This is a genomic window from Alcaligenes sp. SDU_A2, from assembly GCF_038237375.1.
In the GTDB taxonomy this organism is placed as follows: Bacteria; Pseudomonadota; Gammaproteobacteria; order Burkholderiales; family Burkholderiaceae_B; genus Alcaligenes.
In genome coordinates, this window is record NZ_CP151273.1 from 859319 (window position 1) to 1080728 (window position 221410).

The following is a 221410-nucleotide window of genomic DNA, read 5'->3' on the forward strand; positions in this document are numbered from 1 at the left end:
TGCCGGCTTGGCGCGAGTTCACGGGGGGGCTGGCGACCGAGCTGAATGCTGATATGGCGGCTTTGTCGGCGTGGTTTGAACAGGTGCGCGGCCAGGCTGCTGCCGATCCGGTGGCATCCTGATCCAGGCTGGTGGGTATTTGCCGTGTCTGCGGGCCCCCAGGCCTGCGGTATTTGTATTGGGCAGACCGGGTGTGTCTGCCTGTTTTTATTCAAGAAAGAGAAAAGTATGTCCCCTGTCCGTGACGATGCCGAATTGACCTTCCGTCGGGTAACGTCTGCCAACGTGTCCGAAATCTGCGAACTGAGCAATACCTTGTCCGATGAGCAGCGCGATTTTGTCGCCGACAATGGAACGTCGATTGCTGAAGGTTTTTGTTCGGAGTCGGCCTGGTTTCGCGGTGTGTATGCCGATGAAACCCTGGTGGGTTTCATCATGCTGCATGACGGTTCCGATTGGGACGACGGCATAGATTGCCCTGGGCCGTATCTGTGGCGATTTATGATTGCCGGACCTTTCCAGGGGTGTGGGTTTGGACGGCGGGCGCTGGAGCAGTTGGCGGCGCGCCTGCGTGTGCGCGGCATCAAGCGCTTGTATACCAGTTATGGCCTGGGCGCGGGTGGTCCGCAGGCGTTCTACCAGAAGCTGGGCTTTGTGCCCACCGGCGGCATGTTCGACGAGGAAGTCGAAGTGGCCCTGGAGCTGACCGGTTGATGAAAACAGCGGCCTGGATGCCGCCGTTCATCGCTTTACGGCCGTGCCGGGACGGGTTCATGATAGAGCGAGTCAGGCCGGCTGCTGCATCGGTGGCCGCAGCCAGTAGGTAAAGCTGCGCAGCAGCCATTCCACGGGGCCGTACTGAAAGCGGCGCAGCCATAGGCGGCTGAGCAGGCATTGGCTCAGGTACAGAGACACGGCAACGGCCAGGATGGCGCTGGGCGAGAGTTGGCCGACCAGACCCAGGCCGACTCCGTAAAAGATCAGCACGCAGCTTAACGATTGCAGCAAGTAATTGCTTAGTGCCATGCGTCCGGCGGGTGCCAGCAGAAATTGCATTGCCGCGCGGGCTTTGCCTTGGTAACTGCTCCAGGCCAGCGTGCAGTACAGGCCGGTTAGTAGAGGGGCGGTCAGGATGGTCAAAATCAGTGCGACCCCCTCGGTTTGGGTGCCGATCAGGAATGTCGTGGCATAGCCGTAAAACAGGCCCGACGGCAGACCGACCATTAATCCCCATAGACGCATGCGCTGGCGCAGCACCGCGTTGGCGTGCCGATCCTGGAACAGGCGACGTCGGCCGGCGATCAGGCCCAGGCAGAACATGGCCAGCGCACATGGTCCTTGCATCATGACCAGACTGCTCCAGCTGTGTTTCAGCATGTCTATGTTTTCGGCGAGAATGTCGCGCCAGCCGCCTTGGTATTGGAGGATATGTTGCGCAAGCTCGGCGTGTGCCTTGGCCGGGTCGAAGGGACCGTCGTCAATACCGAAAATCAAGTAGGTCCACAGCGCCGCCGTGGTGGCGATCAAGCCGGCCGCCAGCCAGGCCAGAAAGCGGTCGCTGCGATGACGCAACAGCAGCAAGAGCAGGCCGACCAGCGAGTAGGTGATCAGAATGTCAGCGGTGTACAGCAGCGTCGCGTGCAGCACTCCCAGGATAAGTAGCCCCAGCAGGCGACGCATGAAGGTGCGCGCAAAGGGTTGGCCGTTGCGCTGCGCGGACAATATTTGCAGCGAGAAGCTGTAGCCGAACAAGAACGAGAACAGCAGATAGAATTTGGTCTCTACAAAGGTCTGCACCAACAGGGCGCAGAGCTTGTCCAGAAGTGTCGTGCTCAAGGGGTTGGGCAGGCCCGAGCCATAATAGGGCGATGCAAAGACGACGATATTGACCAAAAGAATGCCCAGCAAGGCCAGACCGCGCAGGCAGTCAAGAAAATCCTGGCGTTCTGGGGAGCAAGAGACAGAGGTCATTCAGTCATCCAAGGTGACGCAAAATCGAAGGCGGGATACGACTGTTTCTTTGTCGCGGACTCGGTCAGTCCGACCGATCCGGCAAGGGGGCGCAGGCGTAAAGCGGCTGATAATACTACGGTGATCATCAATACAGCGTTAGATCGTGCGCCTTGAACGCCTGCCTGTGTCGGCGACAATAGCGTATCGTTTTTTGTGGGGGCTATATCGTGCATCCTCGTTTTGAGCAGTTTATCCATCGTATGGACGCTTTGATGGCGCGTGGCGCTCTGGTCGAGTCGGACATTTTGCGTCAGGGGGGCGCTTTGCTTGGCGAACTGGTCGCCCAGGACGACTGGCTGGCACCGGAATATGCGCAGCCGCATCCCCAGTTTTATCAGCAGTACCTGCTGTACTGCTGTCCCGAGCAGCGTTTTTCCGTGGTCAGCTTTGTGTGGGGGCCAGGTCAGAAAACACCTGTTCATGACCACACCGTATGGGGGCTGATCGGCATGTTGCGCGGTAGCGAGCAATCGCGCGCCTTCAGCCGTGATGCGCGGACCGGCCATTTGCAGCCAGGAGAGGTCCGATTATTGGCTCCCGGCGATGTGCAGGCTGTATCGCCCAGGGTGGGCGATATTCACGAGGTGTCCAATAGTCATGCCGATCGGGTCTCGATCAGCATTCATGTATATGGTGCGGATATCGGGCAGGTGCGTCGCCATGTGTTCGATCCGCAGACCGGTAGCACCAAGGAGTTTATTTCGGGCTACGCGAACACGCGTCGGGCTTGAGCGCTTTGGCGATTGGGGCTCAAGGCGTATTCCAGTTTTTGAACATCTCCATGACTTGGGCCTCTGTCATGGTGGGGGTGTCGTTGGCCAGCGTGTAGTAATCGGGTTTTTTGTCGATGAAGATCTGGTTGTTGATGCGCAGTCCCTGTGCATCCTGGAACAGTCCGGCGGACAGGGCGTAGAAACCGCCGGTTTGCAGGCGGTAATACAGGTGTGTGCCGCAGTGCAGGCAAAAACCGCGCTCGGCCCATTCGGATGAACGATAGTGGGCGATGTCTTTTTCGCCTTCGATCTCGATGGTCTTGCTTTCGATAGAGAAAAACGGCCCCCCGCCCCAGCGCCGGCACATGCTGCAATGGCAGACGCCCACGTCAGTGTGATCCAGGCAGTGGATGGCGATGCGGCCGCACAGACAATGTCCTTTCATGGCTGTTCTCCGAAAAAGTTTCTCGCCTAATGGTACACCGCCTTGGCTGTTTGTCGCAGGCGTTTCGCGGGCTCAGGATTGGGTGCTTCCCTGTGGAATCAAGGTCACATCGATCCACTGCGCCTGGGTCAGTTCTGCCAGGCGCTCGGGCGAGATACGCACTGTGGAATTGATGGAACCGGCCGCCGGCATGACGATGTCATAGTCTTGCAGGGAAACGTCGCAGTACACCGGTAAAGGCGTGGCCAGGCCAAAGGGGCAAATGCCGCCCACCGGGTGACCTGTCAGGATTTGGGTGCTTTCTTGATCCAGCATGCGGGTTTTGACGCCGAAGACAGCGCGCAATTTTTTGTTGTCCAACCGGGCATCACCCCTGGCCACGAGCAGTACGGTGCGCTCGCCTGCGCGCAGGCTCAGCGTTTTGGCGATCTGGCCGGGTTCGACCTGATGTACCTGCGCGGCCAGCGCGACGGTGGGTGTGCCGTCGGCCGTTTCGATAATGGCAATATCGGGTGCGTGCTGCAGAAAGAAGCGTTTGACGGAATCCAGGCTCATAGGACAGGTAATACAGTGACTTGTTAAACTTTTTGACGAACGACAAGTCTTAAATAGTTGGACTTGTGTGTCAACCAAGGCGCAGCAGCGTCTTTTATGGGAATTCGATCGTGTTCAAACCTTTGTTGCTTTCGGCCAGTCTGCTGGCGTTCAGCGCCCTGGCTCAGGCCGGTGGCCCCGCCCTGACCGTTTACCAGGACCCCAACTGCGGCTGTTGCGATGGTTGGGCTCAGCACATGCGCGATTCCGGGTTTCAGGTGACGTCCATCAAAACCCGCGACATGGCGCAGATCAAGCAGAAACTGGGCGTTCCGGGCGAACTGGCGTCCTGTCATACTGCCGTGGTGGAGCAAACCGGGCAGCGCGTGGAGGGCCATGTGCCGGCCAATGTGGTTCGCCGGATGATGACCGATATGCAGGTGCAGGGCGTGGCTGCGCCCGGCATGCCCCAGAACGCTCCCGGCATGGGGGAATTGGATGGCAATCTGATCACGCTGGATTTCAAAGGTCGTCCTTATTCGCGCGACTGACGGGCATGAATCAGGTGGCAAGCTGATACACGAAACTACATAGCGATACTTGTAAGGCATACGCGCCCTTGTCATTATGGGCACTCAGTGATTCTGATAAGGAGGTTCCATCCATGCAGCAATCTGTCAAAGCGTTTCTGGCTGCTGCCGCGGTCGCGTTTGGCCTCTCCAGTCCTTTGGCCATGGCCCAGCAAAGCAATGCGGCCTCGTCCGGCGCAGCCATGCCGGCTGCCACGCAGGTCGTCAAGCCGACGGACTCGCAATTGCAGCAGTATGTGGGCACTTATAAAAAAGTCGCCCAGACGGCTGCCGAATATCAACCTCGTCTGGATGCCGCCAAGACCGATGCCGAGCGTCAGTCCATCGTCCAGGAAGCCGATGAGCGCCTGGTAGGTGTGGTCAAGTCCAATGGCATGGATCTGGCCGAATACAACGGCATCAGCCTGGCTATCCAGCAGGACCCTGCCTTGCGTCAGCGCGTTGAAGGCATGCTGAAATAAAACGGCAGCGGCCGCGCTGCAGTCTCTTTAATCTGCGTAGTGACCGGGACGCCGGTCCATTCCCCTGGTGCCGATTGTCGGCCCAGGGGTTTTTTGCGTCCGCCGTATCCTGGCGGCGGCGTGGTGTTAGCCTTTGCGGCCGAACAGTCGGGCAGTGGTGTAGCGGATCTGCGACCAGACAGCTTTCAGTCCGATGGACAGCATGTTCAGTTCGCCGGTCTCGTTCTTATTGTGACGACCGCGCGCCTGCAGGCGCAGTAGCGTCTGCTGCATTTGCGCCTGCAACTGCTGGGTTTGTGCCAGCACCGCCTGGCTTTGAAGCAAAATAGCCTGTGCTTCTAGTGTGGTAACGGTCGATGTTGCCGCAGCAGGCGCGGTCGTGGTGGATGGGCGGCCTTGCGCTGCTTCGGATGCGCTGGCCAGGGACGGGGCCGTGGCGGCTAAAGGCGTGTCGGGCTGCTCGTCGGGTTCATTTTCGCCCTGGACCAGGCGTGCCAGATTGCGTTCGAATTGGCCCAGGATCTGGCTGGCGACTTCGGCGATCATGCCGCTGCCGCGTCCATACTGGGCTACGGCACCCGATAAGGTCAGCTCGGTACTGACCTCTACATCTGTACCGCCGTCTGGAGCGCTTGTCAGGGCGAAGCTGAAGTCCGAGCTGGCTGCGCCGCGCCCTTTTGGGTCCAGGCCGGCTCCGCGCAGATAGGCAATGTAGTTTTCCTGGTCCGTGCGCAGTAGTTCCGCCGTGCCGTCGAAGGCGAGCTTGATGGGGCCTAGCCGCACCGATACAGAGCCTTGGTATGTGTTGTTGTCCAGCACCCCGGTCAGGGTGGCGCCGGGCAGGCAGGGCATGATGCGAGGCACGTCCAGCATCAGTGTCCAGGCCTGCTCCAGCGGCAGGGGAATATGAAACCGGTTCTTGAAATTCATGGCAGCGTTCCTGTGTTTATTGTGTTTTCTGCGTGGCCTGATCAATCAGTTCCAGCAGGCGCATGGGGCTGAGCGGGAACTCGTTAATGCACACATTCAGCGGGGCCAGCGCCTGCTCCACCGCCGAGATCACGGCCGCTGCGACGGCGATGGTGGAGCATTCGCCCACGCCCTTGACGCCCAGGGGGTTCAGTGGTGTGGGTGAGGGGCAGAACAGCACGTCGATATGGGGGATTTCGGGGGCGGTGGGCAGCAGGTATTCGGCGCAGGTCGTGGACAGGGGCTGCCCTTGCGCGTCGTAGGCCATGTGCTCGAACAAGGCATTGCCCAGTCCGTGGACCACACCGCCGACAACCTGACCCGTCACGATCAGGGGGTTGATTAGATTGCCGCAGTCCTGCACGGCCAGATAGCGTGTAATCTCGATGGCACCCGTAGCCGCATCCACCTGAACTTCGCACGCGTGCGTGGAGCCGGCATAGGTCTGTGCGTCGCAGTGAAAGTGGGCGGTACATTCCAGCCCCGGATCGGTCTGGATGGGCAGGCTGTAGCCCGGCACCCCTTTCAGCATCATAGCCAAACGCGCCAGGCTGACGGTCTGGTCCGTGGCGCTGCTGGCGACGATGCCGTAGGCGATACTCAGCGTTTCCGGTGCAGCATTCAGTACGGCGGCGGCGACCTGCAGCACTTTTTCGCGTAATTGTTTCGATGCTTGTTCTACCGCCGTGCCCGCCATGAGCGCCTGACGGCTGGCGAACCCCCCCATTCCGAAGCCGATATGGCGGGTATCCCCGGCGTGAATGTCCACGCCGCCAGGGTCAATGCCGAAATGCGCGGCGCAGATCTGCGCCAGCGAGGTTTTGATGCCTTGGCCCATCGCCAAAGCGCCGGTAAAGACGGCAATGCGCCCGGACGGGAAAATCTTGACGGTGGCCGATTCATAGGGGCCGCGGCCGGTGGGTTTGACCGCGTTGGCCAGCCCTTGGCCAAGGTATAGCCCTTGTTGCAAGGCCGCTTGTCGGCGCTGCTCGAAACCGCTGCGGTCCATCGCCTGTTCCGCCATGGCCTGCATGCGAGGAAAGTCGCCGCTGTCGATCACCAGCGGTACGCCGGCTCTGGACTTGAGCGGCTTGGTGTACGGGATTTTGCTTATTGGGATCAGGTTCAGTTCGCGGCAACGGATCGGGTCCAGCCCGGTACGCTGAGCCAGTCTGTCCAGGAGCCTGTCCATGACGAAGGCCGCCTGCGGGTAGCCGGCGCCGCGCACGGTGGCGACCGGCACCTTGTTGGTGTAGACCACATCGGCGGTCAGGCTGAAAGCCGGCACGAGATAAGGCCCCGTCATGGACGAGGCTGCGTTATAGGGGACGTTGGTGCCTTGCGGCGTGTAAGCGCCGTGGTCGTGGACAAAGTGGCCGCGCAGGCCTCGGATGCGCCCGTCGCGGTCCGCCGCCAACGACATGGTCCAGAACTGGTCGCGTTCCTGGATAGAGGTCAGGAAGTTCTCGCGCCTGTCCTCTATCCATTTAACCGGACGACGCAACAGTCGGGCGACGGCAGGAATAACGATTTCTTCTGGATAAATCATGAACTTGGCACCGAAGCCGCCGCCTACGTCCGGTGTGATGACCCGTAACTGGTCTTCGCGCTGACCCAGCATCAGTGCCAGGGTATAGTGCAGTTCGTGGGCCATCTGTGTAGAGGACCATACCGTCAGTTCCTGGTCTGCGATATCCAGTCGCGCCAGCACGCCACGCCCTTCGATGGGGTGGGCGCAGCCGCGATGGGCGCTAAAGGCCGCCTCGATAAGAATCTCGGCACCCTCGAAGGCCTTATCTATCTCGCCATAGGCCAGTGTGTAGTTTTGCAGTACGTTGCTGTCCAGTTCGGTGCGTACCGGTGGCGCGTCTGGTGCCAGGGCCTGGCGTGCGTCGGCTACGGCGGGCAGAATCTCGAAATCGATGGCGACCAGTGCGGCTGCATCCTCGGCGATATGGCGTGATTGGGCCACGACGACGGCGATGGCCTCGCCGACAAAGGCGACCTCGTCGCGGGCCAGCACAAAGGGCACCGTGTTTTCCGGCAGCACGGCAAAAGCAAAGCCCAAGGGCATGCGCCAGTGGGTCAGTTCGCCCATCAGATCCTGGGCGGCGAACACGGCGTCTACGCCGGGCAGAGCACGGGCGGCCGACAAGTCGATGGAGCGGATGCGCGCGTGCGCGTGCGGGCTGCGCACAAAGCAGGCGTGCAGCACGCCGTCCATGGGGATGTCGTCCAGGAATTGCGCCTGCCCGCTCAGCAGGGCCTGGTCTTCCAGGCGCAGGAAAGATTGCCCCATACCGGGAGCGGGCAGCTCCAGGGCAGTCCGTTCCAGTGCGCGGGAGTTATTCATGTTCATGGCTGGCCCTTATCGCGGCAGCGGCGTGTTGCACTGCGCGCACAATGTTCTGGTAGCCGGTGCAGCGACACAGGTGGCCGGACAGCACATCGCGGATTTGTTCTTCACTGGGGTCGGCGTGGCTTTCCAGCAACTCCACCACGGACATCAGCACGCCGGGTGTACAAAAACCACACTGCAGCGCATGCAGTTCCTTGAATGCTTGCTGGACTGGATGCCAGCGGCCCTGTTTGTCGGCCAGCCCTTCGATGGTGCGGATCTGCATACCTTGGGCCTGGACCGCCAGCATCAGGCAACTGCGTGCCGAATGGCCGTCGATCTGTACGGTGCAGGCACCACACACGCCATGTTCGCAGCCTACGTGGGTGCCGGTCAGGCCCAGTTCGTGGCGCAGGAAATCGGCCAGATTGACGCGCGGTTCGGCCTTCGCTGTCCGGTTGTGGCCGTTGACGCAAAGAGTGATGGGGCGGCTGCCCGAAAGCGTTGAGTTACTCATGCCCTTGTCCTGTACGAGAGAGCGCGAGTCGTAAGGCGCGCGCCGTGTATTCTTTGGCCAGACGCTGGCGATACCAGCCTTGCACATAACTGTCGCTGGAGGCCTCCACCTGGCCGCACAGCTCAGCGGCTCGGGCGATGTCCTGGGGGCCGGCAGGTGTGCCCAGCAAGGTGTTTTCTGCCTCGGTCATGCGCAGCGGAAAAGCGCCTACCCCGCCCAGGGTGATGCTGGCCCGCGCGACCAGCCCTGCCTTGTCCAACACAAGCAGGACGGCACATGAGACGATGGCAAAGTCGCCGTGGCGGCGGGAAAATTCCAGAAAAGCCCAGCCGTGGCCGGTCGGCCACGGCTGAACCTGCACTTGGGTCAGTAACTCGTCTGCCTGCATGCTGGGGGTCATGTAGGCAGCCGGAAACTGGGCCATTGGAATGGCTCTTTCCCCACGTACGCTGGAGACCGTCAGTACGGCATCCATTGCCATGCAGACGGTGGGTATTTCGGCTGAAGGGTCCAGTTGGCAGAGACTGCCGCCTACGGTGCCGCGATTGCGGGTCTGACGGTGCCCCACGTTCAGAATGGCTTCTTTCCAAAGTGGCAGGCGAGCCGCCACCAGTTCGGAGAATTCCACCTCACGCTGGCGCGTCATGGCACCGATGGCGATGCGGCCGTCCTCTTGCGGGCGGATATAGGCCAGCTCGGTCAAAGGATTGATGTCCACCAGTGCATCCGGAAATGCGAAGCGCATATTAAGCATGGCCAGTAGAGACTGGCCGCCGGCCAGCACGCGTGCGTTGTCCTGGGTGGACAACAGCTCCAGTGCCTGGGCCAATGTCTGAGGAGCGTGGTAATTGAAAACAGGAGCCTTCATGCCGATGCCGCCTTATATTTTGGAGAGGTCCAGCGCCGAGGCCGCGAACAGCTCCTCGGGCCGGACCAGGCGTTGCGACATGCCCTGGTCGTGATGGTATTGCGCGAACGTCTGGATGGTGTGGCGGTTGGCGTCCAGGCCATAGGGCCAGTAGTCCTCCCCCATCAGTGCGCGTGCTTCGTTGTGATGATGCACCATCCAGGGCAGTGTCACGGCCAGATGACACAGCTCGTTCAGCTCGTGGATGGCCAGCTCTTTGGCTTTCAGAAACGCCTTGTACACACTGACCGGCAACCAGGGGTTGTCCTGCACCAGGGACTTGCGTATGCCCACCATATGCATGATGGGAAAGATGCCCGTGCGGCGGAAATAGTCTTTTTCCACCTCCAGATATTCGTCCCCGAACAGGCGGCCCACATTGGGCGCGCCGCGTAAAAAGCACGAAGGTGCGCGTGCGCCGATATAGCCGTCGATTTCGCCTTTTTCCAGCATGTCCGACAGCGTCCGGTCGTCGGGGATTTGTTCCAGGTGGATGTCGGCCGGCAGGTCTATGGGCGCGCGTTCGCCTCGGCCCGGCTCTTCGATGCCGCCCCGCACCCATTTGATCTGGTTCGGGCGGATGCCGAACTCGTCTTGCAAGATGCCGCGAATCCAGACGTTGGCGGTGATCTGGTATTCGGGCACGCCGATGATCTTGCCTTTCAGGTCCTCGGGCTTTGTGATGCGGTCCGTGCGCACGTAGATGCCCGAATGGCGGAACACGCGCGACAGGAAAGCCGGAATGCCGACGTACTGATTGTCGCCGCGTGCCGTGGTCATCATGTGGCTGCTCATGGAGATTTCCGTGACATCGAATTCCTCGTAGCGGAATGCGCGATGAAACGCTTCCTCCGGTTCCAGCGACACGACATTGACATCGCAGCCTTCAATGCCCACGCGCCCGTCCTTCAAGGCCAGGGTGCGGTCGTAATTGCCAATCGATACGCTCAGCTTCAGTGTGCTCATGGTGGGTCCTTAGTTGATTTTCAGTCCGATTTTCTGGGCCAGTTCCCGGAAACGGTCGATATCCGTATTGATCATGGTCTGGAATTGGGCCGGCCCGTCGTGCGCGACCGTGTAGCCCAGGCTGGCCAGCTTGGCTTTTACGTCGTCACGCGCAATGATTTTTTCTACGGCGTCATGCACTTTTTGGATAACCGGCTCGGGTGTGCCCGCGGGGGCCAGCAGGCCGTGCCATTGGTTCAGCTCGTAGCCGGGGTAACCCAGTTCGGCCACGGTGGGCACGTCGGGCATCAGCGGGCTGCGTTGGGCTGAAGTAACCGCCAGGGCGCGTACTTTGCCGCTTTCTATAAAGGGAAGGGTGCTGGAGGCGGTGACAAAAGCCGAGCCGACCTGACTGCCCATGACATCGTTCAAGGCACCGCCGCAGCCTTTGTAAGGGATATGGGCGATCTGGACCTTGGCCGCCTGGTTGAGCATTTCGCCGGCAAGATGTTGCGGGGTACCGTTGCCGCAGGAGCCGAAAAATACCTCTCCCGGCTTGGCTTTGGCGGCCTCAATCAGTTCTTTCAGTGATGTGTATGGGGAGTTGGCCGGTACGATGACCACCGAAGGAACAAAGGCAAAATTGGTGATGGCGGTGAAGTCTTTCTTGGGGTCGAAAGGCAGCTTGTCGAATACCGCCGGGTTGACCGCGAAGGAACTGTTGACCATCAGCAGGGACTGGCCGTCGGCGGGGCGTTGCGCTACCAATCGTGCGCCGATATTGCCGCTGGCACCGGGGCGGTTGTCCACGATGGCCGGTTGCCCGAGCTCTTCGCTGAAGTAGTTGCCGATCAGACGGGCCAGCAGATCGGTGCCGCCGCCGGGTGGAAAGGTCACGATGATTTCTATGGGCTTGTCGGGATACTGAGCCGTGCTGGCGCTGGCCGCTCCCAGCATGGAACAGCCCAGAAGCAAACCGGCGGCGAAGGCAGGCAAGCGTGGGTGGCGTATGGACATGGTGTCTCCTCGGTGATCGAGTTCTGTGATTGCTTCTTATAAATATATAGTCAGTGTACTGACATAAATATTATTCACATATAATGCTTTTAATCCTACTAGGGAAAACGAGAAAATTGTTTGTTGCTATATTGTTGGTGTTTCTTATTTTCGTTTTTGAAATTTATTGTGTGATTATTTTTCACATAAAAAATAGAATTTCCTTGAGAAGAAAGGAAGCAGTCGCAACTTGCTCATCAGTTTGCGGCGATACGCGGCGGCCCATACAAAAGGTTTTGCGAAGATTTCGGTGATTCCTTCGTAGTGGGCAGGCCGTTTGGGCCAAGCGCAGAGAACCTCGGGTTCTCGCTAGGCCGGCCGCAGCGGGTCGGCTTGGCTGGGGCCTTCGCCCGCGCTGCGCGCGGATTCCCTGGTCGGGATGCCGGGGCGGGCGGGGCGTGAACTCGCAGGGTGATTCGTCCACTGGACGAATCACACGCGTCCTGCTCGAACAGCACGCCCCTTGCCTCCCACCCCAGCATCCCGCCTGCGGCGAAGGCCCTGACTCGCCCGCCGTCCCGCTGCGGCCGGCCTGACGAGAACGGCACCGCTGTGCTTGGCTCAAACGGCGGGACGTCCGCGTATGCCATACAAGGCATCAGCCATCCGCTGAATTTCCGGTTTGGCATAAAGACGTATAGCCGGGGCTATGTCATCGGTGTTTTGAGCCGTTCAAGGCGCAGCCAGCTCAAAAAGGGCGGGTTGGATGGCTTGCCGCAGGTGGAGCGTGGGGACGGGGTGCAAGCGTCGTTCTGGTTGACGGCGGCGCTTGTTACTTATCCAGCGGACAAGCAAGCCACCGGAGCTCACGACGCGTCCGGCCATGCGCCCCGACCAGGGCACCGGCGCGATGCGCTGGCAAGCCATCAGCGCCGTCCGATCGTGCTGCGTCTTGAATATCGTCTTCAAAAATCCAGTTCGTCATCGACTGGGTGCATTGGCGCTCGGTGCTTTTCGAAGAGTCATGAAAAAACCCGCCGGTCGGGCGGGTTTGCAGCGGTTTGTCTTAGGGGGTGGCCCGTGGGATAGGCACGCCTTGGTCGATGCGGCTGGCCCATTGTTCCAGCGGCAGAGCGGGTTCCGGCTGCCAAATCCGGCTTAGGGCAGGTTTGAGCTCGCTCATGTCCCGGCCGCTGAGCCAGCGATAGGGAATGACTCGTAGCCAGTTGCCATCCGGCATACGTTCGGCCACGACGAAACGGAACGAATATTGCCCTGGGCCTATGCCCATGCGGATGTCGCTGACAACCATCAGATCATCGATCAGGTCGTACCGTAGCCAGTCACCGCTGAACCAGCGCAGTCTATCCAGCTCCGGTGTATCGGGCAGCACATCCAGGTATTGGCTGTTGACCGGCAGGCAGATCGATTCGTAGCGGTGTCCGGCGGGCGCGCGCCAATGGTCCAGCAGGCCGACGATGACTTCGCATTCCTTGTCCTGCGCGTCGCGGGCCACAACCCGCCACAGCAAAATGCTAAAGGGCTGCGCGGCGGAGTAGATGCGCTGTACCTGGATGCCGTCTTGCCCCAGTTGCAGGGAGGCTTGCCGTTCGGCCCAGAACTTGGCCCCGACCGATGCCGCCAGATACAGGCTGCTGACCAGCAAGGCCAGCACGCAGGTCCGGACGGTGGCCGGTGTGGCTCCACGCACCAGTCCGAGTACCGTTGCCAGCAGCAGCGGCAGGGTGTAGAGCGGATCGATGATAAAGATGGTGGACCAGGTGGTGGGCGTCGGATGCATGGGCCACAGCAATTGCGTGCCGTAACTGGTCAGGGCATCGAGCAAAGGATGGGTGATCAAGGTCAGCCAGACAGCAAGGCCCAGTCGCCCAGCGCTGGCGCGGCCATCAGGGCGCAGCAGCTTCCAAAGCAGGGCGATCAGCAGGGACAGGCCGCTGAGTACGAACAGAGAGTGTGAAAATCCCCGATGGCTGACCATGGCCGTAATGGGATCGGGGTAGGCGATAAAGACATCCAGGTCGGGCAGGGTGGCCAGCACGGCACCGGCCAGCAGTGCCTTACGCCCGTACTGGCGGCCTAGCAGTGAGCCGCAGATGCTGGCACCCAGTACGGCTTGTGTTACAGAATCCATAAATCTCGTGTGGTCAAGGCCGCCGGATGCGGCATGCCGGCTTTGGCGTTATCATTTTAAAATCGAATCATTTCCTAGTATCGCCCTTTTTGACAGGCGTCAAAGGCATCCGTTCGCTTTTGATCTATAGTTTTCGACTGCCTGTCCCGGCCCCGGCGTTGCTGCGGCACGCCCAGTGCCACTTCCAGAGAATCCGTTTGCTATGTCTACCTATCTGATCGCGGCTTTGTACAAGTTCGTGGAGCTGCCCGATTTTGCTCAATTGCGCGACCCTTTGTTCGAGTTTTGCGAGCAGAATGGCGTCAAAGGCACCTTGCTGCTGGCGCGCGAAGGCATTAACGGCACCATTGCCGGCCCCGAGGCCGGCATACGGGCCGTGCTGGCCTACTTGAATGCAGATGCGCGCATCGCCGGCTTGGTGCATAAAGAGTCCTGGGCCGACAAGGCTCCGTTCTACCGGCTCAAGGTCAAGCTCAAGAAAGAGATCGTCACCCTGGGGGTGCCGGATCTGAAAACGGCGGAAATGGTGGGCGAATACGTCAGCCCCGAAGACTGGAATGCGCTGATCAGCGATCCGGATGTCGTGGTCGTGGATACTCGCAACGATTACGAAGTGGGCATAGGCACGTTTAACCGCGCCATCAATCCCAAGACCCAAAGCTTTACCGAGTTTCCCCAATGGGTGGCCGAACAGTCTCGCGAAGGCGGCGTGCTGCACGGCAAGCCGCGTGTGGCCATGTTTTGCACGGGCGGCATCCGTTGCGAGAAATCCACGGCTTTCATGCGCTCCCAGGGATTTGACCAGGTCTACCATCTGCAAGGCGGCATTCTTAAATATCTGGAAGACATTCCTGCCCAGGACAGTCTGTGGGAAGGTGACTGTTTTGTCTTTGACGAGCGTGTCTCGGTGCGTCACGGTCTGGAACCGGGCGATTACGACTTTTGCCGCGCCTGCCGCATGCCTATCGGGGAGGCCGAAAAAACCTCGCCGCAATTCGAGGAAGGCGTTAGCTGTCCTTATTGCCACGGCATGCACAGCCCGGAGCAGGAAGAACGCTTTCGCCAACGCCAGAAACAAGTGACGCTGGCGCGTGAGCGCGAAGAACGCCATATCGGCGTCAGCATGGACGAGCTGCAGGAGCGACGCGAGGCGGCCCGGCTCAAGGTACAGGAGCAGCGGCGGATGGCCCAACAAGCCAAAGACGCCTAGTCTGCCTATCCAGCCTGTGGTACATCTAAAGAAGCGCTGAAGATACTTGTCCGGCCTTGCCTTAACCAGGCTGACAAGACTATCTGGCGCTTCACCATTTTTTATGCTGCGGCCCGATTGGCAGCGTGTTGATGTCACCACTTATGTCTTTGTCCGATCTGCCCATTCTGTATTCTTTCCGTCGTTGCCCCTATGCCATGCGGGCACGTCTGGCCATCGCCGTTAGCGGCACGGCCTGCCAATTGCGCGAAGTCGTGCTGCGCGACAAACCCGAGTCTTTGTTGCAAGCCTCGCCCAAGGGTACCGTGCCTGTGGTGGTGACGACTGATGGCAAGGTCATCGCCGAAAGTCTGGACATCATGCGCTGGGCACTGACCCGCAACGATCCGGGACGTTGGCTGCAACCGGAGCAGGGCGACGCATCCGAGATGCTGGCGTTGATCGGGTATAACGACAGCGACTTCAAGCGCGATTTGGACCGCTACAAATACCCCGACCGCCACACGCATCAAGACGATTTCACCGACGCAGCCGACTATGCAGCCCGGTATCGCGTCAGTGCTGCGCAATGGTTGTTGGAGCTGGATGCGCGTCTCGCTAAACACGGCTACCTGATGGGCTCACGGCCTTGTCTGGCCGATATGGCCATCGCGCCTTTCGTGCGTCAGTTCGCCCAGGTGGACCGGGACTGGTTCGATGCCCAGCCGTGGCCGGCTTTGTCGGCATGGCTGGTTGACTGGCTGGCTTCGCCCTTGCTGGCACGCATCATGCATAAATACCCCGCCTGGACGCCTGAGTCCGAGCTCGTGCGTTTTCCTCCGCAGGAGTGAGAGCGCGACGCCTGCTTCGGTGTGCCGTGATTTCAAACCAAGAAAGCTGCGTAGATTAATAACGCGCAATCGTCTGCTGACTAGCAGGGCCGCTGAACTCACCCGAGCAACGTGGTGGTTTCAGGTCCAAGGCCCATCGACCCCCCCTACGACGCGGGAGCTCTAGAGATTGCACCCAGGCTTGCTGCCCGTGAATCACTCATAGACCAAGGGTTGAAATCGATGCCATCAGAGCGGCGTCTATAGCAAACCGGTTCGGCAATGAACATCGGCAGCCGAACGTCATGCAAAAAAATGCCAGCCCACACTCAAGGGCTGGCAAGAGGACTTTACGCAAGGGTTTGTTAGCAGTCTGGAACAGGGCGCAAGCCCTGTTCCTTTCTTGTCGATCAGACACTCAGCGCCTGGCGGCAATACTTATTCCTGCATGCCCGGAACGATGCAGTTAAAGCCGCCGTCCACGTGGGTGATCTCGCCGGTGACCCCGGCGGCCAGATCGGACATCAGGAACGCCGCCACATTGCCCACGTCTTCGATGGTGACGTTGCGGTGCAGGGGGGCGTGGGTTTCCACGTACTTCAGGATGGTGGAGAAGTCCTTGATGCCGCTGGCGGCCAACGTCTTGATGGGGCCGGCGGAAATGCCGTTGGCACGGATGCCATGTTCGCCCAAAGCAACGGCCAGGTAGCGTACGGACGCTTCCAGAGAGGCCTTGGCCAGGCCCATGGTGTTGTAGTTGGGAATGGCTTTTTCGGCACCCAGGTAGGTCAGCGTCAGTACCGAGCTGTTGCGGCCTTTGAGCATGGGCAGGGCGGCCTTGGCCAAAGCCGGAAAGCTGTAGGCGGAGATGTCGTGCGCGACACGAAAGGCTTCGCGCGACAGGCCGTCCAGGAAATTACCGGCAATCGCTTCGCGTGGCGCAAACCCGATGGAATGCACCAGACCGTCCAGGCCGTCCCAGTGTTCTCCCAGCGACTGGATGGCTTGATCGATCTGTGCATCTTCGGACACATCGCAAGGCAGAACGATGTTGCAACCCAGCTCCTGGGCAAACCCTTCCACGCGTTCCTTGAAACGCTCGCCCACGTAAGTCAGGGCAATGTCGGCTCCTTGTTGGCGACAGGCCTGGGCGATGCCGTAGGCGATGGAGCGATTCGAGATGACACCTGTGACCAGGATGCGTTTTCCTTGCAGGAAACCCATGCTGAAGATCCTTTAATCAGTATTTTGTGGTTTAGCCACGAATGTTGGTACCGGGGACGCGCAGTCGCGTGCCCTTGGAAAGAGTGTTGCCTTTGATATTGTTCAGCCGGCGCAGTTCGGCCACCGAGGTGTCGTAGCGGCGGGCCAGGGCGTACAGCGTGTCGCCGCTGCGCACGGTATGCGTGCGCACGTTGGCGCTGCGACGCAGGACCGTGACATCGCGTCCACCTTTACGGTTCAGGCTGGCTTGTTGCGTGCGCGTCGCCTTGCGGGCCGTTTCGGCCACGGGTGCGGCGGGCGTGTTGGTTAGCGAGGCCAGTTGCACGCTGCCTTCGCCCAGTGTGGAATTGGGAACCAATAGAGTCTGGGCCAGGGCTTTGCTGCGCTTGCTGCCCAGGCCATTGATCGAGCGCAGCTGGGACACGGTGATGCCGTGGCGTTGAGCGATGGACAGATAGCTTTCGCCGCGCTTGGCCTGGTAGGTTTTCCAGTTGCTCAGGCGGCCTTGATAGGCGGCCAGATTGGCTTTGAAGATATCCACCTTGTCGGCGGGCAGCAGCAAGGTTCCCTTGTGGGCCGGGATGGTGGGGCGGTTGTGCGAGGCGTTCAGGGCCTTGAATTCGTCGACGGAGATCTCGGCCAGCTCGGCGGCGACGGCCACGTCGATGTCCTTGTTCTTGCGCACGGCCGTGAAGTAGGGGGTGTTGCTGACATTGGGCAGGGTGATGCCGTAGCGCGCCGGGTTGGCTACGATGTTCTTGATGGCCTGCAGCTTGGGCACGTAATTGCGCGTTTCGTCAGGCATTTTCAGTGACAGGTAGTCTATGCCCAGATCGGCCTGTTCGTTGCGCTCCATGGCGCGGCGCACCGACCCTTCGCCCCAGTTGTAAGAGGCCAGCGCCAGATACCAGTCTCCTTGAAATTCGTATAGATAGGCCAGGTAGTCCAGAGCGGCGTTGGTAGAGGCGATGGGGTCGCGGCGCTCGTCCGTCCACCAGTCCTGTTGCAGCTTGAAGTATTGGCCAGTGCTGGGTATGAACTGCCACAGCCCCGACGCGTGCGAGCGCGAATAGGCGGTGGGGTTGTAGGCACTTTCCACAAAAGGCAGCAAGGCCAGTTCGGATGGCAGGCCACGGCGGTCCAGTTCGTCCATGATGTGATACAGGTAGCGCGAGGCGCGCTGGCTCATGGTGCGGATGGACTCGGGGTGCGAGGCGTAGTAATTGGTCCAGTAATCGACCAGGTCAGTGTGCAGATTGGGGATGGTGAAGCCGCGGCGCACCCGATCCCACATGTCTTTGGGCGGATGGGTCAGATCGATGGTGCGAGACGTGTCTGCCGCAACGCTGGTCGTGGTCTTGGCGGCCTTGTCGGAGCTGACCTTGGGGCCGCTGGCGCAACCGGCCAGCACGAAAGCGCACAGCAGCGCAAAGAGTCTCAGTAAGTTCATCGCGGAATCATCAGACGTTGTTCTTCCAGTTGCGCAGGCTGGCAAAGACATCCACCCTGGAGTTCAGGGGATGGCCGGCGTGCTGGTGCGCCGCTTGCAGGACAGTTGCCTGGTCCGTGCGCAGGAAAGGGTTGGTGGCCAGTTCGGTTTCCAGGGTCGAGGGCACCGTGGGCACGTGCTGCTTGCGCCGCAGGCTGTCCTGTTCCCAGCGTTGCCGCAAGGCTGGGCTGTCCGGCTCTACCTGCAAGGCCCAGCGCAGATTGGACAGCGTGTACTCGTGGGCACAGCAGACCAATGTGTCGGGGGGCAGGGATGCCAGCTTGTCCAGCGATGCCAGCATCTGTGCAGGGGTGCCTTCGAAAAGGCGACCGCAACCGGCAGCGAACAGGGTATCGCCACAGAAAACAAAGGGCTGTTTTACCTCATTTTTGCCGAAGTATGCAACGTGTCCGGCGGTGTGACCCGGGATATCCATGACCTGCAAGGTCAGCTCCAGCGTGGGCAGCACGACGGTGTCGTCCTGGGACACACGGACATCGCAGGCCGGCAGCGTCTCGTGGGCAGGGCCCCAGACACGGGCTGAATGCTGCGCCTGCAATTCGCGCACGCCGCCGACATGGTCCCCGTGGTGGTGAGTCAGTAAAATAGCATCCAGTTGTAAGGACTCGCGTTCCAGCCAGTCCAGAACCGGTGCGGCCTGTCCGGGGTCCACGACCAGTGCATGTCCCTGGCGGGCCAAAGCCCATATATAGTTGTCGTTCAGGGCGGGCAAGGGAATCAGGCGAACGTCGCTTGGCGCAGGCCGGGTAAATGCATTCTTCATGGTAGACGGGGGGAAGTGTCAGTGGAGCAGGCTTTGAATGATCAATTTGCCCAGTGGCTGGAAACCGTGCCGGGACGCTATATCCGATCCTGGGAGCAGGCCCAGGTCGATGCCGTCGTGGCCAACACCTTCGGGTATCATGCCATACAAATCGGATTGCCGCATTGGAACCTGCTGCAGGCCAGTCGGGTCTCTTTCAAGGCGTGCACGGCGCAGTCCGGCGTGCCCGGCGGCGGACGCGACAACCTGGTGCGTGCTCAGGCCGAACAATTACCTTTCGATACCCAGAGCCTGGATCTGCTGGTATTGCCGCATGTGCTGGAAAGTGCCTGCGACCCCCATCAGGTATTGCGCGAGGCCGAACGCGTGCTGATGCCCGAAGGGCGCATCGTGCTGACCGGCTTTAACCCCTGGAGTCTATGGGGTATGCACGAACGCATTCCGGGCCTGGAGCGCGGCACCCCCATTTTGCCGGGCGACCTGATTTCCGCTGCGCGACTGCGCGATTGGCTCAAGCTGTTGTCGTTCGACGTCGACGCCACCCAGTCGGGCTGCTATGCGCCTTTGTGCCGTCAGCAGGTCTGGCTGCAGCGCTGGGCCTGGATCGAAGACAGCGGCGCGCGCTGGTGGGGGTTTGCCGGGGCCGTCTATATGGTCAGCGCCGTCAAGCGCACCCCGGCCTTGCGCATGGTGGGACCCAAATGGAAAAAGAACCGTCGGCGGGTTCGACGCGCCGTGGTGGTCACGGGGCGGGCTGCCGACCAAGGAATGAACAAGATATGACGACAGTGGTGGACATCTGGACTGATGGTGCCTGCAAGGGCAATCCAGGACTAGGGGGATGGGGGGCATTGCTTAAACATGGCGGCAAGGAAAAAGCCATTTGTGGCGGCGAGGCCGACACCACGAATAACCGCATGGAATTGATGGCTGTGATTCAGGCGTTGCGCCTGCTCAAACGCCCCTGTCAGGTGCGTGTGCATACCGATTCCCAGTACGTGCAAAAGGGCATGAAAGAATGGTTGCCCAACTGGAAGGCGCGCGGCTGGCGCACGGCTGATAAAAAGCCGGTCAAGAACGCCGATCTGTGGCAGGAACTCGATAGTCTGGCTGTCCAGCACGAGCTGAGCTGGCTGTGGGTGCGGGGCCATGCCGGCGATCCAGGCAACGAACGCGCGGATCAACTGGCCAACGAGGGCGTGGAAATCGCCCGCCAAACGCGCACTGCTTGATAGTACTATTGTTGAACATTAAATCAGCAGCGCCGGCCAAGCCGGTCGGGATGAGCAGAACAATGATTTTTAAGATCCGCCACGCCTTGGCTTCGGTATTGTGGATGGTCTGTGCGAGTGTGCCGCCGGCGCTGGCGCAGCAGGCATCAGGGGCCAGGGTTGAAGTGGCTGTCGTGGAGCAGCGCGAACTGACGCGCGATGTGGCGGCAGTAGGCTCGCTGGTGGCGCGCGATGCGGTCATGCTGCGTGCCGAGATCAGTGGCCGCATTGCCGAGATCGGTTTTCAGGAAGGCAGGCCCGTTCAGAAGGGGCAGGTTTTGATTCAATTGGATGATGCCATGGCGCGCGCCCAATTGCAGCAGGCCCAGGCGAATCTGAACTTGGTCGGCAGTCAGCACAAGCGCTCGAGCGAGCTGAGTCGGCAGGGTTTTATCAGTCAGCAGGCGCGCGACGAATCAGGCAGCCGCCTGGCTGTCCAGCGGGCCGAGCTGGATCTGGCCCGTGTTCAGTTGGATAAAACCCGCATCCGTGCGCCTTTCGATGGCGTGGCGGGACTGCGCCATGTGTCGGTGGGTGATTATGTCGGGCCGGGCACCGATCTGGTCCAAGTCCAGGATATTGCCAGCCTGAATGTGGATTTCCGTATCCCCGAACAATATTTGGCCGATGTGCGCGCCGGCATGCCGGTGGAGCTGCGTTTTGATGCATTTCCCGGGCAGCCGCGCATGGGCACGGTGCTGGCGGTCAGCCCCGTCGTGGATGCGGCGGGGCGTTCTATTTTGCTGCGTGCCCAGGTGCCCAACGACGACGGAGCGCTGCGTCCAGGCCTGTTTGCCCGCGTGCGCCTGGAGTTGTCCCGCCAGCAGGCCTTGATGGTGCCCGAGACGGCGTTGGCACCGGCCGGGCAAAGTCAGTTTGTGTATGTGGTCAAGGATGGCCGCGCGCTGCGTCGTCAGGTCGAAGTAGGTCTGCGCCAGGATGCCTGGGTGCAGGTCAGCGGCGATTTGAAGGCGGGTGAAAACGTATTGGTGGCTGGTTTGCAGAAGGTCAGCGACGGCGTGCCCGTGGACATCCAGGAAATCGTCGACACCCAGATCCAGCCGCAGCACTAGGACAGAACCATGGTGCTTTCTGATATTTGTATCCGCCGCCCGGTGTTTGCCACGGTGCTGTCTCTGGTCATTGTTCTGGTCGGTTTGATTTCCTACGACCGCTTGACGGTGCGCGAGTACCCGGCCATCGACGAGCCTGTGGTGTCCGTCATCACCAACTATAAAGGAGCGTCGCCCGAAGTCATCGAGTCCCAGGTGACCAAGCCGCTGGAAGACCAGTTATCGGGTATCGAGGGCGTGGACGTGATGACCTCGCGCAGCCGCTCCGAGCGCAGTCTGATCAATATCAAGTTCAACCTGGATCGCGACCCGGATGCGGCTGCCGCCGATGTGCGCGACAAAGTATCGCGGGCGCGGCGCTTTTTGCCCGACGAGGTGGATGAACCCATCATCAACAAGGTGGAGGCGGACTCCACGCCTATTATTTATATAGGTGTGGAGACGGGTGACTACAGCCAACTGCAAGCCTCTGACTACATCAACCGCTATTTAAAGACGCGTCTGTCCGTGCTGCCCGGCGCGGCCGAGATACGGGTATTTGGTGAACGCTTGCCGGCCATGCGCATCGATGTGGATCGTACCCGCCTGGGCGCGTATCGCTTGACCGTGCAAGATGTAGAGGATGCCTTGCGTGCCCAGAACGTGTTGATTCCGGCTGGGCGCATCGAATCCCAGGCACGGGAGTTTACCGTGGTGTCGTCCACCAATCTGGAGACGCCGGAGCAGTTTCGCGACATCATCGTCAGCCAGGCCAGCGGGTATCCCGTGCGTATTTCCGATGTGGCCCAGGTGCGCATCGCACCCGCCGAAGAGCGTGTGCTGGCACGCTTTAACGGCCAGAACAGCTTGAATATCGGCGTGACCAAGCAATCCACCGCCAATCCCTTGGATCTGTCCAAGGCGGTACGCGCCGAAGTTGCGCAGATCAACGAGAATCTGCCGGGCAACATGAAGCTGAATATTGCCTACGACAGTTCTATCTTTATCCAGAAGTCCATTGATTCTGTTTACATCACCATCGGCGAGGCCATTGTGCTGGTGGTGCTGGTCATTGTGTTTTTTCTGCGTAGCCTGCGTGCCAGCATCATCCCCATCGTCACCATTCCGGTGTCCTTGATCGGTGCGTTTGCCGTTATGTATATGTTGGGCTTTTCGGTGAACACGCTGACCCTGCTGGCGATGGTGCTGGCCATCGGTCTGGTGGTGGACGATGCCATCGTGGTGCTGGAGAACGTCTACCGGCATATCGAAGAGGGCAAGACGCCGTTGCAGGCTTCTTTTCTGGGTGTACGCGAGATCGCCTTTGCGGTGATCGCCATGACCCTGACGCTGGTGGCGGTCTACGCGCCCCTGGCGTTTGCGACCGGCCGCACAGGACGTCTGTTCATCGAGTTTGCCCTGACCTTGGCCTCGGCCGTGCTGGTGTCCGGTTTTGTGGCTTTGACCTTGACGCCCATGATGTGCTCCAAATTGCTGCGCCCGCACAGCAAGCCGGGACGCATCAGCCAGGGCATAGAGGATTTTCTGGTCTGGCTGACGCGTGTTTATCGCCGCCTGTTACTGCGTGCTTTACGCTGGCGGGCCTTGGTATTGTTGTTGGGGCTGGCGGTAGCGGGCGCAAGCGGGGTGTTGTTTACCGTCATCAAGAGCGAATTGGCTCCTGTCGAGGACCGTGGCGTGATTTTCGGGATTGTGAATGCGCCGGAAGGCGCGACCCTGGACTACACCTTGCACAGTGTGCAGCGTGTCGAGGAGCTGTACCGGGGGATTGCGGAAATGGAAGGGTATCAGTCCATCATCGGCTTTCCGACCGTGACCGACTCCTTTGCCATCTTGCGTCTTAAACCCTGGGAAGAACGCAGCCGCAGTCAGCAATCGATTGCGCGTCAATTGCAGCCGGGCTTTTCGGCCATTCCGGGGGCGCGGGCGTTTCCGACCAACCCGCCTTCGCTGGGGCAGCGCGCGACCTCCAAGCCGGTCGAGTTCGTCATCATGAGCCAGGCTCCCTATGCCGAGCTGGCCCAGATCGTGGACACATTTCTGGACGGCCTGAAAGACTATCCGGGGCTGCAAAATATCGATACCGACCTGCGCTTGAATACCCCTGAAATCCGCATCGACGTGGATCGCGACAAGCTGGCCGATAGCGGGGTGTCTGTGGATACGGTGGGGCGGACGCTGGAGACCATGCTGGGCGGACGTCAGGTCACCCGTTTCGAGAGCGATGGCGAACAGTACGATGTCATTGTGCAAGTGGACAAGCAGGCGCGCTCCAGTCCGCAGAACATTCTGGAAATTTATGTGCGCACGCAGGATGGCGGCATGGTGCAGGCGTCCAATTTCTTGACGGTACGCGAGAGTGTCTCGCCCCAGTCGCTGAATCACTTCAACCGTTTGCGGGCGGTTATTGTGCAGGCCTCCATTGCCCCCGGCTACGCTTTGGGCGAGGTGCTCGATCACATGAGCGAGGTCGCCCGCCAGACCCTGCCCGATACGGTGCAGACTGATCTGGATGGTCAGTCGCGCGAGTTCCGTGACTCCTCGGGCAGCATCTATCTGGTGTTCGCGATGGCCCTGGCCTTTATTTATCTGGTTCTGGCCGCGCAGTTCGAGAGCTGGCGCAATCCGCTCATCATCATGCTGTCGGTGCCGCTGTCCATGACCGGCGCTTTGCTGGCTTTGTGGCTGTCGGGCGGCACCTTGTCGATTTACAGCCAGATTGGCCTGATTACGTTGGTGGGCCTGATCACCAAGCACGGTATCTTGATCGTGGAATTTGCCACCCAGCAGCGCGAAGCCGGTGCCAGTTTGTACAATGCAGTGGTGCGTGCCTGCGAAATGCGCCTGCGGCCCATCTTGATGACCACGGGGGCAATGGTGCTGGGTGTGTTGCCCCTGGCTTATGCCGGTGGAGCGGGTGCTGAATCGCGCCAGCAGATCGGCTGGGTGCTGGTAGGTGGCTTGTCCCTGGGGACTTTGCTGACTTTGTTTGTGGTGCCGGTGGCCTATACCTTGATTGCTCGCAAGCAGATCCTGCAGGACAAGCAGTTGGAGCTGGCCGATGTGCCCGAGCGTTAAACAACGTATGGAAACCTGATGCGTCAAATTATTCTGGATACTGAAACCACCGGCCTGGAGCCGCGCGAGGGCCACCGTATCGTCGAAGTGGGCTGCGTGGAAATGGTCAATCGAAAGCTGACCGGCCGGCATCTGCATTTGTATTTGAACCCGGATCGTGATTCCGACCCCGAGGCCCTGGCCGTGCACGGGCTGACCACCGAGTTTTTGTCTCAGCATCCGCGCTTTAGCGATGTAGTGCAGGACATCTTGGACTTTGTGCAGGATGCCGAAGTCATCATCCATAACGCAGCGTTTGATACGCGTTTTCTGGATGCCGAGCTAAATCGTGTCGGCAAGAAGCCTTTTTCCGAGTATTGCGGTTCCATTATCGATTCGCTGCTGGTAGCGCGCGAGATGCACCCGGGCAAGCGCAATTCCTTGGATTCGCTGTGCGAACGCTACGGCATTTCCAATGCGCACCGTACTTTGCACGGTGCCTTGCTGGACTCGGAGCTGTTGGCCGATGTCTGGCTGGCCATGACGCGTGGACAGGACGCGTTGTTAATGGACTTCGAGGAAGGCGAGGACACTGATAACAGTGGTGCCGGTCTGGCGCTGGGCAGGTTTGATCCCGGCGTGCTCAAGGTGTTGCGTGCTTCCCAAGCGGATCAGGCCGAGCACGACAAGTATCTGGCGCAGTTAGAAAAAGAAAACAAGAAACCGCCCATGTGGCTGGCGCTTGCTGCAAGCGATGCCACGGCGTAAGCAGGCAAGAGCCGATCGGCACAGATCGGTTCTTGTTTTTTGGTAGTGTGGGTGCTATAGTCATATTCTTCGCAGTTTGCTTCTCTTGCAAACTACGGGCGGTTAACTCAGTGGTAGAGTGCCACCTTCACACGGTGGAAGTCACAAGTTCGAACCTTGTACCGCCCACCAATCGCTTTTCTGCGTACATTCCCTCTTTGTTGTTAGCGTGCTTGCTGCGGCTTTTTAGCGTCTGCGCGTCACGGCGTTAAACGGCATGCTGTGAGCATGGGTGGGGCCAATCGGCGGCCCGGCAAAACCTTGCACCATACGTTTCGGCTTGGTAACACCAGTCACATCAAGACTTCCCTATTATGGTGATGCGCCTATTGCAGGTGTCTAAAACAGTGTGCCCGTCCTGAGGCGCGCAAGTGGTCAATACACAGGTCGGGCTCTTTTCTTTGGATGGAGTCATTATGCGTATCGGCAAACCGCTGTCTTTCTTGGTGTTGGGCGTCGTGTTGTCTGGTCCGGCCTTGGCCGAGGCCCCCAAGACTCAAAATGGACATTTCATTGATGCGAACGGTGCCGCCCTGTATACCTTCGATAAGGATATGGGCGGAAAAAGCGCATGCACGGATACCTGCGCCAAGAACTGGCCTGCTGCCTTGGCCGGGCAGGAAGATGTGGCCAGCGGCGACTGGACTTTTGCGCAAAGTCACGACGGCAAGCGGCAATGGGCGTACAAGGGCAAGCCTTTATATCGTTTTGCCAAGGATGCGAAACCGGGCGATACCCTTGGTGACGGGGTGGGTGGGGTCTGGCATCTGGCCAAACCCTGATGCCCGGTCGGCATTGGGGTGGTGATCGCGTCCTTGCCTACGGTGCTCTTTTAAGTGGCATCGTCAATCCAGGATCAGATTCAGGTCGCTAATGATGTGTCCATAGCGTGCGTAATCGGCGCGCATGGTGGCGGCCAGCTCTTGTGGCGTACTGCCTATGCCTACTGTGCCCGAGCCGGCCAGCACCTGCTTCAGATCAGTCGTGTTCATGACGTTCTGAATATCCCGAGCAATTTTTTCGCGTAGAGCCAGGGGGGTGCCGGCTGGTGCCATCAGTCCTGACCAGGATATGAAGTCGCCATATTGTTCGCCGGTTGATTCGCTGAGGGTGGGCGCTTCGGGCATGAGCGGGCTGCGCTGGTTTGCGGCAATACCCAGCAGTGTGACGGTCTTGCCCTGGATAAACGGCAGCGCGCTGGGCAACTGGGCGAACATCAGATCCACATGCCCGCCGGCCACATCGGTAATGGCGGCAGCCACGCTGTTGTAGGGGATGTGATTTAACGTCAGCGCGTGCTTGCTGGCAAAAGCTTCGGCAGCCAGATGGGCTTGGCTGCCTACTCCTGGTGAGCCGTAGGTCAAGGTGCGGCCGGGTTGGCGGGCCAGTGCTAGTAAACCAGCGGCGTCTGTGACGCCCAGCGCAGGGTTGACGATCAGCATATTAGGGACCGACCCGACCTGGCTGACCGGCTCCAGGTCTTTAAAGACATTGAAGGGCCGCTTCTTGTATAGGTGGGGGTTGACGGCCAGATCCGATACTGGCACTGAAACAAGGGTGTAGCCGTCCGGTTTGGCGTTGACGGCAAGCATGATTCCTATGGTGCCGATGCCGCCGGGCTTGTTTTCCACAATGACGCTCTGGCCCCAGAGCGTAGTCAGTCTCTCGCTGACGGCGCGGGCCAATATATCGGCCGATCCGCCTGCGCCGTAGGGGACGATGATTCTTACGGGATGCTGTGGGAAATCTACGTTGTTCTGCGCCAGGGCTTGCGGCAGGCTGGCTGCCAAGGTCAAGCTCGCCAGAAGTTGGACTAGGGTACGGATCATGGTGTGTCTCCTTTGCGTTTTTTTAATCGTGCGTGCAGCGGCTGATCGGGCACATATCCTGGGCACTGCGTTTGAGCGGGTCCCAGTCCTGTAGATTGGGCCAGATGTCGTCCGCAAACTCTTGCACCTGCCGGCGCAATTCGGGCAGATCCAGATCAGGGATGACTCCGTGCCGCATGCTGATTCTGCCGTTGCAGATGACGGTGTCCACATCGTCGCCGATGCCGCATTCCACCATGCTGCGTATGGGGTCCCAGATCGGGCCGTAGCGCAGCACATCGCCGCGTCCGATGCGCACCAGTATCATGTCCGCACGCGCGCCTGGAGTCAGGCGTCCCAGATCGTCGCGGCCGAGTGAGCGAGCTGCGGACAGGGTAGCGGCGTCAAATACCTCGGCGGCGCTGGCGGCGGTCAGGTCATGGCTCATGACTTTGCCGTGGTAAGACGCAGTGCGCATATTCATGAACATATCGCGTGGATAGGTATCGCTGCCCAGGGTGATGTTGACACCGGCCTGTCGGTAGGCCTTCCAATTGTCCAGTGTGCGTGCGCGACGCACGATATTGATGGGGCAGTGGGAGATGGAGACGCCGCGCTGTCCCATCAGGCTCAGGTCATCGCCACCGGAATAGTTCATTTTGGGGTGGTTGGAGATTAGATTGGCGTGGCCGATATTCAAGGTCGGCCGCAGCATGCCTACATGATTGAGCAGTTCGATAGGTGTCATGCCGTGTTCGCGCACGGTTTCCATGAACTCGATGACGTTGTAGCCGGCATGGGTTGCCATGGGCAGCTTCATGTCGTCGGCGGCGCGCAGGGTCTGGCGCAGCAGGTCCAGGCTGCAGTTTTCGATTTCGCGCGGCACCAGAATGCCGTGAATCAGGTCGCACTCAGATGCTTGGGCGCGGCGGATAAAGGCCAGGGCGTCCTCGAACAGTTGCTGTCCTTGGTCGGGGTAGGCAATACGTTCCAGGCGGCCGTCCTCGTCGGACTGCCAGCGCCCGCTGTCGTAGCCCGGCCCCAGGTATCCACGGATACCGCGTGCTTCACATTGCGCCCACAATGCTTCTTGAACCTGCACGTGTCCACCCAGCTCTACAAATGTAGTTACGCCATTGCGCAGCAGCTCGGCCACGGTGAAGGCCGCGTGTAAGGCAATGCCGGGATCGCGGGCCGCCTGTTCTTTGTCCAGATAGTTGGGGTAGCCGCGTATCTGTGTGCCTTTACGGGCAATGGTCACGTCCATATAGGGCTGGCCGAACAGGCTGGGGCGTCCGCCATCGGTCAGCAGCTTGTGCAGGGCGCGGTGGCCGGAATGCACGTGGGTGTCGATCAAGCCCGGCGACAGGACACTGTCGGGGGCCTCGATCAGGCAGTCTGCGTGGCCTTCGTAATGCGGGCCGACGTACAGTATGTGTTCGCCCTCATACACGAGCTGGCCGTGATCGATCACGTGGTGATGTTGATTGTCAAACCCGATGACCCAGCGTGCCTTGATCAGCGTTTTCATAGTGTCTCCTGTGGTGGGTGCGAATCCCAGTGTCTGGGAGCCGGGCGACGGCGGCAATTCCGTAGCGGAATGATTGATTAGGCCGGATCGGAAAGAGACGGTCGGGAGACTGCGATGAAGGATCTCGATCTGGACCAGCTACGTGTGTTTCACGCCGTGTTCCGGGAACGGAATGTAAGCCGTGCGGCTCTGGCTCTGGATGCGAACCAGTCCACGGTCAGCAAGGAGCTCTCCAAGCTGCGTCTGCATTTTGACGATGTGCTGTTTCTGCGCCATGCCCAAGGGATGGAGCCTACCCATAAGGCGCGGGCTTTGGCACCGCGCATTGCCCAGGCGCTAGCGTTGCTGGATGATTTGCTATGTACGGACAGCGGCCATGAAGAGCCTGAGCGCCTGAGCGTCTGTTTCCGGGTGGCGACCACGGAATATTTGTCGTACTTATTGATGCCGGCGTTGACACAGCATGTGCAGCAGATGGCTCCGGACTGTGGTCTGGAGGTGCTGGATATGGCCGATCAAGGGGCCGAGGATTGGTTGCTGGGCGGTAAGGCGGATCTGGTCTTGTCCTCGTCGGCGGCTGTGTCTTACCCGTTGTTTAGGCAGGAGCTGTTCCAGGATTGCTATGTGGTCTTGATGCGCGCCAGCGGGCGCAATGGACAGCGCATGGAACTGGACGAGTTCTGTCGTCGCCGTCATATCGGTGTGCCCGGTCACAATGGCAGTCGGGAGCGGCGTTTGGCTGATGCTTTGCAGGCGCGGGGGCTGGAGCGCCGCGTGCAGGTGAGCTTGCCGCATTTCTTGGCCGTGCCGGCCATGCTGGAGCGCACGGATCTGTTGATTAGTTTGGCCGAGCGTATGGCGCATTCCTTATGCGCCGGACATGATCTGGATATTTTGCAGCATCCCCTGGCTCTGGAGCCGTTCACGGTCTATCAGGTTTGGCACGAACGCACTCGTGTCAGCGGGGCGTATGCCTGGTTTCGGGAGCAGGTCAGACTGGTGTGCGGCAAAGCCCAGGTATTGGAGCGGCCCGCCGCCGGCGGGCCTGTATCAATTACATCCAGGTCAGGCCGACCGAGATGACGATGCCGGATACAAATAGCTGAATCAGGCAAAAGCCCATGATGTCTTTGGCTTTCAGGCCGGCAATGGCCAGCACGGGCAGCGCCCAGAAGGGCTGCAGCATATTGGTCCAGGAATCACCCCAGGCCACGGCCATGGCGGTGCGTGCCATGTCGGCGTCCAGGGCCTGGGCCGCAGCGATGACCACGGGGCTTTGCACGGCCCATTGACCGCCGCCCGACGGTACAAAGATGTTGACCAGTCCGGCGCTGATGAAGGTCCAGAAAGGCAGCGTCGTGGCGGTGGCAAAAGAGACCAGCCATTCGGACAGGCTGGCGGCCAGACCGGAATCGATCATGATGGCCATGATGCCTGCATAGAAGGGGAACTGGATCACGATGCCGGCACCGCCGCGTATGGCTTCGTCCAGGCTTTTAAGCAGGCGGCGGGGGGTGCCGTGCAGGATGATGGCCAGGATCAGAAAGCTGAAGTTGATCACGTTCAGATTCAGGGCCGCGCCGCGCACGATATAGTAATCAAACATATACGCCAGGCCGGCCAGGCCGATGGACAGCGAGATCAGGCGGCTGTTTTCCAGGCGGTCGGCAGGGCGGTTCGTGGTGGCGTTGGGATCGTCGGGCGTATCTTGCAGCAGCGCGGGATCGACATAGATGCTTTCTTTGTCGCTGGGCAGCATCAGGCGGTTGACCAGCGGCACCAGGACGAACAGGGCAATGACGATGGCCAGGTTAAAGGCCGAGAAGATCGTGTCCGAGGTGCTGATGATGCCCATTTTGCTTTCGGCAAAGTGGCCCGGAGTGGCAATGGTCAGCGGCACAGAACCGGCCAGACCGCCGTGCCAGACCAGAAAGCCCGAATAGGCGCTGGCCACCAGCAGTCGATAGTCGACTCGCACTTGCCGCGCCAGTTCTTTGGCGAACAAGGCACCCACCACCAGACCGAAGCCCCAATTGATCCAACTGGCGGCCAGCGAGACCAGCGTCACCAGGATAATGGCCGAGCCGGCCGAACGGGCCAGCGAGGCCAGGGCGCGCAGCCAGCTCTTGACCAAAGGCGTGCTGGCCAGCATGTGGCCGGTCAGCAGTACCAGCAGCATTTGCATGGCAAAGGTCAGCAGGCTCCAGAAGCCGTTGCCCCAAAAGCGTACCACCTCCATGGGTGTGCGCTGTTCGACGGTCATCGCGGCTATGCCCGCGATCAGGGTCAAGAGGATGACGAAAATATAAGGGTCGGGCAGATAGCGTTCGACCAGGCGGACCGAGCCGCGTGTCAAGGCTTTGAACATAGGGTGTGTGCTCCATTGTCAACAGGCGCCGCTGCTGTTTGTTCATCGTGATTTTTAAAAGACCCGTGGTAGGGCGTTGGCGCATGTGCCGCCTTGCCCGAGTGGGGGCAAGGCGCGCGGGCCAGTGTACGTGCCTGGTGCATAAGGGCAAGAGGAGCGCCATGAAACGACCGGCAGATGGGCGTCTGGCTTGGCGGCTATAGATGTATCTTGTTTTTTCTGGCTATGTACTTTACTATATAACGGTGTTTTCGAAAGAACCATCACTCATCGCTCGATGATGGATTCTGTTTACGGGCCTTCTGGGCCCGTTTTTTTTGACTGTCCGCTTTGCGTGCCGGTTTTTTCCCTGGATATGCGATGCGGACCCGATGCAGCGCCTTGTTAAGGCTGCATCGCGCCGACAAGACGCCGGCAGCAGGCCAGGAAGTCTTGCACAACAAAACCGTTATAGGGGAAAGAGGATGGCGCAGCCAGTGCAACAATCCGGTTCAGGCCGGAAAAATATAGCTTTAGCCAAGGGAACGTCACGCGTTTTTGTGGCAAGCACAATCAGTATGCTGACTATATCCGCCGCCTGTGCGCAAAGTGGCGAACAGGTGTTCGAGTTGGGCAAGGTGGTGGTGCGTTCGGGTGCCGATCAACAGGCCCCACTGGGCGAGAGCGCCATCAGCCAGTCGCAGATGCGGTCGTTCGACCTGCGCGATGTGGGTGCCGCAGTCAGCGTGCAGCCTGGCGTCAATGTTTCCGCCGGTGGGCCGCGCAACGAGCAGACCGTATTTGTGCGTGGCTTTGATTCGCGCCAGGTGCCTTTGTTTCTGGACGGCATTCCGCAGTATGTCCCGTACGACGGTTATGTGGATTTTTCCCGCTTCACGACGTTTGATCTGGGCGAGATCCGCGTGGCCAAAGGCGCGGCTTCTTTGCTGTATGGCCCCAATATCATGGGCGGTGCGATCAACTTGGTCAGCCGCAAACCGGTCAAGGAGTTCGAGGGCGAGATCCGCGCCGGCTACGCGACGGGTGACCAGCGGTATACCGCTTTGAATGTGGGCACCAACCAGGGCACCTGGTATCTGCAGGCGGGCTTGTCCTGGGCGGGCGCGCGCACCTTCCCGTTGGGGCGTGGTTTTCAGGACCAGAAGGCGCGTCCGACCGATACCGGCGATATGCGCAGCAACGCATCGCAAATGGACAAGAAGGCGTCGTTCAAGCTGGGCTTTACGCCCAATGCCACCGACGAATACGCCATTGGCTATGTCAATCAGAAAGGGCAAAAGGACAACCCCGTCTATACCGGCGTCAAAGACCCCAAGCTGGGCAATCGTTATTGGCGCTGGCCGTACTGGAACAAGGAAAGCCTGTATTTCCTGAGCACGACGGATATCGGTATCAACAATACCGTGAAGTTCCGTCTGTACGAAGACAAGTACAGCAACGGTTTGGATATGTATACCGATGCCAGCTATTCCAAGCTGAATGGGCCGACCAGCGAGTACACCGACAAGACGCGCGGCGGCGCGGTGGAGTGGGTCAACCGCAGCCTGAAAAACCACGAGCTGCATCTGGCCTTTCACTATAAGGAAGATACGCACAGCGACCCCAAGGCTACAGGTACCGAGCACTACAAAGATGTAACCACGTCCCTGGCTTTTGAAGACCGCATCGAACTGGGCCAGGACTGGCGCATGCGTGTGGGTGCCAGCCATGAACGGCGCAAGGCCAAAGAGGCGCACGATTACGAAACCGGCACGACCGACGCCACCAATGGCTTGCTGGAGCTGGCCTACGACTGGAGCGACGAGCTGGAAGCCTACGGCAGCGTGGCCTACAAGACGCGCTTTCCCACCATCAAGGATCGCTACTCCAGCCGTCTGGGCTATGCCAAGCCCAATCCGGATCTGAAGCCTGAACATGCCGTTCACTACGAGCTGGGCTTGCGCGGTCAGCCATGGGAAGGGGCGCAAATGGAGTCGGCCCTGTTCCTGAGCCAGGTGCGCGACATGATCCAGAGCACGGTCATACGGGCTCCGGGATGCGGCAAGTTCCGCCCTATCGGTTTTTGCGATCAGGCTACGAACGTGGGCAAGGCCCGTCAGATGGGCGTGGAGCTGTCTTTGCAGCAGCGCTTTTCCGAACAATGGTCGGGTGGCCTGGCTTATACCTATCTGAATCGTCGCAATCAGTCTGATTCTGATGTGAAACTGGTGGATACGCCGACACATCGCTTGTTTGCGCACCTGAGCTGGTCGCCGTCGGCGCAGTGGGAAGTCATGGGGACGGTCGAGACCGAAAGCGGCCGCTACTTTTCCTACCCCGATGCACGCGGCAAGCCGGTATTCGAGAAAACCTCCGGTTTTGCCGTGTTGGGCTTGAAGGGCATCTGGCGTCCTACGTCGGCGGTATCGCTGGAAGCGGGGGTGCGCAATCTGGGCGACAAACTGTACGAGTATAAAGACGGTTATCCCATGCCTGGACGTATCTGGTTCGTGGGCGGTAGCTACCGCTTTTAAGTCTGCATCCATCGCGTTGTTCAAGGAGGCGCTTGCCGTGCAGCGTAGAGATTTACTGCGAGCCTTGCTGGCCGCGCCTTTGATCGGGCATGGCCTGGGAGGGCGGGCGCTGGCCCAGCCTGCCCAGGCGAGCCAGTCTCCGGTCCATCAGACGGTAGCCGGGGTGCTGCCCGACGCGGCGCAGGTACGCACGGTGGTGGCCGCCGGGCCGCCTGCTGCGGTGCTGGTGTATTGCCTGTCGCCGCAGGCCTTGGCTGGCTGGCCTTTTCAACTGGCCGCTCCGTCCCTGGCTATGTTGCGCCAGGCCGGTTACGAGCGCCCCTATCTGGGGCGTTTGGCGGGTCGAGGCAGTACCTTGTCGCTCGAGCGTCTGCTTGCTTTGAAGCCGGATCTGGTGCTGGATATCGGCGATGTGAATCCTTATTACGAGTCCGCCGCGCGCGCGGTTCAGGAGCAGACGGGCGTGCCCTATGTGCTTCTGGGGGGGCGTTTGCAGGATAGCCCTGCCCAACTGGAGCAGGCTGGCCAGATGGTGGGGCAGGCCGAGCGCGGTCAGCAACTGGCTGATAGCGCTCGGGCGATCCTGGCACGCGTCCAGGCGGCTGCCGCCACGCGTGCCGGCGCAGTGAAAGCGTACCTGGCACGCGGCAACGACGGCCTGGAAACCGGACTGGGGCAGTCCATACATACAGAGGTGTTGCGTCTGTGCGGCCTGACCGTTATGGGCGATGCCCGGCAGGACAATCGGCTGGGGCGTATTTCCCACGAACAGTTGCTGGCCTGGGAGCCGGATATGCTGTTCGCCCAGGACGATGTTTTTTATCAGCAAGCCCGCACTCAGGCTCCCTGGAATCATCTCAGGGCGGTGCGCGAGGGGCGGATCTACCGCGCCCCGGCATGGCCTTTCGGCTGGCTGGATGGCCCGCCGGGCATTAACCGCCTGGCCGGTCTGATCTGGCTGAATGCTTTGTTGGAGGGGCCGCAGGCCGTGCCGGGCATGATCCGCGATTTGTGCGCTTTCTACGCCTTGTTCTATGGCCTTGTTTTTACTCCTGTTCAGATGGAGCAATTGCTGCTTGGACAGGCTCCGGCCGGGGGCAAGGTGTGATCGAGCGCCTGCCCTATCCGGTCCTGCTGGCCGTGCTGGCGGCCAGTCTGGGCGGCCTGGTCGTTCTGGCTTTGGGGCAAGGGGCCTATCCGCTGGCAAGCGGGCAAGTAGTGCGTGCCTTGGCGGCTGGGTGGTGGGCGCAGGGCGCAGACCATAGCGTACGGGTCGTGTGGGAGCTGCGTTTGCCGCGCATTGCGGCGGCCCTGCTGGTGGGGGCGGCGTTGTCGGCAGCCGGCGCGGCGTACCAGACCATGTTTCGCAACCCCCTGGTATCGCCCGACATTCTGGGTGTTTCCTCCGGAGCCGGATTGGGCGCGATTCTGGGTATTTTCCTGAATGTCTCGTTGCTGGGAGTGCAACTGTCTGCTTTCGTTGGTGGTTTGCTGGCGGTGGGTTGTGTGCTTGTGTTGGCGGGCCGATTGCGGCAGTACCCGCCTACCTTGATTCTGGTGTTGGCCGGCATGGCGATCGCCACCTTGTTGGGGGCCGGTATTTCCCTGATCAAGATTCTGGCCGATCCGTATGCGCAACTGCCATCGATGACTTTTTGGCTGCTGGGTGGGTTAAGTGCGGTGCGTTCGCACGAAATGTTGCCTGCAAGCCTGATGGTTCTGGGCAGTTTGCTGCCGGTGTGGCTATTGCGTTGGCGCATCAATGTGTTGGCCTTGCAGGACGATGAAGCTCGTTCGCTGGGCATGCCGGTATCGGCCTTGCGTTGCGCCCTGATTGTGTGCGCCACATTGATGACGGCGGTGTCGGTTGCCCTGGCCGGTATCATCGGCTGGGTGGGTTTGCTGGTGCCGCACATGGCCCGTTTGATCGTCGGCCCTGATTTTGCGCGTTTGTTGCCGGTTTGCATTTTGTTGGGTGCCGCCTTTTTGCTGTTGGCCGACACACTAGCCCGCAGCGTAGGGACACTGGAGTTGCCGTTAGGCGTTTTGACGGCGCTGGTGGGCGCGCCGGGCTTTCTGTTTCTGCTGGCTCGCAGCGGGAGACCGGCATGAGCACTCCAGGAATCCAGACCACTGATCTGAGCGTGGGTTATGGTCGACGCGTGGTGGCCAGCGGGCTGAATCTGGAGCTTAGGCCGGCTCAGGTTGTCTGCTTGCTGGGGCCTAACGGCAGTGGAAAGTCTACCTTGTTGCGCACCTTGTTGGGCTTGCAGCCACCTTTGGGTGGTACGGTTCAACTGGCCGGGCGGGCACTGGCGGATTGGACGCGTACGGCTCTGGCCCGGCAACTGGCCTATGTGCCACAGGCACAGGAGCCGCCTTTTTCCTTTACGGTAGAGCAGTGGGTGCTGATGGGCTGCGCCAGTGCGCTGGCCTGGTTTGCGCAGCCGCGCGCCCAGGATCGCGCCTGGGTCAGGGCATGTCTGACGCGCTTGGGCATTGCCCATCTGGCTGAACAGCGGCTGGACAGAATCAGTGGTGGGGAGCGTCAACTGGCGCTGATTGCCCGGGCACTGGTCCAGCGCTCCCGCTTTTTGATCATGGATGAGCCGGCGTCCAGTCTGGACTTTGCCAATCAGGTGCGGGTGCTGGATCAGATCGCACATTTGCGCGGTGAAGGACTGGGCGTGCTCTTGTGCACGCACCAGCCCGAGCACGCGGCGCGGGTGGCCGACTGGGTGGTTTTGTATCGAGACGGCGGCATTCTGGCACAGGGCGAACCGTGTCGCATGTTAAGCCGCGGGCGTTTGCGGCAGTTGTACCAATTGCCTGACCACGCTTTCGAGCTGCCGCACTGGTACGGCCAAGCGCAGCAGAGCGATTGAGCCGCCTGCTATTTACATATTCTTGAGCGCGGCGCGGCCGTACTGATTATTGTGTTCCACCACCCGGGTCAGCATGGCCATGAAGGTTTCGCGCTGCTTGGCGGTCAGTGGGTCCAGCAGGCGTTCCTGGGCGCGGTTCATGCCTGCGCTTAATGCCTGCATGGCGGCCAGCCCTGCTTCGGTAATGTAGGTCTGGCGCGAGCGTCTATCCTCGGGGTTGATGCGGCGGGCCAGCAGCCCTTTTTCTTCCAGCCGGCGAATGACATCGGCCGATGTCGTGCGATCCAGCCCCAGTTCGTAGCCGATCGTGGTCTGATCCAGCCAGGGCGAGCCCATGAGCACGGACAGCACCCCGTGCTGGACGGGGGTGATATCGCTTTTGCATTCTTCGTAGAACATGGCGTAGTGGATCTGGTTCAGGCGGCGCACCAGAAAACCGGGCCGCGACCATAGCTTGCGCCGGAACAGTTCGGCGTTTTCTTCTTCGACCGGCCCCAGGATATCGGCCTCGTCGGTCTCTAGTCGTTCGTCTTGTATCAATTCGGTGTGATTATTCATGGGCTAGGCGTCAAGGGTGGAATGGCCGGCTGCGCGGTGGCGCAGCGTGCGAAACGACCTGTGCGGCGTGGGGCGGCAAGGTCGGCGACAAAGACGGGCAAAGCGTCGGCAGATCGTGGACGCGGGTGGTGCATGGGCATCCTGACTGCCTATGCCTTGAAGTATATGTGATTTCCCGACTTGCTGAAAACAAAAATAATCAGCATACTGATAGATATTGTTGGGGGGCTGGGAAATTGGCCTTATATAAATCAATATCTTAGGAGACTTTTACAGTGAGTCGTATTAAAAAAATAGCACTGGAAGAGCATTTTAACGCCGTTGGTTTCGAGGACTACTCGAAAGCCTTCGTCAAGCATATCGACAGTGCCGATGCGCGGGAACTGATGGCCAGGCTGCAGGATTTTGACGCTCAGCGCCTGGAGGTCATGGATCAGGCGGGTATCGACTACGTGGTGTTGTCCCAGACCGGGCCGGGCGTGCAGGTGGAGAAAGACACATCCGTCGCCATCGATCGATCCAGGCAAAGCAACGATTTCCTGGCCGAGCAGATTGCCCGCCATCCGGATCGTTTTGGCGGATTTGCCACCTTGCCCATGCAAGATCCGGCCGCAGCGGCGCAAGAGTTGACCCGGGCCGTTCAGGATCTGGGTTTGAAGGGGGCATTGGTCAACGGACACACGCATGGCGTGTATTACGACGATCGGGCCTACGATGCCTTCTGGGAAACCGTGCAGAAACTGGACGTGCCGTTCTATTTGCATCCTTTCGATGCCTACCAGATGCCGCATGCTTATTCGGGTCACCCCGAGCTGTGTGGCGCAACCTGGGGCTGGGGGGTAGAAACGGGAACGCATGCACTGCGTTTGCTGTTTGGCGGCGTTTTTGACCGCTGTCCCCAAGTGAAGCTTGTTTTGGGTCACATGGGTGAGGGCCTGCCGTTCCAACGCTGGCGCTACGACAGTCGCTTCGCCGTTTACCCGCATGGCGTCACCCTAAAGCGCAAACCTTCCGAATACATAGGCAGCAATATTCTGATCACCACTTCGGGCGTGTGCTCCGCGCCGACCTTGATGGGGGCGATTGGCGAAATGGGGGCCGAGGCCGTGCTGTTTTCGGTGGATTATCCGTATGAATCCACCTTGATTGCCGCCGACTTTATCGAGGCGGCTCCCATGGACCAGACAACGCGCGAATTGGTTTGCTACGGTAATGCGGCCCGACTGTTCAAACTGAACGGGAGCGGAGCATGAGCCATTACCTGTACGGCGCTCATGTCCATGCCAATGGGATACGGCAGCATTATCTGCGTTATGGCGGCAGCGGCGCAGGCCGTGATCGGCGGCCGGCTGTCATCATTGTGCCGGGCATCACCAGCCCGGCCGTGACATGGGGCTTCGTGGGCGAGCAGTTTGGCCGCCTGTTTGATACCTATGTGCTGGATGTGCGCGGCCGCGGCCTGAGCGAAGCGGCCGATGGCATGGATTACAGCCTGGATGCCCAGGCGGACGACCTGATTGCCCTGGTGCAGTCGCTGGGCCTGGGGGCGTACATCGTGGTTGGGCACTCCATGGGGGCGCGCATTGGTCTGCGCGCCGCCCGCAAGAACAGCCAGGGCTTGGAGCGCCTGGTTTTGGTAGACCCGCCTGTTTCCGGCCCGGGCCGGCGTGCCTATCCGGCCAAGCTGTCTTGGTACGTCGATTCGATGGCGATGGCACGCAAGGGGTGTTCGGCGCAGGATATGCGGGCGTTCTGCCCAACCTGGACCGAGGAACAACTGCAACTGCGCGCGCAGTGGCTGCACACGTGCCATGAGCCGGCGATTCTGGCCAGTTTTCAGGGTTTTCATACTGATGATGTGCATGCTGACCTGCCCTATCTGACGGTGCCCACGTTATTGATGACTGCCGAGCGCGGCGATGTGGTTCAGGAGCAGGATGTGGCCGAAATCCAGCAACTGGCTGCCGGAGTGAGCCATGTACGTGTTTCCGGTGCCGGCCACATGATTCCCTGGGATAACGAGACCGGCTTTTATGCCGCTTTCGGCGATTTCCTGGGCCACCCTTTGGTGTAAGGGGCGAAGCGGGTCGTTGCGGTGGCCCGCCATACAGAGACAAACCGGCTGTGTACCGGGATTCCTGACAAGGAGAGACAAAATGGCAGTCAGTGATTATCAACTTATTCAAGCGTGGCAGCAGGTGCTGGGCCTGTCCAGGCTGCAGGCTGGGCAGACGGTGACGCTGCTGACCGGCGCAAGCACGCATCCGCAGACACTGCAGTGCGCGCAGATTGCGGCTCAGTCCATGGGGGCGGTGGTCAACCGCTTGGACTTGCTGCCGGTCAATGCCGAAAAAGCACTGAGCCGCGATTCGCTCGCGTACCTTGGCACGACGCCCTTGACGGGCAACCAGGCGGCGATTGCGGCACTCAAGGCCAGCGACCTGGTGCTGGACCTGATGACTTTGCTGTTCTCGCCTGAACAGATCGATATTTTGAAGTCAGGCACCAAGATCTTGCTGGCGGTTGAGCCGCCCGAGATCCTGGTTCGTACCGTGCCTAGCGAAGCGGACCGGATGCGGGTGACGGCAGCGTCCAAGCTGATCGCAGCGGCCAAAGAGATGACTATCACGTCGGCAGCCGGCACGCAGCTGCGTTGCCCGTTGGGTGAATTTCCGGCAATTCGCGAATATGGTTTTGTGGATGAGCCGGGGCGCTGGGATCACTGGCCCAGCGGCTTTGTGCTGACCTGGCCTAACGAAGGCGGCACCAATGGCACGATTGTGATCGACAAGGGCGATATTCTCTTGCCGCAGAAAAAGTATTCGACCGAGCCGATCATGCTGACGGTGGAAAATGGCTATGCGACCAAGATCGAAGGCGGTATCGAGGCCGAGTTGCTCAACGAGTACATGCAATCGTTCAATGACCCCGAAGGCTATGCGATCTCGCATATAGGATGGGGGCTGCAACCGCGTTGCCACTGGTCTACGCTGGGTCTGTATTCTCGCGAAAATACCATAGGGATGGATGCGCGGGCGTTCGAGGGCAATTTTCTGTTTTCTCTGGGGCCGAATAACGAGGCCGGCGGCAATCGCACCACAGCGTGTCATATTGATATTCCGTTGCGCCATTGCACGGTTAGCCTGGATGGGCGAGCCGTAGTGCGTGATGGGCAAGTACTGGATGGAGGCATCGGTGAATACGAATGAAGGGGCGGTGTACGCTCAGCAAGGATTCGGCGCGCAATTAGAGCCGCAGGCTCCGTATGGTTTGCTGATTATTGATCTGGTCAACGGCTTTGCCGATCCGGCGGTGTTTGGCGGCGGCAATATCGCACAAGCCATCGCCAATACGCAGCTTTTGCTGGCCACGGCCCGGAAGCAGGGCTGGCCGGTGGCGCACACCCGCATCGTCTACGCCGATGACGGGGCGGACAGCAATATTTTCAGCATTAAGGTGCCGGGTATGCTTGGTTTGCTGGAAAACGAGCCTAACAGCCAGATCGTGCCGGAACTGACCCCCGTAGCGGGCGAACTGGTAGTGCGCAAGAATGTGCCTTCGGCTTTTTTCGGGACATCGTTGGCGGCATGGCTGACCCAGCGCGGGGTCAAGACCTTGCTGGTAGCCGGTGCGGTTACCAGCGGCTGCGTGCGTGCCAGCGTGGTCGATGCCATGCAATTGGGCTTTCGTCCGCTGGTCGTGTCGGACTGCGTGGGCGACCGGGCTTTGGGCCCGCACGAAGCGAACCTGTTCGATATGCGCCAGAAATATGCCACGGTGGTGTCGCGCGAAGAAGCGATGAGTTTGTTGGGGCTGTAAAGACGGGCAGTCAAAAGAGCGCATCTCTGTCGCCAGGAGGGGGCAGAGCGCCTGTCTGCGTTGCGGCATTGACCACGGATAAAGCCCCCTCCGACAGGCTGTTTTACGTGCCATGCTCGGGCATGCTGGTTCCTGGTCTTTCCCTTTTCAGGAGCCACGTTATGTCCCGTGGCCGCAGCGCTACAACCGGCGCAGGCTTTTCTGGCTGATCGAGCAAAAACAACCGCTTCTGAATCAGTCCTTACCGCCCCAGACCATCATCGCGTCTATCTTCCGTTTGCTACATCTGCAGAGCATGGACGAGCTGCGCCAGTGCCTGCACACCATTGCATACAGACGCATCCGCTCGAACATGCGCGGCGGCACCACTTGCTGACTGGCTGGGTCCAGCATGTGGTGCTGCCCCTGCACCTGCCCCATGTGGATAGCCCACTGATCCATTGTTTCCGAGGACATCGACGCCATGATCAACGACGAAGAACGCGATTGGGAAAAATCTTGGATGAAACAAGGCTTGGCCAAGGGTAGGTCACAAGGGCTGTCGTGTTCCCCTAGACCGGAAAGACCAGGTCGTTGGCCAGGATGGCGGTGTCGAAGATGACCTGGCGCTCTTTAATCAGCAGCTTGCCGTCTACGCGGGTGAAGGTGTCGAAGTAGTTGCCCACCAGATGCACGGTGGACGGCCCTTCCACCAGGGTTTGCATCAGCATGAAGTTGGCTTCGGCTTCGATATCCCCATTGATCGCTTCATCGATCACGCGCACATTCGTGACCAGGTGCAGCATGTAGCGCGGGGCATACATCTGCGTGCGGGCGATGGCGACGGCGCGGTCGTGCATCATGTCGCGGCCTTCGGCGTAGACCAGGCCCACGGGCAGGTTCAGGTCGCTGTTCTCGCGCGACGTTACCCGATATAGAGCGTCCTGCACGAAGAACAGGGGCCAGTCCTCGATATTGCCCCGATCCAGGGTGGCGCAGTATTGCGCGTTAAAGAGTTCAATTTCCGCTTTCAGGGCCAAGGCGCGCTCGGTGCTGATCTGGGCAGGTTTAAAAGAAAAATCCATTTTCATAGTCAGCTCGTCTTACAGGTCCATGACCTGACGGTAATACTGGTACATGGAGCGGATGGCCGCCTCGGAGATCAGGGTATTGGAGGTGCCCAGTTTGTTTTCGTCCAGCTTGATGATGTTGACATCGCTGCTGGAGCGGCGCACGCCTTCCTGCACGAATTTCATGGCCTCGTTGTCCTCCAGGCCCAGGAAGCCGGCCGGACCCATCAGATTGCCTTGGCGCAGGCGGTGACGGGTCATCTCCTCGGTGTCGTCCTCGTAGCCGAACATGGTCCATTGCATGATCAGGCTGTTGGGGCCGTTGGGCACGATCTGGCGCACGCCCAGCGTGTTCATCTCGCGCTGCACGATCAGATTGGGCCAGATCGTCTGCATGGTGACCGACCAGGGCGAGTCGAACTCCTTGATGTAGTCCAGAAAGCGTTCGTCGCGCAGACGCATATCGTCCACAAAAGAGCGCATTTCCTTTTTATTGTCCTCGCTGATCTCGGCGTATTTGTCTTCCGATTTGGCCGAGGCCATGTAGCCGTGGCGACCATGCACCGGGTCCACGTACATTTGCGATTTATTGCCGGCCACCAGCAGGCCGAATACCACCAGAAAGGAGTGCAACAGCGTGGCGTGGTAGGGGTCTTTCAGGTTCTCGTGGTACATCTTCCAGTTGCAAGGCAGCTCGTTGCGGTAGTACCCCAGGATCTTGAGCTTCTTGCCGGGGAAAATGGCTTCAAAGTCCTTCAGGATCTCGGGCGTCAAGTATTCCTGAATGGGTTCGACCTGGTCGCTGTAAGAGGCGAAAACCACCCCGTTGTGCGTGGTGACGCGCAGTTTTTTCAGGCCATGATCAGCATTCTTGAAGCTGCGCGGCATGCCGCCTTCTTTATTGACGCCACGCTTGAAAGGGATGCCCTGCAGATCGCCTTTCAGGTTGTAGGACCATTGGTGGTAGGGGCACACGAATTCTGTGGCATTGCCCTGATTGTGGCGACAGAACTCGGCACCGCGGTGCGCGCAGCGGTTCTCGAACACGTTGATGCTGCCGTCCTCGGCGCGTGCCACCACCACGGGAGTGGAGCCTACGTAAGAGCGTTTGTAGTCGCCCGATTCGGGAATTTCGGCCTCCAGGGCAACAAAGTTCCAGGTGTCACCATGAAAAATACGTTCCATCTCGCGGTTATAGACATCGGAGCTGGTGTAGACCCAGTCCGGGATAGCGTTCAGCGCGTCTTGCGGCCAAATGCAGTGCTCGACGGGACGGTCCTTGGCCCCGACTGTTTGGCCTATTACCGTTTGTGCTTGATACATAGGGGTCTCCTCGAATAATTGTTAGGTGCGTGTGATGTGCTTGACGTAGTCGCGCAGCTTGGTCGCCGGGTTCAGGAGCAGGTCTGGATCGACGGGCAGATTCTGTTCCATGATTGTGCGCAGGGCGCGCAGCTCGGCCCCTGCATTAACGGCAATGGCGTGTTGCAGGTGCCGGCCCTCGAAGGCCAGCAGCATGAACTTGACGGTTTCGTCTGTGTTGTTCATTGTGCCGCGCACCTGGTAGTCCAATTCGGGTTTGCCTAGTCCCAGCATCTGAATATTGCAGCCCAGCACATCCGTCCAGAACCAGCACACGGGGCGTTCGGGCGGGGTCTGATCGGCAATCAGGTGGGCCACTTGGCGGGCCTGCTCGTTGGCGTTCTGCCAGGATTCGATGCGCAAGCGTGTGGCTGTGTCGGGGCAGACTTGGGTGGTGCAGTCGCCGGCGGCATAGATATCATCCGCGCTAGTGCGCCCTTGCCGGTCCACGATGATGCCGGCAGTCAGATCGTCCACGGCAATGCCGCTGGCGCGCGCCAGCGTGGAATTGGCCTGTAGCCCGGCGGCCACGATGGCCAGGTCGCCGTTCAGGGTATGGCCGTCGTCCAGTTCCAGTTGTACCGGGCGTGCGCCATCGGGCAGGAAGTGTGCCTGACGCACGCCGTGGCCCAGATGCACCGCGATGCCGTGGGACTGGAATCGTTCCAGCAGCCATTGCGACAGCAAGGCTGGTGCGCTGCGGGCCAGCAGGCGCGGTGCGGCCTCCACAATACTGACCAGCGCGCCGGTTTCGTGGGCACTGCTTGCCAGCTCCAGCCCCATGAATCCGCCGCCTACGACCATGACGTGCAATCCTGGGCGCAGGCGGGCTCGCAATGCCAGGGCATCGTCCAGCGTGCGCAGATACAGGGCGTTGGACTGCGCAGCCGGCAGCAGCGCCAATTCGCGGGCCGTGCCGCCGGTAGCTAACACGGCGTGCTCGAATTGCCAGACCTGACCGTTGTCGAGCGTCGCTTGGCGTTTGGCACAGTCCAAAGACTGCACGGTAGTGCCTAATAATAAGATGATGCCTTGCTCCTGGTAGAACGCGGCTTTCTGTAGAAAGATGCTGTCGTCGCTCGTGGTGGTCTTGAGCACATCCTTGGACAGAGGAGGGCGTTCGTAAGGCAGGTGGGTTTCGTCACCTACCAGCGTGATGCTGCCGGCGTAGCCCAGGCTGCGCAGTTCACGCGCCAGTACCGCGGCCGCTTGTCCGGCACCGATGATCAGTACGCAAGTATGGTGTTCCATGATGTCGCAGATTCCGTCAGCCACTGTGGTTGTCAGGCCTGGCCCAGGTCGGCCAGGATGTCACTGCCTTCGATACGCAGCGGATAGACCTTGATGTCTACCGTTGCGGGCGCATTCATGGCTTTGCCGGTACGTAGACAGAACTTGGCTTGGTGCAAGGGGCATTCCACGCAGCCATCTTCCAGATAGCCGTCCGACAGCAGGGCGTATTGATGGGTGCAGACGTTGTCGGTCAGGAAAAACTCGCCGTCCAGTTTGTGCAGGGCCAGTTTTTTGCCATGCGCCTCGATGGCTTGCGACTCTTCGTTATCGATGGCGTCGATCTCGGAAATTTTTATCCAGTTCACAGCAGTCTCCGAATAGGTGTGCTTATAATTACTCAGTATACTGCATAAATAAAAAAACAAAATATAAGTAGTCTTAGGGATTTTGCTAGTTTAAGCTTCATGTATTGATATTGCTTTTCTGTAGTTCATCAATGACATGCGTTGGTATTTTCCCTGCTTGACCACAAAATAATTAGTCAGCACACTTACTATTATCGCGGCTGATGAAAGCAGGATTTTATGAAAACAGCAGCCAAGAGCGTCGGTCCGGCCCCTGGGGGGAAGGTCTGGAGTCCATAGGCAAATCCCTGCCTGCATGGAGCGCCAGATTGGCGGCGAACACCTGGCCCCCTGACGAGCCAGGGGTGTGAAGATATTCAAAATAATAGAAAGAGGTGAGTGATGGAGCGTCGTAATTTTTTGCTGAAATCCGCTTGTGCAGCCGGCGCAGGCTTGGCGGCCGTGGCGGCCCCGGCCATTGCGCAAAGCAATCCCACCGTGCGTTGGCGCATGTCCACGGGCTGGCCCAAGAGCTTGGATACGATTTTTGGCTCGGCCGAAGCCTTGTGCAAGCGCGTCAGCGAACTGACCGAGGGCAAGTTCGAGATCCGTGCCTTTCCGGGCGGAGAACTGGTGCCATACGCCCAGAACATGGATGCCATCAGCAACGGTACGGTGGAGTGTAACCACGTGCTTAGTACCGCCTTTGTCGGTAAGAACACCGCTGTTACTTTCGATACCGGCCTGTCTTTTGGCATGAATGCCCGTCAGCACAACGCCTGGGTTCAGTCGGGCGGGGGTCTGAAGCTGCTGCGTGACATGTACAGCCAGTACAACATTGTCAATTTCGTGGCCGGCAATGTGGGTGTACAGATGGGCGGCTGGTTCCGCAAGGAAATCCAGAACCTGGAGGATCTGAAGGGTTTGAAGATGCGCATCGGCGGCATTGGCGGCATGGTCTTGTCCAAATTGGGTGCCGTGCCCCAGCAGATTCCACCCAGCGATATTTACTCCTCGCTGGAGAAAGGCACCATCGATGCGGCCGAGTGGATCGGTCCTTACGATGATGAAAAACTGGGCCTGAACAAGGTGGCGCCTTTTTACTATTCTCCAGGCTGGTTCGAGGGCAGCGCTTCGTTGACCAGCATGGTCAACAAAGACGCTTGGGAAGCCTTGCCGGCCAGTTTCAAGGCGGCTTTCGAGACAGCATGCAACGAGCAGACCTTGTTGTGTCTGGCCAAATACGATGCCGTCAATCCAGGCGCGTTGCGCAAGTTGGTGGCAGACGGTGCCAAGCTGCGCTACTTCCCCAAGGACGTCATGAAAGCAGCCTATGACAAGTCCCAGGAGCTGTGGAAGGAGCTGTCCGCAAGCAACGCTGATTTTGCCAAGATCTATCCCAGCTGGAAGGCTTTTCAGGAACAAGAGGCCAGTTGGTTCAGAGTGGCCGAGAGCGCGTTGGACAACTTTACGTTCAGCGAACTGGGCAAGCGCGGTTAAGTCGGTTTTCCTCAAGGTAGGTCCATGAGTCAGCACAGTTACCCGTCACGCCCGGGTGGCCAGGGGGTGGGCGCGCGCATTCTTCGCAAAGAAGATGCGCGTCACCTTCATGGTCGGGGCAATTTCATTGGCAATATGAGCATGCCGGGCCTGCAGGAAGTCGCCTTCCTGCGCAGTCCCATGGCGCATGCTCGCCTCTCTCAGATCCAGATTGACGATGCGGTACGTCAGCACGTATTCACGCGTGCCGATATGTCCGATTGCCTGGATATCTACGCGGCATCCACGCTGCCCAGCTATCAGGCATCCAGCATGCCTCCCTTGGCCAGCGGGCAAGTACGCTATGTTGGTGAGCCGGTGGCCTTGGCGCTGGGCGGCAGCCGCGCCTTGGCCGAAGATGTCTTGGAACAGGTGCAGGTTATTTACCAGGAACTGCCGGTATATGGCAGCGTTCAAGCCTCCCTGGCTGCCCAAGGCGATCTGTTGCACGAAGGCTGGCAGGACAATGTGTTCGTTACCCTGCGTTCGGACGCGGCTTTTGAAGAGCATGCGGCCCGTGCCGACCGTGTGGTCGAGCATTCGGTCAGCCTGTCGCGTCAGTGCATGTTGCCTATGGAAGGCAAAGCTGTGTTGGCCTATTGGGATTTTCAGGCTGATCAGTTGGTGGTGTATTGCGGCAGCCAGATTCCGCACATGCATCGTACCGGCATTGCCCAATTTCTGGGTATGGATCAGGCCCAGGTGCGGGTGATTTCGCCCGATGTGGGCGGGGCCTTCGGTTATAAATGCGTGCTGCACCAGGAAGAACTGGCGGTGGCCTGGCTGGCCAAGACGTTTCGCACGCCTTTTCGCTATCTGGAAGACCGGCGCGAACATTTGATTGCCGGTGCCAATACCCGCGAACATCAATATCGGCTAAAGGCGCATATTAGTCACGAGGGTCGTCTGCTGGCCCTGGACGCGGAAATCGATATCGACGGTGGTGCCTATTCGGTCTGGCCTTTTACGGTAGGGCTGGAGGTGGGCCAGGCGCTGGGCAATCTGCCTGGCCCTTATGATTTTCGCGGCTATCGTTGCCGCACGCGTGGCGTGGCCACCAATAAGCCCGGTTTTATGCCTTATCGCGGCGTGGCTCGCACCGGTGTGTGCCTGGCCATTGAACAGATGATGGATCAGATCGCTCTGGCCGTGGGCAAGACCGCCTGGGAAGTGCGTTTGATGAATCTGGTCCAGGGCGAGCAGATGCCTTACGTGAACGTGGCCAATAAGCACTATGACTCGGGTAATTATCCCGAAAGCCTGCGTCGCGCTCTGGCGGCGGTGGATATGCAGGCCGTGTTGGCGCGACAGGCGCAGGGCGAGGCGGATGGACGTTTGATCGGTCTGGGGGTGGCCACGTATACCGAGCAGTCGGCGCACGGCACTTCCGTGTTCGCCAGTTGGGGCACTGCGGTCATCCCTGGCTTTGACCAGGCGTTCGTGCGCATGACGCCCGATGGCGGGCTGGAAGTGCGCGTGGGCGTGCATTCGCACGGTCAGGGCATGGAGACGACGTTTGCGCAGATTGCCAGTGAAATTCTTGGCATCGCGGTTCCTCATATCAAGGTCGTGCATGGCGATACAGGGCGTACGCCGTTTTCCACCGGCACCTATGCCTCGCGTTCGCTGGTCATGTCCGGCGGAGCCGTGTCGCGCGCCTGCAAGGAATTACTGGTGCGTTTGCGCAAGATTGCAGCGCATATGCTGCAGGCCGATCAGATGGAGCTGGACCAACAGGGGGCGGTGTTCAGCGCCGGTGGCCGCAGCGTGACGCTGGCTCAGGTGGCCGATGCCTGGTACATCAATCCGCAGCATCTGCCGGCAGATGTGGACCCGCAGGGTCTGGAGCTGTCGGTGGGCTATAAGCCTAAGGTGGACACCGGAAGTTTTACGTATGCCAGCAACGCCGTGGTGGTCGCAGTGGACCCGCGTACCGGTGGGGTGGAAGTGCTCAAGTACGTCGTGGTCGAGGATTGCGGTGTCATGATCAACCCCATGATCGTCGAAGGTCAGACCATAGGCGGCATTGCCCAAGGCATAGGCACGGCCCTGTACGAAGAAATGCCCTACGACGAGTTCGGCCAGCCGCTGGCCTCCACCTTGGCCGATTATGTGATGCCGGGTGCCTGCGAAGTACCCAATATCCATATCGAGCATATGGAAAGTCCGTCGCCTCATACCGAATTCGGGGCTAAGGGCATGGGCGAGGGCGGGGCCATTGCGCCGCCGGCCGCCATTATGTCCGCGATCAACAATGCTTTGAAGCCTATCGGTGCACAGGTATCGCATACCCCGGTTACGCCGCATCGCGTGCTGAGCGCGATACATGCTGTTGCCGCACGGCAGGGCACGGTGTCCGTCTCGGAGGTTCAGGCATGAAGGCCGCCAAATTCGACTATGAACGGGCTGTCAGCCTGCAACAGATCCAGGATGCGTTGGCTGGTGAACCTGGTGGTGTGCGCCTGATGGGCGGCAGTCAATCGCTGGGACCGATGCTCAATCTGCGTCTGGTGCGTCCAGAACGTGTGCTTGACGTGTCCGCCGTGCCTGAGCTGCAGCAGGTCAGTACGGTGAACGCTCAGGTGCGCATTGGCGCTGCCGTGACCCACGCCCAGATCGAGGATGGCCTGCACGAAGCCTTGCGCGGCCACATGATGCAGAAGGTCGCCGGCCGCATTGCCTATCGCGGCGTGCGTAATCGCGGCACGCTGGGCGGCAGCCTGGCCCACGCCGATCCGGCGGCCGATTGGGTGCTGACCTGCGTTGCGTTGGGCGCGCGCGTGAATGTGCGCGGCTCTGGCGGCACCCGCAGCGTTCCCATGGCGGACTTCATGGTGGCCGCCTACACCACGGTGCTGGAAGCTGGCGAGTTCATCGAGTCTGTGGATGTACCGGCGGTATCGGCGACCGCGCGCTGGGGCTACTACAAATTTACCCGCAAGGTCGGCGAGTTCGCCGACGCCAGTTGCGCCTGTTATTTCGATCCGGCCACGCGCACGGCGCGCGTGGTGATCGGGGCGATGGATGGCGCGCCGCGTTTTCTGCCCGAACTGGCGGCGAAGGTGGCCGCGCACGGTGCGGCGGCACTGGCCGGGGACACAATCGCAGCCGCCTTGCAGCCGATTCTCGCGCAGCGGGACCCGGCCCATCAGGAGCTGTTCCGTACGGTGGTGGAACGTAGCCTGCAACAGGCGCTGGGTTTGAAAGGTTAAGACATGGCAGAGATTTCCATCCAAATAAACGGCCGTAAGCAATCGCACCAGGCCGAAGCGCGTACTCATCTGGGTGATTTCATTCGCGAAAAAAGCCGGCTGACCGGCACGAATCTGAGCTGCGAGCATGGTGTTTGCGGTGCGTGTACAGTCCTGGTGGACGGCCGTCCGGTGCGCTCCTGTATTACGTTTGCCGGCGCGTGCGAGGGGCACGAGGTAAGGACCGTCGAAGGCTATGACGACGACCCCATCATGCTGCGGCTGCGTAGCGCTTTTTCCGAACACCATGCCTTGCAGTGCGGTTTTTGCACGCCCGGCATGTTGGCGACCAGTCGCGATATTGTGTTGCGCCTGCCCGAAGCCGACGAGGCCCGGGTACGCATCGAGCTGTCCGGCAATATTTGTCGCTGTACCGGCTATCAGGGAATTACGGCGGCCATTCTGTCCGTGCTCCAGGCGCTGCGCGAACAGCCCGACGATCAGGTTCAGGCCTTGCGCGCCGCCGTGGTTCAGCATGTGCAGCAGGACTGGACCCAAGGTGGTTTTGTCACTTTCGAGGCGGATCAGGAGGAAGTGTCCACAGTGGAGTCTGTGGCGGCGGATGCGGGCAGTGGGGAAAAAGGCAAGGGTCAGGCCATACAAGGTGGCTTTGATGCTGGTTTTCCCGCCGCTCAGGTCTGGGCGTTCATGACGGATTTGCCCCAAGTGGCCGCGTGCTTGCCGGGGGCCGTCATCGAGTCTCAGGAAGGGGCGAGCGTGCAGGGCAAGATCGCTATCAAGTTCGGTCCCATGTCGGCCGCCTTTAAAGGCCATGCCACCTTGGAGCGGGATGAAGCGCACCGCACCGCCGTATTGCGCGGCGAGGGCGTCGATTCGCTCAGCCAGTCGCGGGCGCGTGGCGATGTCCAGTATCAAGTCACGGCGCAAGGAGAGACCGGAAGCCGGGTCAGTGTGGAGCTGGTGTATGCGCTGCAAGGGCCCTTGGCGCAGTTCTCCCGCTCCGGACTGGTTCAGGATTTTGTCCGCCGCATGATCGCTGAATTCGGCAAGAACGTGAATCTGCGCCTGGAAAAACCCTTGGCCCAGGGCGAGCAGCCCGCCGTGGCGCAGTTCAATCCGGTCAGGATGTTTTTCAGCATTCTGTGGGACCGCTTCAAGGGTTTCTTCCGACGATCTTGAGCTCGCCAGGCGGGCGCGGCCCGCCGTGGCTCCTGGTCGGGAGCGCATGGCGGTGCGCAAGGCCGGTCGCATGCGGGGTTGTATACGGCATGCCACTACTTTCAACGCAGAAAATCTGGGGGATTGATGCAATTTTTACTGAAACTGTCCAGGGCGATAGACAGCCTGAACCGATGGTGTGGTCGCACAGTCATGTGGTTGGTCTTGATCGTGGTGCTGATCAGCTCGTCGAACGCGATATCGCGCAAATTTTTTGATATGAGTTCAAACGCCTGGCTCGAGGCGCAGTGGTATTTGTTCGGTGCCTTGTTTCTGCTGACCGGCGGCTACACGTTTTTGCGCAATGAACATGTCCGCGTCGATGTGCTGGCGGCTCGTCTATCCGAGCGCAAGCAGATCGTTATCGAGATTGTGGGCGTGCTCTTGTTCATGCTGCCGGCTTGCCTGGCCATCATGGTTCTGTCCTGGCCTGTATTCATGGATTCGTATGTGACGCATGAGCTGTCGTCCAATTCGGGTGGCCTGATCCGCTGGCCGGCCAAGCTGATCATTCCCGTCGGTTTCGCGCTGATTTCCTTGCAGGGAGTCTCGCACCTGATCAAGTGCATCGGGTTTCTGCGCGGCCTCTGCCCCAATCCCAACAAGAAGCTGCTGGACAAAAGCCCGGAAGAGCTGCTGGCCGAGGATATCGCGCGGCAGGCGCAAGCCAAATTCGAGCAACAACAGAAAGGCTGAACCTCATCATGATGGATTTATTTGTCGCCAATATGGCTCCGGTGATGTTCGCGTCGCTGATTGTGTTTCTGCTGCTGGGCTTTCCGGTGGCTTTTGCTCTGGCCGCCAACGGCATGGTGTTCGGCTTGATCGGGGTGGAACTGGGCTTGTTCAACTGGTCCTTGTTTCAGGCTCTGCCGCTGCGCGTGTTCGGCATCATGGCCAACGATACGCTGTTGGCTATTCCTTTCTTTACCTTCATGGGCCTGATCCTGGAGCGCTCGGGCATGGCCGAGGACTTGTTGGACACCATAGGTCAATTGTTCGGCTCTATGCCTGGTGGCTTGGCAATCGCCGTAGTGGCAGTGGGGGCCATGCTGGCGGCCACCACCGGCGTAGTATCGGCTTCGGTGATTTCCATGGGGCTGATTTCTTTGCCCATCATGCTGCGTTACGGCTATAGCCGTCGTCTGGCCACGGGTGTGATCGCTGCTTCGGGCACGTTATCGCAGATTATTCCGCCATCGCTGGTGTTGATTGTGCTGGCCGATCAGCTAGGGCGTTCCGTGGGTGATATGTATCGCGGGGCCATGTTGCCTGGTTTTTTCCTGATGGCAGCCTACATTATTTATGTATTGCTGTTGGCCTTGCTGCGTCCCAAGGATGTGCCGCCCATTCCACTGGAACACCGCAGCTATGCGGATGCCCGTGGCCGTACCGGTGCGCGTTCGCTGGTCGTGTTGCTCTTGATTTCTCTGAGCGCGGCCTATGTGCTTGATGAATATATCATCGATCCCAATGGTCCGATCGACGAGAAAGTCGTCATCGGGATTTTGTTGGTGGGCGGCGTTGCGTTTGCGTTGGCCTTGCTGAATAAGTGGCTCAAGTTGGGGTTGCTGTCCAGGCTGGCCGAGCGCGTGACCTTTGTGATGATTCCGCCGCTGGCGTTGATTTTTCTGGTGTTGGGCACGATTTTTCTGGGTATTGCCACACCGACCGAAGGCGGGGCGATGGGGGCGGTGGGGGCTATTCTGATGGCGATCAGCCGCCGTCGATTGAGCGTGGATCTGCTCAAGCAGGCGATGGATACCACGGCCAAGTTGTCTTGCTTTGTCATGTTCATCCTGATCGGTTCGACCATTTTTTCGCTGACCTTCCGTGGCGTGGACGGGGATCTGTGGGTGGAGCATCTGCTGATTGATCTGCCCGGCGGGGAGTACGGTTTTCTGGTTCTGGTCAGCGTGCTGGTTTTTGTGCTGGCGTTTTTCCTGGATTTTTTCGAACTCGCGTTCATCATCGTGCCTTTGCTCGGACCGGTGGCTGACAAGATGGGGATAGACCTTATATGGTTCGGCGTGCTGTTGGCCGTTAATATGCAAACATCCTTTATGCATCCACCATTTGGCTTCGCACTATTTTATTTGCGCTCGGTGGCTCCCAAGGAGGACTATGTAGACAAGGTGACCGGGGACAAGATTGCCAGGGTCGCGACAGGGGACATTTATTGGGGTTCGGTGCCGTTTATCTGCATTCAGCTCATTATGGTGGCCATCGTGTTGCTCTTTCCTGGCTTGGTGACTCATTACAAGGGCGGTGGGACGCCGGTTGATCCCAGTACCGTCAGTATCGATATGCAGGATGCCTATGGGATGGATGCCAGTCCATTCGACGGTGCCGGCGATGCAGTGCCTGTATTCAAATAAAAAAATCAGGGGGCGGCAATGGAAAGTGTGGATGTCAGGGTACTGCGTCAGTTGCGCGACTGGCGGGAGCAGGGTCGTCAGGCGATTTTGGTGACGGTGGTCCAGACCTGGGGGTCGTCGCCGCGTCCAGAAGGCTCGATCATGGCCCTGGAAAAAGGGGGAGCCGTGGTCGGATCTGTGTCCGGTGGCTGCATCGAAGATGATTTGATCCGCGCCTATCAAGACACGCACTCGACAGACAGCCGGCTGCACGGCGAGGGCGGTCCGCGCCTGTTGACGTATGGCATCAGCGCCGACGAAGCGCATCGTTTTGGCCTGCCTTGCGGCGGGACGATTCGCTTGCTGGTGGAGTTCGATCCCTGTCCACAGGCACTTAACCACATATTGGCCTTGCTGGAGCAGCGGCACCTGGTGCAACGCCACGTGGATCTGGACAGCGGCCGGGCCTGGTGCGAGGCAAGCCGTGTGCCCGCGGCCCTGCATCTAAGCCCGCACCGTTTGTCGGTGACGTTTGGGCCGGCGTACCGTCTGTTGCTGATAGGGGGCGGGCAGTTGTCCGAATATGTGGCCACCGTGGCTTTGTTTAATGGGTTCGATGTGACGGTCTGCGATCCGCGTTGTGAACATATCGATGGCTGGAGTGTCGAGGGTGTGCGCGTGGTGCGTGGCATGCCGGATGACGAGGTCATTGCCTGTGTGCCGGATCGCCGCACGGCGGTGGTCGCGCTGACGCATGATCCCAAATTGGACGATATGGCGTTGCTGGAGGCACTGAAAAGCAGCGCGTTTTATGTGGGCGCGATCGGCTCGCGGCGCAATAATCAGAGCCGGCGCGAACGGCTGGCCGAGTATTTCGATTTGACGGCTCAGGAGATCGACCGTCTGAAGGGGCCGATCGGCTTGTATGTGGGCAGCAAGACGCCGGCCGAGATTGCGGTCAGCATTATGGCCGAGATTATTGCGGTCAAGAACGGGGTGGATGTGCCGCGCGAGCTGTCGGTCGGGTCGGTCAAGGACAGGCAAGAACAGCTGTCGGCTTGAAGATGCCTGGCCCGGTGACGATGGCCTGGAGCGAGGCTGGTGCAATCGCCCATGTGTTGACGGGCGGCACTGTTCAGGTAGCTGTCTGTGCGCTTTTTTGTCCGGGGATGTCATGACAAACAGCGCCTCGCGGGTTTAGGCTAGGGCCTGGCGTATTACCGCGAGCTCATCATGTCATCTTCTGTACACGGTTTTTTACCTGTCAGTGCTCCGCCTGGGTGTCAGGCCTTGTATACCCCCGCTCAGTGCGCCCGCATGGATGCGGCTGCTCCGCTCTTGGGGGCGTCTATCGAACAGTTGATGCAGGCTGCCGGTCTGGCGGTGGCTCAGGCTGTGCAGCGCCATTGGCCGCAGGGACCGGTGCTTGTCGTGTGCGGGGCGGGCAATAACGGTGGCGATGCCCTGGTGGCGGCGCGCATTCTGCGTGAGCAGGGGCGGGATGTCAGGGTTTTCAGCCCGGTCAAACCTTCGCTGCGGCGCGGTGCGGCGGCCTGGGCGCAAGCCCAATGGCAAGGGCCCTGGGAGACATCTTGCCCGGCCCTGGCCGATTTTTCCGTGGTCGTGGATGGGCTGCTGGGGGCCGGGTTGGATCGGCCGGTGCAGGGACCGCTTGCCGAATTGATTCAAGCCTTGGCGGCAAGCGATACACCCGTTTGCGCCATTGATGTGCCGTCCGGGCTGGATGGCGCAACAGGCCTGGTGCATGGCGTGGCTGCGCCCGCGCAGGTCACGGTGACCTTTGTGCGCTACAAACCGGGCCATGTGTTGTATCCGGGGCGCGCGTTGTGCGGACATCTGGAATTGGCCGATATCGGCATGCCATCAGCAGCCCTGGAAGCGGCCGACACCTGCTTGAACGAACCGGCGTCATGGCAGGCGCAATGGCCGTCTCTGGCGTGGGGCAGTCATAAGTACACGCGTGGCCATGCGGTGGTGATCGGCGGGGAACGCATGACAGGCGCGGGGCGGCTGGCGGCACGGGCGGCGCAGCGCGCTGGTGCGGGACTGGTCAGCCTGATCGTTCCTGAATCGGTCTGGAGCATTTATGCCGGTGCCTTGGATAGCATTATGGTGGCACCGCTGCACGACCTGGCAATCCAGGACGAGCGCATTCGCGCCTGGCTGATCGGGCCGGGCGCAGGCTTGGGCGAGGCGACGCGCCGTTTGGTGATGCAATTGTTGGCGACGGGGCGTGCCTGCGTGCTGGATGCCGATGCCTTAAGCAGTTTTGCCGATCACCCCTCCGAATTGTTTCAGGCGCTGCATGGGCAATGCGTATTGACGCCGCATGCGGGCGAGTTTGCCCGCTTGTTCCCGAGACCGACGGATCGTTTGCAGGCGGTGCGCGATGCAGCCCATCTGTGCGGAGCGGTGGTCGTCTTGAAGGGCGCGGATACGGTCATTGCCGCCCCGGACGGGCGGGTGCTGGTCAATGCGTGCGCCCCGCCCTGGCTGGCCACGGGGGGCAGCGGAGATGTGTTGGCCGGGCTGGTATGTGGTTTGCTGGCGCAGGGCATGCCTGTGTTCGAGGCCGCCGGAGCCGCCGTCTGGCTGCATTCTCAAGCGGCACTGGCTTACGGGCCGGGTTTGATTCCGGAAGATCTGTTGCAGGCGCTGCCTGGGGTTTTGCAAGGAATGTATCAAAATTCGGTGTGCCAGCCTTGATGGGAGTCGGTCGGGACGCTTGCTTAGGGATAGTCCCCAGCAAACACGACCCAGATTGGCTCTATCATCGAAGCTTCGACGTTCATATCCATGTCAGCTTCAGTAGCCTGCCCACGCGCCATGCGTGACACAAGTCAGGACATGCAGGGGAGGATGCCGGTGCCGATTCAGGCGCTCCGGCGGTGGTTCCGGATCGGCCGGGACCGCACCCTGATCAGGAGAACAGGATGAAATACGTAGAAGGTTTTGTTGCGGCCGTTCCCAAGGCCAATAAAGAGCAGTATCTGCAGCATGCCACCCAGGCCTTGCCTGTTTTCAAGGAGATGGGCATCAGCCGCGTGGTCGAGTGCTGGGGCGATGATGTGCCCGATGGCAAAATCACCGATTTCCGGCGTGCTGTGCAAGCCAAAGACGACGAGGAAGTGGTGTTCAGCTGGTTCGAGTATCCGTCTAAAGAGGTGCGCGATACGGTCTACCAGAAAATGTCGGATGATCCGCGCATGCAGGCCATGAGCCAAAACATGCCGTTCGATGGCAAACGCATGATTTTTGGTGGGTTTGTGCCTATTCTGGATGCCTGAAGACAGTGGCAGAAGCCGGCCGGCAGTATGTTGCGGCCGGCGTTGGGCTAGGCGCGCGTAGTGCGCTGGTAGGCCAGCAGCACGATGCCGCTCAGCACGACCGCGCCGCCCAGCAATTGGGTCGGATTCAAAGTTTGTTGCAGGATGATCCAGCCCAGCAGCAGCGAGGCCACGGGTTCGATGTTCAAAAACGGGGCGTTGCGTGACAGGTTCAGCCGGGGAGCCAGCACGAACAGGGTCACAAAACCAGCGGTATACAACAGACAGACGATGGACAGGGCCAGCCAGCCTTGCGGGTTGTGGGGCAAGGACGCCCCCCCTGGAAGCAGCCCGAACGGACTCAGGGCGATCAACAGCACCAGCGTCTGGCTGATCGTGCAGAAACTGCGCACCGAGCCGGGCAGGGACGAGAGTTTGTTTTCGGTAACCCACAAGCCTATAGCAAAAACCAGTGCGGTGCCCAGGCCGCAGGCCACGCCCAGCATCCAGCCGGCATCCAGTGTGGCACCGCTCAACAGGCTGGGTACATCCAGCGCCAGTAGCAATCCGGCCAGAATAATGGCCATGATGGTCAGTGTCTTGCGGGTGGGGCGGTGGCCGCCCAATAACCAGGTCAGCAGTGCCAGCAAGATGGGGTACATATTGGCCACCAACAGGGCCAGGGCGACCGGGATGCGCGCGATGGAAGAGTAGATCAGCATGCACTGCGTGGTAATGAGCGCGCCCAGCAGCAACTGCCAACCCAGAAAGCGGCGAGGCACATGCAGCGCCTGGCGCTGCCAGAGCAACAGCAGGCCCAGGGCCAGGGTGGCCGAGCTTGAGCGGGCGATGACGGTGATGATCAGTCCGGTACCGTGGTCCAGCGCGACTTTGGCGGCGATGTGATTGCCGGCGAACGCGCTGCCCAGCAACAGCAGAAGGAGAATGGCTACATGACGGGGAAGCAGGGAAGCGACTGACACAGGGCGAGGTAGATAATTATTTTAAATATAAAGCATTAGTGCATGCCCCATTGTTGTCCGTCGCGCAGATTGCTGCAAGGGCTATTTGGCTGCCGGGCAGGCTGTGTGGTTGGTGTGGCACCAAATTATGCCGTCATGAATGCAGTGCTACTATGTGGACCGACTTTTCTGTTCACAGAGACGGCATGATGAATCCTGACTCCGACAAGAAACCGACCCTTGGCAAGCGGCCGCTTGCCGCTCCCCGCAGACGCTGGCGCGTCATGGCCGCCGGCGGTGTTTTTCTGGCGGGCCTGGCCGCGTTGGCCGGCTGTGCCTTGCCGTCGTTGCAGGGCCGCAGTCAATCGCTTGCTTTGCCTCGGGAGCAGGCCGAACAGACACCGTTGGGTCAGGCGATTGCGCCGTTGGTGCAGGCACACCCGGGGCTATCGGGTATTTATCCTTTGTACGATCCGCATAACGCGTATGCGGCACGGGCCTTATTGGCCCGTGCCGCCCAGAAGACCCTGGATGTGCAGTACTACATCTGGCGCGGTGATACGACAGGCACGCTGATGTTAGGGGCCTTGTTTGCGGCCGCCGAACGGGGTGTGCGGGTGCGCTTGCTGCTCGATGACAATGGGATCACCGGGCTGGATGATACCCTGGCTGCGCTCAATGCCCACCCTAATGTCGAGGTGCGCCTGTTCAATCCTTTTGTGCTGCGCTGGCCCAAGGCGCTGGGCTATCTGACCGATTTTTCACGTCTGAACCGGCGCATGCACAACAAATCGTTCACGGTGGATAACCAGGCTTCTATTATTGGCGGGCGCAATGTAGGGGACGAGTATTTTGGTGCGACCCAGGATGTGCTGTTCTCCGACCTGGATGTATTGGCCATCGGCGAGGTGGTTCAGGACGTGTCGGCCGATTTCGACCGTTATTGGGCCAGTCACTCCGCGTATCCGGTCGATACGCTGGTGGCGGTGGACGGACCGCGTGCGCTGCAGACGTTTCGCCAGGAACTGGCGCAGGCCGAACGTCAGCCGCGCGCTCTGGATTATCAAGCCGTGCTGCGCGAATCCGGGCTGGTCGGCGAATTGATGCAGGGTGAACTGGACTTCCAGTGGGCGCGTACGACGATGGTCAGCGACGACCCGGCCAAAGGGCTGGGCCAGGCCAGCCCCGAAGGCTTGCTGGTCTGGCGCATGGATCGCCTGCTGGGTCAGCCCCAGCGCAAAGTCGATCTGGTGTCCGCTTATTTCGTGCCCACACAGGCGGGCGTGCGTGCTTTTCAAGAGCTGATGGCCAAGCCGGGCATGCAAGTGCAGGTGTTGACCAATTCTCTGGCCGCCACAGACGTGTCGGCCGTCCATGCCGGTTATGCCAAACGGCGCAAAGCCTTGTTGCGGGCCGGTGTGCAGTTATGGGAATTGCGTCCGACTTCGGAGCGTCCCACGCAGCACGGTTCGGGGCCGTTCGGCAGTTCCGGTTCGGCCTTGCATGCCAAGACGTTTGCAGTGGATGATCAGCGGATTTTTGTGGGTTCGTTTAATTTTGATCCGCGCTCGGTCAATTTAAATACCGAATTGGGCTTTATCATAGAAAGCCCGACCTTGGCCCAGGAATTGTCCAAGGCCTTTGTCCAGGCCATTCCGTATTACAGCTATCGTGTCGAGCTCGATGCGCAGGGCGAACTTATCTGGATACAGCAGAACGACGACGGCAGCCGCCGGATCTACCATCAGGAACCGGAGGCCGGCCTGTTAAAGCGCGCCGGCGTGGGTGTGATGTCGTTGCTGCCTATCGAATGGCTCTTGTAGGCGCGCAATAGCCGCGGTCGCGTTTTACAGTTTCAGGCGCTGCAAGGCGGTGCGACGGGCTTCTATCCATCTGGCATACAGTCGCAGGCCGTGCTTTTCCATGTGTGTTTCTGCCAACGCCCATTGCTGTCTGGCTTGTCCGGGTTCACCGAGTGCCAGCCAGGCGTCGCCGCGAATGCAGTGCAGCTCGGCAGACAAGCTGTGCGTGCAATAGCGCAGTCCCTGCGCGGCCGCCTTGTCCAGCCATGGCATGGCCTCGTTGTAGCGACCTAGCCGTATCAGCGCGCGCGCAATACGCCCCATCAGGCCATCGACGCAGATGGGCAATCCATATTGCACGATCTGTACGCAGTCCTGCAGTGGCTGCAGGCTGGATTCGCGTCCGTACAGCATGATTTGGCAGTAATGCAGAAACGAGCGCGCCAGTGCCGACCAGGGTTCCGGGCTGCCGACTTTTTGTAGTTCTTTCAGGGATTGCTCGGCCAGTTGGCGGCAGTCCTCCAATTGATCTGTCAGATACAGAGCCTGCATGCCAAACAGGTAGGTGATCGAGCGCATGATCAAGGTGATTTCGGGCCGCAGGCTTTGCACGGCCTGGCGCACGTATTGCAAGGCGGCGGTGGTGTCGCCCTTGAGGGCCAGCGTGACCGCCAGCGTACACAAGGTCATGCACTGTGGATAATGTTCTTCAATGGCCAGCCGACCCTTGGAGGCGGGCAGGTTCTCCAGGACGGCCAGGCTCAGGTGCAGCGTTTCCTCGGCCTGTTGTAGATTGCCTCTCCACAGTTCAAGATGCCCGATCGCGTAGAGCGCCCAACTGCGGTTCTGGTCATGGCCGGTTTCGCTGGCCAGGGCCAGCAATTGTCGGGCCACCAGCAGGGCCTGGTCGAAGTTTCCTTGCGCCTGAAGCGCCGACCAGGTGCTCCACAGCGACACCATGACCTGATCATTATCATGATTGTTCTGCACGTAGCGGCCCAGCTCGTAGGCCATGGCCGTGGAGGCGGATGCGGGGCCGTATAGTGTGCTTTCAATCGTGCCCTGCAGCATGCGGCATTCAAACTGTAAGGCGTGGCGTATTTGGATGTCGTCGATCAGTTCGCTGCGGTTCAGGCTGCGTTGCAAGAACAGGCTGGCATCGCGCAGATCAAGGCGGTGCAATGCCTCGCGCGCTGCCCGCTGCCACCAGAAAGCGGCATCGGCGCATTCGGCCAGACATAGATGCTGTGCGATTACTTCGGGTGCGTGCCGCCGGCGTATGCCGTAGTGGGCGATGGTCTGGTGCGCGTTTTGCTGTTCGCGGCGCAAGGCAATCTGCCGGATGGCTTGTGCAACCAGGGGCTGGCAGACAATCTCGCGGCCTTGGCGCTCGATCAGATCCAGCGTGACCAGCGTGTCCAATCCGCTGTCCAGCGTATCGGCATTCATGTTCAGCATGGCGATGATGTCCTCGATGGCAATGGCATCGTCATGCAGGGCAATGGTGGTCAGGATGCTGCGGGTGGCGGGCAGCAGGGTGTGGTACTGGATGCAGACCAGGTCCGTCAGCGACGGGGCGCAGTTGGCAGGGCTGCCCAGCTCCAGATGACGCAGCAGGTCGTGGGCGTGGCCCGGGTTGCCGCCGCTTAGGCGGGCCAGGCGGCTGCGGTTGTCCCGTGAGAGCCGTGGCCCACGGCTTTGACCGCCTAGCAGGCTGTTGATGCTGGTTCGATCCAGCGGGCGCAGCGCCATGCGTTCGGCGCGCTCCAGGCCGTGGCTGGGGGTGCGGCCGGATGTGATCAGTAGCGTGGGGCTGCGAGGCGTGGCATGGGCCAGCAGGCGTACCAGTTTCTGGGTGGGAGGATCGGCCCACTGCATGTTTTCGATAATCAGCAGGCGACGACGCGGCGTTCCGGATAAGCCGCTGAGCAAATTGAAGAACATCTCCATCTGAGCAGTGGAGGGTTCGTTTTGCTCGTGCTCGTCGGGTGTCGCCTGCAGCCACTGACTCAACGCTTTGGCCTGTTGCGCTGTGACATCTAAAACGGCTTGCACCGCCTGTGTGGAAAAGGGGTCGGATTGGTCTATCGGGGCCAGGGCCATCTGGCCAAGCAACTGCTCGTGCAGCCACAGCCGCAGGGGGTGCCAGGCCTGACGGCGGCGGTCTTCACGGCATTGCAGGGCAATGCTGGGGTGGTCGGTTTTTTGAACGTAGTCGGCCAGAGACTGGATCAGCAGGCTTTTGCCGATGCGTGCGCGGCCATGAATGGCAATGTGGTGCAAAGGCCGGTTCGGGCCGATTTGCGCCCAGGCTTGTACCAATTGATCGAACTCTTGGGAGCGGCCATAGATGCGACTGGGAAGGTGGCTGTGATCCGCGCCGGGCCGATGAAGGCGCAGCGTCAGTTCATGAGCTTGTCCGTTCAAGGGGACAGGCACATCTTCGGGTAAGAGACGTTGTGACGCTTGCAGACTGACTCTGGGGGAGCCCGGCATGGCTTGCCAGCTAAGCGGCAGTACAGTCTGCGCCAATTGGCCCCAGGGGTCTGGGTGGCCGGATTGGTCATCGATGACCAAGTCGGCGTGTATGCCTATGGTCAGTAAAATCCGGTCATCCAGACGCAGGGCTGCGGCGGCCCGTGCCAGATCGGCTGCCAGCGAGACCGGGGACTCCAGCAGGTCCGGATATCCGAAATAGGCCAGGGCCTGGTTGTGCCCGGCCACGGACAGCCAGCCGCCGTGTTGCTGAATCAAGGCATTGAGCAGGCGGCTGCTTTGCTCTATGACCTCGCCGCTGTGTTCACGATCATGCTGATGGCCCGCTTGAAAGCGCAGGCAGAATCCAACCACGGCCAGGGGGCGCAGGCTCAAGCCGGTCTGGGCCGGTTTATGATCGTGCTTGGATTCTGTCTGGCGCTCGGCCTGATAGACCAATTGCCGTGTCTGTGGGCTAGGTTCGCAACCGAGCCGATCCGCCAGCAGTACGGAGCATTGCTCATAGGCCTGCATAGCGGCGTCGTGCTGTCCTTCCTGCTTGAGCAGTTCGATCAGACGCTGGTGCAGCCGCTCTTCTTCGGGCCAGATCATCAGCCAGCGTTTGATGTGCGCCATTGCTTGGGACGGCGGCAAGCTGGCCAGACTGGCCTGCACATAGCGGTCGCGGCATTGGACCAGGGTTTGTCGTATCTGTGCCTGGGCATCGAGCAGCCAGTCCTGTAGCCGTTCACCGTTATGCAGCTTGACTTGTTCCAGCAGTGTGCCGTCGTACAGATCCAGCCGTTCCAGGTCGCTTAGGGCGGGTTGGCTGGCGTGTTGCAGCAGTGCCAGCACATCAATAAAGACCCGTTGCGGATTCAAGGAAAGCGTGTCGTGACTGATGTGCAGCACATCGTCGCAGTCGGCAAAGGCGCGACGCAGGGCATGCAGCGCGTGTCGCAGGCGCGCCCGGCCTGTGCTGATCGGGTCTTCGTGCCAGATGGTTTCGGCCAGGTGACCACGGTTAAGCGGTTTTCCCTGGGCCATCGCCAGCATGGACAGAAGGATGCGGGCCTTGTCGTAATTGATGATCTGCGTGCGTGGTTGACCGTTTACTAAGACACGGTATGGCCCCAGCAAGCGGATCTGGATCGTTGTTTGAGGCGTTGAAGACAAGGCATCCATAGGCCCATTCTCGTATCAATAGTTAAGCAATGATGAGTAGAATGTATCTAATCCGTTTAATTGTCATTTTTGAGTTTTTCAAGAATAAACGGGTTCTGACATTTTTTTACGTAGTAAACGGGTTTTTGGGGGAAAACCAGGGTTTTCTCTGGTTTTGACGTCCTGAGAACGGAGACGGGGGCCTGGTCCACAGATTGCCCAGGCTATGATGTGGCCTTATTCATAAAAAACACCCAGATGCCGTTTGTGTATGGTCGATGCCACCCGTTCTTCATTACGCAAGCAGTCCCGCTTGCCGCTGTCGCTTAAAGTCAAATACACCTTGCGGGCGCGCCTGGAGCGGGGGGAATGGCCGGTGGGAACGCGTATTCCTACGCTGGAACAATTGATGCAGGCATATGGCGTATCGCGCGCGACGATGCGCGCTGCGCTGGACGAGCTCGAGCGCGAGGGACTGATTGAACGCACGCGCGGCAAAGGCACGTTTGTCATCGGCGATGTGGCCCAGGAGCATTGGTTGGCCTTGCCGACGTGCTGGGATGAGCTGCTTGCGTATTTGGGCCGGCTCAATACCGTGACGGTGGAGCTGGGCAGCGGCAAGGGCAGGGTGCCGGCGGACATTGCGGGGGCGGCTGTGCCGGATACCTATTGGTGGACGATGCGGGTCAATCATGCCGATGGTCTGGCGTACAGCATGAGCACCGTCTATGTGCTCGATGCCGTAGCCTGGCGTCTGCAGCCCGACCTTTGCCAGGGGCCTGTGCTGCTGGCGCTCGATCGCCTGGCTCGGGATCAGATTCATGCTGCCAGCCAGACGCTGACGGTGCGGGTGGCCGACGCCGATCTGGCGCGGCACCTGAATATGGACATAGGCATGCCGGTTGTGCGGCTGTTGCGCACAGTACGCAATCAGCAGGGCCAGATTGTGTACGCTGCGCAGGTCTACTATCCGGCTCAGTATCTCAGCATCACAACCGAGCTGTCGCCGTCTTCAACCGTCTGAGCGTATGCCTTCTTTTTCGATAATGCGCTTCCAGCGCTGGCTGCGTTCCTGAACCCATTGTGCCGGGCTGGTGGTGCTCGACGCGTAGGGTTGGATGTCCAGCGTGCGGAGCATTTGCGCGGTCGATGGACGCTTCATGATGTCGGCCAGCAGTGTGTTCCAGGACTGAATCTTGGCGGCCGGTGTGCCTTTGGGCGCGAACACCAGATAGGCAAAGCGTTCATCGAAGTTTTCCAGGCCGGGCAGTTTGGATTCGGCCACGGTCGGCACATCCGGAATCAGCGAGTTGCGCGTATTGCCCGATACGGCCAGCGCCGTCAGCTTGCCCTCGCGTACCGCGCCCAGCACGCCGGCAATCACCAGAAAGCCACTGTCGATGCGGCCGCCGTACATATCGTTTAGGACGGCCGGATTGCTTTTGTAAGGGATATGATCGAGCTTGACACCGCTGTCCTGGGTCAAGGCGGACATCATCAGGTGTCCGGGCGAACCTATGCCGGCAGAGCCATAGTTCATGCGTTTGTCGCCGGCTTCTTTCAGAAACTGGGCAGCGGTCTTGATGCCCGAATTGCTGGGCACCACCAGTACTTGATCGAATGTGCCCAGCAAAGAAACCAGTTCCAGCGAATCGCTGAGTCGGAAGTTGCTTTTCAGGTAGATATGTGGATTGGCGGTGGCGACCGTATCCAGGGTCAGCAGCAGCGTATTGCCGTCGGGCTTGCTGCGGCCTACGGTTTCGGCGGCGATGGTGCCCGACGCGCCGGCCCGGTTCTCGACCACGATGGTCTGGCCGGTCGTGGCAGAGGCTTCGCGCGCCAGCATCCGGCCCAATACGTCCAGGGGGCCGCCAGCCGCCGAACTGACGACCAGGGTGACGGTCTCGGCGGCCAGCGCCGGTGCTGTGACAGGTGCCAGGGCGGCACAGACGGCCAGGGAGCGGAAAAGATAGCTCAGTTTCATGCTTGTCTCCAGATGGATATGGTTTTTATGGATGCAGCAAGGGGTCAGGCCAGCGCCAGCGGCAATGGACTGGATTCGCTGTGTGCCATCAGCGTGTCAAGCAGTTGGCACAGCAGGCGGGTCTTCAGTTCGCTGGAGGCGGGGTCGTCCCAGAGATTATGTTGTTCCAGAGGATCGGCTTGCAGGTCGTACAGTTCGCCCCAGTTGGTGCCCTGATAGACGCTTAGTCGATGCGATTCGGTCAGCAGCGAGCGCAGTTTGCAGCGTTGCGGCATATTGAACAGCTGGCGCTGGTTCTCTTCTTCCACCAGCAATGTGGCCCGCCATTGATGGGTCGGATCAGTCATCAAGGGCAGCAGCGAGCGTCCCTGAATGCCGTTGTAGGGCAGCAGGCCGGCCCGCTCCAGAATGGTGGGCGCGATATCGATGGTGGAACACAAGGCGTTGTCGGCCGCGTGTCCCACTGGTCTGGCCGGGTCGAACCAGATAAACGGGGTGCGTATTATGCTTTGATAGTGCACCGGCCCTTTAAGCAGCAGTTGATGGTCGCCCATGAAGTCCCCGTGGTCGCTCAAGAACAGGATGACGGTGTTCTCGGCCAGGCCGCGTTGTTCCAGATGGTTCAGGATACGGCCGATTTCGGCATCGATATGCGTGATCGAGCCGTAGTTCAGCGCGATGGCCTCGCGCGCTTCGCGTTCTGTGCAGGCAAACAGGGCCGGCGTGTGCTTGACGGCTTTGCCCTGATCGCGCTGTTCATGCAGCCAGCGGATGTGCGGTGGGGCGGGGTGCGGGCCGGGTTCAAAGGAGGCAGGCAGCGTGACCTGTTCTGGATCGTACATGTCCCAATACTGGCCGTGGGGGGTGAAAGGGTGGTGCGGATCGGGGAAGGAGCACTGAATAAAGAAAGGCTCTCCGGCCTGGCTGTGCTGATCCAGCAAGGCGCGGGTGCGTGCGCCTATCCAGGCCGTGGTGCTGAACTCTTCAGGCACGCGGGTGCGCCATGCCTGTCCAAAATGGCTCAGTGTGATGTCCGGACTGGGCAGGGCCTGATCAGGGCCGCTCAATGCGGCGATGTCGGGGTGTTCGTTTTGCAGCCAGCGTCCATAGTCCCCCCAGATCTGATCGCCGTGATCGACGGCCAGATCGACATGCTCGAAACCGTAAAATGGCAGCGTCATTGCGTGGTCGGGGCGTTCGCGCCAGAGGGTGCCGCATTCTTGGTCGTAATCATTGGTGGCCACCGTTTGCCGCGCTTCGTCCTGGGTGGGCGGGGCGTCGGGCTTGGGATAGAGCGGCGGGTCGTCGGTAATGTTCTGCAAGTGTGCCTTGCCCACCAAAGCGGTGCGCCAGCCTGCCCGGCGCAGCACGTCCACGAAGGTATTTGACTCCAGCGGCAGGGGCACGCCGTTGTGGCGCGCGCCGTGTACCGAGGGCATGCGGCCGGTCATCAGCGAGGCGCGGTTGGGCATGCAGATGGGGGTGGCGACGTAAAAACGCTCGGCACGCCAGCCGCGTGCCGCCAGCGCGTCCAGGCTGGGAGTGCGTACATCCGGGTTGCCGTAGCAGCCCAGGTGGTCGGCACGGTGCTGGTCTGTGATGAACAGCAGGAAATTCGGTGCAGCGGTGGACATAAGCCTCCTTTTTTTAGACAGGGTTTATGTCCATTATGGAAGCCGTTGCCATAATGTTAAATTGAATAATTAGCAGTCAGACATGCTTTTTTGTAATGGGTAAATGATGAGCTGGAGCGATCGCATCCGTTTGAAGCACCTGCAGGTCCTGATTTTGCTGTGTGAGTTGGAAAGCATGAGCGATGTGGCCCGGCAGTCCAATATGACACAGCCGGCCTTGTCAAAATGGCTCAAGGATCTGGAGGAAAATGTAGGCATGCCCTTGTTCGAGCGCCATGCGCGCGGCATCGTGCCTTTGCCCCCGGCCTTGGAGCTGGCACGCCAGGCCAAGGGAGTATTGAGTCGGTTGGACAGAATGGGCGTGACGCTGGAGCAGTACCGGCAAGGATTCAGGCAGCAGTTTGCGCTGGGCGTCTCGCCCATGGTGGCGGTGGTCTATTTGCCGGAGCTCTTGCGCGAGGTTCTGCAGTGCCATCCCCAGTGCCATATCCGTATTCAAGAAGGCACATTGGATATATTGAGCAGGCAACTGGAACAGGGCGATCTGGATCTGATTATCGGTCGCATCGACGAACTGGGCCGCAATCCAGATATGGCGTTCTTGCCTCTGGGCACGGTTCCCTTGTGCGTGGCGGTGGGCCAAAACCATCCGCTGGCCGGCCGTGCGGATCTGAAATGGACAGAAGTGCTGGATCACCCTTGGATATTGCCGCCCAAGAGCAGTCCTATGCGCAGGCGCTTCGAGTTGTCTCTGGATGCGCAGGGTTTGCGGCATCCGCACTGCGCCATTGAATCGGCCTATGCCCATACCAGTGCCAAGCTGGCGGTGGACAGCCCGTTCCTGGTTCCGATGGCGCGCAGCATGGTCCAGGCCTATCCGGATCTGCGCATCCTGGATCTGGATTGGACGGATGCCAGCCTGCATGGGCAGTTGGGTCTGATGTGGCGACCGGAAGACGGCGGTCAGCCGCTGCTCGAACAAATCATAGGCTGGATGCGCCAACGTCATCCCTAAGTCTCAATTATTCGGGCTTTGAATGTTGTTCATTTGAGCGATCTCAAATGGATAGCGGGTATTTTTGTAACCATGTATGGCTAGCGTGTTATTTTGTTTCGTCCAGACGGGTTTTGAGATGAGATCAGTCCTATCAGGTTGGAAGAATTTGCAAGCAATTGGCATCAGCTCTGTACGCGATACGCTGAGCGGGAGATACCATTCCCGTGACTTTATTCATGCCCGCATGGAGTACCTGCGCACACGAGTCATGCTGGTCGGGCTTATCTTTGCCCTCCTGACGCCGTTCTGGGCCTTCATGGACTGGCTTTTGCTGCCCAGCAGGCCGACTGATTTTTTGTTTGTCCGTCTGTTTGGTTTTGCGGGCTTGCTGGCCTGTGTGTGGCTGGCTCTGCAAGGACATCAGCGCATCCGGCTTGTCTATGTGTTGAGCGGGCTGGTATTTATGCTGCCGGCCTCGTTCTATGCCTACATGCTGCTCAGTTCGGACAGCGCGGGCCATTATGTCGTGCTGGGCTACGGTTTTATCCCTTTTCTGCTGGTCGCCACTCTCAGTATTTTTCCCTTTACGCTGCTGGAATCGGCAGTGGTGGGCGGGGCGCTGATCGGCCTACAGATACTGGCGTCGATACGCGCCGATACGTGGATGACCGCCAAAGGTATGCAGGATCTGTGGCTGTTGATAGCCTTGTTGGTGGTGGCCCTGACGGCCAATTATTTTCATCTGGGACTGCTGTTGCGCTTGTATAGACAGGCCACGCACGATGCCTTGACCGGGTTGATGAACCGGGGAGCCTTGAACCAGCAACTGACCCAGCGCATCTGGGAAGATGGCCTGCATGTGCTGATGATAGACCTGGACCATTTCAAGCAGATCAACGATACCCACGGCCATTCGGTGGGCGACGATGTGCTGGCGCGCGCGGCCGGTTTGTTCAAAGCCCACCTGGAGCCGCAGGATCTGGCTGCCCGCTATGGCGGCGAAGAATTTACCTTGATTCTGGCTGGCCGCACGGATGAACAGGCGCTGGAGCTGGCCCGGCAACTTTTAGGCAAGGTTCAGGCGCAGGTGCTGCACAACCACGACCGCCAGCCTTTTCAGATTACCGCCAGTATCGGACTGGCCGCCTGTGCCGCCGGACAGGATGCCGAAAAAGCGCTGCGCCTGGCCGATATGCGTCTGTATCAGGCCAAGCGGGGCGGACGCAATCAGATCGTGGCGACCGGCTAGGGGCTTGGCCCGGCAAGGTCGCCTGCCAGCCCGCCGGTCGGGGGGCTGGCGCTGGGAACCTAGTCCAGCTGACTGAGGGTTTGAATCCAGAAGTCGCGGCGCAGTGCCAGTGTGGAGACCAGAATGTGTTCGCGCAGCGTGTGGGCACCGTCGCCATCCGCGCCCAGGCCATCGAGCGTGGGCACACCCAGCGCAGCGGTAAAGTTGGCATCGCTGGCTCCCCCCGTCATGGGGGCTTCGTTCAGCGACAGCCCTACCTGATCGGCAAACTGCTGGCAGCGGGCCAGCAGTCCGGCCGTGGCGTCGGTGCGCGACATGGCCGGTCGGTTCAGGGAAAAGGTGACATCCAACTTCACATCCGGATTGACGGCGCTCAGCGCCTGCACCTGAGCGCGCAACGTTTCAGCGGCCTGGGCGTCGGGAACGCGAAAATCGGCCCGTATGCTGCAGTGTTCGGGGACGACGTTGGGCGTGGTGCCCCCGGTAATGGTGCCCACACTGACGGTGATGCCGCGTTCGTAATCGGTCAGCGCTTGCAGCGCCAGCACTTGATGGGCGATCTCTTCAATCGCATTACGCCCTTTCTGGTGTTGGATGCCGGCGTGGGCCGGGCGCCCTTGCGCGGCAATCTGGATAAAGCCGGTTCCTTTGCGGGCCGTCACGCACCGTCCTTCCTCGACCCGGGCCGGTTCGCACACCAGTGCGTAGCGCGCGCGGCGGGCAAAGGCTTCGGTATGCGGACGCGACAGATGGCTGCCGGTTTCTTCGTCTGGCAACAACACCATGTCCACGGGCAGGCGGGTCTGTCCGGCGGCGGCACCCAGAGCGGACAAGGCCAGGCATACGCCTGCTTTCATGTCGTAGATGCCGGGACCGTACAGGCGGTCGCCTTCGAGCCGGACGGGGTTTTTTTCTGTCGTGCCCAGTGGGTGCACCGTGTCGTAGTGGCCCAGTACCAGGATGCCTTCGCGCTCGTCGCCGGCTTGGCGGTTGTGGATGTGCAGCAGCGGTGCGCCGCCATCACCCATGTCCTGCGCCTGTACGTGCAGGCCCAGCGATAGGGCATCGGCCGTGATGACGGCAGCCATGGCTTGCAGCGCAGCCTGATCGTGGGAAGGGGATTCCAGCCCGGTCCAGTGTTTGATCTGCTGGACAAGGTCGTTGGTCGTGGTGTCGGTCATGGCGTGGTTTCGAGTGGACGGATATGGTGACAGGCGGCCTGATGGCCGGTGGCGATGGTCTGCAGCGCAGGGGCGGCCTGGCGACAGAGATCCGTCGCCAGGGGACAGCGCGGGTGAAAGGTACAGCCGCTGGGTGGCTTGAGCGGCGAGGGAATTTCGCCCTGTATAGGCGCGAACTGGCGTCGGCGTCGTTGCACATCGGGCATTTCGGCCAGCAGTGCCTGGGTATAGGGGTGGGCGGCGTGACTGAAGATCTGGGCCGTGGGTGCCATCTCCACGATGCGTCCCAGATACATAATGGCGACCCGATCGGAAATGTGGCGCACCACGCCCAGGTCATGGCTGATGAACAGATAGGTAAAGTTGTGCCGTTCGCGCAGATCCATGAACAGATTGATGACCTGCGCCTGAATAGACACATCCAGCGCGGCCACCGGCTCGTCGCAGACCAGAAAGTCAGGTTGCACCATCAGGGCCCGGGCAATGCCGATGCGTTGGCGCTGTCCACCGGAGATCTGGTGGGGTAGGCGGTCGCGGTACTCGGCGGCCAGGCCGACTTCGGCCAGCGCCTGATCAATCCGGGCCGGGATGTCTTGCCGGGGTGCCAAGTTATGGACGTGCAGCGCTTCGCCCAAAATTTGGTGCAGCTTTTGTTTGGGATTCAGAGAGGCTTGCGGGTCCTGGAAAATCATTTGCACCCCTAGGGTGTAGTCCAGTTTGTCCCTGGCCTTCAGTTCGGCGACATCGCGGCCTTTGTACAGTACCTGACCGGCGGAAGGCCGTATCAGACCGGCCACCATGCGCCCCAGCGTCGATTTGCCGCAGCCCGATTCGCCCACCAGACCGACCACTTCACCCGCCGCAATGCTCAAGTTGACGGTGTTGACGGCATGGACAGTGGGCAGCTCGGGTGCCTGGCCCAAGGTTTTCATCAATCGGTAGGCCAGGTCCGGCGAGCGGCTGAATTGTTTGCGCAGATCGCGCAGTTCGATGACGGGTGTCGTGCTCATGCTGCCTCGCGGGTCAAGGGGTGAAAGCAGCGATAGTCCTGCTGCCCGTGGCGCTGCATCTGGGGGGCGGATTGGCCGCAGCGTTCGGTGGCGTGGGTGCAGCGGGGACGGAACGGACAGCCAGCTTCCCGGCCGGTCAGGGTGGGGGCCATGCCGTCGATTTGCCGCAAGCGTTGGCCCGGCTCCGTGGCACCGGGCATAGAGTCCAGCAGACCGCGTGTATAGGGATGGACGGGGTGGCTCAGGACATCGCTCACCGGGCCGTGTTCCACGATGCGCCCGGCGTACATGACGGCCACCTGGTCGGCCAGCTCGGCAATGACCCCTAGATCGTGGGTAATCCAGATCATGGCGGTTTGCTGTTCGCGGCACAGAGTTTGCATCTGGTACAGAATCTGGGCCTGAATGGTGACATCCAGCGCCGTGGTCGGCTCGTCGGCAATAATCAGATCCGGTTGATTCAGCATGGCGATGGCAATGGCCACGCGTTGGCGCATGCCGCCGGAAAACTCGTGCGGATACTGATCCAGGCGGCTTTCAGGGGCAGGGATGCCGACCTGGGCCAGGGCCTGTATACAGCGTTGACGCGCCTGCTTGCGAGGCGTGCGCGGATGATGGGTCAGGATGGCTTCCATCATCTGTTCGCTGACTTTCAATACGGGGTTCAGCGTCATCAGCGGGTCCTGGAAGATCATGGCGATCCGGTCGCCGCGCAACTGGCGCATCTGCTCTTCGGTCAGCGCGCGCAGGTCGCGGCCCTGGAACAGGACTTGTCCGGCAATGACTTCGCCGGGCGGGTCGATCAGGCCCAGCAAGGAAAAGCCGGTGACCGATTTTCCCGAGCCGGATTCGCCGACCAGGCCCAGAATCTGGCCCCGGCGCACGGTCAGCTCGACGCCGTCCACGGCCAGCCAGGCACCGTCTTCGGTATGGAAGGCCGTTTGCAGGCCTTGAACATGAAGCAAAGGAGTATCAGTTGTCATTTAGCGTCGCGGGTCCAGGCTTTCGCGCAGGCGATCGCCCACGATGTTGATGGACAGGATCAGCAGCAGCAGGGCCACGCCCGGAAAGATGCTGATCCAGTAGTCGCCCGAGAGCAGGTACTCAAAGCCGCTGGCGATCAGTAGGCCCAGTGAAGGCTCGGTCACCGGCACGCCCACGCCCAGAAAGGACAGCGTGGCCTCCAGGGTGATGGCCGTGGCGATTTGTATCGTGGCAAAGACCATGATGGGGCCCAGGCAGTTGGGCATCAGGTGGCGCAACATAATGCGCCAGGCGGGAAAGCCCAGGTTCTGGGCCGCCTCTATGTATTCTTTGCGGCGCTCCTGCAAGGCGCGGCCACGCATGATCCGGGCATAGTGCGCCCATTGCACGACCACCAGGGCGATGATGACCTTGTCTATGCCGCGTCCCAGCATCGCCAGCAGCACCAGCGCGACCAGAATCGTCGGAAAGCCCAGGATGAAGTCCACGCAGCGCATCACGACGGTATCTACCCAGCCGCCCCGGAAGGCAGCCAGCAAGCCCAGGAACGAGCCGATCAGGGTGGACAGGATGACGGCACCCAGACCGACCATCAGGCTGATGCGCAGGCCATACAGAATGGCGCTGAGCATGTCGCGCCCTTGCGCATCGGTGCCCAGCCAGTAGACCTGGCCGTCCATATTGGTGGCACCGGGCGGCAGACGGCCGTCCAGAATGTCCAGCGCCAGCAGGTCGTAGGGGTCCTGGGGGGCGAAGAAAGGCGCAATCATTACAAGCGCGATCAGAGCAAATAAAGTCCACAGGCTGCGGCGGGCGCTGGGGCGTGCCCGCAGACGCTGCAAGATACGACGACGCTGTGGTGTCTGCTGTAGCGCTGTCACGCGCGCAGCGGCGGTGTCGGTGTGATTGGAGTGTTTCATATCAGGCGCTGGGCTCGGTCAGTTGAACGCGCGGGTCCAGCACGGCGTACAGAATGTCCACGATCAGATTGATCAGCACGAACAGCATGGTGACCAGCATGACGTAAGCGACGATGACGGGGCGGTCCAGTTGGTAGACGCTGTCGATCAACAGCTTGCCCATGCCGGGCCAGGAAAAGACGGTCTCGGTAATGGTCGAATACGCAATCAGCGTGCCGAACTCCATGCCGATGACAGTCACGACGGGAATCAGGATGTTGCGCAGAATGTGGCGGCGCACAATGCGGCCCGGACGCAGGCCTTTGGCGCGGGCAAAACGCACGTAGTCCTGGCTTTGGGCTTCGGACACGCCCGATGCCGTCATGCGCAGGATCAGCGCAATATTGGCCACCGCCAGGTTAACCGCTGGCAGCGCCAGATGACGCCAGCCTTCGGCTGTGAACAGGCTGAACGGCACGCCCAGCACATCCACGGTGGCCCCGCGGCCGGAAGCCGGCAACCAGCCCAGCCACACGGCAAAGAGCAAGATAAAGACCATGCCTTGCCAGAAGTTGGGCAGGGAAAAGCCCAACACCGAACCGCCCATGATTCCCCGGCCCAGCCAGCGATCGCGGTACAGCCCGGCCACCAGCCCCAGCGGAATGCCCAGGATACAGGTCAGGGCGATGGCGACGGTGACCAGCTCCAGCGTGGCCGGAAAGCGTTGCACGATCAGCTCGACGGCGGACACGCCATGTACAAACGACGTGCCCAGATCGCCGTGCAGGGCGCGGGACAGGAAATGAAAATACTGCTGCCACAGCGGCAGGTCCAGGCCGAGGCGGGCGATCAGTGCGTCGCGCTCGGCCTGTCCTACATCAGGACTGACCAGTAATTCGATGGGGTCGCCTACTGCATACACCGCGGCAAACACCACGACGGACACGGCCAGCAATACCAGCACGCTTTGCAGCATGCGGCGGACAATAAAAATGGCCAATGTGTTACTCCTTACTCATCAGTCCTGCGCGTGCCTTATTGGGCCGGACGCGCGGCAGTGGCCATTGTGCGCTGGTCGGCGCGGCCTTCGTACTGGATGTCGCTGCGATAGGCCCACACACCGCTTTCAAAATGCAGCGGAATGCTGGGCATCTCGTCCAGCGCGATCTTCACTGCCTGCTGCAGCAGGGCGCTGCGTTTATCGTCATCCAGCGTGCGCACGGCTTGCAGATACACCTTGTCCAGTTCCGGATTGGAGTAGGCACCGTAGTTGCTGCTGCCCACGCCCAGTTCGGGATTGCGGGTCGTGATCCAGTACTGCAAGAAGTTGCTGGCTTCGCCGGTTTCCGAACCCCAGCCGCCCAGCGAAGCACTCATCTCTTTCTTGGCGCGCTTGGGGAAGTACACCGACCGGGTCATGGTGTCGACCTGGGTTTTGATGCCGATGCGGCTCAGGTACTGCGCCACGGCCTGGGTTAGTTGGGCATCGTTGATGTAGCGGTCGTTGGTGGCCGACAGCGTCAGCTCGAAACCGTCCGGGTAGCCGGCTTGCGCCAGTAGTTCCTTGGCCTTTTTAGGGTTGTATTCCAAAGGTGGCGCACCTTCGATAGAGCCGAACATGCCCGGCGGGATGAACTGGTTGGCCGGCTCGGCCACGCCGTCCATGATGCGCTGGACAATGGTTTTGCGGTCAATCGCCAGCGACATGGCCTGGCGCACCTGGGCGTTCTGCAACGGATTGTCGCCTTTGGGGGATTTAACCAGTGGGCTTTGCTCGCGTCCGGCATCCAGCTGGAAGAACATCACCCGCACCGAAGGCTTGATGGTGTGGGCAAAGCCACTGTCCTTGATGCGTTTCAGATCGCGCGCGGCGGGGTTTTCGATCAGGTCGAAGTCGCCGGCCAGCAGGCCGGTCAGGCGTGGGCCGGCGGCGGGCACCGCTGTCATGCGCACTTGCTCCCAGGCAGGCGCATCACCCCAGTACTGGGGGTTGCGCTCCAGCACCACGCCGGTGCCTTTGACGTAGGACTTGAGCAGGTAAGGACCCGTGCCTACAACCATATCGCCTTTGTTGAAATCGGCTACGGTGGGCCAGGCGCTCGTGACGCCACAGCCTTCCTTGGGGGCGTAGTGCAGTTGGTCGTGCTTGGCGATGCCGCTCCAGATCATGGGCGCACGCGCCAGCTCGTTAGGCAGCACAGGGTAAGGGGCGGCGGTTTTCAGGTGGACGGTATGGGCATCAGGAGTTTCGATGGCCACGATGCGGCGCGCCACGTTGGTCAGTCCGCCGCCGATGGCGGTTTCGTTGTTCAGAATACGGCAGAAGCTAAAGACCACATCTTGGGCCGTAAAGGGCTCGCCGTTGGAAAAGCGCGCACGTTCATCCAGCTTGAACGTCCAGGTGGTGTCGTCCGTGGCTTCCCAGGATTTGGCCAGTGCCGGCTGTAGCTGCATGTCGGCATTCATGGCGACCAGCGGCTGGAAGATGTGATAGATCAGCGCCTCGTTAGGCGTGGTCTGGTGATAGTGCGGGTCCACCGCAGTGGGCTCGGATGCCAGGCCGATTTTCAAGGTCTGGGCCGATGCCGTGCCTGCGAACAGACAGGCCAGTCCGGCGGCCAGGGTGGTGAGCAATGGCGTATTCATAAGCGGCAAGTCCCCTTTTTTCATGCGTGTTATCAAAACGAGGACCTATTCTAGGAGTCGATAGATTTCTATACAATTAGAATATTTAGAGAATGCTTTGCCAAAATAAGAAAGAATTATTCGGGAAAACCCTAGATCGCACTAGGGCAGGGTAAGACTGTTTGGCAAGCTTTTTAAGCGGAGTTGCCGTGCAAAGCCTGGCTTTTAAGTACTTTTACGAAGTGGCCCAGACAGGCAGTCTAAGCGCGGCCTCGGAGTCCCTGCATGTGGCGATCTCGGCCATCAGCCGGCAGATTGCGGCTTTGGAACAGCGTCTGGGCACACCGTTGTTCGAGCGCAGCGCGCGCGGCATGCGCCTGACCGAGGCCGGGCAGGTGCTGTTGCGCCATGTCCGCCGCTCTTTGCTGGAGACTGAAGCTGCTATCGAACAGATCGCCGCGTTGCGCGGTGCCGAACGCAGTCCCATACGAATCGCTTGCACACAGGGGCTGGCGAATGAACTGGTGCCGGGTGCCATTGCCGCCTTTGGCCAGCGGCATCCGCATTGCCGGTTTCGTATCTGGGTAGACAGTGCGCGGGGTGCGACCGGGCGGGTGGCCACGGGCGAAGCCGATCTGGCGGTGACCTTCAGCACGGCACCGGCCGACCATGTGCAGGTGCGCTACGCGCACAGTGCTCCGGCGTTGGCGGTCATGGCGCAAACCCATCCCTTGGCCCAGCGCCGTCGTCTGTCTTTAAAAGACCTGGTGGATTATCCACTGGCGCTGACGGATGAAAACACCTCGACCTATCGTCTGTTCCAGCTGGCTTCCAATATGGCCGGTCTGAATCTGCAGCCCAGGGTTTTTAGCAACTATGCCGAGGCGTTGCATGCCTATGTGCGCGACAGCCAGGCCGTGTTGTTTGCCAGTTATGTGTCTATTTCCGAGCGTTTGCAGCCTAATCGCTTGTTGGCCGTGCCTTTGCGCAACACCGAGATGCATGCGCGCACGGTTCAGGTTCAAGTGATGTCCGGACGTATTTTGCCGGATATGATGGAGCAGTTTATTGAGTTTATTATTCGTCGCGTGCACGAAGTCAGCCAGGCAGCGCCCCGTTAGCGGCGTGTCCTTGTCCAGATAGGCACTGCTGTTTTTGGCCGCACGAATCCACGGAGAAGACAATGAAGAAGATAGTTGCAGGCGCGCAACTGGCTGGCTTGTTGGTGTTTGGCTCCTTGTGCGCAGCCGCATCCGCCGATGGGGTGATCAAGATCGGCGAACTCAACAGCTACAAAACCCAACCTGCTTTTTTGGGGCCGTACAGAAATGGCATGGAGCTGGCGGTCGAGCAGATCAATCAGGCAGGCGGCATTCATGGCAAGCAGCTGCAACTGATCATCAAGGACGATAACTCCAATCCGGGCGATGCCGTGCGGGCTGCCCAGGAACTGCTATCCCGTGACAAGGTCGATGTGTTGACCGGCACTTTTCTGTCCAATATCGGCCTGGCCATCACGGATTTTGCCAAGCACAAGAAAGTCTTTTTTCTGGCCAGCGAACCGCTGACCGACAAAATCGTGTGGGCCGACGGCAATCGCTACACCTTCCGGTTGCGCAATTCCACCTATATGCAGGTTGCCATGCTGGTGCCCGAGGCCGTCAAGCTGCAGAAAAAACGCTGGGCCATCGTGTATCCCAACTACGAGTACGGCCAGTCGGCCGTGGCGACCTTCAAGACCTTGATGAAACAGGCCCAGCCCGATATCGAGTTCGTGGCCGAGCAAGCTACCCCGCTGGGCAAGGTGGATGCCGGTGCCGTGGTACAGGCACTGGCCGATGCCAAGCCTGATGCGGTTTTTAACGTGTTGTTTGCATCGGATCTGGCCCGTCTGGTGCGAGCCGGCAGCCAGCGCAATTTCTTTGGCAGCCAGTTGCCGGTGGTCAGCATGTTGACCGGCGAGCCCGAATACCTGGACCCGCTGGGTGAAGAAACCCCCGAGGGTTGGATCGTGACCGGGTACCCCTGGTACGCTATCGATACGCCTGAACATCAACGGTTTTTACAGGCTCACCAGGACAAATACAAAGATTACCCGCGTCTGGGCACCATAATCGGCTATAGCACCATACTGTCGCTGGCTGCCGGCATAGAAAAAGCCGGCTCCACCGATACCGAAGCCATGATTCAGGCTTTTCGCGGCTTGGAGCTGATGACGCCGTTCGGGCCTATTACCTATCGCACCCAGGATCAGCAGTCGACCCAGGGGGCCTATGTGGGGGTGTTGGCCAAGAAGGACGGAAAAGGCATCATGACCCAGATCCGCTATGTCGACGGCAAGGATGTGCAGCCCACCGACGAACAAGTGCGCCAGTGGCGTCCCCAAGCCGCCAATCAGTAATAGAATCGCGTTTTCCTGTGGTGATCCGGCGCGCGCGCCGCTTCTGATGTGAGACAGCATGGCCTTTGCGGGTGTATGGGTGCAGTTTCTGAACGGGCTGGCCGAAGCCTCCTCTTTGTTTCTGGTGGCGGCCGGCCTGTCCCTGATCTTTGGGGTGACGCGCATCGTCAACTTTGCGCACGGCTCTCTGTATATGCTGGGCATCTATCTGGCCTACAGCGCCGTGCAATGGCTGGGCGGCTCGGCGCTGGGCTTTTGGGCTGGGCTACTGGCAGCGGCCTTGCTGACCGGGGCCTTGGGCGCTTTGCTGGAGATCGTGCTGCTGCGGCGCATTTATAAGGCCCCCGAATTATTCCAGCTCCTGGCGACGTTTGCCTTGGTGCTGGTCATCAACGATGCCACGCTGGCGCTCTGGGGACCGGAAGACCTGCTGGGGCCATTGGCACCGGGTCTGAACGGTTCTGTTGCCATTGCCGGTCGTTTTTTTCCGGCGTACGACCTGCTCTTGATCGTCATCGGCCCCGTGGTGTTGGGTCTGCTCTGGCTATTATTGACCCGGACTCGCTGGGGGGTGTTGGTGCGTGCCGCCACCTTGGACCGCGAGATGCTGGGGGCCTTGGGGGTCAACCAGGCCTGGTTGTTTACCAGTGTATTTGCGCTGGGCGCGTTTTTGGCGGGTTTGGGCGGAGCCGTGCAACTGCCGCGTCAGCCGGCCAGCCTGATGCTGGATTTGAGCGTCATCGGCGATGCGTTCGTGATTGTCGTGGTGGGCGGCATGGGCTCGATCCCCGGTGCTTATGTGGCGGCACTGATCGTGGCCCAGCTCAAGGCCCTGTGCATTGCCTTGGGCACGGTCAGCCTGTTCGGCATGGAATTTGCCTTTCCCAAGCTGACGTTGGTGGTCGAGTTTGTATTCATGGCGCTTGTGTTGATGGTGCGCCCCTGGGGATTGTTCGGTCGTCCGCAGCCGGTCAGCCGTAACTGGGGCACCGTCGAGGCACCGTTGCGACCGAGCAGCGGGCCGTTTCGGCTGTTGGCGATGGCCGCGTTGGTGCTGTTGCTGGCATTGCCCGTGTTGGTCGATTGGTTTCCTTACGCACCCGTGCTGGCCCTGGACATTCTGGTCGTGGCCCTGTTTGCGACGAGCTTGCACTTCATGATGGGGCCGGGCGGCATGAACTCCTTTGGGCATGCCGCGTATTTTGGCCTGGGCGCGTACGCGGCGGCGCTGCTGCTCAAGACCGCCGCCCTGTCCATGGGGTGGTCCATCGCCTTGGCTCCATTGGTCGCCGGCCTGGGCGCATTGGTGTTCGGCTGGTTCTGCGTGCGCTTGTCGGGCGTTTATATGGCCATGCTGACATTGGCGTTTGCGCAAATCGTCTGGTCGGTCGTCTACCAGTGGGACAGTTTTACGGGCGGCTCCAACGGCGTGGTGGGCATCTGGCCGGACGAGTGGCTCTCTGAAGATCGCTACTATTATTTTGCCTTGATGCTTGTGGCGCTGGCGATCCTGCTTTTGCGTCGCGTCTTGTTTTCGCCCTTTGGCTATGCCTTGCGCGCTGGCCGCGATTCCGCCTTGCGCGCCCAGGCCATCGGCATTCCCGTCCAGCAGGTGCAGTGGCTGGCCTTTATTCTGGCCGGAACCTTTGCCGGCTTGGCCGGGGCCTTGTTCGTGTTTTCCAAGGGTAGTGTTTCGCCCGAGGTCATCGCCGTGGGCAAATCGGTGGATGGTTTGGTCATGGTGCTGTTGGGCGGCGTGCAGACCCTGGTCGGGCCGGTGGTCGGCGCGGTCGTGTTTACCCTGCTGCAAGACTTTTTTCTGGGCATAACCCAATATTGGCGCGCTTTGTTCGGCGGAGTCATTTTGCTGTTGGTGCTGGCTTTTCCGCAAGGAATTGCAGGCTTTTTCAAACACATGGCTCATCGTCGTGCTCAACGTGCTGGACAGGGGGGGCGGCCATGAGTCTGTTGCACGTGCGCGGTCTGAAAAAAGCCTTCGGCGGCAATGTGGCGGTCGATGGCATTCAGTTCGATCTGCAGGCCGGCGAGTTCCTGGCGCTGATCGGGCCTAATGGCGCTGGCAAGAGCACCACCTTCAATATGGTGGGGGGGCAACTCAGGCCCAGTGCCGGTTCCGTGCGCCTGGATGGCCGGGAACTGGTGGGTCTGGCACCGCGCCGTATTGCTGCACTGGGCGTGGGGCGCACGTTTCAGATTGCCGCCACCTTTGCGTCACTGACGGTCGTGGAAAATGTGCAGATGGCTTTGCTGGCACATCGCAAGAAAGTGTTTTCCTTCTGGCGCACAGCGGCGCGCTTCCAGCGCGAACACGCCCTGGGCTTGCTGGCCCAGGTAGGCATGCGGGATCAGGCCGACCGCCCGGCCAGCGAACTGGCTTATGGCGATGTCAAACGGGTGGAGCTGGCCATTGCCCTGGCTAATGATCCGCGTCTATTGCTGATGGACGAACCCACCGCCGGCATGGCTCCGGGTGAACGCGCAGAGCTGATGCGCCTGACCAAACGGCTGGCTTTGGAGCGCCGCATGGGCGTGTTGTTTACGGAGCACAGCATGGATGTGGTGTTTGAACATGCGGATCGCATCATTGTGTTGGCGCGTGGACAGTTGGTGGCCCAAGGTGATGCCGACTACATTCGTCGCCATCCCACGGTGCAGCAGGTGTATTTAGGGGCCGGCACCATGTTTGGCTCCAAGGAGCCGACATGACTTCCGTTTCCGATAATCATGCCATGCAGCCCGGAGACGTCGCCCAGGAGCCGCCTTTACTGAGCGTGCAGGGGCTGAGCGCCTGGTATGGGGCTGCGCAGATTCTGTTTGATCTCTCGTTGCACGTACAGCGTGGCGAGGTGGTGGCGCTGATGGGCCGCAACGGTGCCGGCAAGTCCACCACGCTCAAGTCCATCATGGGGCTGATGGCCCGTTGCCGGGGCACGATTCATTTCATGGGGCAGTCCATTCAGGCTCGTGCGCCCTTCGAGATCGCCCGAGCCGGCCTGGGCTTTGTGCCCGAGGACAGGCGGATCTTTGCCGATTTAAGCGTTGCCGAAAATCTGGAAGTGGGGCGTCAGCCCGCGCGGCGCTGGCCAGACGGCTTGCCCGCACCGCAGTGGCGGCCCGAGCACGTATATGCCTTGTTTCCCAATCTGGGCAGCATGCAGCAGCGAGCCGGCGGACAGATGAGTGGCGGCGAACAGCAGATGCTGGCCGTAGCCCGTACCTTGATGGGCAACCCGTATCTGGTACTGCTGGACGAACCATCCGAAGGCGTGGCGCCGGTTATTGTCGAGCAGATGGCCCAGATGATTCTGCGGCTTAAACAGCAGGGCGTCAGTATTTTGCTGTCCGAGCAGAATCTGCACTTTGCCACCTTGGTGTCGGACCGTGCCTACGTGCTGGAAAAAGGACAGATAAGGTACAGTGGCACCATGCAGGCATTGGCCGCCAACGACGAGATCCGGCGCGCCTGTCTGACCCTTTGATCCGGGTCGTCCTGCGGGACGGCCCGCCTTGTTTCGGGAGCAACACATGCAAGAGACTACCCCCAACCCCCAGGCCGTGATCGATTTCTGGGTCCAGGCCGGCCCGGAAAGCTGGTTCAAGAAGTCCGAACAGTTCGACCAGCAGTTTCGTGACCGTTTTCTGGACTGGCACGAACGCGCTGCCCGGGGCGAGCTTGACGAGTGGGCCGGCAGTGCCGAGGGCGCATTTGCCTTACTGATTCTGCTGGATCAGTTTCCGCGCAATGCTTTTCGCAATACGCCGCGCATGTATGCCACCGACGCCAAGGCGCTGGAACTGGCCAAGGCGATGGTTGCCAGCGGGCAGGACAGGCAGATCCCCGCGGACCGACGTGTTTTTTGCTATTTGCCGTATTCGCATTCGGAAAGCCTGGCCGATCAACAAGAGGCCGTGCGCCTGAATCAAGAAATTGGACAGCCTTGGCTGCATCATGCCGTCGAGCATCTGGATGTGGTGCAGCGCTTTGGCCGCTTTCCGCATCGCAATACGATTTTGGGACGTCAGAGTACCGAGCCCGAGGTGCAGTTTTTGCAGGCAGGTGGTTTTGCGGGTTGATGGCGCTGTCATCGCACCCAGATGGCAGGTGCCTGGATAGCGCAGGCGGAGTGCATTTACACAGAGCGCCAAGGAGCGCACATGACAGAAATCGAGCCGGTGCAGGGGGTAACGGGATTGGTGCTGGCTGCGGGTCTGGGCCGGCGTTTCGATCCGTCCGGGCAGCAGCTTAAATTGCTGGCACCCATGCCTGATGGTGGCACGGTGTTGCGGCGTGTCTGCGAAACCGCATTGCAAGCCTTGGAGGAGGTCGTGGTGATCTGCGATGTCCACGAAAATGCGGTGCGCCAGGAGCTCGATGGCCTGGCCTTGTGCGTGCTGCGTGCCGAACAGGCCGAACGTGGAATGGGGGTCACCCTGAAAGCGGGGGTCCGGGCCAGCATGCCGTCTTGTGGTTGGCTCGTGCTGTTGGCCGATATGCCCTGGGTGCAGGTCGGCACGCTGGCGGCGCTGGCGTCTGTCTTGCGGCAAGGAGCGGGCCTGGTCAGGCCCAGTGTGGATGGGCAGCCGGGCAATCCGGTTGGTTTTGGCGCTGCCTGGCGGCAGCGCCTGCTGGCTTTGCCCGATATGCAGGGCGCACGCAGCCTTCTGGACGCTTACCCCCAGGACACGGTGTGGGTACCTGTCGCCGATGCCGGCATACGACGCGATGTGGACGTGCCGGCCGACCTGGACCCGTCCTTGCCCTGAGCGTTTAACCGTGCCCGCGTTGTTTGGCTATTTGCTGGCGCTCCAGACGGGCAATGTAGTTTTGTATGGCAGTCTGGGTGGAGCCGGGTAGATCAATAAAGGTGCAACCCAGGCGCTGGATGTGTTTGCCGTTGGGCAGTTCCTGCTTTTCGCTGCGTGCCACTTGCAGAGCGACCAAAAAGGAGCCGGTCTCGGGCAGTTCCAGCAGGGACTGCGTATGGTGCGAGCCGACCGGCTGGGGAAAATCCAGAGAGGAGTCCACCAGCGATAGCCCGCCGCCGCTGATGTCGTGCAGGCGAAAACTTTGGCTTTGGTTGTTCAGGCGCAGCGTAACCATGGCCGGTTCGCTTAAAGGGACGTTGACGCGGAAATATTCGCGTCGCTGCAGGCGGCGTATGGATTCCGGAATCGGGATCGCCAGGGCAGGCTGGCCTTCAAAAGACGTGATTTCCGGCGTGGGAGCCTGGAAGGAAACCTTGACCTTGTCCAGAGACGTCTCGAACTTGGCGTTCTCGGACTGAAGCAGACTGCGTGTCTGTTCGTCCTTGTTAGCCGTGTCGATGACGATGGTGTTGTTGTCCAGGTCTATGTCCAGAATGGTCGTGACGATGCTGGTGTCGCCTTGGCCGGCTTCCATGTGCAGCAGCAGGCCGCCGCTTTCGATGGCACGCAGAATGCGCAAGATTTCAAACTTGGACTGAATCTTGTAGGGGTCGTCGTCGTGGGTATGGTGCGATGAGGTCATTGTGCAACGGACAAAAAGTCATCAATAGGCGAAAGTAGACGCCAGAGTAACATTCTTGCCCGCGTTCGGGCATGACTGATGCGTACAATAAACGCCGAAAAATCAGTCCGATTCAGCCATTTGCAGCGCGCAACGCGCTGCAGCCAGGTCCCAGGCGGCGCATCCTACCGATTTGAAGAATAAGGGTTTATCCCGAGGGGCCGCCGAGCGCAGCACCTGGTGAATGCCGTGGACCTGTTCCCAGTCTACATCGGCCTGCAGAAAATCGCCCGCTTCGTGCCTGGCACCGTTCAGGTCATCGACATACAGACGGCTGGCCAGCACGGTGCGGGCTTCAAATTCGGCCATGTCGGGCCGGAATGCGCCTACGCCGATCAGCAATCGGTCCGGGCGGGCTGCCTCGTGGTAGACGGGGGTCGGACTGCTGGTCAGAGCAATGACCACGTCTGCGTTGGCAGGCAGTTCGCCGCCGATTCGGATGCGTGGGCCGTGATGCGTGCGTAGCGCCGCCAGCGCCGGTTCGGCGCGCGCAGGCGTGCGGCTGTGCAGGGTGACCTGGGCCGTGGGGTAGAGGGTCAGGACGGCATCAGCATGCGCCAGAGCTTGTTGGCCGCCGCCCAGCAGGGCTACATGTGCCGGGCCCTGTGGCCATAACGCCTGTATGCCAAGCATGGACATGGCGGCGGTACGGCGGGCGGTTACGGTGGCACCGTCCAGCAGGGCCAGTGGCTGTCCGGTGCGCGCATCGTAGACGGCGACCAGGGCTTGGATGGCAGGCAGGCCCAGGGCCGGATTGCCGGGCATGACATTGACCAGTTTGTGTACGCCCAGGTCCTGGGCCACAGCGGGCATGGACAGCATGCGCCCGCCCTGGGGGTAGGCAAGCACTTGCCGTTCGGGGGCCTGGATCTTGCCGGCAGCATATTCCGCCACGGCCTTGCCCAGGCTGGCGACCAGCTCGGGGTAGGGCAGGCAGCGCGCCGTGTCTTTTGCAGATAGAACTGTGGAAGAGGTCAGGTTCATCGCAGGTCTCCGTCAAGGGGTATGGCCGATACCGTTGCGCCCGGGCGCATGATGCTGTTCAGTGTATCCCAGCGCCTGCGCAAGGCAAGTGGTGGGCGCTCGTCCAAGTGCTGCCGTAGCCTAGGTCTGGTGCCGTCCCTTTACCCAGATTGACAGTTTTTCGCCCCGCAGGCCGATGCGGCACGGCATAATTACGCCTGAAGTCCACGCCTGTCCAGGTGGGCTGCTGTAGATTTGGGGAGAATAAAAAATGGGTTTGCTCAATTCCGTGGTGTCGGCCTTGTCGTCGGCGGACCCGCAGTCCAAGGTGCAAGGCGATCTTTTGCCTGCCTTGATTCAGGTGGTCAGCACATATCCTGGTGGTGTTGCGGGGCTGATCGAGCGTTTTCGCGAAGGCGGATTTGCCGATGTCGTCACGTCCTGGTTGTCGCAGGGCGAAAACAAGACAATCGGTACCCAGGAACTATTGAGCGTGATGGGAACACCGGCAATTGACAAGCTGGTCAGCCTGTCCGGTCTGGATCAGAACACCGTATTGGAAAATCTGAAGGTCATGCTGCCTTCCCTGATCGATCAGGCCAGTCCCGAAGGGCGCTTTGATCCTTCCAACCTGACCGATGCCAGTAATTTGCTGGGAGGTCTGACCCAGCTTTTCCGCAAGAGCTGAGCGCTTGCGGTATTTATGAACAAGGCCGCTTCATACACGAAGCGGCCTTGTTTTTTGGCGGCTACGCAGCAAGCTGCTGTAGCGTGCCTTGCCCTGGATGCGCGGTTCCAGCCGTTGGGCGACGGCCGGTTTTACGCGCGCGAGGCTTCCAGGGCTTGTTCCAGATCGGCCAGGATATCGTCGATGTGCTCAATGCCGATGGACAGGCGCACCATGTCTTCGCTGACACCGGCAGCGGCCAGTTCCTGGGCATTGAGCTGGCGGTGCGTCGTGCTGGCCGGATGGCAGGCCAGCGATTTCGCGTCACCGATATTGACCAGGCGCAGCACCAGCTTGAGGGCGTCGATAAAACGCGTGCCGCCTTCGATGCCGCCCTTGATGCCAAAGGACAGAATGGCCGCCGGCTTGCCGCCCAGGTAGCGCTGGGCCAGCTCGTGCTCGGGATGGTCTTCCAGGCCGGCGTACTTGACCCACGAGACCTGGGGGTGTGTTTTCAGGTAGCGGGCGACTTTTAGCGCGTTGTCCGTGTGGCGTTCCATGCGCAGCGGCAGGGTTTCGATGCCTTGCAGGATCTGGAAGGCGCTCAAAGGGGACAGGGCGGCACCGGTATTGCGCAGCGGTGCGACACGGCAGCGGCCAATAAAGGCGGCTGGACCGAAGGCCTCGGTGTAGACCACGCCGTGGTAGGACGGGTCCGGTTCGTTCAGGATGGCAAAACGCTCTTTGTGTTCGGCCCAAGGGAAGGTGCCCGAGTCCACCACGATGCCGGCAATGGTCGTGCCGTGGCCGCCCATGTATTTGGTCAGCGAATGTACGACAATGTCGGCGCCGTGTTCGATAGGGCGGCACAGGGCGGGCGAGGCCACGGTATTGTCCACGATCAATGGCACGCCGTGCCGGTGGGCGGCATCGGCCAATGCCCGCAGATCCACCAGATTGCCGGCGGGGTTTCCAATCGTTTCGCAAAAAACAGCGCGTGTGCGATCATCGATCAAGGCTTCCAGCGCGGCAATATCGTCGTGTGGCGCGAACTTGACGGTCAGACCCTGGCGCGGGAACGAGTGGGCGAATAAATTGTAGGTGCCGCCGTAAAGCTTACTGACAGAAACAATGTTGTCGCCAGCCTCGGCAATCGTTTGTATAGCATACGTGATGGCGGCCATGCCAGATGCCACGGCCAACGCGCCCACGCCGCCTTCCAGCGCAGCGACGCGCTGTTCCAGCACGGCATTGGTCGGGTTCATGATGCGGGTATAGATATTGCCCGGCACTTTCAGGTCGAACAAGTCCGCGCCGTGTTGCGTACTATCGAAGGCGTAGGATGTGGTCTGGTAAATAGGTACAGCCACGGCCTTTGTGGTGGGGTCGGGCTGGTAGCCGGCGTGAACGGCAAGAGTCTCTAATTTCATGGGTTTGTTATGTGCTTGATGGTCAAATAACGGGTTTAACAGGCCAAGCATACCTTCTGTATGGCATGAATCGCCCCGCGTGAGCAGACTTTTGGTCTATGTTTTTATTTCTTGGGGTAATGATAAGCGGTTTTGGCGTAGAGCTCTTATTTTCGGCCCGTGTGTCGAATTTTATCTCTTCCGGTACTTCGCGAACGCCCGACATGGGTTAGCATTTCGTATCCGGCTTTATGGCTTATCGCGTCCTGTCTCGAGGTACTAGAGGCTTCAATGAAAGTATGGTTTAAGCGGGGCTTGTTCGGCCTCGTCGTCTTGGCAATTGTCACGGTCGTGGGCGGGGCGATTTTCCTGCTTACCTTCAATCCGAATTCGTACAAACAGAAGCTGGCCGATGTGGTTCAGCAAAAGTATCAACGTACGCTCAAGATCGACGGCGACATCGAGCTTTCCCTGTTTCCTCGCATCGGTTTGTCCGTGCAGGGCCTGTCTCTGTCGGACCGCAACTCCAATGACCCGTTCGCGTCGCTGGAGAGCGCCCGCTTTGCCGTGGCGCTTTGGCCGCTGATCAATAACCGCTTGGTGGTCGATCATGTCGCCGTTACGGGTTTCAAGGCCTGGATCGTTCGCGACGAGCAAGGGCAGTTCAATTTCGACGATTTGTTGCAAGCGGCACCCGCCGCCCTTGCCAAGCCAGCCCAAGGGGCTCCGTTGGCGCTTTTGCCGGCTGCGCAGGCAGCCGAGCAGCCAGTCGCGCCGCCCGCTCAGGATGCGGCTTCGTCGCCTGTCCCCGACCTGATCGCCAAGCGTTCGGGCAGCGAGACCGATTTCCAGATCGATATTGCCGGGTTAAGCCTGAAAGGCGGCGAAATCCATTACTACAGCAAGCGCAGCAATGTTATCGGTCGTCTGGTGCAACTAGAGGTCAATACCGGACGCATGACGTTCGGCCAGCCTTTCGATGTCGCGCTTAAAGGGCGTTTGTCGGGCGACTATCCCTCGGCCGACGGCCTGCTGGAAGGGCAAGGACAGTTGCGTCTGGACCCGGCTGCCAAATCGTATTCGGCACAGAAGCTGAACCTGCATTTCAGTGGCGATCTGGACCAGATCAAGGCCCAGAGCCTGACCCTGAAAGGCAATGTGGGCTATAACACCGCACAGCGCCAATTTAAGGCCACCAGTCTGGATACCCAGTTACAGGGACAATGGCTGGGGCAGTATCCACTGTCCGAGCTGACCGCGTCCTTGGTCACCCCCAATATGCAAATTGATAGCGGCGGCGATCTTTTCGCTGTCGAAAAGCTGGGCGTGCGCATCAATGGCAAAAATGGCCAGCAAGCGCTGGATCTGGCGCTGGATGCGCCGGCTGTGCAGGTTTCGCCCTTGATGGCCGAGGGCGAGCCGGTTGTGGCCACCCTCAAGGTGACAGGGCCGCGAGTTCTGGGTTTGGGCCTGACGCTTAAAGGCATGGCGGGAAGCAGCGAAAAACTGCTGTTTCAGGAAGCGCGTCTGGAAGGTGCCGTCAAGCAGGGCAGCCGTGTTGCGCAAATACGCGCAGTGTCGCCGGCCCAATGGCAACCGGCGGGTCAGGCGCTGCGTTTTGCGGCCATTGCGGCTAATTTGCGTGTCGAGGATGAAGCGGCTTCAGGCAGCCGTTTTGAAATCCCCATGTCCGGCAATGCCGATCTGGATATAGGCAAAGGTGCTTATCAGGTCCAATTGGCCAGCCAGACCGACCAGGCACAAGGCACCTTGGACCTGAACCTGCAGGGACAAGAAAAGGACAAGCAGCTCAAAGCGGTGCTCAAGGCCGATAAATTGGACTTGGATGAGTTGCGCTCTATTTTTTGGCTGGCGGCACCGGGCATGACACCTGCCCCGGCCACTGTCGCGTCCGGACAGGACAACGCGCCGGAGTCGGGCCAGGCCCCTCAGGCTGCGCCACCAGCGCCGGCGGTAGAAGAAGCCTTGGTGGCCCAGGCCGATCCCCTTTCCTGGCTTAACGATACCCGACTGGATGTCAATGTCGATATCCTCAAACTCAAGAGCCTGGGGCTGAATCTGGAGCAAGTAAAGGGGCGTTTGCGCAACCAGGGCGAAAATCTGCAGCTCGACGCCCTGACCGGCCAGGCCTACGAAGGGCAGTTCCAGGTGCAGGGGAATCTTGAACCGGGCAAGCAGTTCGATGTCGCGCTGAAATTGCAGAAAATGCAGATCGGTTCGCTCTTGCTGGATGCCTATGGCGACGACAGGCTGTCTGGCCTGGGAGATCTCCAGCTCAAGCTCAAAGGTCAAGGGGCGACGCCACTGGCCAGACTGGCGTCGCTGGAAGGTAATCTAAGCGTGGATGTGCAAGACGGCGGCTGGCGGGGCGTAGACCTGGATCAGAGCGTGCGCGATATCAACGAGGCGGTACGCAACGCATTCAGCGGGCAGATTCCTATGTTGCGTCCCGAGTCGGATCAACAACGCCGCACGGTCTTTACGCGTTTGCAGAGCGTGCTGGATATCAAGCAGGGACAGGGCGTATTTCGTAGCCTAAAAGCTTCGACTCCATTATTGACCATTAATGCGGGCAAGCCCGCCGGTCTGGATCTGGTCAACCGGCAGGCAGATGTGGCGCTGCAGGTGCGCCTTAATACACGGCTGGACGCGCAAGAGCGCAAGTCCTTGCAGGATCTGCGCAATGTGGTGATTCCGCTGCGTATTTCCGGGCCTTGGGACGATTTGTCCTATCAGGTCCAATGGAAAGAAATCGCCAGTCCCAGTATTAAGAACGCCTTGCAGGATGGTTTGCTGGACTTGCTCAGTCAGCAGGCAAGGCCAGCGCAGGAGTCGTCCGACGCACCGGCAGCGGTCGCACCGGCAGCGCAGACTTTGGGCGATGCCCTGAAAGGATTGTTACGACCATGAAGCAGCAAGCGACCATTGCGGCACCGGACTTATCTACCCGTGTCTATCCCTTGAAGGGCGGGCCGGGCTTGCCTTCGGGCAAGGGGCAGGGCTGTCACGATCTTTGGGTGCTGGGCGATGCCGACGGTCACGTTCTGTCCGGGCTGGCCTTATCAGGGCTGGCAGGATTGGAGCTGGATCTGCGCTTTGGCGATCTGGTGCTGCGCGCGCCCGGGATGATGCGGCTGGATATCCCCGTGGATGTCATCGAGGATGATGAGGACTCTTGCGCGCTTTGGCACGAAGAGGGGCGCAGTGTGCGGCTGGTGGATGAAGGCGAACTGGCGGCTGTCTGGTTCAGCCGTTTGCTGGGCGTGCCGGTCCGTTTGCTAAAGCGCCTGCCTGTCTAAGGCGCATCAGGACTGCGTGGCCTGAAGCTGCTGATAGCGGGCCAGCAGCATCTCCTGGTCTTCCTGGTGGTCTGGGTGCACTTCTATGCATTCGACCGGACAGACCACCACGCATTGCGGCTCGTCGAAGTGGCCGACGCATTCCGTACACAGATTGGGGTTGATCTCGTAGATCTCTTCCCCCATGTAGATAGCCAGATTGGGGCACTGCGGCTCGCAGACGTCGCAGTTGATGCATTCCTCGGTAATATGCAGTGCCATGGCAAATGTCCTGATTGCGGCTGTCGTTCGACACGACCAGAAAGCGTAGCCTACAGTGTAGTACAGCGGCGGGCTTAGCGTGTTGTGCCGGCTTGCTGCAGTTGCTGTTCGCGTCGTTCCTTGGCTTTGGTGTGCAGCCAACGCTCGACCGATGGGAACACGAATTTGCCCACATCGCCGCCCAGCACGGCAATTTCGCGCACGATGGTGCCCGATATAAACTGGTACTGGTCCGAGGGGGTCATGAACATGGTTTCCACTTCGGGCAGCAGATGGCGGTTCATGCCGGCCATCTGGAATTCGTACTCGAAATCGGAGACGGCGCGCAGACCGCGCACGATGACGCGCGCATTTTGTTCGCGCACAAAATCCTTGAGCAGGCCCGAGAAGCTCTTGACCTCGACATTCGGGTAGTGACTGAGCACTTCCGAGGCAATTTCGACGCGTTCTTCCACAGTGAAGAAAGGGCGTTTGTTCTGGCTGGCGGCCACGCCGACCACCACATGGTCAAAGAGGTTGGCAGCTCGTCTTACCAGGTCCTCATGGCCTCGCGTCAGGGGGTCGAAGGTTCCGGGATAAACAGCAGTAATCATGGTGCGTCCGCGTGTTGGGTTCAGGTTGGCGGGGTAGTGTCCAGGGGAGGTGTCGCGTACGCCCCGGGAGGTTCGGCATTATTGACTGTTTTTTGCGTCGCAGCAAATCGAAGCAAATGATAATGTACATGCCCAGCCTTGTCCTGGCGTAGTATCTCGTACTGCTCCGGGGGCTGTACAGGGCTTTCCGACTCGATGTACACCAGGGCGTCGGCTGCCAGCACATTGGGCAGCAAGGGCCAAATGCGGTCTAGCCAGTCGCGCGCGAAAGGCGGGTCCAGAAAGACCAGATCGTAGCGCATCTGGCTGCGTTCCAGAATATGCAGGGCATCGCCGGCATGGATGCGTACATGTTCGGCGCGCAGCTTGCTGCGTAAGGCACGCAGATTGTCCACGGCCGGGCCGTGGCGCTCGACCATCTGTACAAAGGCCACGCCGCGCGAGGCCGCCTCGAAACCCAATGCACCGCTGCCGGCGAACAGATCCAGTACGTTCTTGTCGTCGAACCGGCTGTCCCAGAAATGGCGCAGCCAGTTGAACAGCGTCTCGCGGACGCGGTCCGGCGTGGGCCGCAGGCCGGGTGCGTCGACGACAGGAATCGGTGTGCGGCGGTAATCACCGCCTACAATACGGACAGCGTGTTTTCTCATCAGCGCTTTGATCGGATAATGGTGTCTGGCGCACCGGCCGGGTGGCCGACGCTTTTCGCCGCGATGCAGGACGTGCCGCATCGGTGTAACCTTGCCTGACCTTGCCGCCTGCGGCAAGGCTGGTACGAAGGCGCGTTGTCATTCAACAGAATTTTCTAGTGTAAAACGTATGTTCAGTTTTTTTAAAAGAAAGAAGGTAACGCCTGCCCCGGAAGCGCCTCGCACAGAGCCGGCCGAACCGCTTTCTCCTGCTTTGCCCGAGGCCGCCTCGCCTGCGGCCGCTGAGCGGGAAGACACACCGGTCTCCCCTCCCGCTCAGGCCTGTCCTCCATCGGTGGTGTCCCCTCTTGCCCGGGAGCCAGCGCCGACGCACGATCAACCTGCTGCGCCTGCTGCGCCTGCTGATCCCGCTGTTTTGGCGACTGCGCCGTCGGATACGCTGCCTTCTCAGCCATTGGGTGGCGAAACAGCGGCACAAGATCGCTCCGGTGTTGTGCCTTTGTCGCCGTTGCAACAACAAGCGACGCTCCCGACCGGGACGGCTGCCGAGCCGGATCGGTCTGACGATGTCCGGATCGCGCCAGTCCAGACAGATCAGGCTGGGTCTGGACGTTCGGACACATTGCATAAACAGGCGCAGCCACAAGAACAGCCGCAGCCTGTACCGGTTGCCGCCGCGCCGGAGCCTGAACCCGCCCCGGTCAAGACGTCGTGGCTGTCACGCCTTAAACAGGGCTTGTCGCGCACCGGCCAGAGCATAGGCGGCTTGTTCGTCGGTGCCAAGGTGGATGAAAACCTGTTCGAGGAGCTGGAGGAAGCCTTGCTGCTGGCCGATGCCGGGGTCGAGGCTACCGACAAGCTGCTGACTGCCTTGCGCGCACGTATCCGCAAAGAAAAAATTACCGATGCCGCGCAGGTCAAGCAAGCGCTGTGCGATATTTTGGCCGACCATTTGAAGCCGCTGGAAAAGTCCTTTCCCCTGAATGCCGCGCAGCCGCTGGTAGTCATGATCGCTGGGGTCAACGGCGCAGGCAAGACTACCTCTATCGGTAAGCTGGCACATACGTTTCAGCGGCAAGGTGCCAAGGTGCTGCTGGCAGCCGGAGACACCTTCCGCGCGGCGGCCCGCGAACAACTGATTGAATGGGGCTCGCGCAATAATGTCAGCGTTATTGCGCAGGACGGTGGCGATCCGGCGGCGGTGGCCTTCGATGCGGTGCACGCCGGCAAGGCGCGCGGCATGGGCGTGGTCATGGTGGATACTGCCGGTCGCCTGCCGACTCAGTTGAACCTGATGGAAGAGCTCAAGAAGATCAAGCGTGTCATTGCCAAGGCCGATGGCCAGGCTCCGCACGAAGTGTTGCTGGTGGTGGATGGCAATACAGGCCAAAATGCCATCTCGCAGATTCGCGCGTTTGATGCCGCTCTGGGGCTGACCGGTCTGGTGGTTACCAAGCTGGATGGCACGGCCAAAGGCGGCACCCTGGCGGCCGTGGCCGCGGGTGCGCAGGGCGTGCGTCCTATTCCTGTTTACTGGATAGGCGTGGGCGAAGGCATGCAGGATTTGCAGCCCTTTGTCGCGCGTGAGTTTGCCGCCGCCGTTATTGGTCTGAACTAGCGATCTTCCCGCCCTTGCCTGTGTTGCCAGGCAAGGGCCGGGAGTGTCTATCAGTGGCGCGCCAGACGTTGTTCGGGGCGATGTTGCCCCAGGGCGTTCAGGGCGCGCTGTGCCTGGGCGGCGCGTGTCTGACGGGCCTGGGTCAGCCAGGCGCGCGCAAACTGCGCCTGTTCCGGCGAAACTGCGTGCTGACCGTACCATTGCAGCGCTACGTCTACATCCGTGACGGCACCGATCAAGGCCTGACATTCCCGCAATACCTTGTGCAGGCCCTCGTCGTCGGCGCTTTGCAGAAACTCCAGGCAGTAGCGCAGACTTTTGATGCGGTTGCGCAGGCGGTGCTGTTTTTCCTGGCTGATCTGGGCAAAACGCTGGCTGCGTAACTGAATGGTATTGAACCAACGGGTAATGCGCTCTTCGATCAGGTGTTCGGGGTTGTCCACCCCGTGCAGATCCAGAGCCGGCCCGCAGACCAGACTTTGCAGATTACTGAGCAGCAGCGACTGGAACTCGGCCGCGGCGGCCAGTTCCACCGGGTCATGCTCCACATGGGCCGGTTCGATCTGCGGTGCCGGGCCGGGCATGCCGGCTTGCAGCAGCAGGGGGGTGATTTCCAGCTGCACCATATCGTGATCCCGTGCTTTGCCGAACAGATCGAAATAATGGGTCAGCCGGGTATTGGCATAGCCTTCACCGGCATTGAGCCAGAGCTTGAACAGCTTGCGGCACGAACGCAGTCTGCGCAGACCCACGCGCATCATGGCCAGGTAGTCGGCCTGTAGAATGGGCGAAGGACGAATGCCGTCCACCCCGGCCAGCAAGGCGGCATTGCGTATGACTTGTTCCAGGCTCATGGAAGCGCTGCGCCGATAAAACTGCTCCAGATCGCGTGTGTCAACAAAATGGGGCTTGGCCAGTTGGTAGGCTTTGCGGGTCAGGGCGGCGGCCACTTGTTCGGGCTGCAGCACCTCGCTGGCGGCACGTGCCAGGCGACGCTCGGCCAGACCCGCCAAGGCATCGCCGCGTTCGGACTTGCTGCGTAACTCCAGCAGCAGACCATGCTTGTACAGCCAGCGCTGGCCGACTTCAAACATGGCCGGGCAATCTCCCTGCAGCAGCTCGACCTCCAGTTCATTGACCGGCAGGCGCAGGCCTTGCGATTCGATGTAGCCGACATCATAGGCCAATTCCAGCTCGGAGCCGGCGTGTTGGACCAAAGCCAGCTCTCGCATGATGTTGGTCTGGTAACGCGCCTGTATGCGTCCGGCGTGGGGCAGCAGGGCGGCTTCGGCATCCGTCCCTTTGTATAGATCCAGATCCAGCTCGGGACCGGGCCGGGGGTGGTTGATCTCGATGCGCGACAAGGTGTCGGGGCCGGGCAGTTTGACCGTTTGCACCCATTGCGTATTTTCCTTGCGCAGACGCAGAGCAATGTCATTCAAGGCCAGTTCGCGCTCGGGGGTGTCGAAGTAGATGGCGTTCAGGCTGATGCGGCCGGTTCGTACGGCGTCAAAGGCATTCAGCAGCCCAGGGCGGGCGTTCTCGGGTACAAAAAATTTCAGCTCTTGTTCTAGCACAGCGAGAGTACTCAAAGGATGAATGGGGCGACGGCAGCGTGACACTGCCTGCGCGCAGACCGTGCGCGCGAAAAAACAGACGGTCTCGGACCAGCGGCACGGCCCCTTTTCAAGGTCATGCTCGGCCCCACTACCCCAAAGGACTTATTCTGCATCCAAAGCAGTAAAACTTGAAGCTACATACGGTAAGCAAAAGAGGAGTGTGGCGGCCAGTACTCGAATCAGGGTTTGTCCGCGCTTGTCGCGCCACGCCAGCCCAACTGGCGGGAAATGGTTGCGGCGCATTGCCTTAACTGCGCCAGGATAGGGCTGTTCAGGCTGGCATCGAACAAGGTGCTGGGGCCCAGGCTGGTCAGGGCCAGCACAATCTGGCCGGCATGGTCAAAGACAGGGACAGATAGCGCATCAATACCCGGCAGCGGATTGCCCAAGGCTTGCGCGGCACCTTGCTGGCGGATGTGCGCCAGCAGAGCGGCCAGTTCCTGCGGCGAAGGGCGCAGCGGGCTGATGCTGGTAACCACGGCGCTGTCGCCCGCTTCGCGCTCTATATAATGACGCGCTACCTCGGCGGGCAGCCACGCGGCAAAGACATGGCCGGTGGCCGTATGCAGCATGGACATGACCGTGCCGCAGCGCATGTTCACATGGACCGGGTAGCTGGCTTCGCTGATATGCACCATGGTGGGGCCGTGCGAACCCAGCACGGCCAACCCTAGTGTGTGGCCGATGCGCGGTGCCAGTGCCTGTACCAGCGGCAGGGCGACCTTGAGCGGGTTCTGGCTTTGCAGGCTGACCAGCCCCATCTGCAGGGCAAAAGGCCCCAGTTCGTACAGGCCGGTAGCCGAATCCTGCTGCACCAGTCCCACATTGGTAAAGCTGACCAGATAAGGGTGGGCCTTGGCCGAGCTCATGCCGGCCTGGGTGGCCAGATCGCGCAGCATCATGGGCTTGCCGGTGTCAACCAGCGCCTTGAGCAGTCCGAATCCGGTTTCGATGGATTGGATGCGGCGGCGTTTTTCTTCCTGAGCGGGTTCGGTCATGGGCAAGAGCGGGTCGGATCTGAACAGGCTATCAGTGTACAGGGATTGAACGCACTCGCCGCTGCCTGGGTGTCGTAAAATAGAGGGAATTAATATCTGTCTGAGCAGAGAACACGATGAATCAAGAATGTCAGTCCGATACCGCCTTGTCCGGTGCCAGCAGTTCTATTTCGCCTGTACTGGAAATCGTCGAGGAACTGCGCGCCGGGCGCATGGTCATCCTGGTCGATGAAGAAGACCGCGAAAACGAAGGCGATCTGGTCATGGCGGCCGAGTTCGTCAATGCCGAAGCCATTAATTTCATGGTCACGCATGGCCGGGGGCTGGTTTGTCTGACCCTGACCGAAGAGCGCTGCCGGCAACTGGATCTGCCCTTGATGGCGACGCGCAACGGTACGCGCTTCGGAACCAATTTCACCGTGTCCATCGAAGCGGCAGAAGGGGTGGAAACCGGCATTTCAGCCGCCGACCGCGCCCGCACAGTGCAGGCTGCGGTGGCCCGCGACGCGCGCCCGGTGGATCTGGTGCAGCCGGGTCACATCTTTCCGCTCAAGGCTGCCAAGGGCGGCGTGCTGGTACGCGCCGGCCATACCGAGGCCGGGTGCGATCTAACGGCTATGGCCGGGCTGACGCCGGCTGCCGTCATTTGCGAAATCCTGAATCCGGACGGCACGATGGCGCGCCTGCCCGATCTGCTGACTTTCGCGGCTCAACACGGCATCAAGATCGGCACGATCGCCGATCTGATCCAGTACCGCAGCGAACACGAGTCCATGATCGAGCATCTGCACAAGCGCCCGGTCAAGACTGCCTATGGACAGTTCGATTGCCACGCCTACCGCGACCTGTCCTCCGGCGGACTGCATCTGGCGCTGGTGCACGGCGATATCCACCCCGATGTGGAAACTCTGGTGCGCGTACACGAACCCACTACGGTGCTGGACGTATTGATTCAGGACGATGTAGGCCACAGCTGGACGCTGCCCACGGCCTTGCGCACGGTTGCGGCATCCGAATCGGGCGTGGTGCTGCTGATGAACTGCCAAAGTTCCGAAGAACAATCCTTCGAGCAGGTGCAAGCCTGGGGAACGGACAGTCCGGCCGAAGCGCCGCGCGGCCGTCCCAGCCGCAACGATTTGCGCACATATGGCATCGGTGCACAGATTTTGCGCGACCTCAAGGTCGGCAAGGCCCGTTTGCTGTCGCGACCACGTAAAATGCCCAGCATGACAGGGTTCGCACTGACCGTCACGGGTTACCATAGCGAACCCGATTCTCAATCCTAAGCGGAGCTTCCGACATGAATCCTTACATCGTCACCCCGGACCTGAATGGGGAAGGACTGCACATCGGTATCGTGCGCGCGCGTTTCAACGAGTCCATCGGCCTGACCGAACTGGAAGCCTGCCTGCAAGAGCTTGAAGCTTTGGGCGTGGATGAGCGCGACGTGACCGTGCTATCCGTACCCGGCGCTTTGGAGCTGGGCATTACGCTGGCCCAGATGGCCGAAACCGGCGAATTTGACGCGCTGATCGCGCTGGGGGCCGTCATCCGCGGCGATACCTATCATTTTGAAGTGGTCAGCAACGAAAGCGCCGCCGCCATTACGCGAGTGTCGCTGGCAACCGGTATTCCGGTAGCCAATGGCGTGCTCACCACTAATACCGACGAACAGGCCGAGGTCCGCGCTGCCGAGAAGGGCCGCGATTGCGCCCGTACGGCCGTGGAGCTGGGCAACCTTATCGCTGTGCTCGAGCCCGAGCTCGATGACGACGACGAGGACGAAGACTACGAGGACGAAGATCTTGACGACGACAAATAAAGTCGCGGCCGCCAAGGCCAATGGACGCTCCGCGCGACGCCGTTCGCGCGAATTTGCCCTGCAGGGCGTGTATTCCTGGCTGTTGCGCGGTGCCGACGGCCTGCAGGAAGCGGTCTCGATCGACGCGCACATTCGCGGCGACGAAGAGTTCGGCGAAGCCGATGCGGCCTGGTTCAAGACGCTGCTGTTCGGCGTCATGCGCGAGGCACCGGTGTTGCGCGAACGGTTCTTGCCGTATGTGGACCGGCCTCTGGAGGAACTCTCGCCCATCGAGCACGGCATCTTGCTGATCGGCAGTTACGAGCTTATCCATCATGTGGAAGTGCCGTACCGGGTCGCCATCAACGAAGCGGTGGAACTGGCCAAGTCGTTTGGCGGTACCGACGGCTTCAAGTTCGTTAACGGCGTGCTGGACAAGCTGGCCGCCGACGTACGCGCGCCCGAAGTCGCCAAGCAGGCCCGTCGCTAAAGGCCTGGGTGAGACGTGCTGAACGAGTTCGGTCTCATCAAACAGTATTTTGATCGTCCCGCTCCCGATGGCTATCTGGGAGTGGGTGACGATTGCGCCCTGTTCACGCCCACGCCCGGCTGGCAACTGGCCAGCAGCGTGGATTTGCTGATCGAAGGGCAGCATTTCTTTCCCGATGTCGATCCTTTTCTGCTGGGGCACAAGGCGCTGGCCGTCAATCTGTCGGATCTGGGAGCGATGGGCGCGCGCCCGCGCGCCTGCTTGCTGGCCTTGTCTTTGCCCAGCGTGCAGCCGGATTGGCTGCGTGCCTTTTCGCAAGGCATGTTCCAGTTGGCCGAACAGGCCTGCTGCCCGCTGATCGGCGGCGACACGACGCGTAGTCCCCAAGGCGTGGTCATCAGCATTACGGTGCTGGGCGAAGTACGTCCGGGCCAAGCGCTATTGCGCAGCGCGGCGCAGCCGGGCGATGATATCTGGCTGACCGGCACCTTGGGCGCGGCCGATATTGCCTTGCGTCTGCTGCAAGGCCGTCTGCCCGCCGACACGCAACGACTGGCACAGTGTCGGCCTGCGTTGGAACAGCCTTGGCCGCCTTACCGTTTCGGGCATGCGTTGGCCGGACTGGCTCATGCCGCCATCGATGTATCCGATGGTCTGGCGCAGGACCTGGGGCATATTGCCGCCGCCAGCTGCTGCGCAGCGCATCTGGAATGGGACGCCTTGCCCCTGTCCCCCGGGCTGGCCGGTTTGCCGCAGGATCTCTGCCGACAGGCTGCGCTGGTGGGGGGCGATGTGTTTCAGCTTTGTTTTACCGCCGCCGCCGGGCAACGCGACTCTATTCTGGAACTGGCCCGACACCACCAGGTTCAGTTAAGCCGCATCGGCAGCATGCAGGTGGGTCAGGGCGTGTATGTGCGTGACGCGCAGGGACTGCAACCGGCCCCTGTTCAGGGTGGTTTCGATCATTTTGGCGCTTGAGCCTATTTCATGAGCACTTTCCCCGATCCTTCTCTTGATCCTATCCGCCGGCCCAGCCTGGATTGGGTCTTTAAAAAACCGTGGCGTTTGCTGGCCTTTGGTTTTGGCACAGGCGTGTTGCGGCCCGGTCCCGGTACCTGGGGTACAGTACTGGCCTGGGTGCTATGGGTGCTGGGCTTGCAGCTACTAAGCGATGTGCAGATGGCGGTTTTTCTGCCACTGGCATTTTTAATCGGGTGCTGGGCCTGCCATCGTACCGGTTACGATTTGGGCATTTCCGATCACGGCGGCATGAATTGGGACGAGATGGTGGCGTTCTGGCTGGTGCTTTGGCTTATTCCCCAGACCTGGCTGGCGCAAGGCATTGCGTTCGCTTTATTCCGTTTTTTTGATATTCTGAAACCCCCGCCTGTGCGCTATTTCGACCAGCGTTTGCATAATGGCTTTGGCGTCATGTGGGACGATATTTTAGCGGCGGCCTACACGTTGCTGGTCATGGCCATTCTGGTGCGTTTCGGAGTGCTTGCATGAATAATCACACCCCTGTATCCCATGCTATGGACTTGGGCCGTGCCCTGAAAGACAGGGGCTGGATGGTGGCGTGCGCCGAGTCTTGCACGGGCGGTCTGCTGGCTGGTGCGCTGACTAATGAACCCGGCTCCAGCGCCTGGTTCGAGCGTGGCTATATTACCTACAGCAATCTGGCCAAAGTAGAAGAATTGCGCGTCAGCGTGGATACACTGGAACGTTTTGGTGCCGTCAGCGAAGAAACCGCCATGGAAATGGCCGCAGGCGTGCTGGAGGCGGCCACACGCGTGGAATTGGCTATTTCCACGACCGGCATTGCCGGCCCCGACGGGGCCACGCCGGGCAAGCCTGTGGGGCTGGTCTGTTTTGGCTTTGCCCAGCGTACGGGCGACGGCATCGTGACACGGGCGGCAACCCGTATTTTTACCGGCGACCGCAACCAGATCCGTACCCAGGCGGTGGAATTTGCCCTGGTTACGGCGCTGGCTATTTTAAATCCCGCTTAACGGCCATCAGGCACGTGCGTCATTGATGGCGTTGCGTGTGGCAATCGCCGCTGCCTGGGCGGCGGTGCGCCAGTCATCGTTATGGCTGGCGTACAGAATGGCGCGTGAAGAATTGATCATCATGCCTGCGCCCTGCGAGTCGGCACCGGCTGCCACCGTCGCGACAATGTCCCCGCCCTGGGCACCGATGCCTGGGATCAGCAGCGGCATATCGCCCACGCGCTGACGCACTTTGCGGATTTCTTCCGGGAACGTGGCTCCCACGACCAGCGCGCATTGACCGTTTTGGTTCCATTTGTCGGCCACCAGACCGGCTACGTGCAGGTACAGCGGCGTGCCATCGGCCAAGTCGGCAAATTGCAGGTCCGAGCCGCCTGGATTGGAGGTGCGGCACAGTACGATGACCCCTTTGTCCTGACGTTCCAGATAAGGTTCGACCGAATCAAAACCCATATAAGGATTGACGGTGACGGCGTCGGCCCGGTAGCGCTCGAAGGCTTCGCGTGCGTATTGTTCGGCGGTCGAGCCGATGTCGCCGCGTTTGGCATCGAGCACGATAGGCAAGTGGGGGTAGGCGTGCCGCACATAGTCGCACAGGGCCTGCAACTGTTCTTCGGCGGCCTGGGCGGCGAAGTAGGCGATCTGTGGCTTGATGCCGCAGCAATAGTCGGCCGTGGCATCCACAATGGCCTTGCAGAACTCGAAGATGGCGTCGGGCTGGCCGGCCAGTTCGCGCGGCATGCGGCGCGGGTCCGGGTCAAGGCCCACCATCAGCAGGGAATGGTTGTCGCTCCAGGCGCGGTTCAGTTTTTCTACGAATGTCATGGGGTCAGGAGAATAAACGGCTGTACAGGAAAGTGATCCAGACTGCGCCGGCAAACAGCAGGGCCAGCAGTACGGCGGCGCTGCCCAGATCCTTGGCGCGGCCGATCAGGGGGTGGTGTTCCAGCGTAATCGCGTCGGCCAGGGCTTCAAGCGCAGAGTTGATCAGCTCCAGGATCAGCACGAACACAATCGTTGCCAGCAGGGCGGTGGTTTCCAGCGGTGTGCGGCCCAGCCAGAAGGCCAGCGGGACAAAGACGGCCGCCAGCAGCAGTTCCTGCCGGAAGGCAGCTTCGTGGCGCACGGCGGCGCTTAGACCCTGCGCGGAATAGCGCAAGGCACCGGTCAAGCGGCTGAAACCGCCTTTGCTTTTGAACGGAGAGTCCGACATGGAAGAAACAGCCAGATAAGAATACTGCGTGATTATAGGCGTTTCGTCAGGGCAAAAAAAAACCGGATGGAAAATTCCATCCGGTTTCTGTCGTGCAGTGCATCGACCAGGGCGGAAGTGATCAATTTCCGCCCAAGTCAGGTGGCAGGGGCTGAGCTTAGAAGCCGCCCATGCCACCCATGCCGCCCATACCGCCCATGTCAGGCATGGCGGCAGCAGGCTTGTCTTCCACGATTTCGGTCACGGCCACTTCGGTCGTCAGCAACAGGCTGGCGATGGAAGCTGCGTTTTGCAGGGCAGTGCGGGTCACCTTGGTGGGGTCCAGAACGCCTTGCTCGACCAGATCGCCGTACTCGCCGGTAGCGGCGTTGTAGCCGAAGGTGCCGGTGCCGTTGGCCACTTCGTTCACGACCACGCTGGCTTCTTCGCCTGCGTTGGACACGATGGTGCGCAGTGGGGATTCGATGGCGCGCAGAACCAGCTTGATGCCAGCGTCCTGATCGGTGTTGTCACCCTTCAGTTGGGCAACAGCGCCGCGGGCGCGGATCAGGGCTACGCCGCCGCCAGGAACGATGCCTTCTTCAACGGCAGCGCGAGTGGCGTGCAGGGCGTCTTCGACGCGGGCCTTCTTTTCCTTCATTTCGACTTCGGTGGCAGCGCCCACGCGGATCACGGCAACACCGCCGGCCAGCTTGGCCACGCGCTCTTGCAGTTTTTCGCGGTCGTAGTCGGAGGTGGATTCTTCGATCTGCACGCGGATTTGCTTGACGCGGGCTTCGATGCTGACGCCGTCGCCAGCGCCGTCGATGATCGTGGTGTTTTCCTTGGCCACTTCAATGCGCTTGGCCTGGCCCAGATCGTCCAGCGTGGCCTTTTCCAGGGACATGCCGGTTTCTTCGGAGATGACGGTGCCGCCGGTCAGGATGGCGATGTCTTCCAGCATGGCTTTGCGACGGTCGCCAAAACCAGGGGCCTTGACGGCAGTGGTCTTGAGGATGCCACGGATGTTGTTCACCACCAGCGTTGCCAGGGCTTCGCCTTCCACGTCTTCAGCCACGATCAGCAAAGGACGGCTGGTCTTGGCCACTTGTTCCAGAACGGGCAGCAGGTCGCGGATGTTGGAGATCTTCTTGTCGAAGATCAGGACGAATGGATCGTCCAGCACAGCCACTTGCTTGTCGGGGTTGTTGATGAAGTAGGGCGACAGGTAGCCACGGTCGAACTGCATGCCTTCGACCACGTCCAGTTCGTTTTCCAGGGACTTGCCGTCTTCAACGGTAATGACGCCTTCCTTGCCCACTTTGTCCATTGCATTGGCGATGATCTCACCGATGGAGTGGTCGCTGTTGGCCGAGATGGAGCCGACCTGAGCGATTTCCTTGCTGGTGGTGCAAGGACGGGACAGCTTGCGCAGCTCTTCCACGGCCACGACCACGGCCTTGTCGATGCCGCGCTTCAGGTCCATTGGGTTGATGCCGGCGGCCACGAACTTCAGGCCTTCTTCAACGATGGCTTGAGCCAGAACGGTAGCGGTAGTAGTACCGTCACCGGCGTTGTCGGAAGTCTTGGAAGCAACTTCTTTAACCAGTTGAGCACCGATGTTTTCGAACTTGTCTTTCAGTTCGATTTCTTTGGCCACGGACACACCGTCCTTGGTCACTGTAGGAGCGCCGAAGGAGCGGTCCAGCACCACGTTACGGCCTTTGGGGCCCATGGTGGTCTTAACAGCGTTAGCCAGGATGTTGACGCCACGAACGATGCGGGTACGTGCGTCGTCGCCGAAGTAAACTTGTTTTGCGGTCATGGTTTGAATCCTATTGAATATTCGTGGGCAGTACTTATTCGATCACGGCGAAGATTTCTTCTTCGCGGATCACCAGCAGCTCTTCGCCGTCGATCTTCACGGCCTGGCCGGAGTACTTGCCGAACAGAACTTTGTCGCCAACTTTCAGGTCCAGCGGCAGAACCTTGCCGTCCTCGGACTTTTTGCCGGGGCCAACGGCCAGGATTTCGCCTTGATCGGGCTTTTCAGTCGCGCTCTCGGGGATGACGATGCCGGAAGCGGTGGTGCGTTCGTTGTCCAGACGCTTGACGATCACGCGATCGTTCAAAGGACGCAGTGCCATGGAGAAACTCCTGTTTAAAAATGACGTTGGTTATATCAATTCAAGTGGGGGCGAGGTCTTAGCACTCCACCCCTTCGAGTGCTAATTATAGGGACGACTTTTGTAATTTCAAGAGCAGGGGCGCAGGGCTGTTACATATTTGTCCAGCCCGCGTGGAATCTGGCTTGAAGGGGGAGTGTCGAATCCCTGGGTGTTGGCGCGCAGCCGAATGACACCGAAGTTTGAACTTCCGACGCTCTGTTCGGAACTCTGAATAATGGGTCAACCCAGCACCGGAAGGGGTGTCAGTCGGGATGGGCTGGAGGTGGGTTGTACAAATGCCTTGTTTGGGTGGTTTTTTTTCCAGTCCAAAGCTGGCGGGGCAGGACCTCGAATGACACTCTGCCGTCCACGTGTGTAAAGGTGGCACTGTCGAAGTCAAGTCCCAGAGCATTAGGCACACACTCGATCAGGGGCTCTATCCACAGAAGGCGTGCAGAAGAGAGAGTGAAGCGCTGGATCAGCCAGGCACAAGCGATCAGGCCGACCCAGATACGGCACCGGGTTTTCAAATGCAGCCATTGATAATGGACGGGATCGCGGCGCGTGATGTCTCCTTGGGCTACATCGGGTGCGCTGAGAGACAGGAGGGATTCGATGGCATAGGCACAATCGCGCTGCTGTGTCTGGGCGGCCTGTTCGGATGCCTACTGTGCGCTGTGGTGCTGCTGGTGGGCAGGCTGACGATAGGCAGAAACCAGGATGATGCGAGTCATGTGTCTATGGGAGCTGAATAAGATGACGCCGCGTTCTTCGCAATCCTGTTGATATCGCTACAACAGCTTTTTTGTTTTCTCGGGGTGGCGGCGTTTTTTTTGAGTTATATCCCCCCGGGGGGGATATGATGATCGCATGAACAAACCAGACCCTCATCATCATCACGACGCCGTGGCCAAACGTCTAAAGCGGGCGGAAGGACATTTGCGCAGCATTCTGTCGATGATGGAAGAACGCCGTCCCTGCCTTGAGCTGGCCCAGCAGTTGCATGCGGTCGAGCGTGCCATTTCCCAGGCCAAGAAGATCCTCATTCAAGACCATATCGACCACTGCCTTCAGGATGCGGTGGGAGAACTGGATCAGGACAGGCAGCGCGCAATTGACGAGTTCAAAGAAATCACCAAGTACCTCTAAGAACACCATCTATGCTGTCGTTTTCTGATCTGATCGCCCAGGGTGCGTCGCACGCCTGGCTGTTTATTCCAAGCGCGATTCTGCTGGGCGCGCTGCACGGGCTGGAGCCCGGCCATTCCAAGACGATGATGGCGGCGTTCATCGTCGCGATTCGGGGATCGGTGTGGCAGGCGGCGCTGCTGGGCATCACCGCGACCATTTCGCACACCCTGATCGTGTGGGGGATCGGCCTGGGCGGCATGTATCTGTGGCGCGGGGTCGCTGCGCAGGAGCTAGAGCCGTATTTCCAGCTGGCGTCAGGGGTCATCATTGTGCTCATCGCTGCATGGATGTTTTGGCGCACCTGGCGCGACCAGCATAGCGCGGAGAATAGCCGTCATCACCACGATCACGGTCATGGGCATGAGGGCCATTCCTATGGCGCGAAGCGACACGAAATCAATACCGGGCACGTCCACAGCTATGACATCGCTTGCAAGGAGCCGGGCAAGCACCAGCATGACCACTTCCATGAAGAGCTGCAAGGGCTGGATGTGGCGGGCGAGAGATACCAGGATGCGCATCAGTTGGCGCATGCCAATGACATCCGCAGGCGTTTCACGAACCAAAACGTGACCAATTGGCAGATCGCTTTGTTTGGTCTGACCGGCGGGCTCATTCCTTGCCCGGCGGCGATTACCGTGCTCTTGTTGTGCCTGCAATTGAAGGAGTTTACGCTGGGTGCCGTGCTGGTGCTGTGCTTCTCGATTGGGCTTGCCATCACGCTGGTGACGGTGGGAACTGTTGCAGCGCTTAGTGTGCGTCAGGTCAACAAGCATGCGCCATGGTTCAGCGCGGTGGCCCAGCGGGCACCTTATCTCTCCAGCTTGCTGATTATCGCCGTGGGCATTTACGTGGGAATGAATGGGTGGCTTGGTATTCGCGGCTAGTGTCTGAGCAAGGCCTCCAAGCTTAATGATTGTTTTGAGGCATTAACTTACCTTCACGAGCTAAAGCAGCGGTTATCCCGCTGCTTTAGCTTCCCATCGAACAGGTCTGTTCAGAGCATTCCAAACGCCTAAAACATACAAAGCTACTCTGAATCAGCCCAGTTCATCCGGGCCGACGCGAATGACCAGTTTGCCGACGTTTTTGCCTTCCAGCAGGCCTTTGAGGGCGTCGGGGGCGTTTTCCAGGCCGTCGATGATCTGTTCCAGGTATTGAATCTTGCCTTCGGCGACCCATTGGCCCATTTGTTCGGCAAATTCGCCGTAGCGATGGCCGTAGTCATCAAAAATGATGAAGCCTTGCACGGTAACGCGCTTGGTCAGCAGGGTGGACCAGGCCCAGTCCAGATGGTCAGGGCCGGCGGATGGCGCGCTGTTGTTGTAGCTGGAGACGGTGCCGCACAGTGGAATGCGTGCGTTAGGGTTGAGCAGGGGAAGGACGGCCCGCAGGACTTTTCCGCCTACGTTCTCGAAGTAGATATCGATGCCGTTCGGGCAGGCTTGGGCCAGTTGGGCGGCGAGATCCGTATCTTTGTGGTTCAGGGCGACATCGGCTCCGAACTTATCGCGGGCCAGGCGACATTTTTGCTCGTCCCCGGCAATGGCCACGACGCGGCAGCCCAGGCGTTTAGCGATCTGCACTACGGTCGAGCCGACTGGGCCCGTGGCGGCGGCGACGACCACGGTGTCCCCGGCCTTGGGCTTGCCGATGTCCAGCAGGCCCATGTATGCGGTAAAGCCGGGCATGCCCAGCACGCCCAGGGCATGGGAGACAGGAGCCGTCGATGGGTCCAGCTTGAACAGGAAAGTGCCGTCGGAGACGGCATAATCTTGCCAGCCAGTGCTGTAGCTCAGTACCCAGTCGCCAGCCTGATAATCGGGGTGCCGGGAGGCGACGACGCGATTGATCGTGCCCCCGACCATGACCTCGCCGATGGCGACCGGTTCGGCATAGGAGTCGGCATCGTTCATGCGGCCGCGCATATAGGGGTCCAGGCTTAAATACACCGTGCGCAGCAGCAACTGGCCGTCGGCAATGTCGGGGACTGGGGTAGTGCGCAGAGCGAAGTGTTCTGCGCCGGGCGCGCCGGTGGGGCGGGCGGCCAATGTCATTTGACGATTTTGGGTAAGGGTCTGATGCATGGTGGTATCTCTTTTGAAGAACGATTAAATAGACCGGTCGTCTAGTTGAGGGGAAAATTTTTAGCGGGTGTGTTCTGGATTCAAGTCTGGTTCAACAGGCAGCGGGTCGATGCCAGCGCGGCATCCAGAGGTTGCCGGTTGCGCGTGATCTTGGCGCGCAGACAGGCACCCAGCCATAAGTGATAGAGCATGGTTGCCATTGAGTGCGCATCGAGGGTGGTGGCCACTGTGCCGTCCGCCTGTGCGCTGCGCACGACGCCGGCCAGTCGGGTAATGACCTGCTCCGTGCCCTTGTCCAGCACCAGGCGCATAGGCTCGGAAAGATCGCTGACTTCGGCGGCCAGTTTGACCGCCAGGCATTTACCGTGGGGTTCGGTAGCCGATTGGGCATCCAGCCAGGCGTGCAGATAGTTCAACAGACGCTGCGCAGCCGATTCACCCGGACCGCTGTCCAATACCTGCAATTGCTGCAGATAGGTGCTGAAGTAGTGTTCCAGCAGTGCCTGGCCAAAGGCGTCTTTAGAGGCAAAGTAATGATAGAAGGAGCCTTTGGGCACCCCGGCCGCTTGCAGGATTTCGTTCAGACCAACGGCGGTATAGCCTTTGGTGGCGATGATGTCCTGGGCGGTGTCCAGAATATGTTGGCGGGTGTCGTGGGTGTTTGAAGTGCTCATGAAAAACAGCGTAGCACTTAAATAGACCAGTCGTCTAGTGGTAATGTGTTATGTATCGTCTGGACATGGTTATAGTCCTCTTGTTGAATGTTGCAGATCCCAGATCCCAGATCCCAGATCCCAGATCCCAGATCCCAGATCCCAGATCCCAGCTATCTGCCTCTGCCCCAGCCCCAGCTTTAGTAGCAGTAGTGTTTTTATGTGTCGTAGCAGAAGCTGTATTTTCTGTCTGCTGTCTGTTGTCTGTTGTCTGTTGTCTGTTGTCTGGCTGTTTTGCTGTTTTGCTGTTTGCTACTGTTGCTGTCGCCTTTGCCGTTGTTGGTAACGATAGCACCGATAGTTGCAGCGGCAGGCAGGGCCAGCCGGCGAGGCATTGCTGAACGCTTTGTTCTGTCACGCAGGCAGACTGCTCCCATTATTCCAAGAAGGAGTCTTTACGATGATTCGCGATGTGACCCGTCAAGAGCTGGCTCAGTTTGCCGGGCTGGTGGCGCGTTTGGAGGCGAGCGACGAGGGCTGCGATGTGCGCGGCATGGTCTTGCCGGCGGTTGTGGGGTTATTGCGTGCGGATTTTGGGGCATCCTTTGTGTGGAGTGCGCAGGCCGGGCGGTTTCTGGCTCCGCGCGCGGTCAATATGAGCGCGGACAATATCGATCGTTATGACGCGCATTTTTGCCGGATCGACCCTATTTCCCAGGCTTTGCGTCAGCGGCGGCGCGCGAGTTTTGTGGCCGAGGTCATGCCACAGTCCGAGCTGGAGCGCACGGAGTTCTTCCACGATTTTCTGGCGCGGGATGGTTTGCACCACGGCATCAATATTTATGTGTTTGACGGTCTGCGGGATCTGGGCGATTTTCGTATCTGGCGCGCGCGCGGCAGGCCGCCGTTCGAGCAGCGCGACAAGGATGTGCTCGATGTGCTGGAGCCGTATGTGCGGCGCGCCTTGCTGCGCGAGCAGGAACAGCGCCCGGTGTTGACCGCGCGCGAACAGGATGTGGCGGCGCTGCTTGCCCGGGGCATGACGGACCGCGAAATTGGGGCGTTGCTGGGTATTGGCTTTGCGACGGTGCGCACCCATCTGGGGCGCTTGTTGAGCAAGTTCGATTGCGCCAATCGGGTGGAGCTGGCGGCGCGTTTGGCGCGCCGCCGTTTAAATAGTTAGGTGGCGGGTCGTTGCGGCCCTGACCAGCAGAAGTCTGAAATGCCACCTGCCGTGATGCCGGGTGGCGCACGCTTCAAGCATACGTGGACAAGGGCATATCCGAACGCCTCTTGGGCTTACAGCCGGGGAGCCGCCGTAGGAGGCAGCAAGGGGTCCAAAGCGCGGCACAGCGCCAGCAGGTGATCGTCCGCGCCGATGGCGGCTTCGATTTCCAGTCCTACCGGCAAGCCTTCTGCCAGGCCGATGGGCAAGGAGATGCCGGGTGCGCCCAAGTTCGAACCTAGGTCGGTGTGGGCAATGTAGGTTGGGAAGGTGGCCACCTGCCTGCCGTTCAAGCTCACTGTTTCGTCTTGGCCTATGGGGCGTGCCGTCAGCGGACTGGTCGGGAAAATCAGTCCGTCCAGGTGCGATTGGGCCAGTAGATCGGCGTAGGCGCGCTGCAGGGCGGGGCGGTGTACGTTCAACGCTTCCTGGTAGACCGCTTTGGGGATGGCGTGCGCGCCGGTAATGGACTCGAAGATGGCTTTGACATCGGGGCTGTTGATGCCTTGCATCAGTTCGTCCAGACCGATGTCGTAGCCGTTTTCCTGTAGGTAGACGGGCAGTTCGTGTATGGCCTCGTACAGCACAATGGGCATGCCGACTTTACTATTGATCTCCAGCACGGGGTTCAGATCCACGTTCACCAAGGTGACGCCGGCGTTTTGCAAACGCTCCAGCATCTGTTCGCACAGGATGGCGGTACCGCTGTCCAGATTCTTCCAGAAAGTCGTGCGGGGCACGCCCAGGCGCATTTCGTTCAGCGCCGGCGCAGGCGTAGCGGGGGCGGCGGGCCGTGCGGCCATGACCGCATCCAGCAGCAGTATGTCGGCCAGACTGCGCGTCATGGGACCGGGCGTGTCGCGGGTATGGGACAGGGGCACGATACCTTGGCCGGGATAGCGGCCCACGGTGGGGCGAAAGCCGTATAGCCCGCACAGGGCGGCGGGCAGACGCACCGATGCGCCTGTGTCCGTGCCTATGCCGGCCGGAAATTGCCGGGCCGCGACCACGGTGGCGGTGCCGCCGGACGAGCCGCCGGGGATGCGGCTGGGGTCGTAGGGATTGCGGGCCGGGCCGGTGGTGGCGTTGTTGGTGGTGATGCCAAAGGCCAGTTCGTGCATGACGGCTTTGGCGGGCAGGACGGCACCGGCATGGCGCAGGCGGGTCACAATCTGGGCATCACGGGGTGGGATGCGGTGCTGCAAGGCTCCTGTGCCCGACGTGGTGGGCATGTCGGCCGTGTTCAGATTGTCTTTCAGGGCCAGAGGGATGCCCTCCAGCAGCCCTGCCTGACCGCGCGCGCGGCGCTGGTCCGATTCTGCCGCTTGTTGTCTGAATAGAGCGGGGTCCAGATGGGCCAGTCCGCCCAGGGTGACCATTTTTTCGGATTGGGTCAGCAGCGCATCGGCCAGTTCAAGGGCGCTGAACTGGCCTTGCTGCAGGCCGGCCAGCAGTTCGGTGGCGGTCGATTCCGTCAGTGTCATGATGTCTCCGTAGGCTGCGTTGGCAGCCCTGATTCTTTATGTCTCTGACCCCGTAGGGCCAGTTCCTGCGCTTGACGATAAAAGAAAAAAACGGGCGACGGTATCCGCAAGATTGGGGATGCGCGCTCAGTCCCGGGCCCACGCCACCTGATTGCGTCCGGCGTGTTTGGCCTGATAGAGCAGGGTATCGGCCTGATGGATGGCCTTGTCCAGATCGCCATCCGGCGGCAGCAGTGCCAGGCCGAAGCTGGCTGTCAGCGGTGTGCTCAGACCGTCGATGTACAGATCGGCCAGGCTGGCGCGTAGGCGTTCGGCGGTTTGGCGGGCCGTCAGCAGGTCGGCGCAGCGTATCAGCAGAACAAACTCTTCGCCGCCAAAACGGGCAACCAGGTCGTCCTGGCGCGCCTGGCGCAGCAGCAGTTCGCCCACGGCCTGCAGGGCCTGGTCGCCGGTGGCGTGCCCCCAGGTGTCGTTGATGGCTTTGAAGTGATCGATGTCGCACACCAGCACGGCCCAGCCTGGGGAGCCCAATTTACGCAGATGCCGGGGGGCTTGTTCAAAAAAGGCGCGACGGTTTAGCAGGCGCGTCAGCGGGTCGTGGCTGCGCTCGTTGTCCAGGACTTGCACGATGGACATGGCCGTGCTGGCCAGGATGGTCAGAGCCAGCCAGATGCTGATGAACATATTGACGGCCAGCATCAACAACCAGAAGCCCGAACGGGTCAGCTCGATCTGTGGGTCGTGGGGAATCAGCGCTGCCAGCGCAAAGACGCGTGCAATCGCGTACGCCAGCACGACAATATACGAGCCCCGCAAAATCGACGCCAACGGAATGCGGGGCTTGCGCCCGAACAACACGGCCTTTGCGGGCAATGCGATGATGAATGCCAGGCCGGCGTTCAGGCAATACATGCGTACCCACAGATTGTCGACCACATGGGAAAAGTAATACAGGATGCCCAGGGTTGCGGCCAGGATCAGGCCGCCCAGCGCAAAGGATATGCGGCTGTCAAAGCGCAGGGCTACGCCGTGCGCCATGCTCATGACGCCGCCCATATAAAGTGCCGATAAGGGAACGGACCAGCGCGCCAGCTCGGTATTGTCTAACAGGCTGTGCATGCTCAAGGGCAGCGCCGTGACCAGATAGCCTGTGGAAATCCAGAGCAGGTAGCGATGCGAACGCAGCCGGGTCCAGCATGTGAGCATGACAATGCCCAGCAATGCTGAACAGGCGGGAACGATCAGAACGAAGTACTGGCTGGGCGAGGAGATCACGGGTGAGCCAGGCGCCGCAACGCGACGTGCGCAGATGGATAGGTTGTAATTGTAACAATCTTGCCTGAATTTACCGACTATCGCATGTGTTTTTTGCTCGGTTTAGTGATCAGGCGTAAAAAAAAGCGAAGTTGCATGTCGATTCTTTCGTGGCATGCAGTGCTTCGCCTTTAGATAAGGCCTAGCTCGAATCAGCGCGCGGTCTGTACCAGCACAAGCTCGGCATCGTCCAGCGCCGTGACGCTGAGCGAGCGTTCGTCACGGATGGCGGCACCGTCGCGGGCGTCCAATTCCACGCCGTTGACGCTGACCCGGCCACGGGCGGGTACCAGATAGGCCAGGTGGCCTTCGGGTAGTGCCAGTGTTGCGGTCTGGCCGGTTTTCAGTGTTGCGCCCAGCACGCGTGCCTGCGTGCGGATGGGCAGGGCGTCGTGGTCGTGCTCAAAGCCGCTGGCCAGAGCGATGAACTGGCCGCTGTGGTTTCCTTTCGGAAAAGGCTTGGACCCCCAGGACGGCGCTTCGCCACGGCGGTCGGGCTGAATCCAGATCTGGAAGATCCGCGTGGTAACGGGCTCCATATTGTATTCAGAGTGGCGTATGCCGCTGCCGGCGCTCATGACCTGCACATCGCCTGCTTCGGTGCGACCTTGGTTGCCCAGGCTGTCCTGGTGGGTAATGGCTCCTTCGCGCACGTAGGTGATGATCTCCATGTCCGCGTGGCCGTGGGGCGGGAAGCCGGTTCCGGCGGCAATGGTGTCGTCGTTCCAGACGCGCAGCGCGCCCCATTCCATGCGGTGTGGGTCGTAGTAGTTGGCAAAAGAAAAATGATGTTTGGCGTCCAGCCAGCCGTGGTTGGCACCGCCCAGCTCGGCAAAGGGTCTGCGTTCGATCATGGTGATGTCCTTTGAAAGGGATGCGATGGGTTTATCTTATGTCTATCCCAAAGGTAATGAAATAGAATGAATGGAATAGCATTCATTCCAATAAATTCATGAATAATCTGCCCGATCTTCAAGCGTGGGCCATATTTGCCACAGTGGCGGAAACTGGGTCATTCGCTCAGGCTGCCCAGGCGCTGGGCGTGTCTCAGCCCACGGTTTCCAAAGCGATTGCCCGACTGGAAAAACAGTTGCAGGTTTCGCTGTTCCATCGCACTTCCCGTCGTTTGTCTTTGACGGCGACCGGGCAGGCCAGTCTGGAGCATGCCCAGGCTGTCTTGGCGGCGGGACAGGCCGCCCAGGCCTTGGCATGTGAGCAGGTGACGCAATTGCAGGGGCGTATCAAGGTGGCGGCACCCATGTCGTTCGGCATCTCGCATCTGGCTCCGGTGTTGCCGGCTTTTATGCAGGCGCATCCGGGCGTGTTGCTGGATGTGCACCTGGATGATGCCCAGGCAGACATTGTTGAGCAGGGGTTTGATGTGGCTTTGCGCATTTCGTCTCTGGCCGATTCCAGTTTGCTGGCGCGCAGCCTATGCGGCGTGCGGCTATTGCTGGTGGCTGCGCCGATCTATCTGGAGCGGTATGGACGGCCTCGGCATCCGAGCGATCTGGCCGCGCACCGCAGTCTGCGTTATGCCTACGAGCGCGGCGGCAGCGCCTGGCATTTCCAGCGTGACGAACAGCGTTTTGCCCAGGATGTGCCTTGTGCTTTGCAAGTGAACAATGCCGAGGCATTGATGCCGTCCTTGTTGGCGGGACTGGGCCTGGCATTGCAACCCGAGTTTCTGGTGTGGGAGGCGTTGCGGCTGGGGCAACTGGAGACGGTTTTGCCGGATTGGCCGATTGCGCCGATTGCGCTGCATATCGTGACGCCTCCGGGCCGGTCCAGACCCGCGCGGGTGCAGGCACTGATTGAGTATCTGGTTTTGCAGTTTGAACGCGCTCCCTGGGCCAGTGCGGTGCCGGAGTGATGGTTGCGGTGGCATTAAGGACTTGATACGCAAGTTACGCAATGTGCGTTTACGATTCTTCACGGATTGGATAGATTTTGCCCAGACGGCGGATGCCGGACAGAGGGGGGGACTATGGAATCCATTGGGGCGCAATTGTGGGGGACAGTGCTGTCCGAGTTCAGCGACATTCCTAATGTCGGCGAGGTTCTGCGCATCATTTTGCGCCTGAGCCTGGCGATGCTGCTGGGGGCGTTGTTGGGGTGGGAGCGCGAGCGCAGTGGCAAGGACGCAGGGTTGCGCACGCATATGCTGGTGGCCTTGGGAGCGGCGTTGTTTGTGCTGGTGCCGGCTCAGGGAGGAATGGAGATCGGCGACATGAGCCGTGTGCTTCAAGGTGTTATTCAGGGCATCGGTTTTTTGGGGGCCGGTGCGATTCTGAAATCCAGCAATGAACAGGAAGTGCGTGGTCTGACGACTGCAGCGGGTATCTGGCTGACCGCCGCCATCGGTGTGGCGGCCGGCATGGGGCGCGAAGCAACGGCCGTGCTCAGTGCGGTGTTTGCTTGGTTTGTGCTGGCGGGGCTGCGTCGTTGGGAGCGCAAGCTCGAGCAAGCAAAACGCTAAGGGCGCGGCGCAGCGTATGTGCTGTTTGCGCTGGGTTGGCCTCGAATTGGGCGTGTACGATGGCACCATCCACTAGCAGGCCAAGCATGTCGGCCACCCCCGCTTGTTCTGGCCCGACCAAGCGGGCGATGCGCTCTGTCATGGCCCGTTTGTGTTGTTGCACCAATGCCTGGATATCTGCTTGCAGGGGAGCAGATTCACAGGCGCTGTTGATAAACGCGCAGCCCCGGTAATGATGTTCCGTGAACCATTCCAGCAAGGTGTCCGCCAGCCTATCGGCCGCTAACTGTCCGTGGCGGGCCTGTGTCAGGCGTTGGTCGAACCAATCCATCCAGACTTCGTGGCGTAGCGTCAGGTATGCCAGGATCAGGGCGTGCTTGCTCGGAAACTGGCGGTAGAACGTGACCTTGCTGACGCGCGACCGGGCGATGATCAGATCCACGCCGACGGCATGCGTGCCTTGGGCATAGAACAGATCGTGGGCGGTGCGCAGAATGCGTTCACGGGGGGGCAGGCTGTCCAAAGGGACGGGAGCAAGTTCAGGCATGTGGAATGGCAGATGTAGACAGGTCTGTCTACATCATATACTCTTTTTTGGGTAGACAGACCTGTCTACTTAATTTGACAAGGAGATCGTCATGGAAAGCCGCCCCCCATTGCCGCCGTTCAGTCTGGAGACGGCTCGGCAGAAGGTTCGTGCCGCGGAGGATGCCTGGAACAGTCGTGATCCATTTCGGGTCGCCCAAGCCTATACGGAAGATACGCGTTGGCGTAACCGCAGCGATTTTCCGCGCGGACGGGCGCAAGTGCAGGCCTTTTTGCAGGGGAAATGGCAAAAAGAGCGGGAATACCGCCTGATCAAAGAGATCTGGGCCTGGCATGGCAACCGCATCGCGGTGCGTTTTGCCTACGAATGGCAGGACGCGCAGGGACAGTGGTGGCGCAGTTATGGCAACGAGAACTGGGAATTCGACGCGCAAGGCTACATGGCAGTGCGTCATGCCAGCATCAACGATCTGGCCATTGATGCGTCCGAGCGCAAGTTTCACTGGCCACTGGGCCGTCGTCCCGACGATCATCCGGGCTTGACGGAGCTGGGGCTGTAGCGGCTGTTGATCCGACATGCGTGCCTGCTGCGGCGCGCATGCCGGGGGCCATAGTCGGGTATCGCGCAGTGGACGGTCTGTGGTCGCTCTGGAAGCGATAGGCAAAAGCAAAGAGGCAAGGCGCGTACTATGGGCTGACGCCCCGCGCCCTTTCCTGTGATCGGCGCGACCTCTTGAACAGCGCAGGAGACGCATGGATTCGAACCCGATACGCAAAGAACGCTTCAAGGGCTTTAAGCCCGGTTCATTAATGGCTTTACGCTATTTTGAGCAGGCCGCCCAACTGGAAAGTTTCAGCCTGGCGGCCAATCGCTTCAATCTGACGCACGGTGCCGTCAGCCGGGCCATACGTGGGCTGGAGGAAGAACTGGGCCTGAGCCTGTTCGAGCGGCGCAACCGTCGTGTGTTTTTGACCCAGGCCGGGCGCAGATTGCAAAAAGCAGTTCAGCAAGGGCTGGGCCTGATCGACCAGGCCGGCCGCGATATTATCCGCGACGAGCAGGCCCTGCCGCTTGTGTTGTCGTGCGAACCGACTTTGCTGATGCGCTGGTTGCTGCCGCGCTGGCCCGATTTTCAGCGCCGTTACCCTAGCGATCAAGTTCTACTGGTCGCCGGTGGTGGCGCATTCAGCTTTACCAGCGGGATTGATCTGGCCTTGCGACGCCAGGACTTCGAGTGCCCGGATCATGCTTACATCAGCGATTTGTTTGATGAGGAAATCGGGCTGGTCTGCAGCCCGGAGAAAGTCCAGACGTACTTTGAGCAGCAGGGTGGACAGTGGCGTTTGCGTGCGCAGGCACCGCGCCTGGCGACACAGAGCCGCCTGCATGCCTGGGACGACTGGTTCACCCTGACCGGACAGAAGGCCGGTAGCGGTCCGCAGCAGATTTTCGAGCATTTTTATTTCAGCCTGCAGGCGGCGGCGGCCGGGCATGGCGTGGCCATCGGACCAAGGCATCTGGTCAAGGACGATTTGCGCACCGGTCTGTTGGTGGCCCCGGCAGGTTTCATTGCCGACGGGTCGCGTTACAGCCTGCTGACCTCGCAAGAGTTTCTGCCTGACAGCCGCGAAGCGCGCCTGTTGGATTGGCTGCGCGAACAACTGGTCGAGCACAGGGGCGGGTAAAGACGTTTGACTGTCCCCGATCAAGGACAGCAAGCTTGAAAACTGGTGTAGTGTTAGGTTGCGTTTCGTTCATCCTTTCGGAGACCAACACCATGATTCGCCAAGCTGGTCAGGACCCTGTGCCTTGCGTTGCCGACAGTGACCCGGCGTCCCGTCATTATCTTCGTCTGATCGAGCTGGCCCGGCAGGAGCCGCGCCGCGTCTGCGTGGTTGCCCATCCCTGCGACGATGTGTCCCTGGGCGCAGCCTTGCAGGCACGGGATCAGGGGCTGTTCGACATTGTGCTGGTCGGGCCGCAAGCCCGTTTGCAGGCGGTGGCGGCCGAACAAGGCTTCAGTCTGGACGGCATTACCCTGATCGATACGCCGCACAGCCATGCGTCGGCTGAAACGGCGGTGTGCGAAGTGCTGGCCGGTCGTGCCCAATTGCTGATGAAGGGCAGTCTGCATACCGACGAATTGATTCATGCCGTGTTGTGTACCCAGGGCAAGGGCCTGCGCACGGGGCGGCGGCTGAGCCACGTCTTTATCATGGATGTGCCACGCTATCCGTATCCGCTTTTTATTACGGATGCGGCCATCAATATTTTTCCTGACCTGGCCACCAAGGCCGATATTGTTCAGAACGCCATCGATCTGCACCACGGTCTGGGGCTGGGGGAGCCGCGCGTGGCTTTGTTGTCGGCGGTGGAACAAGTCACCGAGAAGATTCCGTCCACGTTGGAGGCGGCGGCTTTATGCAAAATGGCTGATCGAGGGCAAATTACCGGCGGCGTGCTGGATGGCCCGCTGGCGCTGGACAATGCCATCAGCCCCGAGGCGGCCCGCATCAAGGGCATTGTGTCGCCGGTGGCCGGGCAGGCGCAGATTGTGGTTACCCCGGATCTGGAGTCCGGCAATATGCTGGCCAAGAACCTGACTTTTTTGTCGGGGGCGCAGGCCGCCGGCATCGTGATGGGCGCGCGCGTGCCCATTATTCTGACCAGTCGGGCCGACAGTGCGCAGACGCGTCTGGCATCGTGCGCCGTGGCGGGTATTTACGCCGGGCATCTGGCACGCCGCACGGCGGCGGAGGCCAGGGCATGAGCGATCTGATTCTGGTGGTCAATGCAGGCAGCTCCAGCCTGAAGTTCCACATGTATGCGGTGGACCAGAACGAGCAACTGGTTTTTGACTATGGTGGGCAAGTCTCCGGCATAGGCGGGGATGCGCCGGCTTTCAAGGTGGCGGATGCGCAAGGTCAGCTTTTGGAGCGCCGGACGCTGGCGGCCGCTCAGGCACCGGATCTGCATGGCGCGCAGGCACTGGTGACCGATTGGTTGCTGGAACGACTGGATCGCGAACCCATCGCCGTCGGGCACCGTATCGTGCATGGCGGGCCGCGCTACGGCCGCAGTCTGCCGCTGACCCCGCAGGTGCTGGAGTATCTGGACAGCCTTTCGCCATTGGCACCGTTGCATCAGCAGAATAATCTGGCACCGGTGCGTGTCATTTTCGAGCGCTGGCCGGAAATCTTCCAGGTGGCGTGTCTGGACACGGCCTTTCATCAGGGACATGCGCCGTATGTGCAGCGTTTTGCCTTGCCCGAGCATCTGTACGGGCAAGGCGTGCGCCGCTATGGTTTCCATGGCCTGTCCTACCACTATATTGCCCAGCACTTGCAGCAGCACTGGCCGCAGCAGGCCCAAGGGCGGGTGCTGGTGGCGCATCTGGGTTCGGGGGCGTCGGCCTGCGCCTTGCACCAAGGCCGCAGTGTGGAGACGACAATGGGCTTTACGGCATTGGACGGCGTTCCTATGGGTACCCGTCCCGGCAGGCTCGATGCCGGCGTGGTGTTGTGGATGATGGAGCAGGGCATGGATCACGATGCCATTCAGTCGCTGCTCTATACCGAGTCCGGCTTGAAAGGGCTGTCGGGCATCAGCGCCGACATGCGGGTGCTGGAGCAGTCGGACGACCCGCGCGCGACCCTGGCCATTGACTACTTCTGCTATCGCGCCGCCGAGTGCCTGGCCGGGCTATGCGTATCCTTGCAGGGGCTGGATACACTGGTGTTTACCGCCGGCATAGGGGAGCACAGTCCCGCGGCGCGGGCCGGCATTGCACGGCATCTGGCCTGGCTGGGCGTGGAAATTGATCCGGCCCGCAACCAAGCGGGTCAGACCGTGATTTCCACCGATGCCAGCGCGGTCAAGGTGCTGGTCATACCGACTAACGAGGAACGCGTCATTGCCGAACAGTCCCTGGCCCTGGTGCGTTCCGTGCCGGTTCAGTAGGTGGTGCCGTGCACCAGCCCGGCGGCCACCGTCTGGTTGGTGCCCGCGTCGATCAGGATGAAAGCTCCTGTCCCGGCGTGGTCCTGGTAGTTGTCCAACACCAGGGGATCGCGGCTGGCGATGCTGACCCGGCCTATGTCGTTCAGCGTCAAGGTGCCGTCAGCCTGCTGTTCTTGCAAGCTGTGTACATCGCGCAGCGCATGCACGGCACGCACTTTGGCCTGGGTGATACGAGTGCCTTGCTTGAGCCAGTACGAGCGCGACGTGCTTAACGGCTGTTCGTCCAGCCAGCACAGCTCGGCCTCGAAGCTTTTGCGCGGTGTCACGGCTTCGTCGGCCAGGGTCAGCAGATCGCCGCGCGAGATATCCAGCTCCCGATCCAGAACCAGCGTGACGGCGTCGCCGTCGCTGACCTGGGTTTGCTCCTGCCCGGCGCGATACAGGCCGGTAATGACTGCTGTCTGGGCCGAGGGCCAGACAGCGATCGTATCGCCTACGTTCAGGCGGCCGCCGTCCAACTGACCGGCATAGCCTCGGAAACCATCCACGCGACTGCCGCCGTGGCGGATTACCCATTGCACGAACAGGCGGGCCGGCTTGGCGCGCGTGTCGTCCAGGCTGAGTGATTCCAGCAGCGGCAGCAGGGGCAGGCCGGTGTACCAGGGCGCGTGTTCGGTGCGCCGGGTAATGTTTTCGCCTTTCAGGGCGGACAGCGGAATAATGTGGAACTGGTCGATGCCCAGGTGCTCGGCCAGTTCACGGTAGGCGGCGTGGATGCGGTCAAAGACATGTTGGTCCCAATCCACCAGATCCATTTTGTTGACCGCCACCACAATGTGCCGCAGCCCCAGCAGGCGGGCGACGGTGCTGTGACGCTTGGTCTGGGTCAGCAGTTGGCCATCGCGGGCGCGGCTGGCATCGATCAGGATGATGGCTGCCTGCGCGGTGGACGCGCCGGTAATCATGTTGCGGGTGTACTGTTCGTGGCCGGGGGTGTCGGCCACGATGAACTTGCGCTTGGGCGTGGCGAAGTAGCGGTACGCCACATCGATGGTGATGCCTTGTTCGCGTTCCGCTTCCAGGCCATCGGTCAACAGGGCTAGATCGGGTTCGGCATCGTCGCCGCGTTTGTATTTGGAGCGTTGTATGGCGGCGATCTGGTCGGCGAACACGCCTTGGCTGTCTACCAGCAGGCGGCCGATCAGGGTAGATTTGCCGTCGTCCACGGAACCGGCCGTAATCAGGCGCAGCACGCCTTGATCGGCGGCCTGAAGCCACGATTCATTGACTGCGTTCATCAGAAATATCCTTGTTTCTTGCGGTGTTCCATGGAAGCTTCCGAGGTCTGGTCATCCATGCGGGTGGCACCGCGCTCGGTAATGGTGGCCAGCGCCGTTTCGGCGATGATGTCCTGGGCGGTGGCCGCCGTGGACAGTACCGGGCAGGTGCAGGAAATATCGCCCACAGTACGAAAGCGCACATCGCGCCAGGTGGAGGTTTCGCCTTCTTGCAAGGGCGTGAGTGGGGTGATGGGCACAATCAAGCCATTGCGCTCGACGACTTCGCGCGAATGGGTGTAGTAGATGGAGGGCAAGGCGATCTGTTCGCGCTGTATGTATTGCCACACATCCAGTTCGGTCCAGTTGGAAATGGGAAAGACGCGTAGATTCTCGCCTTTGTGGATGCGGGTATTGAACAGATGCCAGAGTTCGGGGCGCTGGGCCTTGGGGTCCCATTGGCCGAATTCGTCCCGAAAGGACACGATTCGTTCTTTGGCGCGGGCTTTTTCTTCGTCCCGCCGTGCGCCGCCAAAGCAGGCATCAAAGCCGAATTCCTCGATCGCTTCCAGCAGCGTCACGGCCTGCGCGCCATTGCGGCTGGCATGCTCGTGACGCAGTACCACCGTGCCGCGTTCGATGGAGTCCTGTACCTGACGCACGATCAGTTGCGCATCCAGTTCGGCGGCGCGCTGGTCGCGAAAGGCGATGACTTCCGGGTAGTTGTGGCCCGTATCCACGTGCAGCAGCGGAAAGGGCAGGGTGCCGGGCGCAAAGGCCTTTTCGGCCAGACGCAGCAGCACGGCGGAGTCTTTGCCGCCGGAAAACAGCAGTACGGGTTTTTGTGCCTCGGCAGCGATTTCCCGCAGGATGAAGATGGCTTCGGCCTCCAGCCAGTCAAGGTGGGTTCGGGTGGCAAGTGGTTCGCCCATGATGTTCCTTTAGGTATTGGTCTTATCGTGCAGATTGCCCGCGTGCAGGCCGCATTCGAGACTGTCGCGCTGCTCCCACCACCAGCGGCCGGCACGTAGGTCTTCGCCGGGACGGATGGCGCGGGTACAGGGCTCGCAGCCTATGGACGGGTAGCCCTGGTCGTGCAGGGGGTTGTACGGGATGCCCAGGCCTCGGATCACGGCCCAGACATCGTCGTGCGTCCAGTCGGTCAGGGGGTTGAATTTTTGTAGTCCGAAGGCGGCGTCGTATTCAGCGCGGGCCAGCTCGTTACGACTGGCGGATTGTTCGCGACGCTGGCCGGTGATCCAGGCCGAACGGCCGGCCAGAGCGCGGCGCAACGGTTCTACCTTGCGGATCTGGCAGCATTCTTTGCGCAGCGCCACGCTGTCGTAGAAAGCATGGGTGCCGTGCTGTTGCACATGGGTCTGGATGCGTTCCGGATTGGGGCGAAAGAAGTGAATTTCGCGCTGATAGTACTGGCGTATGGTGTCGGCCATCTGTACGGTCTGCGCATGCAGGCGGCCGGTGTCCAGGGTCAGGGTCTGCAGGTCGGGCGCGTAGATGGACATGGCATGAAAGACCACCATGTCCTCGGCGGCCAGCGAGGAAGCCAGAACGGCATCGGGATGGGTGCGAGCGATGCCGATCAGGTCGTCGCGCAATTGCTTCCAGAGCGCCAGCGGGCGGGCGGTCAGGGCGGTGATGGCAGGGGCGTAAGAAGGCACAGTCGACATTCCCGTCAGGCTGTGGCGGCGCCGGCCGGACAGGGCATTCGAACAGACTAGGGCCGGGCTGTCGCATCACAGTATTTATAAACTTATGAGTAAGTGTGCGGGTGCCGGCCCTGCAGGGGAACGAACTATTCGTTAGGTGGTTATGCTTCTGTTCTATTTAGCCGCCTGCTCAGGCACGCCGGCTGGCGGCGATGATGGCGATGATGAGCACGCAGCTAAGCCAGGTCAGCAGGCTTACTTGCTCACCCAGCCAAAGGGCGGAAATCAGGATGGTCAGAAACGGCTGGACCAGTTGAACCTGACCGATGCGTGCCACGCCCCCCATCGTCATTGCTTTGTACCAGGGAAAAAAGCCCAGCAGCGAGGAGAAAATCGCCAGATACAGCAGGGCCATGACGGCCTGGGTGGAGGGGGGCTGCTGCATGGGAAGCGCCAACCAGAGGGTGGCAGGAATCGTCAGGGGCAGGCTGGCCGCAAGACACCAGCAGATGGTGCGCCAGCCACCCAGCGTGCGTGCCACGCGCCCGCCTTCAACATAGCCCAGTCCGGACATAAAGACCGCCAGGGCAAGCCAAAGGTCGCCGGCCTGCAAGGCCCCTTCGCCTATATAGAATGCATACAGCAAGACCAGCATGGCCCCCAACAGGCTCAGCAGCCAGAAGCGACGGCTCAGGGATTCGCCGTTGCGGGCGGCGCTCAGGATGGCGGTGGCCAGGGGAATCAGACCGGTCAGCACGGCTCCGTGCGAGGCCGGGACTGTCTGCATGCCGATCGAGGAGAAAACCGGCCAGCCTACGATGACGCCGGTACAGGACAGGGCAATGCCGCGCCATTCCGTGGCCGTAGGGCGGCGGCTGCGGGTAGCAAGCAGGATCAGCGCGGCGCACAGGCCGCCTATGGAAGCACGCCCCATGCCGATCAGCCAGGGGTCGAAGCTTTGTACCGCGACGCGCGTCATGGGCAGAGTAAAGGCGAAAACCAACACGCCTATAAAAGCGTAGACATAAGGAAGCAGGGCGGGGGCGGGCGGGGCGAACGTCGTGCTGCGGCTCATAGGTGTCACCAGAGAAAAAGTTAGGCGTTGTTTACCGCTTCGAGCTTAAAATAAATAAGCGATACAGTTGCGCTACAGTTGATCAATCACTGGGTCCGGCTGTACTGGTCAGTACACCGCTACAGTCCAAGGCGGAGCATAGGAGTCAGCATAATGGAATGGATGGATTGGCAACCAGTGCGGGGCTCGGATGTCACGCTCAGCGAACAGTTGGTGGGCTGGGTGCAGCAGGCATTGCGTGTGCGTTATCGGGGCGGCAGTCGCCTGCCTTCGGTGCGCCGCATGGCGCAGTCCGCCGGTGTCAGCACGCATACCGTGGTGGCGGCGTACGATAGGCTGATGGCGCTGGGGCTGGTGGAGTCCAGGCCTGGGGCCGGGTTTTTTGTGCGTGTGCGTGCGCCGCGCCGCTTGCGTTCGGAGTCCTTGCGGACCGATAGCGAAGCGCCGCGCAAGATCGATGTGAACTGGATGCTCAACAGCTTTATGGGCCAGAGCGACAGCCCGGGCATCCCCGCGCAGTGGCTGGACAATGACATGGTGTTGGCCGCCGTGCGGCAGGTCAGCCGCACGGCCGGTTCGGCGCTGCTGGGCTACGGGCATTCGCATGGCTACCGGCCTTTGCGCCAGCATATTGCCGGGCAGTTGGAGGACTATGGCATACAGGCCGATGCCGATACCCAGCTTTTGTTGTGCAGCGGTGCTACCCATGCGCTGGATCTGTTGCTGCGCCACTGGCTGCGTCCAGGCGATTCGGTCGTCGTGGAAGATCCGGCGTGGTATTTGCTGTTTGCCCGGCTAGCGGTGGTGGATGTGCGCGTGCTCAGTGTGCCCCGGCGCGTCGATGGGCCGGATGTGGCCGTGTTGGAACAGTTGGCCCGCGAACACCGTCCGCGCCTGGTCATCTTGAACACCGTTGTGCATAACCCCACCGGCTTTGGCCTGAGCCCGGCGGTGGCGCATGCAATTCTGACGCTCGCCCAGACCTGGGATTTTCATATTATCGAGGACGACACCTACAGCGAATTGCATGCCCATCCGCCATGCCGACTGGCACAACTGGATCAACTGAACCGGGTCACGCTGGTTGGGGGATATTCCAAGGTACTGGCTGCAGGCCTGCGCCTGGCCTATATGGCGGCCTCGCCAGCCTTATTGCAGGCATTGGTCAATTTGAAGATGCTCGCGGGTTTGACTACGCCCGAGCTGAGCGAACGGGTCACGCACCGGCTGCTGGTCGACGGTCCGTACCGCAAGCATCTGGATCGTCTGCGCCGTCATGCCGATGGGGCGCGTCAGCGCACGCTGGAGCGCTTGGCGCAATTGGGCCTGTGGCCGGATGCGCCGCCCCAGGCGGGCATGTTTGTCTGGATAGATACCGGGGTGGATACCGAGGAGTTGGTGCGCGCGCTGGGCAGGCCGGGGCACCTGGTCGTGCCGGGGGCGCTGTTCTCGCCCGAGCAGCAGCCTTCTACGTATATGCGCATCAATGTGGCGGTGGGTCACGACGATGCATTTTGGCAGGCCTTGGCGTCCTGTCTGTCGCATGTCCGGCAGGTTCAGGATTAACGCGCTGCGCAGCGGCTTTATATTGATTTCTTTTGTAGTTGCACTGTCACCCTGCTCTGTTAGCATAGTGGGTGCTGAGCGCAGAAAACAGCTTTTGCGCTCTTCTTGATAGGTATTCACAATCGATGCAATTGTATTAATCAATTTCACTAATCGATTGAGGCTTCCTATAATGTCCTTACTGTCACTCGTTAACCGCTAACTGGAGCTAACATGTCTTTGATCAACACCGTTATCAAACCTTTCAAAGCTACTGCATATCACGCTGGCAAATTTGTCGACGTCAGCAACGAGAGCATTGCCGGCAAATGGTCCGTGTTTGTTTTCTACCCAGCCGATTTCACCTTTGTGTGCCCAACCGAGCTGGAAGACCTGGCCAACAACTACGCCGAGTTCCAGAAGCTGGGCGTGGAAATCTACTCCGTGTCCACCGACACGCACTTCGCTCACAAAGCATGGCACGATACGTCCGAGGCCATCGGCAAAGTGAACTACCCCATGCTGGCCGACCCAACCCATCAACTGTCGCGTAACTTCGACGTGCTGATCGAAGAAGAAGGCATCGCGCTGCGCGGCACTTTCGTGGTCAACCCTGCCGGCGAAATCAAGGTTCTGGAAATTCACGACAACGGCATCGGCCGCGACGCGTCCGAACTGCTGCGCAAGGTCAAGGCTGCCCAGTACATCGCCGCTCACCCCGGTGAAGTGTGCCCAGCCAAGTGGGAAGAAGGTGCCAAGACGCTGACTCCTTCCCTGGATCTGATCGGCAAGATCTAAGACCCTTGCGGTCTTTGGCGAAGGCGCGGCGCGCCTTCGTCCGGTGCCCGGCTGCGGTGCGGGCACCCCTCGTGTTTTGTTCAGTACAGGATTAAAAAGGCGTTTCTCATGTTAGATGCAAACATCAAAACTCAATTGAAGGCTTATCTCGAAAAGATCACCCAACCGATCGAGATCGTTGCGTCGCTGGATGTGGATGCCAAGTCCGTCGAGCTGCGCGAGTTGCTGCAGGAAATCGATAGCCTGTCCGACAAGACCAGCTATCGCGAGGACGCGGATGCGCAAGCGCGCAAGCCTTCCTTTATGATCAATCGTCCCGGAACCGACATCAGCGTGAGCTTTGCCGGCATTCCCATGGGGCACGAATTTACCTCCTTGATCCTGGCCCTGCTGCAAGTGGGTGGCCATGCGGTCAAGCTGGACGAGGCCGTCATCGAGCAGATCCGCAATCTGCCGGGCGACTTTGTCTTTGAAACCTATTTTTCGCTGTCGTGCCAGAACTGCCCCGATGTGGTGCAGGCCTTGAACGCGATGGCGGTCATCAACCCGCGCATCAAGCACGTGGCCATTGATGGCGCCCTGTTCCAGCAAGAGGTGCAAGAGCGCAACATCTTGTCTGTGCCGGCGGTGTTTTTGAACGGCGAACTGTTTCACCAGGGCCGTGCCAGCGCCGAAGAACTGCTGGCCAAGTTGGATGCCGGGGATACCGAGGCCCGCGCCCAGGCGCTGGATGCCAAAGACGAATACGATGTGCTGGTTGTGGGCGGTGGTCCTGCCGGCGCGGCAGCGGCTATTTATGCGGCCCGCAAGGGCATACGCACCGGCGTGCTGGCCGAGCGTTTCGGCGGCCAGGTGCTGGACACCATGTCCATCGAGAACTATATCTCGGTGGTCGAGACCGAAGGCCCCAAGTTTGCGGCCGCGCTGGAGCAGCACGTCAAGGCGTACGATGTCGATATCATGAATCTGCATCGTGCCGCCGGCATCCGCCGCGAGGGTCGGCAGATCCTGGTCGATGTGGACGGCGGCGGTCAATTGAAAGCCAAGTCCGTCATTCTGGCCACCGGCGCGCGCTGGCGTGAACTGAACGTGCCGGGCGAACAGGAATACCGCAACCGCGGCGTGGCGTATTGCCCGCACTGCGATGGTCCTTTGTTCAAAGGCAAGGATGTGGCCGTGGTCGGCGGCGGGAACTCCGGTGTGGAAGCGGCGATTGATCTGGCCGGTCTGGTGCGCCATGTCACGCTGATCGAGTTCGGCGAACAGTTGCGGGCGGACGAAGTTTTGCAACGCAAGCTGCGCAGTCTGCCCAACGTCAAGATCATCACCCAGGCGCAGACCACCGAAGTGCTGGGCGATGGCGCCAAAGTCGTGGGTCTGCGCTATCTGGATCGTCAGGGCCAGCAATCGCACACGCTGGATCTGGATGGCGTGTTCGTGCAGATCGGCCTGGTGCCTAACACCGAATGGCTCAAGGGCAGCGAAGTGGCCTTGTCGCGGCACGGCGAGATCGAGGTGGATGTGCGCGGCGCAACGTCTCTGGCCGGTGTGTTTGCGGCGGGTGACGTGACCACGGTGCCGTACAAGCAGATCATCATCGCCGCGGGCGAAGGTGCCAAGGCATCACTTAGCGCGTTCGATTATCTGATCCGCAATTCGGCCGACGTGCAGGAAGTGGCCGAGGAAAGCGCTACGGCCTGATTGCGATTGGTAGGACTGATTGGGAGCCACCCCTGCGGGGGTGGCTTTTTCATGGTTCTTCGAAGCATTCCGGGAGCTAATTTACCCGCTCGATGAGGAGCGTGCTGCGCCTTGAATGGCTCAAAATATCGATGACATAGCCTCGGCTATTGGCCTTCATGTCAAACAAGAAGTGCTGCGGATGACTGATACCCTGTACGGCGTACGCGGACATCCCGCCGTTTGGGTCGAGCACAGCGGTGCTGTTCTCGCCAGGCTGGCCTTAGCAGGTCGGCGGGCGAGTCAGGGCCTTCGCCGCAGGCGGGAGGCAAGGGGCGTGCTGTTCGAGCAGGACGCGTGTGATTCGTCCAGTGGACGAATCACCCTGCGAGTTCACGCTCCGCCCGCCCCGGTATCCTGACCAGGGAACCTGCACGCAGCGCGGGCGAAGGACCTAGCCAAGCCGACCCGCTAAGGCCAGCCTGGCGAGAACCCGAGGCTCTCTCTGCTTGGCTCAAACGGCCCAAGCTTTACGAAGGAATCCCCGGTATTTAGCGAAGAACTTTTTTCATGGCCGCAGCAACGGCCTGCGGCGGTTCGGATCGGGTGTTATTCCGTGTCCAGTTCGGGCCAGCGCCCGCCCAGCACCTGCGCGCAGACCTGTAGCCAGGCCTTGGCGGCTTGCGATAGGTAGCGACCGTTCCACAGCAGGGCTACTTCCCAGTTCAAGGCAGGCTCCACGACCTGGGCGGCTACCCAGTCGCCCGGCTCCAGGCGCGACAGAAAAGGTTGGGGCAGCAGGGCAATGCCCATGCCGGCTTGCGCCATGGAAGCGACCCAATCCCATTGTCCGCTTTGGGCGGCGATGTTCGGTTGCAGTCCGGCGTGCGCAAAAGCACGGCGCAGCATGCGGGTCAGGGCGAAGTCATCGCTTAGAAAGATCAGCGGATGGCGTTCCAGTTCTTCCAGCTTGACCTTTCCTTGTGCATAGCGAAAGCTGTTTTTCCGACCTATGGCCCAGACCTCGTGGCGGGCCACCGGCGTGGCCGACAGATTCAGTTCCGGGCCCAGGGGCAGGATGCTCAGGCCCATTTCCACCGTGCCTGCTGCCACCATGCGCTCCACGCCCATGCCGGTTTCTTCGTGCAGAATCAGTTCGATCTGGGGGTGGCGGGCTTTGAAAGTCTTGAGCACTTCGGTAAACAAGACATTGATCATGGGCGGCATGCCCAGCTCCAGCTTGCCGCGCTGCAGCGCCTGGACTTCATGCACTTCCCGCAATAGCCGCTGCACGCTGTGCAGCACTTCCTGACCGCGTTCCATGACGACCTTGCCGCAGTCGGTCAGTTGCAAGTGGCGGTGATCGCGGATCAGCAGTGCCTCGCCCAGCTCGTCCTCCAGTTGCCGAACCATTTTGCTGACGGTGGACTGGGTCACGTTCAGGCTTTGTGCTGCTTGGGTAAAGCTTTGATGCCTAACGGTTTCTATGAAGTAGCGCAGTGATCTGACGTCCATTTTCTCCCCCATTATTGCTATGAATTTTACGACTCCATGGCAGTTATTTTATTCATTCTGGCGATGCTATGCTGGCGCTGTTCAAAAAACATAAACGCCCCTTGCCTGGCGTGGAGACCCGCCCGGCGTTGTCGGCCAGCGGCTCCCCGACAGCAGCGATGGGCAATCATGATATCGAGACAGGAGCATACGATGTTCAAGGATCGCATCCGTTATCCCGGTTTGGAAGACAAGGTTATGACGGCCCAGGAGGCGGCAGCCTTCTTTCAAGACGGCATGAATGTGGGCATGAGTGGTTTTACCCGCGCCGGGGACTGTAAGGCCATGCCGCGTGCCTTGGCCCAGCGAGCCCAGAGCGAGCCGCTCAAGCTGAACGTGGTCACCGGCGCATCGCTGGGCAACGACAGCGATGGTCTGATGGCCGAGGCGGGCGTGCTGGCCAAGCGTATGCCATTCCAGGTTGATGCCGTGCTGCGCCGCCATATCAATCAAGGCAAGGTCCTGTTCACCGACCAGCATTTGTCCCAGACGGTGGAGCAGCTGCGCTGTGGCAATTTGCCGGCTATCGATATCGCCGTGATCGAAGCGGTCGCCATCACCGAGAGCGGTGCTATTGTGCCCACGACATCGGTGGGCAATTCGGCCAGCTTTGCCCAACAGGCACAGCAGATCATTGTCGAGCTGAACCTGAGCATGCCGGTCGAGCTGGAAGGGTTGCACGATATTTATGTTCCGCAGGCACGCCCCAACCGCGAACCTATTCCGTTGACCCACGTCGATCAGCGTCTGGGTGAGACGGCCATCCAGGTCGATCCAGCCCGCATCGTGGGCATTGTCATTACCGACGCGCTCGATAGCCCATCAAGCGCGCTGCCGCCGGACGCAGAAACGCAGGCCATTGCCGGCCACATCATCGAATTTCTGAAAGCGGAAGTCGCCGCGGGCCGCCTGAGCAACTCGTTACTGCCTTTGCAGGTCGGCATAGGCACGATTGCCAATGCGGTGACCCACGGTTTGGTGGATTCGCCTTTCCACGACCTGACCATGTATTCGGAAGTCTTGCAGGACAGCGCCATCGCCTTGCTGGACTCGGGCCAGTTGCGCTTTGCCTCGGCCTCGTCGGTGACCTTGTCGGCGGCCAAGACGACGCAGTTTCTGGAAGGGCTGGACCGCTACCGCGATAAAGTGGTACTGCGTCCGCAGGAAATCAGCAATCATCCGGAGCTGGTGCGTCGCCTGGGAATTATTGCTATCAACACGGCGATGGAGTTTGATATCTACGGCAATGTGAACTCCACCCACGTTTGCGGCACGCACATGATGAACGGCATCGGCGGCTCGGGTGATTTTGCCCGCAATGCGCATCTGTCCATTTTCGTCAGCAAATCCGTGGCTAAAGATGGTGCCATTTCCAGCGTCGTGCCTATGGTGTCGCATGTGGACCATACGGAGCATGACGTGGCCGTGCTGGTGTCCGAATGGGGGCTGGCCGACCTGCGCGGCCTGGCCCCGCGCGAACGGACCCGCGTGGTCATCCAGCATTGCGCGCATCCCGATTATCGCGCTGCCTTGCTCGATTACGTTGAACGCGCCGAGCAGCGCGGCGGTCATACGCCGCACATTCTGGAAGAAGCTTTGTCCTGGCACGCCCGATATCAGCAACAGGGCAGCATGCGTCAGGAGCAGTGTTCCGCCCAGGAGGCGGTCACTGCGTAGTGATCAGGTCTGGATGCGCCGTAGCGAGTCAGTCCGCCGCGGCGCAGCTATCTGACTGACCTGATCGCCCCTGGCATGCCACCCGTGCCAGGGGCATTTTTTTGGTTCTTCAATGAATGCCGGGCGCCAACTTACCAGATCGATGAGGAACAGGCTTTTTGAAGACGCCGTTCAAGGCGCAGGCCGATCGGACGGGGCTGACGGCTTGCCGGCGCGGCGCGCCACTATCCTGACCAGGGAACCCGCGCATAGCGCGGGCGAAGGAGCCAGCCAAGCCGGTCCATTCCCTTGGCCTTCCAAAGAAGCCGGGATGCTTTTTGCGCTGTGCGTACCGAAGCCTTGATGTAAAGAGTGGCCTTCAGGCCTCCAGGCACCAAGGCTTTTTTTAGCGTTAAAATGTTTGGTCGTTGCGCGCAAAGCGAGGCCAATGTGCTTGAACAGATCGGGATCGTCAATTTCTGGGCGTTTGTGGTGGGCACCTTGTTTATCGTGCTGCTGCCGGGCCCCAATTCGCTCTATGTGCTGGCCAGCGGCGCAGGCCACGGCGTGCGCGAAGGGTATAAGGCGGCGCTGGGCGTGTTGGTGGGCGATGGCATCCTCATGACCCTGACTGCGCTGGGCGCGGCCTCTTTGCTCAAGACCTTGCCCATGTTCTATACGGGCATACGCTGGTTAGGAGCGGCTTATCTGTTGTATCTGGGCGTGCGCCTGTTGCAGTCGGCGTTTCAGCAAGGCGGGCAGGTACAGTCCATCGATACCCGCACACGCCAGCAGGGGCGCTTTCGCAAGGCCTTGTTCCTGAGCTTGCTCAATCCCAAAGCCATTTTGTTTTTCCTGTCTTTTTTCGTCCAGTTCGTAGACCCGGCCGCAGGCCATACCGCCCTGGCTTTCTTGGTGCTGGGCCTGGTGGTGCAAGTCATCAGCTTTTGCTATTTGTCTTTGCTGATTGTCGGAGGCGACCGGCTGGCCGGGCTGTTCCGGCGTCATCAGCGTCTGTCTCGATTGGGTAACGGGTCTGTGGGTGTGTTGTTCATGGGCTTTGCGGCCCGCATGATCAGCGACTAGGTGCGAGTGGCCGGCGGAATCGGCGCAACGTATCCCTCTCTTCATCAGTTAAAGGAATGTACCGCTTATGAGTAGCAAAATCCGTGTCGGCATTGCAGGTTATGGAAATCTGGGGCGTGGTGTCGAACTGGCGCTGGCCCAGAACCAGGACATGGAACTGGTCAGTGTATTTACCCGCCGCGACCCCGCTTCTGTTACGTTGCACAACCCCTGCGTGCCAGTGTATGCGCTCAATGCCATCGAGCAGCACCGCGATAGCATCGATGTGCTGATTCTGTGCGGCGGCTCCAAGAACGATCTGCCCGAGCAGGGCCCCGCTTTGGCCCGCTGGTTCAATACCGTAGACAGCTTCGATACTCATGCCCGCATTCCCCAATACCATGCGGCAGTGGACGAGGCGGCTCAGGCAGGTGGCAATACGGCCCTGATCGCTGTCGGTTGGGACCCGGGCCTGTTTTCCATCAATCGCCTGTACGGCGAATGTGTTTTGCCGGTGGGCGAAACCTACACATTCTGGGGCAAGGGCTTGAGCCAAGGCCATTCGGATGCCATCCGTCGCGTGGCGGGCGTGGCCGGCGGCGTGCAGTACACCCTGCCGATCGAAGCGGCCGTGCAACGCGTGCGCGATGGCGAACAGCCTGTCCTGAGCACGCGCGAAAAACATAAGCGTCAGTGTTTCGTGGTGTTGGCCGATGGGGCCGATGCCGATACGGTGCGTCAGTCCATTGTGACCATGCCGGATTATTTCGCCGACTACGACACCGAAGTGCATTTTATCGATGCGGATACGTTGGCCCGCGAACATTCGGCCATGCCGCATGGCGGTTTTGTCATCCGCAGCGGCCAGTCCGGCTCGGGCACGCAGCAGGTGGTGGAGTATTCACTGAATCTAGGCAGTAATCCCGAATTTACATCCAGCGTGCTGGTTGCCTATGCGCGCGCAGCCTCTCGCCTGAATCAACAGGGCCAGATCGGTGCGCGCACGGTGTTTGACGTGGCTCCGGGCCTGTTGTCTCCCAAATCGCCCGCTGAACTGCGTAAAGAGTTGTTGTAATAGCTTTTGGGCAGCCCGTCGGCTCGGTGCCGATGGGCTGCCTCGCCGGATGGGTAAAGCCAAGGCCTGTAAGCCGGGTGAATAAAGAGTAAAATATCGCCTTTCACGTATTTCTCAGAGTTCTGGCATGCGTTTGCTGATCGCCCTGTTATTGCCCTGGCTGGCTTTCTTTACCATTGGTCGCCCCTTTGCCGGGATTGTCTGCCTGATTTTGCAGATCACCCTGATTGGCTGGATACCGGCCGCTATTTGGGCTGTTTACGCCCTGAGCCAATACAATACCGATAAAAAAATCGAGAATGCCTTGGGCAAGCGTTAATGCCTGCTTAGGGTAATGCCTGTTCGTATTGTGCGCCCCAAGCCGGTAGAATCGGCCGGCACAGACGCCTTTTATCATTTTTTGCCGATGCTGCCATGACCATACCGCCCATTTCGGGGCCTTTGCCCGACTCTGTCGAGAGGGCGGTGCCCGCAGAGGGTGTTGCGCCTCGCCTTGAGCTGAAAGACATTACCAAGGAATATCCGGCTGTCGTGGCGAACGATGGTGTGTCCTTGTCTATCTTGCCGGGCCAGATTCACGCTGTGCTGGGCGAGAACGGTGCCGGCAAGTCCACGCTCATGAAAATCATTTATGGCGTGGTCAAACCTGATCGAGGGCAGATCCTGTGGGATGGTCGTCCGGTACAGATCAGCAGCCCGGCCGCCGCGCGGCAGTTGGGCATAGGCATGGTGTTTCAGCATTTTTCCCTGTTCGACACCCTGACGGTCACGGAAAACATAGCGCTGGGTCTGCCCGCGTCCACCAATATGCAGGAACTGGCAGGGCGCATCAGTCAAACGGCCAGTCAGTATGGCCTGGACCTGGACCCGCGACGTCACATCCACACCTTGTCCGTGGGCGAATGCCAGCGCGTGGAAATTGTGCGCGCCTTGCTGGGCAAACCCAAATTGTTGATTCTGGACGAACCGACCTCGGTGCTGACGCCGCAGGCGGTGCGTCGTCTGTTTGGCACGTTGCGCCAGTTGGCTGCCGAGGGTTGCAGCATTGTCTATATCAGCCACAAGCTCGACGAGATTCGCGAACTGTGTCATGCCTGTACGGTGATGCGGGCCGGCAAGGTAACGGGCTATTGTGATCCGCGTCAGGAAACCACGGCCAGCTTGTCGCGTTTGATGATCGGTGCCGAGCCCGCGTCCTTGGGCGAACGTGCCCAGCAGGAAGGGGCCACGCTGTTGCAGGTGCGCGCTTTGAATCTGCCCAAGTCGCACCCGTTCGCCAGCGAACTGCACGACATCAGTTTTGATTTGCACCAGGGGGAAATCCTTGGCGTAGCGGGTATTTCCGGCAATGGCCAGCAGGAACTTCTGGCGGCTTTGTCGGGCGAGGATACCCGCGCCGATGCTCAGTCCATTTTGCTCGACGGTCAGCCAGTGGGGCAGCGTGATGCGGCCTGGCGGCGCGATCACGGCATGGGTTTTGTGCCCGAGGAGCGCCTGGGACGCGGTGCCGTGCCGGAATTGTCTTTGGCGCAGAATTTGCTGCTGTCCCATCAAGGGGGCGACACGGTAAAGCGCGGGTTTTTGCGTTTTGCCTCTATCCGCCGCCTGGCCGGCGGCATTATCCGTCGTTTCAGCGTCAAGGCTTCGGGCGATCAGGCTCCGGCCAACAGTCTGTCCGGCGGTAATCTGCAAAAATACATCATTGGCCGCGAAGTCACGCGTCAGCCGCGCGTCCTGGTGATTGCCCAGCCCACCTGGGGGGTAGACGTAGGCGCGGCCGCGCAAATCCATGCCGAACTGCTGGCACTGCGCGATGCCGGCTGTGCGCTGCTGGTCATCTCCGAAGAGCTGGACGAGTTGTTTGCGATCGCCGATCGCCTGATTGTGATATCCAAAGGTCGTATGTCTCCCTCTATTCCCGTGGCGCAGGCCAGCGTCGATCAGATCGGACAGTGGATGAGCGGTTTGTGGACGGAGGCCGAGCATGTTCAGGCTTGAAAACCGCGCCGCTCCGTCTACCTTGATGGCGTGGTGTTCCCCCGTGCTGGCCGTGCTGTTGACCATGCTGGTGGCCGGTGCCTTGTTCTGGGCGCTGGGCAAAGACCCGCTGGCCGGCCTGAATGTTTTTTTTCTGGAGCCGCTGCGCGATGCGAACGGCTGGGCGGAAGTGGGCGTCAAGCTGATTCCACTGCTGTTGATCTCGGTCGGATTGGCGATCTGCTTTCGCGCCAATGTCTTTAATATTGGCGCGGAAGGGCAATTGGTGGTGGGCGCGCTGGCGGCCGGTGCTTTTGTCCTGCAGGTCGATACCGGCGAGAACGGAGGCTTTTGGCTGATCAGCCTGGCTTTGCTGTGCGGCATGGCCGGAGGCATGTTCTGGGCTGCCATCGTGGCCTTTCTGAAAGACCGTTTCAATGCCAACGAGATTCTGGTGTCGCTGATGCTGGTGTACGTAGCCCAGCACTTATTGAGCTATATGGTGCACGGCGCGCTGCGCGACCCCGACGGGTTTGGCTTTCCGCAGTCCAGCCTGTTTTCGGATGGGTTTCTACTGCCGGCGGTCCTGCCCGGCACGCGCCTGCATGTGGGCATTGTGCTGGCTCTGGCGGCGGCTGTGCTGGGGTGGCTGTTCCTGACCCGCAGCATGTCCGGATTCCGGCTGCGCGTGGGTGGCATGGCTCCGCTAGCGGCCCGTTATGCGGGGTTTTCGTCGCGCAAGGCCTTGTGGATGTCTTTGCTGTTGTCTGGCGCGCTGGCGGGTCTGGCGGGCGCGGCCGAGGTCATGGGGCCGGTGGGGCAGTTGACTCCGTCTATCTCGCCCGGCTACGGTTTTGCCGCCATTATTGTGGCGTTTGTCGGGCGGTTGCATCCGCTGGGCGTGATTTTTTCTGCTTTTATCATGTCCCTGATCTATATCGGCGGCGAACTGGCGCAAAGCCGGCTGGGCCTGCCCAATGCCATCACCGGTATTTTTCAGGGGATTCTGCTGTTTTCGCTGCTGGCCTGTGACGTGCTCATTACCAAGCGCCTGGTCTGGAGAAAGTAATGGACGCTATTGCACCTTTGCTCGCCGCGACCATCAATGCCGGCACCCCGCTGATGCTGGCGGCACTGGGTCTGCTGATCAACGAAAAGTCCGGCGTCATCAACCTGGGCTCTGAAGGCATGATGCTGATGGCGGCCATTGTGGGGTTTGCCGTGGCGGTGCAGACCGGCAATGCCGGCCTGGGTTTTGTGCTGGGGGCGCTGACCGGCATGGTCATGGCCGCCTTTTTTGCCTGGCTGACGGTTTGGCTGGGGGCCAATCAAGTGGCTTGCGGGTTGGCCCTGTCGCTGTTCGGCGTGGGGGCGTCGGCGTATATCGGCATTCCTTTTTCGGGCAGTTCGCTGGTCGTGGCTAAAACCGGCATTCCGTTCCTGAAAGATATTCCCTTTGTCGGACCGGCCTTGTTCGAGCAGCACTATATGGTCTATGTGTCCTGGGTCTTATGTGCTTTGGTCACCTGGTTTCTGGCCCGCACCCGTGCCGGTCTGGTGCTGCGCGCGGTGGGCGAGTCGCCTTCGTCGGCGCACTCCTTGGGCTATAACGTGCGCCTGATTCGATTGGGCGCACTGATGTTCGGCGGTGCCTGCTGCGGGTTGGCAGGGGCGTTTATCTGCCTGGTGTATACACCGATGTGGGTAGAAAACATCGTGGCCGGGCGCGGCTGGATCGCGCTGGCATTGACGACTTTTGCCACCTGGCGACCTTTGCGTGTCATGCTGGGAGCTTATCTGTTTGGCGGCGTCACTATTCTTAGCTTTCACGCCCAGGCATTGGGCGTGCCGGTGGCCTCTCAGCTATTGGCGATGATGCCGTATCTGGCCACGATCATTGTGCTGGTCCTGATTTCCCGCAATGCCAACTGGATCAGGCTGAACATGCCTGCTTCGCTTGGCAAAAACTTCAATCCCAACAGCTAGAGGACGACATGTCTGGAAACTTTCTGCGCAAGGCGCTTTTTGCCGCTGCGGTGGCAACCCCCCTGGCCTCCTTGTCCGTGCCCGCGCAGGCGGCCGACCAGGAGCCCCTGAAAATCGGTTTTGTCTATGTCAGTCCGATTGGCGAGGCAGGCTGGACCTGGCAGCAGGATATCGGTCGTCGTCAGATGGAAGAGGCCCTGAAAGGCCGTGTAGTGACTCAGTACGTGGAAAACGTGCCCGAAGGCGCGGATGCCGAACGCGTTATCCGCGATCTGGCCCAGCAAGGCAATAAGCTGATTTTCACGACTTCGTTCGGTTACATGAACCAGACGCAGAAAGTCGCCAAGCAGTTTCCCGATGTGAAGTTCGTGCATTCCACAGGCTACAAGACAGCGCCCAATGTGGCCACGACCAATGCCCGCTTCTACGAAGCGCGCTATCTGGCCGGCGTGCTGGCTGGCAAGATGACCAAATCCAATGTGGTCGGTTATGTGGGTGCCCACCCTATTCCTGAAGTGCTGCAAGGTATTAACGCTTTTGCCATCGGCATGCGCAGCGTCAACCCCCAGGCGCAGGTGCGCGTGGTCTGGGCCAACAGCTGGTACGATCCGGGCAAAGAGCGCGATGCCGCTGTCACGTTGCTGAGCCAAGGGGCTGACGTAGTGACCCACCATACGGATTCCACCGCCACGGTACAGGCTGCTGAAGAGGCTGGCAAGTACGCCATTGCCTACCATTCCGACATGCACAAATTCGGTCCCAAGGCCCAACTGGCTGCCGTTACCCACCACTGGGGCGATTACTTCACGGCCAAGGCCAAGGAAGTACTGGACGGTACCTGGAAGAACGACAGCACCTGGGGCGGCCTGAAGTCCGGCATGGCTGCGCTGGAAGGCTTCGGTCCCGAAGTGCCGGCCGACGTCAAAGAGCTGGTGCTGGCCAAGCAGGCCGAAATCATTGCCGGTACCTTGCAGCCATTTGCCGCGCCGCTCAAGGACAGTGACGGTAAGGTGCGTCTGGAATCGGGCTACCTGGATGACAATGCGTTGAACCGCATGGACTATTACGTGGAAGGCGTAGCCAGCAAGCTGCCCAAGCAGTAACACTGTGTGCTAGATGGCAACCGGCCCTGGGCTCAGTTGCTTCTTTTTTAAATCCCTGCCCGGCGTGGTCCGCGCAGGGATTTCTTTTATGCGTATCGCCGATGAGCAGGCTTGCGGACATACCGACCGCTTCATCAAGAGGGCTATTGTGCGCTGGAATCTGTAGCCGTTCGGCTTTGTGCAAAGCTTTTTTATGGCGGACAAGCAGGCCTGCCGTGGCCGGCCTGGATGACATCAAACGCGCATGGCTTCCACGGCTGGGTAGAAATCGCTGTTTTCCTGGCACATGCGCGCATGAAGCCGGCGCAGCACGGTGTTAGCGTCGCTGCGAAATAGTTCAGGCTGCTGAGCCACGGCTTGAGCGGTGTTCCAGCGGCGGGAGAAACCCAGGTACGAACTGGCCAGGGCTTGCATGTCATCCTGATAGGCCTGGCCCATGCGCGCTAGCTCGGCATTGCCGCTGCGTTGCAGGCTGGGGTAGAGCACTTTGTCCTCTACGGCCAGATGCATTTTGATGACCGAACTCAGTTCCACCACCTGGCGGGCAATGCATTCGGCATTCTGGCTGATTCCGGCATGCGCAAAGGTGCGCAGGGCGGCGATGCCAGCCAGAATCTGGACGTGCTGTTGCTTGAACGAGGAAAGATCCATGTGCTGTGTCCTTCTTGAAAAATAGGCGGCCTATAAAGTACGCGCATCGATGAAACGATTTGTAAGATGTATATTAAATATATCTTTGGGCGCGCACAAGCCGCCTGTCAGGGCGGCAAGAAGATCAGGTACGAGACGGGCGCTTGCGGGCCAGTCGGCGCGAGGCACGGACCCAGCGCAAGGTCAGGAGCACGGCGACGATGGACAGGCCGGTGACCAGGCCTATCCAGATGCCTATGCCGCCCATATCGGCCTGGAAGGCCAGCAGGGCACCGGTAGGCACGCCCAGCACCCAATAGCCGATCAGAGCCAGCAGCATGGGCGTGCGCGTGTCGTGCAGGCCACGCAGCATGCCGGCAGCCACGGCTTGGGCACCGTCGCTGAGCTGAAACAAGGCTGCCAGGGCCAGGAAGCTGATGGCCAGCGAAATCACGGCCTGATTGTCTGGTTCGTTCAACTCCAGGAACAGGCCGATCAGCGACAAGGGAGCGAACCAGAACACCAGGGCGGCCAGCCCCATGAAGCCTACGCCCAGCGCATAGGCAATCCATCCGGCCCGACGTGCGGCCAGCGGGTCCAGCCGTCCGGCGGACAGGCCCACGCGTATGGTGGCGACCTGGCTGAATCCGAGCGGAATCATGTAAGACACCGAACAGATCTGCATGGCAATGGCATGGGCCGCCAGTTCGGACTGTCCGATGACGCCCATCATCATGATGGCCGCGTAGAACACCAGGGTTTCTAGCGTAAAGGTAATGGCGATGGGAATGCCCAGCTTCCACATTTTCCAGAGCCGGGGAAGTTCCCAATGCCAGGCGCGATCAAAAAGGTAGTAGCGGCGGAAACGTGGGTCGCGCAGCACAACCACGCTGAGCCCGATAAACATGAACAGACTGGACAGTGTGGTGGCCAGCCCCGCACCTGCCAGCCCCATGGCCGGCATGCCCAGATTGCCAAAGACGAGCATCCAGCCCAGCAGGGCATTGATCCCGATGGCGGCGACCGCAATGGCCAAGGTCCAGGCGGGCTTTTCCATGGCGGCCAGAAAGGAGCGCAGCACAATGTAGCCCAGGTAGGGCAAGAGCGACCATTGCAGCGTATGCATATAGGTCACCGAGCGGGCCGCCACCGCCGGGTCTTGTTTCATCAGTATCAGAATATCCTGGGCATGCCAGAGAACTATCCAGGCTGGAATGGTGATCAGCAGCGCCGTCAGAAAACCGTGGCGGATGATTTGCTGGACTTCGCGCACATCGCGCAGGCGACGGCCTAGTGTGGTGGCCAGCATGGGGATCACCGCCGACACCAGGCCCATGCTGAAAATCATGAAGGCATGATATAGGCTGGCCGACAGCGAGCCGGCGGCCAATGCGTCCGAGCCCAGACGCCCCATGAAAATCAGGTTGGTGGTCAGGAGCGCGACCTGGGCCAGATTGGTCAGAATCAGCGGCGCGCCCAGGCGCAAAGAGGATTGCAATTCGGCCAGCCAGGCGTTTCCCTGGCTAGCAAGATGTCGAGGGGAATTCATGAATCAGGTTCGGCGGGGCAGGGACCAGGTACTGATGACTTGCGCGACCGGGGCACCGCCTTGGGCCGGTTCGAGCAGGACTTCACCGGCGCACAGACGGCCGGTTTTGTGGATGCGGGCATGCGCCAGGATGTCGCCTGGCGGCGCTTTGCGCAGGAAGTTGATGGTCAGGCTAGAGGTGACGGCGTCGGGGTTGCCGGTTGCGCCCACCACGGCGGCGTATAAAGCCAGATCGGCCAGGCCCATCAGCATGGGGCCGGCTACCATGCCCCCCAGACGCTGGTGGGCGCTGCGTTGAGGCAGACGTAAACACGCCGTGCCAAAACCAATGTCCACCACGTCTATATCCAGAACGGCGGCAAAGGGATGCAGGCGTTCGAGCAGATCGCGAAACTGCGCGATGTCGATCTTGGGCTCGGAGGCAGGCTGGACTGTGGGCATGATGTCGCCGATCGCAAAACGGCGTTGTAAAAGAAATGCACTGGCTGGTACTGTATCAGATAGCTTGCTTGGATGGGGCGGATAAGCCCATGCGGGTGCGTAGACTGGTTTTTTTCCGACACGTTGGCAAAGTGGGGGCAATGTCATGAAATTGAAAAAAACATGCCTGGGCATGGGGCTGGTGTTTTGGGCCTGCACAGTGTGGGCGCATGGGCATGATGCGCGTGTGCCTGCACCGCAGGCAGTCAACGGGCAATTGGTGGCCCAGAAGTGTTGGGTACGGCTGATGCCGGGGCGCACGCCGGCGGCGGCCTATCTGGAGTTGGAAAATCACGGTCAACAAACCGTCCGCTTGGCGGGGGCCAGCTCAAGCGCGTATGCGCGCGTGATGGTGCATCAATCCGGCGACAAAAATGGCATGAGCCACATGAGCCATGCCCAGGACATTGCGGTGCCCGCAGGCGGGCGGCTGTTGCTGCAGCCCGGTGGCTACCATGTCATGCTGGAAAAGCCAGTTAGCAGCCTGTCGGTGGGTGGGCAGATTGGTTTGAGTCTGCACCTGTCCGATGGCACCCAGGTCGCGACCCAGTGCGAGTTACGCGAACCCAAAACGCAGGCCTTCTGATCGGTTTGCTGCGTTGCGTCGAGCGAGTCTTTGGTGGGACTGTTGTAGGGTTTGTCGGCTAGAGCAGCAAAACGAGGGACAGTGCTTTGGCCAGGCGCGCTTTTTCTTGATTGGTGCTTTGCCTAGCTCCCGATAATGTCCAGCAGTGCCTGGTTAAAGGCTTTGGGGTTGGCAAGATTCATGCCGTGGGCAGCGTGCGGGATGGTCACCAGGCGATCTTCAGGGCGATGGCTGCGGATCAGATCCATGCAGTGGCGATAACGCGGTGGGCTGTCCTGTCCGGTCACAAATACCAAAGGGGCGTCCATCTTCTTTAGCCACTCCAACGCGGGCGTGGTGCCGGGTTCGGCTTGTTGTTCCAGCAGCGTGTGTGCATTGTCGCGCACCATGTCGCGAAACCAGCGCGTCATCTGTTTCCAAGTTCCTGAACCATTCACGGTGTCGACAAACAGGGCCATTGCCTGATCCGTGTCGCCGCTGTTCAGACGTTGGGCGACTTGGTCGAACAAGGGTGCGGACGAATAGGCTCCGGGCGTGGGAAAGCCGGGGTCGGCCAGTGTCAGGCTGGCAATGCGCTCAGGGGCTCGCTGGGCCAGTAGCAGAGCCACATGTCCACCGCGCGAATGGCCCAGCACATGCACTTTCTGTCGGGGGCTTAGCCGCGCCAGCAGTTCGTCCAGGTCAAGAGCATGTTGTTCTGGGTTGAAATGCGCCCCATCCGGCGTGCCGGGCCAATAAGAGCGTAAGCTGGGTGCCAGCACGCGATGCGTGCTCGATAGGGCAGGCAATTGCCAGCGCCAGTAGCGCCAGTCGCACAGAGAGCCGTGGATGAGCAGGACGGATTCGCCTTGGCCCTGATCGACCAAGGTGTGGTGGTAACCCTGGACCGGTACGTCCAGGGTGGGGATATCGGGAAAGTTCATGGTGATGTGGGCGCAGCCGGTTCAGGCGGTTCGGTCTGCACCAAGAAAAAGACCGGGCGTGCGCCCGGTCCAGACCGGCAGGCCAGCGGCCTGCCCAGGCACTACTCCAACAGTTTCAGGCGGCTGCGGGCCGTTTCCGCTGCTTCGGACTGCGGGTACTCTTTGACGATGCGTTGCAGGCTGGTTTTGGCGCTGGCCAGGTCGTTCAATTCGATCTGGCTTGACGCGACCACCATCAGGGCATCGGCGGCACGCGGGCTTTGGGGAGCCGCTTTTACGAAGGCCTGCAGTTTCTGGATCGAGGTCTTGAAGCTCTTGATGGCATACAGACTGCTGCCTTCGTAAAAGCGTACCTCGTCGGCCAGGACGCTGGACGGGTAGGCAGCCAGAAAGCCGGCAAATCCGTCGGCGGCTTGTTTGTATTGGCCGGCGCGGTAGGCGTCCATGGCGCTGTCGTACACGGCTTGCTCTTGCGGGTCGGCGGCTTGGGGCGCATCACCTTGGGCAGCGCCGCTGTCTTTACGCTGGTTGCTGGATTCCCAGTTCAGTTTTTCGACCTGGCCACGCAGGGTAACCACTTCGGAGCGCAGCGATTCGATCTGGTCGGCCAAGTGCAGACGCACTTGGGCATTCTGTTCGTTCATCTGCCGGATTTGCTGACGCAGCTCCAGAATGGCGCGCCTGGCTTCATCATCGGCAAAGGCCTGCGCTGGCAGCGAGGCAAGCAGGGCAGTTGCGGCCAACAAGGATGCGGTCGCGAGACGAAAAGGCTTTTTATAGGCGTTCATAGTGGATTCCGTACCAAATAAAAACGCCGCGGCGTAAAAAAACCGCCACGGCGTTGGAACAACTGGGTCGATGCAGATGATTATCGTTGGTAAACGATATCTGCGCGACGGTTTTCGGCGTAGTCGGCCTCGGTGTTACCCATGGCCTTTGGACGCTCTTTACCGAAGCTGACAGCTTCGACCTGGTTGGCGTTGACACCCAACAGACCCAGCATGCGGGCGACGGCGTCGGAGCGACGCTGACCCAGGGCCAGGTTGTACTCGGCACCGCCGCGCTCGTCGGTATTGCCTTCGATGCGGATGGTTTGCTGAGGATGGCTGCTCAGGTAGGACGCGTGCATTTCCACGACGCTGCGGTACTGGTCGGCGACCACGTAGCTGTCGTAGTCAAAGTACACCGAGCGCTGTTGCGCCAGTGGGCTTTGAGGATTGAACGGGTCCATGATTTGGCCTGCGCTGGCAGAGTCGGAACCTGTACCAGTAGAGCCGGAACCGGACTGATCCAGAGGGACCGAGCTGCAAGCAGCAAGGGCGGCGGCCATAGCGGCAAGGGTAAGACTTTTGAAAATGCGCGAGCTCATTTGAATTCCTTTTGAAAAAAGAGTCACACAGGATGTCAGTTGGTAAATGGTCCCCAGGTGGGTTCGCGTACTTTGCCATTCAGAGAGGAGAGGGTCTGACGAACGCGACCGTCCACAGATGTGACAGCTAGGACACTGCGGCCCCCCTGAACAGAACTATATAAGATCTGCATCCCATTAGGGGCAAAACTCGGAGACTGATCGTCGGGACCTGCCGTCAGCAACTGCTCTGATCCGTTTGCCATGTCTTGGATGGCAATGCGGAAAGCACCGTTTCTGCGTGTGACGTATACAAGGCTAGTACCGTCCGCAGAGACCTCCGGTGAAATATTGTAACTCCCGTTGAAGGTTATGCGTTGGGCATCGCCTCCACCCAGTCCGACTTTGTAAATATTGGGAGCGCCGCCACGGTCGCTGACAAACACAAGGGAGTTGCCATCGGGCGTAAAACTTGGTTCAGTGTCGATCAGCGGCGAACGCATGACGCGGCGCAAACCGGAGCCGTCGGCATTTAGCGTGTAAATCTGCGAAATTCCGTCCCTGGAGAGCACAACTGCCAGCTGATTGCCGTTTGGAGCCCATGCAGGGCTGCTGTTGTTGCCCTTGAAATTGGCCAGTGGCTCACGGTGTCCCGTGGCCAAAGTTTGCACATAAACCACAGGTTTATCGTTCTCGAAGCTGACATATGCCAGTTTCTTGCCGTCTGGAGACCAGGCTGGCGAGATGATTGAGTGTCGAGAACGCAACATTACCTGCGGATTTTGTCCGTCAGCGTCTGCAATTTGTAACTCATGACCGTTGCCTGTTTGCAACACATACGCCAATCGAGTGGAGAAAACGCCTCGCACGCCCGTAATTTTTTCATAAATGCGGTCGGCAATCTGGTGCGAAATCCGGCGCAATTCTTTCTCGCTGCCGGCAAATGCCACGCCATCGAGTTGGGTCTGGCGCACCGAATCCACCAGGCGATAGCTGATGGAGTACTGGCCGCCGGTCTGGTCGACCGAGCCGTAGGCCAGGTAGTCGGCACCCCGATTGCGCCATTCGTCGTAGGCGATGGTGCTTTCGGCATTCAGATTGGCGCCGGTGGCATTGACCAGTTGGAACTGGCCCGAGCGGGACAGGTCGGCGCGGATCACTTCGGCCAGCGACTGGGTGGCTGGATTGTTGGCGAAGTCGGCGATCGCGATCGGGTACTGGGTAGCACCCACACCGGACATGTCGACCCGCAGTTGGGCCTGGGCCGGCGAACTGGCGAACATTCCGGCGGCCATGGCGAACATTCCAGTGGCCACGGCTCGCCAATGACGGCGTACGGTCGCTATGGCTGGGGTAGCGGCGGTCATTATGCAATCTCCTGATTAATCGAACATGCGGTACTCCCCATCAATATACGATGGGTATTTGCCGCTGGGCGGTTTGGGGAAAGGGCTGCAACGGGCAAGTCCCTTGGATACGGCATCATCGAATTGGGCGATACCGGAAGAGCGTTTGATCTGTACCCGGCCCGGCGTGCCGTCCGGATTGAGGTCAACGCGATATTGAAGTGCTGGATTGCCGCGCACTTCGGAGCGCGCCGGCGTGTTGTAGATGACGCCGGGCTGCACGCAGGCGCGTACCTTGGCGGCATAACCGCCGTCGCCGCCACCACCGCCTGCCTGGTTGCGGTCGGCTGTGCCGCCTGGGCGGCCAGGCGCGCCTTCGCGCATGGCGCGGCGGAAAGCTTCTTCCTTGGCTTTGCGTTCGGCGTCGGCTTTGGCCTTGGCGGCCGCAGCCGCAGCCGCCTTGGCCTTGGCGTCGGCAGCGGCTTTCGCCTTGGCCTCGGCTTCGGCCTTTGCTTTGGCCTGCGCGTCGGCTTTGGCTTTTTCTTCGGCTTGAGCCTTGCGCTCAGCTTCTGCCTTGGCTTGCGCTTCGGCTTTTGCTTTGCGTTCTTGCTCCTGCTTTTCTTTCTGTTCGCGTTCACGCCGTTCGGCTGCCAGTTTCTCCTGGCGTTGCTTTTCCTGGCGTTCCTGCTCCAGGCGCTCTTCGCGTTCTTTCTGTTCGCGTTCTTTGCGCGCCTGCTCCAGGGCGATCTCGGGGTCGACCTCGGGCTGCGCTGGCGGTGTTACTTTAGGCGGCTCCGGAGGGGGAGGGGCGGGCTTGGGCGGCTCTGGCTCCGGCTGCGGCGTAGGGGGTTCCGGTTCCACGGCAGGCTCGGGCTCGGGCTGTGGTTCAGGCTCGGCTTCTGGAGCCTGGGGATCGGCATTGACGGCGGCGTCTGGCGCAACGCCATCCATCCACAGTTCGACCTGCACGGCATTGGGTGTTTTGGGCGCGGAAAACAGTAGGCCCGCCAGCATGGCGAGCAGCAACAGCCCGTGCAGACCCAGGGCGATCAGCAGGCCGCGCCTATCGTCCCGTTGCTCGGGAGTGCGATGTGCCGGATTGCGGGTATTGCGAGTTGTCTGCTTCATTCAGTTCAGGTCTTCGCGCCAGACGCGCGCAGCGCGTCTGGCCTGGTGTTATTTGCGATCGCTGGCGTCAGTGTTCTGGTCGACCAGCAGGCCCAGGCGGGTGATGCCATTGGAGCGCAGCTCGTCCATCAGTTCCATGACGGTCTCGTAGGGCACCTTGCCGTCTGCGGCAATGACGACCGGACTGTCCGGCTGCAGGCGCGAACGAACCTCGTTGAGCAGGGTGGACTTTTCGATGTCCATGAATTCGGAACCGGGTTCGCGCAGGCGTATGGCCACCTTGCCGTCCTTGTCCACCTGAATTTCCACCGGCTTGGCGGGCACATCCGATGCCTGTCCTACGGACGGCAGTTCGATCAGGCCAGGAGTGATCATGGGCGCGGTGACCATGAAGATCACCAGCAGCACCAGCATGACGTCGATGTAGGGGACGACGTTGATCTCGTTTTTCATGCGCCGGCCGGATCGGCCGGTGCTTCCACGCATCGATGGCATCAGTTCACCTGTCGCTGCAAGATGTTCAGGAATTCGTCGATGAAACTGTCGAAGCGGATCGAGACGCGATCCAGTTCGTTGGTGAAGCGGTTATAGGCCACGACGGCAGGAATGGCCGCGAACAGCCCGATGGCCGTGGCGATCAGGGCTTCGGCGATACCGGGGGCCACCGAGGCCAGCGTGGCTTGCTGCATGCCCGACAAGCCGATGAAGGCGTGCATGATCCCCCAAACAGTACCCAGCAGCCCGATATAGGGGCTGACCGAGCCGGCCGAGGCCAGAAAGTTCAGGTGGGTTTCCAGCGTATCCATTTCGCGCTGATAACTGGCGCGCATGGCGCGGCGCGGACCGTCCAGCAGGGCCATGCCATTGGTCTGGCTGCGGCGCGCTTTGATGAATTCGGTCATGCCGGCCTCGAAAATGCGGGCCAGGGCACCGTGCTCGGCGCGACGCGAGGCAATGGACTGTTGCAGCACGGCCAGGTCGCCGCCGGCCCAGAAGTCGTCCTCGAAGCGGCGGGTCTGTTCCAGCGTGCGCTTGAGAGCAGCGCGTTTGCTGAAAATATAGGCCCACGAAAGTATGGAGATGCCCAATAGAATCAGCATCACAAGCTGAACGGGGATGCTGGCATCGAGAAGTAGCGAAATCAGCGACAGGTCGCTAGAAGCTTGCATGGTCAGTCCTGAACCTTTTCCAAGAGTGTACGTAAGTCAGAGTCCAGCTTGCTTGGGCGCAGCGTGTTGGCGTCCACGCAAACAATTTGGATGGTGCTGTGGCATAACAGTTCCCCGTCCAGCCAGGCGCGCTGTTCGAAATCGATGGTGGCCGCCCCGATACGGGTAATGCGGCTGCGCACCGAGAGCAAATCATCCAGCCGGGCAGGTCTGCAGTATTGTATTTCAACCTTCTTGACTACGAACAGGCGTTGAATCTGCTCGGCGACATCAGATTGATGGACTCCCAGGGAGCGCAGCCATTCCGTTCGGGCGCGTTCAAAGAACTTCAGGTAGTTGGCGTAGTACACAATGCCGCCCGCATCGGTGTCTTCGTAATATACGCGAATATCGAGACGGGACTCGGAGCCCCAGTTGTCAGTAAGCATGTCGTTGGTAAGCGAGTTTGTGCCGGACGGGTGCCGGCACCCGTCCGAAAGAGATACTTATAGAGCGGCCAGGCGTTCGGTCGCGGCCCGGGCGATATCGGCTACCGGCACTTGGGTGCTGGCCGGGTCGCGGCGGGCTTGCAGCTCGACCATGCCCTCCTTGAGCCCACGGTCGCCGATAGTGACGCGCAAAGGCACGCCGATCAGCTCCCAGTCGGCAAACATGATACCGGGCCGGGCATCGCGATCGTCAAGAATGACGTCCACGCCCTGGTCTTTCAGTTGGGTGTACAGCTCCAGGGCCGCCTGACGCACGGCTTCGCTCTTGGTAAAGCCGATCGGGCAGATGACCACCTCGAACGGTGCCAGCGCGCGTGGCCAGATAATGCCGCGTTCGTCGTGGTTCTGTTCGATAGCGGCGGCGGCAATGCGGCTGACGCCGATGCCGTAGCAACCCATCTGCATCAATGCGGGTTTACCATCGGTTTCCAAAAAGGTGGCTTGCAGCTTGCGCGAGTAGGTATCGCCCAGGAAGAAGACGTGGCCAACTTCGATGCCGCGCTGGATGGCCAGGGTGCCGCCTTCGGGAGCCGGATCGCCGGCCACGACGTTGCGCAGGTCCGCTTTGACGGGTTCGGGCAGGTCGCGGCCCCAGTTCACGCCCGTGTAATGAAAGCCTTCCTCGTTGGCCCCGCAGATGAAATCGCTCATGTTGGCCACCGTCAGGTCGGCGATCAGTTGCACGGGCTGGCGGGTGCCTATGGGCCCCAAATAGCCAGGCTTGCAGCCGAAGGCCGCCACAATTTCTTCTTCAGTGGCCAGACGGTGCCCCTGCTCGAAGCCGGGCAGCTTGGATACCTTGATGTCATTGACCTCGTGATCGCCGCGCACCAGCAGCAGATACACCGTGGTCGTGGTGCGATCTTCTTCTTGCACATCGGTGGCCAGGACAACGGATTTGACGGTGGCGGCCAGATCGCGGCCTAGCTGTGCGGCAACCAGCTCGCACTTGGGGGCATCGGGCGTGGCGGTCTTGATCAGGCCTTCGGTCGGGGCGGCACGCTCGGCCAGCAGGCAGGGGGCGTCGGCCAGCTCGATGTTGGCGGCGTAGTCGGAGTCGGGGTTGTAGACGATCAAATCTTCGCCGGTATCGGCAATGACCTGAAATTCGTGGCTGCGCGAGCCGCCGATGGAACCGGTATCCGCTGCTACGGCCCGGAAAGTCAGGCCCAGGCGCTGGAAGATGCGCATATAGGCGTCGTACATGGTGTCGTAGCTGGCCTGGGCAGCCTCGGCGCTGCGGTCAAAGGAATACGCATCCTTCATGGTGAACTCGCGCCCGCGCATCAAGCCGAAACGGGGGCGTCGCTCGTCGCGGAACTTCGTTTGAATGTGATAGAAGTTCACGGGCAACTGGCGCCAGCTGTGGATTTCGTTGCGGGCGATGTCGGTAATGACCTCTTCGGAGGTGGGCTGCAAGACAAAGTCGCGCTGATGGCGATCTTTGATGCGCAGCAGTTCGTCGCCGTATTTTTCCCAGCGACCCGATTCGACCCAAAGCTCGGCCGGTTGGACTACGGGCATCAGCAATTCGATGGCACCGGCGCGGTTCATTTCTTCGCGGATGATGGTTTCGATCTTGCGCAGCACCCGCAGGCCCATAGGCATATAGGTATAGATACCGCCGGCGGCTTTGCGGATCATGCCGGCCCGTGTCATGAGCTGGTGGCTGGCGACCTCGGCTTCGGTGGGCGCTTCTTTCAGGGTATTGATGTGATACTGGCTAGCATGCATGGTAGGGAACTCGTCAGGTACGTATAATCAGTTGTAATTGTATTGAATTCGCATAGAGGTGGCCTATGTTAGATCGTGAAGGCTACCGTCCTAATGTCGGAATTATCCTCGTTAATCGCAAAAATGAGGTTTTTTGGGGCAAGCGTATCCGGGAACATGCCTGGCAGTTCCCGCAAGGCGGTATCAAATACGGTGAAACACCCGTGCAGGCGATGTACCGCGAATTGCACGAAGAGGTCGGCTTGCTGCCAGAACATATCCGCATATTGGGCCGGACGCGAGATTGGCTTCGCTATAACGTACCTAATAATTTTGTGCGCAGGGATGCGCGTGGTCATTACAAAGGTCAAAAACAGATCTGGTTTCTGCTGCGGCTGGTTGGGCGCGACAGCGATGTCTGCCTGCGCGCGTCCGACACACCGGAGTTCGACGCCTGGCGCTGGAGCCAGTACTGGGTGCCGCTGGATTCGGTGATCGAGTTCAAGCGGGACGTCTATAAGCAGGCCCTGAACGAGCTGTCGGATATTCTTTTCCGCCGTCGTCAGGAAAACCGCTATCTGCGTCAGCGTTTGCAGAATGCAGCCGGCTCCGAGCCATTGGACAGCAGGGACCATGCGCATATTACTGGTTGAAGACGAGCGCGAAATGGCCGCCTGGCTGGAACGCGCGCTGGCGCAAAGCGGCTTTTTGCCTGATCCGGCGCATGATGCCCGTACTGCTCAGGCGCTGCTGGAGGGCAACGAGTACGATGCCGTCGTCATGGATCTGCGCTTGCCGGACAAGCATGGTTTGGTGCTGCTGCGCGAAATGCGCGATCGCGGCGACCAGACGCCGGTACTGATCCTGACGGCCCAGGGGGCTTTGCAAGATCGCGTACGCGGTCTGAATCTGGGGGCGGACGATTTCCTGACCAAGCCTTTTGCGCTCGAAGAGCTGGAAGCCCGTCTGGCGGCGCTGGTGCGGCGCAGCCGTGGCCGGGTCGCGCCGGCCCTGGCCTGCGGCTCCCTGGAATACAACCCGGAAAGTCGCGCCTTTTCCTTGGACGGTGCCATTGTGCATCTGACGCCGCGCGAACATGCCGCGCTGCTGGCGCTGATCAGCCGCAGCGGCATGCCGGTGGAAAAATCTCAATTGTTTGCCCGCGTGTTCGAGCACGACAGTGAAGCCAGTCCTGATGCCATCGAAGTGGTGCTGCATCGCCTGCGTAAAAAGCTGGCCAACAGCGATGTGCATATCGTTACCGTGCGCGGCCTGGGCTATATGCTGGAAGTGGTCGAGACGGAACCCGACGTTTCATGACGGCCCCCAGCACTTCCTCGCCCGGACTCTGGCAGGGCGGCCTGCGGTTCTGGCTGCTGGTCTTATTGATTCCTGGCGTGGTGGCCTTGTTGCTGTATGACAGCTGGGAAGACGACCGCGCCATGAATGCGGTCACGGAAAACGTATACGACAGCGCCTTGCTGGAACCGGCCAAGGTGCTGGAGACCAGCGTGGAGTTCAATGCTGATGGCAGTTTGCGTATAGACCCGCCTTTCTATGCGCAGGTCATGCTGGAATCGCGGCCGGGCAATCGCAAGTATTTCCGTGTCGAAGAAGTTACGCCGCTGGTGCGCAATCTGGGCGGTGCCGATGCCTTGCAACTGAAAGGGCGCACGATGCTGGGCATGGAAGGCTTGCCGCGCCCTGAACGTCTGGCCGACCACGAAGGGGTGCCGGTGTTCTACGACGCTTTCTTTCGCAACGATACCGTGCGCATGGTGGCTTTGTGGCGTGATCTGCATTACAAAGGCATGCACCGTCAGGTGCTGGTCATTGTGGGCGAAAGCATGGATCTGCGCCTGCGTACCCAGCAGCAAGCCTGGCGCGAGGGGATTTTCCGCAATCTGCGCATGGTGGTCCTGGCCGTTCTGATGGTGTGGTTTGCCGTGGCCTGGGCCCTGCGCCCTTTACAGGTATTGCGCCAGGAAGTGCGCAGCCGCAGTGTGGACGACCTGCGCCCATTGGACGAACGCGACGTGCCCCGCGAAGTGGTGCCGCTGGTGCGTTCGATCAATCACCACATCGAGCTTTACCAAGCTGTGCTGGAGCGCCAGGCGCGGTTTCTGGCCGATGCGTCCCATCAGTTGCGTACCCCGCTGGCTATCATCCATACACAAGCGCAATATGCGCGCCGCGAACCGGATATCGAACGCGTGCGCGAGTCCCTGGGTGCCATTATCAAGCAACTGGGGCAGGCAACCCGGCTGACTGAGCAGCTGCTGGCCCTGGCGCATGCCAGTCACCATACATCTATGGCGCAGGGGCAGGTGGATCTGGCCAGCCTGGGACGGGAAGCGGTGCTGCAGTATTTGCCGCTGGCGCGCGAGCGGCGGCAAGATCTGGGCTGGATCGCGCCAGGCGAAGACGGCGGCCAGGCTCCGGTCTGGGTCTATGCCAGTGATGTGGAAGTGCACGAATCGCTGGCCAATCTTATACACAATGCCATCAATCATGCCGGTAGCGGGGCATCCATTACCGTGTCTGCCGGTTATGACGAGCAGCAGGCCTGGGTCAGCGTGACCGACAACGGCATGGGGCTGGCGGCCAGTCTGCGGGAAAGCGTTTTCGTGCGCTTTGACCGGGGTGGGCCGTCCCGCAAAGGCGGGCGCGGTTCCGGGTCCGGCCTGGGCCTGGCCATTGCTCTGGCGTATGCCGAGCGCAATGGCGGCACGATAGTTCTGACGGACGGCGAACCTAACGAGATAGGCGGCTATGGCCTTAAAGCGACCTTGCGCTTGCCGCGCTATCGGCCTGCGACACAACCGGACTTGCCGGGTAAATCCGGGTCATGAACGGGCCAGCGGCCTGAACAGGCTGGAGATGTCCAGATCCAGCCCGCCCTGGCTGGCGATGGCCTCAAGCTGCTGCTGGACCAGTGTGGTGCCGGGGAGTTGGGCTCCGTTGCGCAGTGCCTCGTCCTGAACCAGGCCCAGGTCTTTCAGCATCCAGTTCACGGTAAAGCCGGGTTTGAAATCGCGCGCCAGCATGGTGGGGCCTTTGGTTTCCATCTGCCAGCTGCGTGCCGCTCCTTTCGTCAAGACGGCCAGCACTTGTTCCATATCCAGTCCGGCCCGTTCGCCGAAGGCCATGGCTTCGGCCAACCCTTGCAGCAGACCGACCACGGCGATCTGGTTCACCATTTTGCACAACTGCCCGGAACCCAGGGGACCCATATAGGTGCTGGCCTGCGCATAAGCCTGCATCAGCGGGCGTGCGCGTTCCACATCCTGCTCCCGGCCCCCGCACATAATGCTTAACATGCCTTTCTGCGCGCCGGCCTGCCCGCCCGAAATAGGGGCATCCACAAAGGCGACCTGCGCCTGGGCCGCGAACGTCCCCAATTCGCGCGCGACTTGCGCCGAGGCCGTCGTGTGGTCCACGAACAGCGCGCCTGCCTGCATGCCGGCCAGTGCGCCATCTGGGCCCAGGAAGACGGCGCGCAAATCATCGTCATTGCCCACGCAAGCCATGACGATATCGGCCTGCGCCGCCGCCAGGGCAGGCGTGGGGGCGGACTGGCCCTGGAACTGTGCGCACCATTGCCGTGCTTTTTCCGGGTTGCGGTTATACACAGTAACGTGATGGCCTGCCTGGGCCAGATGGCCGGCCATCGGGTAGCCCATCACGCCCAGCCCCAGGAAGGCGACCCGTTGGGGAGTTGTGCGGTCGTGGGTTTTGGGCTGTATGGACGTGTGCATGATGGTATCCCTGATCGTTGTGTAATAAAGGTTCAAACAGCAAGCTTAGCGCAGCTAGTGCGGATAAAAAAAAGGTTCTTCGAAGAACTCCAGGAGCCAATTTACCAAGTCGATGAGGAACTGGCTTTTTGAAGACGCTGTTCAAGGCGCAGCACGCTCGGACAGGGCTGATGGCTTGCCGGCGCTGTGCGCCGGTGCCCTGGTCGGGGCGCATGGTCGGGCGCGTCGTTAACTCCGGCGGGCTGCTCGCCCCCCAGGCGAGCAGCAAGCGCCGCCGTCAAACAGAACGACGCTTGCTTCCCGTCCCCGCGCCCCGCCTGCGGCAAGCCATCCGACCTGCCCTGTCCGAGCGTGCTGCGCCTTGAATGGCTCAAAACACCGATGACATCGCTCCGGCCATACGCCTTCATGCCAAACAGGAAATTCTGCGGATGACTGATACTTTGTACGGCGTACGCATACGTCCCGCCATTTTGGCCAAGCACTGCGGTGCTGTTCTCGCCAGGCCCGCTAGGGTCGGTCTGGCGAGAACCCGAGGATCTCTACGCTTGGCCCAAACGGCCCGCCCAATCCAAAGGAATCCCCGGTATTTAGCGAAGAAGCAAAAAAAATCCCCCGTCTGTTGCCGGACGGGGGAGTGGGCGGTACCTTTGCCGTTCAGGCGCGGGTTCAGTCCTCTTCGATGAAGGTTTCTTCTCGTTTTTTCTTGACGGCCGGCAGGGCAACGATGACGACCAGCAAGGCAGCCAGCACCAGCAGCGACATCGACAGCGGCCGGGTCACGAAGGTGGTGTAGTCACCGCGGGACAGCAGCAGGGCGCGGCGGAAGTTTTCTTCCATCATGGGGCCAAGCACCAGGCCCAGCAGCAAAGGGGCTCCTTCGCAGCGCAGCTTGGACCAGATATAGCCGATCAGACCGAAGATGGCGGTGACCCAGATGTCGAACACGTTGTAGTTCAGGGAATACACGCCGACCGTGCAGAACACCAGAATGGCTGGAAACAGCAGGCGGTAAGGCACTTTCAACAGTTTTACCCACAATCCCACCAGCGGCAGGTTCAGGATAACCAGCATCAGGTTGCCGATCCACATCGAGGCGATCAAGCCCCAGAACAGCTCGGGGTGGCTGGTCATGACCTGCGGGCCGGGCTGAATGTTGTGGATGGTCATGGCACCGATCATCAGGGCGGTCACGGCATTGCCGGGAATGCCCAGGGTCAGCAGCGGGATGAAGGATGTCTGGGCCGCCGCGTTGTTGGCCGATTCAGGGCCAGCCAGGCCGGCGGGGTGGCCTTTGCCAAAGCGCTCGGGGTTCTTCGATATCTTCTTTTCCAGTGTGTAAGAGGCGAAGGACGACAGCACGGCACCGCCACCAGGCAAAATGCCCAGGCAGGAGCCCATGACGGTACCACGTACGGCGGCAGGCCAGGCTTCTTTGAATTCCTGCTTGTTGGGATACAGCGAGCCGACCTTGTCGGTGATTTCCACACGCTGGTCGCGCAGCTCCAGGTTGTTCATGATTTCAGAGAAACCAAATACACCCATGGCGACCACGGCGAAGTCGATGCCGTCTTGCAGTTCGGGGATGCCAAAGTCGTAGCGGGCAACGCCGGAGTTCACGTCCGTGCCCACCATGCCCAGCAGCAGGCCCAGCAGAATCATGCAGATGGCCTTGGGCAGCGAGCCCGAGGCCAGTACGACTGCGCCCACCAAGCCAAGCACCATCAGCGAGAAATACTCCGCCGGTCCGAACTTGAAGGCGACTTCGGCCAGCGGCGGTGCGAAACCGGCCAGCAAAATGGTGGCAAAGCAGCCCGCAAAGAACGAACCCAGGGCAGCAATAGCCAGGGCCGCGCCGGCTCGGCCATTGCGCGCCATCTGGTGGCCGTCCAGCACAGTGACCACGGCTGACGTTTCTCCGGGTAGCGCCACCAGAATGGCGGTGGTCGAGCCACCGTATTGTGCGCCGTAATAAATACCGGCCAACATGATCAGGCCGGCCACCGGAGGCAGCACATAGGTAATGGGCAGCAGCATGGCAATGGTTGGCACGGGGCCGATGCCGGGCAGCACGCCGATCAGGGTGCCCAGCAGGCAGCCTAGCAAGGCATAAGCCAGGTTTTCGGGCGTAACCGCAACCGAGAAACCCAGAACGAGGTGATCAATAAGTTCCATGTCCGTTTACTCCGCGTTCATGCCAGAAAGGTGGGCCACAGGGGGAACACCAATCCCAGGCCTTTGATGAAAGCCAGGTAGACGAACCCAACCAGGAAAATGGCGGCACCCAGCGCGACAGGCCAACTGAATTCGTGGCTGGCGAAACTGCTCAGTATGACCAGCATGAAGATGGACACATAGACGCCCAAGAAATTAAGGGCTGCGCCGCACAGCAGGACCGAGCCGATGATGACGATGGCGATCTTCCAGTCGAATTTCTCGATCTCGGTTTGTTCGGCCTTTGGGGACAGGGCTCCCAGGGCAACAATGGCACCGAGCAGGCTTAGGCACACGCCCAGCCAGAACGGGAAGTAGCCGGGGCCCATGCGGGCGGCCGTGCCCATGGAATAGCTGGTCGCTCCCAAGGCAAAGCCGGCACCCAGCACCACAAACATGACGCCGGACCAGAAGTCCTGTTTATTTCTGATTTGCATAGGGTGGATTCTCCTTGTTCTCGGTAAACATGATGTATCTCATTTCCTGTGTCTGTGTTCTATGGTGGAGTCCCGCTTTACTCCCCTGGGTAATGCTGGCTCCGATCTGCAGGGGTGAGGCATGGTAATAGAGGGGGCAGGGACTGGAAACCCCGGCTAGCCCTAAGTTTTTAGGGGTTTTCCCGCAAAATTCCCGAATCTAGGGGTTTTTAGGAACAATGGGCGCTGATAATTAGGTGCCTTGAAAGAAACTTGAAAGGTAATGGAAAGAAGGGTGAAAGGTTATGATTGGTATGAAATTCCCCTACCCAGTAACGCCGCCTATGGTTTACGATAACGCCCATGTTGCAAGATCTTGATTTTCTCGCTGACCGCATCGGTCAACTGGTTGAACAGTCGCGCCAGCTGCAGGCTGAGCGCGCTGCTTTGTTGGCGCGCCTGAAGAATCAGGACGCCGAACTGGACGCATTGCGCCAGCAAAATCAACGTCAGAAAGACGAGTTTGAGTCCTTGTCTTCCGGCGTGGCGACGCATCAGCGCCAACTGGATCAGATGCAGTCGCAGGCCCAGGCCGAACAACGCGAACTCAAGGTATTGCTGGAACAGGAACAGGCGCGTGTCCAGGCGTTGCGCCGCGAGCTCGATAGCGCTCAGGCAGGTCTTGGCGTTATGCGCGAAGTGGCTGAACAGGCTCGTCATCAGGTCGGTTCGATTCTTATGCGACTGCCCGGCGCTGTACAGGAGTAAGTCATGGAACGAGTCGATATTTCCCTGCTGGGCCGAGACTATTCTCTGGCGTGCCCTACACCCGAAAAAGCCAAGCTCCTCGATGCCGTCAAGCTGGTTGATCAGCGCATGCAATCGATCAAAGGGTCGGGGCGTGTTTCAGGCAACGAACGTATTGCCGTCATGGCGGCCATCCAGATCGCCAGCGAGCTTTTATCCGCTAAGGCACCGGATGGTCCGCTTGCTAATGTTGCTTTTGGCGATTTCAAGCGTAAAATTGAAGACATGCACGGATTGATAGACCAATTGCTAGGTCCTTCTTCCACGCCGCGCTAGCCCCAATTTTGAAGGCGGCTTGCTTCGTTAACGATCCGCAAGCCGTTTTTCATACCAGTAAGTCCCTGCCGTGTTCGTGACTTGACCATACATTCCTTGAACCAATGCTTATGGCACTCAGGTTGTTGGATTGGCCAGTAGGAGCGCTCATCCTCGTCGATGAACCCGAAGCTGGCCTGATGACAGCCGATCTTGGACCTCCGGTTCCAGGATGCCGGTCTAGACGGCAACGGTGGGGCAATTGCAAAAAAGCCCGCTCTCGAATCGAGAGCGGGCTTTTTCTTGTCTGGTGGCCAGGGGCAGAAATCAGTTCTGTCTGGCCGGGTGGCGGCTGCTGAACAAAAATAGAACGATGCCGGCTGCAATCATGGGGATTGACAGCCATTGGCCCATAGATAGGCCGGCGCTGAGCAGGCCCAGGAATTGGTCCGGTTCGCGCGTGTATTCCACGCCGAAACGAAAAACACCGTAGCCGATCAAAAACAGAGCGCTGGCCTGGCCCACAGGGCGGGGGCGGCGCGTGAACCACCAGAGCAGCGCAAACAGGACGATACCTTCCAGCGCCATTTCGTAGAGCTGTGACGGATGGCGGGCAGTGGCGTCGACTTGCGGGAACACCATGGCCCACGGCACATCGCTGGGGCGTCCCCATAGTTCGCCATTGATGAAATTACCCAGGCGTCCCACCATCAGTCCAAGCGGAATCAGGGGAGCCAGAAAGTCGCCGACTTCCAGAAAGCGGCGTTGGCGCGAACGGGCGAACAGGGCAATGGCCACTAGCACGCCGATCAAGCCGCCATGAAAGGACATGCCACCTGTCCACACATATAGGATTTCCAGTGGGTGGGACAGGTAATAGGAAGGTTGATAAAACAGGGTGTATCCCAGCCTTCCGCCAAGCACCACCCCAAAGACGCAGTAAAAGATCAGATCTTCCAGGTCTTTGCGGCTTAGAACGGTCTGGCCGGCGCGGATGCGGGCGCTGCCGGCCAGCCACACCAGGCCGAAGCCGATCAGATACATCAGCCCATACCAGTGGATCGCGACAGGACCGATTTGTATGGCGACAGGATCAAACTGCGGGTGTATTAACATGCTTGCCCATTCCAGAGGTGAATGTCAGATAATAACGCGAATGCCGCGCCTTGCCGGGGGCGGCTAAATTGTAAGGGAAGGATGATGACGCGCCTTGCTTGCAGGACATCCTGTTTACTATTGGTAGTGCTTTGTGTGCTGGCCGGCTTTAATCCAGCGGCAAAGGCTGATACGGTATCTATCCAGACCCTGTTGCAGACACAATGTTTGTCCTGCCATCAGATGGACAGAAAAAGGGTCGGTCCTCCGTTCATGGATGTCGCCCGGCGGTATGCGCAGGGCGATAGAGCCGCTGCCCAGCGCTATTTGGAAAAGCAGATCCGCCAGGGCAGTCGAGGCAACTGGGGGGCCATCCCCATGCCGGCCCAAAACAGGGTTAACGCCGAGCAGGCGCGGGCCATAGCGGCCTGGCTGCTGAATCTGACTGATACGTCAACGAAGGAGTCTCCATGAAAGAAACAGCCGTATTGGGCGGTGGGTGTTTTTGGTGTACCGAAGGAGTGTTTCAGGCACTGCGCGGGGTGCAGTCCGTTGTGCCGGGTTACTGTGGCGGCCACGTGGACGAGCCTACATACGAGCAGGTGTGCGGCAAGCAGACCGGGCATATCGAGGTGGTGCGCGTGGAGTTCGATCCAGCGGTCATTTCCTTCCGGGATCTGCTGCACGTGTTTTTCCTGACACACGACCCCACCACGTTGGATCGTCAGGGGGCGGATGTGGGACCGCAGTATGCATCGGCCATTTTTTGTCAGAACGACGAACAGCGTCGCATCGCGTTCGAAGTTATCGACAGTCTGCAGAGCGAATTTGATCAGCCCATTGTTACGCATGTGCTGGACAGTTCCACGTTCTGGCCTGCCGAGACCTATCACCATAATTACTTTGCCCGCAATCCCGAGCAAGGTTATTGCCAGATGGTCATTGCGCCCAAGCTCAGCAAGTTCCGCCAGCGCTTTCAGGCGTTGCTGGTTTAAGTCTTTTTTGCAGGCGCGGGCAGTCGGTCAACTGCCCGCGCTGGTCAGGTAACGCCGGTATAGCGGTGAACCCGGCAGGGTCAGGCGGGCCATTGCGCCGACGACCAGCAAGGTCAGTGCAATGCGGCCGGCGACCACCACCCAGAAATTGGCCCCCAGGGCCATGATCAGCAAGGTGTCCTCGATCAGGGAGTGGCACAGCGATAGCCAGGACAAGGCCAGTAATCGGGTGCGCGGACTGTAGTTCTGTTGTCGGGACTCGTCGATGATCAGGGCCCCGCCATAGCTCAGCCCCAGCAGTACGCCGACTGTCGTGGTGGGGGCGACGCGCTCTTCCAGTCCGGAAAATCGCAGCAGGGGCAACAGCAGCCGGGTCAGCAGCCGGGTAACGCCGATTTTTTCCAATATAGATAGAGCAAGCAGCAAGCCCAGAATAATCAGCCAGGTCATCAGCAGCGAACCGGCTGTACCCAGCAGCCAGTCCGTCCAGCCTTCCCAGCCGCCTTGGGTAGAGCTGGCTTGACCATAAAGCCAAGACAGCGAGATGGGTTCTTGCAACAGACCGGCAGCGGGTAGCAACCAGGCCAGCAGGGCGGCATAGAGCAGAGCGCAGCCCAAGCGTAGAAGGGCAGTCAACCAGAAGCTGGCTCCTGCCTTGCGGACAATGGCTTGTTCCATAGGCAGATTGTGGGCAAGCAGCATCATGCTGCCCAGAATGCTGACTTGGGCGGCATTCAGGCTCAGGGTGTCTCCTAGTGCCGCCATCGAGCCTATGCCTGCATAAATGCCGGCCAAGGCCGTTGTTGCCCAGACAATGCCTGCTTCGGGGGGCAAACCCACCCAGGCCATGACAGGGCCGATGAAACGACCGGCCATCTCGACCAGCCCCAGTTGTGCCGCAATACGCACGCCTATCATGATAGGCAGCATGATGCGGGCGACCGTATAGAACATGCGCAGGCTGCGCAGCAACAGGGTGTAGAGATAATGGGCCATGGGACGAGCAAGCAAAGAAGGTGCAACGATGCTAGCACAGTAGCCGGTCCGTTTCCCGGACTGGTGGTATGGGTGCGCACACCCGGTAATTTCAGTGCTTGCTGCTTGCCCGGCCCGGGCGCATTGACCTGCCTTGCGGGGCGGATCAATGCGTTGTGTGCCGCGTGGTGGTTTATCGACCGGAGCAGTGTCCGCCGCTGGCGGCCTGCCCGCTGCCCAGCGCGATGGGCGGGGGTTCGGGGGTGTAAGGACGTGGTTGCAGGCTGTCCATGACGATCAGCAGCACCACGAGCAACCAGAATGTGCTGGTGATCAATCTAAAGGTAGTCTTGTTCATGGTACGCCTTTAGGGGTTGAGACGATGCCGGATGCGGACACCGATAATAGACCCGGCAAACGCCAGCGCAAACCAGATCCAGCCATGCAGGCTTGCCGATGCGATGCCACCCAGGAAAGCGCCGACATTGCAGCCGAAGGCCATGCGTGCGCTGTACCCCATGATCAAACCCGCCACGGCCCCCACCCAGAGCGTGCGCGCGGCAGGAGCCTTGAACTGGACGGGGTGGTGCCAGCGGGATGCTGCCATTGCGCCCAGGATCAGTCCGAAATTGGTCACGGAAGTTACATCGGCCAGCACAGGTTCGGCCAGACGTTGCGCATGTGGGGCGGCACCCCAGAAGGCATCCCCGACAGGGGACCATCCCAGTGCGGCGAATACTTTGGCTCCCCATAGGCCTATGCCATAGACAATGCCCCAGGGTTGGCCGGCTACGATCATATGAATTAAATACAGCAAGGCCAGCAGCAAAGCTCCCATCCACCAGCGCATGGCCCATTTGGCTGGCGTTGCGCCGGTTTCCGCTTGATGGCGACGGGCACCCCGGCCCACCAGCCAGGCCACAGCGCCGCAAGCGGCTATTGTCAGAAGCAGGGCAAGGGGCCAGCCTAGCTCTTGGTTAAGGTCTACCGCCGGCAGGCCGCCCAGGTTGATCCAGGCGGGTTGATGCGAAGCCCCTAGAAAACTGCCAATGGCAAATGCCGGCAGCACGGCAAACGAAATCGGTGCGCCTGCGCCGGCTTTGTACAGCGTGCCGGAACCGCAGCCATCGGCCAATTGCATAGCGCCGCCAAATAAAAAAGCGCCCAGCACCAGGCTGATGGTCAGGGGGGCCACGGCACCGACCAGTTCGCCGCCGCCACGGGCAATCAACGGCAGTGTCAATGCGGCAGCCAATGCCAACAGCAACATCTGTGCCCAGATGCCTTGGGGATCGCGGCGCTCTATATAGTTACGCCAGCCAGTGGTGAAGCCAAAACGAGCGCCTTGCAATACCGCGCCAAAGCCTATGCCAAGGATGGCCAGCAGTCCTTGCCGCAAGCCTGCCACCACAGTAACGCCCAGAATCAGTGCCAGCCCAGCCAGCACAAATCCGGATCGAGTCAAAAAAAGCATAATCAGAAACCTAAAAGATCGGCGGACCGGAATCAGTTGACAGCCCGCAGCGTATCCAGCTTCAGGGCCTTGAAGCGGGAGGGTTGGTTATCCATAGGCAAATCACTGCGGCTCCACTCAACCACCGATTCCGGGTAAAGCCGCACATTAGGATTGCCGGCGATCTCGGACAGCACGAACCAGTTGGTTGACGCCCAGTGGCCGGTATTGCAGAAGGAGATGGTGGGCTTGTTATCCAGCCCTTGTGCTTTCACCAGCTTTACGATTTCGTTCTTGTCTTTCAGCGTAGGCTTGTCGCTATTGAAGAAGGTGTTGAAGTCCAGTTCGCGCGCTCCTGGCAGCGTGCCATAGCGGGCAGCGGCATCAACGCGTTGTTCGCCTTGAAAGAACGGGGTCGGGCGGGCGTCCAGTAGAACGGGGGGCTGCCCGGACTGGATGTAACTGGCGACCTCTTGCGTGCTGGCGACCATATCTTGCCGGTATGTATAGTTGAATTGAGTCGGTGTAATGGCAGGCGTGTCTTTGCTAAGAGCGTGCCCTTGTGCCTGCCATGCCTGTAGACCGCCATCCAGGATAGATAATTGGGTCAGTCCGCCTGCCTTCAGTGTCCAGTACACACGGGCAGCCGCGCCGAAGTCTGTCGGGTTGGCACCGGCATAGGTCACGACCACATAGCTGTCCTTGCTGATGCCCGCCTTGCTGAACAGCGCGGATAGCTCGGCTTCCGAACGCAGGGCACCGGCATTATCGGCTGGGCCGCGAAAAGCGCCGTAAGGCGTATTGACGGCACCGGGTACATGGCCCGCGGCGTATTCCTCGGGTGAGCGTATATCCAGAATACGCAAGGCGGGGTCATTCAGGTGGCTTGCCAGATCGCGTGGAAAAATCAGGGCTTGTCCAGTAGAGCTTTGGTCTGCGGATGCGGCTGCGCCAGTCTGGGCCGCGGCAGGACTCAAGGCCAACGGGCTGAATGCCAGGGCCAGAGAAACGACAATAGGCTTGATCATTATTACTCTCGATAGTAAGCAGGGGCTGGCCCCAGATGTTTGATGCTTAAAGACTATGGTAATAAAGAGGGCCTGGATGAATAACAACGATTTGGGGATTAGCTTATTTCCTTCAGGATTAAATGATTGCCTACCGAGGACAAACGCGGACTTCCTACACCCTCTATATATAGAGAGTAGGTAGGTAGGTAGGTAGGTAGGTAGGTAGGTAGGTAGGTAGGTAGGTAGGTAGGTAGGTAGGTAGGTAGGTAGGTAGGTAGGTAGGTAGGTAGGTAGGTAGGTAGGTAGGTAGGTAGGTAGGTAGGTAGGTAGGTAGGTAGGTAGGTAGGTAGGTGCGCAGGATGAGGGGTGAGTAGTCGGTTTGTTTGAATTAAATTTTTACATTCATATAAATCATTATGTATCAATGGGTTGGTGTTATTCCCATATGCTCCACCCAGAAATGCAGTGGAAAAATAGAGATATGTCTTGCTATTTAGGAAAACACCGTGCTATAGTTTCTTTCTTGCTGCAGCGAACAGGGTTTTCCCGAAGCGGTACAGCAAGCGGTTAGTTCGATTTCACCGCCTTGGCTCAATGGCCCGCACCGAAGTCTGAATCAATCGGCAGAAAATAAAGCTTGCATGATTTCAGTTTTTCATGTTAAAGTTCTAAATTCTGCAAACGAGATTGCAAAGTTAAGTTTTTAGCGATGTCTTAAAATTTACCTTTGTAGCTTGTGAAGTTAAGCAGTACGGAATCAGATGGCTTCATCCGGTTCTGGTTCAAGCGGGAACAAGTTTGATCGGTTTAGGTTCTACCCAAAACGCTCAAACGAACTTCAAAAAAACGCTTGACACACTGCGAAAAACGCTTCATAATCTCGTTTTTCTGCTGCTGAAACAGCAAGGCACGAAACGCCACACAGCGTAACGCGCCGGCCGAATCAGCCAGTAGAACGACAGGCAACTGTCACTGCTCTTTAACAATTAACAGCCGATAAGTGTGGGCGCTTGGAATGAGCGGGCCGAATCCTTCGGGAATCGCCACAAGTTTGTATCAAGTGCTCACAGACGAAAAATGAAGTTTTTACCTTGTGTAAACTCTGAATTTTTCTTTGAGACACAATCGGTCTCGTCGCAAGACGGGACAACCACAGAGATTAAACTGAAGAGTTTGATCCTGGCTCAGATTGAACGCTAGCGGGATGCTTTACACATGCAAGTCGAACGGCAGCACGAGAGAGCTTGCTCTCTTGGTGGCGAGTGGCGGACGGGTGAGTAATGTATCGGAACGTGCCCAGTAGCGGGGGATAACTACTCGAAAGAGTGGCTAATACCGCATACGCCCTACGGGGGAAAGGGGGGGATCGCAAGACCTCTCACTATTGGAGCGGCCGATATCGGATTAGCTAGTTGGTGGGGTAAAGGCCCACCAAGGCGACGATCCGTAGCTGGTTTGAGAGGACGACCAGCCACACTGGGACTGAGACACGGCCCAGACTCCTACGGGAGGCAGCAGTGGGGAATTTTGGACAATGGGGGAAACCCTGATCCAGCCATCCCGCGTGTATGATGAAGGCCTTCGGGTTGTAAAGTACTTTTGGCAGAGAAGAAAAGGCGCTTCCTAATACGAAGCGCTGCTGACGGTATCTGCAGAATAAGCACCGGCTAACTACGTGCCAGCAGCCGCGGTAATACGTAGGGTGCAAGCGTTAATCGGAATTACTGGGCGTAAAGCGTGTGTAGGCGGTTCGGAAAGAAAGATGTGAAATCCCAGGGCTCAACCTTGGAACTGCATTTTTAACTGCCGAGCTAGAGTATGTCAGAGGGGGTAGAATTCCACGTGTAGCAGTGAAATGCGTAGAGATGTGGAGGAATACCGATGGCGAAGGCAGCCCCCTGGGACAATACTGACGCTCAGACACGAAAGCGTGGGGAGCAAACAGGATTAGATACCCTGGTAGTCCACGCCCTAAACGATGTCAACTAGCTGTTGGGGCCGTTAGGCTTCAGTAGCGCAGCTAACGCGTGAAGTTGACCGCCTGGGGAGTACGGTCGCAAGATTAAAACTCAAAGGAATTGACGGGGACCCGCACAAGCGGTGGATGATGTGGATTAATTCGATGCAACGCGAAAAACCTTACCTACCCTTGACATGTCTGGAAAGCCGAAGAGATTTGGCCGTGCTCGCAAGAGAACCGGAACACAGGTGCTGCATGGCTGTCGTCAGCTCGTGTCGTGAGATGTTGGGTTAAGTCCCGCAACGAGCGCAACCCTTGTCATTAGTTGCTACGCAAGAGCACTCTAATGAGACTGCCGGTGACAAACCGGAGGAAGGTGGGGATGACGTCAAGTCCTCATGGCCCTTATGGGTAGGGCTTCACACGTCATACAATGGTCGGGACAGAGGGTCGCCAACCCGCGAGGGGGAGCTAATCTCATAAACCCGATCGTAGTCCGGATCGCAGTCTGCAACTCGACTGCGTGAAGTCGGAATCGCTAGTAATCGCGGATCAGAATGTCGCGGTGAATACGTTCCCGGGTCTTGTACACACCGCCCGTCACACCATGGGAGTGGGTTTCACCAGAAGTAGGTAGCCTAACCGTAAGGAGGGCGCTTACCACGGTGGGATTCATGACTGGGGTGAAGTCGTAACAAGGTAGCCGTATCGGAAGGTGCGGCTGGATCACCTCCTTTTAGAGCGAATGGCTCGCAAAGCGAAAGCGTCCACACTTATTGGCTGTTAGTTAATGTCATGACCATGAAGGTTATCGCCCAGTGGTGATAGATGGGTCAGTAGCTCAGTCGGTTAGAGCACCGTCTTGATAAGGCGGGGGTCGTTGGTTCGATTCCAACTTGACCCACCAACGATTACCTCGGGGGATTAGCTCAGCTGGGAGAGCACCTGCTTTGCAAGCAGGGGGTCGTCGGTTCGATCCCGTCATCCTCCACCATCGCTTTATCGCGGTAGAGGCCGGTAACTGATCATTCATGACAGAGTATAGGGCACAGGCAAACAACGGTTTGGCTGGCGCTAGATTCAACGAAGAGTGTTCTTTTTAAAGAATACTGCTCGTTGGGTTATGCAACCCACGAATTGCTCTTTAACAATTAGGAAGAAGCACAACGAAGGTGTGTTGTCTGATACGCATCATTTCTTAGGAAGCGATGTAGACAATGCACGGGTTGTGATTGCAACACGAACAATTTATGTTCAACAAGTTCTCAAAAATATAGACGTTGTTCAATCCTCGGATTGGATGACAGCTAAGGATTGATGAACGGCAACAACGTATACTCATATATCCTATAGCCGTAAGCGTTATAGGATCAAGCGAATAAGTGCATATGATGGATGCCTTGGCGATCACAGGCGATGAAGGACGCGGTAGCCTGCGAAAAGCTACGGGGAGCTGGCAAACAAGCTTTGATCCGTAGATGTCCGAATGGGGAAACCCACCGCAGCAATGCGGTATCCCATACTGAATACATAGGTATGTGGAGGCGAACCGAGTGAACTGAACCATCTCAGTAACTCGAGGAAAAGAAATCAACCGAGATTCCGGAAGTAGTGGCGAGCGAAACCGGACCAGCCTGGATGTTTTAGCGTATTACATAGTCGAATGGAATGGAAAGTCCAGCCGTAGCAGGTGATAGCCCTGTAGACGAAATGCAATACGTGGAACTAAGCATCGAACAAGTAGGGCGGGACACGTGAAATCCTGTCTGAATATGGGGGGACCATCCTCCAAGGCTAAATACTCGTGATCGACCGATAGTGAACCAGTACCGTGAGGGAAAGGCGAAAAGAACCCCGGAAGGGGAGTGAAATAGATCCTGAAATCATATGCATACAAACAGTAGGAGCACCTTCGTGGTGTGACTGCGTACCTTTTGTATAATGGGTCAGCGACTTACATTCAGTGGCAAGCTTAACCGAATAGGGGAGGCGTAGCGAAAGCGAGTCCGAATAGGGCGATTCAGTCGCTGGGTGTAGACCCGAAACCAGGCGATCTATCCATGGCCAGGTTGAAGGCACGGTAACACGTGCTGGAGGACCGAACCCACTAATGTTGAAAAATTAGGGGATGAGCTGTGGATCGGAGTGAAAGGCTAAACAAGCCTGGAGATAGCTGGTTCTCTCCGAAAACTATTTAGGTAGTGCCTCACGTATTACTGTCGGGGGTAGAGCACTGTTATGGCTAGGGGGTCACAGCGACTTACCAAACCATGGCAAACTCCGAATACCGACAAGTACAGCGTGGGAGACAGAGCACCGGGTGCTAACGTCCGGACTCAAGAGGGAAACAACCCAGACCGCCAGCTAAGGTCCCTAACTATGGCTAAGTGGGAAACGAAGTGGGAAGGCATAGACAGTCAGGAGGTTGGCTTAGAAGCAGCCATCCTTTAAAGAAAGCGTAATAGCTCACTGATCGAGTCGTCCTGCGCGGAAGATGTAACGGGGCTAAGCCATAGACCGAAGCTGCGGATGTGTACTTTGTACACATGGTAGGAGAGCGTTCCGTAAGCCTGTGAAGGTGTTCCGTGAGGAATGCTGGAGGTATCGGAAGTGAGAATGCTGACATGAGTAGCGATAAAGGGGGTGAAAAGCCCCCTCGCCGTAAGTCCAAGGTTTCCTGCGCAACGTTCATCGGCGCAGGGTGAGTCGGCCCCTAAGGCGAGGCAGAGATGCGTAGCTGATGGGAAGCGGGTTAATATTCCCGCACCGTCGTAGAGTGCGATGGGGGGACGGATTGCAGAAGGTCATCGGGGTGTTGGATGTCCCCGTTGGCGCATCGTAGAAGGCACTTAGGCAAATCCGGGTGCATAATTCAAGGGTGTGACTGAATAGAGCTTCGGCTCTAAACTGACTGGAAGCAGTTCCAAGAAAAGCCTCTAAGCTTCAGCTCTACGAGACCGTACCGCAAACCGACACAGGTGGACGGGATGAATATTCCAAGGCGCTTGAGAGAACTCAGGAGAAGGAACTCGGCAAATTAATACCGTAACTTCGGGAGAAGGTATGCCTCATTAGTGTGAAGTGCCTGCGCACGGAGCACGAAGAGGCCGCAGTGAATCGGTGGCTGCGACTGTTTACTAAAAACACAGCACTCTGCAAACACGAAAGTGGACGTATAGGGTGTGACGCCTGCCCGGTGCCGGAAGGTTAAGTGATGGGGTGCAAGCTCTTGATCGAAGCCCCGGTAAACGGCGGCCGTAACTATAACGGTCCTAAGGTAGCGAAATTCCTTGTCGGGTAAGTTCCGACCTGCACGAATGGCGTAACGATGGCCACACTGTCTCCTCCTGAGACTCAGCGAAGTTGACATGGTTGTGATGATGCAATCTCCCCGCGGCTAGACGGAAAGACCCCATGAACCTTTACTGTAGCTTTGCATTGAACTGTGAACCGGCCTGTGTAGGATAGGTGGGAGACGTTGAAGCGTGGTCGCCAGACTGCGTGGAGTCAACCTTGAAATACCACCCTGGTCTGTTTGCGGTTCTAACCTAGGTCCCTTATCGGGATCGGGGACCGTGCATGGTGGGCAGTTTGACTGGGGCGGTCTCCTCCCAAAGTGTAACGGAGGAGTTCGAAGGTACGCTAGGAACGGTCGGAAATCGTTCTGATAGTGCAATGGCATAAGCGTGCTTGACTGTGAGACTGACAAGTCGAACAGGTACGAAAGTAGGACATAGTGATCCGGTGGTTCTGTATGGAAGGGCCATCGCTCAACGGATAAAAGGTACTCTGGGGATAACAGGCTGATACCGCCCAAGAGTTCATATCGACGGCGGTGTTTGGCACCTCGATGTCGGCTCATCTCATCCTGGGGCTGTAGCCGGTCCCAAGGGTATGGCTGTTCGCCATTTAAAGAGGTACGTGAGCTGGGTTTAAAACGTCGTGAGACAGTTTGGTCCCTATCTGCCGTGGGCGTTGGATACTTGACGGAGCCTGCTCCTAGTACGAGAGGACCGGAGTGGACGTACCACTGGTGTATCGGTTGTCATGCCAATGGCATTGCCGAGTAGCTACGTACGGAAGAGATAACCGCTGAAGGCATCTAAGCGGGAAACTCGTCTGAAGATTAGGTATCCCGGGGGCTTGACCCCCCTGTAGGGTCGTCCGAGACCAGGACGTTGATAGGCTGGGTGTGGAAGTGCAGTAATGCATGTAGCTAACCAGTACTAATTGCCCGTGTGGCTTGATCCTATAACCCTTGTGGTTGTAGTGAGTACAAGTTGTTGACCACAGAACGTAATATTGAAGTGCAGCGCAGCCCGCGCTCAAACCCTTCGTAAACACTTGCTAAGCGATCCGTACTGATCCTGGCAAGGTGCTTCTTCCAAATTGGCTAGGCTGTCCACAAGACAACCTGGCAACCAGTTACGCTTGACGACCATAGCAAGGTGGTCCCACGCCTTCCCATCCCGAACAGGACTGTGAAACGCCTTTGCGCCGATGATAGTGGACGGACGTCTGTGAAAGTAGGTCATCGTCAAGCTCTTATTGCTCAAAACCCCCGCAAGCCTCGCTTGTGGGGGTTTTGTCTTTTAGGGCGACGCAACGCCGATGCACGGCTCGATTCCTGCCTACATGCGCCTGAACGCATCCACCCCGGCCTGCACGCCGCCCAAGCACTCTCCAGCACAGCGCACGCACAACACTCAAACCCAGCCCAAGCAATATCCAAAATAACGTCCAGACGACGGGGCATCGGTGATCAACAATCAGTACCCTCGCACGTATGGCAAGAACAGGTAAAATGAGTGGCTACCGTTGTTGTTAATGCTTGATTCAGGAGAACTGCATGAACCAGTCCGTCAATCCCGAATTTGAACCTGGCCTGCCGCTGCGCAAGATTACGCATATCTGTTATGCCCTGTTTTCGCTGGCCATGATCAGTGCGGGTCTTTTTGGCGCTGCTGCCGTGGCTGCAGTTATTCTGGCCTACGTCAAGCGAAGCGATGCTTCGGGAACGATCTATGCCAGTCACCTGGATTGGATTATCAAGACGTTCTGGTGGGGATTGCTGTGGGTCGTGCTCAGTGGCCTGCTGACTACTATTTTTATCGGTTGGGTGACCGCTGTCGTTGCGCTGGTCTGGATTGTCCACCGCCTTATCAAGGGCTGGCTGGCTCTTTCCGGTGGGCAAGCTTTGGGGCAGGATTACTGATCTGCACGAGTAAAAAAAGGTGTTCGCAGGAACACCTTTTTTTATGGTTCTTCGAGAAGTGTCGAGGACTCCTTCGTCGTGGGCGAATCATTTGAGCCAAGCGGAAAAAAAACTTGGATTCTCGCTGGGCCGGCTGTGGTCGGCCTGGCGAGAACGGCACTGCTGTGCTTGGCCTGAACGGCGGGACGGTTGCCTACGCCGTACATGGGATCAGCCATCCGCTGAGTTTTCTTAGTGTTCGCAGAGCAGCTGGATATGCGTGATGTGCAGATGGTGCAGGCATTCGCGCAGCAGTAGCAAATATGCCCCGAGTTGTGTGTCTTTAAGGGGGGAATCCGGTCCGGCCTGGGCGGCTAAACCGGCTGCGGCGGCACCGACAGTGGCGTCGGCGTATAGATTAAAGGCGCTTTCCACTTGTTCCAGGCTCAGGGCGTGGCTGTCATGGCCCGACGAATGGGCAATCCATTGCTTTAGGCGCGCGGCTTGCGGGCCGGAAGCAAACACCAGGAACTGGCGCAAGTCCAAACGAGCAGGTTGGATGTCGTCCTCGATGAGTTCGATGGCTTGTTCCAACTGTTGCGCGGTAGGCCCGGGTCCGGCAAAACAAGCGCGGGTCAGGGCATCGAGCGAGAGTTGCGGAAAGTGTTCGATGTGGACCGGTACCCCTTTGCGAGCCATGCCGATGCTGGCCTGGTCGGGCGTGAAGTGCAGTACGGCGATCTGGGCTTGCGGCTGCGCCTGCTGCAATTGTTGAAGCAGGGCCGGGATGGCATGGGGAGGGTTCAGAGTGCTCGCAGTGTCCGACATGATGATCCTTATTGACTGTCTGTCTTGTTCTCTGGCGCTATGTTGAACAAAGCCAGGGCCAGAGGCCGCTGGACATCGTGATCCACGATAGGGAAGGGATAGTCCTGTCCCAAAGAAAAATCCAGTGGCAGTTGCCGGGCTTGCCAAGGGGCATGAATGGCCTTGTTGTCGAGCCGGGCCAGTTCAGGCACATAGCGCCGAATAAAGTCTCCGTTAGGGTCGAACTTACGTGATTGGGTGACCGGGTTGAAGATGCGGAAGTAGGGTTGTGCATCGCAACCGGTGGACGCAGCCCATTGCCAGCCGCCGACGTTGGACGCCATGTCGTAATCGAGCAGCTTGCGGGAAAAATACTGTTCGCCCCACCTCCAGTCTATCAGCAAATCTTTGACCAGGAAGGAAGCAGTGATCATGCGCAGCCGGTTATGCATATAGCCCGATTGATTCAGCTGCCGCATGGCTGCATCCACGACAGGATAGCCAGTGCGGCCTTCGCACCAGGCTTGGAACCAGTCCTGACGGTTAGGGTAGGGCAGATCGCGGTAAACGGGTTTGAAGCTTTGTGTGGCGGATTCGGGGTGGTGCCACAGAAATTGTTGATAGAACTCGCGCCAGATCAGTTCGCTTAACCAGGTGGCTGCGCCTTGAGAGTCGCTGGGCCAGGCCATAGAGACGGCCTGACGGATGGACAGGGTGCCAAAGCGTAAGTGTGGTGCCAGATAAGATACTCCCCGTTTGGCGGGGAAGTCCCGCAGGCTGTCATAAGCATGCAGGCGTGGTTCAAATTGTTCCACCAGCTTTTGCGCACCATGCATGCCGGGTGTCTGACGCAAGCGTTCCAGCAGATCCGATTCAAATCCCAGCTCGGTCAGGCTGGGCAGTGCCTGCTCCGTCAATGTGGCCCATGAGCCGCACTGAGTATCGTAGGCAAGCAGGCATTGGGGATGTATCCGTTCCAGCCAGGCACGTTTATAGGGGGTGAAAACGGTATAGGGACGGGCCTGGCGGTTCAGGATTTCGTCGCGGGCGAAGATAACCTGATCCTTGTAAACATGCAGTTGCTTGCCTTGCCTGGATAGGGCTTGCGTGACGGCGGCGTCACGTTTCAGCGCCTGGGGCTCGTAGTCTTCGTTGGCATAGACGGCCTGGGCCTGCAACTTTAGGGCCAGCTCGGGAATCACCCTGACGGGATCGCCGATGGCAGTGATCAGTTCCGTGCCCAAGGCTCGCAGGTGCTGCTGCACTTCCCGCAGGCTTTCCAGAATAAAGGCGACGCGCAGGTCATCGGCAGGCAGTGTTTGAAGAATCTCGGTATCAAAGACAAAGACGCAGGCTACCGGATGGCCGCTGCTCAATGCATGATGTAAAGCGGCATGATCCTGCAGCCGCAGATCGCGGCGCAGCCAGCAAAGGGACAAAGGGGCAGTCATGGCGTAAAAGGCAAGCAGACAAAAATGGGCATCCTTTCTGGGTTGGTCTGGATGCGTTCATAAAAAAAGCCGCGGCTGGAATCAGCGGCGCGGCCTGTTACTGCGCAAGGTGCCGTAGCACCGGCAGCTCATTTGAGATGAGTGCTGACCAATTTGGTCAGTTCGAACATGGATACCTGGTCCTTGCCGAACAGGGGACGCAGCTTGGCATCGGCATTGATGTTGCGGCGGTTGGCGGGGTCCTGGAGATTGTGCTTTTTGATGTAGTCCCAGATTTTCTTGGTGACTTCTGTGCGCGGTAGCGCGCCCGGACCAATCACGGCAGCCAGAGTGGGGCTAGGAGTGAGAGGCTTCATGAATGCTGCATTGGGTTTGCGAGCGGCAGGCTTTTTCTCGGTGCTGGCCATGAACAGAACTCCTGATGAATAAGTTGAAAGGACAGGATATGCGACTGGGCACGACTCCGTTGTCAGCATACCGTGATACCTGCAGGAAATCCAAGCCATTTGTGACCGTTTGCGGATTGGGCGGCGAGGGGGCTTTCTTGGCTGGGTGTACAGGATGAATGCGGGCGCGGACAGGGCCCGGCAAGAACCAGGGGCAAACATGCGTACGGAGCGAGGCTGTAGCATAATGGTGGATTACTGATCAATTAGGCGACGCTGCGCTGTGGCATTTTGCTGCTTTTGCGCGGTCCTGCGCCGCGCGCAGGGCGGATCGCCAATTTCCGAGCCTTGTTATGAGCCTTTCCGTGGATACCCTTGTAATTCGCCGTCCGGATGACTGGCACCTGCATTTGCGCGATGGCGCTGTCATGGAGTCGGTTGTCGGTCATACGGCAGCCCAGTTTGGTCGGGCCATCGTCATGCCGAACCTGACGCCGCCGGTGACCACGACCGCCCAGGCCCAGGCCTACCGCGAACGCATTGTGGCCGCTGTGGCCAAAGGTGGCGGCCGGACGGATTTTGAGCCCCTGATGACCTTGTATCTGACGGATAACACCGATCCGGACGAGATGCGGCGCGCCAAAGACAGCGGATCTGTACATGGAGTTAAGTTGTATCCGGCCGGTGCCACGACCAATTCGGACGCGGGTGTGACCGATTTGCTGGGCAAGTGTTCCAAGGTGCTGGAGGTGATGCAGGAGGTCGGTATGCCTTTGCTCATGCATGGTGAAGTCACCGATCCCCGTGTGGATTTGTTCGATCGCGAAGCGGTGTTTATCGAACGCGTCATGATTCCGATGCGCAAGGCCTTTCCCGCGCTTAAAGTCGTGTTCGAGCACCTGACCACAGCTGATGGTGCTGCCTACGTCAGCCAGGCCGAAGGCCCGGTCGCGGCGACGCTGACCGCTCACCATCTGCTGTATAACCGCAATGCCTTGTTTCAGGGCGGCTTGCAGCCGCACTGGTACTGCTTGCCTGTCCTGAAGCGCGAAACGCATAGACAGGCTTTGCTGAAAGCCGCCGTCAGCGATGGGGGGCGTTTCTTTTTGGGCACAGACAGTGCTCCGCATGCGCGCAGTCGCAAAGAGCAGGCATGTGGCTGTGCCGGTTGCTATACCGCTTTGCATGCGATGGAGCTGTATGCAACGGCGTTTGACCAGATTGGCCAACTGGATAAATTGGAAGCATTTGCCAGCCTGAACGGGCCGGCATTTTATGGTCTGCCCGTGAATCAAGGCAGTCTGACCTTGCAGCGTCGCCCCTTTGCCATCCCCGATTCCGTGGATATGGCCGGAGATCCCTTGGTGCCGCTGGCAGCGGGGCAGGCGTTGGAGTGGAGTGTGGTGGCCTGAGTCGGCTGACCGAATTAAAAAAGCGCGTGGCAGAGGCCACGCGCTTTTTCATTACGAAGGGTCGAACAGGTCTTGGGAGCCAAGATTGCGTGGGGGTGTCAGGCCCAGGTGCCGCCAGGTGCCCAGCGTTGCAATGCGTCCGCGCGGTGTGCGTTGCAAAAAGCCGTGCTGGATCAGATAGGGTTCGATGACGTCTTCGATGGTATCGCGTTCTTCGCCGATGGCGGCTGCCAGGCTGTCCACCCCGACAGGGCCGCCATCGAATTTGTGGATAATAGCTTCCAGCAGTTTACGGTCCATCAGGTCCAGGCCTTGCGGATCAACTTCCAGCATGGCCAGCGCAGCTTGCGCGCAGTCGGTGTGGATGATGCCGCCTGTTTTGACTTCGGCATAATCGCGCACCCGGCGCAACAGGCGGTTGGCAATGCGTGGCGTACCGCGCGAACGACGCGCGATTTCGTACGTGCCTTCGGTCGTGGTGGATACATTGAGCAGACCCGCACTGCGGGCCACGATGCTGGCCAGATCATCCACGTCGTAGAATTCCAGCCGGGACACAATACCGAAGCGGTCCCGCAAGGGGTTGGTTAGCATGCCGGCGCGGGTAGTGGCACCGACCAGCGTAAAGGGCTGCAGGTCCAGCTTGACGCTGCGTGCCGCCGGGCCTTCGCCTATCAGGATGTCGATCTGGAAGTCTTCCAGCGCCGGGTAGAGGATTTCTTCGACCACGGGCGAGAGTCGGTGGATTTCATCGATGAACAGGACGTCGTTGGGTTCCAGATTGGTCAGCAAGGCGGCCAGGTCGCCCGGACGCTCCAGCACGGGACCGGAGGTTTGGCGCAGATTGACGCCCATTTCGTGGGCAATGATGTGCGCCAGTGTGGTTTTGCCCAGGCCGGGCGGACCGAACAGTAGTACGTGATCCAGGGCTTCTTGGCGTTGCCGGGCGGCGGCGATGAAGATTTCCAGTTGTTCGCGCGCGCGAGCCTGGCCCACGTAGTCCTCCAGCATCTTGGGGCGCAGTGCGCGTTCGACGGATTCTTCGTTGGGCGACAAGGCCTTTGGGGTGATGACGCGCTGTTCGGTGGGCAGGCTGGAGAGCGAATCGGAATGAATGGCCATGGTGCGTAGGCTGATTGAATATACAGTATGGTACATCATGCGGCCCTTTCAGGGGCGCGCGCAGTAGAACCGGATGCCCGGCTGCATGAGTGGCACGGTTGCGCCGGGCGCAAGCCGCGCTATTCCCGCATAATGTCGGGGCTATGGTCTACAGACGAGATTTTACCCATGTCTTTTACTCTACCCACTTTCGATGATGTGCTAAGTGCCGCCCAGCGCCTGCTGCCGGTGGCCCATCGCACGCCGGTCCTGACCTCCTCCACTCTGAACCAACGCCTGAATGGTCAGGTGTATTTCAAGTGCGAGAATTTCCAGCGCATCGGAGCGTTCAAGTTTCGTGGCGGCTATAACGCCTTGGCCGCTTTGTCGCCCGAGCAGCGGCGCGCCGGAGTAGTGGCATTTTCGTCGGGTAATCATGCCCAGGCGGTGGCGCTGGCGGCACGCTTGCTGGATGTTCCGGCCACCATCATCATGAACTCCGATGCGCCGGCCGCCAAGCTGGCCGCGACACGCGGCTATGGGGCTACAGTCATCGAATGCGACCGCCTGACTCAGGACAGGACGCAGATCGCCCAGGATCTGGTGGATCGTCAGGGATTGACCTTGATTCCGCCGTTTGCTCATCCTGATGTCATCGCGGGGCAGGGGACAGCGGCGCGTGAACTGCTGGAAGATGTGCCGGATCTGCAGGAGCTGTATGTGCCACTGGGCGGCGGCGGCCTGCTGTCGGGCTGTCTGTTGACGGCGCAGGCTATGGCACCGGATTGCAAGGTCTATGGTGTAGAGCCGTTGGCCGGCAATGATGCCCAGCAATCGCTGCGAAGCGGAGCTATCGTCAAGATTGCCCCGCCGGCTTCGATTGCCGATGGGGCATTGACCCAGGCGCTGGCTCCGATGACTTTCGACATCATTCGCCGGCATGTCGCCGATATTCTTACCGCCACGGATAACGAACTGATCGAGGCGCTGCGTTTTTTTGCCGGGCGCATGAAGATCGTGGTTGAACCCACAGGTTGCCTGGGCGCGGCCGCGGTGATGCGGCAGGTCGATCTGCAAGGTCGGCGTGTAGGGGTGCTGATTAGTGGCGGCAATGTGGATCTGGCCGCCTGGGGGCGCTTGCTGGGATGATTGCCGCCTGGATGCCGGGACGCGCTCGTTTTGTCCCGGCCTCTGTGTGTGCGTTAAGCGCGCGAAAGCGCCTTGAGTGCTTGTTTGATGCCTTCGGAGACATCAATGCCTTCTGGCAGAGCCTTGACCGCAATGGCGGCTTCTTTGTTGGAGTAGCCCAGGGCTTCCAGTGCATGCAGCACATCGTCGTGGCTGCTTGGGGCGGTGGCCGCTGCATGGCTGCCCAGGTCGGCACCCAGCTTGCCACGCAGCTCCAGCAGCAGCCGTTCGGCCGTTTTTTTGCCTATGCCTGGAATCTTGATCAGTCGGCCGCTTTCCTGACGGGTGACGGCATCGGCCAGTTCGCTGGCGCTCATGCCCGACAGGAGTGCCAGCGCGATGCGCGCGCCTATGCCGGTCACTTTGATCAGGGCGCGAAAGGTGCTGCGTTCGGCCAGGCTGGAAAACCCAAACAGTACGTGCGCATCTTCACGGATGGCCAGATGGGTGTACAGACTGACTTGCGCGCCCAGTTCGGGCATTTGGTAGAGCGTGCTCATGGGCACGTCGATTTCGTAGCCTACGCCCCCTACATCCACACAGATAGTAGGCGGTTGTTTTTCAATCAGGGTTCCGCGAATGCGACCTATCATGGCAATACCTTTGGTTTCAGGGCCTTAAACATGATTCAAACTATTTGTGTCCGGCATGGCACGGGCGGGCCTAGCCCAAGACTCTGCCAGCCCGGATGCGGCGGCGCGGGCCGGCTGCCAACACCCCATTCTTTTGCAGGCCAGCCAGCACGCTGGCATGATGTGCGTGGCTGATGGCGCAGGCCAGCGCGTCGGCCGAGTCCGGCGCGGGCAAGCCGTTCAGTTGCAAAAGACGTTGCACCATGAGCTGTATCTGCTCTTTGGCGGCGTGGCCGTTGCCGGCAACGGTTTTCTTGATCTGCAGCGCGGTGTATTCGTGTACGTCCAACCCGCCCATCGCCAGGGCGCATAGCGCCGCGCCGCGCGCCTGGCCCAGCAGCAGGGTGGAGTTCGGGTTGTTGTTGACGAATACTTTTTCGATAGCGGCCGTATCCGGCTTGCTCTGCTCTATGACTTGCGCGATGTGGGTCAGAATGAGCTTGAGGCGCTGCGCTAGCGCAAGATCCGACGGGACCACGATGGTCCCGCTGGCGATATAGCTGAGCCTGGGCCCCTGGACGTCGATCACCCCGAAACCGGTGCGACGCAGGCCAGGGTCTATGCCCAGGATACGCATATCAGTGGCGGAAGTGGCGGGTGCCGGTCAGGACCATGGCAATGCCGCGTTCGTTGGCGGCTGCGATGACTTCGTCGTCGCGCACGCTGCCGCCGGGCTGGATCACGCAGGTCGCACCCGCTTGGGCCACCACGTCCAGGCCGTCGCGGAATGGGAAGAACGCGTCCGATGCCACGGCCGATCCGGCCAGCGTCAGCCCGGCGTTCTCGGCCTTGATGGAGGCGATGCGGGCGGAATCCACACGGCTCATCTGGCCTGCGCCTACGCCCAGCGTCATGCCCTGGCCGCAGAACACAATGGCATTGGACTTGACGTACTTGGCCACGTTCCAGGCGAACAGCAAGTCTTGCATCTGCTGGGCGGTGGGCTGGACTTGTGTGACGACCTGGAAGGCCTGGATATTGTCGCGGAAGGTATCGGGTGTCTGCACCAGCCAGCCGCCGCCAACCCGTTTGACGTCAAAGGCGTTGTGGGCGTCGCCCGCATCCACGGTCAGCACGCGCACGTTTTTCTTGGTGGCGAATACGTCCAGAGCGCCTTGGGTATAGGACGGTGCCAGCAATACTTCCACGAATTGGCTGCTGATGGCCTGGGCGGCCGCTTCGTCCACTTCGCGGTTAAAGGCGATGATGCCGCCGAAGGCCGATGTGGGGTCGGTCTGGAAAGCCTTGCGGTAGGATTGTTCGGCCGTTTCGCCCAAGGCCACGCCGCAGGGGTTGGCATGCTTGACGATGACGCAGGCACCGGCATCAAAACTGCGTACACATTCCCAGGCGGCATCGGCATCGGCGATATTGTTGTACGACAGTTCTTTGCCTTGCAACTGGCGGTAGCGGCCCAACAGACCGGCACCGATCTGCCCGTCCGCGTAAAAGGCGGCGGACTGGTGCGGGTTTTCGCCGTAGCGCAGGGTTTGCTGCTGCTGAACCTGGATGGTCAGCACGCGCGGCCATTCTGCACGCTCGGGCGCGCTGTCTTGAGCGGGCTCGGCCTGTGCCAGGCTGCTCAGGTAGGCGGCGATGGCACCGTCGTAGGATGCGGTGTGGGCGTAGACCTTGGCGGCCAATTCCAGGCGCAGGCCATAGGATGGCTGGCCGGCGGGGCTGTCGATATCGGCCAGCACGCGTTCGTAGTCGGTCGGATCGATGACCACGCAGACGCCGCCTTCGGGCGTGCCGTGGTTCTTGGCAGCGGCACGCAGCATGGCGGGGCCGCCTATGTCGATGTTCTCGACGGCGTCGGCAAAGGTACAGCCCAGCTTGGCGACAGTTTCGCGAAACGGATACAGATTGACGACCAGCAGGTCAATGCGATCGATGCCGTGCTCTTGAATTGTCTGCAGGTGTTCGGCGCTGTCCCGGCGTGCCAGCAGGCCCCCGTGAATTTTGGGGTGCAGCGTCTTGACGCGGCCGTCCAGGATCTCGGGCGAACCGGTATGTTGCGCCACTTCGGTTACGGCCAGACCGGCTTGCGCCAGCAGCTTGGCGGTCCCGCCTGTGGACAGCAGACGCACGCCGCGCTTGGCCAGTGCCTGGGCGAACTCGACAATACCGGTCTTGTCGGAGACAGAAAGAAGAGCTGTCTGGATTTTCATGGAAGGTGAGGCTTGATAGTTGAGAATCAGGGTTGCAGGTTGTGGGCGTTCAGCTTCTTGCGCAGAGTGCTGCGCGTGATGCCCAACATTTCCGCGGCTTTGGACTGGTTGCCGGCGGATTTTTCCAGGGCAACTTGCAGAACAGGCCGTTCCACGCAGGAGATGACCATCGACAGCATGTCGCGTGGCTCGGAGTCGCCCAGGTCGGCGAAGTAGCGTTCCAGGCGCTCACGTACGGACTGTTCGAGTGGGTTGGTCGTAGACATGTTTTTTTAAGGTATACGTTGCTTAAATACAAAAGAGCCGTTTTCGACGCCTTATCCTTGATAAGGCTGGTCGAGATCGCATTCGTCGAACCAGTGGATGATGGCCTGCAGTTGTTCGGTACAGCATTCGATACGATTGATGCGTCCCAGCCAGTGTTCGGCCTCGGGCATGCCGGACAGATACCAGCCGATATGCTTGCGGGCAGTACGTACGCCTGTGTGCTGCCCGTAGAACGCGTAGTGATCTTCCAGGTGCTCTATCATGCAGTCGCGCAGCTCTGCGAACGAAGGAGCTGCGCGGTGTTCACCGTGTTCAAGATAATGCAGGATTTCCCGGAATATCCAGGGGCGGCCTTGGGCTGCCCGTCCTACCATGACGGCATCCGCTCCGGTGTACTTTAGTACGAACTTGGCCTTTTCGGGACTATCGATATCCCCATTGGCAATGACCGGAATAGAGATGCTGTTTTTGACCTCGCGTATGGTGTCGTATTCGGCCTGTCCCTGGTAGAAGTCGCAGCGTGTGCGACCGTGCAGGGTCAAAGCGGCAATGCCGAGGTCTTCGGCCAGCCGGGCGATACGGACAGCATTGCGCGATTGCGCGTCCCAGCCGGTGCGGGTCTTGAGTGTAACCGGAACCTGGTGGGGAGTACATGCCTTGACAACGCTGTCCAGGATTTGGGCAATCCGGTTTTCGTCACGCAGCAGAGCCGAGCCGGAGGCGACATTGCACACTTTTTTGGCCGGGCAGCCCATATTGATATCGATGATGCGGGCACCCTTGCTGATGTTGAACACTGCTGCTTCGGCCATCATGTCGGGGTCGGAACCGGCGATTTGCACGGCGACAGGATCGATTTCGCCATCGTGGTTCAAGCGTCGGGCGGTTTTGACGCTGTCCCATAAGCGCTTGTTGCTAGCCGCCATTTCCGAGACGGCATAACCGGCACCCAGGGCTTTGCACAGCCGACGATAAGGCCTGTCGGTGACGCCAGCCATAGGGGCGATGAAAATAGGATTGGGAAGGGTCCAGGAACCGATGCGCATTTATAGGATTTTAACGCTCCGGCTCGGCTCTGTGGGGAAGTCTTTGGGGGCGTGGTGCGGAAACGGCACGGCCTGCATTGACACAGACCGTGCCGGCCAGGAGTCAGGCGCGCAGACCTTGCAGAAGCTGGCGGGCAAAGGGCAGGCGGGCCAGGGGTAAGGTGTCCATGGCCAGCAGGCCCAGCCCACAGGCGTGCTGGATCAGCGGATTGTGCGTGGCGAACAGACGCGGCAACGTGTCGGTGATGGCAGCGGTCAACCAGCGGTCTGGACGGCGCAAGCGGGCGTAGCGGGTTAGAAAGGGGGTTGGGCTCTGGCGACAATCGGACTGCCAGGGGGCCAGGCTGTGTGCCAGTTGGGCCACATCGCGCAAACCCAGATTCAGGCCTTGGCCGGCGACCGGGTGTAGGGTCTGGGCCGCATTGCCGACCGCCAGCATGCGTTCGGCCAGCCGACTGGGTCCGGCATGAAAGGCGAGCGGAAAGAGATGTCGGTCCGAGACGGTGTGCAATTGCCCCAGGCGTTCGCCAAAGGCCTGCATCAAGGCGTGCTGGAAGTCTGACTCGGGCAGTTCGGCCAGCGTTTGGCTGCGTTCGGGGCCGTTGCACCACACAATGCCGTATAAATCGGCCCCATCGGGGTGCGGCAGGGCGGCCAGGGGGCCGTGGGCGGTGAAGCGCTCGTAGGCCCAGCCGTCTTGTGGGCGGCTGGCGCGCACCGTGGTCAGCAAGGCATGTTGCTTGTATTCGCGGCGCAGGCCGTTGGGTCGCGCGCCGTCGCACTGGATCGCCAGCAGGGCCGACGATTGCCCGGCGTCGTGCTGGACCCGCATATGGCCTGGGGCCGAGTTTGCCTGGGCAATCTGGGCTGGGATCAGGGTGACGCCACTGTCACGCAGGCGTGCATGCAGCTTTTCGAGCAGATCGTCGTAGTGGACGACCGCACCCAGATCGGCGACGCCCATTTCGTGCGCCTGGATCAGGCAGCGACCTAGCCGTCCTTGCTGGGACACATGCACGGTGCGCATGGGGGCGGCCCGGCGCGGCCAGGCTTGCAATTGTCCCTGAAGCAGTCGCAGGCTGCCGTGGTTCAGTGCCAGCGTGCGCGGGTCGCCCTGAACGTGCTCGGTCCTTGCCAGGTCGAAATTCTTGCCCAAGACGGCTATACGGTCCGGATGCGGGTGTTGCTTGGCCAAGAGCAAGGCCAGGGCCGTGCCGACCGGGCCGGCCCCACAGATGGCAATATCAAAGTCGGTGGCGTTCATGGAGGAGCTCGTGACGACGGTGTGGCAATTCGGGTATTGTACGGGAAGGCGATCATTGCGGCGGCCTGTCCAGCGTCGCGCTGGTTGGCGCTTTCGGACAACGGCCGATCCGGCCCCGGCTTGGATGCACTTCTATGTCCCCACCCGCATTGCTGCTGGAAGGTGCGCCGCACTTTCGCAATAAGACAGTGGCCGCATGGCTGGCCTTGACCCTGGGGGCACTCGGGGCGCATGGACTGTACTTGGGCCGACGACGATGGTGGCTGCCATTAGTCTATTCCGTGCTGATGCTTGCAGGCATGCTGTTTGCCGCTAACTGGCGGGAGTCGGTCTTTTTGCATTTGTTGTTTGTGCCGGTTGTGGCGGGCATTCTGGAATCGGTGGTTCTGGCCTTGCGCGATCCGGCGCGTTTCGATGCGCTCTACAATCCCCGGCAGGAGGTCAGCAACCGCCACGGTTGGCCTAGTGTTTTGACCGCGGTGCTTGGAGCCGTGGCTTTGGTGAATATCGGCCTGTACTGGCTGACGGTTATTATTCTTGCTGTGTACCGCGCGCTTGGCTGGTTGGATGGCGGCATCTATTAGGGTGTTGTAAAACAAAGGTTTACAAACTTTTCCGCAGGGGGTTTTCCTTGTGGCGATCGAGCGCTCGCGCTACAATAACGATTCTTCAATTCTATAGGAGCTGCGTGGTGAATCCCGACCCCGGCGACAGTCCCAGTCGATTATTTATCGACGTACTGATGTCCAGGCGCGTTCAGGCCCGCTGATTCTCTCGCAGCTTGCCACGCCCTGGAAAAACACAGGGCGTGGTTTTTTCGGCAGTTATCCGCCGCTCAAATCCCGCTATTCCATCCTTACAGGGGCCTACCGGTCTCTGCGTCCTGATGTGCTGCATGTTTCATGCGCAAAAGGGGGAATGTATGCGTATTTTCGATCTCTTTCTGCGTCGCGCCGGAATCCAGGCCTCTACGGCGGGTGCGCGCTCCGATGTGTCCGTGTCCCGTTTGACCGTGGTTTGCCCGCGCGGCGATCTGGCCCAGTTGCGGCGGCGTATTTATTCGGATCTGAACACGGCCGGCATCCGGATCACCAACCTGGAAGTCGATCACTCCGATACCCACGATACGGCTCAAGCGTGCATTACGCTGGCTTGTGCGCCGGATCGGCGTGCCGACCTTATGCAGCGCGCCCGTCTTATTCGTGATTACCCGGGCGTGCTCAACGTCAAGTGGGCTGGACGCGAGCGTATTGCTATAAACTAAAACGCAACTGGTTTTCCGGATTGCGCTTCCATGAACCTGATGGACTGGCTGACCCCGTGGGAATTTTCGCCCGTCTTGCTGGCGACGTTTCTGTTGGTCATCGTGCTGTACATTCGGGGGCGGCGAGTCCATCGGCCCAATTGCGTGCGTCAGTGTTTTTTCTGGATCGGTCTGATTCTGTTGTACCTGTCGCTGCATACGCGTCTGGACTATTACGCAGAGCGCATGTTTTTCATTCATCGGGCCCAGCACTTGATCCTGCATCATCTGGGCCCGCTGTTCTTGATGGGGGCCTATCCGGGCCAGACGCTACGGGCCGGCTTGCCCCTGGTTTGGCGGCGTCGTTTGGCCGCCTGGCTGCGTCGCCCATCCGGACGCCGCACGCAGGCCGTTTTGACCCATCCTGTGCTGGTCGCATTCCTGTTCGTGTTTCTGGTGCTGGTCTGGATGTTGCCTGTCGTCCAGTTCTACTCCATGCTGGATTGGCGTCTGTACCGGTTGATGAATTGGTCTGTGGTCATCAGCGGCATTTTGTACTGGAATCTGATTCTGGATCGTCGGCCGTCGCCGCCCGCACGCTTGTCGGTCGGCGGACGCATTCTGTCGCCTGTCATCACTATGGTGCCGCAAATGATTGTGGGTGCCGTCATAACCTTTACCGAATACGATCTCTATCCTATCTTCGATCTGTGCGGCCGGGCCATAGCGGGCATGGATGCGGTGGCCGATCAGGTAATGGGCGGTCTGATCATGTGGGTGCTGGCGGGGCTGGTCGAGGTGTTCGGCCTGCTTTATGCTTTGGGCACCTTGATGCGGCTGTCCGCGCGCAATCGTTTGCCCGAATCGCCGCGTCGCCCCGCACGTGTGCCGGCCCCGGCTCCCTGAGCCAGGGCGCTCGTCGGCTTTGCCCTTGATGTCGGGGTGGCCGCAGGCTGGGCTTATGCCGCTTTGCCTGCCTGTCCAGGTCAGGGTGCTCCCGTCGCAAGGGCGGGGTTTTGTGTATTGTCGGGAGTCCGAATGTTGTTTAGATCTGTTTTTCCCCTTGCGCGTACTGGTCTGATTCTGGCCTTAGCGGCCGGGCTGGCCATGCCGGCGCATGCCCAGCCCATAGGCATTCCGTCGATGGGAGCCGCCTCGGGGGCGGAGCTGTCGCCGTCGCTCGAACGTACATTGGGCAATGCCATCATGGAACAGGGGCGGCGTTCCCCGGATTATGTGGCCGATTCCGACATCAATCAGTACCTGACCGATATGGGGCGCAAGCTGGCGCGCCACGGCCCGGCTATGGAGCAGCCGATCACGGTGTTTGCCTTGCGAGATAGCCGTATCAATGCGTTTGCCCTGCCTGGTGGCTATATTGGGATTCACAGCGGTCTGATCACGGCTTCGCAGTCCGAGTCCGAGTTGGCCTCTGTGTTGGCGCATGAAATCGCACACGTGTCCCAGCGGCATGTGGCACGGGGTATTACTCAAAGCGCGCAGAGCAATCATTTGATGATTGCGGCCCTGGCCGGTGCGCTGCTGGGGGCGCTGGCCGGCAGCGGCGATCTGGCGATGGGGGCGGCAGCGTTCGGTCAGGCGGCGGCGGTAGACCGGCAACTGGGCTTTTCGCGCCAGGCCGAGCAGGAAGCCGACCGGGTCGGGTTCGAGATGCTGTCCAAGGCCGGATACGAGCCTCAGGGCATGGTGCGCATGTTTCAGCGCCTGGCCTCGGCTTCGCGCCTGAACGAGAGCGCCACGGCCAATGAGTATGCCAGCACCCACCCCCTGTCCCGTCAGCGCGAGTCCGACATCCAGAATCGTGTCGGCGGCCAGCCTGCGTCGGGGTATGTGGACACGCCGTCGTTCTGGTATGTGCGCGCCAAGCTGATGATTATGCAGGCAGGGGCGGGGCAAGCCTTGCGCGGGGTAGAGCAAAGTTTGCAGAGCACGGCCCAGCAGGAGCAGGACAGTATCGAGCGCTCGGCCGCCCGTTATGGACTGGCCTATATCGCGCTGGGTCGCAAGGAATACGAACAGGCCCGTCGCTTCCTGGCTCAGGCGGGCGAGCGGGCCTCCTACCGGGCCCCAGAACTTGATACGCTGGCCATCAGTATCGATATTGCGGCGGGCGATCGGGAGACGGCCTTGGCCACAGCCCGGCAAGCCTGGCAGCGTTGGCCACAAAGCCAGGGCGTGGCGCTGGCGTATGTGCAGGTGTTGCAGCAGGCCGGTCAGAACGAACAGGCTCAGCGTTTTTTATTGCAGCGCATCGAACAGTGGCCCGATGTTCCCCGCCTGCACCAGTTGCTGGCCCAGACCTACGACAGGCTGGGTGACGGGGTCAAGGCACGGCGGGTGATGGCCGAGTATTACCAGTTGATCGGTGCCTTGCCGACGGCGGTGGAGCAGTTGCAGCAGGCCCGGAATCTGACTTCCGATTTTTATCAGCAGTCGGAGCTGGATACGCAGATACGGCAGTTGCGTGAACGCGTAGAAAACGAACGGGTGTTATTGGAGCGTTTTCGTTCTTGATCCGGTTTGCTCCGGCCACATGGGTTGGAGCGGCTTAACTGCGTGTTTCAAAAAAGCGCGCAAGCCGTGCGGGCAGCCAACCCATATTGCCGGGAAAGCGGCCCGTGGTAAAACCGACGTGCCCGCCTTGGGCCGGTTGATGCAGCAAAATCGTGTTTGAGCAATCTTGCGGGCCGGGCAGGCAGCTTTGCGGGACAAAAGGATCGTTGCGGGCGTTCAGCACCAGCGTGGGCACGGCTATGTTGGGCAGCAACGGTTTGCTTGATGCCCGGGTCCAGTAATCCAGGGCATTACGAAAGCCATGCATGGGCGCAGTGTAGATATCGTCGAATTCGCGCAGCGTACGGGCCTGGTTCAGGCGTACGACATCGATCAGTCCGGGAAAGCGGCGCGCTTTGTCATGCAATTTGGCACGCATGGTTTTCAGGAAATAGGGCGAATAAAACCAGCGACCCATGCGCGATTCGGACAGATAACGGCCACAGGCAACCAGATCCAGCGGCACCGAGATGGATGCGCAGGCTTGCAGCCAAGCGGCGTTATCGCCCGCTTCGCCCAGGAATTTGAGCATGGCATTGCCACCCAGCGAGGTACCGGCTGCGTGCCAGCGTGCGTTGGGCAGATGGCGGCGGACGGCCTCCAGAATAAAACTGACTTCGTCCGAGTCGCCGGAATAGTAAGCCCGCGCCATGCGGTTGGGAAAGCCCGAGCAGCCACGAAAATGGGCTACGACCACTACCCAGCCGCGTGCCCGGAAATATTGGGCGATAGCTTGAATATAGTGGCTGCGGCTGCTGCCTTCCAGGCCGTGGAACAGAACTAGGGCGTGTGTGTCGGGGCTGGAGGGCAGGCTGGCCCAGTCATCGGCTTGTAGCCAGCGCCGAGCAGCCGTGCGCGACAGGTGGGCGTCCGGGTGTGCAGTGGCACCGCTGGCCAGTTTGTCGGCAAACAGGCCCGGCCCGGTCCAGTCCAGATCCAGAAAATCGCCATCGGGGGTGTCCAGGCGCTGGCGCACAAAGGCGATGTGATGATGGCGGGCGAAAAACGCGCTATGAATGGTTTGCAGATGGCCGCCGGGCAGCCAGGCGGGCGCAGGACAGGCGCTGGAATCCAGGCGAGCGCTCATGAGCAAGGGTCGCCATGCAAACACGTGCGCAACGTCCGGCGTTGCATAGCCGCCGTCAGAAGCAGGGGGAAGGGCGCGGGAGACAACGATGCAACCAGTATGGATCAGTGGCCGTGGGCTTTTTCGCCGTCTTTCAGGCGGTAGCGCGCGCCACAGTAGGGGCAGGCGGCTTCGCCGGTTTTGCTGATGTCGATATACACGCGCGGATGCATGCTCCACAGTGGTGCCTTGGGGCCGGGGCAGTGCACGGGCAGGTCGGCGGCTCCGACCAGGATCAGTTCGTGTTCTGCTTTTTTGGGTTCGATCGCGGCGCTCATAGGGTTCCTGGAAACGAGAAGACCAACAAGTAAATAGAAAAAAACAGAGCGCCGCACACGGGGTTGAGCCATGCGCCGGGCGCGCAGAGCAAAGATTGTACCAAGACACGGCGTTTTTTTCGTGAACCTGTGGGTGTGTTGGATGCCTGTATCCGGGTTTTGCACCTAGAATAATGAACCAAAAGCAAAATAGCCGCAGTGGCCCCGGCCGCACGCGTGCGCAGCAGCAGGAGGAGGGGCGTGCAAGCCTTCACGAAACTGTCCCGTCTGTTGCCCGGTCCGCAGGAACGGGTCAACATGCGCGAAGGATTCATTGATTTTATTCCGGCCCTGATCGCTACGGTGGTCTGGGGCTTTGTTACTGGCGTGGCCATGATCAAGTCGGGCCTGAGCGGCCTGGAAGCCGTCTTGATGACTTTGCTGGTGTATGCCGGATCGGCGCAGCTGACCGCCTTGCCCCTGATCGAGTCGCAAGCCCCTCTGTGGCTGATTTTCGTGGCCGGATTCGTGGTCAATATCCGTTTCATTATTTTCGGTGCTGCGTTGCAACCGTACTTTCGCCATCTGGACTGGAAGCGCAGGCTGGGCCTGGGCTACCTGACCAGCGATATGGTGTTTGTGTTGTTCATGTCGCGGTTTGGCGATGCCAAGCAGCGCGGTACGCGCGAACAATTGTGGTATTACCTGGGCATTATTCTGCCGGGCTGGATCAGTTGGCAGACCGCCTCGCTGGCAGGCATCGTGCTGGGGGCCTATGTGCCTACCTCGTGGTCGCTGGAGTTTGCCGCTATTTTGGCTTTGCTGGCCTTGCTGATACCGCTGGTCAATAGTCGCCCCATGTGGGCCTGTTTATTGACCGCCGGTGTCATCGCCTGGGTCGGGCAGGCCCTGCCTTTGCGTCTGGGTCTGGTGGCCGCGGTGCTTGGCGGCGTGCTGGCCGGCGTGGCGGCAGAACAACTGCAACGGCACAGGGGCGCACGGCAATGAGCGATTGGCAGTATGATTGGTACGTTTTAGGTGCGATCGCCTTGCTGGTCTTGTGCAGCCTGCTGACCCGCACCGGCTATTTCATGTTCGGCGACTTGTTGCCCCTGACCGAGCGCATGCGGCGCGCTTTGCGCTACGCACCGGTCGCTGCTTTGGCGGCGATTATCGTGCCCGAGCTGCTGCCCTGGGCACCCGGAGACTCTCCCCAACTCACCATCAAAGCGTTGGCCAGTCTGATCGCTGTGCTGGTCTTCATCCGCACTCGCAATGCCGTCTGGGTCATCGTGGCCGGCATGCTGGCATTCTGGCTGATTCGCACCGTGGTGGCATAAGGCCACAAATCCGACGGTTCGTGGCTGCTTTTTCGCATAGGAAAGGCAGGCATAAGCTAAAATAGGATTGTTACAACTGCTTGCCAATCCTGGGCGAGCCGAATTTTTGCGTACATGACAGATAAAACTTCTTCGACCTCCGATACCGTTACTTTTTCTGATTTCGGTCTGCACCCTGGAATCCTGAGCGCCATTCTGGATGCGGGATACGCCAAGCCCACGCCGATTCAGGCGGAAGCCATTCCTGTGGTGTTGGCCGGGCGTGATGTCATGGGCGCAGCTCAGACGGGCACGGGCAAGACGGCTGCGTTTTCGCTGCCTATCCTGCATCGCCTGATGGCCCATGCCAATACCAGCGCCTCGCCGGCACGCCATCCGGTGCGTGCCCTGGTGCTGACCCCCACGCGCGAACTGGCCGATCAAGTGGCCGAAAGCATCTCGCTGTACAGCAAATCGGTGCCTTTGCGTTCGGCCGTGGTGTTTGGCGGCGTGGATATAGGCCCGCAGAAAGAAGCGCTGCGCCGAGGCGTGGAAGTGGTCATTGCCACACCTGGCCGACTGCTTGACCATATCGAGCAGCGCACCATCAATCTGGGGCAGGTGGGTATCCTGGTGCTGGACGAAGCCGATCGCATGCTGGACATGGGCTTTTTGCCTGATCTGGATCGCATCGTCAGCCTTTTGCCTAAGAACCGGCAAGGTTTGCTGTTCTCGGCCACCTTCAGCAAGGAAATCCGCAAGCTGGCACGTTCTTTCCTGAGCGATCCAGTGGAAATCGAAGTGGCGGCCCGCAATGCCACCGCGTCTACCGTGACGCAATTGATCCATCCCATGCCAGCCGACGACAAGCGTCGTGCAGTGGTGCATCTGGTCAAGACCAAGAAACTGACTCAGACCATCGTGTTTTCCAATACTAAGATCGGTGCCGGTCAGTTGGCGCGCTTTCTGGAGCGGGAAGGCATACGCGCCGAGTCCATTCATGGCAACAAGAGCCAGTTGGAGCGCATGAAGGTGCTCGATGCCTTCAAAGGCGGCAAGGTGGATGTGCTGGTGGCGACCGATGTGGCCGCGCGCGGGCTGGACGTGGCGGGCGTGCCTTGCGTCATCAACTTCGATCTGCCTTATAACGCAGAAGATTACGTACACCGGATCGGCCGCACGGGCCGTGCCGGTGCCTCGGGCGAGGCCATTGCCTTGATGTCGCCCGACGAAGAACCTTTGTTGCAGGACATCGAAAAATTGATCGGTTCGGCGGTTCCGCGTGCGCGTCTGGACCTGCCGTCGATGGCGGCGTCCTCGTCGGGGAATCGCAATGGCGGTCGTTACGAGCGGGGCGAACGCCGTTCCTACCAGCCCAGCACACCGCCGGTGGACGAATTTTTCCTGAAGCCGTACGAACCTTCCTCGGCAACGACGGCCAAGCCGGCTGTAGCAGTGCGCAGCAATGCGCCCCGTAAACGCTCGGTGGGCGTGTTGTTAGGCGGCGGCCGCTACTAAAGCGCGCAGATCGCCAGGGCCGCTTTGCACCGTGGGGCTGTGTGCCGATATGCTGTGCAGCAGGCGTTCCAGATGCTCGATATGAGGCAACAGGGGACCGTAGAATACGGTCCCTTGTGCATTTTGGATCTGCAAAGTGGGAAAGTCGTCGATGTCCTCGTCGCCCAGCAGCTCGGGGAGCTCCTCGATGTCGATCCAGACCAGGCAGGCTTGTGGCCATTGCTCGGCCAAGGACTCGAAGGCTTTTTGGTACTGTTTGCAGGTCTTGCACCAGTCGGCGCAAAAACAGGCAATCAGCAATGTATCGGGGTGCGCGCGTAGATGCTCGGCTAGCGCTGGCAACTGCAGATGGGCGGTGAACAGGGCCATAAATTCATACAGACAAAGAGACGGGACTGTGTCTATGATACCCGGGTAATCGACTTGCCCAGCAGGAGTTCTATGACCGACACATCTTCCACCTCGAGCATGCCATCCATTCCCGGGGGCTGGTTCGGTGTCTCCACTGCGTTCAAGCGCGCGGTGGTGTCACAGTTCCAACCACGGATGTTGATGGCCCTGATCATGCCTTTTGCCATCATGTTGCTGGGGCTGATCTTGCTGACCTGGTTGCTTTGGACGCCCATGCAGAATTGGCTCTCGAGTCTGCTGGGCGATTGGGGGGCGTTTGCCAGCTTTGATCAGTGGTTGATCGGTCTGGGCTTGTTTTCCATTAAGCTGTATCTGGTGCCTTTGCTGGCCATCGGCATTCTTTTGCCCTTGGCCGGTGCGCTGGGGCTGGTGGTGGCGGCCGTGCTGGTCATGCCGCTGGTGCTCGGGCATTTGCAACAGAAAGATTATCCAGACGTACTCAAGCACGGCCATAATGCCACGGTATACAGCGTATGGAACAGTGTATGGGTAGGGGTGCTGTTCGTGGTCGGGTGGTTGGTGACGCTGCCTTTGTGGATTTTTCCGCCTTTTGCCCTGATCTTGCCGGTTCTGTGGTGGGTGTTCGCCCTGACCCGCATCCTGAAAGTCGATTCCCTGGTCGAACATGCCGATGTGCGCGAACGCCGCTGGCTGTGGTCGGGTCTGAACCGGCAGTACTGGCTGATCGGTCTGGTCTTTGCGCTGCTGAACCTGCTGCCGCCCGCCTGGCTGATTTTGCCGGTGTTTTCGGCGCTGGTCTTTGCCCATTTTTCCCTGGAGAACCTGCGGCGTTTGCGTCGTCAGGCTATATCAACCGCTTCGCATCCTGTCATTCACCATGAGTCATAAAGGCCAACAGAAAATCCGTCTGATCATCATTGGCGACGAAATCCTGTCCGGACGCCGTCAGGACAAGCATTTTGCCAAGCTGGTCGAGCTTTTGTCGCAACGAGGGCTGCAACTGGGCGGCGCGCAGATCGTCTCGGACGATCAGGACGACGTTGCTGCTGTGCTCGAGCGCAGTTTTGCCACGCCTGATATTGTTTTTTGTTGCGGAGGCATCGGCGCCACGCCGGATGACCAGACGCGCCAGGCGGCCGCCCGTGCGCTGGGGGTCGAGTTGCGGCTGCACCCGGAGGCCGCGCAGTTGATCGCCGAGCGTTGCGCGGACAATGCGCGTAACGGGCAGGGCAGCGCCGATATGTCGGTGCCGGAAAACCAGCAACGTCTGCAGATGGGTATGTTTCCGGTGGGCGCGGATATCGTGCCCAATCCGTTCAATAAAATTCCGGGTTTTTTCATCAATAACCACACCTTCATGCCAGGCTTTCCGGTCATGGCCTGGCCCATGATGGAGTGGACGCTGGATACACGCTATCAATCTTTGCATCACCAGGTGCGTCGTGTGGAGCATTCGTTTCTGGCGTTCAATCTGCCCGAGTCGCGCATTACGCCGGCGATGGAACGTCTGGAGCAGGTCTGGCCTGGGATTAAAGCCTTCAGCCTGCCTAGTGTGGGCGAATCGGGAGGCCAGCCTTATATAGATCTGGGTGTCAAAGGCGACCCCGACCAGGCTGTGCAGGCACTGGACTACCTGCGGCAGCAGGTTCTGGATCTAGGCGGCAGCCTGACGCCCGTGCAAAAATAGGGCTTGCCAAGTCGGGCGCCATTCCATAATATGGGATTTGTTGCGCTGCATCAAAGATCCTATCAACAATGACAACAAGTTCTTCTACGACCTCAAGCGCCTCTACGGCCAGTGGCAGCCAGATGTCCATCCAGGTACTGGAGCGCGCCATGATTCTTCTTGACGAGCTGGCCAAGCAGTCCGAGCCCGTTGCGCTGAAGAATCTGGCGGCGGCCACCGGGCTGCATACGTCCACCACCCATCGCATCTTGAATGATCTGGTCATTGGGCGCTATGTGGAGCGTGTGGACAGCGGCCTGTACCGTCTGGGCATGCGTTTGCTGGAATTGGGCTCGCTGGTCAAGGGGCGCTTGAATGTGCGCGCCGCCTCGATAGAACCCATGCGCGAACTGCACAAGCTGACTGGGCAAACCGTCAATCTGTCTTTGCAGCAGGGCGATGAAATCGTGTATGTGGAGCGTTCCTGGAGCGAAAGCTCTGGCATGCAGGTGGTGCGCGCCATCGGTGGCCATGCACCCTTGCACCTGACCTCGACCGGCAAGCTGTTTCTGGCTTCCTGGGAACCGCGTCAGGTCCGTGCCTATGTAATGCGTACCGGCCTGGCCGGCGCGACCCGCAACAGCCTGACCCAGCTCGATGCCCTGGAGCGCGAACTGTCGCAGGTGCGCCGTCTGGGTTATGCGCGCGACAACGAAGAGCTGGAAATGGGGGTGCGCTGCATTGCCGCCGGTGTGTATGACGATACAGGCAAGCTGCTGGCCGGTTTGTCCTTGTCGGCGCCGGCCGAGCGTATGCACGATGAGTGGATTCCAATTTTGCTGTCCACGGCGTCCAAGATATCCCAGACGCTCGGTTATGTGGGTGCCGCCTAAGTATCTGTTCTATTGTCTTTTTTTTGTCATATCGCTCTTTTATACTGGTGCGAATGTAGCGATATGCGCATAATAATGCTGCGTCGCAGCAATATGCATTGACATTCCTCGGTTTTGGACTTACATTGAAATTGTTGCGGTGCAACATGGAAGGTTTGCCTTAGGTAGCAGTGAATGGGTCGGGCCTTCTTAGACCAAAGTCTGCTAGTTCCTGTCTCCAAACTTTGCGCCAGCCCGATCCGGGTAGCGCACCCTCAAGGAAAACATCATGAGTGCAATTCCACAAAACGTACTGGAAACCCAGAAATCCACCCTGGACAACCTGTTCGCTATTCAAGGCCAACTGTTTCAAGGCTTTGAAAAACTGGTCGATCTGAACCTGAGCGTGCTGCGCTCGTCTTTGGAAGACGCCGCTAACAAGTCCCAGCAGGTCATCAATGTCAAAGATGTGCAGGATGTGGTTGCCCTGACGCAAAGCGTGGTTCAGCCAAACGCCGAAAAAGCCCTGCAGTACGGCAAAAGCGTGTACGACATTTTCTCTGGCGTGCAACTGAACCTGTCCCGTATTGCCGAATCCCAGATCGCTCAGGGCCAGCAGCACGTGACCGAAACCATCGACCAACTGGCCAAGAACGCGCCTACCGGTACTGAAAGCGCCGTGGCTTTGCTCAAGACCTCGTTTGCTACGGCATCCAATGCGGCTGAAACCGTGGTCAAGGCGGCCCGTCAGGCCGCAGACGCAGCCGACAGCAATATCCAGGCTGCGACCAATGCCAGCCTGAAAGCCGCTGCGCAAGTCAGCGAAGCCAGCAGCAAGACGGTGGAAGCCGCTGCTCCGGCTGCTTCGGGTAACCGTCGTGGTGCCAATGCCGGCTAAGCGCTGATTCCGGTCTGGTATCGGAATCAAATAAAAAACCCCGCCATTGCGGACTGCCCCCCGAAAGTTGGACATTGATCCAAGCTTTGGGGGGCATTTCAATTCGAGAGCGGGTTTTGGTTTTGGGACGCCTGGCTGGCGCTTAATTGACGCGAACCGGGCGTGTCGGACACGCAGGCAGCATTACAAGGCGCGCACGCATTCCGAAATAAGCGCCGGGCCTTTGTAGATCAAACCCGTATAAAGTTGCACAGCTTGGGCACCGGCCTGGATTTTTTCTCGTGCCTGGCGACCTGACTCGATTCCGCCCACGCCGATAATCGGGAAGTCCGGTCCCAGGCGTTCGCGCAGCCGGGAAATAACCTTGAGCGAAAGTTCGTGCACCGGTGGTCCAGACAGACCGCCTTGTTCCTGCGCATGCGGCTGACCTTGAACGGCGTCGCGCGACAAGGTGGTGTTGGTGGCGATAATGCCATCCAGTCCTTGCCCCGGCACGGTGTCGGCCACCGCATCGATCTGATCCAGATCCAGGTCGGGTGCGATCTTGACCACGATGGGCACATAGCGTCCGTGCTCGTCAGCCAGCTGAGTGCGTAATTGTTGCAGCGCGCCCAGCAGTCGCACGAGCTCGTCTTGTCCTTGCAGCGCACGCAGGTTCTGGGTGTTGGGCGAGGAAATATTGACCGTAATGTAGTCGGCGTGCGGGTAGACGGCACGTAGACAGATCAGGTAGTCGTCCTGAGCCTGCTCGATGGGGGTGGCGGCATTCTTGCCGATGTTCAGTCCCAGAATGCCACCTTGGGCACGAAATTGGCTGCGACGCACGTTCTGCACGAAGGCATCCAGCCCGTCGTTGTTGAACCCGAAACGGTTGATCAGCGCATGCGACTGGGGCAGCCGGAACAGGCGTGGTTTGGGATTGCCCGATTGCGCCTTGGGGGTGACGGTGCCGACTTCCACAAAGCCAAAGCCTAGAGCGCCAAGCGCGTCGATATGAGCCCCATTTTTGTCCAACCCAGCAGCCAGGCCGACAGGATTGCGCAGCGTCAGCCCCATCAGATTGACGGGCTTGGCGGGCAAGTCTTTCAGAAGGGAGCCCAGAATGGGGGCAGTATGGGCGCAGTGCAGAGATTTAAGCGTCAGCTCGTGGGCGTGTTCGGCGTCCAGGCTGAACAGAACCTTGCGCGCCAGAGGATAAAGACTGAATAGGGCAGACATGCAGGCAGCTAAGAAGAGGTTAATCCGGCCATTCCCAACGGCCCTGTGTAAGCAGCTGGTACGGGCGAAAGCGGGTTTTGTAGGCCATTTTACGGCTTTCTTCGATCCAGTACCCTAAATACAGCCAGGGAAGGGATTGCTGACGGCAATATTCCAGTTGCCAGAGCACGGCATAGGTGCCCAGGCTGCCGGCATCGTCCGGGTCGAAGAAGGTGTAGACCGCAGACAGACCGTCCTGCAACAGGTCGATGACCGAGACGATCTTCAGGGTACCGTCGGGCTCGCGAAACTCCACCAGGCGCGAGGTGACATGGCTGGCCAGCAGAAATTGCGCGTACTGAGCCTGATTGTCTTCGTCCATGCCGGCACCGGGATGGCGGCGGGATTGATAGCGGCGGTACAGCTCGTAGTGGTCGCTGCTCCAGTGCAGCGGCATGACCTTGGCCTGCAGGTGGGCATGCCGTTTGCGGGTCTTGCGCTGACTGCGATCCGGCAGAAAGTGAAATGCGTCGCAGCGCAGCGGCATACAGGCCTGGCAGCGGTCACAGTGTGGCCGGTAGGTAAAGGTGCCGCTGCGCCGAAAGCCTTGCTGGACCAGTCGGGAATAGACCTTGTCGTTGATCAGGTGCGAAGGCGCAGCGACCAGGGAACGCGCCTGGTGATCGGGCAGATAGCTGCAGGCGTAACTGGCCGTAGAATAAAACTGCAGCGTTTGGGGGCTGGGGGCTTTAGGGTGGCTCATGCGGTTCTACCAAGCGTGACACGGCCATTATGGGACGCCCGCGCCGTGGCGGCAAGCCGGCTATTCCCGCAGTCGCAAGGTGCCGCTGGGCCAGCGCGGCGCGGCGGCTGGCAGCGCCTGCTCCAGGGCGAGTAGAAAGTCTGCGCGCGCAATAGGGCGCGCGCCCAAGCTGGCCAGATGCTGCGTTTCTTGTTGGCAGTCGATGTGCTGTATGCCGGCTTCCTGCAGGAAATCCACCAGATGGGCCAGGGCGATCTTGCTGGCGTCCGTGCGCAGGGCAAACATGGATTCGCCAAAGAAAAATCGACCCAGATTGACGCCATATAGCCCGCCGGCCAGTTGGCCGTCTATCCAGGTCTCGATGCTGTGGGCATGGCCAGCGCGGTGTAAGTCGCCGTAGACACGCTGTATGTCCGGGCTGATCCATGTGCCGGCGTGGGCGCGCAAGGCGGCGCAGTGCGCGATCACCTGGTCGAAGGCCAGATCGCAGGTGACACGGATAGGCGGATCGGTGTCGTGCTGGCGGCGCTGTAACTGGCGCAGCTTCTTAGCCAGAGAATGCGAAACACGGAATTGATCGACTTTGAGCACCATGCGTGGATCGGGACACCACCACAGCACCGGGTCGCCGGGGCTGTACCAGGGGAACATGCCCTGGCTGTAGGCCTCCAGCAGGCGTGGCACGCTCAAGTCCAGACCGGCAGCCACCAGGCCTTCAGGGGTGGCTTGCCCAGGGCTGGGCAGAGGCTGGTCGGGCGCGACCCAGACAAGCGTCATGTTCAGGTGTGTTCGCGCTGCGCGATATCGAACTCGTGTATCTGGAAGCGCCCGGCACGGCGGTCTTGCACATAGCGCTGCAAGGTGGTCGTGACGGTACGGAACGCGAGTTCGTCCCAGGGGATCTCATCCAGGTGGAAAAAACGCGCTTCCAGTGTTTCGGGGCCGGGGTCCAGGTGTTCGCTGGTGACGTTGGCCAGAAAGTACACATGCACCTGTTCGGCGTAAGGCACGCTGATGACGGAGAACAAGGGACCAGGCTCGACTTGCGCGCCGGCTTCTTCGGCCATTTCGCGCAAGGCACCTTGTTCCAGCGTTTCACCCAGCTCCATGAAGCCTGCGGGCAGCGTCCATGTGTTGTAGCGCGGTTCGATGGCGCGCCGGCACAGCAGCACATGATCTTCGCCCCACATGGGAACGATGCCGACGACATTGCGCGGGTTCTGATAGTGAACGGCACCACATTTTTCGCAGACATCGCGCATGCGATTGTCGTCCGGCGGAATCAGGCGGCTCAGTTTGGAGCCGCATTGGCTGCAAAAGTGCTGGGCGCGTGGCGCGGGAAAATAAAAAGAAGCAGATGGCTGGGTCATGCAGACATTGTGGTGGGCGGTTCAAATAGGATCGGTCTCTGGCAATGCAATATACGCCAATTCACGTTCGGGCGACACGGCCAAGGACCAGACGGTCAGGGGGCGTGCTGCGGGATAGGCCGGTGTGCTCCAACTGCTACTGTAATGTGGCAATGCCAGATCCAGGGTTTCCAGCCCATGCCCGTTGTCTTGGCGCAATTGTTCTGCCAGCAACGGCAAGTCGCGTCCGGCCAGCAGGGCGGGGCCGCGCGGCGTGCGCAGATATAACATGCCCTGGGCGCTGACATACCAATGCAGAACATCGCTGACTTTTTGCCCTGTATGGTCGCAAAGACGACCGTCCGAGGCCAGATGCAGGATCAATGGAGCCCCATCCAGACGCACAAAGACTTGCTGCGGGCCATTCTGAATGTACCAGCGACCTTGGGTATCGGCTTGATAGTTACGGCTTAGAAAAGCGGTCAGGCCGGCGTGCAAAATGGGTTCGCCCGCTTGATCGGGATGCAGCAGCGCATCGCCGTCTGCATGGTAACGCCAGCGGCCAGACAGATCCAGGGACAGATAGCCGCTGACCGCAGGCACATCGGGCCATCTTTGCATGGCGCGAACAACGACATCATCCATGCGTGTCAATGGGCTTGATTGCCGCGCTTGGGGGATCGTATGCGACGTGGACTATAGGCCAGTTCCGGCATGGTTTCCAATGCCCAGTTGCGACAGAGCGCCCGTACCCACTCGGGCTGTGTTTTGGCGGCATCGCAGAGCCAGTTGGCGACAGAGTCCTGCACATAGGTGGAGTGATCGTGACGCAAAGCGTGCAGGATAGGCAAAGCGGCTGCTGGGTTTTCTTTGAAGTGGGCAATATGTTTGCAGCGCAATCCGCGTGGCCGCAAGATTTCGCAGCTAAAGCGGCGCAGCCGTTCGGATGGGGACTGGCTCCAGTCCAGCAACAGCTCGACAGCCTGGGCAGGGGCTTGAATGACATGCGGACGCAGTGCCAACCAAGACCATTCGCGCACGCTAAGGTGTTCGTCGTTGGCCAGCGGGGTCATGCGTTCTAGTCGTTCGCTCAGCGATAAGGCCGGCAGCTCGGCGATGATAAAACAAGCCCAGCCGCGCACGGTGTCTGACAGGTGGGACTGAAGACGGGCAATGACATCGTGCCCGTATTGCGCCAGCAGCAGACGAGCCATGTGTTGCATCCGCCGAACAATGCCCAGTTCTTGAGCCTGCAGGGCGGCCTGCAAGGAGTCGGTGGACAGATCCAACAAGGTGTGCTGAGCGAGCATGGCATGATCGATTGCCAATACCTCGGCCAGCGTGCTGCTGGATCTGTGTCCTGCGTTAAGGGTATGAAGCAGGCACGGCGAGAGATTTTTCAGCCGTGCTGTTTCTTGGCGCGCTGATGTGTAGGTCATGGATGTACGGTTTGTCAGTTTTGTCGTCAAGGACGCTGCCTTGCAGGGCCTCGGACAGCAGGCCGGACAAACGGTAGCGCAGCTCTTCGGGTAAATAGGTGAAAAAACTGGAAAGCCATTCCGTATAGTAAGGGAGTAAATGATCGCACAATTCTTGACCGGCCTGCGTCAATTTGACGGTAAGCACACGGCGGTCGGAGGAATTGTTCTTGCGGATCAGCAATTGTTGCTGTTCCAGGCCGTCGAGCAGGCCCGTAATGGTGGCCCGCGTGACGCCGGCTTGTTCGGCCAACAGGGCGGGGCTTAGGCCCGCCGGATGCTGGCTGAGCAGAAACAGCAGAGTCAGACGCCCTTCGGACAGGTTGAACTCGTTGAGCAAGGCGCTGGAGGCGCGATTGATGCTGGAGGCCAGAGACAAGACACGCAGGCAAAGTTCCACATCCTGAACTTTGGGGTGAGCCTGGCGTTGAGTTTCCGTCAGGATGGTTTGGTATTTCAGTTCAAGTAAATTCATGGTGCCGGGCCATTACAGGTGGTCGCAGAGGAATCAGTAAACGCTTGGGAAAACATAAATAAAAACAAAACGAAATCGTTTGTTTTTATTTAATCCTGCGTTGCTGCTGGAAGTGTGGAGGCTAGGTCTTGTTTTTGAATTTCGTTTTTTCTGATTTAAACATCTTTTATTGATCTTGAGTTTTCATTTAATCAAATAAGCCTTGTTTTTTTGAACTTTATTTTCCCTGGTTCCTATTCCACAGGGTAGCGGCGGGGGACGGTGTGGACGGGCGTACAAAAGATAGCGGGGCGCTGGCTTGCGGCGCTGCGCTGGAGCATTGTGTGTGCTTGATGTTTTTAGCAGCCCGACAGCTAAGGAAGCGTTTATATGAAGTATCAAATGATGCAATCATGCAACGCGATGTATGTGGCGGGCGCACAGGAATACGTACACTCCGGGCCGTGCCAAGGCGCATGAATGGTGCATGAGGCCGACATCGCTAAGCTGTGGCGGCGTTTGTTTGCCAAGGGGCGCACAAGAAAAATAATGAAGGCGCTGGCAGTCCTGCGCATGGCGTTTACAATGCTTGTAGCGCTTTCCTCGTTCGCCCATGCCTGTCATGCAAGGCAGTTGGAACATTCATACCGCCCAGCCGATCGCAAAGTGGCCCGTTTTTGACGGGCCTTTGCTTTCAGAAAACGGATATCAATACTTTCCAAAGGTTTTGTGCGGTATTTGCCGGAATATGCCTCTTAGCCCCTGCCACGTTCGGGAGAAATGGCGGGGGTTTGGCTCGTTTGAGCGATTGAGTCAGGTATGAAGCGTATCAGAAAAACTTTGCTATCGTTATTAAGGAAACGAAGGAATTATGAGTCAGTTCCGTATCGAACATGATTTACTGGGTGACCGCGAAGTCCCCGACGAAGTCTATTATGGTGTTCACACCTTGCGCGCCAAGGAGAACTTCCACATTACCGGTACGCCGATTTCTACCTACCCGGAACTGATTAAAGCCCTGGCCATGGTCAAACAGGCTGCTGCCCAGGCTAATTTCAAACTGGGCCTGCTCAGCGAAGAAAAGCACAATGCCATCGTGACGGCTTGTCAGGCGGTTAGTGACGGCGCTTTGCATGAGCATTTCGTGGTGGATATGATCCAGGGGGGCGCAGGCACGTCCACCAATATGAATGCCAACGAGGTGATTTGTAATCTGGCCTTGGAAAGCATGGGTCACAAACGCGGCCAGTATCAGTATTTGCATCCGAATGAAGATGTGAACATGGCGCAAAGTACCAACGACGTCTATCCCACGGCGTTGCACCTGGCGGCCTACTGTTCGCTGGAACCTTTGTTTGCCGCCATGGAGCGTTTGCGCGATGCGTTCTTGGTCAAGTCCGAGGAGTTTTCTTCGTACATGAAGATTGGCCGCACTCAGTTGCAAGATGCCGTGCCGATGACCCTGGGTCAGGAGTTCAAGGCGTTTGCCACGATGGTGAACGAAGATATCGTGCGTCTGAAAGAGTCCCGCAAGCTGATGTGCGACGTTAATCTGGGCGGCACAGCGATCGGCACTGGCATCACGGCGCATCCGGACTACGCCGCACTGGCGGTGTCCTATCTGTCGGATATTTCCGGCGTGCAGTTGCGCGTGTCCGGGGACTTGATCGAAGCGACCCAGGATTGCGGCGGTTTTCTGCATCTGTCGGGCGTGCTCAAGCGGGCCGCTGTCAAGCTGTCCAAGCTGTGCAATGATCTGCGCCTGCTCTCTAGCGGTCCGCGCGCCGGCATGGGCGAGATCTATCTGCCCGCTGTGCAGGCCGGTTCATCCATCATGCCCGGCAAGGTCAACCCAGTGATTCCCGAAGTGGTCAACCAGGTGGCGTTCGAGGTGATCGGTGCCGATATGACGGTGACCATGGCTGCCGAGGCTGGCCAGTTGCAGCTCAATGCTTTCGAGCCGGTGATTGCACACTCCTTGTTCCGTAGCATGTCCCTGTTGACCAATGCCTGCGACACGCTGACCCAGTTCTGCGTGGTCGGTATCACCGCCAACCGCGAATGCTTGGAGATGAATATCGAGCGTTCGATTTCTTTGGTGACGGCGTTGAATCCGTTCATTGGCTACAAAGCAGCGACGTCGGTTGCCGCCGAAGCGTTTCAGACGGGCACCAATATCCGCGATGTGGTGCTCAAGCGCGGTTTGATGGATGCCGATGAACTGAACGAGGCGCTGCGCGCCGAACTGCTGATCCAGCCGCGAGACCTGCGCGCTGCCGATCCAGCCTAAAACAGGCCCTGACGCGGACGAGTCTGAAACTTATTCGTGTCGGCCTGAAAATGCCTTCCTGATGGAAGGCTTTTTTTTTGCCTGATCGTTTTAGGTCGACATGGCGTTTCTTTTGGGATTAGGGATGTCTGTCGGTATTTTGGTAGCAGAGCCGATTCTCTGGCCCGCCCACCGCGACGTTCTCGCTAGGGTAATGCTCTATGGTGAGGCGGTCTGGCAGACCGTCATAATGTACCTTGGCATAACGTGCGCATTTCGCGTCGTGGCCATCTGGAGCAATGCCCATGAGAGTGTTGGGGTTTCAAGTTTTGTTTGGCGATCATCTGGCGCGCAGTGTGCGGGGAGTCTCCTGCGCGCCCCCCGAAAAAGCCTGATTCGGTTTTATCTGCTTTTTCATTTGCCAAATTTGCTGGAGTCTCACATGAGCGATCTTTTCGACAACCCTATGGGCCTGATGGGCTTTGAGTTTATTGAATTTGCCTCCCCTACGCCCGGAATCCTTGAACCCGTCTTTGCCATGATGGGATTTAGCAAGGTTGCGGTACACCGCTCCAAGAAAGTCTCGCTGTACCGTCAGGGCGAGATCAATCTGATCCTGAACGAAGAGCCCAAGAGCCATGCCGCCTATTTTGCCGCCGAACATGGCCCTTCGGCCTGCGGCATGGCGTTTCGCGTGCGCGATGCCCATACCGCTTATGAGCGTGCTCTGGAGCTGGGCGCGCAGCCTGTGGAGGTGCCTACCGGCCCGATGGAGTTGCGCCTGCCGGCCATTAAAGGCATAGGCGGCGCGCCCTTGTACCTGATCGACCGGTACGGCGAAGGCAGTTCCATTTATGACATCGATTTTGTCTATCTGGATGGTGTAGACAGGCATCCGCAAGGGGCGGGGCTTAAACTGATTGATCACCTGACGCACAATGTCTATCGCGGCCGCATGGCGTACTGGGCGCAGTTCTACGAGCGCTTGTTTAATTTCCGCGAGATCCGCTATTTTGACATCAAGGGCGAATATACCGGCCTGACTTCCAAGGCCATGACAGCGCCCGACGGTAAAATCCGCATCCCGTTGAACGAAGAGTCCTCGAAAGGCGCGGGCCAGATCGAGGAGTTCCTGATGCAATTCAATGGCGAGGGCATTCAGCACGTGGCCTTCCTGACCGATGATTTGCTGGGCACCTGGGACAAGCTCAAGAAGCTGGGCATGCGCTTCATGACGGCCCCGCCCGAAACGTATTACGAAATGCTGGAAGGACGTTTGCCCGGCCATGGCGAACCGGTGTCCGAACTGCAAAGTCGGGGCATTTTGCTCGACGGTACGTCCGAAGGCGGACAGCGTCGCCTGTTGTTGCAGATTTTCTCGGAAACCCTGATGGGGCCGGTGTTTTTCGAATTTATCCAGCGCAAGGGCGACGACGGCTTTGGCGAAGGTAATTTCAAGGCTCTGTTCGAGTCCATCGAGCGCGATCAATTGCGTCGGGGCGTGCTCAAGGCTGATTGATATTGCCGTGGCTTGCTAAGCCGCCGATAAGGTTTTTATGAATGATCCCCCGCCATCTGATTTCAGCTTGCGGGGGATTTTTTATTTAGCGTGCCGGTGGTTGCAGGATGCGGTACAGATCCAGCATCAGGTCGGACTGGGTAATCATGCCCACCAGGCGCTGCTGCTCGTCCACAATGGGCATGTGGCGGTGGCGACCTTGGCTAAATAGCGGGATCAAGTCGGCGACCGACATATTTTGGTTAGCCGTGGCAACCGGCGTGGTCATGATCTGGGCCACGGTGGGGGCAGGGGTGCGGCGCGGTGTCAGAAAATGGCGCAAGCGCTGGCGTAACGTATCGGGCTTGTCCAGACCGGCACTGCGCAGAAAATCGGAAAGAGTCAGAATGCCGATGACTTGTTTGCCCGGGTCCAGTACCGGCAAGGCTTTGATATTGCGTTCACGCATCAGATCCCAGGCCTGTTGCAAGGGCATGTCGGCACGCGTGGCGACGGGTTCGGTGTTCATCAGTGTGGCGCAGCGCCGCGTGTCCAGGTTGCGGCGAAAGGCCGACTGGTGCACGAAGCTGACCAGTTTTTTCAGATCGTCGTGGCTGATGTTCAAGGTTTGGTTGTAATGGCTCAGGGCCGCATCGTAGTCCTGGTCGATAAAGCGTGCGGACGAGGGCGTGGATGGCACGTGGCTGCTGTGGGCAGGTGGGTAGCGCACGCCGGTCAGGCGGTTGTAGAGCACGCCCAGAAGGACCAGCACGCAGGAGTCGAACAGCACCGGAAAGAGCGCGAAATCGTAGTCTTGTATGCCATTGAGGGCGGGAAAGACGGCCATGGCAATGCTGGGCGGGTGAACGCAGCGTAGCGCCAGCATCAGCAGCATGGCAGTGCAGACGGCGGTGGAGATGGCAGCGATGGGGTGCGGGAGCAGGACGGCGCAGCTGATGCCGGTGAGGGCCCCCACCATATTGCCGGCCAGGATGTTCCAGGGTTGGGCCAGGGGGCTGGTGGGCAGCAGAAAAACAAGCAGCGAACTGGCCGCCAAGGATGCCACCAGCCAGTGATGTGTTTGGGCGAAATCGGCAAAGTACAGGCTGAGCGAGGAGGTGACGAGGACCCCCAGCGTTGCGCCAGAGGTTGCGCGCAGCATTTCGCCACGAGAGATGGCCAACGATTTCGGACGCAGGCTGGACAGCCAGTGACGGAGTGATGCAGTCATGCCGGACAGGAAAAAGACGAAACCAGCCTGACATGATACTCCGGCGGGCGGGCATCAGGGCTTCGTTAGACGCCCAATCCCTGCGCTGACCAGTGGAGCCGGGTGCTGCGTGGCAATGGTTTGGGGCACGCCGTCCACGGTGATGGTGATGTGTTCGCGCTGTAGAGAGTCCAGGATGACGCCCGGGGCCAGCTCCTGCCCCTGGCGATAGGGGCGGACTGGCTGTTGATTGATGCTCAGCAGCGCAGCTCCGTTGCCGGCTCCGGTGATCATGCCGTGCAGGCGCAGTTCGGGTAAGGCAGTAGAACCGCCGAACCACAGGGCCAGTTGCTCCGTGCCGGCGCGCTCGGTCGGTGGGTCTTCCAGCACAGGGGGAATGGCCGTCACGGTCGGCAAGGATAGATTCAGCAGCAGCGCGGCCAGCGCCAGAATAATCCCAAGCTGACAAAAACGTACCCAGCGATATGACGGAAATATGGCGGAAATAATACCCATCTAGACTGTATCCATCGAAGTTCGGCAGACAGCCGCAGGCGCTTGTCTTGACCGACGCTATTTTGAGCGTGGCCCATGAAGCCCGTGTGACAAAGCCCGATGGCTTTCTATTTTTTCTCCATATAGTTCATGTTTGAAATTTACAAACGCGAAAAGCAAGCCGGCAGATTATCTCGGCATCCTGGTGACGCGCAGCCCCAGAAGGGTTTTTCGCTGATTGAGGTGATGGTGGTCGTGGTCATTATGGGCATCATGGCCGCGCTGGTGGTGCCTAGCCTGATGGACAGGCCGGATCAGGCGCGTGTCGTGGCGGCCCGTCAGGACATCGCCGCCTTGACGCAAGCCTTGAAGCTGTATCGGCTGGACAATGGCCGCTACCCATCGACCGCGCAAGGACTGGCCGCCCTGCATCAGCGTCCGTCCCAGCCCCCCGAGCCGCGCAACTGGCGCCCTTACATGGATCGTTTGCCCAGTGACCCCTGGGGGCAGCCATATCAGTACCTGCAACCGGGTGTGCGCGGCGAGATCGATGTGTTTTCGTTGGGGGCTGATGCGCAGGCGGGCGGTGACGGCACCGATGCCGATATAGGCAATTGGGACTGAGGCCGTGCCGCAACGGGGATTCTCCCTGATAGAAACCTTGGTGGTGCTGTTGATCGTGGGCATTGTCAGTACGGCGGGGCTGAGTGTGCTGGTGACCGATCGGGGCTCGGGCCTGCATGCCGATGCCCGGCAACTGGCCGCGCGTCTGGCGCAGGCCCAGGCCTATGTGCGCCAGAGCGGCCATGCGGTGTCTTTGGTGGCGGATGTCCAGGGATACCGTTTTCAGCTGCAGACCGCGGCGGCCTTGGCACCGGGTGCCCAGGATGCGGCTGTGCGTGATCGGGAACGCTTTGCCGCTTTGTTTCCCGAGCGCCGCTGGAGCGAGGCGCTGCGACAGGTGCGCATGGAGCCGTCCGGGCCGTGGTTGTTGGTCAACGAGTGGCTGGCCGCGCCACGCCAGGTGCAGCTTGATGATGGTTTGCAGGTATTGCGTGTGGGCAGCGATGTAACGGGCCGTTTTTCGGTAGAGCCATGAATGAGCGCGGCATGACGCTGGTGGAGGTGCTGATTGCACTGGCCATTGTTTCGGTGGCGCTGACAGCGGGCCTGCGGGCGCTGGGCTTGAGCGCATCCGGCAGTCTGGCCATGCAGCAGCGCAGCGCCGCTTTGCTGGCGGTGGACGCCGTGCTGGCCGAAATGCGCTTGCGCCGCCTGTTTCCCGAACCCGGCCAGACCACCGTGCCTTGTCAGCAGGGGGCGCTGGCTTTGCAGTGCCGTCAACAGGTGCAGTCGACGGCCAATCGTCATTTCCGGCAGGTGACGGTGCAGGCTTTCTTGCCTGACGGGCCGGTATTGGCCGAGCTGCATGCCACTCTGGCTTCCTTACCATGAAGGCCGATATGCAAGCTGGATTCACCTTGGTGGAGATGTTGGTCGCGCTGACCATTCTTGCCTTGATCAGTGTCATGTCCTGGCGTGGCCTGGATGCGGTTCTGCATGCCGATGAGCAATTGAATGCGCAGGCCACCCAAACCCAGGCTTTATTCAATGCTTTATCCCAGATGGCGCGTGACCTGGAGCAGCATGTCCAGGCAATCCCCGCGCCCCAGGACTCGTCCGGCCCGGTGGCCGTGCTGCCTGCCAGCATACGCTGGCAGGCACAGGGGCAGGGACCGGCGATGTTGTTGATCGAGCGGCGGGCCGATCAGGGCGTGGGCACGCAGCAGATCCAATGGCGTCTGGAGCAGGACAGGCTGCAGCGTGCCGCCGGCCCAGGGGCACAGGCCTATCCTTTGCCGGAGCCGGGGCCTTTATTGGATGTGCTGGAACCGGTCAGCGCCTGGAATCTGCGGATCTGGATTCCGGCCCGGGGCTGGCAAAGCTGGCCCTGGCCGCAAGAGGCGGGCTTGGCAGCCACAGGCATAGAGCTGAGCATTCAACTGGCCGACGAAGAACATCCGTATCGAAAAGTGGTGATGCTGCCATGAGTCGGGCGCATCAAGCCGGGATGGCGGTCATTAATGCTTTGGTTGTGGTCATGGCGGTGTCCTTGGCCACGATGGGTATCGTGCAGCGTCAAAGCGCGCTGGCTGTGCAGTTGGCCAGCGAACGCGATTATCTGCAGGCGCAGTGGTTGCTGCGCGGCGCATTGGACTGGGGCGTGCTGGTGTTGACGCTGGATGCACAGCGTTCGTCCGTGACGCAGGCTAAGGGCTTGTGGGCACAGCCACTGCAAGAGCTGAAGGTGGAGACACCGGACAAGTCCCGCGCGGCCTACTTTTCGGGCCGTATCGAAGATGAACAGGGCAAGTACAACCTGGCGGCTCTGGCGCGCGAAGGGCGGATTCAAGCGACGGCTGTACAGCGCCTGGAACAGTTGCTGCGCAGTGTGCGGCAGCCCGAAGAACTGGCCCAGCAGATGGCCCGACAACTGGCGCTCGCGCAGCGCAATCAGGGGCCCTGGCCACGACATCTTGGTGATTTCCTGTCGGCCGACCCGGCGATGGCCATGCGGCTTGTGCCGTATCTGAGCTTTTTGCCACTGGCCCAGGCGGTGAATGTGAATACGGCCAGCGCGCCGGTCCTGGCAGCGGTGCAGCCTGAAGTCAGCCAGGCCGAGTGGCTGGGGGTGCTGGCTCAGCGTGATCGCGGTCAATGGTTCCGTGACATGGCTGATGTCCAGGCCCGTCTGCATCGTCCGCAGCCACTGGAAGGTGCGCCGCTGGCGGTGCGCAGTGAATGGTTTTTACTAAGTGGCGAGCTGCGGCTTGACCATAGCCGGGTGGCGACACAGGCCCTGATACACAGAGCCGCCGATCGCAGCCGGATTGTCTGGATTCGCTGATTGATGAAGAAAGTATTACGTCTCTACCTGGACTCGCCCCTGAGCTTGTCGGGAAGCCAGCCCTTGGATTTTGTGTTGCGGGATCGGCGTGGACAGGTGCTGCGGCGCGGCTGCGCGGCATTGGCGGATTTACAGGCTCAACGACTGAGCCGCGCGATCGAACTGGTCCTGCCGCCCGGCATGGCAACGGTAACGCAGGTGCGCATACCGGCTGTCAGCGCCGCTCGCCGCAGCGCAGTGATCAACAGCGCTGTCGAGCCTTTGTGTCTGAGTCCTTTGGAGCAGGTCTGGGTGGGGAGCGGAGCACGGCAGGAGTCGGGCCTGACCGAGGTGGCATGGGCTGAACGAGTGTCGCTGCAGGCGTTGAGCCAGCAGGCCAGTCAGGCCGGCCTTGGTTTGAGTGCCGTACTGCCCTGGTCCGATCAGCATAAGCAAGAGCGCAGCGGGCAGGGCGATCACGTGACCTTGTCCGCCTGTTCTTTGCTGATGCCGCAGATGTCGGCGCAGGCTGGACAGGCGGCGGTTGTGAAGCTGGCTTTGTGGGGACTGGCTGCCGTACTGGCCTGGGCACTGGTCTGGCAGCACCAGGCCCGCAGCTTGCGCCAGCAAGTGCGGCAGATACAGACAGAGATGGAACAGTCATTGCGCCAGGCCATGCCGCAGTTGCCGGTTGTGGTTGCGCCGCTGGTTCAGGCGCGTCAGCACCGTGATTCTTTGCTGGTGGCTCAGGCCGCACCGCAAAGTGAATTGAATCAATTGCTGACCCATACAGCCGCCCAGTGGCCCACTTTGGAAGGGCGGGTTCGGGCTATTCGTTTCGAGCATGGCGAATTGAATGTGGCGCTGTCGGCCGACATGCAGCTGGAGACGCCGGGAGCCGATTCCGTGCTGGAGATCCTGTCTGCTGATGCGCCGCGCCAGTTGCGGGTGACGCTGGCTAAAGCGGGGCAGGCAGGGGGGCAGCCATGAAGTGGAGCAAAAAAGACTGGCCGGCCTTGCGACTGGCGCAGGACAAGACGGCGCTGTTTGCCCAGCGTTGGCGGCAAGTCAGCCGCCGCGATCAAAGGGCCTTGCTGGCACTGCTGGGGGCCGTGTTGGTCTTGGTTTTGTGGATCGGCTTGTTGCGGCCGGCGTGGCGCGATATGGCCCAGGCGCGCGAGACGTTGCCGCGTCTGCAGTATGAGCAGGCCCAGTTGAAGGCGGTCCTGAGTCAGATACGTTTGCTGGAGCAACAGGCCGGGCAAGCGCCGCTGGAGCAGGGGCGCGTCTCTGCGCTGGAGAGCAGTGTGCAGGCATTGGGGGGGCAGTGTCGCCTGGATGTGCTTGATGAATCCGCGCCCAGCGTGCATTGCCGATCGGCACCGGCAGGCGCATTGATGGACTGGTTGCTGCAGTATCCCAACTTGCTGGGTATGCAGGTGCAAAGTCTGTCGTTGAGTCGCTCCGTAGTGGATAGCCGCGAACGTCCCGGCTTGCTGGACGGGCTTATCCAGTTACATGCAGAGGACGCGCCATGAAAAAAACGATGCGGATTTTGGGCATGACAGTTGCGCTTGTGTTGGGGCTGTTGCTGTTGATTCCTTTCTTGTCGGCGCGCCTGTTGCTGGCCTGGCTGCCGCAGCAGGAGCCGCTGCGGCTGGTCAGTGCGCATGGCAGCCTGGCCAGTGGGCAGGGTTTGGTCAGTGTCGGCTCGGGCCTGCTGGCCAGGACGGTGCCAGGGTCTTTGCACTGGCGCTGGCGGCTGACGCCTTGGCCGCAACTGGAGCTGACACATCCTTGGCTGGAGCAGCCTGCGCAGTTGCGGGCCGGGCCGCAGGGCTGGGTGGTGTCGGGGCAGACGCTGCGTTTGCCGGCCGCTGTGCTGGGACGCTTGCATCCCTTGTTGCAGACCGTGCAGCCGCTGGGCGAGCTAAGCCTGCGCTGGCCGACACAAACATTGGCTGCCACGGCTGGTGCAGCGCCTGTCCTGGAAGTGGACTGGCGCGGCGCGCGGTCGGCTCTGGCGGGCGAGGCTGAAATGGGCCATTACCAGATTACGGTCAGTCGTCAGAAAAGCGGCCTGCAGTTCGCCTTGCGCACGGTGTCCGGCGATCTGACGCTGTCCGGGCAGGGGCAATGGCAGCGGGGACAGCTACAACTGGACGGCAAGGCTAAGGCGGCCCGTGCCGACGATACGCGTTTCATGGATTTGTTGGCGGCCTTGGGGCCGCAACGCCAGGGGGTGACCCACTGGCGGATTGCTACAACGACTACGACACAGGAATAAGTAGAGTTAATCATGACAATTTTGTCTTTGCGCCCTTCTGGCGCGCGTCCACGCTTTGCATTGAGTCTGGGTGCCTTGCTGCTGCTGGGGGCGTGCGCCACCACGGATTCGGGTCGCCAATCCGCGCCGGACCCATCCACCTTGTTTGCGTCGGTCAGCAAGGAGCCGGTCAGGCAGGCTGTGGAGGACCCTCGGTTCAATGCGTCGGCGCAGTCGGCCGGTCCGGTTAACCGCCGTCCGGCCCAGCGCGTGGGCGCGCGGGCGGCGCACATCGATGTGCCGGATGATGCCGAGTTTCCGCAGGGCGAGGACATTACCCTGAACTTTGTGGGCGCTGAGCTGGACAGTGTGGTGGCTGCCCTGGCGCGGTTTACGCAGCAAAATTTTATTGTGGACCCGCGCGTGAAGGGGCAACTAACGCTGGTGTCTGAAGTGCCGGTGGATGCCCGCACGGCTTACGGGATGTTGCTGTCGGCGCTGCGCATGCAAGGTTTCGCGGTATTGCGTACCGGCAAGGTCAGTCGGGTCGTGCCAGAGGCAGAGGCGCGTCAGCAGGGCGGCGCAGTGCGAGGCGGCAGTACCGCCAGCGGCAGCGGCGAACTGGAGACGCGTGTTTTTTCCTTGCGTTACGAGAACGCGACCGCGTTGGTGCCGGTGCTGCGTCCCATGATTGCGCCCAATAACCCCATCAACGCGTATCCAGCCAACAATACCTTGGTGGTTACTGACTATGGCGACAATCTGGATCGGATCGCGCAGGTCATTGCCGGCATTGACACTCCTGCCGGGTTGAATACAGACATCATTCCTATCGATTACGGGGTGGCTCTGGATGTGGCCGCCTTGGCCTCGCAAATGCTGGATACGCCCGGCAATGATGTGGCTCAGCGCATTACCGTGGTGGCCGATCCGCGCAGCAATTCCGTACTGGTGCGGGCAGGCAGTCCGGCCCGCCTGGATCTGGCTCGCGATCTGATCCGGCGTATCGACAGCCCGGAAAGCCGCAAAGGCAATTTGCATGTGGTGTACCTGCGTAATGCGCAGGCCGTGCAACTGGCCGACGTGTTGCGCGCCGCCTTGACCGGACAGTCCGGTACATCGAGCCAGGGCAGCGGTGCGCCGTCGGCTCCGGCATCGCCCGCCAAGGATGCCGGCAAAGCCATGTCGGTTCCGGTGGCGACTCAGACAGCGGCCACCGAGCCTGCCGGCTTGAGCACGCCTACCGCCGGCGGCACGGTTGCCTTCAGCGCGGGCGGGGCAACGGTGCAGGCCGATCCGTCCACCAATACGCTGATCATTTCCGCACCGGACCCGGTCTACCGCAGTCTGCGCGAAGTGATCGACCAGTTGGACCAGCGACGCGCCCAGGTCTTGGTCGAGAGTCTGATCGTAGAGGTCAATGCCGAGAATGCGGCCGAATTCGGCATACAGTGGATGACCGGCGGCGGCCATATTGCCGACGGCGGCTCGGGGTTTGTCGGCGGGGCCAATCTGGGTGGCACCGGTCTGAATCCCAAGGCCATGACTACGGTGGACTCGCTGGCAGCGGGTTTGAGCCTGGGCGTGGTCAAGGGGACGGTCAATGTGCTGGGCCAGCAGATCGTCAATCTGGGGCTGCTGGCGCGTGCCTTGCAGCGTCAGGGCGGCATCAATATTCTGTCTACCCCGAACCTGATGACCTTGGATAACGAAGAAGCCAGCATCATGGTCGGGCGCACCGTGCCGTTTGTAACCGGCCAGTACACCACTTCGGGCGATGGCGCGAGCAATCCGTTCCAGACCATAGAGCGGGAAGATGTGGGCCTGACCCTGAAAGTGCGTCCGCAGATATCCGAAGGCGGGACGGTCAAGCTGGCGCTGTATCAGGAGGTCAGCAGCATAGACACGACCATGTCGGTCGGCAATACCCCGGTGACTCGCAAGCGCGCCTTGAGCACCAATGTACTGGTCGACGACGGTCAGATCATTGTGCTGGGCGGTTTGCTGGAGGATGCCATCGAAGACGGCACGCAGTCGGTGCCGCTGCTGGGCGATATGCCGCTGATCGGCAATCTGTTCAAGTATGAAAAGCGCAAGCGCAGCAAGACCAATCTGATGGTGTTTCTGCGCCCGCACATTGTGCGCAATGCCCAGGACAGCCAGAGCCTGTCGCTGGATCGCTATAACTATATGCGTGCCGTTCAGGCTGATTTGCCTGACCGCTCGACCTGGTTCAACTCCGAGGCCGGTCACGTCGTGCTGCCCCAGGTGCCGGGCAAGGGCGGGGCAGGAACGATGGATTTGCGAGAGTCCTTATGAACCGGCTGCCGTACTCCTGGGCCCGGCAGCAGCGCGCGGTGCTGATGCGTCAGGACGGCGTATGGCGTATTGCGGTCAGCGAACGCACGCCCGATTGGGCGCGGACCGAACTGCGTCGGCGCTATCCCGAGCTGGACGAGCAGCCGGTTCCTGACCTGGAGCTGGATACCTTGATCGATGCCAGCTATGCGCAAGGGGACGATGCGGCCAGTGTGGTGGATGCGGCCGGCAGCGAAGTGGATCTGGACCGCTTGATGCAGGAACTGCCGGAGGTGACCGATCTGCTGGAAAATCAGGACGATGCGCCGGTGATCCGCATGATCAATGCTTTGTTTACCCAGGCCGTGCGCGACGGGGCCAGCGATATTCATCTGGAGCCGTACGAGACGCATTCGGTGGTGCGTTACCGGGTGGATGGACGTCTGCGCGACATCGTCAGCCCACGCCGCGCCTTGCATGGCGCGCTGGTCTCGCGCATCAAGATCATGGCCAGTCTGGATATCGCGGAAAAGCGTTTGCCGCAGGATGGCCGCATCGCCTTGAAGGTGGGTGGACGCGCTCTGGATCTGCGTGTATCTGTGCTGCCCACCGGGCATGGAGAACGGGCCGTGATGCGCTTGCTGGACAAGTCGGCCGGACGACTGGAACTGGAGCGCCTGGGCATGGACCCGGATATTCTGGCGCAATTGGATGCGCTGATCCAGCAGCCACACGGCATTGTGCTGGTGACCGGCCCGACCGGCAGCGGCAAGACCACGACTTTATATGCAGCCTTGGGCCGGGTGGATACGGCACGCAGCAATGTGTTGACGGTCGAGGACCCGATTGAATATGACTTGCCGGGTGTGGGGCAGACGCAAGTGAACCCGCGCATCGAGTTGACGTTCTCGCGCGCCTTGCGCGCCATCCTGCGCCAGGACCCGGACATCATCATGATCGGAGAAATCCGCGACCTGGAAACAGCGCAGATCGCCGTGCAGGCCTCGCTGACCGGTCATCTGGTGTTGGCGACGCTGCATACCAATGATGCGGTATCGGCTGCGACCCGTCTGGTGGATATGGGGGTGGAGCCGTTTTTGCTGGCTTCTACCTTGCGCGGCGTGCTGGCGCAGCGTCTGATCCGTAAATTGTGCCTGCATTGCCGTGAGCCCAAGCCCGATGGATTATTCGGTGCCCGAGAGGGGGGCTGTGACCATTGCGGCCATACTGGCTATCAGGGGCGCACGGGCATACACGAACTGTATCGCGTGGACGAACGCGCCCAACAGTTACTGGCCGAGGCCGGTAACGAACATGTTTTGCGTCAGGCCGCCCGCGAAGCCGGGATGCGCAATCTGCGCGAGGATGCCCAGCGCTGGGTCTTGCAGGGCCTGAGCACACCCGAAGAAGTGCTGCGCGTAACGCGCGAACTGTAAAAGCGCGGGAGACGAGCAATATGGGTACGTATCAGTATGAGGCGGTCGATCAGACCGGGCGCAGCGAGCGCGGCGTGCTGGAGGCCGACAGTGAACGTCTGGCGCGTCAGCAATTGATGGCGCGGGGCTTGTTGACGGTCTCGTTGAAGGCTGGGCGGTCGCGGGCAGCAGCCCGGGCGCGCAGTGTGGGACTGCGTCGCAGCGAACTGTCCTGGCTGACGCGGCAACTAGCCAGTCTGGTGGCGGCCGGCTTGTCGCTGGAAGCCAGCCTGGGCGTGGTCATGGAACAGGCCTCGCGCCGGCCGGTGGCACAACTGCTGGCCGATCTGCGGGCCGACATCCGGGCCGGTCAAGGCCTAAGTGATGCGCTATCCAATCATCCACGCGATTTTCCCGATATCTACCAGGCGCTGGTGCGGGCCGGCGAACAGTCCGGCGAACTGGAGCAGGTGCTCGATCGCCTGGCGAGCTTTATTGAAGACAGCGGAGCCTTGCGCGGCAAGGTCTTGACCGCCTTCATCTACCCGGCCATTGTCAGTTTGATTTCGGCGGCCATGGTGGTGTTTTTGTTGAGCTATGTCGTTCCGCAAGTGGTGGGTGCCTTTACCCAGGCCAAGCAGCAATTGCCGCTGTTGACCCGTGTCATGATTGCAGCCAGCGATGCGGTGCGCCAGTGGGGTGGCGTAGCCCTGCTGATGCTGCTGGGGGCAGGCGGTGGGGCGGCGTTGCTGTTAAAAAAGCCGGCTGTGCGTCTGGCTTTGCATCGTCGGTTATTGCGCGTGCCCGTATTGGGCGGCTATCTGCTGGGGGTGGATACGGCACGCTTTGCCGCGACGCTGGCCATTCTGGTCGGCAGCAATGTGGCTTTGTTGACGGCCCTGGAAGCGGCCGGTCGCACCTTATCGAACTTGGCTTTGCGCGATGCCGTGGCCGAAGCGGCGGCACGCGTGCGCGAGGGTCTGCCCCTGGCCGCTGCCCTGCAGCGCAGCGGCTTGTTTCCGCCTCTGCTGGTTCAGTTGATCGCCAGCGGCGAGAAAACCGGCGAGCTGGCTCCTATGCTGGATCGCGCCGCCACGACTTTGTCGGCAGAGCTGGAGCGTCGCGCCCTGACCCTGACGGCCTTGCTAGAACCCTTGATGATTTTGCTGATGGGGGGGCTGGTGCTGATGATTGTGCTGGCCGTCATGTTGCCCATCATCGAGATGAATCAGCTGGTTCAGTAAGACCGTGTGCGCGCCGGTGCTCTGGTCGGGGCGCATGGCAGACCCTTTGTACGGCGTACGCGGACGCCTTGCCGTTTGGGCCAAGTAGAGAGAACCTCGGGTTCTCGTCAGGCCGACCCTAGCAGGCCGGCTTGGCTGGGGCCTTCGCCCGCGCTATGCGCGGGTTCCCTGGTCAGGATACTGGAGCGGGCGGGGCGTGAACTCGCAGGGTGATTCGTCCACCGGACGAATCACCCGCGTCCTGCTCGAACAGCACGCCCCTTGCCTCCCGCTCCAGCATCCCGCCTGCGGCGAAGGCCCTGACTCGCCCGCCGGCCTGTTAGGGTCGGCCTGGCGAGAACAGCACCGCTGTGCTTGGCCCAAACGGCCCAAGCAATACGAAGCAATCCCCGGTATTGAGCGAAGAATCAAAAAAAATCCCCGAAGGCAAGGTGGGCTTGCACTTCGGGGACGGTCCGCGCAAGGCACGGACCGGGAACAGACTTGAGTATTACAGCTGGGCGGGAATGCCCAGGGCCGGATCGCTGACACCGTGCTTGCCCGACTCTACGCGACCGGCGAAGCGGCGGTAGTAGCTGGGGTCGCTGTTGCTGCGCACCACAAAGTCGTACCAGTGGCCGCTGGAGGACAGGGTCCAGGACTGTTTGGCTTGTTTGCCGCCTTCAACCGTGATCTCCCAAGGACCGTCCTCGCGGTAGGCCATGGATTGGATCGTGAAGGTGCAGGCCGATTTGCCGCCGTTCATCAGCTCCAGGTAGACATCGCCCTGAGTCACTTCGTAGCAGACACGGATCTCGGGACGAGCGTTCTCGGCTTTCTCGAGGACGCTGACATCGCCACGGAAATGACGGTGAAAACCGTTCGGACCCAGAACCCACAGGTCATAGTGGCCCAGGTTATCCGCCTGCGCGTCCCATATATCGTCCAGGATCTGGCCGGGTTCGACCATGTAGCGGCGTGGGATGCGGTCCAGGTTCAGCTTGTCGTAGACGTGGAACACAGCGGCGGCTTTGCCGGTGTTGGAGAACAGCAACTGCACACCCTTGCTGCTGTCGCAGCGTGCGCTGACATGCAGTTCATACGGCAGGGCACGCGATGGGCGCACGCCGGTCTGCTGCATAGGGATGCGCTGATTGTCCGTCGGAATCGGAACTTGGGGCAGACGGCCTTGATCGTTGCGGATGGTGTCCGCTTCCTGACGGTTCAGACGGCCCTTTAGGGTGGGCAACGGTTCGTTATTGGGGCTGGCAAAGTTGAAGGCGGTGGTCAGGTCGCCGCAGACCGCACGGCGATAGGCGCTGATATTGGGCTCCATCACGCCAAAGCGCTGTTCCATGAAGCGAATGACGGAGGTGTGGTCGAACACTTGCGAGTTGACCCAGCCGCCACGGCTCCAGGGGGAAATGACGTACATGGGCACGCGCACGCCGGGGCCAAAGACCTTGCCGTCGCGAGGTGGCTGACCAGACAGGCCTTGAGGGCTGGGGTAGTTGTAGTACTCGAAGGCGATCTGCTCGTCGGTCAGCGTGGTTTTGCCGGCCGGTTTGCCGTCGGCATCAATGGAAGGTGCCGAGGGCGAGGGGACGTGATCGAAGAAACCGTCGTTCTCGTCAAAGTTCACTAGCAGAACGGTCTTGCTCCAGACTTCGGGGTTGGCGGTCAGTGCGTCCAGCAGCTCCTGTGTGTACCATGCGCCTTGTACCGGGCTGGATGGGCCGGGGTGCTCGGAGTAGGCGGCTGGTGCCACGATCCAAGAGATCTGGGGCAAATTGCCTTCCTGAACATCTTTGCGGAATTGTTCAAAGAAGCCACCGTCCGGCATGGTGTTGGCAATCCCTTTGTACAGCGGATTGCCTTCATTGTCGGCCGGGTCATAAGGGGTATTGGTCGGTTTGCCCGACTGTTCATTGGCGCGGCGGTATTGCTTGAAGCCGGCCAGCGAGTTGTCGGTGAAGTTGTCGGGCAGATTTTGGTAGACCTTCCAGCTGATGCCGGCTTCTTCCAGGCGTTCGGGGTAGGTTTTCCATTCGTAGCCCAGCGCCGAGCTGTTCAGGCTGTCCCAGGCGTTGTTGACGGTGCACTCGCCCGAGCCGGTCGGCCCGTTGGTGCCCGTCCACAGGAACATGCGGTTCGAGTTGGTGCCTGTATGCATGGAGCAGTGGTAGGCATCGCACAGCGTAAAGGCGTTGGCCATGGCGAACTGGAACGGCAGTTCCGCTTCGCGGTAAAAACCCATCGAGTGTTTATTCTTGTACTTGGGCCAGAAGGACATGCGGCCGTGGTCCCAGGCATTTTGTCCGTCGACCCAGGCGTGGGGCGTGCCGTTGACGCGCTGTGCATTGCCCTTGGTGCTGTCCAGGTGGTAGGGCAGCACGGCTTCAGTCGTGCTGACGTTTTGTTCCCAGACATTGCGGCCATTGGCCAGCGGAATGGTGAAACGGTCGCCAAAGCCGCGCACGCCTTTCAGGGTGCCGAAGTAATGGTCGAAAGAGCGGTTTTCTTGCATCAGGACCACGATGTGCTCGACGTCCTTGATGGTTCCGGTCTTGTTGTTGGCAGGAATGGCCAATGCTTTGCGGATACTGGGCGGGAAGGCGGCCAGGGAACCGGCGGCCAGGCCGGCACCGGTCACATTGCGTAGGAAATTGCGGCGTGAAGTCATTGTTGCAAGTCTCGTAGTCCGATCAAGGGGCGCATTTCAGCTGCTTGGGGGTTTCGGGAGTGGTTGGCGTTTCGGGGTCAACGGGGCGGTCGGGGCTGGTTGCTCCGGCTCCGGACGAGCCACCGCTGTCGCAGGCGGCCAGCAGGCCGCACAGCAAAGCCAGGGCAGCGGCGCGCTTGAGGCGACCGAAGGCGGCGGAATGGATGCTTGGATTCATAAAAATTCCTTGGTCAGAAATCAGGGTTGCAGGCTGGACAGGGGCTTGCGGGATTCGTAGATGCTGGTCAGTTCGTCGGTCGTCAGGGCGCGTTCCCAGATGGCCAGTTCGCCGAAATCCATATTGATGTCGCTGCGTTTCCAACGTTTGTAGTACTGGCCGGTAACGTCTTCGGCCAGGCCCAGTTCGTTGGTGCCGGTACCGACCAGGGCGTTCAGTGTGCGATCTTCCAGGGGTATGGAGCCGAATTGAGCGCCGCGCTTATTGTCGAAAACATGGCCGCGCATGATCTTGCCGGTCTTGTCGATAACGACGGCCACATAGGCCCACTCGTCTGGCGTTACGTAGTAGCCCTGGCTTTCGTTGCGGCCGCCGCCATAACCGGCGTTAAAGCGGATGTCGCAGCCGCCATTGTTAAATAAGCCCAAAGCGAAGCCGGGGTTGCCGCCTGAGTCGTAGTTTTTGTTGGCCAGCATCGAGGCGCCATAGCTGTGGCAATTGTTGGGTGTGCGGAACCAGAAACCGATGGTCAACTGTGGGACGCCGTCTTTTGCGAACAGATCTTGATTCAAGGCTAGGCGATAGCCGCGATTACCGTTGGAGTCGGCATTGGTGCCTACGATACGCAGGGCACCAGTAGGCGTAGTTGGGTCCAGGAAGTCAGCAGCGATCAGTTGACCCGCTGGCACTTCAGCCGTAAAGGTTTGTAAGGTGGTGAGGCCTTGGCTGTCTGTCAGCGGTTGGGCCGTCATAGGGTAGTAGCCGGTCAGGCCGGTTTTGAGCGTGCTGGCCAACTTGGGCGGGGGTTTGTAACCTGCCTCCACCTGCATGGTGGATGCGGCCTGGCCGGATTGGATGGTGTAGCGGAATGAATAGACCTGGGCCGTTTCGGATATAGGCAGGGCATCCGAGTGGCTGGTTGCGCCGGCCGGCAAGGTGGCTACCAGCTCGCCGTCGCGCAGCACGCGTACTTCCTGATCGGCGTTGCCGATCAGTTTCCAGTGCAGATCCACGCTGTTCTTTTTTTCCTGCTTGCTGAAACCGACATTGCGGATGCTGGTGCCTGCCTGCAGCGGGGAGCCGCGAAAGCGGTAGTCTTTACCCAACGCGCCCAGATGCGACAAAACAGTGGGCGCAATGTCGATGACCGCAGCCAGGCTGTTCATGTCTGTACCGGCATCCACAGCGCTATCGGGAGCCGAGAGCGACGCCAACGTTTTGTTGCTGGCGATGAAGCTGGTCTTGTTGCGGTTGAATTGCGAACCGGTCGTGCCGCCAAATTCGTCCAGGCCGTAGCCGGTCGTGACGATCAGCAGCCAGTCTTCGCTGGATTCGGCTTGCTGACGCTCTTGAATCAGGGCGGTCAGCTTGTCCAATGTGTCCAGGGACTGTTGCACGGCCTGCGCGTAGGCTTGGCTGCCCAGACCATGCTCGGTGGCGGCACGGGCGGGCGCTTGCAATTGGGCCAAGATCAGCGATTTTCCTTGTTGCAGGTAGGCTTGTGCCTGCTCGTCTACACAGGGATCTGAATCGGTGCAGTTGGCCGCTTCCAGCAGCTTGCCGGCTTGCACATCGGCTTGCAGCAGAGCGCGATAGTCGCCTGTGCTGGCGGCCATTGCCGCTGTCTGGGGTTCGGCAGCCAGCGAGAAGAGCGTGGGGGCTTTGAGTTCCAGCGCTTCTACGCCCACGCCGCGCAAGCCGTGCTGGTCGGCCCAGGAGCCGGTGACCAGGGAGGCCCAGCCGGGGATGGGCAGCGTGCGCTGTTCGGCGGCGGTACCTGCGTAGCCGCCGGTCTGGGCGGGGGCGACGGACAGTGCGCTCAGGGCTGGGTGTTTGCCGCTTTGGCGGGCTTGCAATAAGGCTTCATAGGTCAGGCCATCAATGCTGACGACCAGGGCTTTTTTGCCACCCAGGGCCTGCTGCTTGCCGGAGTCGGGCGTTGTTGGCTGTTCGGGCTGGCCGGTGGCGGGCGAGCCATCGCCGCCGGAGGAGCCGCTGCCACAGGCGCTCAGCAGCAACACGGCAGATAAAGATAAACAGGCCTGACGCAGGCGGCGCACAGGAAAAGGGGGACGTGCAGATAAGGACATACAGCCACTCGTTCTGAAAAAGGAAAGGGAGGGCCGGACTGTGCGTGGGGTGGGCTGCCCAGTCGGCATCGGATCAGGACGCAGGCAGTGTAGAAAGAGCGTGTGACCGCTCCGTTAACGGAAGGGAAAATCCATTGATGATTGGATTTTTTTATATGGGTTCAGGTACTTTGGGTCGCGGTGGACGCTTGTTTAACCCAGTGTTGGTGCGGCTTGCAGAGCTTGTTTCATCTCTATGTCGTGTTTGTTGCGGATCGGGAAATTATTTGAAATACAAACAATAAACGGCTTGATCATTAAAGGATTTTGTATTTTCCACTGATCGACCGTAGCCGGATGCGGGCCATTCACGGGTGTATCCGCGTGGCTATCCGACGGTTCGCAGACAGCAAAAAAGGGTTTTTCGAGAGATGTCGGGGAGGCTTCGTAGTGGGCGGGACGTCTGTGTACGCCGTACCAGGTATCAGCCATACGCTGAATGTTCTGTTTGGCATGAATGCGTATAGCCGGGGCTATGTTATTGCTGTGCTGAACCTTGAATGGCGTCTTCAAAAAGCCCGTTCCTCATCGACCTGGTAAATTGGTTCTTGGAAATTCTTCGGAGAACCAAAAAAAACGGGAGCCAGGCTCCCGTTACTGTCCCGGTAGCGGGGTGTTATTGGGCTTTGGCCCGCAGGCGGCCGCCGCTAGGGGTAGAGTGCGCGCCCAGCATCACGCCATTAATGGTTTGGCCGTATAGGTCAGATTTGGCGTCGTGGTATTTTTTTTGGGTTTCTTCTACCGATCCATTAAAGCGCGGGTCCTGGGGGCGTTCGTGGGCGTTCATGTAATAGGCCACATCCCAGGCTTGCTGGTCGGTCAGGCTGTTGCCCTTGCCCAATGGCATATTGGCTTTGATAAAAGCGGCTGCCGTCGGAATGCTGTGCATGCCAGCTCCCCAGTTATACGAGCCGTCGCCCCACAGGGCGGGAAACACCATGCGTTCGCCCACATGCTGGCCTGCTCCGTCGGCACCGTGACAGAGCGCGCAGTTCTGGGCATAGACTTGTTCGCCGCGTACGTAGTCGGGCTTTTGCGCAGGCTCAGCCAGGCGTTTGAAGCCTTGCCCTTTCAGCTTGACACCGGTGGGAGCGCCCTGCGCCAGCCAGTACATATAGCTTTCCAGCGCCACGATGGTTTGATCATCGGGCGGCGGCATCTTGCCGTTCATGCTGTAGCGAAAGCAGCCTTGCAGACGTTCGGCCAGAGTATTGACATGGCCGTTTTTAGATCGATACGCTGGATATAAGACATAGGCAGCCCATAGCGGCGAGGCGTTTTCGCGGCGGCCCGCATCCATATGGCAGCTGACGCAGTTCAGTTGGTTGCCCACGAACTGGCTGGCGTTCTGGGGCGTATTCAAAAAAATAGCCTGACCTTTAAGCACCATTTTGCCAAAGTCATTATTTGGGATGCTGTGTGCATCCGGCGGCGAAAACGATGGGGCGGCATCCCCTAGGTCGACGGCCTGGGCCATGCCCGTGGTGAGCATGGCCAGGCTACAGGATAGGACCAGGGCGCGCAGCTCTGAAGTAATGATGCGATTCATGGCTTGCTCCCTTGTGCAACGGCAGGATGATTCAGGCTGGCGGGTAGGGTGGCGAAATAGTCGGCCGTGGCGTTGATCTGGGCGTCCGTCATGCGTTTGGCAATTTCGCCCATCAGGGCCAATGGACCAGGGTCGCGTGTCCCGTCGCGCCAGGCCTGCAACTGGCTGCGTATATAGCCGGCAGGCAGGCCGGCCAGTGCCGGGAAGGACTCGCCTACCCCTGCGCCGCCGGGGCCATGGCATTGAATGCAGGCAGGAATATTATTGTTCCAGTCGCCGCGATTGGCGATCCATGCACCCAGTTGTTCCTGGGCGGGATACAGATCCACATGGGCACCCAGCTTTGTCTTGTCGACGGGCGCGGGCAATTGTGCATAGTAGGCCGAGACGGCCTGGATCTGCGCGGCTGTCATGGCCTTGGCAATGGGTTGCATGATGGGGTTGGCGCGCTTGCCCGAGGCCAGATTTTCCAGTTGTTCGGCCAGATAACTTGCGCCCTGAGAAGCCAGAAAGGGAAAACCGGCCGGAGCATTGCCTTCACCCTGGGAGCCATGACAGGTAGCGCAAGCCAGGACGCCACCGCTGCCCGATGTGGCCAAGGCTTTGCCTTGTTCGAGCGGCTCGTTTGCTCCGGCCGGCGCGGCACTGATCAACAGCAGTGCAAGCGCCAGCCATCGGCTCGCCGGGATACGAGGATACCGTATGGTTTGCATGATTTTTTCTCCCAATAGCTCTTTTTTATTCTATGCCTCAAATTGAATTGAGTCATATGTAAATTTTTTTTACTTATATAGAAACTTGGGAGAATGTTGATCTTGCGCAAGGCAAAGCGTAGGACGAGTCAGTGTCCAGCGTCGGTAAGGGTTGGACTGTCATGCGTGGCAAGCCGCTGAGCGCCTGGATGATGGGCTGGGCCTGGGCGGGCGGGGCGCTGCTGATAAACACGCTGTGGCCGCCGGCGGATCGTACACCCAGACAGCCAGCCGCGTGCAGACGGCGGCGCACCTGGCTAGCCACGGCGAAAGAAGGCTCCACTATCTGGAAGCGCCCGGCGCTTAGACGTTCGATGCTTGGGCGCAGAAAGGGATAGTGGGTACAGCCCAGGACCAGCGTGTCGGCGCGGCTGCTAAGGGCAGGTTTCAGGTAGCGGTGCAGTTCGTGTTCCACATCGGGACCATCCAACTGTAATGCTTCCACCCGTTCGGCCAGGCCAGGACAGGCAATGCGTACGACTTGGACCTGGGCGGCATGCTGGCTTATCAGGTTCTGCAGGCCGGTGCTTTCTATGGTCCGACGCGTGGCCATCAGGGCGATGCAGCCGCTGCGGCTGAGCGCAGCCGCAGGCTTTACCGCAGGCTCGATGGCAATGATGGGGACGCTGAAATGGGCGCGCAGATAAGCGGCGGCCAGCATGGTGGCCGTGTTGCAGGCGATGACGATGGCTTTGCAGCCTTGATCCAGCAGAAACTGGACCAATTGGGCTGTGCGCGCTCTGATCCAGTCGGGCGACCGGTCACCGTAGGGGGCATAGCCGGAGTCGGCCAGATACAGCAGGTTTTCGCCGGGCAACGCCTGGCGTATGGAGCGCCAGACGGACAGACCGCCCACGCCGGAGTCGAAAATGCCGATAGGAGCATTCGAGGGCGCACGCCCCGCGCACGGATTCATGGTCTGAAGCCAATAATGGCAGGAAAAAACGGAAGCTATATTATGGCCCGTTTGTTTCGCAGGGGTAAGGGGCAAGCAGCATGGGCAGTCACATCTGTCAGGGGGGCGGATCAGTGACTGGCAGGAAAGAATCAGGCTTTTTTGACGAATTCTGTCTTTAAGCTCATGGCCCCGAAGCCATCGATTTTGCAGTCGATGTCGTGGTCGCGGTCGACCAGACGGATGTTTTTGACTTTGGTGCCCATTTTGATGGTGCCGCCGGAGCCTTTAAGCTTCAGGTCTTTGATGACTGTGACCGTGTCGCCATCTTGCAGGACGGTGCCGGTCGAGTCTCGATAGACGCGTTCTTGCGTTTGCGCCGACTCGATGGCCTGGGCGGGCCATTCGTGCGCGCATTCCGGACAAATATACAGAATGCCGTCTTCGTAAGTGAACGTGGACTGGCATTGGGGACAGGCGGGCAGGCTGGTAGTCATGGGCGTACAGGCAAACCGTTAAATACAGAAGAAAGCCAGTATAGCCCTTATTGCCAAAAGGGTTATTTGCGCCGCCTGCTGCGTTCATGGCCGGAATAAGGCAGGTGTCGGTGGTGGGCGCTCAGCCCCCGGTCCCCGATCGTGCATGGGAAGCCGGGGGTGATCGTTCAGACCGGATCGGGCGAACGGGCGTACAGCGCGGTGGCTTCGGATGTCACCAGGGCCTGATAGCGCTCGAAGTGGTTCAGAATGTCGTTGATGACCTGCCCTGAACTCAGACCCATCAGGTCGTAACCACGGCTGCCGTCGGCAAAAACGGTGCGGACCTGCCATTCGTGCGGG

At 59.9% G+C, this 221410-nt stretch carries 215 protein-coding genes, 3 tRNA genes, 3 rRNA genes and 1 other RNA gene (2 of these 222 cut by a window edge); 115 read left to right on the top strand and 107 right to left on the bottom strand.

Annotation, left to right across the window (positions count from 1 at the left end):
* Both AADW57_RS03920 and AADW57_RS03925 read left to right on the top strand, forming a co-directional pair.
* On the top strand, nt 1–122 hold the end of the coding sequence (locus AADW57_RS03920) for a DUF2478 domain-containing protein (RefSeq protein ID WP_341668750.1). The gene continues 427 nt to the left of window position 1, outside the view; only the last 122 of its 549 coding nucleotides appear in the window; its start codon lies off the left edge, out of view; it ends in the stop codon at nt 120–122.
* 106 nt (nt 123–228) lie between these two features.
* Complete coding sequence (locus AADW57_RS03925) at nt 229–714, top strand: GNAT family N-acetyltransferase (RefSeq protein WP_341668751.1); 486 nt, start codon at nt 229–231, stop codon at nt 712–714.
* A gap of 72 nt (nt 715–786) precedes the next feature.
* Here the strand turns inward: AADW57_RS03925 and AADW57_RS03930 are convergent, their stop codons facing one another.
* Nucleotides 787–1971 carry a DUF418 domain-containing protein gene (locus tag AADW57_RS03930; protein ID WP_341668752.1) on the bottom strand — a complete coding sequence of 395 codons (1185 nt, stop codon included), beginning with the start codon at nt 1969–1971 and terminating at the stop codon, nt 787–789.
* A gap of 209 nt (nt 1972–2180) precedes the next feature.
* Here AADW57_RS03930 and AADW57_RS03935 point away from each other — a divergent pair, with 209 nt between their 5' ends.
* Nucleotides 2181–2744, top strand: coding sequence for a cysteine dioxygenase family protein (locus AADW57_RS03935; RefSeq protein ID WP_445819175.1), 564 nt, complete (start codon nt 2181–2183; stop codon nt 2742–2744).
* 19 nt (nt 2745–2763) lie between these two features.
* Here the strand turns inward: AADW57_RS03935 and AADW57_RS03940 are convergent, their stop codons facing one another.
* Both AADW57_RS03940 and AADW57_RS03945 read right to left on the bottom strand, forming a co-directional pair.
* Complete coding sequence (locus AADW57_RS03940) at nt 2764–3171, bottom strand: GFA family protein (RefSeq protein WP_341668753.1); 408 nt, start codon at nt 3169–3171, stop codon at nt 2764–2766.
* A 72-nt stretch (nt 3172–3243) separates the two neighbouring features.
* Entirely contained in the window at nt 3244–3726 is a 483-nt protein-coding gene (locus AADW57_RS03945) for a YbaK/EbsC family protein (protein WP_341668754.1), read from the bottom strand.
* Nucleotides 3727–3836: 110 nt separating this feature from the next.
* Here AADW57_RS03945 and AADW57_RS03950 point away from each other — a divergent pair, with 110 nt between their 5' ends.
* Both AADW57_RS03950 and AADW57_RS03955 read left to right on the top strand, forming a co-directional pair.
* Nucleotides 3837–4256 (top strand): DUF411 domain-containing protein, encoded by a 420-nt coding sequence (locus AADW57_RS03950; protein WP_341668755.1) that lies wholly within the window; start codon nt 3837–3839, stop codon nt 4254–4256.
* 113 nt (nt 4257–4369) lie between these two features.
* On the top strand, nt 4370–4756 hold the full coding sequence (locus AADW57_RS03955; protein WP_341668756.1) for a DUF4168 domain-containing protein: 387 nt from the start codon (nt 4370–4372) through the stop codon (nt 4754–4756).
* Between the two features lie 126 nt (nt 4757–4882).
* Here the strand turns inward: AADW57_RS03955 and AADW57_RS03960 are convergent, their stop codons facing one another.
* The 7 genes from AADW57_RS03960 to AADW57_RS03990 form a co-directional block, all read right to left on the bottom strand.
* Nucleotides 4883–5686 (bottom strand): SRPBCC family protein, encoded by an 804-nt coding sequence (locus tag AADW57_RS03960; RefSeq protein ID WP_341668757.1) that lies wholly within the window; start codon nt 5684–5686, stop codon nt 4883–4885.
* Nucleotides 5687–5702: 16 nt separating this feature from the next.
* Nucleotides 5703–8078 carry a xanthine dehydrogenase family protein molybdopterin-binding subunit gene (locus tag AADW57_RS03965; RefSeq protein WP_341668758.1) on the bottom strand — a complete coding sequence of 792 codons (2376 nt, stop codon included), beginning with the start codon at nt 8076–8078 and terminating at the stop codon, nt 5703–5705.
* Nucleotides 8071–8580 carry a (2Fe-2S)-binding protein gene (locus tag AADW57_RS03970; protein WP_341668759.1) on the bottom strand — a complete coding sequence of 170 codons (510 nt, stop codon included), beginning with the start codon at nt 8578–8580 and terminating at the stop codon, nt 8071–8073. The genes AADW57_RS03965 and AADW57_RS03970 overlap by 8 nt, the downstream gene beginning before the upstream one ends.
* Nucleotides 8573–9448, bottom strand: coding sequence for an FAD binding domain-containing protein (locus tag AADW57_RS03975; RefSeq protein ID WP_341668760.1), 876 nt, complete (start codon nt 9446–9448; stop codon nt 8573–8575). The genes AADW57_RS03970 and AADW57_RS03975 overlap by 8 nt, the downstream gene beginning before the upstream one ends.
* 12 nt (nt 9449–9460) lie before the next feature.
* Nucleotides 9461–10453, bottom strand: a complete 993-nt coding sequence (locus AADW57_RS03980) for an ABC transporter substrate-binding protein (protein WP_341668761.1) — start codon at nt 10451–10453, stop codon at nt 9461–9463.
* 9 nt (nt 10454–10462) lie between these two features.
* Entirely contained in the window at nt 10463–11449 is a 987-nt protein-coding gene (locus tag AADW57_RS03985; RefSeq protein WP_445819176.1) for a Bug family tripartite tricarboxylate transporter substrate binding protein, read from the bottom strand.
* Between the two features lie 1045 nt (nt 11450–12494).
* Entirely contained in the window at nt 12495–13580 is a 1086-nt protein-coding gene (locus tag AADW57_RS03990) for a metal-dependent hydrolase (RefSeq protein WP_341668762.1), read from the bottom strand.
* A 202-nt stretch (nt 13581–13782) separates the two neighbouring features.
* On the opposite strand from AADW57_RS03990, the gene trhO reads away from it, so the two are divergent.
* Both trhO and AADW57_RS04000 read left to right on the top strand, forming a co-directional pair.
* A complete protein-coding gene (gene trhO / locus AADW57_RS03995; protein WP_341668763.1) occupies nt 13783–14790 on the top strand; it encodes an oxygen-dependent tRNA uridine(34) hydroxylase TrhO in 1008 nt (335 codons plus the stop codon).
* A 143-nt stretch (nt 14791–14933) separates the two neighbouring features.
* The gene (locus AADW57_RS04000) at nt 14934–15620 is read left to right on the top strand and encodes a glutathione S-transferase (protein WP_341668764.1); all 687 of its coding nucleotides are present in this window, start codon (nt 14934–14936) and stop codon (nt 15618–15620) included.
* A gap of 417 nt (nt 15621–16037) precedes the next feature.
* On the opposite strand, the gene fabI is transcribed toward AADW57_RS04000, so the two are convergent.
* The 3 genes from fabI to gloB are packed head-to-tail and all read right to left on the bottom strand — an operon-like array spanning nt 16038 to nt 19096.
* On the bottom strand, nt 16038–16823 hold the full coding sequence (gene fabI, locus AADW57_RS04005) for an enoyl-ACP reductase FabI (RefSeq protein WP_341668765.1): 786 nt from the start codon (nt 16821–16823) through the stop codon (nt 16038–16040).
* A gap of 31 nt (nt 16824–16854) precedes the next feature.
* Complete coding sequence (locus tag AADW57_RS04010) at nt 16855–18273, bottom strand: transglycosylase SLT domain-containing protein (protein ID WP_341668766.1); 1419 nt, start codon at nt 18271–18273, stop codon at nt 16855–16857.
* A 10-nt stretch (nt 18274–18283) separates the two neighbouring features.
* On the bottom strand, nt 18284–19096 hold the full coding sequence (gene gloB, locus AADW57_RS04015) for a hydroxyacylglutathione hydrolase (RefSeq protein ID WP_341668767.1): 813 nt from the start codon (nt 19094–19096) through the stop codon (nt 18284–18286).
* Nucleotides 19097–19117: 21 nt separating this feature from the next.
* Here gloB and AADW57_RS04020 point away from each other — a divergent pair, with 21 nt between their 5' ends.
* The 7 genes from AADW57_RS04020 to AADW57_RS04050 all read left to right on the top strand — a co-directional run bounded on the left by AADW57_RS04020 (nt 19118) and on the right by AADW57_RS04050 (nt 26086).
* Nucleotides 19118–19879, top strand: coding sequence for a class I SAM-dependent methyltransferase (locus AADW57_RS04020; RefSeq protein ID WP_341668768.1), 762 nt, complete (start codon nt 19118–19120; stop codon nt 19877–19879).
* Complete coding sequence (gene rnhA / locus AADW57_RS04025; protein WP_341668769.1) at nt 19876–20328, top strand: ribonuclease HI; 453 nt, start codon at nt 19876–19878, stop codon at nt 20326–20328. The genes AADW57_RS04020 and rnhA overlap by 4 nt, the downstream gene beginning before the upstream one ends.
* 62 nt (nt 20329–20390) lie before the next feature.
* Nucleotides 20391–21440 carry an efflux RND transporter periplasmic adaptor subunit gene (locus tag AADW57_RS04030; protein ID WP_341668770.1) on the top strand — a complete coding sequence of 350 codons (1050 nt, stop codon included), beginning with the start codon at nt 20391–20393 and terminating at the stop codon, nt 21438–21440.
* Between the two features lie 9 nt (nt 21441–21449).
* The gene (locus AADW57_RS04035; RefSeq protein WP_341668771.1) at nt 21450–24518 is read left to right on the top strand and encodes an efflux RND transporter permease subunit; all 3069 of its coding nucleotides are present in this window, start codon (nt 21450–21452) and stop codon (nt 24516–24518) included.
* 18 nt (nt 24519–24536) lie between these two features.
* Nucleotides 24537–25265, top strand: coding sequence for a DNA polymerase III subunit epsilon (dnaQ, locus tag AADW57_RS04040; RefSeq protein WP_341668772.1), 729 nt, complete (start codon nt 24537–24539; stop codon nt 25263–25265).
* A 96-nt stretch (nt 25266–25361) separates the two neighbouring features.
* A tRNA-Val gene (locus AADW57_RS04045) sits at nt 25362–25436 on the top strand.
* A gap of 284 nt (nt 25437–25720) precedes the next feature.
* The gene (locus tag AADW57_RS04050) at nt 25721–26086 is read left to right on the top strand and encodes a COG4315 family predicted lipoprotein (protein ID WP_341668773.1); all 366 of its coding nucleotides are present in this window, start codon (nt 25721–25723) and stop codon (nt 26084–26086) included.
* A 63-nt stretch (nt 26087–26149) separates the two neighbouring features.
* Here AADW57_RS04050 and AADW57_RS04055 read toward each other — a convergent pair whose 3' ends face one another.
* Both AADW57_RS04055 and AADW57_RS04060 read right to left on the bottom strand, forming a co-directional pair.
* Entirely contained in the window at nt 26150–27133 is a 984-nt protein-coding gene (locus AADW57_RS04055) for a Bug family tripartite tricarboxylate transporter substrate binding protein (protein WP_341668774.1), read from the bottom strand.
* 22 nt (nt 27134–27155) lie between these two features.
* Nucleotides 27156–28643: a chlorohydrolase family protein gene (locus tag AADW57_RS04060; protein ID WP_341668775.1), complete on the bottom strand. Its 1488-nt coding sequence runs from the start codon at nt 28641–28643 to the stop codon at nt 27156–27158.
* 114 nt (nt 28644–28757) lie between these two features.
* On the opposite strand from AADW57_RS04060, the gene AADW57_RS04065 reads away from it, so the two are divergent.
* Entirely contained in the window at nt 28758–29726 is a 969-nt protein-coding gene (locus AADW57_RS04065) for a LysR family transcriptional regulator (RefSeq protein WP_341668776.1), read from the top strand.
* Here the strand turns inward: AADW57_RS04065 and AADW57_RS04070 are convergent.
* Complete coding sequence (locus AADW57_RS04070) at nt 29698–31011, bottom strand: short-chain fatty acid transporter (protein ID WP_341668777.1); 1314 nt, start codon at nt 31009–31011, stop codon at nt 29698–29700. The two genes, AADW57_RS04065 and AADW57_RS04070, sit on opposite strands and share 29 nt — an antisense overlap.
* Nucleotides 31012–31568: 557 nt before the next feature.
* Between AADW57_RS04070 and AADW57_RS04075 the strand changes: the two genes are divergently transcribed.
* From AADW57_RS04075 to AADW57_RS04090, 4 genes are read left to right on the top strand one after another with little or no spacing between them, the layout of a single operon-like run.
* Nucleotides 31569–33524 carry a TonB-dependent receptor plug domain-containing protein gene (locus tag AADW57_RS04075; RefSeq protein ID WP_341668778.1) on the top strand — a complete coding sequence of 652 codons (1956 nt, stop codon included), beginning with the start codon at nt 31569–31571 and terminating at the stop codon, nt 33522–33524.
* A gap of 37 nt (nt 33525–33561) precedes the next feature.
* Nucleotides 33562–34632: an ABC transporter substrate-binding protein gene (locus AADW57_RS04080; RefSeq protein WP_341668779.1), complete on the top strand. Its 1071-nt coding sequence runs from the start codon at nt 33562–33564 to the stop codon at nt 34630–34632.
* Nucleotides 34629–35636: a FecCD family ABC transporter permease gene (locus tag AADW57_RS04085; RefSeq protein WP_341668780.1), complete on the top strand. Its 1008-nt coding sequence runs from the start codon at nt 34629–34631 to the stop codon at nt 35634–35636. Before AADW57_RS04080 ends, AADW57_RS04085 begins: the two co-directional genes overlap by 4 nt.
* On the top strand, nt 35633–36409 hold the full coding sequence (locus AADW57_RS04090) for an ABC transporter ATP-binding protein (RefSeq protein ID WP_341668781.1): 777 nt from the start codon (nt 35633–35635) through the stop codon (nt 36407–36409). The genes AADW57_RS04085 and AADW57_RS04090 overlap by 4 nt, the downstream gene beginning before the upstream one ends.
* Nucleotides 36410–36421: 12 nt before the next feature.
* Here AADW57_RS04090 and AADW57_RS04095 read toward each other — a convergent pair whose 3' ends face one another.
* Nucleotides 36422–36967, bottom strand: a complete 546-nt coding sequence (locus tag AADW57_RS04095) for a MarR family winged helix-turn-helix transcriptional regulator (RefSeq protein WP_341668782.1) — start codon at nt 36965–36967, stop codon at nt 36422–36424.
* Nucleotides 36968–37242: 275 nt separating this feature from the next.
* Here AADW57_RS04095 and AADW57_RS04100 point away from each other — a divergent pair, with 275 nt between their 5' ends.
* From AADW57_RS04100 to AADW57_RS04115, 4 genes are all read left to right on the top strand, one after another.
* The gene (locus AADW57_RS04100; RefSeq protein WP_341668783.1) at nt 37243–38220 is read left to right on the top strand and encodes an amidohydrolase family protein; all 978 of its coding nucleotides are present in this window, start codon (nt 37243–37245) and stop codon (nt 38218–38220) included.
* Complete coding sequence (locus tag AADW57_RS04105) at nt 38217–39041, top strand: alpha/beta fold hydrolase (protein WP_341668784.1); 825 nt, start codon at nt 38217–38219, stop codon at nt 39039–39041. Before AADW57_RS04100 ends, AADW57_RS04105 begins: the two co-directional genes overlap by 4 nt.
* A gap of 82 nt (nt 39042–39123) precedes the next feature.
* Nucleotides 39124–40176 (top strand): 2,5-dihydroxypyridine 5,6-dioxygenase, encoded by a 1053-nt coding sequence (locus tag AADW57_RS04110; RefSeq protein WP_341668785.1) that lies wholly within the window; start codon nt 39124–39126, stop codon nt 40174–40176.
* Entirely contained in the window at nt 40151–40786 is a 636-nt protein-coding gene (locus tag AADW57_RS04115) for an N-carbamoylsarcosine amidohydrolase (protein ID WP_341668786.1), read from the top strand. The genes AADW57_RS04110 and AADW57_RS04115 overlap by 26 nt, the downstream gene beginning before the upstream one ends.
* Before the next feature lie 234 nt (nt 40787–41020).
* Here AADW57_RS04115 and AADW57_RS04120 read toward each other — a convergent pair whose 3' ends face one another.
* The 5 genes from AADW57_RS04120 to AADW57_RS04140 form a co-directional block, all read right to left on the bottom strand.
* Entirely contained in the window at nt 41021–41242 is a 222-nt protein-coding gene (locus AADW57_RS04120) for a hypothetical protein (RefSeq protein WP_341668787.1), read from the bottom strand.
* Between the two features lie 95 nt (nt 41243–41337).
* Nucleotides 41338–41856: an aromatic-ring-hydroxylating dioxygenase subunit beta gene (locus AADW57_RS04125; RefSeq protein ID WP_341668788.1), complete on the bottom strand. Its 519-nt coding sequence runs from the start codon at nt 41854–41856 to the stop codon at nt 41338–41340.
* A 12-nt stretch (nt 41857–41868) separates the two neighbouring features.
* Nucleotides 41869–43158, bottom strand: a complete 1290-nt coding sequence (locus AADW57_RS04130) for an aromatic ring-hydroxylating dioxygenase subunit alpha (RefSeq protein WP_341668789.1) — start codon at nt 43156–43158, stop codon at nt 41869–41871.
* A 21-nt stretch (nt 43159–43179) separates the two neighbouring features.
* Nucleotides 43180–44448, bottom strand: a complete 1269-nt coding sequence (locus tag AADW57_RS04135) for an NAD(P)/FAD-dependent oxidoreductase (protein ID WP_341668790.1) — start codon at nt 44446–44448, stop codon at nt 43180–43182.
* Between the two features lie 32 nt (nt 44449–44480).
* Nucleotides 44481–44795, bottom strand: a complete 315-nt coding sequence (locus tag AADW57_RS04140; RefSeq protein WP_341668791.1) for a non-heme iron oxygenase ferredoxin subunit — start codon at nt 44793–44795, stop codon at nt 44481–44483.
* Between the two features lie 381 nt (nt 44796–45176).
* Between AADW57_RS04140 and AADW57_RS04145 the strand changes: the two genes are divergently transcribed.
* From AADW57_RS04145 to AADW57_RS04185, 9 genes are all read left to right on the top strand, one after another.
* Nucleotides 45177–46274 carry a TRAP transporter substrate-binding protein gene (locus AADW57_RS04145; protein WP_341668792.1) on the top strand — a complete coding sequence of 366 codons (1098 nt, stop codon included), beginning with the start codon at nt 45177–45179 and terminating at the stop codon, nt 46272–46274.
* A gap of 24 nt (nt 46275–46298) precedes the next feature.
* Nucleotides 46299–48692 carry a xanthine dehydrogenase family protein molybdopterin-binding subunit gene (locus tag AADW57_RS04150; protein WP_341668793.1) on the top strand — a complete coding sequence of 798 codons (2394 nt, stop codon included), beginning with the start codon at nt 46299–46301 and terminating at the stop codon, nt 48690–48692.
* Complete coding sequence (locus tag AADW57_RS04155) at nt 48689–49525, top strand: FAD binding domain-containing protein (RefSeq protein ID WP_341668794.1); 837 nt, start codon at nt 48689–48691, stop codon at nt 49523–49525. The genes AADW57_RS04150 and AADW57_RS04155 overlap by 4 nt, the downstream gene beginning before the upstream one ends.
* 3 nt (nt 49526–49528) lie before the next feature.
* Nucleotides 49529–50704 (top strand): xanthine dehydrogenase family Fe-S subunit, encoded by a 1176-nt coding sequence (locus AADW57_RS04160; protein WP_341668795.1) that lies wholly within the window; start codon nt 49529–49531, stop codon nt 50702–50704.
* Between the two features lie 126 nt (nt 50705–50830).
* Nucleotides 50831–51439, top strand: coding sequence for a TRAP transporter small permease subunit (locus tag AADW57_RS04165; RefSeq protein WP_341668796.1), 609 nt, complete (start codon nt 50831–50833; stop codon nt 51437–51439).
* A gap of 11 nt (nt 51440–51450) precedes the next feature.
* Nucleotides 51451–53121: a TRAP transporter large permease gene (locus AADW57_RS04170; protein ID WP_341669654.1), complete on the top strand. Its 1671-nt coding sequence runs from the start codon at nt 51451–51453 to the stop codon at nt 53119–53121.
* Nucleotides 53122–53139: 18 nt separating this feature from the next.
* Complete coding sequence (locus AADW57_RS04175) at nt 53140–54162, top strand: XdhC family protein (protein ID WP_341668797.1); 1023 nt, start codon at nt 53140–53142, stop codon at nt 54160–54162.
* 171 nt (nt 54163–54333) lie between these two features.
* Nucleotides 54334–55827 (top strand): NAD(P)H-hydrate dehydratase, encoded by a 1494-nt coding sequence (locus AADW57_RS04180; protein WP_341668798.1) that lies wholly within the window; start codon nt 54334–54336, stop codon nt 55825–55827.
* A 227-nt stretch (nt 55828–56054) separates the two neighbouring features.
* A complete protein-coding gene (locus tag AADW57_RS04185; RefSeq protein ID WP_341668799.1) occupies nt 56055–56408 on the top strand; it encodes a DUF1428 domain-containing protein in 354 nt (117 codons plus the stop codon).
* Nucleotides 56409–56455: 47 nt separating this feature from the next.
* On the opposite strand, the gene AADW57_RS04190 is transcribed toward AADW57_RS04185, so the two are convergent.
* Nucleotides 56456–57370 carry a DMT family transporter gene (locus AADW57_RS04190; protein ID WP_341668800.1) on the bottom strand — a complete coding sequence of 305 codons (915 nt, stop codon included), beginning with the start codon at nt 57368–57370 and terminating at the stop codon, nt 56456–56458.
* Nucleotides 57371–57558: 188 nt separating this feature from the next.
* Here AADW57_RS04190 and AADW57_RS04195 point away from each other — a divergent pair, with 188 nt between their 5' ends.
* Nucleotides 57559–59172, top strand: a complete 1614-nt coding sequence (locus tag AADW57_RS04195; protein ID WP_341669655.1) for a phospholipase D family protein — start codon at nt 57559–57561, stop codon at nt 59170–59172.
* A gap of 24 nt (nt 59173–59196) precedes the next feature.
* Here AADW57_RS04195 and AADW57_RS04200 read toward each other — a convergent pair whose 3' ends face one another.
* Nucleotides 59197–62811 carry an AAA family ATPase gene (locus AADW57_RS04200; protein ID WP_341668801.1) on the bottom strand — a complete coding sequence of 1205 codons (3615 nt, stop codon included), beginning with the start codon at nt 62809–62811 and terminating at the stop codon, nt 59197–59199.
* A 250-nt stretch (nt 62812–63061) separates the two neighbouring features.
* On the opposite strand from AADW57_RS04200, the gene AADW57_RS04205 reads away from it, so the two are divergent.
* Complete coding sequence (locus tag AADW57_RS04205) at nt 63062–63814, top strand: GntR family transcriptional regulator (protein WP_341668802.1); 753 nt, start codon at nt 63062–63064, stop codon at nt 63812–63814.
* On the opposite strand, the gene AADW57_RS04210 is transcribed toward AADW57_RS04205, so the two are convergent.
* Together AADW57_RS04210 and AADW57_RS04215 are read right to left on the bottom strand one after the other, a co-directional pair.
* On the bottom strand, nt 63803–64774 hold the full coding sequence (locus AADW57_RS04210) for a Bug family tripartite tricarboxylate transporter substrate binding protein (protein WP_341668803.1): 972 nt from the start codon (nt 64772–64774) through the stop codon (nt 63803–63805). The genes AADW57_RS04205 and AADW57_RS04210 overlap by 12 nt on opposite strands.
* A gap of 44 nt (nt 64775–64818) precedes the next feature.
* On the bottom strand, nt 64819–66408 hold the full coding sequence (locus tag AADW57_RS04215) for a sulfatase family protein (protein ID WP_341668804.1): 1590 nt from the start codon (nt 66406–66408) through the stop codon (nt 64819–64821).
* Between the two features lie 103 nt (nt 66409–66511).
* On the opposite strand from AADW57_RS04215, the gene AADW57_RS04220 reads away from it, so the two are divergent.
* Together AADW57_RS04220 and AADW57_RS04225 are read left to right on the top strand one after the other, a co-directional pair.
* The gene (locus tag AADW57_RS04220; RefSeq protein ID WP_341668805.1) at nt 66512–67423 is read left to right on the top strand and encodes a LysR family transcriptional regulator; all 912 of its coding nucleotides are present in this window, start codon (nt 66512–66514) and stop codon (nt 67421–67423) included.
* Nucleotides 67424–67649: 226 nt separating this feature from the next.
* Nucleotides 67650–68654, top strand: coding sequence for a GGDEF domain-containing protein (locus AADW57_RS04225; RefSeq protein ID WP_341668806.1), 1005 nt, complete (start codon nt 67650–67652; stop codon nt 68652–68654).
* 59 nt (nt 68655–68713) lie between these two features.
* Here the strand turns inward: AADW57_RS04225 and AADW57_RS04230 are convergent, their stop codons facing one another.
* From AADW57_RS04230 to AADW57_RS04255, 6 genes are read right to left on the bottom strand one after another with little or no spacing between them, the layout of a single operon-like run.
* On the bottom strand, nt 68714–69835 hold the full coding sequence (locus tag AADW57_RS04230) for a M20 family metallopeptidase (protein ID WP_341668807.1): 1122 nt from the start codon (nt 69833–69835) through the stop codon (nt 68714–68716).
* On the bottom strand, nt 69832–70845 hold the full coding sequence (locus AADW57_RS04235; RefSeq protein WP_341668808.1) for an ABC transporter ATP-binding protein: 1014 nt from the start codon (nt 70843–70845) through the stop codon (nt 69832–69834). The genes AADW57_RS04230 and AADW57_RS04235 overlap by 4 nt, the downstream gene beginning before the upstream one ends.
* Nucleotides 70842–71828: an ABC transporter ATP-binding protein gene (locus AADW57_RS04240; RefSeq protein WP_341668809.1), complete on the bottom strand. Its 987-nt coding sequence runs from the start codon at nt 71826–71828 to the stop codon at nt 70842–70844. Before AADW57_RS04240 ends, AADW57_RS04235 begins: the two co-directional genes overlap by 4 nt.
* Complete coding sequence (locus tag AADW57_RS04245) at nt 71829–72749, bottom strand: ABC transporter permease (RefSeq protein WP_341668810.1); 921 nt, start codon at nt 72747–72749, stop codon at nt 71829–71831. It lies immediately after the preceding gene.
* 1 nt (nt 72750) lies between these two features.
* The gene (locus AADW57_RS04250; protein ID WP_341668811.1) at nt 72751–73728 is read right to left on the bottom strand and encodes an ABC transporter permease; all 978 of its coding nucleotides are present in this window, start codon (nt 73726–73728) and stop codon (nt 72751–72753) included.
* 35 nt (nt 73729–73763) lie between these two features.
* The gene (locus AADW57_RS04255; protein ID WP_341668812.1) at nt 73764–75374 is read right to left on the bottom strand and encodes an ABC transporter substrate-binding protein; all 1611 of its coding nucleotides are present in this window, start codon (nt 75372–75374) and stop codon (nt 73764–73766) included.
* 188 nt (nt 75375–75562) lie between these two features.
* On the opposite strand from AADW57_RS04255, the gene AADW57_RS04260 reads away from it, so the two are divergent.
* The 7 genes from AADW57_RS04260 (at nt 75563) to AADW57_RS04290 (ending at nt 82539) form a co-directional block, all read left to right on the top strand.
* Nucleotides 75563–76474, top strand: a complete 912-nt coding sequence (locus tag AADW57_RS04260; RefSeq protein ID WP_341668813.1) for a LysR family transcriptional regulator — start codon at nt 75563–75565, stop codon at nt 76472–76474.
* A 62-nt stretch (nt 76475–76536) separates the two neighbouring features.
* On the top strand, nt 76537–77754 hold the full coding sequence (locus tag AADW57_RS04265; protein WP_341668814.1) for an ABC transporter substrate-binding protein: 1218 nt from the start codon (nt 76537–76539) through the stop codon (nt 77752–77754).
* Nucleotides 77755–77812: 58 nt separating this feature from the next.
* A complete protein-coding gene (locus AADW57_RS04270) occupies nt 77813–79717 on the top strand; it encodes an ABC transporter permease (protein ID WP_341668815.1) in 1905 nt (634 codons plus the stop codon).
* On the top strand, nt 79714–80481 hold the full coding sequence (locus AADW57_RS04275) for an ABC transporter ATP-binding protein (protein WP_341668816.1): 768 nt from the start codon (nt 79714–79716) through the stop codon (nt 80479–80481). Before AADW57_RS04270 ends, AADW57_RS04275 begins: the two co-directional genes overlap by 4 nt.
* Nucleotides 80478–81254, top strand: coding sequence for an ABC transporter ATP-binding protein (locus tag AADW57_RS04280; protein ID WP_341668817.1), 777 nt, complete (start codon nt 80478–80480; stop codon nt 81252–81254). The genes AADW57_RS04275 and AADW57_RS04280 overlap by 4 nt, the downstream gene beginning before the upstream one ends.
* Before the next feature lie 46 nt (nt 81255–81300).
* On the top strand, nt 81301–81849 hold the full coding sequence (locus AADW57_RS04285) for a DUF924 family protein (protein WP_341668818.1): 549 nt from the start codon (nt 81301–81303) through the stop codon (nt 81847–81849).
* Nucleotides 81850–81930: 81 nt separating this feature from the next.
* A complete protein-coding gene (locus AADW57_RS04290) occupies nt 81931–82539 on the top strand; it encodes a nucleotidyltransferase family protein (RefSeq protein WP_341668819.1) in 609 nt (202 codons plus the stop codon).
* A 4-nt stretch (nt 82540–82543) separates the two neighbouring features.
* Here the strand turns inward: AADW57_RS04290 and AADW57_RS04295 are convergent, their stop codons facing one another.
* Both AADW57_RS04295 and AADW57_RS04300 read right to left on the bottom strand, forming a co-directional pair.
* Nucleotides 82544–83284, bottom strand: a complete 741-nt coding sequence (locus tag AADW57_RS04295) for a flagellar brake protein (protein WP_341668820.1) — start codon at nt 83282–83284, stop codon at nt 82544–82546.
* 102 nt (nt 83285–83386) lie between these two features.
* Nucleotides 83387–84307 (bottom strand): delta(1)-pyrroline-2-carboxylate reductase family protein, encoded by a 921-nt coding sequence (locus tag AADW57_RS04300; protein ID WP_341668821.1) that lies wholly within the window; start codon nt 84305–84307, stop codon nt 83387–83389.
* A 250-nt stretch (nt 84308–84557) separates the two neighbouring features.
* Here AADW57_RS04300 and AADW57_RS04305 point away from each other — a divergent pair, with 250 nt between their 5' ends.
* Nucleotides 84558–84974, top strand: a complete 417-nt coding sequence (locus AADW57_RS04305) for a YidB family protein (protein WP_341668822.1) — start codon at nt 84558–84560, stop codon at nt 84972–84974.
* Between the two features lie 131 nt (nt 84975–85105).
* Here AADW57_RS04305 and AADW57_RS04310 read toward each other — a convergent pair whose 3' ends face one another.
* Nucleotides 85106–86383, bottom strand: a complete 1278-nt coding sequence (locus AADW57_RS04310; RefSeq protein WP_341668823.1) for a bifunctional O-acetylhomoserine aminocarboxypropyltransferase/cysteine synthase — start codon at nt 86381–86383, stop codon at nt 85106–85108.
* Nucleotides 86384–86653: 270 nt separating this feature from the next.
* Between AADW57_RS04310 and AADW57_RS04315 the strand changes: the two genes are divergently transcribed.
* Nucleotides 86654–89293, top strand: coding sequence for an AsmA family protein (locus tag AADW57_RS04315; protein WP_341668824.1), 2640 nt, complete (start codon nt 86654–86656; stop codon nt 89291–89293).
* Nucleotides 89290–89682, top strand: a complete 393-nt coding sequence (locus AADW57_RS04320) for a hypothetical protein (RefSeq protein WP_341668825.1) — start codon at nt 89290–89292, stop codon at nt 89680–89682. The genes AADW57_RS04315 and AADW57_RS04320 overlap by 4 nt, the downstream gene beginning before the upstream one ends.
* A 6-nt stretch (nt 89683–89688) precedes the next feature.
* On the opposite strand, the gene AADW57_RS04325 is transcribed toward AADW57_RS04320, so the two are convergent.
* From AADW57_RS04325 to rsmD, 3 genes are all read right to left on the bottom strand, one after another.
* Complete coding sequence (locus AADW57_RS04325) at nt 89689–89943, bottom strand: YfhL family 4Fe-4S dicluster ferredoxin (RefSeq protein WP_341668826.1); 255 nt, start codon at nt 89941–89943, stop codon at nt 89689–89691.
* Nucleotides 89944–90017: 74 nt separating this feature from the next.
* Nucleotides 90018–90536 carry a pantetheine-phosphate adenylyltransferase gene (gene coaD, locus AADW57_RS04330; protein ID WP_341668827.1) on the bottom strand — a complete coding sequence of 173 codons (519 nt, stop codon included), beginning with the start codon at nt 90534–90536 and terminating at the stop codon, nt 90018–90020.
* Nucleotides 90537–90556: 20 nt separating this feature from the next.
* On the bottom strand, nt 90557–91186 hold the full coding sequence (gene rsmD / locus AADW57_RS04335; RefSeq protein ID WP_341668828.1) for a 16S rRNA (guanine(966)-N(2))-methyltransferase RsmD: 630 nt from the start codon (nt 91184–91186) through the stop codon (nt 90557–90559).
* Nucleotides 91187–91808: 622 nt separating this feature from the next.
* On the opposite strand from rsmD, the gene ftsY reads away from it, so the two are divergent.
* Complete coding sequence (ftsY, locus tag AADW57_RS04340; RefSeq protein WP_341669656.1) at nt 91809–92804, top strand: signal recognition particle-docking protein FtsY; 996 nt, start codon at nt 91809–91811, stop codon at nt 92802–92804.
* A 50-nt stretch (nt 92805–92854) separates the two neighbouring features.
* On the opposite strand, the gene AADW57_RS04345 is transcribed toward ftsY, so the two are convergent.
* Nucleotides 92855–94396 (bottom strand): CYTH and CHAD domain-containing protein, encoded by a 1542-nt coding sequence (locus AADW57_RS04345; RefSeq protein ID WP_341668829.1) that lies wholly within the window; start codon nt 94394–94396, stop codon nt 92855–92857.
* Nucleotides 94397–94602: 206 nt separating this feature from the next.
* Entirely contained in the window at nt 94603–95421 is an 819-nt protein-coding gene (locus tag AADW57_RS04350; RefSeq protein ID WP_341668830.1) for an IclR family transcriptional regulator, read from the bottom strand.
* A gap of 116 nt (nt 95422–95537) precedes the next feature.
* On the opposite strand from AADW57_RS04350, the gene ribBA reads away from it, so the two are divergent.
* The 6 genes from ribBA to AADW57_RS04380 are packed head-to-tail and all read left to right on the top strand — an operon-like array spanning nt 95538 to nt 99724.
* A complete protein-coding gene (gene ribBA / locus AADW57_RS04355) occupies nt 95538–96707 on the top strand; it encodes a bifunctional 3,4-dihydroxy-2-butanone-4-phosphate synthase/GTP cyclohydrolase II (RefSeq protein ID WP_341668831.1) in 1170 nt (389 codons plus the stop codon).
* 14 nt (nt 96708–96721) lie between these two features.
* Nucleotides 96722–97243 (top strand): 6,7-dimethyl-8-ribityllumazine synthase, encoded by a 522-nt coding sequence (gene ribH, locus AADW57_RS04360; RefSeq protein WP_341668832.1) that lies wholly within the window; start codon nt 96722–96724, stop codon nt 97241–97243.
* Entirely contained in the window at nt 97188–97712 is a 525-nt protein-coding gene (nusB, locus tag AADW57_RS04365) for a transcription antitermination factor NusB (RefSeq protein ID WP_445819177.1), read from the top strand. Before ribH ends, nusB begins: the two co-directional genes overlap by 56 nt.
* Before the next feature lie 15 nt (nt 97713–97727).
* On the top strand, nt 97728–98690 hold the full coding sequence (thiL, locus tag AADW57_RS04370; protein ID WP_341668834.1) for a thiamine-phosphate kinase: 963 nt from the start codon (nt 97728–97730) through the stop codon (nt 98688–98690).
* 9 nt (nt 98691–98699) lie between these two features.
* A complete protein-coding gene (locus AADW57_RS04375; RefSeq protein ID WP_341668835.1) occupies nt 98700–99221 on the top strand; it encodes a phosphatidylglycerophosphatase A family protein in 522 nt (173 codons plus the stop codon).
* Nucleotides 99218–99724: a CinA family protein gene (locus tag AADW57_RS04380; protein WP_341668836.1), complete on the top strand. Its 507-nt coding sequence runs from the start codon at nt 99218–99220 to the stop codon at nt 99722–99724. Before AADW57_RS04375 ends, AADW57_RS04380 begins: the two co-directional genes overlap by 4 nt.
* A gap of 6 nt (nt 99725–99730) precedes the next feature.
* Here AADW57_RS04380 and pyrF read toward each other — a convergent pair whose 3' ends face one another.
* From pyrF to AADW57_RS16750, 5 genes are all read right to left on the bottom strand, one after another.
* Nucleotides 99731–100549: an orotidine-5'-phosphate decarboxylase gene (gene pyrF / locus AADW57_RS04385; protein ID WP_341668837.1), complete on the bottom strand. Its 819-nt coding sequence runs from the start codon at nt 100547–100549 to the stop codon at nt 99731–99733.
* 4 nt (nt 100550–100553) lie between these two features.
* Nucleotides 100554–100937 (bottom strand): diacylglycerol kinase, encoded by a 384-nt coding sequence (locus tag AADW57_RS04390; protein ID WP_341668838.1) that lies wholly within the window; start codon nt 100935–100937, stop codon nt 100554–100556.
* Nucleotides 100938–101094: 157 nt separating this feature from the next.
* Nucleotides 101095–102741, bottom strand: coding sequence for a chaperonin GroEL (gene groL, locus AADW57_RS04395; RefSeq protein ID WP_341668839.1), 1647 nt, complete (start codon nt 102739–102741; stop codon nt 101095–101097).
* A 34-nt stretch (nt 102742–102775) separates the two neighbouring features.
* The gene (locus AADW57_RS04400; protein WP_341668840.1) at nt 102776–103063 is read right to left on the bottom strand and encodes a co-chaperone GroES; all 288 of its coding nucleotides are present in this window, start codon (nt 103061–103063) and stop codon (nt 102776–102778) included.
* Nucleotides 103064–103347: 284 nt separating this feature from the next.
* Nucleotides 103348–103614: a chromate resistance protein ChrB domain-containing protein gene (locus AADW57_RS16750; RefSeq protein WP_445819178.1), complete on the bottom strand. Its 267-nt coding sequence runs from the start codon at nt 103612–103614 to the stop codon at nt 103348–103350.
* A 340-nt stretch (nt 103615–103954) separates the two neighbouring features.
* Between AADW57_RS16750 and AADW57_RS04405 the strand changes: the two genes are divergently transcribed.
* Together AADW57_RS04405 and AADW57_RS04410 are read left to right on the top strand one after the other, a co-directional pair.
* Nucleotides 103955–104233, top strand: a complete 279-nt coding sequence (locus AADW57_RS04405) for a metal-sensing transcriptional repressor (protein ID WP_341668841.1) — start codon at nt 103955–103957, stop codon at nt 104231–104233.
* Nucleotides 104234–104244: 11 nt separating this feature from the next.
* Nucleotides 104245–105162, top strand: a complete 918-nt coding sequence (locus tag AADW57_RS04410) for a nickel/cobalt efflux transporter (RefSeq protein ID WP_341668842.1) — start codon at nt 104245–104247, stop codon at nt 105160–105162.
* Nucleotides 105163–105315: 153 nt separating this feature from the next.
* On the opposite strand, the gene AADW57_RS04415 is transcribed toward AADW57_RS04410, so the two are convergent.
* A complete protein-coding gene (locus AADW57_RS04415) occupies nt 105316–106362 on the bottom strand; it encodes an NADP-dependent oxidoreductase (protein ID WP_341668843.1) in 1047 nt (348 codons plus the stop codon).
* 80 nt (nt 106363–106442) lie between these two features.
* On the bottom strand, nt 106443–107036 hold the full coding sequence (locus AADW57_RS04420; RefSeq protein ID WP_341668844.1) for a TetR/AcrR family transcriptional regulator: 594 nt from the start codon (nt 107034–107036) through the stop codon (nt 106443–106445).
* A gap of 439 nt (nt 107037–107475) precedes the next feature.
* Between AADW57_RS04420 and AADW57_RS04425 the strand changes: the two genes are divergently transcribed.
* On the top strand, nt 107476–108198 hold the full coding sequence (locus AADW57_RS04425) for a helix-turn-helix transcriptional regulator (RefSeq protein WP_341668845.1): 723 nt from the start codon (nt 107476–107478) through the stop codon (nt 108196–108198).
* Nucleotides 108199–108314: 116 nt separating this feature from the next.
* Here AADW57_RS04425 and iaaH read toward each other — a convergent pair whose 3' ends face one another.
* From iaaH to AADW57_RS04440, 3 genes are all read right to left on the bottom strand, one after another.
* The gene (gene iaaH, locus AADW57_RS04430; protein WP_341668846.1) at nt 108315–109724 is read right to left on the bottom strand and encodes an indoleacetamide hydrolase; all 1410 of its coding nucleotides are present in this window, start codon (nt 109722–109724) and stop codon (nt 108315–108317) included.
* Between the two features lie 126 nt (nt 109725–109850).
* The gene (locus AADW57_RS04435; protein WP_341668847.1) at nt 109851–110999 is read right to left on the bottom strand and encodes a GGDEF domain-containing protein; all 1149 of its coding nucleotides are present in this window, start codon (nt 110997–110999) and stop codon (nt 109851–109853) included.
* Between the two features lie 191 nt (nt 111000–111190).
* Entirely contained in the window at nt 111191–111892 is a 702-nt protein-coding gene (locus tag AADW57_RS04440) for a pirin family protein (protein ID WP_341668848.1), read from the bottom strand.
* Between the two features lie 98 nt (nt 111893–111990).
* Here AADW57_RS04440 and AADW57_RS04445 point away from each other — a divergent pair, with 98 nt between their 5' ends.
* Nucleotides 111991–112911: a LysR family transcriptional regulator gene (locus AADW57_RS04445; RefSeq protein WP_341668849.1), complete on the top strand. Its 921-nt coding sequence runs from the start codon at nt 111991–111993 to the stop codon at nt 112909–112911.
* Nucleotides 112912–113025: 114 nt separating this feature from the next.
* A complete protein-coding gene (locus AADW57_RS04450; protein ID WP_341668850.1) occupies nt 113026–113517 on the top strand; it encodes an MgtC/SapB family protein in 492 nt (163 codons plus the stop codon).
* On the opposite strand, the gene AADW57_RS04455 is transcribed toward AADW57_RS04450, so the two are convergent.
* A complete protein-coding gene (locus tag AADW57_RS04455; protein WP_341668851.1) occupies nt 113441–114064 on the bottom strand; it encodes a TetR/AcrR family transcriptional regulator in 624 nt (207 codons plus the stop codon). The two genes, AADW57_RS04450 and AADW57_RS04455, sit on opposite strands and share 77 nt — an antisense overlap.
* A 91-nt stretch (nt 114065–114155) precedes the next feature.
* Here AADW57_RS04455 and AADW57_RS04460 point away from each other — a divergent pair, with 91 nt between their 5' ends.
* From AADW57_RS04460 to AADW57_RS04475, 4 genes are all read left to right on the top strand, one after another.
* On the top strand, nt 114156–114623 hold the full coding sequence (locus tag AADW57_RS04460; protein ID WP_341668852.1) for a nuclear transport factor 2 family protein: 468 nt from the start codon (nt 114156–114158) through the stop codon (nt 114621–114623).
* A 193-nt stretch (nt 114624–114816) separates the two neighbouring features.
* Complete coding sequence (locus AADW57_RS04465) at nt 114817–115749, top strand: LysR family transcriptional regulator (protein ID WP_341668853.1); 933 nt, start codon at nt 114817–114819, stop codon at nt 115747–115749.
* A gap of 92 nt (nt 115750–115841) precedes the next feature.
* The gene (locus tag AADW57_RS04470) at nt 115842–116834 is read left to right on the top strand and encodes a phosphate acetyltransferase (RefSeq protein ID WP_341668854.1); all 993 of its coding nucleotides are present in this window, start codon (nt 115842–115844) and stop codon (nt 116832–116834) included.
* A complete protein-coding gene (locus AADW57_RS04475) occupies nt 116831–118024 on the top strand; it encodes an acetate/propionate family kinase (protein ID WP_341668855.1) in 1194 nt (397 codons plus the stop codon). The genes AADW57_RS04470 and AADW57_RS04475 overlap by 4 nt, the downstream gene beginning before the upstream one ends.
* On the opposite strand, the gene AADW57_RS04480 is transcribed toward AADW57_RS04475, so the two are convergent.
* The 4 genes from AADW57_RS04480 to AADW57_RS04495 all read right to left on the bottom strand — a co-directional run bounded on the left by AADW57_RS04480 (nt 118018) and on the right by AADW57_RS04495 (nt 122043).
* Nucleotides 118018–119322, bottom strand: coding sequence for a sulfate adenylyltransferase subunit 1 (locus AADW57_RS04480; RefSeq protein ID WP_341668856.1), 1305 nt, complete (start codon nt 119320–119322; stop codon nt 118018–118020). The genes AADW57_RS04475 and AADW57_RS04480 overlap by 7 nt on opposite strands.
* Nucleotides 119322–120233, bottom strand: a complete 912-nt coding sequence (gene cysD, locus AADW57_RS04485; protein ID WP_341668857.1) for a sulfate adenylyltransferase subunit CysD — start codon at nt 120231–120233, stop codon at nt 119322–119324. Before cysD ends, AADW57_RS04480 begins: the two co-directional genes overlap by 1 nt.
* A 9-nt stretch (nt 120234–120242) precedes the next feature.
* Entirely contained in the window at nt 120243–120989 is a 747-nt protein-coding gene (locus AADW57_RS04490; protein WP_445819179.1) for a phosphoadenylyl-sulfate reductase, read from the bottom strand.
* A gap of 169 nt (nt 120990–121158) precedes the next feature.
* Nucleotides 121159–122043, bottom strand: coding sequence for a DMT family transporter (locus tag AADW57_RS04495; RefSeq protein WP_341668858.1), 885 nt, complete (start codon nt 122041–122043; stop codon nt 121159–121161).
* A 162-nt stretch (nt 122044–122205) separates the two neighbouring features.
* Here AADW57_RS04495 and AADW57_RS04500 point away from each other — a divergent pair, with 162 nt between their 5' ends.
* The 3 genes from AADW57_RS04500 (at nt 122206) to ahpF (ending at nt 126087) form a co-directional block, all read left to right on the top strand.
* Nucleotides 122206–123609, top strand: coding sequence for an aminotransferase-like domain-containing protein (locus tag AADW57_RS04500; RefSeq protein WP_445819195.1), 1404 nt, complete (start codon nt 122206–122208; stop codon nt 123607–123609).
* Between the two features lie 213 nt (nt 123610–123822).
* Nucleotides 123823–124386, top strand: coding sequence for an alkyl hydroperoxide reductase subunit C (gene ahpC / locus AADW57_RS04505; protein ID WP_341668860.1), 564 nt, complete (start codon nt 123823–123825; stop codon nt 124384–124386).
* A 108-nt stretch (nt 124387–124494) separates the two neighbouring features.
* Nucleotides 124495–126087: an alkyl hydroperoxide reductase subunit F gene (ahpF, locus tag AADW57_RS04510; protein WP_341668861.1), complete on the top strand. Its 1593-nt coding sequence runs from the start codon at nt 124495–124497 to the stop codon at nt 126085–126087.
* Nucleotides 126088–126675: 588 nt separating this feature from the next.
* Here the strand turns inward: ahpF and AADW57_RS04515 are convergent.
* Nucleotides 126676–127581: a LysR family transcriptional regulator gene (locus AADW57_RS04515; RefSeq protein WP_341668862.1), complete on the bottom strand. Its 906-nt coding sequence runs from the start codon at nt 127579–127581 to the stop codon at nt 126676–126678.
* A 192-nt stretch (nt 127582–127773) separates the two neighbouring features.
* On the opposite strand from AADW57_RS04515, the gene AADW57_RS04520 reads away from it, so the two are divergent.
* From AADW57_RS04520 to AADW57_RS04555, 8 genes are all read left to right on the top strand, one after another.
* The gene (locus tag AADW57_RS04520; RefSeq protein ID WP_341668863.1) at nt 127774–129297 is read left to right on the top strand and encodes an acetyl-CoA hydrolase/transferase family protein; all 1524 of its coding nucleotides are present in this window, start codon (nt 127774–127776) and stop codon (nt 129295–129297) included.
* A gap of 396 nt (nt 129298–129693) precedes the next feature.
* Nucleotides 129694–130362, top strand: coding sequence for a leucine efflux protein LeuE (leuE, locus tag AADW57_RS04525; RefSeq protein ID WP_341668864.1), 669 nt, complete (start codon nt 129694–129696; stop codon nt 130360–130362).
* 67 nt (nt 130363–130429) lie between these two features.
* On the top strand, nt 130430–131416 hold the full coding sequence (locus AADW57_RS04530) for a diaminopimelate dehydrogenase (protein ID WP_341668865.1): 987 nt from the start codon (nt 130430–130432) through the stop codon (nt 131414–131416).
* 127 nt (nt 131417–131543) lie between these two features.
* Nucleotides 131544–131735, top strand: coding sequence for a YqaE/Pmp3 family membrane protein (locus AADW57_RS04535; protein ID WP_341668866.1), 192 nt, complete (start codon nt 131544–131546; stop codon nt 131733–131735).
* Nucleotides 131736–131830: 95 nt separating this feature from the next.
* On the top strand, nt 131831–133414 hold the full coding sequence (locus tag AADW57_RS04540; RefSeq protein ID WP_341668867.1) for an ABC transporter ATP-binding protein: 1584 nt from the start codon (nt 131831–131833) through the stop codon (nt 133412–133414).
* Complete coding sequence (locus tag AADW57_RS04545; protein ID WP_341668868.1) at nt 133401–134462, top strand: ABC transporter permease; 1062 nt, start codon at nt 133401–133403, stop codon at nt 134460–134462. Before AADW57_RS04540 ends, AADW57_RS04545 begins: the two co-directional genes overlap by 14 nt.
* On the top strand, nt 134462–135379 hold the full coding sequence (locus tag AADW57_RS04550) for an ABC transporter permease (protein ID WP_341668869.1): 918 nt from the start codon (nt 134462–134464) through the stop codon (nt 135377–135379). The genes AADW57_RS04545 and AADW57_RS04550 overlap by 1 nt, the downstream gene beginning before the upstream one ends.
* A gap of 8 nt (nt 135380–135387) precedes the next feature.
* Nucleotides 135388–136482: a BMP family ABC transporter substrate-binding protein gene (locus AADW57_RS04555; protein ID WP_341668870.1), complete on the top strand. Its 1095-nt coding sequence runs from the start codon at nt 135388–135390 to the stop codon at nt 136480–136482.
* A gap of 234 nt (nt 136483–136716) precedes the next feature.
* Here AADW57_RS04555 and AADW57_RS04560 read toward each other — a convergent pair whose 3' ends face one another.
* The 3 genes from AADW57_RS04560 to AADW57_RS04570 form a co-directional block, all read right to left on the bottom strand.
* Entirely contained in the window at nt 136717–137133 is a 417-nt protein-coding gene (locus AADW57_RS04560; protein WP_341668871.1) for a hemerythrin domain-containing protein, read from the bottom strand.
* A gap of 124 nt (nt 137134–137257) precedes the next feature.
* Nucleotides 137258–138661, bottom strand: a complete 1404-nt coding sequence (locus tag AADW57_RS04565) for an MATE family efflux transporter (protein WP_341668872.1) — start codon at nt 138659–138661, stop codon at nt 137258–137260.
* Nucleotides 138662–138664: 3 nt separating this feature from the next.
* A complete protein-coding gene (locus AADW57_RS04570; protein ID WP_341668873.1) occupies nt 138665–139102 on the bottom strand; it encodes a PaaI family thioesterase in 438 nt (145 codons plus the stop codon).
* Nucleotides 139103–139247: 145 nt separating this feature from the next.
* Here AADW57_RS04570 and AADW57_RS04575 point away from each other — a divergent pair, with 145 nt between their 5' ends.
* Nucleotides 139248–139727 (top strand): copper chaperone PCu(A)C, encoded by a 480-nt coding sequence (locus AADW57_RS04575; RefSeq protein WP_341668874.1) that lies wholly within the window; start codon nt 139248–139250, stop codon nt 139725–139727.
* Between the two features lie 122 nt (nt 139728–139849).
* On the opposite strand, the gene AADW57_RS04580 is transcribed toward AADW57_RS04575, so the two are convergent.
* The 9 genes from AADW57_RS04580 to AADW57_RS04620 all read right to left on the bottom strand — a co-directional run bounded on the left by AADW57_RS04580 (nt 139850) and on the right by AADW57_RS04620 (nt 147863).
* Complete coding sequence (locus AADW57_RS04580) at nt 139850–140650, bottom strand: alpha/beta fold hydrolase (protein WP_341668875.1); 801 nt, start codon at nt 140648–140650, stop codon at nt 139850–139852.
* Nucleotides 140651–140751: 101 nt separating this feature from the next.
* Entirely contained in the window at nt 140752–141438 is a 687-nt protein-coding gene (gene ybgF / locus AADW57_RS04585) for a tol-pal system protein YbgF (protein WP_341668876.1), read from the bottom strand.
* Between the two features lie 80 nt (nt 141439–141518).
* Entirely contained in the window at nt 141519–142019 is a 501-nt protein-coding gene (gene pal / locus AADW57_RS04590; RefSeq protein WP_341668877.1) for a peptidoglycan-associated lipoprotein Pal, read from the bottom strand.
* Nucleotides 142020–142054: 35 nt separating this feature from the next.
* The gene (tolB, locus tag AADW57_RS04595) at nt 142055–143365 is read right to left on the bottom strand and encodes a Tol-Pal system beta propeller repeat protein TolB (protein WP_445819180.1); all 1311 of its coding nucleotides are present in this window, start codon (nt 143363–143365) and stop codon (nt 142055–142057) included.
* Between the two features lie 15 nt (nt 143366–143380).
* Nucleotides 143381–144472 carry a cell envelope integrity protein TolA gene (gene tolA / locus AADW57_RS04600; RefSeq protein ID WP_341668878.1) on the bottom strand — a complete coding sequence of 364 codons (1092 nt, stop codon included), beginning with the start codon at nt 144470–144472 and terminating at the stop codon, nt 143381–143383.
* A 48-nt stretch (nt 144473–144520) separates the two neighbouring features.
* Nucleotides 144521–144967 (bottom strand): protein TolR, encoded by a 447-nt coding sequence (gene tolR / locus AADW57_RS04605; protein ID WP_341668879.1) that lies wholly within the window; start codon nt 144965–144967, stop codon nt 144521–144523.
* Entirely contained in the window at nt 144967–145641 is a 675-nt protein-coding gene (gene tolQ, locus AADW57_RS04610) for a protein TolQ (RefSeq protein ID WP_341668880.1), read from the bottom strand. Before tolQ ends, tolR begins: the two co-directional genes overlap by 1 nt.
* A 2-nt stretch (nt 145642–145643) precedes the next feature.
* Complete coding sequence (ybgC, locus tag AADW57_RS04615; RefSeq protein WP_341668882.1) at nt 145644–146069, bottom strand: tol-pal system-associated acyl-CoA thioesterase; 426 nt, start codon at nt 146067–146069, stop codon at nt 145644–145646.
* 57 nt (nt 146070–146126) lie between these two features.
* Nucleotides 146127–147863: a proline--tRNA ligase gene (locus AADW57_RS04620; protein ID WP_341668884.1), complete on the bottom strand. Its 1737-nt coding sequence runs from the start codon at nt 147861–147863 to the stop codon at nt 146127–146129.
* Nucleotides 147864–147928: 65 nt separating this feature from the next.
* Here AADW57_RS04620 and AADW57_RS04625 point away from each other — a divergent pair, with 65 nt between their 5' ends.
* Genes AADW57_RS04625 through AADW57_RS04635 form a run of 3 tightly spaced genes read left to right on the top strand, consistent with a single transcriptional unit; the run spans nt 147929 to nt 150694 of the window.
* Nucleotides 147929–148495, top strand: coding sequence for an RNA pyrophosphohydrolase (locus AADW57_RS04625; RefSeq protein ID WP_341668885.1), 567 nt, complete (start codon nt 147929–147931; stop codon nt 148493–148495).
* Nucleotides 148476–149162, top strand: a complete 687-nt coding sequence (locus AADW57_RS04630) for a response regulator (RefSeq protein WP_341668886.1) — start codon at nt 148476–148478, stop codon at nt 149160–149162. Before AADW57_RS04625 ends, AADW57_RS04630 begins: the two co-directional genes overlap by 20 nt.
* Nucleotides 149159–150694, top strand: a complete 1536-nt coding sequence (locus AADW57_RS04635; RefSeq protein WP_341668887.1) for a sensor histidine kinase — start codon at nt 149159–149161, stop codon at nt 150692–150694. The genes AADW57_RS04630 and AADW57_RS04635 overlap by 4 nt, the downstream gene beginning before the upstream one ends.
* Here the strand turns inward: AADW57_RS04635 and AADW57_RS04640 are convergent.
* Nucleotides 150689–151600 (bottom strand): NAD(P)-dependent oxidoreductase, encoded by a 912-nt coding sequence (locus AADW57_RS04640; protein ID WP_341668888.1) that lies wholly within the window; start codon nt 151598–151600, stop codon nt 150689–150691. The two genes, AADW57_RS04635 and AADW57_RS04640, sit on opposite strands and share 6 nt — an antisense overlap.
* Nucleotides 151601–151728: 128 nt before the next feature.
* Here AADW57_RS04640 and AADW57_RS04645 point away from each other — a divergent pair, with 128 nt between their 5' ends.
* A complete protein-coding gene (locus tag AADW57_RS04645) occupies nt 151729–151965 on the top strand; it encodes a hypothetical protein (protein ID WP_341668889.1) in 237 nt (78 codons plus the stop codon).
* 304 nt (nt 151966–152269) lie between these two features.
* Here AADW57_RS04645 and AADW57_RS04650 read toward each other — a convergent pair whose 3' ends face one another.
* Nucleotides 152270–153775, bottom strand: coding sequence for a tripartite tricarboxylate transporter permease (locus AADW57_RS04650; RefSeq protein ID WP_341668890.1), 1506 nt, complete (start codon nt 153773–153775; stop codon nt 152270–152272).
* Nucleotides 153776–153792: 17 nt separating this feature from the next.
* Nucleotides 153793–154251 (bottom strand): tripartite tricarboxylate transporter TctB family protein, encoded by a 459-nt coding sequence (locus tag AADW57_RS04655; RefSeq protein WP_341668891.1) that lies wholly within the window; start codon nt 154249–154251, stop codon nt 153793–153795.
* Nucleotides 154252–154593: 342 nt separating this feature from the next.
* Between AADW57_RS04655 and AADW57_RS04660 the strand changes: the two genes are divergently transcribed.
* The 3 genes from AADW57_RS04660 (at nt 154594) to ssrS (ending at nt 155556) form a co-directional block, all read left to right on the top strand.
* The gene (locus AADW57_RS04660) at nt 154594–154998 is read left to right on the top strand and encodes a hypothetical protein (RefSeq protein WP_341668892.1); all 405 of its coding nucleotides are present in this window, start codon (nt 154594–154596) and stop codon (nt 154996–154998) included.
* A gap of 3 nt (nt 154999–155001) precedes the next feature.
* A complete protein-coding gene (locus tag AADW57_RS04665; RefSeq protein ID WP_341668893.1) occupies nt 155002–155313 on the top strand; it encodes a cell division protein ZapA in 312 nt (103 codons plus the stop codon).
* A 59-nt stretch (nt 155314–155372) separates the two neighbouring features.
* A non-coding RNA gene (ssrS, locus tag AADW57_RS04670) (6S RNA) lies at nt 155373–155556 on the top strand.
* A 63-nt stretch (nt 155557–155619) separates the two neighbouring features.
* On the opposite strand, the gene lgt is transcribed toward ssrS, so the two are convergent.
* Nucleotides 155620–156408, bottom strand: coding sequence for a prolipoprotein diacylglyceryl transferase (lgt, locus tag AADW57_RS04675; RefSeq protein WP_341668894.1), 789 nt, complete (start codon nt 156406–156408; stop codon nt 155620–155622).
* Between the two features lie 84 nt (nt 156409–156492).
* On the opposite strand from lgt, the gene AADW57_RS04680 reads away from it, so the two are divergent.
* Complete coding sequence (locus AADW57_RS04680; protein WP_341669659.1) at nt 156493–156861, top strand: c-type cytochrome; 369 nt, start codon at nt 156493–156495, stop codon at nt 156859–156861.
* A complete protein-coding gene (gene msrA, locus AADW57_RS04685; protein ID WP_341668895.1) occupies nt 156858–157382 on the top strand; it encodes a peptide-methionine (S)-S-oxide reductase MsrA in 525 nt (174 codons plus the stop codon). Before AADW57_RS04680 ends, msrA begins: the two co-directional genes overlap by 4 nt.
* 27 nt (nt 157383–157409) lie before the next feature.
* On the opposite strand, the gene AADW57_RS04690 is transcribed toward msrA, so the two are convergent.
* The 4 genes from AADW57_RS04690 to AADW57_RS04705 form a co-directional block, all read right to left on the bottom strand.
* The gene (locus AADW57_RS04690; RefSeq protein WP_341668896.1) at nt 157410–158378 is read right to left on the bottom strand and encodes a nucleoside recognition domain-containing protein; all 969 of its coding nucleotides are present in this window, start codon (nt 158376–158378) and stop codon (nt 157410–157412) included.
* Nucleotides 158379–158550: 172 nt separating this feature from the next.
* Entirely contained in the window at nt 158551–158715 is a 165-nt protein-coding gene (locus tag AADW57_RS04695) for a hypothetical protein (RefSeq protein WP_341668897.1), read from the bottom strand.
* A gap of 9 nt (nt 158716–158724) precedes the next feature.
* Complete coding sequence (locus AADW57_RS04700; RefSeq protein WP_341668898.1) at nt 158725–159831, bottom strand: YeeE/YedE family protein; 1107 nt, start codon at nt 159829–159831, stop codon at nt 158725–158727.
* A gap of 32 nt (nt 159832–159863) precedes the next feature.
* A complete protein-coding gene (locus AADW57_RS04705) occupies nt 159864–160838 on the bottom strand; it encodes a sulfurtransferase (RefSeq protein ID WP_341668899.1) in 975 nt (324 codons plus the stop codon).
* A 1143-nt stretch (nt 160839–161981) separates the two neighbouring features.
* Here AADW57_RS04705 and AADW57_RS04710 point away from each other — a divergent pair.
* From AADW57_RS04710 to AADW57_RS04735, 6 genes are all read left to right on the top strand, one after another.
* Nucleotides 161982–163517, top strand: a 16S ribosomal RNA gene (locus AADW57_RS04710).
* 93 nt (nt 163518–163610) lie between these two features.
* Nucleotides 163611–163687: transfer RNA gene (locus tag AADW57_RS04715), tRNA-Ile, on the top strand.
* Between the two features lie 11 nt (nt 163688–163698).
* A tRNA-Ala gene (locus AADW57_RS04720) sits at nt 163699–163774 on the top strand.
* Nucleotides 163775–164148: 374 nt separating this feature from the next.
* Nucleotides 164149–167031 (top strand): 23S ribosomal RNA (locus AADW57_RS04725).
* A 179-nt stretch (nt 167032–167210) separates the two neighbouring features.
* Nucleotides 167211–167323, top strand: a 5S ribosomal RNA gene (gene rrf / locus AADW57_RS04730).
* The 16S, 23S and 5S rRNA genes sit together here with 2 tRNA genes alongside, the layout of an rRNA operon.
* Before the next feature lie 306 nt (nt 167324–167629).
* A complete protein-coding gene (locus AADW57_RS04735) occupies nt 167630–167995 on the top strand; it encodes a DUF4870 family protein (protein WP_341668900.1) in 366 nt (121 codons plus the stop codon).
* Between the two features lie 231 nt (nt 167996–168226).
* Here the strand turns inward: AADW57_RS04735 and AADW57_RS04740 are convergent, their stop codons facing one another.
* The 3 genes from AADW57_RS04740 to AADW57_RS04750 all read right to left on the bottom strand — a co-directional run bounded on the left by AADW57_RS04740 (nt 168227) and on the right by AADW57_RS04750 (nt 170639).
* On the bottom strand, nt 168227–168802 hold the full coding sequence (locus AADW57_RS04740; RefSeq protein WP_341668901.1) for a hypothetical protein: 576 nt from the start codon (nt 168800–168802) through the stop codon (nt 168227–168229).
* 8 nt (nt 168803–168810) lie between these two features.
* Entirely contained in the window at nt 168811–170232 is a 1422-nt protein-coding gene (locus AADW57_RS04745; protein WP_341668902.1) for a cryptochrome/photolyase family protein, read from the bottom strand.
* Between the two features lie 128 nt (nt 170233–170360).
* Complete coding sequence (locus AADW57_RS04750; protein WP_341668903.1) at nt 170361–170639, bottom strand: SWIB/MDM2 domain-containing protein; 279 nt, start codon at nt 170637–170639, stop codon at nt 170361–170363.
* A gap of 332 nt (nt 170640–170971) precedes the next feature.
* Between AADW57_RS04750 and pyrC the strand changes: the two genes are divergently transcribed.
* On the top strand, nt 170972–172030 hold the full coding sequence (gene pyrC / locus AADW57_RS04755) for a dihydroorotase (RefSeq protein WP_341668904.1): 1059 nt from the start codon (nt 170972–170974) through the stop codon (nt 172028–172030).
* A gap of 51 nt (nt 172031–172081) precedes the next feature.
* On the opposite strand, the gene ruvB is transcribed toward pyrC, so the two are convergent.
* Entirely contained in the window at nt 172082–173152 is a 1071-nt protein-coding gene (gene ruvB / locus AADW57_RS04760) for a Holliday junction branch migration DNA helicase RuvB (protein ID WP_341668905.1), read from the bottom strand.
* Between the two features lie 168 nt (nt 173153–173320).
* Here ruvB and AADW57_RS04765 point away from each other — a divergent pair, with 168 nt between their 5' ends.
* Entirely contained in the window at nt 173321–174280 is a 960-nt protein-coding gene (locus AADW57_RS04765) for a threo-3-hydroxy-L-aspartate ammonia-lyase (protein ID WP_341668906.1), read from the top strand.
* A gap of 53 nt (nt 174281–174333) precedes the next feature.
* Here the strand turns inward: AADW57_RS04765 and ruvA are convergent, their stop codons facing one another.
* From ruvA to AADW57_RS04795, 6 genes are all read right to left on the bottom strand, one after another.
* Nucleotides 174334–174912: a Holliday junction branch migration protein RuvA gene (gene ruvA / locus AADW57_RS04770; protein WP_341668907.1), complete on the bottom strand. Its 579-nt coding sequence runs from the start codon at nt 174910–174912 to the stop codon at nt 174334–174336.
* Nucleotides 174913–174982: 70 nt separating this feature from the next.
* Nucleotides 174983–175528, bottom strand: coding sequence for a crossover junction endodeoxyribonuclease RuvC (gene ruvC, locus AADW57_RS04775; RefSeq protein ID WP_341668908.1), 546 nt, complete (start codon nt 175526–175528; stop codon nt 174983–174985).
* 1 nt (nt 175529) lies between these two features.
* The gene (gene purH / locus AADW57_RS04780; RefSeq protein ID WP_341668909.1) at nt 175530–177122 is read right to left on the bottom strand and encodes a bifunctional phosphoribosylaminoimidazolecarboxamide formyltransferase/IMP cyclohydrolase; all 1593 of its coding nucleotides are present in this window, start codon (nt 177120–177122) and stop codon (nt 175530–175532) included.
* A gap of 26 nt (nt 177123–177148) precedes the next feature.
* Nucleotides 177149–177388, bottom strand: a complete 240-nt coding sequence (locus tag AADW57_RS04785) for a helix-turn-helix domain-containing protein (RefSeq protein WP_341668910.1) — start codon at nt 177386–177388, stop codon at nt 177149–177151.
* A gap of 51 nt (nt 177389–177439) precedes the next feature.
* Nucleotides 177440–178435: a tRNA dihydrouridine synthase DusB gene (dusB, locus tag AADW57_RS04790; RefSeq protein WP_341668911.1), complete on the bottom strand. Its 996-nt coding sequence runs from the start codon at nt 178433–178435 to the stop codon at nt 177440–177442.
* Between the two features lie 103 nt (nt 178436–178538).
* Nucleotides 178539–179699 (bottom strand): FAD-dependent monooxygenase, encoded by a 1161-nt coding sequence (locus tag AADW57_RS04795; RefSeq protein ID WP_341668912.1) that lies wholly within the window; start codon nt 179697–179699, stop codon nt 178539–178541.
* 134 nt (nt 179700–179833) lie between these two features.
* Here AADW57_RS04795 and AADW57_RS04800 point away from each other — a divergent pair, with 134 nt between their 5' ends.
* The 4 genes from AADW57_RS04800 to AADW57_RS04815 all read left to right on the top strand — a co-directional run bounded on the left by AADW57_RS04800 (nt 179834) and on the right by AADW57_RS04815 (nt 183477).
* On the top strand, nt 179834–180283 hold the full coding sequence (locus AADW57_RS04800) for a hypothetical protein (protein ID WP_341668913.1): 450 nt from the start codon (nt 179834–179836) through the stop codon (nt 180281–180283).
* Nucleotides 180284–180621: 338 nt separating this feature from the next.
* The gene (locus tag AADW57_RS04805) at nt 180622–180963 is read left to right on the top strand and encodes a hypothetical protein (RefSeq protein WP_341668914.1); all 342 of its coding nucleotides are present in this window, start codon (nt 180622–180624) and stop codon (nt 180961–180963) included.
* Between the two features lie 30 nt (nt 180964–180993).
* Nucleotides 180994–181848 (top strand): cytochrome c oxidase assembly protein, encoded by an 855-nt coding sequence (locus tag AADW57_RS04810; RefSeq protein ID WP_341668915.1) that lies wholly within the window; start codon nt 180994–180996, stop codon nt 181846–181848.
* Nucleotides 181849–181980: 132 nt separating this feature from the next.
* Nucleotides 181981–183477: a M48 family metalloprotease gene (locus AADW57_RS04815; protein ID WP_341668916.1), complete on the top strand. Its 1497-nt coding sequence runs from the start codon at nt 181981–181983 to the stop codon at nt 183475–183477.
* Between the two features lie 34 nt (nt 183478–183511).
* Here the strand turns inward: AADW57_RS04815 and AADW57_RS04820 are convergent, their stop codons facing one another.
* Both AADW57_RS04820 and AADW57_RS04825 read right to left on the bottom strand, forming a co-directional pair.
* A complete protein-coding gene (locus AADW57_RS04820) occupies nt 183512–184603 on the bottom strand; it encodes a YheT family hydrolase (RefSeq protein WP_341668917.1) in 1092 nt (363 codons plus the stop codon).
* A gap of 104 nt (nt 184604–184707) precedes the next feature.
* Nucleotides 184708–184920: a zinc-finger domain-containing protein gene (locus tag AADW57_RS04825; protein ID WP_341668918.1), complete on the bottom strand. Its 213-nt coding sequence runs from the start codon at nt 184918–184920 to the stop codon at nt 184708–184710.
* 297 nt (nt 184921–185217) lie between these two features.
* Here AADW57_RS04825 and AADW57_RS04830 point away from each other — a divergent pair, with 297 nt between their 5' ends.
* From AADW57_RS04830 to AADW57_RS04840, 3 genes are all read left to right on the top strand, one after another.
* A complete protein-coding gene (locus tag AADW57_RS04830; protein WP_341669660.1) occupies nt 185218–185907 on the top strand; it encodes an AzlC family ABC transporter permease in 690 nt (229 codons plus the stop codon).
* A complete protein-coding gene (locus AADW57_RS04835; RefSeq protein WP_341668919.1) occupies nt 185904–186239 on the top strand; it encodes an AzlD domain-containing protein in 336 nt (111 codons plus the stop codon). The genes AADW57_RS04830 and AADW57_RS04835 overlap by 4 nt, the downstream gene beginning before the upstream one ends.
* A 114-nt stretch (nt 186240–186353) precedes the next feature.
* A complete protein-coding gene (locus AADW57_RS04840) occupies nt 186354–187736 on the top strand; it encodes a DEAD/DEAH box helicase (protein WP_341668920.1) in 1383 nt (460 codons plus the stop codon).
* On the opposite strand, the gene AADW57_RS04845 is transcribed toward AADW57_RS04840, so the two are convergent.
* Nucleotides 187716–188105, bottom strand: coding sequence for a thioredoxin family protein (locus AADW57_RS04845; RefSeq protein WP_341668921.1), 390 nt, complete (start codon nt 188103–188105; stop codon nt 187716–187718). The genes AADW57_RS04840 and AADW57_RS04845 overlap by 21 nt on opposite strands.
* Nucleotides 188106–188177: 72 nt before the next feature.
* On the opposite strand from AADW57_RS04845, the gene AADW57_RS04850 reads away from it, so the two are divergent.
* The 4 genes from AADW57_RS04850 (at nt 188178) to AADW57_RS04865 (ending at nt 191544) form a co-directional block, all read left to right on the top strand.
* The gene (locus AADW57_RS04850; protein WP_341668922.1) at nt 188178–188996 is read left to right on the top strand and encodes an EI24 domain-containing protein; all 819 of its coding nucleotides are present in this window, start codon (nt 188178–188180) and stop codon (nt 188994–188996) included.
* On the top strand, nt 188986–189795 hold the full coding sequence (locus AADW57_RS04855; RefSeq protein ID WP_341668923.1) for a competence/damage-inducible protein A: 810 nt from the start codon (nt 188986–188988) through the stop codon (nt 189793–189795). Before AADW57_RS04850 ends, AADW57_RS04855 begins: the two co-directional genes overlap by 11 nt.
* Before the next feature lie 68 nt (nt 189796–189863).
* A complete protein-coding gene (locus AADW57_RS04860; protein WP_341668924.1) occupies nt 189864–190667 on the top strand; it encodes an IclR family transcriptional regulator in 804 nt (267 codons plus the stop codon).
* 268 nt (nt 190668–190935) lie between these two features.
* Nucleotides 190936–191544 (top strand): phasin family protein, encoded by a 609-nt coding sequence (locus tag AADW57_RS04865; protein WP_341668925.1) that lies wholly within the window; start codon nt 190936–190938, stop codon nt 191542–191544.
* Between the two features lie 183 nt (nt 191545–191727).
* Here the strand turns inward: AADW57_RS04865 and AADW57_RS04870 are convergent, their stop codons facing one another.
* The 7 genes from AADW57_RS04870 to AADW57_RS04900 are packed head-to-tail and all read right to left on the bottom strand — an operon-like array spanning nt 191728 to nt 196806.
* Nucleotides 191728–192762: a quinone-dependent dihydroorotate dehydrogenase gene (locus AADW57_RS04870; protein ID WP_341668927.1), complete on the bottom strand. Its 1035-nt coding sequence runs from the start codon at nt 192760–192762 to the stop codon at nt 191728–191730.
* 19 nt (nt 192763–192781) lie between these two features.
* A complete protein-coding gene (locus tag AADW57_RS04875; protein ID WP_341668928.1) occupies nt 192782–193504 on the bottom strand; it encodes an arginyltransferase in 723 nt (240 codons plus the stop codon).
* A gap of 60 nt (nt 193505–193564) precedes the next feature.
* Entirely contained in the window at nt 193565–194281 is a 717-nt protein-coding gene (gene aat, locus AADW57_RS04880; protein WP_341668930.1) for a leucyl/phenylalanyl-tRNA--protein transferase, read from the bottom strand.
* Between the two features lie 2 nt (nt 194282–194283).
* A complete protein-coding gene (locus tag AADW57_RS04885; RefSeq protein WP_341668931.1) occupies nt 194284–194874 on the bottom strand; it encodes an NUDIX hydrolase in 591 nt (196 codons plus the stop codon).
* Between the two features lie 21 nt (nt 194875–194895).
* Nucleotides 194896–195498: a DUF2946 family protein gene (locus AADW57_RS04890; RefSeq protein WP_341668932.1), complete on the bottom strand. Its 603-nt coding sequence runs from the start codon at nt 195496–195498 to the stop codon at nt 194896–194898.
* A 5-nt stretch (nt 195499–195503) separates the two neighbouring features.
* Nucleotides 195504–196163, bottom strand: a complete 660-nt coding sequence (locus AADW57_RS04895; RefSeq protein WP_341668933.1) for a DNA alkylation repair protein — start codon at nt 196161–196163, stop codon at nt 195504–195506.
* A 55-nt stretch (nt 196164–196218) separates the two neighbouring features.
* Nucleotides 196219–196806, bottom strand: coding sequence for a MarR family winged helix-turn-helix transcriptional regulator (locus AADW57_RS04900; protein WP_341668934.1), 588 nt, complete (start codon nt 196804–196806; stop codon nt 196219–196221).
* 850 nt (nt 196807–197656) lie between these two features.
* Between AADW57_RS04900 and AADW57_RS04905 the strand changes: the two genes are divergently transcribed.
* Together AADW57_RS04905 and hppD are read left to right on the top strand one after the other, a co-directional pair.
* The gene (locus AADW57_RS04905; protein WP_341668935.1) at nt 197657–199075 is read left to right on the top strand and encodes an aspartate ammonia-lyase; all 1419 of its coding nucleotides are present in this window, start codon (nt 197657–197659) and stop codon (nt 199073–199075) included.
* A 421-nt stretch (nt 199076–199496) separates the two neighbouring features.
* Entirely contained in the window at nt 199497–200573 is a 1077-nt protein-coding gene (gene hppD, locus AADW57_RS04910; protein WP_341668936.1) for a 4-hydroxyphenylpyruvate dioxygenase, read from the top strand.
* 85 nt (nt 200574–200658) lie between these two features.
* Here hppD and AADW57_RS04915 read toward each other — a convergent pair whose 3' ends face one another.
* A complete protein-coding gene (locus AADW57_RS04915) occupies nt 200659–201783 on the bottom strand; it encodes an HPP family protein (RefSeq protein WP_341668937.1) in 1125 nt (374 codons plus the stop codon).
* Between the two features lie 54 nt (nt 201784–201837).
* The gene (locus tag AADW57_RS04920; protein WP_341668938.1) at nt 201838–202278 is read right to left on the bottom strand and encodes a type II secretion system protein N; all 441 of its coding nucleotides are present in this window, start codon (nt 202276–202278) and stop codon (nt 201838–201840) included.
* 129 nt (nt 202279–202407) lie between these two features.
* Here AADW57_RS04920 and gspG point away from each other — a divergent pair, with 129 nt between their 5' ends.
* From gspG to gspF, 11 genes are read left to right on the top strand one after another with little or no spacing between them, the layout of a single operon-like run.
* Nucleotides 202408–202881, top strand: coding sequence for a type II secretion system major pseudopilin GspG (gspG, locus tag AADW57_RS04925; RefSeq protein ID WP_341668939.1), 474 nt, complete (start codon nt 202408–202410; stop codon nt 202879–202881).
* A 4-nt stretch (nt 202882–202885) separates the two neighbouring features.
* Nucleotides 202886–203356, top strand: a complete 471-nt coding sequence (locus tag AADW57_RS04930; protein ID WP_341668940.1) for a prepilin-type N-terminal cleavage/methylation domain-containing protein — start codon at nt 202886–202888, stop codon at nt 203354–203356.
* Entirely contained in the window at nt 203353–203712 is a 360-nt protein-coding gene (gene gspI, locus AADW57_RS04935; RefSeq protein WP_341668941.1) for a type II secretion system minor pseudopilin GspI, read from the top strand. The genes AADW57_RS04930 and gspI overlap by 4 nt, the downstream gene beginning before the upstream one ends.
* An 8-nt stretch (nt 203713–203720) precedes the next feature.
* The gene (locus AADW57_RS04940; protein ID WP_341668942.1) at nt 203721–204308 is read left to right on the top strand and encodes a PulJ/GspJ family protein; all 588 of its coding nucleotides are present in this window, start codon (nt 203721–203723) and stop codon (nt 204306–204308) included.
* The gene (gspK, locus tag AADW57_RS04945) at nt 204305–205165 is read left to right on the top strand and encodes a type II secretion system minor pseudopilin GspK (RefSeq protein WP_341668943.1); all 861 of its coding nucleotides are present in this window, start codon (nt 204305–204307) and stop codon (nt 205163–205165) included. Before AADW57_RS04940 ends, gspK begins: the two co-directional genes overlap by 4 nt.
* A gap of 3 nt (nt 205166–205168) precedes the next feature.
* Complete coding sequence (locus AADW57_RS04950; protein WP_341668944.1) at nt 205169–206134, top strand: GspL/Epsl periplasmic domain-containing protein; 966 nt, start codon at nt 205169–205171, stop codon at nt 206132–206134.
* Nucleotides 206131–206682 carry a type II secretion system protein GspM gene (gene gspM, locus AADW57_RS04955; protein WP_341668946.1) on the top strand — a complete coding sequence of 184 codons (552 nt, stop codon included), beginning with the start codon at nt 206131–206133 and terminating at the stop codon, nt 206680–206682. The genes AADW57_RS04950 and gspM overlap by 4 nt, the downstream gene beginning before the upstream one ends.
* 23 nt (nt 206683–206705) lie before the next feature.
* On the top strand, nt 206706–207431 hold the full coding sequence (gene gspN / locus AADW57_RS04960) for a type II secretion system protein N (RefSeq protein WP_341668948.1): 726 nt from the start codon (nt 206706–206708) through the stop codon (nt 207429–207431).
* Between the two features lie 12 nt (nt 207432–207443).
* The gene (gene gspD / locus AADW57_RS04965; protein ID WP_341668949.1) at nt 207444–209729 is read left to right on the top strand and encodes a type II secretion system secretin GspD; all 2286 of its coding nucleotides are present in this window, start codon (nt 207444–207446) and stop codon (nt 209727–209729) included.
* The gene (gene gspE, locus AADW57_RS04970; RefSeq protein ID WP_341668951.1) at nt 209726–211144 is read left to right on the top strand and encodes a type II secretion system ATPase GspE; all 1419 of its coding nucleotides are present in this window, start codon (nt 209726–209728) and stop codon (nt 211142–211144) included. The genes gspD and gspE overlap by 4 nt, the downstream gene beginning before the upstream one ends.
* 20 nt (nt 211145–211164) lie before the next feature.
* Nucleotides 211165–212367, top strand: coding sequence for a type II secretion system inner membrane protein GspF (gene gspF / locus AADW57_RS04975; RefSeq protein WP_341668953.1), 1203 nt, complete (start codon nt 211165–211167; stop codon nt 212365–212367).
* 490 nt (nt 212368–212857) lie between these two features.
* Here the strand turns inward: gspF and AADW57_RS04980 are convergent, their stop codons facing one another.
* The 9 genes from AADW57_RS04980 to AADW57_RS05020 form a co-directional block, all read right to left on the bottom strand.
* Complete coding sequence (locus AADW57_RS04980; protein ID WP_341668955.1) at nt 212858–215029, bottom strand: phosphocholine-specific phospholipase C; 2172 nt, start codon at nt 215027–215029, stop codon at nt 212858–212860.
* Between the two features lie 22 nt (nt 215030–215051).
* Nucleotides 215052–215246 carry a hypothetical protein gene (locus AADW57_RS04985; RefSeq protein ID WP_341668956.1) on the bottom strand — a complete coding sequence of 65 codons (195 nt, stop codon included), beginning with the start codon at nt 215244–215246 and terminating at the stop codon, nt 215052–215054.
* Nucleotides 215247–215266: 20 nt separating this feature from the next.
* The gene (locus tag AADW57_RS04990) at nt 215267–217336 is read right to left on the bottom strand and encodes a LamG-like jellyroll fold domain-containing protein (protein ID WP_341668957.1); all 2070 of its coding nucleotides are present in this window, start codon (nt 217334–217336) and stop codon (nt 215267–215269) included.
* A gap of 192 nt (nt 217337–217528) precedes the next feature.
* Nucleotides 217529–217888 (bottom strand): hypothetical protein, encoded by a 360-nt coding sequence (locus tag AADW57_RS04995; RefSeq protein WP_341668958.1) that lies wholly within the window; start codon nt 217886–217888, stop codon nt 217529–217531.
* Nucleotides 217889–217991: 103 nt separating this feature from the next.
* A complete protein-coding gene (locus AADW57_RS05000) occupies nt 217992–218924 on the bottom strand; it encodes a c-type cytochrome (RefSeq protein WP_445819181.1) in 933 nt (310 codons plus the stop codon).
* Nucleotides 218921–219637, bottom strand: a complete 717-nt coding sequence (locus AADW57_RS05005) for a c-type cytochrome (protein WP_341668959.1) — start codon at nt 219635–219637, stop codon at nt 218921–218923. The genes AADW57_RS05000 and AADW57_RS05005 overlap by 4 nt, the downstream gene beginning before the upstream one ends.
* A 73-nt stretch (nt 219638–219710) precedes the next feature.
* A complete protein-coding gene (gene murI, locus AADW57_RS05010) occupies nt 219711–220592 on the bottom strand; it encodes a glutamate racemase (RefSeq protein ID WP_341668960.1) in 882 nt (293 codons plus the stop codon).
* A gap of 131 nt (nt 220593–220723) precedes the next feature.
* Nucleotides 220724–221068 carry a zinc ribbon domain-containing protein YjdM gene (locus AADW57_RS05015; RefSeq protein ID WP_341668961.1) on the bottom strand — a complete coding sequence of 115 codons (345 nt, stop codon included), beginning with the start codon at nt 221066–221068 and terminating at the stop codon, nt 220724–220726.
* Between the two features lie 167 nt (nt 221069–221235).
* Nucleotides 221236–221410, bottom strand: partial view of a BCCT family transporter gene (locus AADW57_RS05020; protein ID WP_341668962.1) — the end only. The gene runs 1820 nt beyond the window's last position; 175 of the gene's 1995 nt are visible here — the last part of the coding sequence; its start codon lies beyond the right edge, outside the window; the stop codon is at nt 221236–221238.

What these genes read in the sequence shown, in the direction of transcription:
- AADW57_RS03925 (WP_341668751.1), top strand. Translation starts at nt 229, where the DNA reads ATGTCCCCTGTCCGTGACGATGCCGAATTGACCTTCCGTCGGGTAACG.
- AADW57_RS03930 (WP_341668752.1), bottom strand. Translation starts at nt 1,971, where the DNA reads ATGACCTCTGTCTCTTGCTCCCCAGAACGCCAGGATTTTCTTGACTGC.
- AADW57_RS03940 (WP_341668753.1), bottom strand. Translation starts at nt 3,171, where the DNA reads ATGAAAGGACATTGTCTGTGCGGCCGCATCGCCATCCACTGCCTGGAT.
- AADW57_RS03945 (WP_341668754.1), bottom strand. Translation starts at nt 3,726, where the DNA reads ATGAGCCTGGATTCCGTCAAACGCTTCTTTCTGCAGCACGCACCCGAT.
- AADW57_RS03955 (WP_341668756.1), top strand. Translation starts at nt 4,370, where the DNA reads ATGCAGCAATCTGTCAAAGCGTTTCTGGCTGCTGCCGCGGTCGCGTTT.
- AADW57_RS03960 (WP_341668757.1), bottom strand. Translation starts at nt 5,686, where the DNA reads ATGAATTTCAAGAACCGGTTTCATATTCCCCTGCCGCTGGAGCAGGCC.
- AADW57_RS03965 (WP_341668758.1), bottom strand. Translation starts at nt 8,078, where the DNA reads ATGAATAACTCCCGCGCACTGGAACGGACTGCCCTGGAGCTGCCCGCT.
- AADW57_RS03970 (WP_341668759.1), bottom strand. Translation starts at nt 8,580, where the DNA reads ATGAGTAACTCAACGCTTTCGGGCAGCCGCCCCATCACTCTTTGCGTC.
- AADW57_RS03975 (WP_341668760.1), bottom strand. Translation starts at nt 9,448, where the DNA reads ATGAAGGCTCCTGTTTTCAATTACCACGCTCCTCAGACATTGGCCCAG.
- AADW57_RS03980 (WP_341668761.1), bottom strand. Translation starts at nt 10,453, where the DNA reads ATGAGCACACTGAAGCTGAGCGTATCGATTGGCAATTACGACCGCACC.
- AADW57_RS03985 (WP_445819176.1), bottom strand. Translation starts at nt 11,449, where the DNA reads ATGTCCATACGCCACCCACGCTTGCCTGCCTTCGCCGCCGGTTTGCTT.
- AADW57_RS03990 (WP_341668762.1), bottom strand. Translation starts at nt 13,580, where the DNA reads ATGGATTCTGTAACACAAGCCGTACTGGGTGCCAGCATCTGCGGCTCA.
- trhO (WP_341668763.1), top strand. Translation starts at nt 13,783, where the DNA reads ATGTCTACCTATCTGATCGCGGCTTTGTACAAGTTCGTGGAGCTGCCC.
- AADW57_RS04000 (WP_341668764.1), top strand. Translation starts at nt 14,934, where the DNA reads ATGTCTTTGTCCGATCTGCCCATTCTGTATTCTTTCCGTCGTTGCCCC.
- fabI (WP_341668765.1), bottom strand. Translation starts at nt 16,823, where the DNA reads ATGGGTTTCCTGCAAGGAAAACGCATCCTGGTCACAGGTGTCATCTCG.
- AADW57_RS04010 (WP_341668766.1), bottom strand. Translation starts at nt 18,273, where the DNA reads ATGAACTTACTGAGACTCTTTGCGCTGCTGTGCGCTTTCGTGCTGGCC.
- gloB (WP_341668767.1), bottom strand. Translation starts at nt 19,096, where the DNA reads ATGAAGAATGCATTTACCCGGCCTGCGCCAAGCGACGTTCGCCTGATT.
- rnhA (WP_341668769.1), top strand. Translation starts at nt 19,876, where the DNA reads ATGACGACAGTGGTGGACATCTGGACTGATGGTGCCTGCAAGGGCAAT.
- AADW57_RS04030 (WP_341668770.1), top strand. Translation starts at nt 20,391, where the DNA reads ATGATTTTTAAGATCCGCCACGCCTTGGCTTCGGTATTGTGGATGGTC.
- AADW57_RS04035 (WP_341668771.1), top strand. Translation starts at nt 21,450, where the DNA reads ATGGTGCTTTCTGATATTTGTATCCGCCGCCCGGTGTTTGCCACGGTG.
- dnaQ (WP_341668772.1), top strand. Translation starts at nt 24,537, where the DNA reads ATGCGTCAAATTATTCTGGATACTGAAACCACCGGCCTGGAGCCGCGC.
- AADW57_RS04050 (WP_341668773.1), top strand. Translation starts at nt 25,721, where the DNA reads ATGCGTATCGGCAAACCGCTGTCTTTCTTGGTGTTGGGCGTCGTGTTG.
- AADW57_RS04055 (WP_341668774.1), bottom strand. Translation starts at nt 27,133, where the DNA reads ATGATCCGTACCCTAGTCCAACTTCTGGCGAGCTTGACCTTGGCAGCC.
- AADW57_RS04060 (WP_341668775.1), bottom strand. Translation starts at nt 28,643, where the DNA reads ATGAAAACGCTGATCAAGGCACGCTGGGTCATCGGGTTTGACAATCAA.
- AADW57_RS04065 (WP_341668776.1), top strand. Translation starts at nt 28,758, where the DNA reads ATGAAGGATCTCGATCTGGACCAGCTACGTGTGTTTCACGCCGTGTTC.
- AADW57_RS04070 (WP_341668777.1), bottom strand. Translation starts at nt 31,011, where the DNA reads ATGTTCAAAGCCTTGACACGCGGCTCGGTCCGCCTGGTCGAACGCTAT.
- AADW57_RS04075 (WP_341668778.1), top strand. Translation starts at nt 31,569, where the DNA reads ATGCTGACTATATCCGCCGCCTGTGCGCAAAGTGGCGAACAGGTGTTC.
- AADW57_RS04090 (WP_341668781.1), top strand. Translation starts at nt 35,633, where the DNA reads ATGAGCACTCCAGGAATCCAGACCACTGATCTGAGCGTGGGTTATGGT.
- AADW57_RS04095 (WP_341668782.1), bottom strand. Translation starts at nt 36,967, where the DNA reads ATGAATAATCACACCGAATTGATACAAGACGAACGACTAGAGACCGAC.
- AADW57_RS04105 (WP_341668784.1), top strand. Translation starts at nt 38,217, where the DNA reads ATGAGCCATTACCTGTACGGCGCTCATGTCCATGCCAATGGGATACGG.
- AADW57_RS04110 (WP_341668785.1), top strand. Translation starts at nt 39,124, where the DNA reads ATGGCAGTCAGTGATTATCAACTTATTCAAGCGTGGCAGCAGGTGCTG.
- AADW57_RS04115 (WP_341668786.1), top strand. Translation starts at nt 40,151, where the DNA reads ATGGAGGCATCGGTGAATACGAATGAAGGGGCGGTGTACGCTCAGCAA.
- AADW57_RS04120 (WP_341668787.1), bottom strand. Translation starts at nt 41,242, where the DNA reads ATGTCCTCGGAAACAATGGATCAGTGGGCTATCCACATGGGGCAGGTG.
- AADW57_RS04125 (WP_341668788.1), bottom strand. Translation starts at nt 41,856, where the DNA reads ATGAAAATGGATTTTTCTTTTAAACCTGCCCAGATCAGCACCGAGCGC.
- AADW57_RS04130 (WP_341668789.1), bottom strand. Translation starts at nt 43,158, where the DNA reads ATGTATCAAGCACAAACGGTAATAGGCCAAACAGTCGGGGCCAAGGAC.
- AADW57_RS04135 (WP_341668790.1), bottom strand. Translation starts at nt 44,448, where the DNA reads ATGGAACACCATACTTGCGTACTGATCATCGGTGCCGGACAAGCGGCC.
- AADW57_RS04145 (WP_341668792.1), top strand. Translation starts at nt 45,177, where the DNA reads ATGGAGCGTCGTAATTTTTTGCTGAAATCCGCTTGTGCAGCCGGCGCA.
- AADW57_RS04150 (WP_341668793.1), top strand. Translation starts at nt 46,299, where the DNA reads ATGAGTCAGCACAGTTACCCGTCACGCCCGGGTGGCCAGGGGGTGGGC.
- AADW57_RS04155 (WP_341668794.1), top strand. Translation starts at nt 48,689, where the DNA reads ATGAAGGCCGCCAAATTCGACTATGAACGGGCTGTCAGCCTGCAACAG.
- AADW57_RS04160 (WP_341668795.1), top strand. Translation starts at nt 49,529, where the DNA reads ATGGCAGAGATTTCCATCCAAATAAACGGCCGTAAGCAATCGCACCAG.
- AADW57_RS04165 (WP_341668796.1), top strand. Translation starts at nt 50,831, where the DNA reads ATGCAATTTTTACTGAAACTGTCCAGGGCGATAGACAGCCTGAACCGA.
- AADW57_RS04170 (WP_341669654.1), top strand. Translation starts at nt 51,451, where the DNA reads ATGGATTTATTTGTCGCCAATATGGCTCCGGTGATGTTCGCGTCGCTG.
- AADW57_RS04175 (WP_341668797.1), top strand. Translation starts at nt 53,140, where the DNA reads ATGGAAAGTGTGGATGTCAGGGTACTGCGTCAGTTGCGCGACTGGCGG.
- AADW57_RS04180 (WP_341668798.1), top strand. Translation starts at nt 54,334, where the DNA reads ATGTCATCTTCTGTACACGGTTTTTTACCTGTCAGTGCTCCGCCTGGG.
- AADW57_RS04185 (WP_341668799.1), top strand. Translation starts at nt 56,055, where the DNA reads ATGAAATACGTAGAAGGTTTTGTTGCGGCCGTTCCCAAGGCCAATAAA.
- AADW57_RS04195 (WP_341669655.1), top strand. Translation starts at nt 57,559, where the DNA reads ATGAATCCTGACTCCGACAAGAAACCGACCCTTGGCAAGCGGCCGCTT.
- AADW57_RS04200 (WP_341668801.1), bottom strand. Translation starts at nt 62,811, where the DNA reads ATGGATGCCTTGTCTTCAACGCCTCAAACAACGATCCAGATCCGCTTG.
- AADW57_RS04205 (WP_341668802.1), top strand. Translation starts at nt 63,062, where the DNA reads ATGGTCGATGCCACCCGTTCTTCATTACGCAAGCAGTCCCGCTTGCCG.
- AADW57_RS04210 (WP_341668803.1), bottom strand. Translation starts at nt 64,774, where the DNA reads ATGAAACTGAGCTATCTTTTCCGCTCCCTGGCCGTCTGTGCCGCCCTG.
- AADW57_RS04215 (WP_341668804.1), bottom strand. Translation starts at nt 66,408, where the DNA reads ATGTCCACCGCTGCACCGAATTTCCTGCTGTTCATCACAGACCAGCAC.
- AADW57_RS04220 (WP_341668805.1), top strand. Translation starts at nt 66,512, where the DNA reads ATGATGAGCTGGAGCGATCGCATCCGTTTGAAGCACCTGCAGGTCCTG.
- AADW57_RS04225 (WP_341668806.1), top strand. Translation starts at nt 67,650, where the DNA reads ATGGAGTACCTGCGCACACGAGTCATGCTGGTCGGGCTTATCTTTGCC.
- AADW57_RS04230 (WP_341668807.1), bottom strand. Translation starts at nt 69,835, where the DNA reads ATGACCGACACCACGACCAACGACCTTGTCCAGCAGATCAAACACTGG.
- AADW57_RS04235 (WP_341668808.1), bottom strand. Translation starts at nt 70,845, where the DNA reads ATGAGCACGACACCCGTCATCGAACTGCGCGATCTGCGCAAACAATTC.
- AADW57_RS04240 (WP_341668809.1), bottom strand. Translation starts at nt 71,828, where the DNA reads ATGACAACTGATACTCCTTTGCTTCATGTTCAAGGCCTGCAAACGGCC.
- AADW57_RS04245 (WP_341668810.1), bottom strand. Translation starts at nt 72,749, where the DNA reads ATGAAACACTCCAATCACACCGACACCGCCGCTGCGCGCGTGACAGCG.
- AADW57_RS04255 (WP_341668812.1), bottom strand. Translation starts at nt 75,374, where the DNA reads ATGAATACGCCATTGCTCACCACCCTGGCCGCCGGACTGGCCTGTCTG.
- AADW57_RS04265 (WP_341668814.1), top strand. Translation starts at nt 76,537, where the DNA reads ATGAAGAAGATAGTTGCAGGCGCGCAACTGGCTGGCTTGTTGGTGTTT.
- AADW57_RS04270 (WP_341668815.1), top strand. Translation starts at nt 77,813, where the DNA reads ATGGCCTTTGCGGGTGTATGGGTGCAGTTTCTGAACGGGCTGGCCGAA.
- AADW57_RS04275 (WP_341668816.1), top strand. Translation starts at nt 79,714, where the DNA reads ATGAGTCTGTTGCACGTGCGCGGTCTGAAAAAAGCCTTCGGCGGCAAT.
- AADW57_RS04280 (WP_341668817.1), top strand. Translation starts at nt 80,478, where the DNA reads ATGACTTCCGTTTCCGATAATCATGCCATGCAGCCCGGAGACGTCGCC.
- AADW57_RS04285 (WP_341668818.1), top strand. Translation starts at nt 81,301, where the DNA reads ATGCAAGAGACTACCCCCAACCCCCAGGCCGTGATCGATTTCTGGGTC.
- AADW57_RS04290 (WP_341668819.1), top strand. Translation starts at nt 81,931, where the DNA reads ATGACAGAAATCGAGCCGGTGCAGGGGGTAACGGGATTGGTGCTGGCT.
- AADW57_RS04295 (WP_341668820.1), bottom strand. Translation starts at nt 83,284, where the DNA reads ATGACCTCATCGCACCATACCCACGACGACGACCCCTACAAGATTCAG.
- AADW57_RS04300 (WP_341668821.1), bottom strand. Translation starts at nt 84,307, where the DNA reads ATGAACCTGACCTCTTCCACAGTTCTATCTGCAAAAGACACGGCGCGC.
- AADW57_RS04305 (WP_341668822.1), top strand. Translation starts at nt 84,558, where the DNA reads ATGGGTTTGCTCAATTCCGTGGTGTCGGCCTTGTCGTCGGCGGACCCG.
- AADW57_RS04310 (WP_341668823.1), bottom strand. Translation starts at nt 86,383, where the DNA reads ATGAAATTAGAGACTCTTGCCGTTCACGCCGGCTACCAGCCCGACCCC.
- AADW57_RS04315 (WP_341668824.1), top strand. Translation starts at nt 86,654, where the DNA reads ATGAAAGTATGGTTTAAGCGGGGCTTGTTCGGCCTCGTCGTCTTGGCA.
- AADW57_RS04320 (WP_341668825.1), top strand. Translation starts at nt 89,290, where the DNA reads ATGAAGCAGCAAGCGACCATTGCGGCACCGGACTTATCTACCCGTGTC.
- AADW57_RS04325 (WP_341668826.1), bottom strand. Translation starts at nt 89,943, where the DNA reads ATGGCACTGCATATTACCGAGGAATGCATCAACTGCGACGTCTGCGAG.
- coaD (WP_341668827.1), bottom strand. Translation starts at nt 90,536, where the DNA reads ATGATTACTGCTGTTTATCCCGGAACCTTCGACCCCCTGACGCGAGGC.
- rsmD (WP_341668828.1), bottom strand. Translation starts at nt 91,186, where the DNA reads ATGAGAAAACACGCTGTCCGTATTGTAGGCGGTGATTACCGCCGCACA.
- AADW57_RS04350 (WP_341668830.1), bottom strand. Translation starts at nt 95,421, where the DNA reads ATGACCGAACCCGCTCAGGAAGAAAAACGCCGCCGCATCCAATCCATC.
- ribBA (WP_341668831.1), top strand. Translation starts at nt 95,538, where the DNA reads ATGAATCAAGAATGTCAGTCCGATACCGCCTTGTCCGGTGCCAGCAGT.
- ribH (WP_341668832.1), top strand. Translation starts at nt 96,722, where the DNA reads ATGAATCCTTACATCGTCACCCCGGACCTGAATGGGGAAGGACTGCAC.
- nusB (WP_445819177.1), top strand. Translation starts at nt 97,188, where the DNA reads ATGACGACGACGAGGACGAAGACTACGAGGACGAAGATCTTGACGACG.
- AADW57_RS04375 (WP_341668835.1), top strand. Translation starts at nt 98,700, where the DNA reads ATGAGCACTTTCCCCGATCCTTCTCTTGATCCTATCCGCCGGCCCAGC.
- AADW57_RS04380 (WP_341668836.1), top strand. Translation starts at nt 99,218, where the DNA reads ATGAATAATCACACCCCTGTATCCCATGCTATGGACTTGGGCCGTGCC.
- pyrF (WP_341668837.1), bottom strand. Translation starts at nt 100,549, where the DNA reads ATGACATTCGTAGAAAAACTGAACCGCGCCTGGAGCGACAACCATTCC.
- AADW57_RS04390 (WP_341668838.1), bottom strand. Translation starts at nt 100,937, where the DNA reads ATGTCGGACTCTCCGTTCAAAAGCAAAGGCGGTTTCAGCCGCTTGACC.
- groL (WP_341668839.1), bottom strand. Translation starts at nt 102,741, where the DNA reads ATGACCGCAAAACAAGTTTACTTCGGCGACGACGCACGTACCCGCATC.
- AADW57_RS04400 (WP_341668840.1), bottom strand. Translation starts at nt 103,063, where the DNA reads ATGGCACTGCGTCCTTTGAACGATCGCGTGATCGTCAAGCGTCTGGAC.
- AADW57_RS04405 (WP_341668841.1), top strand. Translation starts at nt 103,955, where the DNA reads ATGAACAAACCAGACCCTCATCATCATCACGACGCCGTGGCCAAACGT.
- AADW57_RS04410 (WP_341668842.1), top strand. Translation starts at nt 104,245, where the DNA reads ATGCTGTCGTTTTCTGATCTGATCGCCCAGGGTGCGTCGCACGCCTGG.
- AADW57_RS04415 (WP_341668843.1), bottom strand. Translation starts at nt 106,362, where the DNA reads ATGCATCAGACCCTTACCCAAAATCGTCAAATGACATTGGCCGCCCGC.
- AADW57_RS04420 (WP_341668844.1), bottom strand. Translation starts at nt 107,036, where the DNA reads ATGAGCACTTCAAACACCCACGACACCCGCCAACATATTCTGGACACC.
- AADW57_RS04425 (WP_341668845.1), top strand. Translation starts at nt 107,476, where the DNA reads ATGATTCGCGATGTGACCCGTCAAGAGCTGGCTCAGTTTGCCGGGCTG.
- iaaH (WP_341668846.1), bottom strand. Translation starts at nt 109,724, where the DNA reads ATGACACTGACGGAATCGACCGCCACCGAACTGCTGGCCGGCCTGCAG.
- AADW57_RS04440 (WP_341668848.1), bottom strand. Translation starts at nt 111,892, where the DNA reads ATGATCGAACGCAGACCCTTTGCCGAGCTGGGCGGTGCCAACCACGGC.
- AADW57_RS04445 (WP_341668849.1), top strand. Translation starts at nt 111,991, where the DNA reads ATGAATAATCTGCCCGATCTTCAAGCGTGGGCCATATTTGCCACAGTG.
- AADW57_RS04450 (WP_341668850.1), top strand. Translation starts at nt 113,026, where the DNA reads ATGGAATCCATTGGGGCGCAATTGTGGGGGACAGTGCTGTCCGAGTTC.
- AADW57_RS04455 (WP_341668851.1), bottom strand. Translation starts at nt 114,064, where the DNA reads ATGCCTGAACTTGCTCCCGTCCCTTTGGACAGCCTGCCCCCCCGTGAA.
- AADW57_RS04460 (WP_341668852.1), top strand. Translation starts at nt 114,156, where the DNA reads ATGGAAAGCCGCCCCCCATTGCCGCCGTTCAGTCTGGAGACGGCTCGG.
- AADW57_RS04465 (WP_341668853.1), top strand. Translation starts at nt 114,817, where the DNA reads ATGGATTCGAACCCGATACGCAAAGAACGCTTCAAGGGCTTTAAGCCC.
- AADW57_RS04470 (WP_341668854.1), top strand. Translation starts at nt 115,842, where the DNA reads ATGATTCGCCAAGCTGGTCAGGACCCTGTGCCTTGCGTTGCCGACAGT.
- AADW57_RS04475 (WP_341668855.1), top strand. Translation starts at nt 116,831, where the DNA reads ATGAGCGATCTGATTCTGGTGGTCAATGCAGGCAGCTCCAGCCTGAAG.
- AADW57_RS04480 (WP_341668856.1), bottom strand. Translation starts at nt 119,322, where the DNA reads ATGAACGCAGTCAATGAATCGTGGCTTCAGGCCGCCGATCAAGGCGTG.
- cysD (WP_341668857.1), bottom strand. Translation starts at nt 120,233, where the DNA reads ATGGGCGAACCACTTGCCACCCGAACCCACCTTGACTGGCTGGAGGCC.
- AADW57_RS04490 (WP_445819179.1), bottom strand. Translation starts at nt 120,989, where the DNA reads ATGTCGACTGTGCCTTCTTACGCCCCTGCCATCACCGCCCTGACCGCC.
- AADW57_RS04495 (WP_341668858.1), bottom strand. Translation starts at nt 122,043, where the DNA reads ATGAGCCGCAGCACGACGTTCGCCCCGCCCGCCCCCGCCCTGCTTCCT.
- AADW57_RS04500 (WP_445819195.1), top strand. Translation starts at nt 122,206, where the DNA reads ATGGATTGGCAACCAGTGCGGGGCTCGGATGTCACGCTCAGCGAACAG.
- ahpC (WP_341668860.1), top strand. Translation starts at nt 123,823, where the DNA reads ATGTCTTTGATCAACACCGTTATCAAACCTTTCAAAGCTACTGCATAT.
- ahpF (WP_341668861.1), top strand. Translation starts at nt 124,495, where the DNA reads ATGTTAGATGCAAACATCAAAACTCAATTGAAGGCTTATCTCGAAAAG.
- AADW57_RS04515 (WP_341668862.1), bottom strand. Translation starts at nt 127,581, where the DNA reads ATGGACGTCAGATCACTGCGCTACTTCATAGAAACCGTTAGGCATCAA.
- AADW57_RS04520 (WP_341668863.1), top strand. Translation starts at nt 127,774, where the DNA reads ATGTTCAAGGATCGCATCCGTTATCCCGGTTTGGAAGACAAGGTTATG.
- leuE (WP_341668864.1), top strand. Translation starts at nt 129,694, where the DNA reads ATGTTTGGTCGTTGCGCGCAAAGCGAGGCCAATGTGCTTGAACAGATC.
- AADW57_RS04530 (WP_341668865.1), top strand. Translation starts at nt 130,430, where the DNA reads ATGAGTAGCAAAATCCGTGTCGGCATTGCAGGTTATGGAAATCTGGGG.
- AADW57_RS04535 (WP_341668866.1), top strand. Translation starts at nt 131,544, where the DNA reads ATGCGTTTGCTGATCGCCCTGTTATTGCCCTGGCTGGCTTTCTTTACC.
- AADW57_RS04540 (WP_341668867.1), top strand. Translation starts at nt 131,831, where the DNA reads ATGACCATACCGCCCATTTCGGGGCCTTTGCCCGACTCTGTCGAGAGG.
- AADW57_RS04545 (WP_341668868.1), top strand. Translation starts at nt 133,401, where the DNA reads ATGTTCAGGCTTGAAAACCGCGCCGCTCCGTCTACCTTGATGGCGTGG.
- AADW57_RS04550 (WP_341668869.1), top strand. Translation starts at nt 134,462, where the DNA reads ATGGACGCTATTGCACCTTTGCTCGCCGCGACCATCAATGCCGGCACC.
- AADW57_RS04555 (WP_341668870.1), top strand. Translation starts at nt 135,388, where the DNA reads ATGTCTGGAAACTTTCTGCGCAAGGCGCTTTTTGCCGCTGCGGTGGCA.
- AADW57_RS04560 (WP_341668871.1), bottom strand. Translation starts at nt 137,133, where the DNA reads ATGGATCTTTCCTCGTTCAAGCAACAGCACGTCCAGATTCTGGCTGGC.
- AADW57_RS04565 (WP_341668872.1), bottom strand. Translation starts at nt 138,661, where the DNA reads ATGAATTCCCCTCGACATCTTGCTAGCCAGGGAAACGCCTGGCTGGCC.
- AADW57_RS04570 (WP_341668873.1), bottom strand. Translation starts at nt 139,102, where the DNA reads ATGCCCACAGTCCAGCCTGCCTCCGAGCCCAAGATCGACATCGCGCAG.
- AADW57_RS04575 (WP_341668874.1), top strand. Translation starts at nt 139,248, where the DNA reads ATGAAATTGAAAAAAACATGCCTGGGCATGGGGCTGGTGTTTTGGGCC.
- AADW57_RS04580 (WP_341668875.1), bottom strand. Translation starts at nt 140,650, where the DNA reads ATGAACTTTCCCGATATCCCCACCCTGGACGTACCGGTCCAGGGTTAC.
- ybgF (WP_341668876.1), bottom strand. Translation starts at nt 141,438, where the DNA reads ATGAACGCCTATAAAAAGCCTTTTCGTCTCGCGACCGCATCCTTGTTG.
- pal (WP_341668877.1), bottom strand. Translation starts at nt 142,019, where the DNA reads ATGAGCTCGCGCATTTTCAAAAGTCTTACCCTTGCCGCTATGGCCGCC.
- tolB (WP_445819180.1), bottom strand. Translation starts at nt 143,365, where the DNA reads ATGACCGCCGCTACCCCAGCCATAGCGACCGTACGCCGTCATTGGCGA.
- tolA (WP_341668878.1), bottom strand. Translation starts at nt 144,472, where the DNA reads ATGAAGCAGACAACTCGCAATACCCGCAATCCGGCACATCGCACTCCC.
- tolR (WP_341668879.1), bottom strand. Translation starts at nt 144,967, where the DNA reads ATGCCATCGATGCGTGGAAGCACCGGCCGATCCGGCCGGCGCATGAAA.
- tolQ (WP_341668880.1), bottom strand. Translation starts at nt 145,641, where the DNA reads ATGCAAGCTTCTAGCGACCTGTCGCTGATTTCGCTACTTCTCGATGCC.
- ybgC (WP_341668882.1), bottom strand. Translation starts at nt 146,069, where the DNA reads ATGCTTACTGACAACTGGGGCTCCGAGTCCCGTCTCGATATTCGCGTA.
- AADW57_RS04620 (WP_341668884.1), bottom strand. Translation starts at nt 147,863, where the DNA reads ATGCATGCTAGCCAGTATCACATCAATACCCTGAAAGAAGCGCCCACC.
- AADW57_RS04625 (WP_341668885.1), top strand. Translation starts at nt 147,929, where the DNA reads ATGTTAGATCGTGAAGGCTACCGTCCTAATGTCGGAATTATCCTCGTT.
- AADW57_RS04630 (WP_341668886.1), top strand. Translation starts at nt 148,476, where the DNA reads ATGCGCATATTACTGGTTGAAGACGAGCGCGAAATGGCCGCCTGGCTG.
- AADW57_RS04635 (WP_341668887.1), top strand. Translation starts at nt 149,159, where the DNA reads ATGACGGCCCCCAGCACTTCCTCGCCCGGACTCTGGCAGGGCGGCCTG.
- AADW57_RS04640 (WP_341668888.1), bottom strand. Translation starts at nt 151,600, where the DNA reads ATGCACACGTCCATACAGCCCAAAACCCACGACCGCACAACTCCCCAA.
- AADW57_RS04650 (WP_341668890.1), bottom strand. Translation starts at nt 153,775, where the DNA reads ATGGAACTTATTGATCACCTCGTTCTGGGTTTCTCGGTTGCGGTTACG.
- AADW57_RS04655 (WP_341668891.1), bottom strand. Translation starts at nt 154,251, where the DNA reads ATGCAAATCAGAAATAAACAGGACTTCTGGTCCGGCGTCATGTTTGTG.
- AADW57_RS04660 (WP_341668892.1), top strand. Translation starts at nt 154,594, where the DNA reads ATGTTGCAAGATCTTGATTTTCTCGCTGACCGCATCGGTCAACTGGTT.
- AADW57_RS04665 (WP_341668893.1), top strand. Translation starts at nt 155,002, where the DNA reads ATGGAACGAGTCGATATTTCCCTGCTGGGCCGAGACTATTCTCTGGCG.
- lgt (WP_341668894.1), bottom strand. Translation starts at nt 156,408, where the DNA reads ATGTTAATACACCCGCAGTTTGATCCTGTCGCCATACAAATCGGTCCT.
- AADW57_RS04680 (WP_341669659.1), top strand. Translation starts at nt 156,493, where the DNA reads ATGACGCGCCTTGCTTGCAGGACATCCTGTTTACTATTGGTAGTGCTT.
- msrA (WP_341668895.1), top strand. Translation starts at nt 156,858, where the DNA reads ATGAAAGAAACAGCCGTATTGGGCGGTGGGTGTTTTTGGTGTACCGAA.
- AADW57_RS04690 (WP_341668896.1), bottom strand. Translation starts at nt 158,378, where the DNA reads ATGGCCCATTATCTCTACACCCTGTTGCTGCGCAGCCTGCGCATGTTC.
- AADW57_RS04695 (WP_341668897.1), bottom strand. Translation starts at nt 158,715, where the DNA reads ATGAACAAGACTACCTTTAGATTGATCACCAGCACATTCTGGTTGCTC.
- AADW57_RS04700 (WP_341668898.1), bottom strand. Translation starts at nt 159,831, where the DNA reads ATGCTTTTTTTGACTCGATCCGGATTTGTGCTGGCTGGGCTGGCACTG.
- AADW57_RS04705 (WP_341668899.1), bottom strand. Translation starts at nt 160,838, where the DNA reads ATGATCAAGCCTATTGTCGTTTCTCTGGCCCTGGCATTCAGCCCGTTG.
- AADW57_RS04735 (WP_341668900.1), top strand. Translation starts at nt 167,630, where the DNA reads ATGAACCAGTCCGTCAATCCCGAATTTGAACCTGGCCTGCCGCTGCGC.
- AADW57_RS04740 (WP_341668901.1), bottom strand. Translation starts at nt 168,802, where the DNA reads ATGTCGGACACTGCGAGCACTCTGAACCCTCCCCATGCCATCCCGGCC.
- AADW57_RS04745 (WP_341668902.1), bottom strand. Translation starts at nt 170,232, where the DNA reads ATGACTGCCCCTTTGTCCCTTTGCTGGCTGCGCCGCGATCTGCGGCTG.
- AADW57_RS04750 (WP_341668903.1), bottom strand. Translation starts at nt 170,639, where the DNA reads ATGGCCAGCACCGAGAAAAAGCCTGCCGCTCGCAAACCCAATGCAGCA.
- pyrC (WP_341668904.1), top strand. Translation starts at nt 170,972, where the DNA reads ATGAGCCTTTCCGTGGATACCCTTGTAATTCGCCGTCCGGATGACTGG.
- ruvB (WP_341668905.1), bottom strand. Translation starts at nt 173,152, where the DNA reads ATGGCCATTCATTCCGATTCGCTCTCCAGCCTGCCCACCGAACAGCGC.
- AADW57_RS04765 (WP_341668906.1), top strand. Translation starts at nt 173,321, where the DNA reads ATGTCTTTTACTCTACCCACTTTCGATGATGTGCTAAGTGCCGCCCAG.
- ruvA (WP_341668907.1), bottom strand. Translation starts at nt 174,912, where the DNA reads ATGATAGGTCGCATTCGCGGAACCCTGATTGAAAAACAACCGCCTACT.
- ruvC (WP_341668908.1), bottom strand. Translation starts at nt 175,528, where the DNA reads ATGCGTATCCTGGGCATAGACCCTGGCCTGCGTCGCACCGGTTTCGGG.
- purH (WP_341668909.1), bottom strand. Translation starts at nt 177,122, where the DNA reads ATGAAAATCCAGACAGCTCTTCTTTCTGTCTCCGACAAGACCGGTATT.
- AADW57_RS04785 (WP_341668910.1), bottom strand. Translation starts at nt 177,388, where the DNA reads ATGTCTACGACCAACCCACTCGAACAGTCCGTACGTGAGCGCCTGGAA.
- dusB (WP_341668911.1), bottom strand. Translation starts at nt 178,435, where the DNA reads ATGCGCATCGGTTCCTGGACCCTTCCCAATCCTATTTTCATCGCCCCT.
- AADW57_RS04795 (WP_341668912.1), bottom strand. Translation starts at nt 179,699, where the DNA reads ATGAACGCCACCGACTTTGATATTGCCATCTGTGGGGCCGGCCCGGTC.
- AADW57_RS04800 (WP_341668913.1), top strand. Translation starts at nt 179,834, where the DNA reads ATGTCCCCACCCGCATTGCTGCTGGAAGGTGCGCCGCACTTTCGCAAT.
- AADW57_RS04805 (WP_341668914.1), top strand. Translation starts at nt 180,622, where the DNA reads ATGCGTATTTTCGATCTCTTTCTGCGTCGCGCCGGAATCCAGGCCTCT.
- AADW57_RS04810 (WP_341668915.1), top strand. Translation starts at nt 180,994, where the DNA reads ATGAACCTGATGGACTGGCTGACCCCGTGGGAATTTTCGCCCGTCTTG.
- AADW57_RS04815 (WP_341668916.1), top strand. Translation starts at nt 181,981, where the DNA reads ATGTTGTTTAGATCTGTTTTTCCCCTTGCGCGTACTGGTCTGATTCTG.
- AADW57_RS04820 (WP_341668917.1), bottom strand. Translation starts at nt 184,603, where the DNA reads ATGAGCGCTCGCCTGGATTCCAGCGCCTGTCCTGCGCCCGCCTGGCTG.
- AADW57_RS04825 (WP_341668918.1), bottom strand. Translation starts at nt 184,920, where the DNA reads ATGAGCGCCGCGATCGAACCCAAAAAAGCAGAACACGAACTGATCCTG.
- AADW57_RS04830 (WP_341669660.1), top strand. Translation starts at nt 185,218, where the DNA reads ATGCGCGAAGGATTCATTGATTTTATTCCGGCCCTGATCGCTACGGTG.
- AADW57_RS04835 (WP_341668919.1), top strand. Translation starts at nt 185,904, where the DNA reads ATGAGCGATTGGCAGTATGATTGGTACGTTTTAGGTGCGATCGCCTTG.
- AADW57_RS04840 (WP_341668920.1), top strand. Translation starts at nt 186,354, where the DNA reads ATGACAGATAAAACTTCTTCGACCTCCGATACCGTTACTTTTTCTGAT.
- AADW57_RS04845 (WP_341668921.1), bottom strand. Translation starts at nt 188,105, where the DNA reads ATGGCCCTGTTCACCGCCCATCTGCAGTTGCCAGCGCTAGCCGAGCAT.
- AADW57_RS04850 (WP_341668922.1), top strand. Translation starts at nt 188,178, where the DNA reads ATGACCGACACATCTTCCACCTCGAGCATGCCATCCATTCCCGGGGGC.
- AADW57_RS04855 (WP_341668923.1), top strand. Translation starts at nt 188,986, where the DNA reads ATGAGTCATAAAGGCCAACAGAAAATCCGTCTGATCATCATTGGCGAC.
- AADW57_RS04860 (WP_341668924.1), top strand. Translation starts at nt 189,864, where the DNA reads ATGACAACAAGTTCTTCTACGACCTCAAGCGCCTCTACGGCCAGTGGC.
- AADW57_RS04865 (WP_341668925.1), top strand. Translation starts at nt 190,936, where the DNA reads ATGAGTGCAATTCCACAAAACGTACTGGAAACCCAGAAATCCACCCTG.
- AADW57_RS04870 (WP_341668927.1), bottom strand. Translation starts at nt 192,762, where the DNA reads ATGTCTGCCCTATTCAGTCTTTATCCTCTGGCGCGCAAGGTTCTGTTC.
- AADW57_RS04875 (WP_341668928.1), bottom strand. Translation starts at nt 193,504, where the DNA reads ATGAGCCACCCTAAAGCCCCCAGCCCCCAAACGCTGCAGTTTTATTCT.
- aat (WP_341668930.1), bottom strand. Translation starts at nt 194,281, where the DNA reads ATGACGCTTGTCTGGGTCGCGCCCGACCAGCCTCTGCCCAGCCCTGGG.
- AADW57_RS04885 (WP_341668931.1), bottom strand. Translation starts at nt 194,874, where the DNA reads ATGACCCAGCCATCTGCTTCTTTTTATTTTCCCGCGCCACGCGCCCAG.
- AADW57_RS04890 (WP_341668932.1), bottom strand. Translation starts at nt 195,498, where the DNA reads ATGGATGATGTCGTTGTTCGCGCCATGCAAAGATGGCCCGATGTGCCT.
- AADW57_RS04895 (WP_341668933.1), bottom strand. Translation starts at nt 196,163, where the DNA reads ATGCTCGCTCAGCACACCTTGTTGGATCTGTCCACCGACTCCTTGCAG.
- AADW57_RS04900 (WP_341668934.1), bottom strand. Translation starts at nt 196,806, where the DNA reads ATGAATTTACTTGAACTGAAATACCAAACCATCCTGACGGAAACTCAA.
- AADW57_RS04905 (WP_341668935.1), top strand. Translation starts at nt 197,657, where the DNA reads ATGAGTCAGTTCCGTATCGAACATGATTTACTGGGTGACCGCGAAGTC.
- hppD (WP_341668936.1), top strand. Translation starts at nt 199,497, where the DNA reads ATGAGCGATCTTTTCGACAACCCTATGGGCCTGATGGGCTTTGAGTTT.
- AADW57_RS04915 (WP_341668937.1), bottom strand. Translation starts at nt 201,783, where the DNA reads ATGACTGCATCACTCCGTCACTGGCTGTCCAGCCTGCGTCCGAAATCG.
- AADW57_RS04920 (WP_341668938.1), bottom strand. Translation starts at nt 202,278, where the DNA reads ATGGGTATTATTTCCGCCATATTTCCGTCATATCGCTGGGTACGTTTT.
- gspG (WP_341668939.1), top strand. Translation starts at nt 202,408, where the DNA reads ATGTTTGAAATTTACAAACGCGAAAAGCAAGCCGGCAGATTATCTCGG.
- gspI (WP_341668941.1), top strand. Translation starts at nt 203,353, where the DNA reads ATGAATGAGCGCGGCATGACGCTGGTGGAGGTGCTGATTGCACTGGCC.
- AADW57_RS04940 (WP_341668942.1), top strand. Translation starts at nt 203,721, where the DNA reads ATGCAAGCTGGATTCACCTTGGTGGAGATGTTGGTCGCGCTGACCATT.
- gspK (WP_341668943.1), top strand. Translation starts at nt 204,305, where the DNA reads ATGAGTCGGGCGCATCAAGCCGGGATGGCGGTCATTAATGCTTTGGTT.
- AADW57_RS04950 (WP_341668944.1), top strand. Translation starts at nt 205,169, where the DNA reads ATGAAGAAAGTATTACGTCTCTACCTGGACTCGCCCCTGAGCTTGTCG.
- gspM (WP_341668946.1), top strand. Translation starts at nt 206,131, where the DNA reads ATGAAGTGGAGCAAAAAAGACTGGCCGGCCTTGCGACTGGCGCAGGAC.
- gspN (WP_341668948.1), top strand. Translation starts at nt 206,706, where the DNA reads ATGACAGTTGCGCTTGTGTTGGGGCTGTTGCTGTTGATTCCTTTCTTG.
- gspD (WP_341668949.1), top strand. Translation starts at nt 207,444, where the DNA reads ATGACAATTTTGTCTTTGCGCCCTTCTGGCGCGCGTCCACGCTTTGCA.
- gspE (WP_341668951.1), top strand. Translation starts at nt 209,726, where the DNA reads ATGAACCGGCTGCCGTACTCCTGGGCCCGGCAGCAGCGCGCGGTGCTG.
- gspF (WP_341668953.1), top strand. Translation starts at nt 211,165, where the DNA reads ATGGGTACGTATCAGTATGAGGCGGTCGATCAGACCGGGCGCAGCGAG.
- AADW57_RS04980 (WP_341668955.1), bottom strand. Translation starts at nt 215,029, where the DNA reads ATGACTTCACGCCGCAATTTCCTACGCAATGTGACCGGTGCCGGCCTG.
- AADW57_RS04985 (WP_341668956.1), bottom strand. Translation starts at nt 215,246, where the DNA reads ATGAATCCAAGCATCCATTCCGCCGCCTTCGGTCGCCTCAAGCGCGCC.
- AADW57_RS04990 (WP_341668957.1), bottom strand. Translation starts at nt 217,336, where the DNA reads ATGTCCTTATCTGCACGTCCCCCTTTTCCTGTGCGCCGCCTGCGTCAG.
- AADW57_RS05000 (WP_445819181.1), bottom strand. Translation starts at nt 218,924, where the DNA reads ATGAATCGCATCATTACTTCAGAGCTGCGCGCCCTGGTCCTATCCTGT.
- AADW57_RS05005 (WP_341668959.1), bottom strand. Translation starts at nt 219,637, where the DNA reads ATGCAAACCATACGGTATCCTCGTATCCCGGCGAGCCGATGGCTGGCG.
- murI (WP_341668960.1), bottom strand. Translation starts at nt 220,592, where the DNA reads ATGAATCCGTGCGCGGGGCGTGCGCCCTCGAATGCTCCTATCGGCATT.
- AADW57_RS05015 (WP_341668961.1), bottom strand. Translation starts at nt 221,068, where the DNA reads ATGACTACCAGCCTGCCCGCCTGTCCCCAATGCCAGTCCACGTTCACT.